This window comes from Pseudomonas syringae, from assembly GCF_021605415.1.
Lineage (GTDB): Bacteria > Pseudomonadota > Gammaproteobacteria > Pseudomonadales > Pseudomonadaceae > Aquipseudomonas > Aquipseudomonas syringae_S.
Genome location: NZ_WKEQ01000003.1, coordinates 1 through 228,458, shown reverse-complemented (window position 1 = coordinate 228,458; position 228,458 = coordinate 1). Strand labels below are relative to the sequence as shown.

At 59.9% G+C, this 228,458-nt stretch carries 166 protein-coding genes, 8 tRNA genes, 1 other RNA gene and 6 pseudogenes; 96 read left to right on the top strand and 85 right to left on the bottom strand.

Going from position 1 to position 228,458, the window contains the following annotated elements; translation table 11 throughout:
- From GIW69_RS03630 to tnpA, 7 genes and pseudogenes are all read right to left on the bottom strand, one after another.
- Positions 1-784: PIN domain-containing protein (locus tag GIW69_RS03630; RefSeq protein ID WP_236480758.1), on the bottom strand; the 784-nt coding region annotated here is incomplete at its 3' end.
- 21 nt (positions 785-805) lie between these two features.
- Complete coding sequence (locus tag GIW69_RS03625) at positions 806-1,972, bottom strand: Arm DNA-binding domain-containing protein (RefSeq protein WP_236480757.1); 1,167 nt, start codon at positions 1,970-1,972, stop codon at positions 806-808.
- A gap of 599 nt (positions 1,973-2,571) precedes the next feature.
- Positions 2,572-3,456, bottom strand: a pseudogene (locus GIW69_RS03620) (bifunctional DNA primase/helicase); the annotation flags it as partial.
- Positions 3,457-3,538: 82 nt separating this feature from the next.
- On the bottom strand, positions 3,539-4,021 hold the full coding sequence (locus GIW69_RS03615) for an OsmC family protein (RefSeq protein WP_236480756.1): 483 nt from the start codon (positions 4,019-4,021) through the stop codon (positions 3,539-3,541).
- A 36-nt stretch (positions 4,022-4,057) separates the two neighbouring features.
- Positions 4,058-5,602, bottom strand: a complete 1,545-nt coding sequence (gene tnpC / locus GIW69_RS03610; RefSeq protein WP_236480762.1) for an IS66 family transposase — start codon at positions 5,600-5,602, stop codon at positions 4,058-4,060.
- Positions 5,603-5,651: 49 nt separating this feature from the next.
- Positions 5,652-5,987, bottom strand: coding sequence for an IS66 family insertion sequence element accessory protein TnpB (gene tnpB / locus GIW69_RS03605; RefSeq protein WP_236480755.1), 336 nt, complete (start codon positions 5,985-5,987; stop codon positions 5,652-5,654).
- On the bottom strand, positions 5,984-6,307 hold the full coding sequence (tnpA, locus tag GIW69_RS03600) for an IS66-like element accessory protein TnpA (protein WP_236480754.1): 324 nt from the start codon (positions 6,305-6,307) through the stop codon (positions 5,984-5,986). Before tnpA ends, tnpB begins: the two co-directional genes overlap by 4 nt.
- Before the next feature lie 201 nt (positions 6,308-6,508).
- Between tnpA and GIW69_RS03595 the strand changes: the two are divergent.
- Both GIW69_RS03595 and GIW69_RS03590 read left to right on the top strand, forming a co-directional pair.
- Positions 6,509-6,703, top strand: a pseudogene (locus GIW69_RS03595) (terminase large subunit domain-containing protein); the annotation flags it as partial.
- A pseudogene (locus tag GIW69_RS03590) lies at positions 6,696-6,836 on the top strand (portal protein); the annotation flags it as partial. The pseudogenes GIW69_RS03595 and GIW69_RS03590, both read left to right, overlap by 8 nt.
- Before the next feature lie 53 nt (positions 6,837-6,889).
- Here the strand turns inward: GIW69_RS03590 and GIW69_RS03585 are convergent.
- Both GIW69_RS03585 and GIW69_RS03575 read right to left on the bottom strand, forming a co-directional pair.
- Positions 6,890-7,276 (bottom strand): hypothetical protein, encoded by a 387-nt coding sequence (locus GIW69_RS03585; RefSeq protein ID WP_236480753.1) that lies wholly within the window; start codon positions 7,274-7,276, stop codon positions 6,890-6,892.
- 536 nt (positions 7,277-7,812) lie between these two features.
- The gene (locus GIW69_RS03575) at positions 7,813-8,961 is read right to left on the bottom strand and encodes a hypothetical protein (protein ID WP_236480751.1); all 1,149 of its coding nucleotides are present in this window, start codon (positions 8,959-8,961) and stop codon (positions 7,813-7,815) included.
- 536 nt (positions 8,962-9,497) lie between these two features.
- On the opposite strand from GIW69_RS03575, the gene GIW69_RS03570 reads away from it, so the two are divergent.
- The 6 genes from GIW69_RS03570 to GIW69_RS03545 all read left to right on the top strand — a co-directional run bounded on the left by GIW69_RS03570 (position 9,498) and on the right by GIW69_RS03545 (position 12,304).
- Complete coding sequence (locus tag GIW69_RS03570) at positions 9,498-9,686, top strand: hypothetical protein (RefSeq protein ID WP_236480750.1); 189 nt, start codon at positions 9,498-9,500, stop codon at positions 9,684-9,686.
- Positions 9,687-10,007: 321 nt separating this feature from the next.
- Positions 10,008-10,379, top strand: a complete 372-nt coding sequence (locus GIW69_RS03565; RefSeq protein WP_236480749.1) for a glycine zipper domain-containing protein — start codon at positions 10,008-10,010, stop codon at positions 10,377-10,379.
- A gap of 135 nt (positions 10,380-10,514) precedes the next feature.
- Positions 10,515-10,937, top strand: coding sequence for a glycine zipper domain-containing protein (locus GIW69_RS03560; RefSeq protein ID WP_236480748.1), 423 nt, complete (start codon positions 10,515-10,517; stop codon positions 10,935-10,937).
- A gap of 92 nt (positions 10,938-11,029) precedes the next feature.
- A complete protein-coding gene (locus GIW69_RS03555) occupies positions 11,030-11,200 on the top strand; it encodes a hypothetical protein (RefSeq protein WP_236480747.1) in 171 nt (56 codons plus the stop codon).
- Between the two features lie 87 nt (positions 11,201-11,287).
- Positions 11,288-11,485, top strand: coding sequence for a hypothetical protein (locus GIW69_RS03550; protein WP_236480746.1), 198 nt, complete (start codon positions 11,288-11,290; stop codon positions 11,483-11,485).
- 123 nt (positions 11,486-11,608) lie between these two features.
- Positions 11,609-12,304 carry an HAD-IA family hydrolase gene (locus GIW69_RS03545; protein ID WP_236480745.1) on the top strand — a complete coding sequence of 232 codons (696 nt, stop codon included), beginning with the start codon at positions 11,609-11,611 and terminating at the stop codon, positions 12,302-12,304.
- An 84-nt stretch (positions 12,305-12,388) separates the two neighbouring features.
- Here GIW69_RS03545 and GIW69_RS03540 read toward each other — a convergent pair whose 3' ends face one another.
- Positions 12,389-13,135 carry a 3-oxoacyl-ACP reductase family protein gene (locus GIW69_RS03540; protein ID WP_236480744.1) on the bottom strand — a complete coding sequence of 249 codons (747 nt, stop codon included), beginning with the start codon at positions 13,133-13,135 and terminating at the stop codon, positions 12,389-12,391.
- A 127-nt stretch (positions 13,136-13,262) separates the two neighbouring features.
- On the opposite strand from GIW69_RS03540, the gene GIW69_RS03535 reads away from it, so the two are divergent.
- Positions 13,263-14,186, top strand: coding sequence for a LysR family transcriptional regulator (locus GIW69_RS03535; RefSeq protein WP_236480743.1), 924 nt, complete (start codon positions 13,263-13,265; stop codon positions 14,184-14,186).
- A 109-nt stretch (positions 14,187-14,295) separates the two neighbouring features.
- Here the strand turns inward: GIW69_RS03535 and GIW69_RS03530 are convergent, their stop codons facing one another.
- The 7 genes from GIW69_RS03530 to rloA form a co-directional block, all read right to left on the bottom strand.
- Positions 14,296-15,024 carry an aspartate/glutamate racemase family protein gene (locus GIW69_RS03530; protein ID WP_236480742.1) on the bottom strand — a complete coding sequence of 243 codons (729 nt, stop codon included), beginning with the start codon at positions 15,022-15,024 and terminating at the stop codon, positions 14,296-14,298.
- Between the two features lie 53 nt (positions 15,025-15,077).
- Positions 15,078-16,613 carry an NCS1 family nucleobase:cation symporter-1 gene (locus GIW69_RS03525; RefSeq protein WP_236480741.1) on the bottom strand — a complete coding sequence of 512 codons (1,536 nt, stop codon included), beginning with the start codon at positions 16,611-16,613 and terminating at the stop codon, positions 15,078-15,080.
- A 485-nt stretch (positions 16,614-17,098) separates the two neighbouring features.
- A complete protein-coding gene (locus GIW69_RS03520) occupies positions 17,099-17,839 on the bottom strand; it encodes a phosphoadenylyl-sulfate reductase (protein WP_236480740.1) in 741 nt (246 codons plus the stop codon).
- A gap of 175 nt (positions 17,840-18,014) precedes the next feature.
- On the bottom strand, positions 18,015-19,358 hold the full coding sequence (gene pabB / locus GIW69_RS03515; protein ID WP_236480739.1) for an aminodeoxychorismate synthase component I: 1,344 nt from the start codon (positions 19,356-19,358) through the stop codon (positions 18,015-18,017).
- A 180-nt stretch (positions 19,359-19,538) separates the two neighbouring features.
- Positions 19,539-20,525: an alpha-L-glutamate ligase-like protein gene (locus GIW69_RS03510; RefSeq protein ID WP_236480738.1), complete on the bottom strand. Its 987-nt coding sequence runs from the start codon at positions 20,523-20,525 to the stop codon at positions 19,539-19,541.
- Positions 20,525-22,060: an osmotic stress tolerance membrane protein RloB gene (rloB, locus tag GIW69_RS03505; RefSeq protein ID WP_236480737.1), complete on the bottom strand. Its 1,536-nt coding sequence runs from the start codon at positions 22,058-22,060 to the stop codon at positions 20,525-20,527. The genes GIW69_RS03510 and rloB overlap by 1 nt, the downstream gene beginning before the upstream one ends.
- Positions 22,061-22,065: 5 nt before the next feature.
- Complete coding sequence (gene rloA / locus GIW69_RS03500; RefSeq protein WP_236480736.1) at positions 22,066-22,602, bottom strand: retropepsin-like aspartic peptidase RloA; 537 nt, start codon at positions 22,600-22,602, stop codon at positions 22,066-22,068.
- 321 nt (positions 22,603-22,923) lie between these two features.
- Here rloA and GIW69_RS03495 point away from each other — a divergent pair, with 321 nt between their 5' ends.
- The 6 genes from GIW69_RS03495 to prpD all read left to right on the top strand — a co-directional run bounded on the left by GIW69_RS03495 (position 22,924) and on the right by prpD (position 31,525).
- The gene (locus GIW69_RS03495) at positions 22,924-23,646 is read left to right on the top strand and encodes a GntR family transcriptional regulator (protein ID WP_496570893.1); all 723 of its coding nucleotides are present in this window, start codon (positions 22,924-22,926) and stop codon (positions 23,644-23,646) included.
- The gene (prpB, locus tag GIW69_RS03490) at positions 23,643-24,533 is read left to right on the top strand and encodes a methylisocitrate lyase (RefSeq protein WP_236480735.1); all 891 of its coding nucleotides are present in this window, start codon (positions 23,643-23,645) and stop codon (positions 24,531-24,533) included. Before GIW69_RS03495 ends, prpB begins: the two co-directional genes overlap by 4 nt.
- A 155-nt stretch (positions 24,534-24,688) precedes the next feature.
- Positions 24,689-25,816 carry a bifunctional 2-methylcitrate synthase/citrate synthase gene (gene prpC / locus GIW69_RS03485; RefSeq protein ID WP_236480734.1) on the top strand — a complete coding sequence of 376 codons (1,128 nt, stop codon included), beginning with the start codon at positions 24,689-24,691 and terminating at the stop codon, positions 25,814-25,816.
- 202 nt (positions 25,817-26,018) lie between these two features.
- Positions 26,019-28,613 carry a Fe/S-dependent 2-methylisocitrate dehydratase AcnD gene (gene acnD, locus GIW69_RS03480; protein ID WP_236480733.1) on the top strand — a complete coding sequence of 865 codons (2,595 nt, stop codon included), beginning with the start codon at positions 26,019-26,021 and terminating at the stop codon, positions 28,611-28,613.
- Positions 28,614-28,665: 52 nt separating this feature from the next.
- The gene (gene prpF / locus GIW69_RS03475) at positions 28,666-29,856 is read left to right on the top strand and encodes a 2-methylaconitate cis-trans isomerase PrpF (protein ID WP_236480732.1); all 1,191 of its coding nucleotides are present in this window, start codon (positions 28,666-28,668) and stop codon (positions 29,854-29,856) included.
- A 184-nt stretch (positions 29,857-30,040) separates the two neighbouring features.
- Positions 30,041-31,525 (top strand): 2-methylcitrate dehydratase, encoded by a 1,485-nt coding sequence (gene prpD / locus GIW69_RS03470; RefSeq protein WP_236480731.1) that lies wholly within the window; start codon positions 30,041-30,043, stop codon positions 31,523-31,525.
- A gap of 62 nt (positions 31,526-31,587) precedes the next feature.
- On the opposite strand, the gene ppsR is transcribed toward prpD, so the two are convergent.
- Positions 31,588-32,406: a posphoenolpyruvate synthetase regulatory kinase/phosphorylase PpsR gene (gene ppsR / locus GIW69_RS03465; protein WP_236480730.1), complete on the bottom strand. Its 819-nt coding sequence runs from the start codon at positions 32,404-32,406 to the stop codon at positions 31,588-31,590.
- A 174-nt stretch (positions 32,407-32,580) separates the two neighbouring features.
- Between ppsR and ppsA the strand changes: the two genes are divergently transcribed.
- The 8 genes from ppsA to GIW69_RS03425 all read left to right on the top strand — a co-directional run bounded on the left by ppsA (position 32,581) and on the right by GIW69_RS03425 (position 40,723).
- Positions 32,581-34,956: a phosphoenolpyruvate synthase gene (ppsA, locus tag GIW69_RS03460; protein ID WP_236480729.1), complete on the top strand. Its 2,376-nt coding sequence runs from the start codon at positions 32,581-32,583 to the stop codon at positions 34,954-34,956.
- A gap of 96 nt (positions 34,957-35,052) precedes the next feature.
- On the top strand, positions 35,053-36,042 hold the full coding sequence (locus tag GIW69_RS03455; protein ID WP_236480728.1) for an alpha/beta fold hydrolase: 990 nt from the start codon (positions 35,053-35,055) through the stop codon (positions 36,040-36,042).
- Positions 36,043-36,251: 209 nt separating this feature from the next.
- Positions 36,252-36,743, top strand: a complete 492-nt coding sequence (gene rraA / locus GIW69_RS03450; RefSeq protein ID WP_236480727.1) for a ribonuclease E activity regulator RraA — start codon at positions 36,252-36,254, stop codon at positions 36,741-36,743.
- Positions 36,744-36,765: 22 nt separating this feature from the next.
- Positions 36,766-37,761 (top strand): divalent cation transporter CmaX, encoded by a 996-nt coding sequence (gene cmaX, locus GIW69_RS03445; RefSeq protein WP_236480726.1) that lies wholly within the window; start codon positions 36,766-36,768, stop codon positions 37,759-37,761.
- 63 nt (positions 37,762-37,824) lie between these two features.
- Positions 37,825-38,073: a CrfX protein gene (locus GIW69_RS03440; protein ID WP_236480725.1), complete on the top strand. Its 249-nt coding sequence runs from the start codon at positions 37,825-37,827 to the stop codon at positions 38,071-38,073.
- Positions 38,074-38,075: 2 nt separating this feature from the next.
- Complete coding sequence (locus tag GIW69_RS03435; RefSeq protein ID WP_007916401.1) at positions 38,076-38,900, top strand: mechanosensitive ion channel family protein; 825 nt, start codon at positions 38,076-38,078, stop codon at positions 38,898-38,900.
- 90 nt (positions 38,901-38,990) lie between these two features.
- Positions 38,991-39,581, top strand: a complete 591-nt coding sequence (gene sigX / locus GIW69_RS03430) for an RNA polymerase sigma factor SigX (RefSeq protein ID WP_236480724.1) — start codon at positions 38,991-38,993, stop codon at positions 39,579-39,581.
- Positions 39,582-39,688: 107 nt separating this feature from the next.
- Positions 39,689-40,723, top strand: a complete 1,035-nt coding sequence (locus GIW69_RS03425) for an OmpA family protein (RefSeq protein ID WP_236480723.1) — start codon at positions 39,689-39,691, stop codon at positions 40,721-40,723.
- An 80-nt stretch (positions 40,724-40,803) separates the two neighbouring features.
- On the opposite strand, the gene cobA is transcribed toward GIW69_RS03425, so the two are convergent.
- The 8 genes from cobA to GIW69_RS03385 form a co-directional block, all read right to left on the bottom strand.
- A complete protein-coding gene (gene cobA / locus GIW69_RS03420) occupies positions 40,804-41,586 on the bottom strand; it encodes a uroporphyrinogen-III C-methyltransferase (protein ID WP_236480722.1) in 783 nt (260 codons plus the stop codon).
- A gap of 13 nt (positions 41,587-41,599) precedes the next feature.
- Positions 41,600-44,314: a nitrate reductase gene (locus GIW69_RS03415; RefSeq protein ID WP_236480721.1), complete on the bottom strand. Its 2,715-nt coding sequence runs from the start codon at positions 44,312-44,314 to the stop codon at positions 41,600-41,602.
- Positions 44,314-44,631 (bottom strand): nitrite reductase small subunit NirD, encoded by a 318-nt coding sequence (gene nirD, locus GIW69_RS03410; RefSeq protein WP_236480720.1) that lies wholly within the window; start codon positions 44,629-44,631, stop codon positions 44,314-44,316. Before nirD ends, GIW69_RS03415 begins: the two co-directional genes overlap by 1 nt.
- Complete coding sequence (nirB, locus tag GIW69_RS03405) at positions 44,628-47,081, bottom strand: nitrite reductase large subunit NirB (RefSeq protein ID WP_236480719.1); 2,454 nt, start codon at positions 47,079-47,081, stop codon at positions 44,628-44,630. Before nirB ends, nirD begins: the two co-directional genes overlap by 4 nt.
- A 329-nt stretch (positions 47,082-47,410) precedes the next feature.
- A complete protein-coding gene (locus GIW69_RS03400; protein WP_236480718.1) occupies positions 47,411-49,081 on the bottom strand; it encodes a bifunctional protein-serine/threonine kinase/phosphatase in 1,671 nt (556 codons plus the stop codon).
- Complete coding sequence (locus GIW69_RS03395; protein ID WP_236480717.1) at positions 49,082-50,293, bottom strand: MFS transporter; 1,212 nt, start codon at positions 50,291-50,293, stop codon at positions 49,082-49,084.
- A 300-nt stretch (positions 50,294-50,593) separates the two neighbouring features.
- Entirely contained in the window at positions 50,594-51,169 is a 576-nt protein-coding gene (locus GIW69_RS03390) for an ANTAR domain-containing protein (protein ID WP_236480716.1), read from the bottom strand.
- A gap of 15 nt (positions 51,170-51,184) precedes the next feature.
- Complete coding sequence (locus GIW69_RS03385; protein WP_236480715.1) at positions 51,185-52,396, bottom strand: CmpA/NrtA family ABC transporter substrate-binding protein; 1,212 nt, start codon at positions 52,394-52,396, stop codon at positions 51,185-51,187.
- 235 nt (positions 52,397-52,631) lie between these two features.
- Between GIW69_RS03385 and GIW69_RS03380 the strand changes: the two genes are divergently transcribed.
- On the top strand, positions 52,632-53,651 hold the full coding sequence (locus GIW69_RS03380; RefSeq protein WP_236480714.1) for a quinone-dependent dihydroorotate dehydrogenase: 1,020 nt from the start codon (positions 52,632-52,634) through the stop codon (positions 53,649-53,651).
- A gap of 296 nt (positions 53,652-53,947) precedes the next feature.
- On the opposite strand, the gene rmf is transcribed toward GIW69_RS03380, so the two are convergent.
- Positions 53,948-54,163, bottom strand: a complete 216-nt coding sequence (gene rmf, locus GIW69_RS03375) for a ribosome modulation factor (protein ID WP_003223300.1) — start codon at positions 54,161-54,163, stop codon at positions 53,948-53,950.
- Between the two features lie 530 nt (positions 54,164-54,693).
- Here rmf and rlmKL point away from each other — a divergent pair.
- Both rlmKL and GIW69_RS03365 read left to right on the top strand, forming a co-directional pair.
- A complete protein-coding gene (gene rlmKL / locus GIW69_RS03370) occupies positions 54,694-56,964 on the top strand; it encodes a bifunctional 23S rRNA (guanine(2069)-N(7))-methyltransferase RlmK/23S rRNA (guanine(2445)-N(2))-methyltransferase RlmL (protein ID WP_236480713.1) in 2,271 nt (756 codons plus the stop codon).
- Between the two features lie 142 nt (positions 56,965-57,106).
- The gene (locus GIW69_RS03365) at positions 57,107-59,491 is read left to right on the top strand and encodes a diguanylate cyclase (protein ID WP_236480712.1); all 2,385 of its coding nucleotides are present in this window, start codon (positions 57,107-57,109) and stop codon (positions 59,489-59,491) included.
- Positions 59,492-59,614: 123 nt separating this feature from the next.
- On the opposite strand, the gene dacB is transcribed toward GIW69_RS03365, so the two are convergent.
- Positions 59,615-61,075 carry a D-alanyl-D-alanine carboxypeptidase/D-alanyl-D-alanine endopeptidase gene (gene dacB, locus GIW69_RS03360; protein ID WP_236480711.1) on the bottom strand — a complete coding sequence of 487 codons (1,461 nt, stop codon included), beginning with the start codon at positions 61,073-61,075 and terminating at the stop codon, positions 59,615-59,617.
- A 233-nt stretch (positions 61,076-61,308) separates the two neighbouring features.
- On the opposite strand from dacB, the gene GIW69_RS03355 reads away from it, so the two are divergent.
- Positions 61,309-61,653, top strand: a complete 345-nt coding sequence (locus GIW69_RS03355; protein ID WP_095189455.1) for a YggL family protein — start codon at positions 61,309-61,311, stop codon at positions 61,651-61,653.
- A 99-nt stretch (positions 61,654-61,752) separates the two neighbouring features.
- Here GIW69_RS03355 and GIW69_RS03350 read toward each other — a convergent pair whose 3' ends face one another.
- Complete coding sequence (locus tag GIW69_RS03350; RefSeq protein WP_236480710.1) at positions 61,753-62,943, bottom strand: benzoate/H(+) symporter BenE family transporter; 1,191 nt, start codon at positions 62,941-62,943, stop codon at positions 61,753-61,755.
- A 256-nt stretch (positions 62,944-63,199) separates the two neighbouring features.
- On the opposite strand from GIW69_RS03350, the gene GIW69_RS03345 reads away from it, so the two are divergent.
- Complete coding sequence (locus GIW69_RS03345; RefSeq protein ID WP_236480709.1) at positions 63,200-63,964, top strand: GntR family transcriptional regulator; 765 nt, start codon at positions 63,200-63,202, stop codon at positions 63,962-63,964.
- A 182-nt stretch (positions 63,965-64,146) separates the two neighbouring features.
- Here GIW69_RS03345 and guaD read toward each other — a convergent pair whose 3' ends face one another.
- The 4 genes from guaD to xdhA form a co-directional block, all read right to left on the bottom strand.
- Positions 64,147-65,451: a guanine deaminase gene (gene guaD / locus GIW69_RS03340; RefSeq protein WP_236480708.1), complete on the bottom strand. Its 1,305-nt coding sequence runs from the start codon at positions 65,449-65,451 to the stop codon at positions 64,147-64,149.
- 25 nt (positions 65,452-65,476) lie between these two features.
- Positions 65,477-66,334 (bottom strand): xanthine dehydrogenase accessory protein XdhC, encoded by an 858-nt coding sequence (gene xdhC / locus GIW69_RS03335; protein ID WP_236480707.1) that lies wholly within the window; start codon positions 66,332-66,334, stop codon positions 65,477-65,479.
- 140 nt (positions 66,335-66,474) lie between these two features.
- Positions 66,475-68,874 carry a xanthine dehydrogenase molybdopterin binding subunit gene (gene xdhB, locus GIW69_RS03330; protein WP_236480706.1) on the bottom strand — a complete coding sequence of 800 codons (2,400 nt, stop codon included), beginning with the start codon at positions 68,872-68,874 and terminating at the stop codon, positions 66,475-66,477.
- The gene (gene xdhA / locus GIW69_RS03325) at positions 68,867-70,321 is read right to left on the bottom strand and encodes a xanthine dehydrogenase small subunit (protein ID WP_236480705.1); all 1,455 of its coding nucleotides are present in this window, start codon (positions 70,319-70,321) and stop codon (positions 68,867-68,869) included. The genes xdhB and xdhA overlap by 8 nt, the downstream gene beginning before the upstream one ends.
- A gap of 266 nt (positions 70,322-70,587) precedes the next feature.
- Here xdhA and GIW69_RS03320 point away from each other — a divergent pair, with 266 nt between their 5' ends.
- The 6 genes from GIW69_RS03320 (at position 70,588) to ffs (ending at position 79,810) form a co-directional block, all read left to right on the top strand.
- Positions 70,588-71,247: a GntR family transcriptional regulator gene (locus GIW69_RS03320; RefSeq protein ID WP_236480704.1), complete on the top strand. Its 660-nt coding sequence runs from the start codon at positions 70,588-70,590 to the stop codon at positions 71,245-71,247.
- Between the two features lie 2 nt (positions 71,248-71,249).
- On the top strand, positions 71,250-74,738 hold the full coding sequence (gene smc / locus GIW69_RS03315) for a chromosome segregation protein SMC (protein WP_236480703.1): 3,489 nt from the start codon (positions 71,250-71,252) through the stop codon (positions 74,736-74,738).
- Between the two features lie 224 nt (positions 74,739-74,962).
- Entirely contained in the window at positions 74,963-75,829 is an 867-nt protein-coding gene (gene zipA / locus GIW69_RS03310) for a cell division protein ZipA (RefSeq protein WP_236480702.1), read from the top strand.
- Between the two features lie 126 nt (positions 75,830-75,955).
- Positions 75,956-78,316 carry an NAD-dependent DNA ligase LigA gene (gene ligA / locus GIW69_RS03305; protein WP_236480701.1) on the top strand — a complete coding sequence of 787 codons (2,361 nt, stop codon included), beginning with the start codon at positions 75,956-75,958 and terminating at the stop codon, positions 78,314-78,316.
- A gap of 86 nt (positions 78,317-78,402) precedes the next feature.
- Entirely contained in the window at positions 78,403-79,566 is a 1,164-nt protein-coding gene (locus tag GIW69_RS03300; protein WP_236480700.1) for a putative zinc-binding metallopeptidase, read from the top strand.
- Positions 79,567-79,713: 147 nt separating this feature from the next.
- An RNA gene (gene ffs / locus GIW69_RS03295) (signal recognition particle sRNA small type) lies at positions 79,714-79,810 on the top strand.
- A 116-nt stretch (positions 79,811-79,926) separates the two neighbouring features.
- On the opposite strand, the gene GIW69_RS03290 is transcribed toward ffs, so the two are convergent.
- Positions 79,927-80,676, bottom strand: a complete 750-nt coding sequence (locus tag GIW69_RS03290) for a transporter substrate-binding domain-containing protein (protein WP_236480699.1) — start codon at positions 80,674-80,676, stop codon at positions 79,927-79,929.
- A gap of 144 nt (positions 80,677-80,820) precedes the next feature.
- Between GIW69_RS03290 and dnaX the strand changes: the two genes are divergently transcribed.
- The 5 genes from dnaX to GIW69_RS03265 all read left to right on the top strand — a co-directional run bounded on the left by dnaX (position 80,821) and on the right by GIW69_RS03265 (position 86,609).
- The gene (gene dnaX, locus GIW69_RS03285; RefSeq protein ID WP_236480698.1) at positions 80,821-82,887 is read left to right on the top strand and encodes a DNA polymerase III subunit gamma/tau; all 2,067 of its coding nucleotides are present in this window, start codon (positions 80,821-80,823) and stop codon (positions 82,885-82,887) included.
- Between the two features lie 66 nt (positions 82,888-82,953).
- Positions 82,954-83,292: a YbaB/EbfC family nucleoid-associated protein gene (locus GIW69_RS03280; protein WP_236480697.1), complete on the top strand. Its 339-nt coding sequence runs from the start codon at positions 82,954-82,956 to the stop codon at positions 83,290-83,292.
- Between the two features lie 258 nt (positions 83,293-83,550).
- Positions 83,551-84,585, top strand: a complete 1,035-nt coding sequence (curA, locus tag GIW69_RS03275; RefSeq protein WP_236480696.1) for an NADPH-dependent curcumin/dihydrocurcumin reductase — start codon at positions 83,551-83,553, stop codon at positions 84,583-84,585.
- Between the two features lie 66 nt (positions 84,586-84,651).
- Positions 84,652-85,254, top strand: coding sequence for a recombination mediator RecR (gene recR, locus GIW69_RS03270; protein ID WP_236480695.1), 603 nt, complete (start codon positions 84,652-84,654; stop codon positions 85,252-85,254).
- A gap of 206 nt (positions 85,255-85,460) precedes the next feature.
- Positions 85,461-86,609 (top strand): acyl-CoA dehydrogenase family protein, encoded by a 1,149-nt coding sequence (locus GIW69_RS03265; protein WP_236480694.1) that lies wholly within the window; start codon positions 85,461-85,463, stop codon positions 86,607-86,609.
- Positions 86,610-86,741: 132 nt separating this feature from the next.
- Here the strand turns inward: GIW69_RS03265 and GIW69_RS03260 are convergent, their stop codons facing one another.
- Positions 86,742-87,290, bottom strand: a complete 549-nt coding sequence (locus tag GIW69_RS03260; protein ID WP_236480693.1) for an adenine phosphoribosyltransferase — start codon at positions 87,288-87,290, stop codon at positions 86,742-86,744.
- Between the two features lie 78 nt (positions 87,291-87,368).
- Positions 87,369-88,103, bottom strand: a complete 735-nt coding sequence (gene fnr / locus GIW69_RS03255) for a fumarate/nitrate reduction transcriptional regulator Fnr (RefSeq protein WP_236480692.1) — start codon at positions 88,101-88,103, stop codon at positions 87,369-87,371.
- A gap of 152 nt (positions 88,104-88,255) precedes the next feature.
- Here fnr and GIW69_RS03250 point away from each other — a divergent pair, with 152 nt between their 5' ends.
- Positions 88,256-88,735, top strand: a complete 480-nt coding sequence (locus tag GIW69_RS03250) for a hypothetical protein (protein WP_236480691.1) — start codon at positions 88,256-88,258, stop codon at positions 88,733-88,735.
- On the opposite strand, the gene hemN is transcribed toward GIW69_RS03250, so the two are convergent.
- The 6 genes from hemN to ccoG all read right to left on the bottom strand — a co-directional run bounded on the left by hemN (position 88,732) and on the right by ccoG (position 95,643).
- A complete protein-coding gene (gene hemN, locus GIW69_RS03245; RefSeq protein WP_236480690.1) occupies positions 88,732-90,114 on the bottom strand; it encodes an oxygen-independent coproporphyrinogen III oxidase in 1,383 nt (460 codons plus the stop codon). The two genes, GIW69_RS03250 and hemN, sit on opposite strands and share 4 nt — an antisense overlap.
- A gap of 135 nt (positions 90,115-90,249) precedes the next feature.
- The gene (locus GIW69_RS03240) at positions 90,250-90,933 is read right to left on the bottom strand and encodes a sulfite exporter TauE/SafE family protein (RefSeq protein WP_236480689.1); all 684 of its coding nucleotides are present in this window, start codon (positions 90,931-90,933) and stop codon (positions 90,250-90,252) included.
- Positions 90,926-91,138, bottom strand: a complete 213-nt coding sequence (gene ccoS, locus GIW69_RS03235) for a cbb3-type cytochrome oxidase assembly protein CcoS (protein WP_236480688.1) — start codon at positions 91,136-91,138, stop codon at positions 90,926-90,928. Before ccoS ends, GIW69_RS03240 begins: the two co-directional genes overlap by 8 nt.
- 22 nt (positions 91,139-91,160) lie before the next feature.
- Entirely contained in the window at positions 91,161-93,611 is a 2,451-nt protein-coding gene (locus GIW69_RS03230) for a heavy metal translocating P-type ATPase (protein ID WP_236480687.1), read from the bottom strand.
- Positions 93,612-93,676: 65 nt separating this feature from the next.
- The gene (locus GIW69_RS03225; RefSeq protein WP_236480686.1) at positions 93,677-94,216 is read right to left on the bottom strand and encodes a FixH family protein; all 540 of its coding nucleotides are present in this window, start codon (positions 94,214-94,216) and stop codon (positions 93,677-93,679) included.
- An 11-nt stretch (positions 94,217-94,227) separates the two neighbouring features.
- Positions 94,228-95,643, bottom strand: a complete 1,416-nt coding sequence (gene ccoG, locus GIW69_RS03220; protein ID WP_236480685.1) for a cytochrome c oxidase accessory protein CcoG — start codon at positions 95,641-95,643, stop codon at positions 94,228-94,230.
- Between the two features lie 278 nt (positions 95,644-95,921).
- On the opposite strand from ccoG, the gene GIW69_RS03215 reads away from it, so the two are divergent.
- Positions 95,922-96,290: a hypothetical protein gene (locus tag GIW69_RS03215; RefSeq protein ID WP_236480684.1), complete on the top strand. Its 369-nt coding sequence runs from the start codon at positions 95,922-95,924 to the stop codon at positions 96,288-96,290.
- Between the two features lie 136 nt (positions 96,291-96,426).
- Here GIW69_RS03215 and ccoP (GIW69_RS03210) read toward each other — a convergent pair whose 3' ends face one another.
- The 8 genes from ccoP (GIW69_RS03210) to ccoN (GIW69_RS03175) all read right to left on the bottom strand — a co-directional run bounded on the left by ccoP (GIW69_RS03210) (position 96,427) and on the right by ccoN (GIW69_RS03175) (position 103,325).
- Positions 96,427-97,410 carry a cytochrome-c oxidase, cbb3-type subunit III gene (gene ccoP / locus GIW69_RS03210; RefSeq protein ID WP_236480683.1) on the bottom strand — a complete coding sequence of 328 codons (984 nt, stop codon included), beginning with the start codon at positions 97,408-97,410 and terminating at the stop codon, positions 96,427-96,429.
- A complete protein-coding gene (locus tag GIW69_RS03205; RefSeq protein WP_003175465.1) occupies positions 97,407-97,592 on the bottom strand; it encodes a CcoQ/FixQ family Cbb3-type cytochrome c oxidase assembly chaperone in 186 nt (61 codons plus the stop codon). The genes ccoP (GIW69_RS03210) and GIW69_RS03205 overlap by 4 nt, the downstream gene beginning before the upstream one ends.
- Positions 97,593-97,597: 5 nt before the next feature.
- A complete protein-coding gene (gene ccoO / locus GIW69_RS03200; protein WP_236480682.1) occupies positions 97,598-98,206 on the bottom strand; it encodes a cytochrome-c oxidase, cbb3-type subunit II in 609 nt (202 codons plus the stop codon).
- On the bottom strand, positions 98,206-99,648 hold the full coding sequence (gene ccoN / locus GIW69_RS03195) for a cytochrome-c oxidase, cbb3-type subunit I (protein WP_236480681.1): 1,443 nt from the start codon (positions 99,646-99,648) through the stop codon (positions 98,206-98,208). Before ccoN (GIW69_RS03195) ends, ccoO (GIW69_RS03200) begins: the two co-directional genes overlap by 1 nt.
- A gap of 482 nt (positions 99,649-100,130) precedes the next feature.
- A complete protein-coding gene (ccoP, locus tag GIW69_RS03190) occupies positions 100,131-101,084 on the bottom strand; it encodes a cytochrome-c oxidase, cbb3-type subunit III (RefSeq protein WP_236480680.1) in 954 nt (317 codons plus the stop codon).
- Positions 101,081-101,278, bottom strand: coding sequence for a cbb3-type cytochrome c oxidase subunit 3 (locus GIW69_RS03185; protein WP_236480679.1), 198 nt, complete (start codon positions 101,276-101,278; stop codon positions 101,081-101,083). The genes ccoP (GIW69_RS03190) and GIW69_RS03185 overlap by 4 nt, the downstream gene beginning before the upstream one ends.
- 3 nt (positions 101,279-101,281) lie before the next feature.
- Entirely contained in the window at positions 101,282-101,890 is a 609-nt protein-coding gene (gene ccoO, locus GIW69_RS03180; protein WP_236480678.1) for a cytochrome-c oxidase, cbb3-type subunit II, read from the bottom strand.
- A 10-nt stretch (positions 101,891-101,900) separates the two neighbouring features.
- A complete protein-coding gene (gene ccoN, locus GIW69_RS03175) occupies positions 101,901-103,325 on the bottom strand; it encodes a cytochrome-c oxidase, cbb3-type subunit I (RefSeq protein ID WP_236480677.1) in 1,425 nt (474 codons plus the stop codon).
- A gap of 97 nt (positions 103,326-103,422) precedes the next feature.
- On the opposite strand from ccoN (GIW69_RS03175), the gene GIW69_RS03170 reads away from it, so the two are divergent.
- On the top strand, positions 103,423-104,100 hold the full coding sequence (locus GIW69_RS03170) for an alpha/beta family hydrolase (RefSeq protein WP_236480676.1): 678 nt from the start codon (positions 103,423-103,425) through the stop codon (positions 104,098-104,100).
- A gap of 194 nt (positions 104,101-104,294) precedes the next feature.
- On the opposite strand, the gene GIW69_RS03165 is transcribed toward GIW69_RS03170, so the two are convergent.
- From GIW69_RS03165 to inhA, 6 genes are all read right to left on the bottom strand, one after another.
- Positions 104,295-104,504, bottom strand: a complete 210-nt coding sequence (locus tag GIW69_RS03165) for a hypothetical protein (protein WP_236480675.1) — start codon at positions 104,502-104,504, stop codon at positions 104,295-104,297.
- Between the two features lie 6 nt (positions 104,505-104,510).
- Entirely contained in the window at positions 104,511-104,657 is a 147-nt protein-coding gene (locus GIW69_RS03160) for a hypothetical protein (protein WP_236480674.1), read from the bottom strand.
- 315 nt (positions 104,658-104,972) lie between these two features.
- Positions 104,973-106,538, bottom strand: a complete 1,566-nt coding sequence (locus GIW69_RS03155; RefSeq protein ID WP_236480673.1) for a methyl-accepting chemotaxis protein — start codon at positions 106,536-106,538, stop codon at positions 104,973-104,975.
- Positions 106,539-106,641: 103 nt separating this feature from the next.
- Positions 106,642-107,433 carry a CPBP family intramembrane glutamic endopeptidase gene (locus GIW69_RS03150; RefSeq protein WP_236480672.1) on the bottom strand — a complete coding sequence of 264 codons (792 nt, stop codon included), beginning with the start codon at positions 107,431-107,433 and terminating at the stop codon, positions 106,642-106,644.
- Between the two features lie 196 nt (positions 107,434-107,629).
- Positions 107,630-107,992, bottom strand: a complete 363-nt coding sequence (locus GIW69_RS03145; protein WP_236480671.1) for a DUF6124 family protein — start codon at positions 107,990-107,992, stop codon at positions 107,630-107,632.
- A gap of 412 nt (positions 107,993-108,404) precedes the next feature.
- Positions 108,405-109,091, bottom strand: a complete 687-nt coding sequence (gene inhA / locus GIW69_RS03140) for an isonitrile hydratase (protein WP_236480670.1) — start codon at positions 109,089-109,091, stop codon at positions 108,405-108,407.
- 88 nt (positions 109,092-109,179) lie between these two features.
- On the opposite strand from inhA, the gene GIW69_RS03135 reads away from it, so the two are divergent.
- Positions 109,180-110,160: a GlxA family transcriptional regulator gene (locus GIW69_RS03135; protein ID WP_236480669.1), complete on the top strand. Its 981-nt coding sequence runs from the start codon at positions 109,180-109,182 to the stop codon at positions 110,158-110,160.
- A gap of 153 nt (positions 110,161-110,313) precedes the next feature.
- On the opposite strand, the gene GIW69_RS03130 is transcribed toward GIW69_RS03135, so the two are convergent.
- The 3 genes from GIW69_RS03130 to GIW69_RS03120 all read right to left on the bottom strand — a co-directional run bounded on the left by GIW69_RS03130 (position 110,314) and on the right by GIW69_RS03120 (position 113,587).
- Positions 110,314-110,703 carry a hypothetical protein gene (locus GIW69_RS03130; protein WP_236480668.1) on the bottom strand — a complete coding sequence of 130 codons (390 nt, stop codon included), beginning with the start codon at positions 110,701-110,703 and terminating at the stop codon, positions 110,314-110,316.
- A 264-nt stretch (positions 110,704-110,967) separates the two neighbouring features.
- Entirely contained in the window at positions 110,968-112,794 is a 1,827-nt protein-coding gene (locus GIW69_RS03125) for a glycoside hydrolase family 15 protein (protein WP_236480667.1), read from the bottom strand.
- Positions 112,787-113,587 (bottom strand): glucose 1-dehydrogenase, encoded by an 801-nt coding sequence (locus GIW69_RS03120; RefSeq protein WP_236480666.1) that lies wholly within the window; start codon positions 113,585-113,587, stop codon positions 112,787-112,789. The genes GIW69_RS03125 and GIW69_RS03120 overlap by 8 nt, the downstream gene beginning before the upstream one ends.
- Positions 113,588-113,788: 201 nt before the next feature.
- On the opposite strand from GIW69_RS03120, the gene GIW69_RS03115 reads away from it, so the two are divergent.
- Positions 113,789-114,961 carry an MFS transporter gene (locus tag GIW69_RS03115; protein WP_236480665.1) on the top strand — a complete coding sequence of 391 codons (1,173 nt, stop codon included), beginning with the start codon at positions 113,789-113,791 and terminating at the stop codon, positions 114,959-114,961.
- Positions 114,962-115,144: 183 nt separating this feature from the next.
- Here the strand turns inward: GIW69_RS03115 and GIW69_RS03110 are convergent, their stop codons facing one another.
- Positions 115,145-116,278 carry a cupin-like domain-containing protein gene (locus tag GIW69_RS03110; protein ID WP_236480664.1) on the bottom strand — a complete coding sequence of 378 codons (1,134 nt, stop codon included), beginning with the start codon at positions 116,276-116,278 and terminating at the stop codon, positions 115,145-115,147.
- 129 nt (positions 116,279-116,407) lie between these two features.
- On the opposite strand from GIW69_RS03110, the gene GIW69_RS03105 reads away from it, so the two are divergent.
- The 4 genes from GIW69_RS03105 (at position 116,408) to GIW69_RS03090 (ending at position 145,641) form a co-directional block, all read left to right on the top strand.
- Positions 116,408-117,145, top strand: coding sequence for an alpha/beta fold hydrolase (locus tag GIW69_RS03105; RefSeq protein ID WP_236480760.1), 738 nt, complete (start codon positions 116,408-116,410; stop codon positions 117,143-117,145).
- Between the two features lie 145 nt (positions 117,146-117,290).
- Positions 117,291-129,617: a non-ribosomal peptide synthase/polyketide synthase gene (locus tag GIW69_RS03100; protein WP_236480663.1), complete on the top strand. Its 12,327-nt coding sequence runs from the start codon at positions 117,291-117,293 to the stop codon at positions 129,615-129,617.
- Positions 129,617-144,628, top strand: a complete 15,012-nt coding sequence (locus tag GIW69_RS03095) for a non-ribosomal peptide synthase/polyketide synthase (protein WP_236480662.1) — start codon at positions 129,617-129,619, stop codon at positions 144,626-144,628. The genes GIW69_RS03100 and GIW69_RS03095 overlap by 1 nt, the downstream gene beginning before the upstream one ends.
- 53 nt (positions 144,629-144,681) lie before the next feature.
- Positions 144,682-145,641 carry an alpha/beta hydrolase gene (locus tag GIW69_RS03090; RefSeq protein ID WP_236480661.1) on the top strand — a complete coding sequence of 320 codons (960 nt, stop codon included), beginning with the start codon at positions 144,682-144,684 and terminating at the stop codon, positions 145,639-145,641.
- 106 nt (positions 145,642-145,747) lie between these two features.
- Here the strand turns inward: GIW69_RS03090 and GIW69_RS03085 are convergent, their stop codons facing one another.
- The 5 genes from GIW69_RS03085 to pvdM all read right to left on the bottom strand — a co-directional run bounded on the left by GIW69_RS03085 (position 145,748) and on the right by pvdM (position 153,709).
- Positions 145,748-148,207, bottom strand: a complete 2,460-nt coding sequence (locus GIW69_RS03085) for a TonB-dependent siderophore receptor (RefSeq protein WP_236480660.1) — start codon at positions 148,205-148,207, stop codon at positions 145,748-145,750.
- Positions 148,208-148,323: 116 nt separating this feature from the next.
- Complete coding sequence (locus GIW69_RS03080; protein WP_236480659.1) at positions 148,324-149,973, bottom strand: cyclic peptide export ABC transporter; 1,650 nt, start codon at positions 149,971-149,973, stop codon at positions 148,324-148,326.
- Positions 149,974-150,115: 142 nt separating this feature from the next.
- Complete coding sequence (pvdO, locus tag GIW69_RS03075) at positions 150,116-151,024, bottom strand: dihydropyoverdine dehydrogenase (protein ID WP_236480658.1); 909 nt, start codon at positions 151,022-151,024, stop codon at positions 150,116-150,118.
- 37 nt (positions 151,025-151,061) lie between these two features.
- Positions 151,062-152,342 carry a pyoverdine-tailoring periplasmic protein PvdN gene (pvdN, locus tag GIW69_RS03070; RefSeq protein ID WP_236480657.1) on the bottom strand — a complete coding sequence of 427 codons (1,281 nt, stop codon included), beginning with the start codon at positions 152,340-152,342 and terminating at the stop codon, positions 151,062-151,064.
- Positions 152,339-153,709 (bottom strand): pyoverdine-tailoring dipeptidase-like protein PvdM, encoded by a 1,371-nt coding sequence (gene pvdM, locus GIW69_RS03065; protein ID WP_236480656.1) that lies wholly within the window; start codon positions 153,707-153,709, stop codon positions 152,339-152,341. The genes pvdN and pvdM overlap by 4 nt, the downstream gene beginning before the upstream one ends.
- Positions 153,710-153,893: 184 nt before the next feature.
- On the opposite strand from pvdM, the gene pvdP reads away from it, so the two are divergent.
- Positions 153,894-155,513 (top strand): pyoverdine maturation tyrosinase PvdP, encoded by a 1,620-nt coding sequence (gene pvdP, locus GIW69_RS03060; protein ID WP_236480655.1) that lies wholly within the window; start codon positions 153,894-153,896, stop codon positions 155,511-155,513.
- Between the two features lie 70 nt (positions 155,514-155,583).
- On the opposite strand, the gene GIW69_RS03055 is transcribed toward pvdP, so the two are convergent.
- The 3 genes from GIW69_RS03055 to GIW69_RS03045 are packed head-to-tail and all read right to left on the bottom strand — an operon-like array spanning position 155,584 to position 160,135.
- Positions 155,584-156,981: an efflux transporter outer membrane subunit gene (locus GIW69_RS03055; protein WP_236480654.1), complete on the bottom strand. Its 1,398-nt coding sequence runs from the start codon at positions 156,979-156,981 to the stop codon at positions 155,584-155,586.
- A 7-nt stretch (positions 156,982-156,988) separates the two neighbouring features.
- Positions 156,989-158,962, bottom strand: a complete 1,974-nt coding sequence (locus GIW69_RS03050) for a MacB family efflux pump subunit (protein WP_236480653.1) — start codon at positions 158,960-158,962, stop codon at positions 156,989-156,991.
- On the bottom strand, positions 158,963-160,135 hold the full coding sequence (locus GIW69_RS03045; RefSeq protein ID WP_236480652.1) for an efflux RND transporter periplasmic adaptor subunit: 1,173 nt from the start codon (positions 160,133-160,135) through the stop codon (positions 158,963-158,965). It lies immediately after the preceding gene.
- A 288-nt stretch (positions 160,136-160,423) separates the two neighbouring features.
- Between GIW69_RS03045 and GIW69_RS03040 the strand changes: the two genes are divergently transcribed.
- From GIW69_RS03040 to GIW69_RS03000, 9 genes are all read left to right on the top strand, one after another.
- On the top strand, positions 160,424-160,906 hold the full coding sequence (locus tag GIW69_RS03040; protein WP_496570892.1) for a sigma-70 family RNA polymerase sigma factor: 483 nt from the start codon (positions 160,424-160,426) through the stop codon (positions 160,904-160,906).
- Between the two features lie 135 nt (positions 160,907-161,041).
- Positions 161,042-162,379 (top strand): SidA/IucD/PvdA family monooxygenase, encoded by a 1,338-nt coding sequence (locus tag GIW69_RS03035; protein ID WP_236480650.1) that lies wholly within the window; start codon positions 161,042-161,044, stop codon positions 162,377-162,379.
- Between the two features lie 290 nt (positions 162,380-162,669).
- Entirely contained in the window at positions 162,670-163,089 is a 420-nt protein-coding gene (locus GIW69_RS03030; protein WP_236480649.1) for a hypothetical protein, read from the top strand.
- A 140-nt stretch (positions 163,090-163,229) separates the two neighbouring features.
- On the top strand, positions 163,230-163,856 hold the full coding sequence (locus GIW69_RS03025) for a response regulator transcription factor (RefSeq protein ID WP_236480648.1): 627 nt from the start codon (positions 163,230-163,232) through the stop codon (positions 163,854-163,856).
- Between the two features lie 10 nt (positions 163,857-163,866).
- Positions 163,867-167,085 (top strand): ATP-binding protein, encoded by a 3,219-nt coding sequence (locus tag GIW69_RS03020; protein ID WP_236480647.1) that lies wholly within the window; start codon positions 163,867-163,869, stop codon positions 167,083-167,085.
- 300 nt (positions 167,086-167,385) lie between these two features.
- Positions 167,386-168,249 (top strand): pirin family protein, encoded by an 864-nt coding sequence (locus tag GIW69_RS03015; protein WP_236480646.1) that lies wholly within the window; start codon positions 167,386-167,388, stop codon positions 168,247-168,249.
- A 302-nt stretch (positions 168,250-168,551) separates the two neighbouring features.
- Complete coding sequence (locus GIW69_RS03010) at positions 168,552-169,994, top strand: mechanosensitive ion channel domain-containing protein (protein ID WP_236480645.1); 1,443 nt, start codon at positions 168,552-168,554, stop codon at positions 169,992-169,994.
- A 74-nt stretch (positions 169,995-170,068) separates the two neighbouring features.
- Positions 170,069-170,863, top strand: a complete 795-nt coding sequence (xth, locus tag GIW69_RS03005) for an exodeoxyribonuclease III (protein WP_236480644.1) — start codon at positions 170,069-170,071, stop codon at positions 170,861-170,863.
- A 99-nt stretch (positions 170,864-170,962) separates the two neighbouring features.
- A complete protein-coding gene (locus GIW69_RS03000; protein ID WP_236480643.1) occupies positions 170,963-171,790 on the top strand; it encodes an arylamine N-acetyltransferase in 828 nt (275 codons plus the stop codon).
- 2 nt (positions 171,791-171,792) lie between these two features.
- Here GIW69_RS03000 and GIW69_RS02995 read toward each other — a convergent pair whose 3' ends face one another.
- Together GIW69_RS02995 and GIW69_RS02990 are read right to left on the bottom strand one after the other, a co-directional pair.
- Positions 171,793-172,128, bottom strand: coding sequence for a BrnA antitoxin family protein (locus tag GIW69_RS02995; protein ID WP_236480642.1), 336 nt, complete (start codon positions 172,126-172,128; stop codon positions 171,793-171,795).
- 3 nt (positions 172,129-172,131) lie between these two features.
- A complete protein-coding gene (locus GIW69_RS02990) occupies positions 172,132-172,413 on the bottom strand; it encodes a BrnT family toxin (RefSeq protein ID WP_236480641.1) in 282 nt (93 codons plus the stop codon).
- A 254-nt stretch (positions 172,414-172,667) separates the two neighbouring features.
- On the opposite strand from GIW69_RS02990, the gene GIW69_RS02985 reads away from it, so the two are divergent.
- Positions 172,668-174,194, top strand: a complete 1,527-nt coding sequence (locus GIW69_RS02985) for a nucleobase:cation symporter-2 family protein (RefSeq protein ID WP_236480640.1) — start codon at positions 172,668-172,670, stop codon at positions 174,192-174,194.
- Between the two features lie 439 nt (positions 174,195-174,633).
- Positions 174,634-175,014, top strand: coding sequence for a DUF6124 family protein (locus GIW69_RS02980; protein ID WP_236480639.1), 381 nt, complete (start codon positions 174,634-174,636; stop codon positions 175,012-175,014).
- A gap of 82 nt (positions 175,015-175,096) precedes the next feature.
- Here the strand turns inward: GIW69_RS02980 and GIW69_RS02975 are convergent, their stop codons facing one another.
- The 9 genes and pseudogenes from GIW69_RS02975 to GIW69_RS02935 all read right to left on the bottom strand — a co-directional run bounded on the left by GIW69_RS02975 (position 175,097) and on the right by GIW69_RS02935 (position 186,100).
- The gene (locus GIW69_RS02975; RefSeq protein ID WP_236480638.1) at positions 175,097-175,885 is read right to left on the bottom strand and encodes a hypothetical protein; all 789 of its coding nucleotides are present in this window, start codon (positions 175,883-175,885) and stop codon (positions 175,097-175,099) included.
- Positions 175,886-175,954: 69 nt separating this feature from the next.
- Positions 175,955-177,244: a hypothetical protein gene (locus GIW69_RS02970; RefSeq protein ID WP_236480637.1), complete on the bottom strand. Its 1,290-nt coding sequence runs from the start codon at positions 177,242-177,244 to the stop codon at positions 175,955-175,957.
- A gap of 543 nt (positions 177,245-177,787) precedes the next feature.
- Complete coding sequence (locus GIW69_RS02965) at positions 177,788-178,486, bottom strand: potassium channel family protein (protein WP_236480636.1); 699 nt, start codon at positions 178,484-178,486, stop codon at positions 177,788-177,790.
- A gap of 52 nt (positions 178,487-178,538) precedes the next feature.
- Complete coding sequence (locus tag GIW69_RS26335; RefSeq protein WP_496570891.1) at positions 178,539-180,221, bottom strand: HAD family hydrolase; 1,683 nt, start codon at positions 180,219-180,221, stop codon at positions 178,539-178,541.
- Between the two features lie 72 nt (positions 180,222-180,293).
- Positions 180,294-181,844 (bottom strand): arylsulfatase, encoded by a 1,551-nt coding sequence (locus GIW69_RS02955; protein ID WP_236480635.1) that lies wholly within the window; start codon positions 181,842-181,844, stop codon positions 180,294-180,296.
- A 521-nt stretch (positions 181,845-182,365) separates the two neighbouring features.
- Entirely contained in the window at positions 182,366-182,641 is a 276-nt protein-coding gene (locus GIW69_RS02950; RefSeq protein WP_236480634.1) for a hypothetical protein, read from the bottom strand.
- On the bottom strand, positions 182,638-183,618 hold the full coding sequence (locus GIW69_RS02945) for an integrase domain-containing protein (RefSeq protein ID WP_236480633.1): 981 nt from the start codon (positions 183,616-183,618) through the stop codon (positions 182,638-182,640). Before GIW69_RS02945 ends, GIW69_RS02950 begins: the two co-directional genes overlap by 4 nt.
- 911 nt (positions 183,619-184,529) lie before the next feature.
- Positions 184,530-185,851, bottom strand: a pseudogene (locus GIW69_RS02940) (tyrosine-type recombinase/integrase).
- A 173-nt stretch (positions 185,852-186,024) separates the two neighbouring features.
- A tRNA-Asn gene (locus GIW69_RS02935) sits at positions 186,025-186,100 on the bottom strand.
- A gap of 227 nt (positions 186,101-186,327) precedes the next feature.
- Between GIW69_RS02935 and GIW69_RS02930 the strand changes: the two genes are divergently transcribed.
- A complete protein-coding gene (locus GIW69_RS02930; protein WP_236480632.1) occupies positions 186,328-186,558 on the top strand; it encodes a hypothetical protein in 231 nt (76 codons plus the stop codon).
- Here GIW69_RS02930 and GIW69_RS02925 read toward each other — a convergent pair.
- Both GIW69_RS02925 and GIW69_RS02920 read right to left on the bottom strand, forming a co-directional pair.
- Entirely contained in the window at positions 186,555-186,758 is a 204-nt protein-coding gene (locus GIW69_RS02925; protein ID WP_236480631.1) for a hypothetical protein, read from the bottom strand. The genes GIW69_RS02930 and GIW69_RS02925 overlap by 4 nt on opposite strands.
- 145 nt (positions 186,759-186,903) lie before the next feature.
- Positions 186,904-188,100: an amino acid aminotransferase gene (locus GIW69_RS02920; protein WP_236480630.1), complete on the bottom strand. Its 1,197-nt coding sequence runs from the start codon at positions 188,098-188,100 to the stop codon at positions 186,904-186,906.
- A gap of 335 nt (positions 188,101-188,435) precedes the next feature.
- On the opposite strand from GIW69_RS02920, the gene uvrB reads away from it, so the two are divergent.
- Positions 188,436-190,454, top strand: coding sequence for an excinuclease ABC subunit UvrB (gene uvrB / locus GIW69_RS02915; protein WP_236480629.1), 2,019 nt, complete (start codon positions 188,436-188,438; stop codon positions 190,452-190,454).
- Positions 190,455-190,593: 139 nt separating this feature from the next.
- On the opposite strand, the pseudogene GIW69_RS02910 reads toward uvrB, so the two are convergent.
- A pseudogene (locus tag GIW69_RS02910) lies at positions 190,594-190,875 on the bottom strand (hypothetical protein); the annotation flags it as partial.
- On the opposite strand from GIW69_RS02910, the pseudogene GIW69_RS26330 reads away from it, so the two are divergent.
- The 11 genes and pseudogenes from GIW69_RS26330 to GIW69_RS02850 all read left to right on the top strand — a co-directional run.
- Positions 190,769-191,074, top strand: a pseudogene (locus GIW69_RS26330) (hypothetical protein); the annotation flags it as partial. The pseudogenes GIW69_RS02910 and GIW69_RS26330 sit on opposite strands and share 107 nt — an antisense overlap.
- A 258-nt stretch (positions 191,075-191,332) precedes the next feature.
- Positions 191,333-192,814, top strand: a complete 1,482-nt coding sequence (gltX, locus tag GIW69_RS02895; protein ID WP_236480628.1) for a glutamate--tRNA ligase — start codon at positions 191,333-191,335, stop codon at positions 192,812-192,814.
- Positions 192,815-193,049: 235 nt separating this feature from the next.
- Positions 193,050-193,125, top strand: a tRNA-Ala gene (locus GIW69_RS02890).
- Positions 193,126-193,204: 79 nt separating this feature from the next.
- A tRNA-Glu gene (locus tag GIW69_RS02885) sits at positions 193,205-193,280 on the top strand.
- Between the two features lie 53 nt (positions 193,281-193,333).
- A tRNA-Ala gene (locus tag GIW69_RS02880) sits at positions 193,334-193,409 on the top strand.
- Between the two features lie 81 nt (positions 193,410-193,490).
- Positions 193,491-193,566: transfer RNA gene (locus GIW69_RS02875), tRNA-Glu, on the top strand.
- Positions 193,567-193,747: 181 nt separating this feature from the next.
- A complete protein-coding gene (locus tag GIW69_RS02870; RefSeq protein WP_236480627.1) occupies positions 193,748-194,287 on the top strand; it encodes a TetR/AcrR family transcriptional regulator in 540 nt (179 codons plus the stop codon).
- 29 nt (positions 194,288-194,316) lie between these two features.
- On the top strand, positions 194,317-195,150 hold the full coding sequence (locus GIW69_RS02865) for an alpha/beta fold hydrolase (protein WP_236480626.1): 834 nt from the start codon (positions 194,317-194,319) through the stop codon (positions 195,148-195,150).
- A 47-nt stretch (positions 195,151-195,197) separates the two neighbouring features.
- Positions 195,198-195,647: an acyl-CoA thioesterase gene (locus tag GIW69_RS02860; protein ID WP_236480625.1), complete on the top strand. Its 450-nt coding sequence runs from the start codon at positions 195,198-195,200 to the stop codon at positions 195,645-195,647.
- 101 nt (positions 195,648-195,748) lie between these two features.
- Positions 195,749-196,708: a tRNA-dihydrouridine synthase gene (locus GIW69_RS02855; RefSeq protein WP_236480624.1), complete on the top strand. Its 960-nt coding sequence runs from the start codon at positions 195,749-195,751 to the stop codon at positions 196,706-196,708.
- Between the two features lie 119 nt (positions 196,709-196,827).
- Positions 196,828-197,271 carry an Hsp20 family protein gene (locus GIW69_RS02850; RefSeq protein ID WP_236480623.1) on the top strand — a complete coding sequence of 148 codons (444 nt, stop codon included), beginning with the start codon at positions 196,828-196,830 and terminating at the stop codon, positions 197,269-197,271.
- A gap of 53 nt (positions 197,272-197,324) precedes the next feature.
- Here GIW69_RS02850 and GIW69_RS02845 read toward each other — a convergent pair whose 3' ends face one another.
- Positions 197,325-200,603: an EAL domain-containing protein gene (locus GIW69_RS02845; protein ID WP_236480622.1), complete on the bottom strand. Its 3,279-nt coding sequence runs from the start codon at positions 200,601-200,603 to the stop codon at positions 197,325-197,327.
- Positions 200,604-200,671: 68 nt separating this feature from the next.
- Complete coding sequence (locus GIW69_RS02840) at positions 200,672-201,562, bottom strand: LysR family transcriptional regulator (protein ID WP_236480621.1); 891 nt, start codon at positions 201,560-201,562, stop codon at positions 200,672-200,674.
- A gap of 148 nt (positions 201,563-201,710) precedes the next feature.
- Here GIW69_RS02840 and leuC point away from each other — a divergent pair, with 148 nt between their 5' ends.
- The 23 genes from leuC (at position 201,711) to GIW69_RS02725 (ending at position 226,879) form a co-directional block, all read left to right on the top strand.
- Positions 201,711-203,129 (top strand): 3-isopropylmalate dehydratase large subunit, encoded by a 1,419-nt coding sequence (gene leuC, locus GIW69_RS02835; protein ID WP_236480620.1) that lies wholly within the window; start codon positions 201,711-201,713, stop codon positions 203,127-203,129.
- An 11-nt stretch (positions 203,130-203,140) separates the two neighbouring features.
- A complete protein-coding gene (gene leuD / locus GIW69_RS02830; protein ID WP_236480619.1) occupies positions 203,141-203,785 on the top strand; it encodes a 3-isopropylmalate dehydratase small subunit in 645 nt (214 codons plus the stop codon).
- A 146-nt stretch (positions 203,786-203,931) separates the two neighbouring features.
- Positions 203,932-204,699 (top strand): class I SAM-dependent methyltransferase, encoded by a 768-nt coding sequence (locus GIW69_RS02825; protein WP_236480618.1) that lies wholly within the window; start codon positions 203,932-203,934, stop codon positions 204,697-204,699.
- Positions 204,700-204,754: 55 nt separating this feature from the next.
- Positions 204,755-205,837, top strand: a complete 1,083-nt coding sequence (gene leuB / locus GIW69_RS02820) for a 3-isopropylmalate dehydrogenase (RefSeq protein WP_236480617.1) — start codon at positions 204,755-204,757, stop codon at positions 205,835-205,837.
- 66 nt (positions 205,838-205,903) lie between these two features.
- A complete protein-coding gene (gene asd / locus GIW69_RS02815) occupies positions 205,904-207,016 on the top strand; it encodes an aspartate-semialdehyde dehydrogenase (RefSeq protein WP_236480616.1) in 1,113 nt (370 codons plus the stop codon).
- A 270-nt stretch (positions 207,017-207,286) separates the two neighbouring features.
- Positions 207,287-208,297: an aspartate-semialdehyde dehydrogenase gene (locus GIW69_RS02810; protein WP_236480615.1), complete on the top strand. Its 1,011-nt coding sequence runs from the start codon at positions 207,287-207,289 to the stop codon at positions 208,295-208,297.
- Positions 208,298-208,505: 208 nt separating this feature from the next.
- Positions 208,506-211,166, top strand: coding sequence for a FimV/HubP family polar landmark protein (locus GIW69_RS02805; protein WP_236480614.1), 2,661 nt, complete (start codon positions 208,506-208,508; stop codon positions 211,164-211,166).
- Positions 211,167-211,450: 284 nt separating this feature from the next.
- Positions 211,451-212,275 carry a tRNA pseudouridine(38-40) synthase TruA gene (gene truA, locus GIW69_RS02800; RefSeq protein ID WP_236480759.1) on the top strand — a complete coding sequence of 275 codons (825 nt, stop codon included), beginning with the start codon at positions 211,451-211,453 and terminating at the stop codon, positions 212,273-212,275.
- A gap of 63 nt (positions 212,276-212,338) precedes the next feature.
- A complete protein-coding gene (locus GIW69_RS02795; protein ID WP_236480613.1) occupies positions 212,339-212,971 on the top strand; it encodes a phosphoribosylanthranilate isomerase in 633 nt (210 codons plus the stop codon).
- Positions 212,972-213,168: 197 nt separating this feature from the next.
- Positions 213,169-214,089, top strand: a complete 921-nt coding sequence (gene accD, locus GIW69_RS02790; RefSeq protein WP_236480612.1) for an acetyl-CoA carboxylase, carboxyltransferase subunit beta — start codon at positions 213,169-213,171, stop codon at positions 214,087-214,089.
- Positions 214,086-215,393 carry a bifunctional tetrahydrofolate synthase/dihydrofolate synthase gene (gene folC / locus GIW69_RS02785; protein WP_236480611.1) on the top strand — a complete coding sequence of 436 codons (1,308 nt, stop codon included), beginning with the start codon at positions 214,086-214,088 and terminating at the stop codon, positions 215,391-215,393. The genes accD and folC overlap by 4 nt, the downstream gene beginning before the upstream one ends.
- Positions 215,377-216,042, top strand: a complete 666-nt coding sequence (locus GIW69_RS02780) for an SPOR domain-containing protein (protein WP_236480610.1) — start codon at positions 215,377-215,379, stop codon at positions 216,040-216,042. Before folC ends, GIW69_RS02780 begins: the two co-directional genes overlap by 17 nt.
- Before the next feature lie 98 nt (positions 216,043-216,140).
- Positions 216,141-216,701 (top strand): CvpA family protein, encoded by a 561-nt coding sequence (locus GIW69_RS02775; RefSeq protein WP_236480609.1) that lies wholly within the window; start codon positions 216,141-216,143, stop codon positions 216,699-216,701.
- A gap of 41 nt (positions 216,702-216,742) precedes the next feature.
- Positions 216,743-218,248 carry an amidophosphoribosyltransferase gene (gene purF, locus GIW69_RS02770; protein WP_236480608.1) on the top strand — a complete coding sequence of 502 codons (1,506 nt, stop codon included), beginning with the start codon at positions 216,743-216,745 and terminating at the stop codon, positions 218,246-218,248.
- Positions 218,249-218,380: 132 nt separating this feature from the next.
- Positions 218,381-219,592, top strand: coding sequence for an O-succinylhomoserine sulfhydrylase (locus GIW69_RS02765; RefSeq protein WP_236480607.1), 1,212 nt, complete (start codon positions 218,381-218,383; stop codon positions 219,590-219,592).
- The gene (locus tag GIW69_RS02760; RefSeq protein WP_236480606.1) at positions 219,589-220,365 is read left to right on the top strand and encodes an SDR family oxidoreductase; all 777 of its coding nucleotides are present in this window, start codon (positions 219,589-219,591) and stop codon (positions 220,363-220,365) included. Before GIW69_RS02765 ends, GIW69_RS02760 begins: the two co-directional genes overlap by 4 nt.
- Positions 220,366-220,537: 172 nt before the next feature.
- Positions 220,538-220,613, top strand: a tRNA-Val gene (locus tag GIW69_RS02755).
- Positions 220,614-220,667: 54 nt separating this feature from the next.
- Positions 220,668-220,744 (top strand) — tRNA-Asp (locus GIW69_RS02750).
- Positions 220,745-220,838: 94 nt separating this feature from the next.
- Positions 220,839-220,915 (top strand) — tRNA-Asp (locus tag GIW69_RS02745).
- A 389-nt stretch (positions 220,916-221,304) separates the two neighbouring features.
- The gene (locus tag GIW69_RS02740) at positions 221,305-224,136 is read left to right on the top strand and encodes a xanthine dehydrogenase family protein molybdopterin-binding subunit (RefSeq protein WP_236480605.1); all 2,832 of its coding nucleotides are present in this window, start codon (positions 221,305-221,307) and stop codon (positions 224,134-224,136) included.
- The gene (locus tag GIW69_RS02735; protein ID WP_236480604.1) at positions 224,129-224,668 is read left to right on the top strand and encodes a (2Fe-2S)-binding protein; all 540 of its coding nucleotides are present in this window, start codon (positions 224,129-224,131) and stop codon (positions 224,666-224,668) included. The genes GIW69_RS02740 and GIW69_RS02735 overlap by 8 nt, the downstream gene beginning before the upstream one ends.
- A gap of 2 nt (positions 224,669-224,670) precedes the next feature.
- On the top strand, positions 224,671-225,906 hold the full coding sequence (locus tag GIW69_RS02730; RefSeq protein ID WP_236480603.1) for a cytochrome c: 1,236 nt from the start codon (positions 224,671-224,673) through the stop codon (positions 225,904-225,906).
- Between the two features lies 1 nt (position 225,907).
- Positions 225,908-226,879: an XdhC family protein gene (locus tag GIW69_RS02725; protein ID WP_236480602.1), complete on the top strand. Its 972-nt coding sequence runs from the start codon at positions 225,908-225,910 to the stop codon at positions 226,877-226,879.
- A gap of 51 nt (positions 226,880-226,930) precedes the next feature.
- Here GIW69_RS02725 and GIW69_RS02720 read toward each other — a convergent pair whose 3' ends face one another.
- A complete protein-coding gene (locus GIW69_RS02720; protein ID WP_236480601.1) occupies positions 226,931-228,214 on the bottom strand; it encodes an NAD(P)/FAD-dependent oxidoreductase in 1,284 nt (427 codons plus the stop codon).
- Positions 228,215-228,458 lie beyond the last annotated feature (244 nt).

Below are 228,458 nucleotides of genomic sequence, written 5' to 3'. Positions count from 1 at the left end.
CATCAAGGTCTATCGGCGGAGGCTCTGGAACCTCAGGCTGTTGCACGAGTTTTTTGTAATGCGCAATTACAGACTTAATGTTTGTATAGATGTGAAGAGATCCATCTTCTTTTTTCTTTGACCACTCCTCGGAAAGGTATCGCTTCGCTTTGACTGTTCTTTTGTCTAGGTTCGCAAGAGGAGAGGCATAGTCACCATCCTTAGATACGATGTGTAGATCTCCAGCCGGTACGTGCTTCAGTAGAACTTCCCAGTTATACCTGTCACCAACGCTTTCTCCTTTGCCTGGAGGGTTGCCTCGTTGCGAGCGTTCAATGGCAAGTTTGAAAATTGCATCGTCCTCGTCGTATTTTAGTGATTTGTTGAATATTTCCTTTATTTTTTTATCTACAGGTAAATCATTTTGCAAGGCGAGCCCCGTAGCGTTGGCTATCAAAGTCTTCTTTGCAGACTCTGCAATTTTTATAGCCTCCTGATAATTTCTTGCAGCTTCCGTTCCTCGCATGTGGTTTGGTACCGCGTTAGGGAACTTGCTATTCTGGAATTCGGTGACAGCGCCATGGAGTTTTGATTCCCTATTTCGCTCAAACTCATTTTCTACCTGTTTTGGAAGATGCAGAACTATCTTGTTCGGACCGACAATTTCAAGTAATTCATCTATGACTCCGTCGTCATCGTCGGGATAGGTGTAGAAATTCAAGAAGATATTTGTGTCTATGAACAAATGCATCACTGGCATAAGCAGTTCCTTCGCTTGGTGTATCAGGGCGATTGCTTGGATCATTTCACAGCGCCCCTTGTCTGACTATAGTCCTAGGGCGTTCTGCAGCATGCCAACGACGTCCGGGCCGTCCTCGTTGATCCACATACCGTAGTGCTGACGGATCATGTTCGCGCTGGTATGGCCCATCTGCTCCGCGATCCAGTCGACCGATGCCACGCCGGTGGTGAGCAACTGACTGGCGTAGGTGTGTCGGCACTGGCCAGGTCCGCGATAACGAACGCCGGCCGCTTTCAAGTGCGCTTTGAAGAACCTGTCCCTCACGACAAAGTCGCTGACGTGCGGCAGGCCGCTCTTGGTGTTCAGGAATACAAAGTGCAGCTTGTGCTTGCGGACGGTTTTATTGTCCCGCTCGACGACGTCGACAGTGTCCACGGTCTTGAGCTGGTTGATGGCGTCCAGTTTGCGCAGTGCATCCCACGCGGGCTCAAGCAGACGCACCTTGCGCGTAGAGCGCCGAGTCTTCGTCACGCGATAGGCCCCCCGCACCTTTGACCTGCGGAAAGTCACCGTTCCTTGTTTCAGATCGACGTCCTCCCACGCCAGCGCGATGGTCTCCGACACCCGTGGGCCTGCCCAAATCATGAACTGCACCATCAGCAGTTCCTGGGTGCGGTTGGTGGGTGTTTCGAGGATCTGCTTGATTTCTGCTCTAGTGAACGGGTCCGGCGCCTCTGGATCGGGCAGACGCACGAATAACCCCTCGGTTGGGTCGTGTGCGACCTTCTTCCGGGTGCGGTAGAGCCTGAACACTTGGCGCACATTGCTGATGATGTCGCGGATGGTCTTGTTCTTCAGGCGCTTCGACAGCGGCCCCTGAATCCACTCTTGCAGGTCCAGGTGGTCAATCTGGTCGATCTGAATGTCACCCCAACGCGGCCGCACGTGAACCTCAGCCTTGTTCTTGTACCCACGGAAAGAGGTCGCTGCCACGCTGTTGCTCTTGATCGTCAGCCACAGGTCCAGGTAATGCCCAAAGCTGTTCTCGGCGAGCTTGGTTGACTCGGGAAAATGCCGGCGGTAATCGAAGGTACCGGCCTGTATCTCGTATTCGATCACTGTCACCAGACGCTTTGCATGCTCCCGGTTTGCCGGTGTGTTGCCACCGGGCACCAGCTCCCGGCACAGCTCACCATTGAAACGGAAATAGACCCGCACCGAATTGCCACGGGCCTCTACGCCATCTGCCATTTACGCTCCCACGCGATGTATTAAAGATCCAACGTCTTGGAAGAAAAAAGGCCCGTCGCCGGGCCTGATGTATTGCGGTTTTAGTGTTGCCGATCACTGTTGGCGAAGTAACCAGAACAATCCGGCACTTTTTCTAGGCTTGGTTGCAGACTCTGTTTGGGCCTCCTCAGCCCTTCGTTGAGCATTGAGCGCCTGGCCCGCTCTGCTGCACTTTTGGTGGTTGCCGTGGGCGCGGGATTTGTTGCATTGGTCGCAGACGCCGGTCAGGTCGAGATTCCAAGGGAAGGACTTACCATTGTTCAAAAGCGTCTCCCGATCACATCCGAAACGATTGATGAATGAACGCCGGCTGAGTCTGATGTTCTGCGGGATGTGCTGTGTCGGTCTGAATCTCGCATACGAACTGGTGCTGCTGACGGTTCTGAGTCGTAAGGGCGTTGGTGAGACGCGGGATAGCTGCCATGCATTGGTCATAGGCGTTTGATCCCTGCCAGTATTGGGTGGGCAACATCTGGCAGTTTGTTCTGGTTGCATCGGTGCAGAGGTAAAGCAACAAGAGGGCGGTCATGGCCACTGTCCTCCAGCCAGCACGCGGCTGAGCGCGTTGGGTTGAGCGCGCCTTTTTCGTCCATGCCATTGAGGAATTCATACAGGTCCCAAAACTCGCGCACGGTCGGGTGGTCGGCGTTGATCGCCTGTTGCCGCTCGACTGCCATGCGGTTGATTTCTGCGTGTGCGAGGGCCTTACGGCGCTCGCCGAGTGGCACGACCCCAGCCAGTGCATCCACCAGGCTGCGGAGTTGGGCGTGGTTTTTGGCGATACGCACGGTGCGCACGCCGGGCAGGGCCAGCAGTTCTTGTTCGTAGCCGGAGGTGTTTACCTCCATCAGGCGCATGGTTTCGGTTTCGCGTTGCAGCGCCTTGACCAGGAAGCCGCTGATGCTGTCCATCGGCATGCGTTCCAACTGCTCGGCGTATTGCTTGGTCTCCGGCGTGTGGTGCTCGCGCGTCAGGTGGACGTGGCAGATGCGCTGCAGGATGGGTTCTGAAGCGTTCACGGGGTTGTTCTGCGCGATCAGCAGGGCGGCGCGGAACGGCGGTTCGTGAGTGTCGTTGCCGTTTTTTTTCACGCCGGTAGAGCGAACGCTGCGGCCGTTGTAGGCGGTTTTCAGTTCGTCCCAGTCGAAGTGTTTAACTGGCTGGCCTTCTTTTTGCTCACGCTCCGATTCGATCAGCACCACTGGCAAGTTGCTGACCTGCGAGAAGTTGCGCGCACGGCTTGCGGCGGTCGCTTTGGATGGGTCGAAGCCTTCGTAGTCAGTACGCCCGACCGACTTCCACAGCAGCTCCACCAAGGTGGTCTTGTCCGAGCCGGCTTCACCCACCAGTTCCAGGAACATCAGCGACTTGTGGATCTGGCGGATTTGCTCAGCGTGCAACGCTCCCAGCCACCAAGCCAGCACCACCAAGCCTTGTACGCCAAAGGTAAGCGTTCGGCAAAGTCATCTGGTTATCTTCACGAAACAAGAAATGATGCCCATCTCCGTGGGCACCATTTTTAGCGACCTATGTATTCAGGCTTATCGATATTTCGGGTGCATGCCTGACTGGGAAGTTAACCGAACGGGCAATGAAGCATTTTTCGTGTGCTATTTGGTGCAGAGCCCGAGCCTTTTCAATTTCTGACCCAGAAGCCAAGATTACCTTAGGCCTCAAAACAACCGAGGTAAATTGGCCCGCACCGTTGCTCTCTTCGACCATTACTCCTTGTGCATTGTCCTCATATGCCACCACCACAATCCCGGCCTCAGCACAAAGGCCGAGGTACCACAGCTTGTGGCACGCAGATAAGGATGCAACAAGTAACTCCTCAGGGTTCCAACGAGTTGAGTCCCCTCGGAAACTGGGGTCGGATGAGCCGTCAATTGGGGGCTTGCCGTAAGCCCGGATCACATGGGCCCGGCTATAGCCGCGATAAGCTGACGTCCCTGTGCCCTCATTACCAGTCCAAGCTACCTGGACTTCGTAGTCGTGTACCTTATGTGTCATTTGATCCTTCCTAGGAAAGGGTTTGAGGTAAACCCGTCAAAATCCCGTGTTATTGAACGTGCGCCATCTATGTGGCAGCAACTCGCCAATTTCGCTCGCCCGTTGCGTCGGTAGGCGTTCGAGCACATCCTTTAAATATGCATACGGATCATACCCGTTAAGGCGCGCCGACTGGATCAAACTCATGATCGCCGCCGACCGTTTTCCACTGCGTAGCGATCCTGCGAAGAGCCAGTTCTTACGTCCAAAAGCCCAAGGCCGGATTTGGTTCTCTGCCCAGTTGTTGTCTATGGGTACGTCCCCATCATCGAGGTAGCGCGATAGAGCTGCCCAGCGTTTCAAGCTGTAATCCAGTGCTCTGCTGATGGCAGAGCCTTCAGGCACGAGATCGCGCTGCGCGATCATCCAGGCATGCAACATATCCATCACCGGTACGGCTTTTTCTTGCCGTATTCGGCGCCGTAAATCCGGAACCAGGTCGCGGACTTCACTTTCGATTTCGTACAGCAACTGGATATAGCGCAGCGCCTGCTCGGCGAGCGTGCTCTTGTTGGTGGCATGTAGTTCGAAGAACTTGCGCCGCGCATGAGCCATGCAGCCGATCTCGGTCACGCCGAGTTCAAAACTGGCCTTGTAGCCACCAAAATCATCACAGACCAGCTTGCCCTTCCAGCCTTGTAGAAAGTTGCGAGCATGCTCACCAGCACGGCTGGGGCTGAAGTCGTAAACCACCGCCGCCGTTTCGCAGAACTGGCTGGTGGCGTAGGCCCAAACATAAGAACGGTGGGTTTTCTTCGAGCCTGGAGCGAGCATCTGTACCGGTGTTTCGTCGGCGTGGATGACCTGCTGCCCGAGCACTACGTCGCGCAGTGCATCGACCAGCGGCTGTAACTGCACGCCAGTTATGCCAACCCATTGAGCCAATGTTGAACGTGGAATTGCCAAGCCAGCTCGACCGAAAATCGACTCCTGGCGGTAAAGCGGAAGATGGTCGGCAAACTTGGCAATCAGGACGTGGGCAAGCAGCCCAGCGGTCGGGATGCCTTTATCTATGACCTGTGCCGGAACTGGTGCCTGGATCAGTGTTTCGCAGTCATCGCAGACCCATTTACCACGAACATGGCGCTCAACGGTAAACACGCCCGGCGTGTAGTCCAGCTTTTCGCTGATATCTTCACCGATGCGCTTGAGTGTGCAGCCGCATGGGCAGTGGGTGTTGTCCGGTTCGTGATGGATCAACGTGCATGGGAATTCTGCCGGCAATGCCGTGCGCTTGGGCTTCTGCTTTTTTTGCTCGGTCGCCGCAGGTGCTATTTGCAAGGCTTGAAGCTCGGCCTCTATCGCCGCGATATCGGTATCGATCAGGTCATCGAGCAGGCTGGCCTGCTCAGGATTCATCTGCTCGCTGCGCTTGGCAAACTTCAAACGCTTGAGTTGTGCGATCTCGTGGGTCAGCTTCTCGATCACCGTTTGATCGCGGTTGATCTTCTTGCCCATGGTCTCGACTTGCGACAGCAACTGCGCAGCGAATGCACGCAGTTGGTCGGGATTCATTTGATCGAGATTGGGCGAGGAAGTCATGCCTTGGATTTTACCAAAGCAGGCCCCTTGCGACAGCAAGCCAAGACGTTTAAAGCAGCGTGATTCCACCGCCAGCTCCAACACGTTGCCAAGGTAGGCCAAGCACCAAGGCCTGAAGTTGCTCGGTAACCAACTGCACTTCACTACCTTGCCGAACGCCTGGCCAATGAAATTTACCTTGGTTCAAGCGCCGTGCAGCCAGCCAGACGCCAATCCCATCGTGCACCAGCACTTTCATCCGAGTCGCGCGGCGATTGGCAAACAGATAGGCGCAGTGCGGCTTCGCCGCACCGAACACCGCGATCACCCTGGACAACGCCGTTTCAGTGCCGGCGCGCATATCCATGGGCTCAGTGGCGAGCCAGATGGCGTCGATGCGGATCATCGCACTAGGTCTCGAAGGAAAGCGGCGCAGGCAGCAGCACTATCGGTTGGCCAATTTACTTTGATGGTGCCGCGTGGGTGCAGAATCTCAACGCTGATATTCGATGAAGATAGGCGCGCTGTTGTTTGCATAGGCAATGGGATGAATGCAGGTGTCAGCGCCGTGCTTTTCTGCGCGTGCAACCGAACCCATTTGTGGACGAGGTTTGCGTTAAGGCTGTGGCTGAGCGCAATGCTGGCAATCGAAGCGCCGGGCTGGGCGCACTCTTGAATGACCTGGACCTTGAAGGATTTGGAATAGGAACGGCGTGTTGGCTGCATGAAATACCCGCTTAAAAGGCTAGAACTGGTGCCCACTTAATTTAAGTGCACACCATGTCTGGGCTTTGCAGGGTTGGGTAGATGACTTGGCCGGACGCATACCGCCAAAGCAGCGCCAGTAGATGTCGAACCAACCTTCGTTGTAGGCATTGAGGTCGGTATTGATATGCAACACCGGCGACTGGCTCTGCGACTTGATGCTCAGCTTACTACTTCGCCCGCGAGGCGTTCATCGATGCGCTGGAGACCGGGCGTAACCAGATTTTCCTGTCGGCCTCGAAGAACCAGGCCTATCTGTTCCGGGGCTACATTCAGGCGTTCTGCCGCGAGGTGATCGGTGTCGAACTGACTGGCGATCCCATCGTTCTGCCCAACGGCGCAGAGCTGTTTTGGGTCGATCAGGGAGGCGGCGCAGATTTATGCGGCCAATGAGCTGGAGCCGATACAGACGCGAATGACTCAGTTGAATGACTGGCTGGGCGAAGAGGTTATGAAGTTCAAGCCCTATGAAGTCGGCGGGGATGCGTAAAGCCCCCACGCAGCAAACAAAGCGTTGAACCGGTACGCCAATACCGACGTGCTCTAAATAATATCCAGCTTAACTGATACCCCGAAGCTGATCATCACCAGCAGCAGCCCAATCAAGCTCCATTGGAGCGTCACTAGCTTGCGTTTGAGGGCAATTGGGAAGTTGGTTAGGTCTTCGGAGCTTAGTTCGCCTCGTTTCAGGTAAAAGTTAGGGAATGTAACAATTCCCGAAATGCCCCCTACCAGCAAAAGCTTTCCCCAAGGTCCGCCATGTCGAAGCGGCGTACGAACCATGATGGCTGAGCAGTTCTTCAGGCGATCGAGCATTAAATCCATTTTCGTGTAGGCCAGATGCAAACAGATCCCTATCGAAAGGAAAATCCCTGCCAGGTCGACTATAGCGATGGTTAAAAGCACCTTTTCAGGAGTGTCCAAACTCATTTGCCCCCCTCGCAGATCTTTTCACCGACCCCGAGCCTTGGCGGCGCACTGGTAGGACTCTCAGGCCGACCTCCAAAAGATTAAGAACGAGCGCTACAGGCGAAGAGTTCGCACACTGGGGGGCGCTCATGCAAAGGCTACAAGAGTCGGCTAAATGTTGTACGCCTTGATGATTTTGGAAAGGGCGACGAATAGGACCATAGATGCTAATAGCCCCCATACGCTCCATTGCAAGAAAATCAACTTGCGCTTCAGGCCAGGTTGAAGACTGGCAAGATCTTCGGTATTCAATTCTCCCCGCTTTATGAACGATTTCGGAAACGTCACAATCCCAGAAATACCACCTACGAGCAGAAGCTTTCCCCAGGGCCCACCATGCCTGAGTGGCGCTCTGATTGTTACAGCGGAACAATTTTTGAATGGTTCTAGCATTTCATCCAATCGCGTGTAGGCCAAGTGTAGGCAGACGCCAATCCAGACGATACTGAGAAGAAGAACAGCTCCACATAGGAAGCCGACTGCGAGTCCCGCCGTGCTCATTTGGTGACCTCATAAATAGCTTCGCCCAATGTCTCGCCCCCGGCGCCTAGAAGTTTTCCACCTGCATATGAACCCGCCCCGACGACGATGACGCCGCATAGAAGAGTAGCGGCTCCGCCCGTTGGAATTCCAAGTCCGATACAAATTGTACTTACGGTTGCGCCTGTCAGTGCGGCCCCTGTGATTGCACCACCAGCCACGCCGCCGATAAAGTTACCTCCCTCTGTGAATTTGATTTTCTTGCAAGCCTCTGCATTGCCAGCGGTGCAGACATCTTGAACCTTCATGTAGCTAGCGCCGCCCCCAACGGCTGTACCAATCCAGCCGCCGTATTTAACAAACTTGGCTGCTTTGGCGACTCCTTCCGCGTGAGTGGCATAGCCGGGAATCTGCCCCGCAGCTCCTGCCACGCTCCAGTGGTGCACCAAGCTTTTGCTGGATATCCCAAGAGCAGTTTTTAAACTTGGATGGTCTGGGAAGCCAATACCTCTTCTGGTCAGCCCGTTGAGCTGTCTATCGAGTTTGGCAAACAGTCGTGCACGTTCAGTGAAGAACTCTTGGCTTCGCAAGTGGCCGTCACGCTGAAAGCTTTTCTGGTGCAGGGCCTCAATATCTTTCAGTGAGGTCTGCACATCTCCAAGGTTCTTGGCGAAGATGGATTCACCAACGCCGATTGATGTTGAGCCTTGCGAAAGCATGGATTCAATTTCGCTCCGGTGGCGAACCATGAAACTAGCTTCTTCATCACTCATGGGCTTGAGTGCAGCGTCCACTTTCTGAGCTGCTTCTGTTAGTAGAGCCTCTTCACGGGTGCACTGGAGGTTGTTCGGATCGCTTAATACGATGAGTTGACCTGGCTTGGCGTAACCCGTGACGTGTGGGTTGAGGCGCTTGAATTTCTCAAGCGTTGCACCATCCGGCTTATCGAATAACGCAGCTTCAAGCGCAGAGCGCGGCATGACTTCTTGAACGATATAGAAGCCGGGTTCAGCCGTCTCTTTCGCTGCACCAGCTTTCTCTGCCGGAGCTTCTGGGTATTCCGCCCAGTACTTGGCGTGGAGGTCGATAGGTTCTCCACCCCGGTACTTTTTATTTCTCGGCGGGTTGACTAGGGCAGGCTTTGGGACGTTTCCATACTCACTCATGCGGCTTCCTTTGGTTCGTCGATTCCTTGTCTTGCCATGGTAACCGGTGGATCGCGTTCAGTTGAATGGTGGCCGATGGCTACTTTTTTGCGCTTTGGTTAAGTCGAAGTTCATGAGAGCAATCGCCACAGAGGTAATGGGTGTACGAGCTGTAATGAATCGGTAATGCTAGGAGGCTGCGATAGCCCGCAGGATCACGTTGATTCCGATCAGCATTGGCGTGCTCTGATGAGCATCCGGCTTGTCACCATCTGTGCAAGAGCCTTCTGGTGCTTGAGGTGCATTATCTGGCTCACTTCCATAGCTCGCCAACCTCATCCGGGATTGCTGCATGTCGACCATTTTGATCAATACCGTCAAAAGCCCCGCCTATTTCCGATCTGCCCTAAAAGGTCGCCGATCCTGCCCGCTCGTCGCCCTCGCTCATCACCGAACCACAAGTCCATAAATGACCGACTAGTCTCAAGCACTTCGGGAGCGATACTTTTCAGGCAGACCGGTTGGCCTGTATCGATCCGTTTTTGAGGAGCAAGGCAATGACTGATCCGTACATTGAGGATGATGGGGCTGAATTTCCGATCAATAATTGCGTTCAATGCGGCCAGACGCATTATCAGGCAGGGTTTGGGGAAGATTCTCTGCATAACGGCAAGATCAAATCGGCCGCACCAAAAGGGCCGAAAGCAAAATTTTTGCCGAAAGTGACGGCACGATCCCGCAGGTAACCCATGACATACCCCGCCATCGAGCGGGGTATTTTTTTCAGGTACTTTGATAGTCACCGTCTGCTGGAAAAAACGCGAAACGTTGATTTTTCTTTCACAAAGTTTTCACACCTATCGAAGTACTGTGAAGCCATCCGTTAGAAAGCAAGTCTCCAGCCCGTTCCCCAGCGGGCTTTTTTTTGCCTGTCATAAAACCTTTCCGATAATCGCTGTCCAAACGGCGCCATGCGCGACATAGCGCCGGTTTTTGCCTGGACTTTGCCCAGCGACCGCATTCAGATGGCGCCCCTATGTCTTTCCTATCTGTTTGAGGTTTTCGTCATGCGTTTAACACTGCCTGCTCTGGTTTTCGGCCTTCTGGTTGCTCAAGGTGCGATGGCTGCCGGTGATGGCACTGCGGCACTCGGCGGCGGTCTGGGTGGTGCGCTGGGTAATGTGGTCGGCCAGAAAATGGGCGGCAGCACCGGTGCTGCGATTGGTGCCGGTGTGGCGGGTGCGGCGGGCAGTGCCGTTGCAGCTCGCAAGGGCAGCCGTACAAAAGCAGCAATTGGTGGCGGTGTCGGCGCGGCGGGTGGTTCGGTGATCGGCAACAGCCTGGGCGGCGCCACCGGCGCTACCATTGGCGCTGGTTTGGGCGGCGCGGCTGGCGGTGCGGTGGGCAGCAACCTGTCGAAAGGCCACAAGCGCCACTGATTTTTTATATCTGTCTGAATCAGCCCGGCCGACGCCGGGCTTTTTCATGGCTGAACGTTTTGCGCAGATTCGTCTCCAATTTGTTACAGAGGTTCATCTGGTCAACTGGCCCGTTTCGGGCACTGTGAGGCTTGTATGCGAATGAAATTTTCCGCGATGGTATTGGGCATGGTTCTGGCTCAGGGCGCGATGGCCGGCGGCAACGGTGACGCGGCTGTAGGCGGTGGCCTGGGAGGCGTTTTGGGCAATGTGGTGGGCGGGCAGTTGGGCGGCAGCACGGGCGCGGCAGTGGGAGCCGGTGTCGGTGGTGCGGCGGGCAGCGCGGTCGGGGCTGGCAAGGGCAATCGCACCGAAGCAGCGATTGGTGGCGGCTTGGGTTCAGCCGGCGGTTCAGTGATCGGTAACAGCCTTGGCGGTTCGACGGGCTCGGCGATCGGCGCAGGGCTCGGCGGCGCGGCGGGCGGTGCGGTCGGCAATAATCTGGGCGATGGCAATGGCAACTCCCATCCTGGCAATGGACACAAGCAAAAGCACAAGCACAAAAATCGTTACCGTTGACAGGCCGTCGAGTGGCGGTCAGTCATTCTGGAGGAACGATTGCCCGCCATGCGTCTCGAACCTCATACCAACCTGAATTGAAGAGGCAAGTCATGACTCCCGAAACCGAAGGAAAGGAAGAGAAAGGCCCCAGCGGTGTGCCCTTTATCAATGATCCGGGCAACGAAGATCCGGGATCGTTGATGGATGACGCCACCGTTCCACTCAACGACGCCGATGACGCGGCAGACACCGAATATGAGGGCGACGGCGAGGAAGTCTGACCGCTTGTCCAGTCATCCCGACGCCGTTCTGCTGTCCAACCCCCAATCTAAAGGGCCCGCATTGGCGGCCCATTGAAGGGACGTCCCATGACTTCAGATCCGAAATCCACAGACGCTGATGAAACCCCGGAATATCCGTTGCCTTCGCCGACTGACTCGTTGAGTCGTGACCAGCGTCCGCCCGATGACGAGTCCGATGTCGAAAAGGGGCTCGACGATGACATAGAAGCCGACCCGAGCGATCCTGACATTGCCGGTAACGATGCATCTGGTGAGCCGAGCTGATCGGTTTCGATTTGCCCGTTGCTCAACCTTCGTCTCGCTCGTTATGCTGCTGAACCCTTTAATCAGATCCGCACGGCGGCCGTCCCCAGGTCGCCCGGGATGTGTCAGATAACGGATCCGATGATGAATGCAGCGCTGAAAGCGTTCGGCCCGATCAAGGCCGTAATTTTCGATATGGATGGTTTGCTGCTGGACACCGAAGGCATTTATACCGAGGTCACGTCCCTTATTGCCGGGCGTTACGGTAAAACGTTCGACTGGAGCGTCAAGCAGAACATCATCGGTCGCGGCGCGGGCGACCTGGCGCGCTACGTGGTGCATGCGCTGGATCTGCCGATCACACCGGAAGAATTTCTTCGAATCCGTGAACCGCTTATGCGCGAGCGCTTCCCCACCGCGCAGGCGATGCCAGGCGCAGAGGAACTGGTTCGTCACCTCAAGGCACATGACATCCCGATTGCCGTAGGCACCAGTTCATCGCGCCAGTCGTTCGGCCAGAAAACCACGCTGCACAAGGACTGGTTCGCACTGTTCGATTTCATCGTCACCGCAGACGATCCAGAAGTCGGCGCCGCGAAACCGGCTCCGGACATCTTCCTGACGGCAGCACGGCGTTTGAAAGTGGCGCCGGAACACTGCCTGGTATTCGAAGACTCGCCGTTTGGCGTCACAGCGGCCAAAGCGGCGGGCATGACGGCGATTGCCATCCCCGATGCGGCCATGGCCGATGAAAAATACGCACACGCCGACGGGATCCTTCGTACGTTGAAAGGGTTTGTCCCCAGTGCTTGCGGATTGCCGGCGCTGGAATGGGCCTGATGAGCATCCGATAAGCCAGGCAAAAAACGCCGGCCACCTGAATAGGTGGCCGGCGTTTTACGTTCAGGGCAGACGCTCAGAGCATCAGGCGCCGAAACCACCGTCGATGGTCAGGCTGGCACCGGTGATGTAGCCGGCTTCAGGGCCTGAAAGGTAGGCGACGAAACTGGCGATCTCTTCGGCTTTGCCGTAACGACCCACCGCCATCAGGGGGATCAGGCTGTCGGCAAAGTCGCCGTTTGCCGGGTTCATGTCGGTGTCGACCGGGCCAGGTTGCACGTTGTTAATGGTGATGCCGCGCGGGCCGAGGTCACGGGCAAGGCCTTTGGTCAGGCCAACCAGCGCGGACTTGCTCATCGCGTAGACACCCCCGCCGCCAAAGGGCATGCGGTCGGCGTTGGTGCTGCCGATGTTGATGATGCGCGAACCTTCGCCCATGTGTTTGGCGGCTTCCTGACTGGCGATAAACACGCTGCGCACGTTGATGGCCAAGGTCTGATCGAAATCTTCAAGTTTGAAGTCTTCCAGCGGGGCGATGGCCAATACGCCAGCGTTGTTCACCAGAATGTCGATCCGGCCAAAGGCTTCGGCGGTGGCGCTGACGGCTTGGCGAATGGCGTTGGCGTCGGCGCTGTCAGCCTTGATTGCCAGGGCTTTGCCGCCGGCAGCGGTGATGTTGTTTTGCAGTTCTTCAGCCTTGGCGGCGGAGCTGACGTAGGTGAAGGCAACGGTCGCGCCTTCGGCGGCCAGGCGTTTGACGATGGCGGCACCGATACCGCGAGAGCCACCTTGAATCAGAGCAACTTTACCGCTGAGGTTTTGCGTGGTCATGTTCGAACTCCAGAAAATTCAAGGCGGGAGTGCCTTGCTGTTGGAGCCGAGTATCGGCCCCGGATAAGCAGCCGGGTAGACCGTGATTGCTATAGTCTGTGTAAACCAAAAGTTTACAGTGGCGATCATGGAAACCTTCAGCAGTATCGAATGCTTCGTGCGCAGCGCCGAAGTCGGCAGCTTTGCAGAGGCGGCCCGACGGTTGAGTCTGACGCCGGCGGCCGTGGGTAAAAGCGTGGCCAAACTGGAAGCGCGACTGGGCGTGCGGCTGTTCCAGCGTAGCACCCGTCGTCTGACCCTGACGGAAGCGGGGCAACTGTTTTTGAATGAAGTCAGCAGCAGCCTGACGACGATCCAGAATGCCGTGGCCAATCTGGCCAGCGCGGGCGGTCAGCCGGCCGGAACGCTGAAAGTCAGCATGGGCACCGTGTTCGGGCGTTTGTATGTGGTGCCGTTACTTGGCGAGTTTCTGCGGCAGTTTCCTGCGATCAATCCTGATTGGCATTTCGATAATCGCCAGGTCGACCTGATCGGTCAGGGTTTTGATGCGGCGATTGGCGGTGGATTCGAGTTGCCCCAGGGCGTTGTCGCGCGCAAGTTGACGCCGGCGCACCGGGTTTTAGTGGCCTCGACGCAATATCTGCAAGTGCATGCAGCCATCCTCGGCCCGGACGATCTTACGCACCACGACGGCATTCTGATCCGCTCGCCACAAACTGGCCGTGTACGTTCCTGGCAGTTGACCAGCCGAGCGCGTGAGCACAGTCCGTTAACCTTGCGGGCGCGAATGACCATGAGTGATTCGGAGGCTGCCTGTGCCGTTGCGACGCAGGGGGTGGGCATTGCGTTGGTGAGCATGCCTTTTGCCGTGCCGTATCTTGAGGCCGGCACGTTGCAGCGGGTATTGCCGGACTGGTATGTCGATGACGGCAACATCTCGATTTATTACGCCGAGCACAAACTGTTGCCGGGCAAGACCCGGGCGTTTGTTGATTTCATTATTGAGCAGTTTGCGGGGCAGGGATTGGTGGCGCGGTTCAGTGCGGTTTGAGCAAGGCATGACATCGAGGTGCGGCTTTCGCGAGCAAGCTCGGCTCCTGCAGGGGTTCAACACCCATCCTGTAGGCGCCGGGCTTGCCCGCGATGAACGATAACGCGGTCTACCGGCAAAACCGCTCAGCCCAACCCACAATGTTTTTCGGCCGAGGTGTCGCATACGTCCGCACCTTGGATGTCGACAATCCCAGCCGCACCAGCGATTCAGCAATCGTCACCGCCGCTGTCACGCCATCGATCACCGGCACGCCGGTACGCCGACGGATTTGCTCGTCGAGCCCGGCCATGCCGCCACAGCCCAGGCAAATCACTTCAGCCTTGTCCTGCGTGACTGCCAGTTCGGCCTGATGGGTGATGGCTTCCAGCGCCCGCTGCGGTTCGTGTTCCAGTTCCAGTACGGCGAGTCCACTGGCCCGTACTGACGCACATTTTTCCCACAGCCCGGAAAGCTTCAATCGATCCTCGATCAACGGCACCGTGCGGTCGAGGGTGGTAACCACCGAATAGGCGTGGCCGAGAAACATCGCCGTGCTGGCGGCCGCATCGGTGATGTCAACCACAGGTACGTTCAGCAACTCCTGCAAACCTTCACGACCATGTTCGCCGTAACCGGCCTGGATCACTGCGTCGAAGGGCTGATCGTAGGACATCACCCGATCCATCACCGCGATGGCGGCCAGGTAGCTTTCAAAGTTGCCCTCAATCGAATCTGCGCCGAAGTGCGGCGTGAGGCCGACGATTTCGGTGCCGGGGGATGCCACGGCCTGAGCGGAGCGGGCGATGGCCTGGGTGATGGACTCGGTGGTGTTGACATTGACCACGAGAATTAGCATGGGAAGTCCTTATTGCGCAGGGTTCTGCGGCCCGTGACGCGGGCCGCGAAGGTTCAATGGCTGACGTTGTCGACGGCAATGCATTCGCCACTGACGTCGGCATAGTGCGGTTGTCGCTTGGCGATGATCAGGTAGAGCATTCCGGCGATGCCGGCGCCGATCAGCCAGGAGAAGGGCGACACGTTATGGAAACCCGGCACCAACGCCAGGACGATGGCGATCAGGGCTGCGGGAATAAACGCCGCCACGGCTCGGACATTAATACCGCGGTTGTAGTAATAAGCGCCGTTGGGGTCTTCGCTGTACAACTGTGGCACGTTTATCCGCGCTTTGCGGATCAGCCAGTAGTCAACCATGATCACGCCGTACAGCGGGCCGAGCAGGGCGCCGAGGCCGGACAGGAAATACACGATCACCAGCGGACTGTTGTAGAGATTCCAGGGCAGAATCAGCACGGCGAGGGTCGCGCTGATCAGGCCGGCGCGGCGGAACGTCAGGTATTTCGGCGCGAGGTTACTGAGCACGAAGGCCGGTGCGACGAAATTGGCCATGATGTTCACCGCCACGGTGACGATCAGGAAGGCCAGGCAGCCGAGTACCAGAAAGAACGTGTTGGGAATCGAAGCGATGATCTCGGTCGGGCTTTCAATGATCCGCCCGTTGATCTGGAACTGCGCGCCACACAACAGCACGGTAATCGCGGCGAACACCAGAATATTCACCGGCAAGCCCCAGAAATTTCCCACCTTGATGGTTTTGCGGCACGGCGAAGAACGCGCGAAGTCGCAGAAGTTAAGAATCAGCGTCCCGTAAATCGCCAGCCACAACGCGCCGCCGGCAAAAATGTTACGCCACATCTCGCCACCGCTCAGCGGTTCGCGGATTGACCAGGCGATGGTCGCGTCGGCTTGGGTGTACATCCACGCGGCAAGCGCGGCGACAGTGAGCAAAATCACCGGCCCGGCAAACGCCTCGTAGCGCCGCACCATTTCCATACCGTAAGCAAGAATCGCCAGTTGCACCAACCAGATCGCCACGAAACACACCCAGCCCAGGCTCGACAGGCCAAGGATCGAGTTGTGATCGTAGTCGGCGAAGCCGGGATGAATGGCGGTGAGCAGAACCCGGAACACCACCGATGCCAGATACGTCTGAATGCCGAACCAGGCGATGGCGATGACAGCGCGAATCAGTGCAGGAATTTGCGCACCATGGATGCCGAAACTGATCCGGCTGATCACCGGAAACGGCACGCCGGTTTTCTGCCCCATGTAACCGGACAGGTTCATGAAGAAATACACCAGCGCCGCGCCGATCCCCAGCGACAGCAGAATTTGCCAGCCACCCAGGCCCAGGGCGTAGAGCCCGATGGCAAAGGAGTAGTTGGCGATGTTGTGCACGTCGTTGGTCCACAGGGCAAAGATGCTGTAACGCCCCCAACGCCGGCCTTCGGCCTTGGTTGGCGCCAGGTCGTTGTTGTGCAGTCGCGGGCTTAATTGCAAAGGCTCGGCTGTGTCAAAGGGGCGATCAAGGGGTGTGGAGGAGGGCAGATTCAGCGCGATGTTGTTATTGGAGAGACTTGTACGCATTCCGGCAGGCTCCTGATGTTCGAGGCCGCGATGACTGTGCATAAGCCGTCAGGCTCGACAAATCTTCGTCGCGACCAATGAAAGCATCACTGGTTAGGGGCATCTGCAGCCTGTACGGGATAGGGCGCTTCAGGCGTGCGGATCGAAAGTGTGTATGTTTTGCAAGGTTGTATACAAAACATGTATGCACTTAAGCGAGATGCATGCCAGTTCAGGATCTAGCCAAGGACGGTGAGATTTCGTTTGGTGATCAATTAAGGATAAGCGGCTGAATTGCTAGCAATTTAAATTGACTGATTGAACAGGTATTTATTCGCGCGGGCAGGTTTTTGTGGTGGTGGGAAAAGAGGGATTAAGACAGGGGTGTAACTTTTCGGGGCGCGTAAACAAAAAAGTGCACACACAAATGGCACCGATGGTGACAGTCATGTGTACACATTTATTTTCGACCAGGAGGTCATTGTGGGAGCGTCGTATCGCGGACGTTATGCCTTGGATTTACTGATGATATTGCCCGCATGCAGCCCGCATTCTTTCTGCGTTGCTTCCTCCCACCACCAGCGGCCTTCGCGCTCGTGCTGGTTGGGCAGAACCGGGCGGGTGCAGGGCTCACAACCGATACTGATGAAACCGCGTTCATGCAGGCTGTTGTAAGGCAGCTCAAGCATGCGGATGTAGCCCCAGATCTCTTCGCTGGTCATCTGCGCCAGCGGGTTGAATTTGTACAGCGTGCGCTCGGGGGTTGAAAACGCGGTATCGATTTCCAGCGCCGCCACGGCGCTGCGAGTGCCGGGGCTCTGGTCACGGCGCTGGCCGGTAGCCCAGGCCTTGACGCCGGAGAGCTTGCGGCGCAGCGGTTCGATCTTGCGAATCCCGCAGCATTCGCCATGGCCATCTTTGTAGAAACTGAACAGGCCCTTTTCCTTCACGAACGGATCAAGCTTGGCGTGATCCGGTGAGACGATGTCGATGTCAATCTTGTAGTGCTCACGCACCTGCTCGATGAATCGATAGGTTTCGGGGTGCAGGCGGCCGGTGTCGAGGCTGAACACCTTGACGTTCTTGTTCAGCTTCCAGGCCATGTCCACCAGCACCACATCCTCAGCGCCGCTGAAAGATATCCACAGCTCATCGCCGAACTCGGCAAACGCGAGTTTCAGGATGTCCTGGGCGGATTTATTGGCATAGGTCGTGGCGAGTTCCACGACATCGAACGTTGGGCTCATCAGGGCGGCTTCCTACAGGTCGGTGGCGCTGGGCGCTCTATATGGCGGCGATGGTAACAAAAAGCTGCGGCCCCGGGCGACGACATTCCCGGTAGGCGCTGCCGCGGGCTGCGATCTTTTGATGTTGTTCTTAAAATCAACAGATCGCAGCCTGCGGCAGCTCCAACACAGGGCGTCACAGATTCTGGAGGGTTTCGAGCAGGATTTTCACCTTGGTAATCGACTCCTGGTATTCGGCCTGCCAATCCGAATCAGCCACGATCCCGCCACCTCCCCAGCAACACACCTGCCCGTCCTTGACCAGCAGGCTGCGGATGGCGATTGAGCTGTCCATCTCGCCACGCACATCGAGGTACAGCAGAGAACCGCAATACAAGCCGCGCCGGGTCGGCTCCAGTTCGTCGATGATCTGCATCGAACGGATCTTCGGCGCACCAGTGATCGAACCGCCGGGAAAACTGCCGGCGATCAGATCCAGTGCATCGCGGTCATCTGCCAGTTCACCGGTCACGCTGCTGACCAAATGATGCACGTTCGGATAGCTTTCCAGGCTGAACAACTCCGGCACGCGCACCGAGCCGATTCGACAGGTGCGGCCCAAATCATTGCGCAACAGATCGACGATCATCAGGTTTTCTGCGCGATCCTTGGGGCTGGCCAGCAGTTCGGCGGCGTTGGCGGCGTCTTCGGTGGGCGTCAGGCCGCGAGGGCGGGTACCTTTGATCGGGCGGGTTTCCACTTGGCGTTGGCTGACTTTGACAAAGCGCTCTGGCGACAGGCTCAACACGGCGCCGCCATCCGGCAGGCTCTGGTACCCGGAAAACGGCGTCGGGCACGCGGCTCGCAGCGCGCAATACGCCAGCCATGGATCGCCTGCGCACGGTGCGCGGAAGCGTTGGGCGAAGTTGACCTGATAGCAATCGCCGGCCTGAATGTAATGCTGAATGCGTTCGAAAGCCTGACGATAATCATCCGCCGATAGATCGGCGCGCATCGGACTGCCCAATTGGAACGGTGGCAACGTGGCGGACGAAGGCTGGGCGAACAGATCAATCAAGCGCTGACGTTCGCTGTCGCTGATCGAAGGATGAAACACCAATTGGCTGGTGGCTGTGCGGTGATCACTGATCAGCGCCCAGTCATACAGACCAAAGCGTGCGTCGGGCAAGTGCAGATCATCTACGGCGCGGCTCGGCAGGTGCTCCAGATGACGGCCGAAGTCGTAGCTCAGGTAGCCGATCAATCCGCCGGCGAAGGGCAGCTCATAGCTGTCGGGAAGGTTGGCATCGCCCAGTCGGGCGAGGTTGTCCCGCAAGCGTTGCAAAAAATCGCTGCCGCTTTCGTCCGGCAAAACCGCGAATTGTTCCACCGGCCAGGCACTGAGCAAATCATAGCGGCCACGGTCGGCACTTGGTCGGCCACTGTCGAGCAGCACGGCACCGGGCGCGTTGCGGATTGCCGCGAAGTAATCGGCGGGGTTGGCGCGGTAGGGGAGCGGGTGTAAGGAACAGGTCAGCATGAGTGGGGCAAATCGGCCATTGAGGCGGGGTGGCGATTGTAGTCCTCTGCGGGAATTGCTCCTAGAGGGGATGTCGGGGATTGGCAGGTTGGGTGGGCTGGGTTGAATCCTGTGGTGGCTGTGAATAAGCCATCGCGAGTGGAGTGAGCCTGCTCGCGATGGCTTCGACTCGGTCTAGAGTCAGCCCTCAACCGCCGGAATATGCCCAAACAGATCCTGAGCAAACGCCACCCGCTCCTCAACCGACTCTGTCACACCGCGAGCCTTCAGCTCTTCCAGATGCGCCTCCACAGCATGCGTGCGCAGCGTCAGCCCACAATCGTTGGCAATCTGAATATTCAACCCCGGCCGCGCATTCAGCTCAAGAATCAGCGGGCCTTTCTCCTGATCCAGCACCATGTCCACGCCGATGTAACCCAGCCCGCACAGCTCATAACAACCGGCGGCGAGTTTCATGAAGCCGTCCCAGTAGGGCAGTTGCACGCCGTCCACCGCATTGGTGGTGTCCGGGTGTTTGGTAATGATGTTGTTCAGCCAGGTGCCGCGCAGGGTCAGGCCGGTGGCGAGGTCGACACCGACACCGATGGCGCCCTGGTGCAGGTTGGCTTTGCCGCCGGATTGGCGGGTCGGCAGGCGCAACATCGCCATCACCGGGTAACCCATCAGGACGATGATGCGAATGTCCGGCACACCTTCGTAGCTGATGCTTTTGAATATCTGATCCGGCGTCACGCGGTATTCGATCAGTGCCCGATCCCGGTGTCCGCCCAACGAATACAGACCGGTGAGGATGCTGGAGATGTGATGTTCAAGTTCTTCGTGGGCAACGATCTTGCCGGACACCGTGCGATAGCGACCTTCGAAGCGGTCGGCGATGACGATGATGCCGTCGCCGCCGGCACCCTGGGCCGGTTTGATCACGAAGTCGCTGCGCCCGCCGATGATCTCGTCGAGCTTTTCGATGCCTTTCTCGGTGGAAATCACGCCATACAGTTCCGGCACATGAATGCCAGCCTCGATGGCCCGTTCCTTGGTGATGATCTTGTCATCGACGATAGGGTACAGACTGCGCTTGTTGTACTTGAGCACGTAGTCCGCGTTACGCCGATTGATGCCCATGATGCCGCGGGCCTCAAGGGCCTTCCAGGTCTTCCAGAAGCCGAACATCAGGCGTCAGCCTTCTTCAGGAAAGCCTTGAAGCGCACCAGTTCGGTCAGGCGATAGCCGCGATAACGACCCATGGCCAGCATGAAACCCACCAGAATCAGGAGGATTGCCGGGAAGGTGAACACGAAGTAAACCAGTTCCGGCACGCTCATGATGATGTGCGCCAGGGACGCGGCGAACAGCGTGCCGATCGCCACTTTCATGGCATGGCTGGCGCCGCGCTCTTCCCAAGTGATCGACAGACGTTCGATGGTCATGGTCAGAATCACCATCGGGAACAGCGCCACCGATAGCCCTCGTTCCAGGCCAAGCTTATGGCTGAACAGGCTGATCGCCGCGATCAGCACCACCACGAACGTCAGCACCACCGACAATCGCGGCAGCATTTGCAGCTTCAGGTGCTCCAGATAAGAGCGTAACGACAGCCCAAGCGCCGTAATCACCGTGAACAGCAGAATACCGAAGCCCAGTTGTGTTTCGCGGAAGGCCAGGGCGATCAGCACGGGTGTAAAGGTGCCGAGCGTCTGTAGACCGATCAGGTTGCGCAGGATCAGGATCACCAGCACGCCAATCGGGATCATCACCATGATCATGAACGTCTGCTGGGTTTGCAGCGGCAAACCGTACAGCGAGTATTCAAGGAAGTTGGCGTCGGTGTTTTCATCGGTCAGCTTGGCCAGGCGAATCGCGTTCATCTCGCTGTTGTTCAAGCTGAACGTCACGTTGGCTTTCTTGCCGCCATCCACGGTGATCAGGTTTTCGTCGCCGGTCCACCACAGCAGGCGGTCGGTTGGCAGACCTTGTTCGCCGGATTCCGGGTTGAAATACAGCCAGTCGTTGCCGTTGAAGCTGCGCAGCCACAATTCAGGCGATTGCGGCTGGTCGGCGACCAAACGAATGGTGTGGACTTTTTCCACTGGCACGTGAGCGATGGACAGCAGCAGTTCGACGATCTTGGCTTTGTGCGCGGTGGAAGGGTCACCGGCCAGCAGCAATTTCACGTTGTCGTCGTTGACGTTGTTAACGCGTTTGATTGCCTCGCCGATGAAGGTTTCGACGTCTGCCGAGTGCTGGCGGATCGGCGCGAGCAAAGCTTCAGCGGCGATTTTTTCCGGGCCCTCAACGACCATGCTGTCGCGGAAGGTCGGGCCTTTGACCTTGGATTTTTCGGCGGTGTAGCGTTTGGTCAGCACCAGACGGTAATAAAGCGTCTGGTTGCCCTTGGCACGCCGAGCCGACCAGGTGACCTTGCGATTGCCATCGACGCGGTTCACCGCCACGCCGTAGTTATTGGAGATGAAGCTTTCATTGAGGCTGACGTAATCGCGGCTCAGGGGCGGCACGAACATCTGGATTTTCACCGGATCCTTGGCGCTGGGCACGAACTCGATCTTGGCGTCGATGTTCCACAAGTCGTCGGTAGCGTCTTCGGTTACCGGAATGCCCAGCACGAAAATCTGATAGGCCGTAACCGAAACACCCAGCAACACCAGGATGGTGATCAGGATTTTCAGGTGGAAAGTAAGAGAACGCATGAAAATTACTCGGCGGTGTGAGCGGCGATGGCGCAGGCGGGTTTGCCGGCAGCGTATTTAAGACTGGGATCAACCAGTGCGTTGAAACGTTTCAGCGCTTCGGAGCCAATCAAAAGCGGATATTGGAACGCACTTCGGTCGGTCAGGTTCACTTCGATGCTGCGCATGGCCGAACCCATGCAGATATCCAGTTCAATCACCGGGCGAGCGGTGTACTTTTTGCCTTCTTCCGGGTCGTAGTCACCGGCGCGGCGCTTGATCTTGCTGACCCGGGCCAGTGGCCGTTCGATCGGGTGCGAATGGGCGGTGTCGATGGCCAGGTAGAAACGCACCCAGGATTCGCCATTACGTTTGAAGCGTTTGATGTCTCGGGCACTGAGTGAGGCGGTTTTGGCGCCGGTGTCGAGTTTGGCCGCGACTTCCAGATTGATGCCGTCCAGCGATGCGTATTCGTTGAGGCCGTACACAGTCTTTTCCCCTGCGGCGGCGAGGCCGGGCAGGCAAAACAGACAGAAAAAGGTGGGGAAGGGCTTAAGTCTCATAAATCCTGGTGCGCAGCGTTCCGTTTTCGGTTCAGGGCCGTTGCATTACTGCGCAAGCGCTTCGTGTGCCAATCAGCTTTTTTATGAAAAGCCACGCAAATGACAAGCAAATGCGGGCGGCATTCTAGCACGGTGGTTTTATGGCGCCAGCGCCCGCGCCGGTCTATACCCCTTGTGTATGCCTGTGCGCCCACAGGGATTAAGTGACTGGAGGATTGCCCGTCGTTATTAGACGATTGTCGACAATACCCATTTAACCTTTGACGAATGCGCTTCAATTGGCTAGTTTTTGCCGCATCGGATTTAAAGGTGTCGACAATCATGCTGGATCAACTCGATCCCCCGGTCACAAGCGCAGACGATTCTGAGACGCTTTCGGAAAACGTCTTCCGGCGCATTCAGGCGGCCATCGTCAAAGGCGAGATTGCCCCGGGCAGCAAGATCTCCGAGCCGGAGCTGGCGCGCACCTACGGCATCAGCCGCGGGCCGCTACGCGAGGCCATTCACCGTCTGGAAGGCCAGCGTCTCCTTGTGCGAGTACCGCACGTCGGCGCACGGGTCGTGTCACTGAGCCACGCCGAATTGCTCGAACTCTACGAAATCCGCGAATCCCTTGAAGGCATGGCCTGCCGTCTGGCGGCCGAACGCATGAGCGTCGAAGAAATCGACGAACTGCGTCAGGTACTGGAAACTCATGAGCGCGACGCCGCGTTCCAGGCCGGCGTCGGTTACTACCAGCAGGAAGGCGATTTCGACTTTCATTACCGAATCATCCAGGGCAGTGGCAACCGCACCTTGAGCCAAATGCTCTGCGGCGAGTTGTATCAACTGGTGCGCATGTACCGGATTCAGTTTTCCACCACGCCGAACCGTCCGCGCCAGGCCTTCGCCGAGCACCACCGGATTCTCGATGCCATCGCCGACCGTGACGGCGAGCTGGCCGAACTCTTGATGCGCCGTCACATCGGCGCCTCGAAACGCAATATCGCCCGTCATTACCAGGACGGCGCCAACCCGACAGCCACTGAACGAGGTGAGTCATGAGTTTCAACAACAGCACTCCAGGCCAGCGTTTTCGCGATGCGGTCGCCAGCGAGCATCCGCTGCAAGTGGTGGGCGCGATCAACGCCAACCACGCCTTGCTGGCCAAACGCGCCGGTTTCAAGGCCATTTACCTGTCCGGCGGCGGGGTGGCTGCAGGCTCGCTCGGCGTGCCGGATCTGGGTATCACCGGCCTGGATGACGTGCTGACCGACGTGCGCCGCATCACCGACGTTTGCGATCTGCCGCTGCTGGTCGATGTGGATACCGGTTTCGGTTCCTCGGCGTTCAACGTAGCGCGCACGGTTAAATCGATGATCAAGTTCGGCGCGGCGGCGATTCATATTGAAGACCAGGTCGGCGCCAAGCGCTGCGGCCACCGTCCTAATAAAGAGATCGTGTCCCAGCAGGAAATGGTCGACCGCATCAAGGCTGCCGTCGATGCCCGCACCGACGACAGCTTCGTGATCATGGCGCGCACCGACGCCCTGGCGGTGGAAGGTCTGGAATCGGCACTGGATCGCGCCGCCGCGTGCATCGAGGCTGGCGCCGACATGATTTTCCCGGAAGCCATCACCGAGCTGGACATGTACAAACTGTTCGCCAACCGCGTGAAAGCGCCGATCCTGGCCAACATCACTGAATTTGGCGCCACGCCGCTGTACACCACCGAGCAATTGGCCGGTGCCGATGTATCGCTGGTGTTGTACCCGCTGTCGGCATTCCGCGCGATGAACAAAGCGGCGGAAAACGTCTACACCGCGATCCGCCGCGACGGCACACAACAGAATGTCATCGACACCATGCAGACGCGTATGGAGCTTTACGATCGCATCGACTACCACACCTTCGAGCAGAAGCTCGATGCGTTGTTTGCCGCGAAGAAATAAAGATCAAAAGATCGCAGCCTTCGGCAGCTCCTATAAAGGAATGCCGAACGCGATCAATGGAGGAGCTGCCGAGGGCTCGGGCCGCGTTCGGACGATCTTATCGGCATCACCCATCAATTGCAGATTCCCTAACAAATTCAAGATTGGAGAAAGCAATGGCCGAAGCAAAAGTACTCAGTGGCGCCGGGCTCCGTGGCCAAGTCGCCGGGCAAACCGCACTGTCCACCGTGGGCCAGGCCGGTGCCGGTCTGACATATCGTGGTTACGATGTTCGTGATCTGGCGGCAGACGCCGAGTTTGAAGAAGTTGCCTATCTGCTGCTCTACGGCGAACTGCCGAGCAAGGCGCAACTCGCCGACTATCAACGCAAACTGGGCAAGCTGCGCGACCTGCCGCCAGCGCTGAAAGAAGTGCTCGAACGCATCCCCGCCGACGCCCACCCGATGGACGTGATGCGCACCGGTTGCTCGTTCCTCGGCAACATTGAGCCGGAGAAAGACTTCTCCGAGCAGCGCGACAAGACCGACCGCTTGCTCGCCGCGTTCCCGGCCATCATGTGCTACTGGTATCGCTACAGCCACGACGGCAAGCGCATCGATTGCACCAGCGACGAGCCGACCATCGGCGGCCATTTCCTGCATTTGTTGCATGGCAAGAAGCCGAGCGAGCTGCACGTCAAAGTGATGAACGTGTCGCTGATCCTCTACGCCGAGCACGAATTCAACGCCTCGACCTTCACCGCCCGGGTGTGTGCATCGACCCTGTCGGATCTGTATTCCTGCGTCACTGCGGCCATCGGTTCCCTGCGCGGTCCGCTGCACGGCGGCGCCAACGAAGCAGCGATGGAAATGATTGAGCGCTTCTCGTCGCCGGAAGAGGCGGTCAAAGGCACCCTCGGCATGCTTGAGCGTAAGGACAAGATCATGGGCTTCGGCCACGCGATCTATAAAGACAGCGATCCGCGCAACGAGGTGATCAAGGGCTGGTCGAAAAAACTCGCCGACGAAGTGGGCGACAAGGTGTTGTTCCCGGTTTCCGAAGCCATCGACAAAACCATGTGGGAACAGAAAAAGCTGTTCCCCAACGCCGATTTCTACCATGCGTCGGCGTACCACTTCATGGGTATTCCGACCAAGCTGTTCACGCCGATCTTCGTCTGCTCACGTCTGACGGGCTGGGCCGCGCATGTCTTCGAACAACGTGCCAACAACCGCATCATCCGTCCAAGCGCCGAATACGTCGGCGTCGAACAGCGCAAGTTCGTGCCAATCGAACGTCGCTAAGTGGGGAAGCCAGAACGCCCATATTGAATGCACCGAAATCCTTGTGGGAGCTGGCTTGCCAGCGATAGCGGTGGGGTCAGTCGACATCTATGTTGGATCTGACTCAGTCATCGCTGGCAAGCCAGCTCCCACAGGGTGCCAGGTGAACTCAAGGTGGTATCTGGCTCACCTTTAGAAACTACCGTGACCTGAGTCCTGACCGATGAACACTCAATTCCGCAAATCGCTGCCCGGCAGCCCTCTGGATTACTTCGACGTCCGCGCGGCGGTCGAAGCGATTCAGCCCGGCAGTTACGACACTCTGCCGTACACCTCCCGCGTGCTGGCGGAAAACCTCGTGCGTCGCTGCGACCCGGCCACGCTCACCGCTTCACTGAAACAGTTGATCGAACGCAAACGCGATCTCGACTTTCCATGGTTCCCGGCCCGTGTGGTGTGCCACGACATTCTCGGCCAGACCGCGCTGGTGGATCTGGCCGGCCTGCGCGACGCCATTGCTCAGCAGGGCGGGGATCCGGCGCAGGTCAACCCGGTGGTGCCGACGCAATTGATCGTCGACCATTCGCTGGCGGTGGAAGCGGGCGGTTTCGATGCCCAGGCGTTCGAGAAGAACCGCGCCATCGAAGACCGTCGCAACGAAGACCGCTTCCACTTCATCAACTGGACGAAAAAAGCGTTCAAGAACGTCGACGTGATCCCGCCGGGCAACGGCATCATGCACCAGATCAACCTGGAGAAAATGTCTCCGGTGATCCAGGTGCGCGACGGCGTGGCGTTCCCCGACACCTGCGTCGGCACCGACAGCCATACTCCGCATGTCGACGCATTGGGCGTGATCGCCATCGGCGTCGGTGGCCTTGAGGCCGAGAGCGTAATGCTCGGCCGCGCCTCGTGGATGCGTCTGCCGGAAAGCGTCGGCGTCGAATTGACCGGCAAGCTGCAACCGGGCATCACCGCCACCGACATGGTGCTGGCGCTGACCGAATACCTGCGCCAACAGAAAGTCGTTGGCGCTTGGCTGGAATTTTTCGGCGAAGGCGCATCAGCGCTGACCCTCGGCGACCGTGCGACCATTTCCAACATGGCCCCGGAATACGGCGCCACCGCTGCGATGTTCTACATCGACCAGCAGACCATCGACTACCTCAAACTGACGGGCCGCGAAGACCAGCAAGTGCAGCTCGTCGAGCACTATGCCAAGACCACCGGCCTGTGGGCGGACAGTCTCAAAGGCGCGCAATACGAGCGCGGCCTGAGCTTCGATCTGTCCTCGGTGGTGCGTAACATGGCCGGCCCGAGCAACCCGCACGCCCGCGTCGCAACGTCGGATCTGGCCGCCAAAGGCATCTCCGGCGAATGGCAAGACGTGCCGGGGCAAATGCCCGACGGCGCGGTGATCATCGCCGCCATCACCAGTTGCACCAACACCAGCAACCCGCGCAACGTGATTGCCGCCGGCCTCATCGCGCGCAACGCCAACCGCCTCGGGCTGACCCGCAAGCCGTGGGTGAAATCCTCCCTGGCGCCGGGTTCGAAAACCGTCGCGCTGTACCTTGACGAAGCGGGGCTGACCTCGGAGCTGGAACAGCTCGGTTTCGGCGTCGTGGCGTTTGCCTGCACTACCTGCAACGGCATGTCTGGTGCGCTGGATCCGGTGATCCAGCAGGAAATCATCGACCGCGATCTGTACGCCACCGCCGTGCTGTCGGGCAACCGCAACTTCGATGGCCGGATTCACCCGTACGCCAAGCAAGCGTTTCTTGCGTCGCCGCCGCTTGTGGTCGCTTATGCGATTGCCGGCACCATCCGTTTCGACATCGAAAAAGACGTACTCGGCGTGGTCGATGGCAAGGAAATTCGCCTCAAGGACATTTGGCCGAGCGACGAAGAAATCGATGCCGTGGTCAAGTCGTCGGTCAAGCCTGAACAGTTCCGTCAGGTGTACATTCCGATGTTCGCGGTGCATGAGGACACCGGCCCGAAAGTCGCGCCGCTGTACGACTGGCGTGAGATGAGCACTTACATCCGCCGTCCGCCGTATTGGGAAGGCGCGCTGGCCGGGGCGCGGCCGCTCAAGGGCATGCGCCCGCTGGCGGTGCTGCCGGACAACATCACCACTGATCACCTGTCGCCCTCGAACGCGATCATGCTCGACAGCGCCGCCGGCGAATACCTGGCGAAAATGGGCCTGCCGGAAGAAGACTTCAACTCGTACGCGACCCATCGGGGCGACCACCTGACCGCGCAACGCGCCACGTTTGCCAACCCGAAACTGTTCAACGAAATGGTCGTGGAAAACGGCAAGGTCAAGCAGGGTTCGCTGGCCCGCGTCGAGCCGGAAGGCAAAGTGATGCGCATGTGGGAAGCCATCGAAACCTACATGGAACGCAAGCAGCCGCTGATCATCATCGCCGGCGCCGACTACGGTCAGGGTTCGTCACGCGACTGGGCGGCGAAAGGCGTGCGACTGGCGGGTGTGGAGGCGATTGCCGCCGAAGGTTTCGAGCGCATTCACCGCACCAACCTGGTGGGCATGGGTGTGTTGCCGCTGGAGTTCAAACCCGGCACCGACCGTCATACCCTGGCGATTGATGGCAGCGAAACCTACGACGTGATCGGTGACCGTAAACCGCGCGCAGACCTGACGCTGGTGATCCATCGCAAGAACGGCGAGCGCGTCGATGTGCCAGTGACTTGCCGTCTCGACACCGCCGAAGAAGTCTCGATCTACGAGGCCGGCGGCGTGTTGCAGCGCTTCGCCCAGGACTTCCTCGAAGAGTCGGCGGTTGCCGTCTAAATCAACTGATGTGGGCGTGGGATTCAAGTCCACGCCTTCGTGAAGGAGCACCATGGCTCACACACCGCAAATCAAAATCCCCGCCACGTACATGCGAGGCGGCACGAGCAAAGGCGTGTTTTTCAGCCTGAATGACTTGCCACAAGCGGCACAGATTCCCGGTCCGGCCCGCGATGCATTATTGCTGCGAGTAATCGGCAGCCCCGACCCGTACGACAAGCAGATCGACGGCATGGGCGGCGCGACGTCGAGCACCAGCAAAACCGTGATCCTGTCGAAAAGCATCAAGGCCGATCACGACGTCGATTACCTGTTCGGTCAGGTGTCCATCGATAAGCCCTTCGTCGATTGGAGCGGCAACTGCGGCAACCTGTCGGCGGCGGTCGGTTCGTTCGCCATCAGCAACGGGCTGGTTGACGCCAGCCGCATACCGCATAACGGCGTGGCGGTGGTGCGCGTGTGGCAGGCCAACATCGGCAAGACCATCATCGCCCATGTGCCGATCACTGACGGTGAAGTCCAGGAAACCGGCGACTTCGAACTCGACGGCGTGACGTTCCCGGCCGCCGAGGTGCAGGTGGAATTCATGGATCCGGCGGCAGAAGAAGAGGGCGGCGGTGGTTCGATGTTTCCCACCGGCAATCTGGTCGACGACCTCGAAGTGCCGGGTGTTGGCACGTTCAAGGCAACCATGATCAACGCTGGAATTCCGACCATTTTTATCAATGCCGAAGACATCGGCTACACCGGCACCGAACTGCAAGGCGCGATTAATGGCGACCCGAAAGCGTTGCTGATGTTTGAAACCATCCGCGCCCATGGAGCGCTGCGCATGGGGCTGATCGCCAATCTGGATGAAGCCGCCAAACGGCAGCACACGCCAAAGGTCGCGTTCGTCGCCAAACCGGCGGCTTACGTGGCGTCCAGCGGCAAGGCGATTGCTGCTGGCGACGTCGATCTATTGGTTCGCGCCTTGTCCATGGGCAAGCTGCACCACGCGATGATGGGCACGGCAGCGGTGGCGATTGGCACGGCAGCAGCGATTTCCGGCACGTTGGTGAATCTGGCGGCGGGTGGAATCGAGCGCAGCGCCGTGCGTTTCGGCCATCCGTCCGGCACCTTGCGCGTGGGCGCCGAGGCGAGTTTCGAGAACGGCGAATGGGTCGTGAAAAAAGCCATCATGAGCCGCAGTGCGCGGGTCCTCATGGAAGGTTACGTGCGAATCCCCGGCGACTGCTTCTGATACAACACACCCCCTGTAGGAGTGAGCCTGCTCGCGATTGCTATCTGACATTCAACATTGATGTCGACAGTTACACCGCTTTCGCGAGCAGGCTCACTCCTACAGTTGTACGTATTTCAACAATAAGAAAAGTTAGCCCTGAACCGAGGTCCCATCAACGAACCACTTCAAGAGTGAATCGAACATGAGCGCCAACGTCGACCTGAACAACCGTCCCGACTACGACCGTGTCCTGCAGGACATCGCCGATTACGTCCTTACCTTTAAAGTCGAATCCGCCGAAGCCCTCAATACCGCGCGCAACTGCCTGATGGACACCCTCGGCTGCGGATTGCTGGCGTTACGATTTCCCGAGTGCACCAAACATCTCGGCCCCATCGTCGAGGGCACCGTCGTGCCATTCGGTGCGCGGGTTCCCGGTACGAGTTATCGACTCGATCCGGTGAAAGCCGCGTGGGACATCGGCTGCATCATTCGCTGGCTCGACTATAACGACACCTGGCTCGCCGCCGAATGGGGCCATCCGTCGGACAACCTGGGTGGCATTCTTGCCGTGGCCGATCACCTCTCGCAAAAGCGCCAGGCCAATGGCGAAACGCCGTTGACGATCCGCGCGGTGCTGGAAGCAATGATCATGGCCCACGAAATCCAGGGCGTGATTGCGCTGGAGAATTCGTTCAACCGTGTAGGACTCGATCACGTCATTCTGGTGAAAGTCGCCTCGACCGCCGTCACCGCCAAACTCATGGGCGCCACTCGCGAGCAGTTGTTGTCGGCGCTGTCCCATGCGTTCGCCGACGGTCAGGCGCTGCGTACCTATCGTCACGCGCCGAACGCCGGATCGCGCAAATCCTGGGCGGCGGGGGATGCGACCAGTCGTGGCGTGCGTCTGGCCGACATCGCCCTGCGCGGCGAAATGGGCATTCCCGGCGTGTTGAGCGCCAAGCAGTGGGGTTTTTATGACGTGCTGTTCAGCCACACCAACGCCGACCTGGCGCTGAAACCCGAGGACAAGCGCGCCTTCAGCTTTTCGCGTCCGTTTGGCAGTTATGTGATGGAGCACGTGTTGTTCAAAATCAGCTTCCCCGCTGAATTCCATGCGCAGACGGCGTGTGAAGCGGCGGTGATGCTGCATCCGCAAGTGCGCAATCGCCTGCACGAAATCGACCGCATCGTCATCACTACCCACGAATCGGCGATTCGCATCATTTCCAAGGTCGGCCCGCTGGCCAACGCCGCCGACCGCGACCACTGTCTCCAGTACATGACCGCCGTACCGCTGGCGTTCGGCAATCTGGTGGCGGAACAGTACGAGGACGATTTCCACAGGGCGCATCCGATCATCGACGTGTTGCGCGAGAAAATGGTCATCGTCGAGGAGCCGCGCTTCACCCGTGAATATCTGGAGTCAGATAAACGTTCGATTGCCAACGCAGTGCAGGTGTTTTTCAAGGATGGCACCAGCACCGAAAACCTCGTGGTGGAATACCCGATCGGCCACCGTCGGCGCCGGGTTGAAGGTGTCCCACTGCTGGAAGAAAAATTCAGGGCGAATCTGCTGACACGATTCACCGGTCAGCGTAGCGAGGAAATATTCGGCTTGTGCAAGGATCAGGCGCAGCTGGAGGCCACACCCGTGCATCGGTTTGTCGATTTGTTTGTTATCTGAAAGAACGCGTTATCGTTCATCGCTGGCTTGCCAGCGATGGCACCAGATCAGGCAATACAGCTTTATTTGAAGCGCCGCTCCACGCCTTTCTCAACGAGGATTTTCGCGGAAATCTCTTCCACCGAAAAATGCGTGGAATTGATATTCGGAATGTTCTCGCGTCGGAACAGATTTTCCACTTCGCGCACTTCGAATTCGCACTGGGCGTAACTCGAATAGCGGCTGTTGGGCTTGCGTTCGTTGCGGATGGCGGTGAGGCGGTCGGGGTCGATGGTCAGGCCGAACAGCTTGTGCTGATGCGCGCGCAGGGCGGCTGGCAGTTGCAGGCGCTCCATGTCGTCTTCGGTCAGGGGATAGTTGGCCGCGCGGATGCCAAACTGCATGGCCATGTACAAACACGTCGGTGTTTTGCCGCATCGCGACACGCCCACTAGTATCAGATCGGCCTTGTCGTAATAGTGCGTGCGGGCGCCGTCATCGTTGTCGAGGGCGAAGTTCACTGCCTCGATGCGTTCCATGTAATTGGAGTTGTGCCCGATGGAGTGGGATTTGCCCACGGAATAGGAGGAATGCTCGGTCAGTTCCTGCTCGAGCGGCGCCAGGAAGGTCGAGAAAATGTCGATCATGAAACCATTCGACGTTGCGAGAATCTCACGGATGTTCTGATTGACGATGGTGTCGAAGATAATCGGCCGCATGCCGTCGGCTTCGGCGGCTTTGTTGATTTGTTGTACCATGGCCCGCGCTTTTTCAACGCTGTCGATGTACGGTCGCGTGAATTTGCTGAAGGTAATGTTTTCGAACTGCGCCAGGAGGCTTTGACCCAGGGTTTCGGCGGTAATGCCGGTGCCATCGGAGATAAAGAAAGCAGATCGTTTCATTTGCACCTTGGGCCTTAAGCTAATGAGTATTTCTGGATATGATAGGCGCGATTTGCCGGCCGCCAATGGCCCGCATTCTCACTTATTTTCCAGGTCCAGGCCATACAACCGGCCAATGCTCCCCCGAGCCGCCGGTTTCTGAGCTTTTCCAACACAGTTAGTGGAGAGATCACCTTGGTAGAGTACGTAGTTTCCCTCGATAAGCTCGGCAAACACGATGTTGAGCATGTGGGGGGCAAGAACGCATCCCTGGGCGAGATGATCAGCAACCTGGCAGGCGCCGGTGTTTCGGTCCCCGGCGGCTTCGCCACGACGGCTCAGGCTTATCGTGATTTCCTCGAACTGAGCGGCTTGAACCAGCAGATCCACGATGCGCTCGACGCCCTGGACGTCGATGACGTCAATGCCCTCGCCAAGACCGGCGCCCAGATCCGTCAATGGATCATGGACGCCGAATTCCCTGAAAAGCTCAATGCCGAGATCCGCACTGCGTTCGCCGCGCTGTCGGCGGGCAACCCTGACGTTGCCGTCGCCGTGCGTTCTTCCGCTACCGCCGAAGACTTGCCGGACGCTTCTTTCGCCGGCCAGCAGGAAACCTTCCTGAACATTCGTGGTGTGGAAAACGTTATCCGCGCCGCCAAAGAGGTGTTCGCTTCGCTGTTCAACGATCGTGCCATTTCCTACCGCGTGCATCAGGGCTTCGACCACAAACTGGTCGCCCTGTCGGCTGGCGTGCAGCGCATGGTGCGTTCGGAAACCGGCACCGCCGGTGTGATGTTCACCCTCGATACTGAATCCGGTTTCCGTGACGTCGTGTTCATCACCGGCGCCTACGGCCTGGGCGAAACCGTTGTACAAGGCGCGGTGAACCCGGACGAATTTTATGTCCACAAGGGCACGCTCGATGCCGGTCGTCCGGCGATCTTGCGCCGCAACCTTGGCAGTAAAGCGATCAAGATGATCTACGGCGACGAGGCCAAGGCCGGTCGTTCGGTGAAGACGGTCGATGTCGACAAGGCTGATCGTGCACGTTTCTGCCTCAGCGACGCTGAAGTCAGCGAACTGGCCAAGCAAGCGATGATCATCGAGAAGCACTACCAGTGCCCGATGGACATCGAGTGGGCCAAAGACGGTGACGACGGCAAGTTGTACATCGTGCAGGCTCGCCCGGAAACCGTGAAAAGCCGCACTCAGGCCAACGTCATGGAACGTTACCTGCTGAAAGAAACCGGCACCGTGCTGGTGGAAGGTCGTGCCATCGGCCAGCGCATCGGCGCCGGCAAGGTGCGGATCATCAAAGACGTGTCGGAAATGGACAAAGTCCAGCCCGGCGACGTACTGGTCTCCGACATGACCGACCCGGACTGGGAACCGGTCATGAAGCGCGCCAGCGCCATCGTCACCAATCGTGGTGGTCGTACCTGCCACGCCGCGATCATCGCGCGTGAGCTGGGCATTCCGGCCGTGGTCGGTTGCGGCAACGCCACTCAACTGCTGAAGGATGGCCAGGGCGTGACCGTGTCCTGCGCCGAAGGCGATACCGGTTACATCTTCGAAGGTGAACTGGGCTTCGACATCAAGAAAAACTCCGTGGACGCCATGCCAGAGCTGCCGTTCAAGATCATGATGAACGTTGGCAACCCGGATCGCGCCTTCGACTTCGCGCAGTTGCCGAACGCCGGTGTGGGCCTGGCCCGTCTGGAGTTCATCATCAATCGCATGATCGGCGTGCACCCCAAGGCGCTGCTGAACTACGACGGTCTGCCGCAAGAGATCAAGGAGAGCGTCGACAAGCGCATCGCCGGTTACGACGATCCGGTCGGCTTCTATGTCGATAAGCTGGTCGAAGGCATCAGCACCCTGGCTGCTGCGTTCGCACCGAAGAAGGTCATCGTGCGTCTGTCGGACTTCAAGTCCAACGAATACGCGAACCTGATCGGCGGCAAACTATACGAGCCGGAAGAAGAAAACCCGATGCTGGGCTTCCGTGGCGCTTCGCGTTACATCAGCGAATCGTTCCGTGACTGCTTCGAACTCGAATGCCGCGCACTCAAACGCGTGCGCAACGAGATGGGCCTGACCAACGTCGAAATCATGGTGCCATTCGTGCGCACCCTCGGCGAAGCCAGTCAGGTGGTCGATCTGCTCGCCGAAAACGGCTTGAAGCGTGGCGAAAACGGTCTGCGCGTGATCATGATGTGCGAGCTGCCGTCGAACGCGATCCTTGCCGAGGAATTCCTCGAATTTTTCGACGGTTTCTCAATCGGCTCCAACGACCTGACTCAGCTGACCCTGGGCCTGGATCGTGACTCGGGGATCATCGCGCACCTGTTCGATGAGCGTAATCCAGCGGTCAAGAAGCTGCTGGCCAACGCCATTGCCGCGTGCAACAAGGCCGGCAAGTACATCGGCATCTGCGGCCAGGGCCCTTCCGATCACCCGGATCTGGCCAAGTGGCTGATGGAGCAGGGCATCGAAAGTGTTTCGTTGAACCCGGACACCGTGCTGGAGACCTGGTTCTTCCTGGCTGAGGGTCAGGCCCCGGCTTGATCGGTGAGTGAGGAGGCTCGCTCCTACAGGGGAGCCTCTTTTAGATTGAAGTAGGGCGGGCTCTTCGGATGCCGCCCTTTTTTGTGCAAGAGCATTATGCAAAGCAGCAGTGACCTATTTCCTGTCGCCCTGATCAGCGCCGAGCGGCGCGGCGATCTGAGCGAAGATGTTTATCGATTGAAACCGGGCAACAGCCCGGATTGGTCCGTGGAGCTGGCCGTCACCCGTCTCGGCATGGCGGATGAAGCGCAGGCCCGTGGCGTGCCGGTCATTCTGTTGCACGGCAGCTTTTCCAACCGTCGCTTCTGGTATTCGCCGAAAGGCCTGGGGCTCGGCGCTCATTTGGCGCGTCTGGGCTTTGACGTGTGGATCCCCGAGATGCGCGGCCATGGCTTGTCCCAGCGCAACGAGAACTACCGCAACAACCGCGTCGCCGACTATGCCCGTTACGATTTGCCGGCGATTGGCGCGTTTGTCCGTGAGCAGAGTGGGCAGATTCCCCACTGGATCGGCCATTCGCTGGGCGGCATCACATTGGCGGCGGCGCTGGGCGGTGAATACCTCGGTGAGCCGGCGGTGGCGTCGGCGGCGTTTTTCGGCACCCAGGTCAGCCGCACGTACTGGCCGTTGAAAATTCCGCCGGTTGAATGGAGCGGACGTTTTATTCTCAAGCGATTCGCGCAATTGTCCGGCTCACGCCTCAAGCGCGGCCCGGAAGATGAGCCGATTGGTCTGGCGCTGGAGAGCATGCGCTGGTTCGGGCTGTTCGGGCGCTTTGGCGAGAAAGACAACGATTGGTGGGCAGGTCTGGCCAACGTGCAATTGCCAGTGCTAATGGTCAGTGCGGCAGGGGATCATCAGGATCCGGAGTGGGCCTGTCGCAAGCTGTTCGAGCACATTGGATCGGAGTACAAACAGTTCATCAATCTGGGCTGCGAACAGGGCTTCAACGAGAATTTCGGTCATGTCGAAATGTTGGTGAGCAAGGCTGCGCAGGTTGAAGTCTGGCCATTGGTGGCGCGCTGGCTTGGCGACCAACAGACGCCGTTATTGGGCGAGAAGTCTGATCTTGCGGCGGCGGGGTGAAGGGATCTGGCTCTGAAAAGGGCATTTCGTTCGTATCGGCTTGCGGCTAAGATATGACGCGCTGCGTGGTTCTGGTCACATTTGGTTGCTGGGACGGTATCGCGTTCAAGACGCTTGATGCCATGGGCTAAGGTAAACAGCGACCGCCGGAACTCGTTTCACTCGAATGCGACATTCTTGATCGTCTTCCTTTTAACAGGAGTTTTTCGATGAACCATTACCTCACGCCTGACCTGTGCGACGCCTATCCGGAGCTGGTGCAGGTGCTTGAACCGATGTTCAGCAATTTCGGTGGCCGTGATTCCTTCGGCGGCGAGATCGTGACCATCAAATGCTTCGAAGACAACTCGCTGGTCAAAGAGCAAGCCGAACTCAAGGGTAACGGCAAAGTCCTGGTGGTCGATGGCGGCGGATCCCTGCGTCGCGCGCTGCTGGGTGACATGATTGCCGAGAAAGCCGCGAAAAACGGTTGGGAAGGGCTGGTAATCTACGGCTGCATCCGTGACGTCGACGTCATTGCCCAGACCGACCTTGGCGTTCAGGCCCTGGCCAGCCATCCGATGAAAACCGACAAACGCGGCATTGGTGACCTCAACGTCGCGGTGACGTTTGCTGGCGTAACGTTTCATCCGGGCCACTTCATTTATGCGGACAACAACGGCGTGATCGTCTCGCCAAGCCCGCTGAAAATGCCTGAATAAGCCACCAATCAAAGGGATGCGGATGTTCGAGGAAGAAAACGCGCAATGGGGGCTGGTGCATGCCCTGGTGCTGGACGGAAGGGGCGGTGCGCGTTCGATAGCCCGGACTGAACTCGACGATTTGCAATTAAAGGCTCATGAAAGCCTGTGGCTGCATTGGGATCGCAGTCATCCGCAGACCCAGACGTGGCTGCGCAAATCCAGTGGGCTCAATGAGTTCACCTGCGATTTGCTTCTGGAGGAAAACACCCGTCCCCGTTTGTTACCGCTGCCGGAAGGCGAGTTGCTGCTGTTTTTGCGCGGGGTCAATCTCAATCCCGGTGCCGAGCCGGAAGACATGGTTTCGGTGCGGATCTTCGCCTCGGCTCAACGGGTCATCTCCCTGCGTTTGCGGCCGCTGCGCGCGACCGATGAACTGTTGGTGCAACTGGGCGAAGGCAAGGGGCCGAAAACCGCGTCGGAACTCATCCTCTACCTGGCGCAGAACCTCACCAATAAAGTGCAGGATCTGGTCACCTGCCTCTCGGAAGTGGTCGATGAAGAGGAAGAAAAACTGGATGCCGACGAACGGTATACTCCGGAGCACGGCGCCATTTTGCACATCCGTCGCAGGGCCGCCGGACTGAAGCGTTTTCTGGCTCCGCAGCGGGATATTTTCGGCCAACTGACCCGGTTCAAATTGCCATGGTTTGTCGACGACGATGCTGACTACTGGAACGAATTGAACAACAGCCTGACCCGCTATCTGGAAGAACTCGAATTGACCCGAGAGCGCGTGGGGCTTGTGCTGGAGGCTGAAGACCGGCGTTTGAGCGTGCGCATGAACCGCACCATGTACCGCTTCGGAATCATCACCGGAATCTTTCTTCCGATGAGTTTTCTGACCGGTCTGCTGGGCATCAACGTCGGCGGCATTCCCTTCTCGGCGAGCCCTTATGGCTTCCTCGTGGCGTGCCTGCTGATGGTTTCGGTGGCGCTCGGTCAATGGTGGTTGTTCCGCCGTTTGCGGTGGGTCTGAACATGCTTCATGTGACCCGGCCAAAACTGACCGCGTCTTTCACAGACATCACGAGAGGTGCGTATGCACGATCCGTTTGAACAGTCTTTGCGCGACATGCTCAACGCGTCGCCGTCCAGCCGCGACGACGATGCCTGCCTGGGTCGCGTGCTCAAAACCGCCAACCGTCAGGTCGGCGCCGGCGATTTGTTCAGCCTGCTGGGCCGCTGGTTGCCCGCGCTGATGATCGCCCTGAACAACGGATCGGCCCATGTCTCGCCGGTCTCCCGTCACCGTAAACCTACCGCTCGCACTGCTGATAAGGCTGATTGAATATGGAACTTGATCTCTGGACTCAGAGCCTCGTCACTGCAATGACTGCGTTGTGGACTAAAGTCGCCAATTTCATACCGAACCTGTTCGGCGCCCTTGTGGTGCTATTGCTGGGATTCGTTGTGGCCAAGTTGCTCGACACACTGCTGTCCAAGCTGCTGGCCAAATTGGGCCTTGATCGCCTGATGGGTGGCACCGGCCTGACCAAGCTGATGTCCCGTGCAGGGCTGCAGGTTCCGATTTCTACGTTGATCGGGAAGATCGTTTATTGGTTCGTTCTGCTAATATTTTTAGTTTCTGCGGCAGAATCCCTTGGACTTGAGCGAGTTTCAGCTACGCTTGACATGTTAGCGTTGTATTTGCCGAAAGTGTTTGGCGCCGCGCTGGTGTTGCTGGTAGGTGTTTTGCTCGCGCAATTGGCCAATGGGCTGGTGCGCGGGGCGGCAGAGGGCGTAGGCCTGGACTACGCTTCCGGACTGGGACGGATTGCACAGGGGCTGGTGATTATCATCAGTATCTCGGTGGCCATCAGTCAGCTGGAGGTCAAGACTGACCTGCTGAACCATGTGATTGTCATTGTTTTGATTACCGTTGGTCTGGCAGTTGCGCTGGCCATGGGTTTGGGAAGCCGGGAAATTGCCGGTCAGATTCTTGCGGGAATCTATGTGCGTGAGTTGTATCAGGTTGGGCAACAAGTGCGTGTTGGCGAGGTCGAAGGCCAGATCGAAGAGATCGGCACGGTTAAAACCACATTGCTGACCGATGAGGGTGAGCTAGTCTCTCTTTCCAATCGGATCCTGCTGGAACAGCATGTGAGTAGCCGCTAACCCGGCAAACCCTGCTAATGTATGCCGCCGCAAAATGCCGCTTCGAGCTGGCTGCGGTGGACATTGACCTGACTGTCGGCACGACTTGTTTTGAATAAAGCCCAAACGCTATCCACGCGCTACGACCCCCGCGAGCTCTCTGATGAGGAGTTGGTCGCGCGCTCGCATACCGAGCTTTTTCACGTGACGCGCGCCTACGAAGAACTGATGCGGCGTTACCAGCGAACATTATTTAACGTCTGTGCGAGATATCTTGGGAACGATCGCGATGCAGACGATGTCTGTCAGGAAGTCATGTTAAAGGTGCTGTATGGCCTGAAGAACTTCGAGGGCAAATCGAAGTTCAAGACGTGGCTATACAGCATCACTTACAACGAATGCATCACGCAGTATCGAAAGGAACGGCGAAAGCGTCGCTTGATGGACGCATTGAGTCTTGACCCCCTTGAGGAAGCGTCCGAAGAAAAGGCGCCAAAACCCGAGGAAACGGGCGGACTTGATCGCTGGCTGGTGTATGTGAACCCGATCGATCGGGAAATCCTGGTGCTTCGATTTGTCGCAGAGCTGGAGTTTCAGGAGATCGCAGACATCATGCACATGGGTTTGAGTGCGACAAAAATGCGTTACAAACGTGCTCTAGATAAATTACGTGAGAAATTTGCAGGTATTGCTGAAACTTAGTTCAGCGCAAATATCTCTTACGTGTAGGCAAGTTCTGATAGACTTGCCGCCGAGTTGTCCCCCGGTTTGCGGGACTGCTTCACAATCACCAGATGGGGATTTAACGGATGAAACTGAAAAACACCTTGGGCTTGGCCATTGGTTCTCTGATTGCCGCCACTTCGTTCGGCGCTCTGGCACAAGGCCAAGGCGCAGTTGAAATCGAAGGCTTCGCAAAGAAAGAACAATTCGACAGCGCTCGTAACTTCAAGAACAACGGCAACCTGTTCGGCGGTTCGATCGGTTACTTCCTGACCGACGACGTTGAACTGCGTCTGGGCTACGACGAAGTGCACAACGTACGTGCCGACGACGGCAAGAACGTGAAGGGCGCCAACACCGCTCTGGACGCTCTGTACCACTTCAACAACCCGGGCGACATGCTGCGTCCGTACGTTTCGGCCGGTTTCTCTGACCAGAGCATCGACCAGAACGGTTCGAACGGTCGTAACCGTTCCACCTTCGCCAACGTTGGCGGCGGTGCCAAGCTGTACTTCACCGACAACTTCTACGCTCGTGCCGGCGTTGAAGCTCAGTACAACATCGACCAGGGTGACACCGAGTGGGCTCCTAGCGTCGGTATCGGTGTGAACTTCGGTGGCGGCTCCAAGCCAGCCGCTGCTCCAGTTCCAGCACCTGCTGAAGTCTGCTCCGACAGCGACAACGACGGCGTGTGCGACAACGTTGACAAGTGCCCGGACACCCCAGCCAACGTAACTGTTGACGCTGATGGCTGCCCAGCAGTTGCTGAAGTTGTTCGTGTTGAGCTGGACGTTAAATTTGACTTCGACAAATCTGTTGTTAAAACCAACAGCTACGGCGACATCAAAAACCTGGCTGACTTCATGAAGCAGTACCCATCCACCACCACTACTGTTGAAGGTCACACTGACTCCGTCGGTCCTGACGCTTACAACCAGAAACTGTCCGAGCGTCGTGCAAACGCCGTTAAGCAAGTTCTGACCAACCAGTACGGTGTTGAATCGTCCCGCGTTCAGTCTGTTGGCTACGGCGAATCCCGCCCAGTTGCCGACAACGGCACTGACGCTGGCCGCGCTGTAAACCGTCGCGTAGAAGCGCAGGTTGAAGCTCAAGCTAAGTAATTAGCTGCCGCTCTGAGAAAAGCCCGGCTTAGGCCGGGCTTTTCTTTGTCTGCGATTTGACGTCTGTCGCGTTCGATCAATCAAACAACGTTCGCGATGCCCGTGTAGGCGCTGCCGCAGGCTCGGGCCATGTCCGGACGTTCCTTTTGATCTTCAACAATGCCCGCCACCACCCCGATCACCAGAATCGCCGGGCTCTTCAACTCAAACCCGAGCGCATCCGTCTCCATCCTCGTCAAATCACTGCGACACTCACGCTGATACGGCAACGAAGCGTTTTCGATCATCGCCACCGGCGTATCCGACGCCATGCCGCCGGCCAGCAACTGCTCGCGAATTTCCCCAAGCTTGGCCACGCCCATGTACACCACCAGCGTTGTTCCGCCTTGCGCCAACGCCTGCCAGTTCAATTGGCTGTCGTCCTGAGTATGGGCGGTGACCAGCGTCACACCGCGTGCCACGCCGCGCAGCGTCAGCGGAATATCGCATTGCGTGGCCCCGGCCAGCCCGGCAGTGATGCCATTGACCATTTCCACTTCGATTCCGCGCTCACGCAACCACTGCGCTTCTTCACCGCCGCGGCCGAAAATGCACGGATCACCGCCCTTGAGCCGTACCACGCATTTACCGTGACGGGCATAACGCAGCATCAGCCGATGAATAAAGGCCTGCGGCGTCGAGCGGCAACCGCCGCGTTTACCCACCGGAATAATGCGGGCGCCAGGGCAGTGTTCAAGCACCGCGTCGTTGACCAGATCATCGATCAGCACCACATCCGCTTCACGCAGGGCGCGAACCGCTTTGAGGGTCAGCAACTCTGGATCGCCCGGGCCTGCGCCCACCAGCCAGACTTTTGCGCTCATGGTGTTTTCCTCATCAGATGACAGCGACCGGCTGCGCAGTGGCAGCCAGCAAACGCTTGATTTCCGGGACACAGGAGCCGCACTGAGTGCCGCATCCCAATTGTTCTTTCAGGCCTTGCAAATCCAGGCCTTGGCGAATGCCGGCACAGACCGCGTTCTGGCTGACGTTCTTGCAGGTGCACAGGGTTTTGCTCGATGTCATCTCAACGCCAGCGTTACCCGGGGGCGCACTCATGGGCGCCAGGAACCAGCGGCGCAGCGCCTCGTCGGCGCGTCCTTCGAGCCACAGGCCTTGCAGCCAGTGTTGCGCGAGGGTTTCGCCGGCGAGGCGGATCGCAGTGATCCGCCCCTGTTCGATACGCACCCGTTTGCCGATGGCACGACGCGGATCGTCATAGGCCAGCACCGGCCCATCGATCAGCGCCAGGCATTGGTCGATTTGCAGGAGCAATTGCGGGGTCGGCGCCTCGGTACTGGCAGCGCGTATCAGCAACGCTGGACGCTCGCGACCGACAAGGCTAAGGCTGACGTAGGAAAACGCCTCGCAGAGGGGTCGTAACGCCTCGAAATGCCGTTGAACATCGCCCTCGATCAGTGCGAATAGCTGCCACGGCAATTTCACCGCCTCCAGACGCACGCCGCTGTGTTTGAGCTCCGGTTGTTTCGACAAAGGATCGAACGCGGCCAAGGTCAGACTGTTCACGCCGCCCTTGAGAAAGCGATCCCCCCAATGCATCGGCAGAAACGCCTGGCCGGGCCGCACACTGTCATCGCTGGCGACAGCAACAATTACCGCGCCGCGACGGCTTTTCAGGTTGACCAGATCTCCAGGCTGCAATTTGTGCCGGCGCAGCTCCTCCGGATGCAGGCTCAACGCCGCTTCACTGACGTGCCCGAATAACTGCGCGGCAGTGCCGGTGCGGCTCATGCCGTGCCATTGATCGCGCAGACGACCGGTGATCAGCGTCAGCGGAAAACGTGCGTCACGTTGTTCCTTGGCGGCGCGATACGGTTCGGTGATGAATTGTGCGCGGCCGTTGGCGGTGGGAAAAATCCCATCGCCATACAGGCGGGACGTGCCTTGCGTTGCGCCGGCCGGGAAGGGCCATTGCTGTGGCCCGAGCTGGTCGATAAGGGCGTGGCTGATGCCGCTCAAGTCCAGATCACGCCCGGCGGTCAGGTGCTTGTATTCGTCGAACAGCTGCGAAGGCCGATCGAAAGCGAAAAGACTTGGCGCGTGCGGGCGCAGACGTTTCTCCAGCCGCTGTGCGAAATCTACGGTAATCGCCCAGTCCGGGCGCGCTTCGCCGGGTGCGACGACGGCTTTACGGACGTGGGAAATTCGCCGTTCGGAATTGGTGACCGAGCCTTCCTTCTCACTCCAACTGGCGGCGGGCAGTAGCAAGTCGGCGAAAGCGGCGGTTTCGGTGGTGCGAAAGGCTTCCTGCAACACCACGAACGGACAGGCTTCCAGCGCCGCGCGCACGGCCGTCTGATCCGGCATCGATTGCGCCGGATTGGTACAGGCGATCCACAGCGCCTTGATCTTGCCGCTGTTGACCGCCTCGAACAGCTCGATGGCGCTGAGCCCGGTGGTTTCAGGCAGATGATCCACGCCCCAATAGGCGGCAACCTGCGCGCGGTGTTCCGCGTTGGCAACTTCACGATGACCGGGCAACAGATTCGAAAGACTGCCGGTTTCCCGCCCACCCATGGCATTTGGCTGACCGGTCAAAGAGAAAGGCCCTGCACCGGCGCGGCCTATCTGGCCGGTGGCGAGATGCAGATTGATCAACGCGCTGTTCTTGGCACTGCCGGCGGTGGACTGGTTCAGGCCCATGCACCACAACGAGAGAAAACTCGGCGAGGTGCCGACCCATTCCGCGCATTGCTGCAATTGCTCGATGCTGATCCCACACAGCTGCGACACCATGTGCGGGGTGTAGTCGCGCACCAGGCTTTTCAGCGCGGCGAGTCCTTCGGTGTGTGCGTCGATGAACGCGCGATCCACCCATTCTTCCCACAGCAACAGATGCAAGATCCCATGGAACAAGGCGACGTCGGTGCCGGGCAGAATGGCCAGGTGCATATCCGCCAAGTCGCAAGTATCAGTGCGCCGTGGATCAATGACGATGACTTTCATCGCTGGACGGCGGGACTTTGCCTCTTCCAGCCGACGAAACAGTACCGGATGGGCGTAGGCCATGTTACTGCCGACGATCATCACGCAATCGCTGAGCTCCAGATCCTCATAGTTGCAGGGCGGGGCATCGGCACCGAGGCTGCGCTTGTAACCGACCACGGCCGAGGACATGCACAGCCGCGAATTGCTGTCGATGTTGTTGGTGCCGACCAGTGCCCGCGCCACTTTGTTGAACGCGTAGTAATCCTCGGTCAGCAACTGCCCGGAGATATAGAACGCGACGCTGTCCGGGCCATGTTCGGCGATGGTATCGGCGAAGACATTGGCGGCATGCTCAAGTGCGGTGTCCCAATCGGTGCGGTCGCGCGCCAACCCCTTACCCAGACGCAGTTCCGGGTACAACGCCCGCGCCGCCAGATCGCCCGTCAGGTGCAGGGTCGAGCCTTTACTGCACAGTTTGCCGAAGTTGGCCGGGTGCGCCGGATCGCCACTGACGCCGAGAATGCGCTTGCCGTCGTGCTCGATCAAAACGCCGCAACCGACCCCGCAATAACAGCAGGTCGAGGCCGTCGTCTGGCGGTCCATCACACGGCATCCCGCAGGGCCAACTGCACCCGGCCGTTTTCGATCCGAGTGAGGTGGTGATGCGCACAACCGATGTCCGGCGCCAGGGCTTCGCCCGATTGCAGGTCGATTTGCCAGTTGTGCAGCGGGCAAGCCACGCGTTTGCCATAGATCAAACCTTGGGACAGCGGTCCGCCCTTGTGCGGGCAGCGGTCATCAAGGGCGAAAACTTCGTCGTCGCTGGTGCGAAAAATCGCGATGTCACCCTTCGGCCCGGCAATGATCCGGGAACCGAGGGCATTGATTTCTTCCAGCGCACAGATATCGAGCCAGTTCATGCCGGCACCTCCAATTGCTTGACGGGAATCACGTCGAATTCTTTCTTCAGTTGCGGCTCTGCCAGGCGTTGTTTCCACGGATCCTGTTCGAACGTCAGGGAGAATTGCAGGCGTTCGTTCAGCGTCTTGCGCCGTTCAGGGTCTTCCAGCACGGCTTTCTTGATGTGCTCCATGCCGACCCGTTGCATGTAGTGAACGGTGCGTTCGAGGTAGAAGGCTTCTTCGCGGTAAAGCTGCAGGAAGGCACCGTTGTATTCGCGCACTTCTTCGGCGGTTTTCAGCTTGACGAAAAACTCGGCGACTTCGGTTTTGATCCCGCCGTTACCGCCGATGTACATCTCCCAGCCGGAATCGACGCCGATGATTCCCACGTCCTTGATGCCCGCTTCCGAGCAGTTGCGCGGGCAACCGGAGACAGCCAGTTTCACCTTGTGCGGCGACCACATGTTGAACAGATCGTGTTCTAGCTCGATGCCCAGTTGCGTCGAATTCTGCGTGCCGAAGCGGCAGAACTCGCTGCCGACGCAGGTTTTCACGGTGCGGATCGACTTGCCGTAAGCGTGCCCGGACGGCATGTCGAGATCCTTCCAGACCCCCGGCAAATCCTGTTTTTTGATGCCCAGCAAGTCGATCCGCTGACCGCCGGTGACCTTGACCATTGGCACGTTGTATTTGTCGGCCACGTCGGCAATCCGGCGCAGTTCGGAAGGATTGGTCACACCGCCCCACATCCGCGGGACGACAGAATAGGTGCCGTCCTTCTGGATGTTGGCGTGGGCGCGTTCGTTGATCAGGCGCGATTGCGGATCGTCCACCGCCTCGCCGGGCCAGGTGGAAATCAGGTAATAGTTGAGCGCTGGACGGCAGGTCGCGCAGCCGTTTGGCGTACGCCAGTTCAGGTAGCTCATGGTGCCGGCGATGGTCAGCAGGTGCTCGTCGCGGATGGCTTGGCGGATTTGCCCGTGATTGAGGTCGCTGCAACCGCAGATGGCTTTTTCGCTTTTCGGTTTGACGTCTGCCGCACCGCCCACAGTGTTGATCAGAATCTGCTCGACCAGCCCTGCGCAGGAGCCGCAGGAGCTGGCGGCTTTGGTGTGCTTTTTCACCTCGTCGACGCTGAACAACCCGTGTTCCTGAATCGCCTTGACGATGGTGCCCTTGCACACGCCGTTGCAGCCGCAGACTTCGGCGTTGTCGGCCATGCTCATGGCTTTGTCCTGGCCCTGATGTCCTACGTCGCCGAGGGCGTTTTCGCCGAACATCAAGTGATCGCGGATCTCGCCGATGGCGTGATTCTCACGAATCTGCCGGAAATACCAACCGCCATCTGCCGTATCGCCGTACAGACAGGCGCCGACCAACACGTCATCCTTAATCACCAGTTTCTTGTAAACGCCGCCGATCGGGTCGGAGAGGGTGATGGTCTCGGTGCCTTCGCCGCCCATGAAATCGCCGGCGGAAAACAGGTCGATGCCGGTGACTTTCAGCTTGGTCGAGGTGACCGAGCCTTTATAGGTAGCAAAGCCCAGTTGAGCGAGGTGGTTGGCACACACCTTGGCCTGTTCGAACAGTGGCGCAACCAGGCCATAAGCGATGCCGCGATGGCTGGCGCATTCGCCGATGGCGTAGATGCGCGGATCGTAGGTTTGCATCGTGTCGTTGACCAGCACGCCACGGCTGCAAGGGATGCCGGATTTTTCCGCAAGTTCGGTATTGGGACGGATGCCGGCGGCCATCACCACCAGATCGGCAGGGATGATGTCGCCGTTCTTGAACTGCACCGAGCCGACCCGGCCATTGCCAGCGTCGTGCAAGGCCTGGGTCTGTTCGCACAAACGGAAGTGCAGGCCACGGGATTCGAGGGCCGTTTGCAGGAGTTGGCCGCTGGTCTTGTCCAGTTGCCGTTCCAGCAACCACTCGCCGAGGTGCACCACGGTCACATGCATGCCGCGCAGCATCAGACCGTTGGCGGCTTCGAGGCCGAGCAGGCCGCCGCCGATAACCACCGCGTGTTTGTGGGTCTTGGCGGTGTCGATCATCGCTTGGGTGTCGGCAATGTCGCGGTAGCCGATTACGCCCTGCAAGGTGTTGCCGGGGATCGGCAGGATGAACGGCGTCGAACCGGTGGCGATCAGCAGGCGATCGTATTCGGCCTCGGTGCCGTCCTCGGCGATCACCCGGCGCTTGATCCGGTCGATCTCGACGACTTTGCGGTTGAGCAACAACTTGATGTTGTTTTCCAGGTACCAGTCCAGATCGTTAAGGACGATTTCTTCAAAGGTCTGCTCGCCGGCCAGCACCGGCGATAGCAGGATGCGGTTGTAGTTGGTGTGCGGTTCGGCACCGAAGACCGTGATGTCGTACAGCTCGTTGCTCAGCTTGAGCAATTCTTCCAGGGTACGAACCCCGGCCATGCCATTGCCGATCATCACCAGTTTGAGTTTTTTCATCAGGTTCTCCGGGGAGCGTGCGGCTGGCCTCTTGTGGGCAGTCAGGCCTTGCTCGACAAATTTTGCGCAAACAAAAAAAGGCGTCCCGCTAGTTGCCTAGCGAGGACGCCTTTGTCCTGGTCCCGTTCTCTCGGGAAGCGCAGCCTTCGTCGTTGAAGGTTGGGCTTTATGTCTGTTGGAGGTAATGCAGTGGTTGTGCCAAGTTTTCGAAATGGGCGGTTTCGCTGCATTGGAGCAGCATCACAGGGCCTGCCCGCCTATTTCTTTGCACCGAATCGAAGCGCGATGCTCATTCTTGGCGCAATGCTTGTGAAGGGAATAATGCAATCTCACCCATGAAACACCACAAACAGCAGCACCAGGTTCGCAATCAACGAAACCAGCGCCAACGTCCGCCAGACCTTCAACGGCTCACGCTCCAGCAACGGACGCGGCCGCACGCTCAAGCTCCGTCGCTCACCCCGTTCCAGCACCAGCAACCACTCCTCAGCCGTTTCGAAACGTTGCTGCGGATCCGCCATCACCCCACGCTCCAGGCATTGCGCCAACCATTCCGGCACGTCCGGCCGATAGCGAGTCGCACTCGCTGGCGTTCCGAAGCGTGGCCGCTGAAAGGCTTCGATCTCGCCGTAGGGATAGTGCCCGGTGAGCAGGAAAAACAGCGTGACGCCCACGGCGTACAAGTCCTGTCGGGCACTCGGCGGATCCCCGTGAAAAGCTTCCGGAGCAATGTAACTCGGCGTTCCGGGCAACGTTGACGGCGCGTCCTCCGACAGACCTGGGCAGTAAGCCAGGCCAAAATCCAGCAGGCGCAATTCACCGTCATCACCCAGCAACAGATTTTCCGGTTTGATGTCGCGGTGGAAAATCTGCCGTCGATGCAACAGGCCCACGGCACGTAACAAGCGCTCGGCCACATCGAGCCACAGCGCCAGCGGTAACGAGCCGTCCTCCTGATGCCGTTGCGCGAGGGTCGCGCCCGAATATTCACGCATCACGTAGTACAAATGCTGACGCTGACTGAGCGCATGGACTTCAGGAAAGTGCCGTCCGGCGACGCGCTTGAGAAACCATTCTTCCGACAACAGCGCCTGCGCGGCCTGAGGATCTTCAGCCAGACGCACGGGCAAGGTTTTCAACAGCCACGGCTGACCCTGGCCATCGAGCACACGATACAGCAGCGATTGCTGGCTCTGCCTGACGATGCTGTGAACCTGCCAGCCTTCGAACATCCGGCCCGGCTTCAGCACCGGTGGCAGCGGCCATTGCTGCAACTGGATCAAGGCATCGCCGATGCTGGCTTCACCCACGGCGTCGACCCGTACCAGTAAGGCGCTGGCATTGTCCTGGCTGCCGGCCAGATGCGCAGCAGCGACCAACGTATGCGCAGCGCTGTGCAGATCCGGCTGATCGCGCAGGATGCCTGCAATCGCAGTGTCATTGAGCGTCGACCAAATGCCATCGCTGAGCAGCACGAAACATTCGTCGTCGTGCAGTTCACCGTCTAGAAAATCCAGCACCAGATGTTGATCCAGCCCCAGCGCACGCTTGAGCACATGCTGCATGCCCGGTTGTTCCCAGACGTGATCCTCAGTCATGCGCTGCAAGGTGTCGGCGTGCCAGCGATAGACGCGGCAATCGCCGACATGCGCCAGGGTAAAACGCCGACCGCGCATGACCAAAGCACTGACCGTGGTGAGCAACGGTTGTCCACCGCCATTGGCCTGTAACCAGCGGTTTTGTGCGAGCAACAGGCGATCCAGCGATTGCGCGACGCTCCAGGTTTGCGGCGTGGCGTAATAATCCAGCGCCAGGGCCTGTAAGGTCGAACGGGCCGCGAGGCCGCCGTCGGCGCATTGGCTGACGCCGTCGGCGATGGCGAACAGATAACCTTTGCTGGCCGCCAGCGCCGCATTCGGCGTAACCAGGCGCAAAGCATCCTGGTTTTCCGCGCGCGGGCCGGTGGCGCTGGCCTCGGCAAAGCTGAGTTTTAAGGACATTCAGACCCGCGCCGCCGTGACAGCCGCCGAACCCCAAGTGGTTCTCCAGCGACGCTTGACGCCGTGCAGACCAAACCACGCCAGCACGCCCAGGCTGGCGAACAACCACAGCGCCAGTTGATAGCTACCGGTGCTCTGCTTGATCGCACCCATGCCCGCTGCCAGCAAGAAACCGCCGATACCGCCAGCCATGCCGATCAGGCCGGTCATTACGCCGATTTCCAGGCGAAAGCGCTGCGGCACCAGTTGGAACACCGCGCCGTTACCGGCACCCAGACCGAGCATGGTGCAGACGAAAAGTGCCAGCGCCGCATAGGAACTCGGCAAGTTGAATCCGACCGCCGCAATGCAGATCGCCGCTACCGTGTACATCGCCAACAACGTGCGGATGCCGCCGAAACGATCCGCCAGTGCGCCGCCCAACGGACGCATCAGGCTGCCGCCAAACACGCACGCGGCGGTGTAGTAACCGGCAGTGACCGGGCTCAAACCGTATTGATCGTTGAAGTAGCCGGGCAGGGCGCTGGCCAGGCCGATGAAGCCGCCGAACGTCACGCTGTAGAAAAACATGAACCACCAGCTATCGCGATCGCCCAGCGCCTTGAAGTAATCCTTCATGGCCTTGGCTTTCGGCCGTTGCGGCGCGTTTTTCGCCAGCCAGGCAAAGAGTACCAGCGTCAGGATCAGCGGGATCAGGGCGAAACCAAACACGTTGCTCCAGCCAAACGAAGCGGCCAGCACCGGCGCGATCAGCGCGGCGAACACGGTACCGGAGTTGCCCGCACCGGCAATGCCCATGGCCTTGCCCTGATGCTGCGGCGGATACCACTGCGAAGCCAGCGGCAACGCCACGGCAAACGAAGCGCCGGCCATGCCGAGGAACAGGCCTAGAATCAACGCCTGTTCGTAGTTGTGAATACCGAGTTTCCAGGCGCCGAACAGCGCACAGATAACAATCACCTGGCCGATCAGCCCGGCAGTTTTTGGCGACAGGCGATCGGCGAGCATGCCCATTACGAAGCGCAGGATCGCGCCGGCCAGGATCGGGGTCGCCACGACGAGGCCGCGCTGCTGGGTTGTCAGGTGCAAATCCGCCGCGATCTGCACCGCGAGAGGGCCGAGCAGATACCAGACCATGAAGCTCAGGTCGAAATAAAGGAAGGCCGCGAACAGGGTCGGGGTATGGCCGGATTTCCAGAAGCTTGAATTCATCGCGCACCTCAGCTGTGAAGAGTCTCGAAAGGGGTCATGTGCCACAAATGGGAGACAGCAAGTGGGGCGCCGCCACGGCCGCACCACCGGCCCCGGGCTGTGGGGCCAAAACGCAAAAACGCCGCTACCCGAATCGCCGTTGGGGCGAAAAGAGTGAGCGACGTCTTTGTCGTAGGTGGGGCAACCGCCGTTGGTTACCTGTGAGGAATGCTTAGCGAGATTTGTGCCAACAACTTGATACCCAGGTGCGGCCATTCGCGAGCAGGCTCGCGAAGAGGTTCTGGCGGGCGCCGCATAACGTCAGCCAAGCAATTCACTCATGGCGATGATCTGCTCCGCCACCTGAATCAGCTTCTGTTGGCGGCTCATCGCTTGGCGCCTCATCAGCGTATAGGCCTCTTCTTCATTGCAATCCTTCATCTTCATCAGCAGCCCCTTGGCCAGCTCGATGCGCTTGCGCTCGGCCAATTGCTGGTCGCGAGCATGCAATTGCGCGCGCAAAGCCTGATCACTCTCGAAGCGCGCCATCGCCACGTCGAGAATCGGCTGTAAGCGTTGGGCGTGAATGCCTTCGACGATGTAAGCGCTCACCCCGGACTTGATTGCCTGGCGCATGACGCCGGGGTCATGTTCGTCGGTAAACATCACAATCGGTCGAGGCTGGTCGCGGCTGACCAGCACCACTTGCTCCATCACATCGCGGCCCGGTGACTCGGTATCGATCAAAATCACGTCCGGGCGCACCGTTTCGACGCGCGCCGGCAGGTCGATGGTCAGGCCCGACTCATCAATGACTTCGAAACCGGCTTCGATCAGGGCGGCTTTGAGGCGGCCGACTTTTTTCGCCGTGTCGTTGATCAGCAGAATTCGCAGCATGTTCGCGGTCTCCTGTCAGCGCTGGGCGAGAAGGGGCGAGCTGTCGCTCAGGGCGTTGAGTTTGAAGCTGCGGGCGTAACCCGCCGGATCGCTGCCATCCCAGACCTTGCCGTCGATCAACTGGCTGCTGCGTAGGTCGACGGCGTCGACCGCCACCCCCACGGCTGCCGCCGCGTCGCGATACAGCGTCAATTGCTGCACCTGGCGGGCGACGGCGAGGTAATCCGGATCTTCGCGCAACAGACCCCAGCGACGGAACTGGGTCATGAACCACATGCCGTCGGAGAGGTACGGCAGATTGACCTCGCCGTCACCGTGAAAGCGCAGCGCGTGAGGATCCTGCCAACGATTGCCGAGGCCGTCGGCGTACTCGCCAACAAAGCGCGGCTCGATGCATGACACCGGCGCATCGAGGTATTGCGGGGCGCTGAGCAACTGTGCGGTGCTGCGACGGTTTTCCGGGCTCTCTTCGATGAAGCGGCTGGCTTCGAGAATCGCCATGACCAGTGCGCGCGCGGTGTTCGGGTACTGCTCGACGAATGCGCGGGTGCAACCGAGGACTTTTTCCGGGTGATCGGGCCAGATGGTTTGCGTGGTCGCCAGGGTGAAGCCGAGATCCTGCTGCACCGCGCTGGCCGCCCACGGCTCACCGACGCAGAAACCATCAATGCGCCCGGCCTGCAAGTGCGCGACCATTTGCGGCGGCGGCACCACCACGCTGTCGACATCCTGTAATGGATGAATGCCCTGCGCCGCCAGCCAGTAATAAAGCCACATCGCATGGGTGCCGGTGGGAAAGGTCTGGGCGAACGTCAGTTTTGCGCGGCTTTGGTGCACGTGACGATCCAGCGCTTCAGGACTGGTCACGCCAAGGTTTTGCAAGCCGTGGGACAGATTGAGGCTTTGGCCGTTCTGGTTCAGGCCCATCAACACGGCCATGTCGGTGGAGGCGACGCCGCCGATGCCCAGATGCACGGCGTAGATCAGGCCGTACAGGCTGTGGGCAGCGTCGAGTTCGCCATTGACCAGATTGTCGCGCAGATTCGCCCAGGAGCTCTGGCGCTTGAGGTTCAGGGTCAGGCCGTAGGGTTGAGCGAAGCCTTGGGTGGCGGCGACTACGACCGAGGCGCAATCGCTCAGGGCCATGAAACCGAGATTGATCGCACGCTTTTCCGGCGCGTCGCTGCCATTGACCCAGGCCAGCGGCCCGGCGGAGGGTTCGTTCATTGCGTACACCTGCAAAAGCGTTCTTCAAAAAAAACGTCGCCCCGGATTTTGCCAATGCAAAACCGGAAGACGACGCCATTGTCCGTGCCCGCACGCCGCCGTTGGCCTGTGGGCTGATGACGAGAACGGTGCAAGGCATATGCCAGTCGCGCCGATTTGCCTCTGCGCCTCGCGCGGCGGGACGATGCCCGGCTATAATCGCCGCCTCTTTTCGCCGCCCGAGTCATCGCCGCCCATGTACACCCTGGCCCGTCAGCTGTTGTTCAAACTTTCCCCGGAAACCTCCCACGACCTGTCGCTGGATCTGATCGGCGCGGGCGGGCGTTTGGGCCTCAACGGCTTACTGTGCAAAGCGCCGGCGAACCTGCCGGTGACGGTCATGGGGCTGGAGTTTCCGAACCCGGTGGGGTTGGCGGCAGGCCTGGACAAGAATGGCGCGGCCATCGACGGTTTCGGACAACTGGGTTTCGGTTTTGTCGAAATCGGCACCGTCACCCCGCGCCCGCAGCCGGGCAATCCGAAGCCACGGATCTTCCGCCTGCCGGAAGCCGAAGCGATCATCAACCGCATGGGCTTCAACAATCTGGGTGTGGATAACTTGCTGGCGCGGGTCGCAGCGGCCAAATACAAGGGCGTGCTGGGCATCAACATCGGCAAGAACTTCGACACGCCGGTCGAGCGCGCGGTGGACGATTACCTGATCTGCCTGGAAAAGGTTTACGCCCATGCCAGCTATGTGACGGTCAACGTCAGCTCGCCAAACACTCCGGGCCTGCGTAGCCTGCAATTTGGTGATTCGCTCAAGCAGTTGCTGGCAGACCTGGCTGCACGCCGTGCCGAACTGGCCTTGCGTCATGGCAAGCATGTGCCGCTGGCGATCAAGATCGCGCCGGACATGACCGACGAAGAAACCGCTCAGGTCGCCCAGGCATTGATCGACACCGGCATGGACGCGGTGATCGCCACCAACACCACGCTGAGTCGCGTGGGCGTTGAAGGCATGGAGTATGGCGACGAGGCGGGTGGATTGTCCGGCGCGCCGGTTCGCGAGAAGAGCACCCACACGGTGAAGGTATTGGCGGCGGAGCTGGCGGGGCGCTTGCCGATCATCGCGGCGGGCGGAATTACCGAAGGCAAGCATGCGGCGGAGAAAATCACCGCCGGCGCGAGCCTGGTGCAGATTTATTCCGGCTTCATCTACAAGGGCCCGGCGCTGATCCGCGAATCGGTGGACGCCATCGCCGCCCTGCGCTGAGCCCGGTGGCCACGACGTCTGTGACTCCTGTAGGCGCTGCCGAAGGCTGCGATCTTTTGATCTTGGCCTTGAAACAACGTTGAAATATCGGGCGATCATTTGGCCGCTGGGAACGCTGAGCGTCCCGGGCTGCATTTCCCACGCGGAGGGTGGGAACGATCAGTGGTCAAGAGAAAATCGGGCAATAAAAAGGGCTCCTCGAAGGAGCCCTTGGGCCGCAGCCCGCCGTCCGGGAAGGACGTGCGTGGTTAAGGTGTTACAAATTCAGATTGTCGTGTCGGAATAAATGCCCTGTGTCAGCCGACGGCGTGAAGTTCGTTGAGTCTGTGGATTCCCGCAGTGCCGGTCATACCGTCCCAGTTGTCGCCGCGTCCTTCTCGCCAGCCGTTGATCCAGGCTTGACGTACCGACGGTAGAGTAAATGGGCAAAGCTCACGGGATTTGCCACCAACGCCATATTGATATCCGCGCAAAAATGCTCTTTCCAACGGATCACGCTTAAGTCTTCTCATAGGGTGTTTCCCTCACTTGTTGACTGATTTGACGCGTTGACCTCAACCGAGGTCTGGCAGAAAAACTCTGCCGTTGGGTGGCCCGCTGCCGGCGTGGCGAGCCAAGGTGTTGACGCCGTTGGGACGTCAACCTGTGTTGAGTTCTAACCAATGAGTCACAGCGAGGGAATGATCGTTTTGTCATAAGGACGTAACGAAAAGCGTGCTATGGCGATAAGTAACAGTGTGTTTATTGAACGGTTATTAGCCAAACCCCGGTATGATCGGCCCCGCGCTGAATGATGGGGCTAATCCTCTGGTGAGAATGACCCAGGGTTGCGCTGGGGCACTATTCGACGAAGGGTCGCTTTGAGTCATTTTGTTGCATCAACTTTTTTATCTGTCCTGGCATCTAAGCTCTTTTAACCCGAGCAGCCGGGATGGAATGGCACACCTTCGTGCCGCGCGGGCGTTCTTGCAGAAAAGCGCCTGATTGAAAACCGGATCGGCAATGCGTTGCCGGTTCACTAGCCAAAGGCTCTGGAAATACCATGTCCGATCGTTTCGAACTCTTCCTCACTTGCCCAAAAGGCCTTGAAGGCCTGCTTATCGAGGAAGCCGTCGGGCTTGGCCTTGAAGAAGCTCGCGAGCACACGTCCGCCGTGCGCGGCATGGCGACCATGGAAACCGCGTATCGCCTGTGCCTCTGGTCGCGTCTGGCTAACCGCGTGTTGCTGGTGCTCAAGCGTTTTGCCATGAAAGACGCCGAAGACCTGTACCACGGCGTGCTCGACATTGAGTGGCAAGACCACATGCTCAGCGACGGCACCCTGGCCGTCGAGTTCAGCGGCCACGGCTCGGGCATCGACAACACCCACTTCGGCGCGTTGAAAGTCAAAGACGCCATCGTCGACAAGCTGCGCACTCCGCAGGGCGACCGCCCAAGCATCGATAAACTCAACCCGGATCTGCGCATTCACCTGCGTCTGGATCGCGGCGAGGCGATTCTGTCCCTCGATCTGTCCGGCCACAGCCTGCACCAGCGTGGTTACCGCTTGCAGCAAGGCGCGGCGCCGCTGAAGGAAAACCTCGCGGCAGCGATCCTGATCCGTTCCGGCTGGCCGCGCATTGCCGCTGAAGGCGGCGCGCTGGCTGACCCGATGTGCGGCGTCGGTACGTTCCTGGTCGAGGCCGGCATGATTGCCGCCGACATGGCTCCGAACCTGCGTCGCGAGCAGTGGGGCTTTACCGCGTGGCTCGGTCACGTGCCGGCCCTGTGGAAAAAACTCCACGAAGAAGCCGTCGAGCGCGCCGCTGCCGGTCTGGCCAAGCCGCCGCTGTGGATTCGCGGCTATGAAGCCGATCCGCGTCTGATTCAGCCGGGCCGCAATAACGTCGAGCGCGCCGGCCTGAGTGAGTGGATCAAGATCTACCAGGGCGAAGTGGCGACCTTTGAGCCGCGTCCGGATCAAAACCAGAAAGGCCTGGTCATCTGCAACCCGCCGTACGGCGAGCGTCTGGGTGACGAAGCCAGCCTGCTTTATCTCTATCAGAACCTCGGCGAGCGCCTGCGCCAGGCCTGCCTGAACTGGGAAGCGGCGGTGTTCACCGGCGCACCGGATCTGGGCAAGCGCATGGGTATCCGCAGCCACAAACAGTATTCGTTCTGGAACGGCGCGCTGCCGTGCAAGCTGCTGTTGATCAAAGTGCTGCCGGATCAGTTCGTCACCGGCGAGCGTCGCACCCCTGAGCAACGGCAGGCCGAGCGCGAGCAAGCGGCCTACGACGAAGCACCGAACGAGCCGCAAGAGCGCCAGTTCAACAAGAACGGCAACCCGATCAAGCCTGTGCCAGCCCCGGCGCCGGTGGTCGAGCAGCCGCGCTTGAGCGAAGGCGGGCAGATGTTTGCCAACCGCTTGCAAAAAAATCTCAAGGCAATGGGCAAGTGGGTCAAGCGCGAAGGCATCGATTGCTACCGTGTCTACGATGCCGACATGCCGGAATACGCAATGGCCATCGACCTGTATCACGACTGGGTGCATGTCCAGGAATACGCCGCGCCGAAATCCATCGACCCGGAGAAAGCCTCGGCACGGATGTTCGACGCCCTGGCGGCCATCCCGCAGGCACTGAACATCGACAAGAATCGCGTGGTGGTCAAACGTCGCGAACGTCAGAGCGGCACCAAGCAGTACGAGCGTCAGGCGGCACAGGGCAAGTTTGTCGAGGTCAATGAAGGTGGCGTGAAGCTGCTGGTCAACCTTACCGACTACCTCGACACCGGCCTGTTCCTCGATCACCGGCCGATGCGCATGCGCATTCAGAAAGAGGCCGCCGGCAAGCGTTTCCTCAATCTGTTCTGCTACACCGCAACCGCCAGCGTGCATGCGGCCAAGGGCGGCGCGCGCAGCACCACCAGCGTCGATCTGTCGAAAACCTATCTGGACTGGGCGCGACGCAACCTGTCCCTGAACGGTTTCTCAGACAAAAACCGTCTGGAGCAGGGCGACGTGATGGCGTGGCTGGAAAACAGCCGTGATGAATACGACCTGATCTTCATCGATCCGCCGACGTTCTCCAACTCCAAGCGCATGGAAGGTATCTTCGACGTCCAGCGTGACCAGGTGCAATTGATCGACCTGGCCATGGCGCGTCTGGCGCCGGGCGGCGTGCTGTACTTCTCCAACAACTTCCGCAAGTTCCAATTGGAGGACAACCTGTCCGAGCGCTACGCGGTCGAGGAAATCAGCGCGCAGACGCTGGATCCGGACTTTGCCCGCAACAACAAGATTCACCGGGCCTGGAAAATCACGGCGCGTTGACGCTTTGTTGAGTTAGATTCACAGAGCCTTGTTTTTAAAGGCTCTGTGATCTGTTCAGCGCTAGCCAAATTGATGGCTAATAGCTATAACTCATTCACGGCCCAGGGGCTTTCCCGTAAATCCGTCGTATTGAGTTGCCTTTATGTCGTTGCATCCCGTGCGCCCGAAGATTTTCGGTTTTATCAGCGAGCAAGTGCCGGCCTGGCTGGTCGCACTGCTGGTATTGCTTATCGGCGGGATTCTCACCGGGCTGCTGGCTTGGGCGAACCTTAACCAGTTTCAAAGCCAGTTGCGGCAACGCTTCCAGTTGCTGACCAACGAGCGTTACAGCCGCATCGAAGAACGTTTCCAGGATCAGGAGCAACGTCTCGACGGCCTGCGTCGTTTCTTCGCCAATTCCGATTCGGTGTCCCGCGCCGAGTTTGATGGCTACACCCGCCCACTTCTATTGCGCACTCAGGCTTATTCGTTTGCGGTACGAATCAGCGATGCCGAGCGCGCGGCGTTTGAGCGCAGTGTGCGTGAGGAAGGCTTCACCACGTTTTCCGTACGAGAACTCAACGCTCAGGGTGAACTGCAACTGGCGGCGCGGCGCGACGAATACGTGCCGGTGGTTTACACCCAGACGCAAAGCCGCCTCGATACGCCGTTGGGCTACGACTTGCTGGCTCAGCCGATGCGTCGTTCGACTCTGGAGCGTGCCGGTCAGAAGGGTAGCCTGGCGGTCTCACAGCCGATGCACCTGGTTGGCGTCGAGCCTTCCTATGCGCGCGGCGTGTTGCTGGTCGGCCCGGTGAATCACCCGGGGCAGACGCGGCCGTTCGGCTACGTCATGGCCGTGATCAGCCTGAAACAGCTGCTCGCCGATGGGCTGCCAGATGCGCAACATGACTACCTCTCGGTGCGCATCCTCGATTTATCCATCGATGACCAGCATGAAGTGCTGTTCGAATCCGCCAATCAACCCGCCACGAGTGACCTGGCCGCAACGCGGCTGGTGCGCATGGCCGACCATGACTATCAAGTCGACATTCTGCCGAGCGACGCTTTTTTCGAAGCCAATCATTCGTCGGTAAACGGCGTGTTGATTCTCGGCGGATCACTCAGCGCCTTGCTCAGTGCGCTGCTGTACGTGCTGGCCAGCCAGCGTCAGCGCGCCTTGCGCCTGGTCGAGCAACGCACTCAGCAAGTGCACGATCGCGAGCAGGAGTTGCGCGGCGCTCATGGGCAATTGCGCGGCGTGCTCAACGCGGCGACGCAGGTGGCAATCATCGCCACCGATCTGCGCGGCGTGATCAGCACGTTCAACCCTGGCGCCGAACAGATGCTCGGCTACACCAGCGCTGAAGTGATCGGCCGCATCACTCTGGAAAACCTGCACCTGCCTCGGGAACTGACGGCGCGTGCCGCCGAACTGAGCGCCCGTTACGGCAAAACCATTCCGACCTGTCAGGCCATGCTGGTCGAGGGCGGCGAAGTCGGCGGGCACGAGGCGCGAGAATGGACGCTGCTACGCCGCGACGGCAGTCATCTGCCGGTCAACATGCTCGCCACGCCGGTGCTCGATGAGCAAGGGTTATGGGTTGGGCACCTGGCGATCTGCATCGACATCACCGAGCGCAAACGCGTGCACGAAGCGCTGGCGGCGCGAGACGTCTTGCTAAAGAAGCTCAGCGCCCACGTCCCGGGCGGCATCTATCAGTTCAAAATGGAATTCGACGGTCGCTTCAGCGTGATCTACGCCAGTGATGGCATTCGCGAGATCTACGAGTTGGAACCGGACGTGCTGCTGCTCAACGCTGAAGCGATCTTCACCCGCATTCACCCGCAGGACATTACGCGAGTGCGTAAATCCATCCGCGCTTCTGCGGAAAACGTCAGCCCGTGGCGCGAAGAGTATCGCGTGGAATTACCCGAGCGCGGCCTGCGCTGGGTGCGTGGCGAGGCGACGCCGGAAGAATTGCCGGGCGGCGGTGTGCTGTGGCACGGGTACATCTCCGACATCTCCGATTTGAAGCGCGTGGAAGAAGAGCTGCGGGCTCTGTCGGTGACCGACGCCCTGACCGGCATTCACAACCGTCGTTACTTTCAGGAGCGCCTGACCACGGAAATGGCCAGGGTCGAGCGCGGCGGCGGCGAGCTCTCGGTGATCATGCTCGACATTGACCACTTCAAACGCATCAACGACCAGTTCGGGCACGCCGTGGGCGACCGGGTGTTGCAAGCGGTGTGCGAGCGTATCGGCCATCGGTTGCGCCGCACCGACGTTTTCTGTCGGCTGGGCGGCGAAGAGTTCATGGTGCTCTGCCCGGACATCGATGGCGATCACGCCTATTCGCTGGCCACGGAGCTCTGGCAAGGGCTGCGCGATGCGCCGGTCGACAGGGTAGGCGTGGTGACGGCCAGTTTCGGCATCGCCAGTTGGCGAATGGGAGAGGGCGCCGACGCCTTGCTGCTGCGTGCGGATTCGGGCGTTTACCTGGCCAAGCAAAGCGGCCGTGACCGAATAGAACGCGTGATGAATTAACCCACTTCCGCACCAATCCCTGTAGGAGTCGGGCTTGCCCGCGAAGAGGTCGGCACCGTCAATACCTGCTTTGACTGATGCGCCGCCATCGCGAGCAGGCTCGCTCCTGCGGGAGGTGCTGGTTTACAAGACGGACGCGGTCTGCGGCAATCGCGGCTGGCGGTACAGATCCAGCAGCACTTGATCGAGCACCGAAGACGCGCCGAACGGTGCCTTGTCGTTGAGGATCGCGACCACGGCCCAGGTGTTGCCGTTGATGTCGCGGCTGAAACCGGCAATCGCCCGCACGGTGTTCAGGGTGCCGGTCTTGACGTGTGCCTCGCCACGCATGGCGGTGGTTTTCAGGCGTTTGCGCATGGTGCCGTCGGTGCCGGCAATCGGCAGCGAGCTGATGTATTCGGCAGCATACGGGCTGTGCCACGCGGCTTGCAGCATGCTCGCCATTTCGCGCGCGCTGACCCGTTCAGCACGGGACAAACCTGAACCGTTCTCCATCACCAGATGCGGCGCGGTGATGCCTTTTTTCGCCAGCCACTGACGCACCACGCGCTGACCGGCCCTGGCATCGTCACCGTCGGCCTCGTTGCGGAATCTCTGGCCGAGGCTCAGGAACAGCTGCTGGGCCATGGTGTTGTTACTGTATTTGTTAATGTCGCGGATGATCTCCGCCAAATCCGGCGAGAACGCCCGGGCCAGCACCTTGGCTTTGCTCGGCGTCGGCGCGAGACGATCCTTGCCCTGAATGCTGCCACCCAATTCTTTCCAGATCGCCCGCACGGCGCCGGCGGTGTAAGTGGCGTGGTCGAGCAGCGACAAATACGTCTGCGAACTGCAACCGTCGCCCAACTGGCCGCCAACGGTGACGGTCACGCTGCCGTCGGCCTGAGTCACCGGGTTGTAGCGCACGCCACCGGTGCATTGTTTCGAGTTGACCGCTTTGACCGTGTTCTGGATGTGAATGCTGGCGATCGGCGGCTCAACCGAAATCAGCACGCGGCCGCCGTCATTGCGCGCAACGAAGCGCAGCGCCTTGAGATTGACCAGCAGCGAATCGGGTTTGACCAGGAACGGCTTGTTCTGGTCGTTGCCGTCATCGTTGAATTCCGGCAACTGAGGCTGCACGAAAAAGTTGCGATCCAGCACCAGATCACCGGTCACCTGGGTCACGCCGTTGGCGCGCAGGTCGCGCATCAGCAGCCAGAGTTTTTCCATGTTCAGTTTCGGATCGCCGCCGCCCTTGAGGTAGAGGTTGCCGTTGAGAATGCCGCCGCTCAGGGTGCCATCGGTGTAGAACTCGGTTTTCCACTGATGGTTGGGGCCGAGCATTTCCAGGGCTGCGTAAGTGGTGACCAGTTTCATGGTCGACGCCGGGTTGACCGACACGTCGGCATTGAACACGGTCGGTGTGCCCGGGCCGTCGAGCGGCACCATCACCAACGACAAAGCGCTCGGCTGCAATTTGCTGGCCTTGAGGGCTTTTTCAACGTTGGGGGTGAGGGCGGTGTTGATGGTGGCGGCGGAAACAGGCAGGGCCAGGGGCAGAAGAAAACTGGCGAGAAACAGAGGACGCAACGATTTGATCATATGAAATAAAACCCTGCATTCGAGGGGGAAAAGACGAGGACATGGATGAAAAAGCCCTCAGTGGTCATGAAAGTGTCGGCATTATGCCCCAAGGTGTAACCCCTTGTGCCGTCCTCGGGGTGCCCAATCTTCGATTTTTTTACGGGCGGTCACTTGTGTGGCCCAGAGAGTCGGGCAATTGGCGGCTTAAACTGCTAAAGTGCCGGCCGTTATTACTTAAGAGGATTGTTCCAATGGCGACTAACCGTTCCCAGCGTCTGCGCAAAAAACTGTGCGTTGATGAATTTCAAGAGCTGGGTTTCGAACTGAACCTGGACTTCAAAGAAGACTTGTCCGAAGAAGCCATTGACGCTTTCCTCGAAGCATTCATCAAAGAAGCCATGGAAGCCAACGGTCTGGGCTATGTCGGCGGCGACGACTTCGGTCTGGTGTGCCTGCAGAAGCGTGGCTCGGTCAACGAAGAGCAGCGCGCTGCCGTTGAAGCCTGGCTGAAAAACCGTTCCGAGCTGACCAAGGCTGAAATCAGCCCGTTGCTGGACGTGTGGTATCCGGAAAAGCCGATCAACGCGGCTAAGTGATACTGAAAAAAACGGCGACCTTCGGGTCGCCGTTTTTTTTGCAAGATCAAAAGATCATATTTCCATGTACAAGCTGCCGAAGGCTGCGATCTTGGCTCTTCAGTCCTTGCGCCAGTTCAAAATCACCAGCGTCAACACCCCCGCCACAATCCCCCAGAACGCCGAACCGATGGAAAACAGCGTCAGCCCCGACGCCGTGACCATGAAGGTAATCAGCGCCGCCTCTCGTTCCTTCACCTCGGTCATAGCGATGCTCAAGCCATTGATGATCGAGCCGAACAGCGCCAGCGCAGCAATCGACAGCGCCAATTCTTTTGGCAGCGCGGCAAACAGCGCCGCCAGCGTCGCGCCGAACACCCCGGCAATTGCGTAGAAAATCCCGCACCAGACCGCAGCCGTGTAGCGCTTGTTGCGATCTTCATGGGCATGCGGCCCGGTGCAGATCGCCGCGCTGATGGCCGCGAGGTTGATGCCGTGCGAACCAAATGGCGCCAGCAGCAGCGAGGCGATGCCGGTGGTGGTGATCAACGGCGAGGCCGGCACGGTGTAGCCGTCGGCGCGCAGCACGGCGATGCCGGGCATGTTCTGTGAAGTCATGGCGACGACGAACAGCGGAATGCCGATGCTGATGGTCGCGGCCAGCGAGAAGTGCGGCGTCGTCCATACCGGCGTCGCGACTTCCAGATGAAAACCGTCGAAGTCCAGCAAACCCATGAAGCCCGACAGCGCGGTGCCGATCAGCAGCGCGGCGAGCACCGCGTAACGTGGCGACAGGCGTTTGACGAGCAGATAGGTGAAGAACATCCCCAGCACCAGCCCGGTGCGGTGCTGGGCGGCGACGAAAATCTCGCTGCCGATCTTGAACAGAATCCCGGCCAGCAGCGCTGCCGCCAGGGACGCCGGAATCTTTTTTACGAGTCGCTCGAAGCTGCCGGTCAGCCCGCAAATCGTTACCAACACCGCGCACGTGACATAGGCGCCGATGGCCTCGCCATAACTGACACCGCCAAGGCTGGTAATCAGCAGCGCCGCGCCGGGCGTCGACCAGGCGATGGTGATCGGCGTGCGATAGCGCAGCGACAGGCCAATTGAACAGATCGCCATGCCGATGGAGATCGCCCAGATCCACGAAGAAATCTGTCCACTGGTCAGGCCCGCCGCTTGACCGGCCTGAAACATCAGCACCAGCGAACTGGTGTAACCGGTCATCATCGCGATGAAACCGGCAACGATGGCCGAAGGCGAGGTGTCGGCCAGAGGCCGGAGCCGGGTCTGAGTGGCGTCGTTCATGACAGCATGTTCCTTCATCAGGTTTCCCCGTGCAGCAGCTCCTACAGAGAGCCAAGCGGCGGATTCTGCGGTTAAGCCTAAACTCAAACGTAACGGATCGTTGCAATACAGCCAAAGTCGTAAACAGCCATACAGTCGTGTTGCCACCATTCATTGTGTACAATCGCGCTGTTTTTTACGCGATACTTGCCAGCGACCTACTGTGCCGTATTACAGTCACGGTCTATTCGCCGCAGTTCTCCCGACTCGAGTGCCCATGAACGAACAGTTGCAACCCCTCAAGAAACAACCGCGAGCAGGCAAAGCCGGCCGCAGCGGAACCCAGGACGATATTGTCTACGCGCATATCTTCGAGGCCATCCTCGAACAGCGCCTGGCGCCCGGCACCAAATTGAGCGAAGAAGCGCTGGGGGAAATTTTCGGGGTCAGCCGCACCATCATTCGCCGTGCGCTCTCGCGCCTGGCCCATGAAGGGGTGGTGCTGTTGCGTCCGAACCGTGGCGCGGTCGTGGCCAGCCCGAGTGTTGAAGAGGCGCGTCAGGTGTTCATGGCTCGCCGACTGGTAGAACGCGCAATCACCGAGCTGGCGGTCGAACACGCCACCGCCGAGCAAATCGCCGAACTGCGTCAGATGGTCAACGACGAGCGCGACAGCTTCTCGCGCGGTGATCGTGGCGCCGGCATTCGTTTGTCGGGCGAATTTCACTTGAAACTGGCCGAAGCGGCAAAGAATGCCCCGCTGATCAGCTTCCAACGCAGTTTGGTGTCGCAAACGTCGTTGATCATCGCCCAGTATGAAAGTGGCAACCGTTCCCATTGTTCCTATGACGAACACACCCAGTTGATCGACGCCATCGAAGCGCGCAACGCTGAGCTGGCAGTGGATCTGATGATGCATCACATGGATCACATCGACAGCAAGCTGAGCCTCGACGACGACAGCGCGTCGGATGACCTGCATGCGGTGTTCTCGCATCTATTGCAGACCAAAAAGCCAGGGCGTTCGAGCGCCAAGCTCTGATCGGATACCGCGTCGCTGCCATCGCTGGCAAGTCAGGCTCCCACAGGATTTGCGGTGACCTGCAAATCTGCTGATCACCACAGACCCTGTGGGAGCTGGCTTGTCAGCGATGACAATCTGACAGACAACAAAAATCCCCCGGGGCTGAACGCCACCGGGGGATTTTTTTGTGCTTGAAAAACCTACCGCTGATGTACCAGCGCACCCGCCGCGTAAGTCTGCGCCACGGTGCGGTCGTCGCCCAACGTCATCAACACAAACAACGATTCCGCAATATGCTTCGACTGCTTCAGGCGATAGCTCAGCAACGGCGTGGCGTTGTAATCCAGCACCACGAAGTCCGCATCGCTGCCCACTTGCAGGTTGCCGATCTTGTCTTCCAGACGCAAGGCACGAGCGCCGCCGAGGGTGGCCAGATACAGCGATTTGAATGGGCTCAGGCGCGCGCCTTGCAGTTGCATCACTTTGTAGGCTTCGTTCAGCGTTTGCAGCAGCGAGAAACTGGTGCCGCCGCCAATATCAGTACCCAAACCGACGTTCAGTTTGTGCTTCTCGGCCATCGGCAGATTGAACAAACCACTGCCCAAAAAGAGGTTCGACGTCGGGCAAAACGAAATGGCCGAACCGGTTTCCGCCAGACGCGCACACTCTTCATCGCAAAGATGCACGCCGTGAGCGAACACCGAGCGCTCGCCGAGCAGTTTGTAGTGGTCGTAAACGTCCAGATAGCCTTTGCGCTCCGGGAACAGTTCCTTGACCCACTCGATTTCCTTGAGGTTCTCGCTGATGTGGGTCTGCATATACAGATCCGGGTATTCGCTGAGCAACTGGCCGGCGAGGGTGAGTTGTTCCGGGGTGCTGGTCGGCGCGAAACGCGGGGTGACCGCGTAGTGCAGGCGGCCCTTGCCGTGCCAGCGCTCGATCAGTGCCTTGCTTTCGACGTAGCTGGATTCGGCGGTGTCGGTCAGGTAATCCGGCGCGTTGCGATCCATCATCACCTTGCCGGCGATCATCCGCAGGTCGAGCTTTTCAGCCACTTCGAAGAACGAATTCACCGACTGTGGATGCACGCTGCCGAACACCAGCGCAGTGGTGGTGCCGTTGCGCAGCAGTTCCTTGACGAAAATATCGGCGACTTTGTCGGCGTGGTCTTTGTCGCCGAACTGGCTCTCGCACGGGAACGTGTAGGTGTTCAGCCAGTCGAGCAGTTGTTCGCCGTAGGCTCCGACCATGCCGGTTTGCGGTAAATGGATATGGGTATCGATGAAGCCCGGCGTGATCAGGGCGTCTTGATAGTGGGTGATCTCGATGTCAACCGGCAGGGTCGGCAGCAGGTCGCTGGCGTGGCCGACGGCGCTGATCTTGCCTTCGTCGACCACCAATAGACCGTCCTCGAAATACTCATAGGAGGCTTCGATGCCGACTTCGGCAGGGTCGGCGATGCTGTGCAGAATGGCGGCGCGGTAGGCTTTACGAGTCAGAGGCATGGTCATTCTCTAAATGATGAGCGTGTCAGTTCGACGCTTTGAGTTTGGCGGCCTGACTGCGGCGTGAAACGGGCAGCAGTTTGGCAATCGGTTCGGCGCTGGCGGTGTGCGCGCCGAAATTGGCGTTATAGGTGGCGATGATTTCGCCGGCGATGGAGATGGCGATTTCCACAGGCAACTTGCCTTTGACTTCGCCGATGCCCATCGGGCAGCGCATGCGTTGCACGACGCTAGGATCGAATCCACGGTCACGCAGACGATGTTCGAATTTCACCCGTTTGGTCTTCGAACCGATCAGGCCGAAGTAGGCGAAGTCGTTGCGTTTCAGAATGGCGGCAGTCAGCTCCAGATCGAGCTGATGGTTATGGGTCATGACGATGCAGTAACTGCCGGCTGGCAAATCGTCGATTTCGTCCACCGGTTCTTCGGAAACGATTTTGCGCACGCCGTGGGGGATCTGCTCGGGGAATTCGTCGTTCCGCGAATCGATCCAGCGCACCCGGCAGGGCAAACCGGCGAGCAGCGGCACCAGCGCGCGGCCGACGTGGCCGGCACCGAACACGGCAATCTGCGCCTGCACCTGGCCCATCGGTTCGAACAGCAACACTGTCGCGCCGCCGCAGCACTGGCCGAGGCTGGCGCCGAGGCTGAAGCGTTCCAGATGAGTGTCCTGTTTACCGCTGGCGAGCATGTCGCGGGCGATCTGCATCGCCTTGTATTCCAGGTGTCCGCCACCGATGGTGTCGAAGCTGCGCTGGGCGCTGATGACCATCTTCGAGCCGGCATTGCGCGGCGTCGACCCCAGTTCTTCGATGATCGTCACCAGAACGCAGGGTTCGCCCTGGTTCTGCAGGTCGGCGAGCGCATCGATCCAGTTGTACATGTTTCACCTCGACATCTTTGTTGTCTGTCGGACCGCTATCGCTGGCAAGCCAGCTGCCACAGGGTTTTGTGGTGCCCCGGGATTCGGATTCCACGCGAACCCTGTGGGAGCTGGCTTGCCAGCGATAGCCGCGCCACGGTCTAAAGCGGAGCCAACTCGGTTTCAGCCGCAACCGCTTTCACAGCCTTCAACTGCCGCATCTGCTCACACCCCCACAACACCCGCTCCGGGGTCGCCGGCGCATCGATCTGCGGCTGATGCTTGTAGTCACCGAGGCTCGCCACCGCATCCTTGATCGCGCACCAGGACGCGATACCGAGCATGAACGGCGGCTCGCCGACAGCCTTGGAATGGAACACGGTGTCTTCCGGATTTTTGCGGTTCTCCACCAGCTTCACCCTCAAGTCCAGCGGCATGTCCGCCACGGCCGGGATCTTGTAGCTGGCCGGGCCGTTGGTCATCAGCTTGCCTTTGTTGTTCCAGACCAGTTCTTCCATGGTCAGCCAACCCATGCCCTGAATAAAACCGCCCTCGACCTGACCGATGTCGATGGCCGGGTTCAGCGAGGCGCCGACGTCGTGGAGGATGTCGGTGCGCAGCATCTTGTACTCGCCGGTGAGGGTGTCGACGATCACTTCGCAGCACGCCGCACCAAAGGCGAAATAGTAGAACGGACGGCCACGGGCCTGGCTGCGGTCGTAATAAATTTTCGGCGTCTTGTAGAACCCGGTGCTCGACAGCGACACCTGATTGAAATACGCCTGCTGGATCAGCGCTTCAAAGGTCATGATGTGTTCACGAACGCGCACATGACCGTTGTGGAATTCGACGTCTTCTTCGCTGACCTTGTACTGGCGCGCAGCGAATTCGACGAGACGTTGCTTGATGGTTTGCGCTGCGTTCTGCGCCGCCTTGCCGTTCAGGTCGGCGCCGCTGGATGCCGCTGTCGGCGAGGTGTTCGGCACTTTGTCGGTGTTGGTCGCGGTGATCTGCACACGGTCCATTTCAACCTGGAACACTTCGGCCACGACCTGCGCGACTTTGGTGTTCAGACCCTGGCCCATTTCGGTGCCGCCGTGGTTCAAGTGAATGCTGCCGTCGGTGTAGATGTGGATCAGCGCACCGGCCTGGTTGAGGAAACTGGCGGTGAAGGAAATGCCGAATTTCACCGGGGTCAGTGCCAGGCCTTTTTTCAGGATCGGGCTATTGGCGTTGTAGCGGCGGATCGCTTCACGGCGCTCGGCGTACTGGCTGCTTTCTTCGAGTTCGGCAGTCATCTCTTCGAGCATGTTGTGCTCGACGGTCTGGTAGTAGTGGGTGACGTTGCGCTCGGTCTTGCCGTAATAATTGGCCTTGCGCACGGCAAGCGGATCGAGGTTGAGGTGACGGGCAATGGCGTCCATCACTTCCTCAATCGCCACCATCCCTTGCGGGCCGCCGAAACCACGGTACGCGGTGTTCGACGCGGTGTTGGTCTTGCAGCGGTGACCGTTGATGGTCGCGTCGCCCAAGTAATACGAGTTGTCCGAGTGGAACATCGCCCGGTCGACGATGGACGCCGACAGATCCGGCGAGCAGCCGCAGTTGCCGGCCAGATCCATGTTGATCCCGTGCAGGCGACCGGTGCTGTCGAAGCCGACGTCGTACTCGACGTAGAACGGGTGACGCTTGCCGGTCATCAGCATGTCTTCGACGCGCGGCAGGCGCATTTTGGTCGGCTGGCCGGTGAGGTGCGCGACCACCGCGCACAGGCACGCCGGGCTGGCGGCCTGGGTTTCCTTGCCACCAAAGCCACCGCCCATGCGGCGCATGTCGACGACGATTTTGTTCATCGAAACGTCGAGCACTTCGGCGACCAGTTTCTGCACTTCGGTCGGGTTCTGCGTCGAGCAGTAGACGATCATGCCGCCGTCTTCCGTCGGCATTACCGAGGAAATCTGGGTTTCGAGATAAAAGTGTTCCTGGCCGCCGATATGCAGCGTGCCTTGAATGCGATGCTCGGCGGTGGCCAGTGCGCCGGCCGAATCGCCGCGCTGGTGGGTGTGGCTGTCGAGGACGAAGTGACGCTTGCGCAAGGCTTCGACCACGTCGAGCACCGGCTCAAGGTCTTCGTATTCGATGATCGCCGCCATCGCCGCTTTGCGCGCTGTTTCCAGATCCTTCGCCGCGACGGCGAGTACCGGTTGACCGACGAACTGCACGTCATCGATCGCCAGCAACGGATCGCCCGGCATCAACGGGCCGATGTCCTTCAGGCCCGGCACGTCTTCGTGGGTGATGGCGATGCGCACGCCTTCGAAGGCGTAGCAGGGCTTGGTGTCGATGCTGATGATTCTGGCGTGGGCGCGATCCGACAGGCGTGCGTAAAGGTGCAACTGGTTCGGGAATTCGAGGCGGTCGTCGATGTACTGCGCTTCACCGGACACATGCTTGGCGGCGCTGTCGTGCTTGACGCTGCGGCCGACGCCGCTGGTCAGGTCGGCGGCGAACAGTTCAGCCAATTCAGCTTGAGTCTTCTCTACGGCGTGATGGTTAGACATAAGCGGTCACCCGAGTCTCGATGTGCGGTGTTTGCAGTTCGATGAAGTATTTGCGCAGTAGGTTCTGCGCGCCGAGCAGGCGATATTCCTTGCTGGCGCGAAAATCCGAGAGCGGCGTGAAATCTTCGGCCAGTGCAGCGCAAGCACGTTCGACCACGGCGCCGGTGAACGGCGCGCCGATCAGCACGGCTTCGCAATGGGCGGCGCGTTTCGGGATGGCAGCCATGCCGCCAAAGGCAAGGCGAGCGTCGGTGATCACGCCGTTTTCAATGCGCAGGTTGAACGCGGCGCAGACGGCGGAGATGTCGTCGTCCAGACGTTTCGACACTTTATAGGCGCGGAACAACTGCTCGGCGCTGGCGCGCGGCACGATGATCTTCTCGATGAATTCGCTTTCCTGGCGCGCGGTGACTTTGTAATCGATGAAGTAATCGTCGAGGTTCAAGGTGCGCCGGGTTTCACCTTTGCACAGCACGACTTGCGCGCCGAGGGCGATCAGCAGCGGTGGCGAGTCACCGATGGGCGAGGCATTACCGATGTTGCCGCCGAGGGTGCCCTGATTGCGGATTTGCAGGGACGCGAAGCGGTGCAGCAGTTCGCCGAAATCCGGGTACTCGTTGTTCAGCGCTTCATAGCAGTCGGAGAGGGCGGCAGCGGCGCCGATTTCGATGCGGTCGTCGAAAGTCTCGATGCGCTTCATTTCGGCGACGTTGCCGACGTAGATCATCACCGGCAAGGTGCGGTGGAACTGCGTGACTTCCAGCGCCAGATCCGTACCGCCGGCGAGCAGCCGCGCCTGGGGATAAGAATCGTAGAGGTCGGCCAGATCGGCCACGGTCAGCGGCACCAGGCAACGTTTGTCGCCGCTGTTCAGCTCGCCGATGTCGCTCGGGGCGATGGCTTTGAGGCGGGCGATGGTGTCGGCTTCGCGGGCATCGAACTGATCCGGCTGCTTGGCGCAGCAGGATTGCTCGGCCGCCGCCAGAATCGGTCGGTAGCCGGTGCAGCGGCAGAGGTTGCCCGCCAGTGCTTCATGCGCCTTGGCATGATCCGGTGCGTCGCTGTTCTTTTGCAGTGCGAACAGCGACATCACGAAGCCGGGGGTGCAGAAGCCGCACTGCGAACCGTGGCACTCGACCATGGCTTTCTGCACGCTGTGCAATTCGCCCTTGTGCTTGAGGTCTTCAACGCTGATCAATTGTTTGCCGTGCAGCGACGAAACAAAGGTCAGGCAGGAGTTGAGGCTGCGATAGCGAATGTGCTCGCGACCATCGTCATCCGTTTGCAACTCGCCGACCACCACGGTGCAGGCGCCGCAGTCACCGCTGGCGCAGCCTTCCTTGGTGCCGGATTTGCCCACGTGTTCACGCAGGTAATTCAGCACGGTCAGGTTCGGGTCCAGGGCGTGCTCGCTACGGAGTTCCTGGTTTAGTAAAAACTGGATCACGGATGACCTCGCAGACTCATTATTGTTGTTAACCGACGTGAACCGAATTTAGCAGCTCTGACTTTTCGGTCAATGATTTTCTGACTTAAAGGTCAAGAAAATAACATTTGTCGGTCAACGACCGTTGTATTCAGTATTGACCCTCATTGAGTCATGCGCTTTTTTGCGGGAATCGTGCCAAAAACCGCTGTGTGGGCACTCCGCCATGACCGCGCATTGCGCTACACTGCGCCGCTTGTACAAATCGATGAGTTTGAAGGACAACCATGACGTTCAAGGCGCCGGACAGCCTCGCCGAGCAAATCGCTCACCACCTCGCCGAACGCATCATTCGCGGCGAAATGAAGCCGGGAGAGCGCATCCAGGAACAAAAGGTCACGCTGGCGCTGAACGTCAGTCGCGGTTCCGTACGCGAAGCCTTGCTGATCCTTGAGCGTCGACACCTGATCGCGATCCTGCCGCGACGTGGCGCACACGTCACCGAACTCACCGCGCACAAGGTACAAAGCCTGTGCACGCTGATGAGCGAGCTGTACATCCTGCTCGGCAACTCGGTGGCCAACGGCTGGAAAGTCCAGTCCGACATGGCGCCGTTCGTGCAGATCCAGCAACGTCTGACTGCCAGTTACGAACGCCAGGACATCCGCACCTTCGTCGACGACAGCTTTAATGTGATGCGCGCTGCGTATCCGTTCGCGAACAACCCATACCTGCAAGAAACCGTCGAAAACCTGCAACCGGCCATGAGCCGCGCTTATTTCCTCGCCCTCGACCAGCGCAAGGCCGAGATGAGCGAATTCCTCGACCTGTTCGAGCGCTTGCTGGCCGCCGTGCTTGCCCGCGACTTGCCGCAGATCCGCATCGTGCTGACGGCTTACGCCCAGCGCAGTTGCGATCTGGTGGTGTCTGCCCTGACGGTTGCCTAAGCGTGCGGCTCAAGTGCATCAAACTGGCGGGATTCAAATCCTTTGTCGACCCGACCACGGTGAACTTCCCCAGTAATATGGCGGCGGTCGTCGGGCCGAACGGTTGCGGCAAGTCGAACATCATCGACGCCGTGCGCTGGGTGATGGGCGAAAGTTCGGCGAAAAACCTGCGTGGCGAATCGATGACCGACGTCATCTTCAACGGTTCGACCAGCCGCAAACCGGTAAGCCAGGCGAGCATCGAGCTGGTGTTCGACAACTCCGACGGCACCTTGCTCGGCGAATACGCGGCCTACGCGGAAATTTCCATTCGCCGTAAAGTCACCCGCGACAGCCAGACGACGTATTACCTCAACGGCACCAAATGCCGTCGTCGTGACATCACCGACATCTTCCTCGGCACCGGCCTTGGCCCGCGCAGTTACTCGATCATCGAGCAGGGGATGATCTCCAAACTGATCGAGTCCAAGCCCGAAGACTTGCGCAACTTTATTGAAGAAGCGGCGGGGATTTCCAAATACAAAGAGCGTCGGCGCGAGACCGAGAATCGTATTCGTCGTACCCACGAAAACCTTGCCCGCCTGACCGACCTGCGCGAAGAGCTCGAACGCCAGCTCGAACGCTTGCACCGCCAGGCCGAAGCGGCGAAGAAATACCAGGAATTCAAAGCCGAGGAGCGCCAGTTCAAGGCGCAACTGTCCGCGCTGCGCTGGCAGGATCTGAACGATCAGGTCGGCCAGCGCGAAGCCGTCATCGGCAATCAGGAAATCAGCTTCGAAGCGCTGGTGGCCGAGCAACGCAACGCCGACGCCGCCATCGAACGCCTGCGCGACGGGCACCACGACCTGTCGGAACGCTTCAATCTGGTGCAGGGGCGTTTTTATTCGGTCGGCGGCGACATTGCCCGGGTCGAGCAGAGCATTCAGCACGGCCAGCAGCGCTTGCGCCAGTTGCAGGATGACTTGAAAGAAGCCGAGCGTGCGCGTCTGGAAACCGAATCTCACCTCGGCCACGACCGCACGCTGTTGCTGACCCTTGGTGAAGAACTGGATCTGCTCACCCCCGAGCAGGAAATCACCAGCGCCGCCGCCGAAGAAGCCGCAGCCGCGCTGGAAGAATCCGAAACCATGATGCATGGCTGGCAGGAGCAGTGGGACACGTTCAACCTGACCGCCGCCGAGCCTCGTCGCCAATCCGAGGTGCAGCAATCGCGCATCCAGCAGCTGGAAACCAGCATGGAGCGTCTCGCCGACCGGCAGAAACGTCTTGGCGAAGAGCGCGCTTTGCTCTCGGCCGACCCGGAAGACGCGGCGATCATGGAACTCAGTGAACAACTCGCCGAGTCTGAAGCGACGCTCGAAGATTTGCAGGTCAGCGAAGAAGCCCAGGTCGAAAAGCTTGAGCAACTGCGTCTGGAGTTGCAGCAGGCATTGACCGCGCAACAGCAGGCACAAGGCGATTTGCAGCGGCTCAATGGTCGGTTGGCGTCATTGGAGGCGTTGCAACAAGCGGCACTCGATCCGGGCACCGGCACCGCCGAATGGCTGCGCGAGCAACATCTCGCCGAACGCCCGCGACTGGCCGAAGGCCTGAAGGTCGAGGCGGGTTGGGAGCTGGCGGTGGAAACCGTGCTCGGCGCCGACCTGCAAGCGGTACTGGTGGATGATTTTGAGGGCTTCGATCTGTCCGGTTTCGAGCAGGGCGATTTGCGTTTGCTCAGCCCGGCCAGCGACGGCGCACGGGTGCCCGGCAGCTTGCTCGACAAGGTCGAGGCGCAGATCGATCTGGCGCCGTGGCTCGGTCAGGTCAAACCGGTCGACAGCCTTGAGCAGGCGCTGGCCTTGCGCGGTCAATTGAGCGCCGGGCAAAGTCTGATCAGTCGCGATGGCTACTGGGTCGGTCGGCACTTTTTGCGGGTGCGCCGTGCCAGCGAAGCCGAAAGCGGTGTGCTGGCGCGCGGGCAGGAAATCCACAATCTGCAACTGGAGCGCGAAGAACGCGAAGCCACGGTCGAGACCATGGAAACCCGTTTGCAGACCCTGCGTGCGCAACAGCGTCAGCAGGAAAACGGTCGCGAACATCTGCGTCGATTGCTGCAAGACGAAGCCCGTCAGCAAGGCGAATTGAAAGCCCAGTTGTCCGCCGGCAAAGCCAAGGCTGAACAACTGACCTTGCGCCGTACCCGTCTCGACGAAGAACTTGTCGAACTCGGCGAACAGCGTGCACTGGAACACGAAAACATCGGCGAAGCGCGCCTGCAATTGCAGGAAGCGCTCGATGCGATGGCGCTGGATACCGAGCAGCGCGAATTGCTTCTGGCCCAGCGCGACAGTCTGCGCGAGCGGCTTGACCGGGTGCGTCAGGAAGCGCGCCAGCATAAGGATCACGCTCATCAGTTGGCGGTGCGCCTTGGCTCGTTGCGCGCCCAGCACGACTCGACGCGTCAGGCACTGGAACGTCTGGAAATGCAGGCCGAGCGCCTGACCGAGAAACGCGAACAACTGAGCCTGAACCTGGAAGAGGGCGAGGCGCCGCTGGAAGAGTTGCGTCTTAAACTCGAAGAGTTGCTCGATAAGCGCATGAGCGTCGACGAAGAGCTCAAGACCGCGCAAATCGCTTTGGAAGACGCCGACCGCGAACTGCGCGAAGCGGAAAAACGCCGCACCCAGGCCGAACAGCAATCGCAATTGATCCGTGGTCAACTCGAACAGCAGCGCATGGAATGGCAAGCCCTGACCGTGCGCCGCAAGGCGTTGCAGGATCAATTGCTTGAGGACGGCTACGACTTGCACGGCGTGCTCGGCACATTGACTGCAGAAGCGAGTGAACGCGAAGCCGAGGAAGAACTCGAACGTATCGCTGCGCGGATTCAACGCCTTGGCGCAATCAACCTCGCGGCCATCGATGAATACCAGCAACAATCGGAGCGTAAACGTTATCTGGATGCACAGAACGACGATCTGGTGGAGGCGCTGGAGACGCTCGAGAACGTGATCCGCAAAATCGACAAGGAAACGCGCAATCGCTTCAAAGACACCTTTGATCAGATCAACGGTGGTTTACAGGCACTATTTCCAAAAGTTTTCGGTGGAGGCCGGGCGTATTTGGAACTGACGGGCGAAGATCTACTCGATACAGGGGTAACGATCATGGCGCAGCCACCCGGGAAGAAGAACAGCACCATCCATTTGCTCTCCGGCGGCGAAAAAGCCCTGACCGCATTGGCCCTGGTTTTTGCGATCTTCAAATTGAATCCGGCGCCGTTCTGCATGCTCGACGAGGTTGACGCACCGCTGGATGACGCTAACGTTGGACGCTACGCACGCTTGGTCAAAGAGATGTCGCAGACTGTGCAGTTCATCTACATCACCCACAACAAGATCGCCATGGAAATGGCCGATCAGCTGATGGGGGTGACGATGCATGAACCGGGTTGTTCGCGTCTGGTGGCCGTGGATGTCGAGGAGGCGATGGCGATGGTGGACGCCTAGCGGCGCAGCAGCGAGCGATAAGCTACGAGCTGCAAGAAAACAGCTTGCCGCTTGTCGCTTCAAGCCTGTAGCTGCGAAGCCTCCATCGTGCTAGTTTAATGTCAATTTTTCGTATACGTGGGCAAAACGCCTGTCAGAACATAGAGTTGGCGCCACGTTTTAAAGCGGTTTACACAATGTAAACCCCTTATTTTTCAGCATTTTTTATAGAGGCACGGGATTACATGGAAATCGGTCTGCGCGAGTGGCTGATCGTCATCGGCATTATTGTCATTGCCGGTATTCTTTTCGATGGCTGGCGCCGTATGCGCGGCGGCAAGGGAAAACTGAAATTCCGTCTTGATCGAAGTCTGTCCAATCTGCCGGACGAGGACACCAGCGCCGAGCTGTTGGGCCCGGCCCGCGTGCTGGACAAGGACGATCACAAGGAACCGCAACTGGACGAGCATGACTTGCCGTCGGTCAGCATGTCTTCCCGCGAAGCGCGCGAGCCTCGTGAGTCCGGTTCCAAGCGCGGCAAGCGCAGCAACGCAGGTCCCGCGCAAGGTGACTTGAATCTCGACCTGGATCAGGACAACGGCCCAAGCTTCAACAGCCGTGATGATTTCGCTGCAGATACCAAGGTTTCGCCTGCGGCCAGCGAAAAAGAGCAGGCTCAGGCCGAAGAAGTGTTGGTGATCAGCGTGATCTGCCGCGATGCCGCTGGTTTCAAAGGTCCTGCGTTATTGCAGAACATTCTGGAAAGCGGTCTGCGTTTTGGCGAGATGGACATTTTCCACCGTCACGAAAGCATGGCCGGTAACGGCGAGGTGCTGTTCTCCATGGCCAACGCTGTGAAGCCGGGTATTTTTGATCTGGACGACATTGATCACTTCAGCACGCCGGCGGTGAGCTTCTTCCTCGGCCTGCCAGGTCCGCGGCATCCGAAGCAGGCTTTTGACGTGATGGTGGCGGCGGCACGCAAGCTGTCCCAGGAACTGAACGGTGAATTGAAAGATGACCAGCGCAGCGTCCTGACCGCGCAGACCATTGAGCACTACCGTCAGCGCATCGTTGAATTCGAACGCCGCGCCCTGACCCAGAAGCGCTGAACCCGTAGGAGCCGAGCTTGCTCGCGATGCGATCTCAAAAATGCTATCGCGAGAAAGCTCGGCTCCTACAATGATTTAGAGATAGAGCAGCCTAGGCTGCTCTTTTTGCTTTATGAGAGAACACCCATGACCGCCGCCAAAACCCGCATTCATGAATTGCGCGCTGAGCTGGATCAGCACAATTACCGTTATCACGTCCTTGACGAGCCGAGCATCCCGGACGCCGAGTACGACCGGTTGTTCCACGAACTCAAGGCACTGGAAGCGGCCAATCCTGAGCTGATCACCAGCGACTCGCCGACCCAGCGTGTCGGCAGCGTAGCGCTGACGGCGTTCACCCAGGTGCGTCACGAAATTCCGATGCTGAGCCTCGGCAACGCCTTCGAAGAAAACGACATGCGCGAGTTCGACCGTCGGGTGAGCGAAGGTCTGGATCGACCGGTCGGCGACCTGTTCAGTGACGGCGAGGCGGTGGAATACAGTTGCGAGCCGAAGCTCGATGGCCTGGCGGTCAGCCTGCTTTATCTGGACGGCATACTCGTGCGCGGCGCCACGCGTGGCGACGGCACCACCGGCGAAGACATCAGCGTCAATGTGCGGACAGTACGCAACATTCCGCTCAAGTTGCACGGCGAAGGCTGGCCGGCCACCCTGGAAGTGCGCGGCGAAGTGTTCATGTCCAAGGCCGGTTTCGAGCGCCTGAATGCCTCACAACTGGAACTCGGTGGCAAAACCTTCGCCAACCCGCGCAACGCCGCTGCCGGCAGCTTGCGTCAGCTCGACTCCAAAATCACCGCCAACCGTCCGCTGGAATTCTGCTGCTACGGCATCGGCCAGGTGTCCCACGACATCGCCGATACCCATATCGGCAATCTCAAGCAGCTCCAGGCTTGGGGCATGCCGATCAGCCACGAATTGAAACTCGCCAAAGGCATCGGCGAGTGCCTGGATTACTATCGCGACATCGGCGAACGCCGCAATTCGCTGCCCTACGAAATTGACGGCGTGGTGTTCAAGGTCAACAGCATTGCCGACCAGCGCGAACTGGGCTTCCGCGCCCGCGAGCCGCGCTGGGCGATCGCACACAAATTCCCCGCCATGGAAGAGCTCACCGAGTTGCTCGACGTGGAATTCCAGGTCGGTCGAACCGGCGCCGTTACGCCAGTGGCGCGGCTAAAACCGGTGAAAGTCGCCGGCGTCACCGTGGCCAACGCCACGCTGCACAACATGGACGAAGTGGCGCGTCTGGGCCTGATGATCGGCGACACTGTGATCATCCGTCGCGCTGGCGATGTGATCCCGCAAGTGGTGCAAGTGGTCACCGAGCGCCGTCCTGAAGATGCGCGGCCCGTGCAGATTCCGGAAAGCTGTCCGGTCTGCGGCTCGCATGTCGAGCGCACGCAACTGGTCAAGCGCAGCAAGGGGCGCGAGACCATCAGCGAAGGCGCGGTGTATCGCTGCGTCGGGCGTCTGGCGTGTGGTGCGCAGTTGAAGCAGGCAATCATTCACTTCGTTTCCCGTCGTGCGATGGACATCGAAGGCCTGGGCGACAAAAGCGTCGAGCAACTGGTCGATGAAGGCCTGGTGAGTTCTCCGGCGGATCTGTACGCGCTGAAGTTCGATGACATTGTCGATCTGGAAGGTTTTGCTGAGGTGTCGAGCAACAAGCTGCTGGCGGCGATTGCCGACAGCAAAAAGCCGAGTCTGGCGCGCTTTATCTATGCCCTCGGCATTCCTGACGTCGGCGAGGAGACGGCCAAGGTGTTGGCGCGCTCGCTCGGTTCGCTGGAGCGCGTTCAGCAGGCGCTGCCGCAAGTGTTGACCTACCTGCCGGACGTCGGGCTGGAAGTGGCGCATGAGATTCACAGCTTCTTTGAGGATGCGCATAACCAGCAGGTGATCACCGAGCTGCTCGGCCATGGGCTGGAGATTCAGGATCAGGGCGATCTGGGCGCCGAGTTTGCTGCCAGCACCACGTTGGGCGGGTTCCTCGACAAGCTGCACATTCCTTCGGTCGGTCCGGGCGGGGCGCAGAAGCTGGCAGACAAGTTCGGTTCGCTGGAAGGCGTCATGAATGCCGACTGGCTGGACATGCGCCAGGCATTGCCGGAGAAACAGGCCACATCGGTTCGCGAGTTTTTTGCCGTACCGGAGCATCGCCAGCTCGCCGAAAATGCCGAAAGGCAACTGCGTGACTTCGGCATGCACTGGCAGAGCGAGAAAAAAGTCGTCGAAGGTCTGCCGCTGTCCGGCGAAACCTGGGTGCTGACCGGCAAGGTCGAACTGATGAGCCGGGACGTCGCCAAAGATCATCTGGAAAGCCTGGGCGCCAAAGTGGCCGGGTCGGTGTCGGCCAAGACCCATTGCGTGGTCGCCGGGCCCGGCGCCGGTTCGAAGCTGACCAAGGCCAATGAGCTGGGCGTGAAGGTCATGGACGAAGAGGCGTTTATCGAATTCCTCAAGGGGCACGGCGTTTCTGTTCAATAAGACTTTTGATTTATCCCAAGCGAAGCGCGGGAACGATGTTGTGGTCAGGATGATCTAGTCTTGGCCAGTCCCAAAGAGAGGTCGCCATGTACCGCTTCTTCGAGCAACTCAGTTCTCGCATCGTCGCGCCGTTCATGGGCGAATCCTCGCGCAACAGCAAAGTCTGGCCGTGCCGCTGCGGTCAGTCGTTGTTCTTCCGCAACAGCCAGTGCCTGGCCTGCAGCGCGGCGCTCGGCTATCAACCCGAACAAAGTCGCCTGACCTCCCTGCAACCGGGCGCGGAAGAGGGCACGTGGACGCTCGATGCCGATCCCGACGCCGGGCTCTTTCGCCGCTGCGCCAACCTGGATTCCCCCGCCGCCTGTAACTGGCTGTTGCCGGCCAACGCTCACGACAGCCTATGCATGGCGTGCAGCCTGAATCGCACCATCCCCGACCTGTCCGATCCGCATAACCCCGAACGCTGGCGCAAAGTGGAAGTCGCCAAGCGTCGTCTGGTGGCGCAACTGGTCAGCCTCGGCTTGTCGGTGATTCCGAAAACCGTCGACGAAGACACCGGGCTGGCCTTCGACTTCATCGGCGTCGATCTGGAAGGCAATGCACCCATGACCGGCCACGCCAACGGCCTGATCACCCTCGACATCAAAGAAGCCGATGACGCCCACCGGGAAAGCGTGCGCGCGCAGATGCATGAGCCCTATCGCACGCTGCTCGGGCATTTTCGCCACGAGGTCGGCCACTATTACTGGGATCGGCTGATCGCCAATGGGCCGTGGCTCGGCGCATTCCGCAATCTATTCGGCGACGAACGCGCGAGTTATGCCGAGGCGCTGGATCGGCATTACCAACAAGGTGCCCCGGCAGACTGGCAGCAACATTTCGTCAGTGCCTACGCGACCATGCACCCATGGGAAGACTGGGCGGAAACCTGGGCGCATTACCTGCACATGATGGACGCGGTGGACACCGCACTGGGCTTTGGCATGAGTGCCCGTGAAATGGATTTCGACTATCAGCCGTTTCCGTCGAGCACCCTCTACGACCCGGAGCATCCCGGTGGGGCGGCTTTCTTGTCATTCGTCAATGCATGGATCGAACTGGCCGGCATGCTCAACGAACTGTCCCGCAGCATGGGCCAACCGGATTTCTACCCGTTCATCCTGCCACCAGCCGCCATCGCCAAACTGCACTTCATCCATCTGGTGATCCAGCAAGCCGGCGGCAAGGCGGACGAGGTGCTGACCCTTTAGGCGATGCCGCAAGCTGCGATCTTTTTCAGCGCACCGCATGTCCTTGAAGCCGTTCATATTTTTAATCTGAAGCGAACGGTTGTAACTTCGTCTCAGACAGGTACAATGGCGCGGCTCGCCGACAGGCAAGCGTCGTTATGGTGACTCCATCGGTCCCCCCGCAACGATTACCTGTGAACCTGGTCAGAGCCGGAAGGCAGCAGCCACAGCGGGAACATTGTGTGCCGGGGTGTGGCTGGTGGGGTCGCCACCTTAACGAACCGAACCGCATGGGTATCGCCCAGTTGCGGTTTTTTTGTGCCTGGGATTTGGCGAATGACATGAAACTGGCTGTAAACGACGTCCCTTGTAGGCGCCGGGCTATGGGGTGTTTTCCGTATGGCCGGTGTAAAGCCGGATGATTTCATCAATCTCCCCCGACATTTTCATCCGCAACAGCGTGCGCAAAATCCGCTGCACCGGTACTTTCGGGTCATTTCTCACGTAGCAGCCGACGTTCTGTTCCTGCAAAACGGCCACGCCTTGCAACTGCTGCTCAGGTAACAGTCGTTGATTGAACCAGTCCAGCGTCCATTGATTGCTGACGGCAAAGCGATATCGCCCGGCCAGGAGTTTTGCCAGCACTTGTTCCTGATTGCGCGCGTCTTCACGCCGCAGTCGGTCGGCATCGAACAGCGGTTGCAGGGTCGGGTAGCTGTAACCGAGCACGGTGCCGATGGATTGTTGGGGCAGCCTGGCGGGGTCGACGTTTTTTTGCGGATTTTGGCGGCTGACGAGTAGGTCGCGCTGAAAAAACACCGGAATGCTCCAGATGTAGTCGCCGGACTGGTTCGGCAACCATGACTGCGCGGCATAGCAGCGCACGTCGACTTCGCCGTGTTCCATGGCGGGTTGCACACGGGCGCGGGGCAGGGGGTGAAATTGCGCCGGTGCGCCGACCTGGGTCGCGAGGCTGAGCATCATGTCGTGGAGGATGCCCTGGGTCGGTCGGCCGCGCTCGTATTGCACCAACGGCATGGCCCAACTGTCGGTCATGGCAAAGCGCAGCGGTGGCTCGGATGCCAATGCGCTGAGGCTGATCGCCAATGATGTCCCCAAGGCCAAACGCATAAATGCTCCGGTAATCCCTGATCCCGAGCCAATAAAAGCCCCCGCTCATGCAGCTTAGCCAGATTAGGCGAGGACATCGGATGCAATTTTGCCGTTGCTCCGCTAGCATTAGCCGCTTCTGCTTTCCAGTGGCGACGGTTTTCGATGAGTTATCAGGTTCTTGCACGTAAATGGCGTCCGCGCTCGTTCCGCGAAATGGTCGGCCAGACCCATGTGCTCAAGGCTCTGATCAATGCCTTGGACAGCCAGCGGCTGCACCATGCCTACCTGTTCACCGGTACGCGCGGGGTCGGTAAAACGACCATTGCACGGATCATTGCCAAATGCCTGAACTGTGAGACAGGTATCACTTCAAGCCCGTGCGGCGAGTGTTCGGTGTGCCGCGAGATTGACGAGGGACGCTTTGTCGACCTGATCGAAATCGACGCCGCCAGTCGCACCAAGGTCGAAGACACCCGCGAACTGCTTGATAACGTGCAATACGCCCCGAGCCGTGGGCGCTTCAAGGTCTACCTGATCGACGAAGTGCACATGCTGTCCAGCCATTCTTTCAATGCGCTGTTGAAAACTCTCGAAGAACCGCCGCCCTACGTCAAATTCATTCTGGCGACCACTGACCCGCAGAAACTTCCGGCAACGATTTTGTCGCGCTGCCTGCAGTTCTCGCTGAAGAACATGACCCCGGAGCGGGTGGTCGAGCATTTGACCCACGTTCTCGGCGTCGAGAACGTGCCGTTCGAAGACGACGCACTGTGGTTGCTCGGCCGCGCTGCCGACGGTTCGATGCGTGATGCCATGAGCCTGACCGATCAGGCCATCGCCTTCGGTGAAGGCAAGGTCATGGCCGCCGACGTGCGGGCGATGCTTGGCACCCTCGATCACGGTCAGGTGTTTGACGTGCTGCACGCGCTGATCGAAGGCGACGCCAAGGCATTGCTTGAAGCAGTGCGTCATCTGGCCGAACAAGGCCCGGACTGGAACGGCGTACTCTCGGAAATCCTCAACGTGCTGCACCGTGTCGCTATCGCTCAGGCCTTGCCGGACGGTGTCGACAATGGCCATGGCGACCGTGATCGGGTGCTGGCGCTGGCCCAAGCGTTGCCGGCGGAGGATGTGCAGTTCTATTACCAGATGGGCCTGATCGGGCGCCGCGATTTGCCGCTGGCACCGGATCCCCGGGGTGGTTTTGAAATGGTGCTGCTGCGCATGCTTGCGTTCCGGCCCGCCGACACGGCGGATGCCCCGAGGCAACCGCTAAAGCCAGTGGGGATCAGCCAGGCCACAGTTGATTCCGCAAATTCAGTGGCTGCCACGCCGAAGCCTGCGCCGGTAGAGCCGGTCGACGTTGCTCCTGCGCCTGCCCTGACTGCTCCAGAACCTGCGCCGGTTGTAAAGGTTGAGCCGGAACCGGTTCCCGAGCCCGAGCCCGCGCCGGTCGCCGTTGAGGTTACTGTCGATCTGCCGTGGAACGACCCGGTGGAACCGGCGCCGCCGCAGCAGCCCGCCGTCGAGCCGGTGCTCGAAATCACTGGCGAGCAACCCGAATTGCCACCGATGCCGCTGCCGACCCCGGACAGCGTCGTGCCGGACGCACCGGAGTGGGCCGCCGCGCCGATTCCCGAGCCGTCGGTCGCCGAAGTCGATGCCGCCACCCCGGGCATGGACATGGATGACGAGCCGCCGCTGGACGAGGATTACATCGAGCCGGACATGGATTCGGCCTACAGTTACCTCGACGAGTTAGCCAGCGAGCACACCGCTGAACCCGCGCCGGAACCAGAACCTGAACCCGCCGCGATGCCGGCCACCGGTCTGGCCCTGCAATGGCTTGAGCTGTTCCCGAAACTGCCGATCTCCGGCATGACCGGCAGCATCGCCGCCAACTGCACGCTGATCGCGGTCGATGGCGACCAATGGCTGCTGCATCTGGATCCGGCCCACAGCGCACTGTTCAACGCCACGCAGCAGCGTCGTCTCAACGATGCGCTGAACCAGTTTCACGGTCGCACGCTCAGTCTGACCATCGAGCTGATTAAGCCCGAGCAGGAAACCCCGGCCCAGGCCGCGTCCCGTCGACGCGCCAACCGTCAGCGTGAAGCGGAAGAGTCAATCCACGGTGATCCGTTCATCCAGCAGATGGTTCAGCAGTTCGGCGCGGTGGTGCGACACGATACTATTGAACCCGTCGACGCTCTGGTCGCTCAGGGCTAATAATTGAGGCATCCGGCGTTCATCGCCGGGCGCTGTTTTGATCCAAGTACTTTTGAGGTGATTCCCATGATGAAAGGTGGCATGGCCGGCCTGATGAAGCAGGCACAGCAGATGCAGGAAAAAATGGCCAAGATGCAGGAAGAACTGGCCAACGCCGAAGTCACCGGCAAAGCGGGTGGCGATATGGTCTCCGTGGTGATGACCGGTCGTCACGATCTCAAACGCGTCAGCATCGATCCAACCCTGTTGCCGGGCCTGGACGAAGATGACCGTGAAGTCATCGAAGACCTGGTTGCCGCCGCCGTCAACGACGCTGTGCGCAAGATCGAAGCCGCCAGCCAGGAAAAAATGGGTGGCATGACCGCCGGCATGAACCTGCCGGCCGGTATGAAATTGCCGTTCTGATTCGCCTTTGCGCGTCGGATGAGCTACACAAAATGCCAGGCATCGCGCCTGGCATTTTTGTTTGAGGCAGAGAATTGTGATGGCTGTAATGCCGCCATCGCTGGCAAGCCATTTCCCACAAGGATTTAGGTGAAACATGTGGGAGCTGGCTTGCCAGCGATGAGGTCGACACGGTCTGCCTGAACAAACATCGAACGCAACACCGCCACCAAGGTCTGCTCCCTATACTGCAGAATTCATTTCCAAGGAGACGCCGTCATGTCCGATCCCCTGACCCTCAACCAACGTTTCGTGCTGGCATCCCGCCCGACAGGCGCGCCGACGCCGGAAAACTTCCGTCTGGAACGCGAAGCGCTGCCGGATCTGCAGGACGGTGAAGTGTTGTTGAAAACCTTGTACCTGTCGCTTGATCCCTACATGCGCGGGCGCATGAGCGACGCGCCGTCCTACGCCGATCCGGTACAAATCGGCGAAGTGATGACCGGTGGCGCTGTCAGCCGGGTCGAGCGTTCGCTGCATCCCAAATTCCACAAGGGCGATCTGGTGGTTGGCGCCACAGGCTGGCAGAGCCACAGCATCAGCGACGGGCGCAACATCATTCCGATCCCGGCGGGGCTGCCGAGCCCTTCCATGGCCCTCGGTGTATTGGGCATGCCGGGCATGACCGCGTACATGGGGCTGACCGACATCGGCCAGCCGAAGGAGGGGGAAACCCTGGTGGTCGCCGCTGCGTCGGGTGCGGTGGGTTCGGTGGTCGGTCAGGTGGCGAAAATCAAAGGCCTGCGTGTAGTGGGCGTGGCTGGCGGCGAGGAAAAGTGCAAATACGTGGTGCATGAGTTGGGCTTTGACGCCTGCATCGATCACAAGGCGCCCGACTTCGCCGAACAACTGGCCAAGGCGTGCCCCAACGGCATCGACATCTATTACGAAAACGTCGGTGGTGCGGTGTTTGATGCGGTGTTGCCGCTGCTCAACCCCAAGGCGCGGATCCCGCTGTGTGGCCTCATCGCCGGTTACAACGCTCACGAAGCGCCGAAAGGCCCGGATCGATTGCCTGCGCTGCAACGCACACTGTTGACCAAACGCGTGCGCATTCAGGGCTTCATCGTCTTTGATGATTACGGCGACCGTCAGCCGGAATTCATCAGCGCCATGGTGCCGTGGGTGCGCGATGGCAAAGTGAAATTCCGCGAGGACGTGGTCGAGGGCCTTGAAGCAGCGCCTGAGGCATTTATCGGTCTGCTGGAAGGGCGCAATTTCGGCAAACTGGTGGTGCGGGTCGCGCAGGACTGAGTATTTGACGCTGACCGGAGGCGCGGGTATAAACCGCGTCTCGTTGTTTTGTCGGATTTTTTCCCCATGAGCTTCAGCCCTTTGATTCGCCAACTGATCGACGCCTTGCGAATTCTGCCGGGCGTGGGTCAAAAAACTGCCCAGCGCATGGCGTTGCAGTTACTTGAACGTGACCGCAGCGGCGGCACGCGGCTGGCTCAGGCGTTGGGTCAGGCCATGGAAGGGGTCGGTCACTGCCGCCAGTGCCGCACGCTGACCGAAGACGATCTGTGCCCGCAATGCGCTGACACTCGCCGTGACGACACGCTGCTGTGCGTGGTCGAGGGGCCGATGGACGTTTATGCGGTCGAGCAGACCGGTTTCCGAGGCCGTTACTTTGTGCTCAAGGGCCATTTGTCGCCGCTCGACGGCCTCGGCCCGGAGGCCATTGGCATTCCGCAGTTAATGGCACGGATCGAAGAAGCGGGCACATTCGCTGAGGTTATCCTCGCCACAAATCCCACAGTTGAAGGCGAAGCTACCGCGCATTACATCGCCCAGCTCCTGCAACACAAAGGCTTGATCGCCTCGCGCATCGCCCATGGCGTGCCGTTGGGTGGCGAGCTGGAGTTGGTCGACGGCGGTACGCTGGCGCATTCGTTTGCCGGGCGTAAACCGATAGCCTTGTAAATTAGCGGGTGTCTGATCTGACGCCATCGCTGGCAAGCAGCTCCCACAGGATTTAGGTTGTTCACAAAAGTGTGATCAACAATGAACCCTGTGGGAGCTGGCTTGCCAGCGATGGAGGCGCCTCGGTCTATTTGCCTTAAACAATCCAGTTGAAAACCAAGCAAGCGCTCGGTTAACGTCGGCCAACCCCTCCGAGGAGTTTGCCGATGCCCGCCTTCCAGGAATACTTCGATCCCAGCCACCAATTGGTTCGCGACAGCGTCAGACGTTTCGTTGAGCGCGAGATCCTGCCGGACATTGACCAGTGGGAAGAATCCGAAAGCTTTCCCCGTGAGCTGTACCTGAAGGCCGGCAGCGCGGGCATTCTCGGTATCGGCTATCCCGAAGTGTTGGGCGGCAGCCACGAAGGCGATCTGTTCGCCAAAGTCGCCGCCAGCGAAGAATTGATGCGTTGCGGCTCCGGCGGTCTGGTGGCGGGGCTAGGCTCGCTTGATATCGGTTTGCCGCCGATCGTCAAATGGGCCCGGCCCGACGTGCGCGACCGTGTCGTACCGCAAGTGCTCAGCGGCGAAAAGATCAGCGCCCTGGCCGTCACCGAGCCCGGCGGCGGCTCCGATGTTGCCAATCTGCAAACCCGTGCCGTGCGTGATGGTGAGGTCTATCGAGTCAGCGGCAGCAAAACCTTTATCACCAGTGGCGTGCGCGCCGATTTTTATACCGTGGCGGTGCGCACCGGCGAGCCGGGCTTCGGCGGCATCAGTCTGCTGTTGATTGAAAAGGGTACGCCCGGATTCACCGTCGGCGGGCAGTTGAAGAAAATGGGTTGGTGGGCGTCGGACACGGCTGAATTGTTCTTCGACGACTGCCGTGTGCCGGTAGGCAATCTGATCGGCGCCGAGAACATGGGGTTCGCCTGCATCATGGGCAACTTTCAGAGTGAACGCCTGGCACTGGCGTTGATGGCCAACATGACCGCGCAACTGGCGCTGGAAGAAAGCCTGAAGTGGGCGCGCGAGCGGCAGGCGTTCGGCAAACCCATCGGCAAGTTTCAGGTCATCAAGCATCGCCTCGCCGAGATGGCCACGGCGCTGGAAGTGTCACGGGAGTTCACCTATCGCCAGGCCGCGAAAATGGCGGCGGGGCAGAGCGTGATCAGGGAAATTTCCATGGCCAAGAATTTTGCCACCGACACCTCGGATCGCATCACCACTGAAGCGGTGCAGATTCTGGGTGGGTTGGGTTACATGCGCGAAAGCCTGGTGGAGCGGTTGTTCCGGGATAACCGCATTTTGTCGATCGGCGGCGGCACGCGGGAAGTGATGAATGAAATCATCAGCAAGCAGATGGGGCTTTGATCGGCAGAGCAGGTGCTGACGCCATCGCTGGCTTGCCAGCTCCCACAGTGGTTTGGGTTGGTCACAAATATTGTGATCACAATCAAACCTGTGGGAGCTGGCTTGCCAGCGATGAGGCCCGTGCAGACGCCCTTATTTTTCGGCGAGAGAAAACTGGGTCAGGCAGAACGTAGGAATTCCCATATCCTGCAAGCGCTGCGAACCACCCAGCTCCGGCAAATCAATGATCGCCGCCGCCTCATGCACGCGGGCGCCCATGCGGCGGATCAGATTCGCGGCAGCGATCAACGTGCCGCCGGTGGCGATCAAGTCATCGAACATCACCACCGAATCGCCTTCGCACAGGCTGTCGGCATGCACTTCGAGGAACGCTTCACCGTATTCGGTGGCGTAAGCCTCGGCCCAGACGTCGGCCGGCAGTTTGCCTTGCTTGCGGAACAACACCAGCGGCTTGTTCAACTGATAGGCCAGCACCGAACCGATCAAAAAGCCCCGGGCGTCCATCGCGCCGATGTGAGTAAAGTCGGCCTCGACGTAGCGGTGGGCAAAGCTGTCCATCACCAGGCGCAGCGCGGTCGGCGACTGGAACAGCGGGGTGATGTCGCGAAAGATCACGCCCGGTTTCGGGAAGTCGATCACAGGGCGGATCAGGGATTTGATGTCGAAGGCGTCGAAAGCCATAGTCGGAGAATCCTGGCAGGGCTACAAACGGCGCAGTATACCCGTGGCTGAAACGATTCGCTCAACCGCGGATCCGGATCAGCCTTCGAGCGAGCCGCCGGCCAGCGCGCACAGCTGGATTGGATCGAGGATATGGATTTCCTTGCCCTCGGCGGCAATCAATTCGTTCTGCTGGAACCGGGTGAACACCCGGGACACGGTTTCCACCGCCAGGCCCAGATAGTTGCCGATTTCGTTGCGCGACATGCTCAGGCGGAACTGGTTGGCCGAGAAGCCTCGAGCACGGAAACGTGCGGACAGGTTGACCAGAAAAGTGGCGATGCGCTCGTCGGCGGTTTTCTTCGAGAGCAGCAGCATCATTTGCTGATCGTCGCGGATCTCGCGGCTCATGACACGCATCAGCTGACGGCGCAGCTGAGGCAGTTGCACGGCCAGTTCATCAAGGCGTTCGAAGGGGATTTCGCAGACCGAGGTGGTTTCCATCGCCTGGGCCGAGACCGGATGTTTCTCGGTGTCCATGCCTGACAGGCCGACCAGTTCGCTCGGCAGGTGAAACCCGGTGAGCTGGTCTTCGCCGGCATCGCTCAGGCTGAACGTTTTCAATGCGCCGGAGCGTACTGCATAGACGGAATCGAAGGTGTCGCCCTGGCGGAACAGGAACTCGCCTTTCTTCAGCGGGCGGCCGCGTTTTACGATTTCGTCCAGCGCATCCATGTCTTCCAGATTCAGAGAAAGTGGCAGGCAAAGAGGGGCCAGGCTGCAATCCTTGCAATGGGCCTGGTTGTGAGCGCGCAGTTTGACTGGCTCGGACATTTCTTGAATCCTTGTGAGAAAACACACATAAGCCGTAAGGGTAACTCAGGGGCAGACATTCAGGCCAGCCTGTGGCGAGATTCTTCCAGCGCTTAAAGCCCCGTCACCGGCGGCCGATACGGTTGTAACAGAGTGCATACAAGGAGTAGAAAATGTCCGTCATCGGCACATTGCCCCCCGGAAACAGCGGCGTTGCGTCACTGTCAGACAATATCGGCGGGGTCTCCCAACGTGCAGACACGGATTCACTGACTTCGCCGTCTGCGACTTTGGTCGAAAGTGTCAAAGTGTCGCTGTCCACTGCCGGGCTCGATAAATCCAGCCATTCCGGCGGCGACAATCGTGATATCGAAGAAAGCGGCTTGCCGGAAAACATCCAGCAACTCTTGAAGATGATTCGCCAGTTGCAACAGCAGATCGCCGAGAAGAACGCACGCATTCAAGCGGTGATGGCTGACAAGCGTCTCTCCATCGAAGAAAAAATCGCCAAACTCGCCGCGCTGCGGGGGGCCATCGCTGGTCTTAACAGCGGCTTGATCACGGCGAACCTGGCGTTATCCAAAGTCATGAACCCGTCGAATCTGACGCCCGAGCAAACAATGAAAACCGCCGCGCTTTTGATGAAGAACTAAATCACCCGGGAGAAGCGCTGGCGGTTCTGCTGTTCCAGATACGCGTCGAACACCATGCACACCGAGCGCACGAGCAGGCGTCCGGCCGGTAACACCTCGATCCGTTCGCGATCGAGCTCGATCAGGCCATCATTGGCCATTTCCTGCAATTGCGGCCACAGCGCGCCGAAATAGCCCTGAAAATCGACGTTGAAAGTTTTTTCGATCTCGTTGAAGTCCAGGCTGAAGTTACAGATCAGCTGTTGAATCACCGCACGACGCAAGCGGTCGTCGGCGTTGCACAGCAAGCCCCGGCTGGTGGCCAGTTGCGCGGCAGCGAGGGTGTTCTGGTACTCGTTGAGGTCACTGCTGTTCTGGCAATACAGATCGCCGATCTGGCTGATTGCCGACACGCCCAGGCCGATGAGATCGCAATGGCCGTGGGTCGTGTAACCCTGAAAATTGCGTTGCAGGGTGGACTCTTCCTGGGCGATCGCCAGCTCATCGTCGGGCAGGGCGAAGTGATCCATGCCGATGTAGCGGTAGCCGGCGGCGGTCAGTTGTTCGATGGTGCGCTGGAGCATTTCAAGCTTTTGCGCCGGGCTGGGCAAGTCGTCGCCGTTGATGCGCCGCTGGGGCATGAAGCGCTCCGGCAGGTGCGCGTAGTTGAACACCGAGAGACGATCCGGTTGCAGGCTGATGACTTCCTCGACGGTATGGGCGAAGTTGTCCGGTGTTTGTTTGGGCAAACCGTAAATCAGGTCGATGTTGATCGAGCGAAATTGCAGGGTGCGCGCGGCATCGATCACGGCGCGGGTTTCTTCCAGGCTTTGCAGGCGATTGACCGCTCGCTGCACGGTCGGGTCAAGGTCTTGCAAGCCAATGCTCACGCGATTGAAGCCCAGTTCGCGGAGCAATCCCATGGTTGACCAGTCGGCTTCGCGCGGGTCGATTTCGATGCCGTAATCACCCGAGTCGTCGTCCAGCAAATTGAAATGCTTGCGCAGGTGCGCCATCAACTGACGCAGCTCGTCGTGGCTGAGGAAGGTCGGGGTGCCGCCGCCGAAGTGCAGTTGCTCGACCTTTTGCGCCGGGTCGAGGCGGCAGGCGATCAGCTGGATTTCATGCTCCAGTCGTTGCAGATAAGGCTGAGCGCGCCCGCGATCCTTGGTGATGACTTTGTTGCAGGCGCAGTAGTAGCAAATGTTCGCGCAGAACGGCACATGCACGTACAGCGACAACGGACGCAGGGCTTTGCGGCTGTCGCGCAACGCATGAAACAGGTCGAAGCTGCCGACCTGACTGTTGAATTGCACAGCGGTCGGATACGAGGTGTAGCGCGGCCCCGCCAGGTCATAACGGCGGATCAAATCGGTGTCCCAACGAATAGAATCGAGCATGCGGGCGTTTCCCCGGATAGGCAGGCAGTGTTGGCGAGTCTAGGGGCGGGGTCTTTGGCGCGTGTTGATTTGCATCAACGGGGGGAATTTATGGTGTCGGCGCGAGCCTCTTCGCGAGCAGGCCGCACCGCCGATCTAATGCCCCATCAACCAATGCTGATGCGGGCCGGGCAGTGTCCAGACACCAAACAGGATCACCAGCAGTCCGCCGGCCATGCGCACGCTGCGCTTGCGCAACAGCGCCGTGACCCGTTCAGCGGCGAGACCGGTTGCCAGCAGCACCGGCCAGGTGCCCAGGCCAAACGCGAGCATCAGCAGCGCGCTGTCGAGCGCATTGCCCTGGCTGGCCGACCACAACAACGTGCTGTAAACCAATCCGCAGGGCAGCCAGCCCCACAACGCGCCGAGCAACAAAGCACGGGGCAGGCTCGACACCGGCAACAGACGATTGGCGACAGGCTGGATGTAGCGCCACAGACCGCGTCCCAGGCTTTCGATGCGCGTCAGTCCGCTCCACCAACCGGCCAGATACAAGCCCATGGCGATCAGCAGCAACCCGGCCAGAATCCGCATGAACATCGCCGCCGGACTGTTGGCGACCGCCCAGCCGGCCAGGCCGATCAACAGGCCGGCGGTGGCGTAACTGAGGATCCGCCCGAGGTTGTACGCCAGCAACAGGCGAAAGCGCCGGCTGCGTTGCTCCTTGGGGATCGCCAACGTCAGCGCGCCCATCAAGCCGCCGCACATGCCCAGGCAGTGGCCGCCGCCGAGCAGGCCGAGGATCAACGCCGAGACCAGCAGGGGCGCCAGTTCAAGCATGGGGCGGCACCTTATCGTCGGGTTGATCCTGCTTGGCTTCATCGACGGCAGCGGTGTGGTTCGGATCTTGATCGTCAAACAGGATGCTGTGGGCCGGGCCATCGAGGTCGTCGTACTGGCCGCTGTCCACCGCCCAGAAGAAGATGTACACGGCGATGGCCACGATCAGCAGGGCGGCGGGAATCATCACGTAGAGCGCTGGCATCTGTACTCCAGGCCCGGTCGGCTCAGGCCGGCAGCGGGCGGGTTTCGGTCGTGGCGTGGACGGTCGGCGCGGCCGGTGTGCGGGTCAGGCGCAAGGCATTGAGCACCACGGTCAACGAACTGATGGACATGCCGACCGCCGCCCATACCGGGGTGATCCAGCCGAGGGCGGCGAAGGGCAACATGAGGCCATTGTACAGACCGGCCCACAACAGGTTTTCAATGATCACCCGGCGTGTGCGCCGCGCCAGCGAAAAGGCCTGCACCAGCGCGTCGAGACGATTGGACAGCAGCACCGCATCGGCACTGGTTTTCGCCAGATCCGTGGCCGAGCCCATGGCCACGCTGATGTCGGCGGCGGCCAGCACCGGCACATCATTGACGCCGTCACCGAGCATCAACACCTTGCGGCCTTCCTTGTGCAGTTGTTGCAGGACGTGCAGCTTGTCGTCCGGGCGCAGACCGCCACGGGCCTCGTCGATCCCCAGTTCGGCGGCGACACTGGCGACCATCGGCGAACTGTCGCCGGACAGCAGCAACGTCTTCCAGCCACGCGCCTTGCACGCCGCAAGCAGAGCCGGCGCATCGGCGCGCAAACGATCATCGAGAACGAACCAGGCCAGCGGCCCTTGTTGATCGCCGAGCAACAGCCATTGTCCCGGTTCGGCCGGCATTGCGGGCACGGTGGACTGGCTCAAAGCGCAGACAAACCCTGACTCGCCGATGCGCAAGCGTTGGTCGCCGACAACGCCTTCAAGGCCCAGTCCCGGCGTGCTGGCGACGTCTTCGGCCGCCAGCGGTGCGCGGCCAAACGCGCGGGCAATCGGGTGCTCGGAACGGTTTTCCAGGGCGGCGGCGAGGCTCAGGCATTGGTCGCTATCCATCATGCCGAGCGGACGGATCGAACGCAGCACCAGTCGTCCTTCGGTGAGCGTACCCGTCTTGTCGAAAATCACCGTGTCGATCTGGTTCAATCCTTCGAGCACATGACCACGGGTCAGTAGCAACCCGAGTTTATGCAGCGTGCCAGTGGCGGCGGTGAGGGCAGTGGGCGTGGCGAGCGACAGTGCGCACGGGCAGGTGGCGACGAGCATCGCCAGCACGATCCAGAACGCGCGGGACGAATCCAGCTCCCACCACAACAGGCCGATGGCCGCCGCCGCGATCAGCGACAGCAACAAAAACCATTGCGCGGCGCGGTCTGCAATTTCCGCCAGCCGGGGTTTTTCCGCCTGGGCGCGGTCGAGCAGGCGAACGATGGCCGACAGTCGCGTTTCCTGACCCAGCGCCTGCACTTGCACCGTCAATGCGCCTTCGACGTTGAGCGTGCCGGCAGTCACTGCATCGCCCGGCCTGCGGGGTTGCGGCAGGTATTCGCCAGTGAGAAGCGATTCATCGACGCTCGACTGGCCGTCGATTATCTTGCCGTCCGCCGGCAGAATCGCCCCCGGCGGCACCAGCACCGTGTCGCCCAGGCGCAGTTCGGTGAGCAGAATGCGTTCGCTTTGCCCGGCGTCATCGAGGCGCAGGCAAGAGGCCGGTAACAGGTTGACCAACTGAGCCGTCGCGGCCGCGGTGCGCTCCCGGGCGCGACGTTCGAGATAACGCCCGGCGAGCAGGAACAGGGCGAACATGCCAACGGCGTCGAAATACAGTTCGCCGACGCCGGTGATCGATGTCCAGATTCCGGCGACATAGGCGCTGCCGATGGCCAGCGACACCGAGACGTCCATGGTCAGGTGGCGAGTGCGCAGATCGCGCATCGCGCCTTTGAAGAACGGCGCGCAGCTGTAAAACACGATTGGCGTGGTCAGGAACAGCGCGACCCAGCGCAGAATCGTGTGCAGCTCGGGGCTCAGGTCGATATTGAATTCAGGCCAGGTCGCCATCGTTGCCATCATCGCCTGGAACCACAGCAGCCCCGCGACGCCGAGCTGGCGCAGAGCCAGACGGTTTTCGCTGGCCAGTTGTTCGCTGGCGCGGTCGGCCTGATAGGGGTGGGCGGCGTAACCGATGTGGCGCAATTCGGCGAGCATCTGGCTCAGCGGCAACTGTGCATCGGCCCAGCGTACGTGCAGGCGATGGTTGGACAGATTCAGGCGTGCTTCGGAAACGGCAGGCAGGGCGCGCAGGTGTTTCTCGATCAGCCAGCCGCACGCGGCACAACTGATGCCTTCCATCAACAACGTCGTTTCGGCCAGCTCGCCTTCGTGGCGGACGAACGGTTTCTGCACATCGGCGCGGTCATACAGCGCCAGTTCGTCGACCAGTTGCACCGGCAATGCCTCGGGGTTGGCCGAAGCTTCGCTGCGGTGTTGGTAGTAACTGTCCAGCCCGCCGGCGACGATGGCTTCGGCCACGGCCTGACAACCGGGGCAGCAGAATTCGCGGGACTCCCCGAGCACAACGGCGGTAAAGCGGCTGCCGGGCGGAACGGGCAGGGCGCAGTGGTAACAGGGGAGTGGGATGGTCATGTGGCTTTCACGGGGCGATGTCCAATGATCGTCCCACGCGGCGCATGGGAACGATCAGATGGTTCTTATTTCTTAAGGTCTTCGGCGCCTTGCAGCGGTTCGTCGCCGAGCAGCAAATCCTTGTCGTGGCTGACCAGTTCCTCTTCAAACATCCGCCAGACCTGATCATTCTGGCTGCCCAGCAGCTCGACAAACCGGCGGCCTTCGACCTTGTCCGCCAGTTGACCGATGTAGCGCCCCTGTTCGGTTTCGCTGCGGCTCAGGACAATCTTGCGATCCTTCTCGGGCTGCGTCGGCGAGATCAGGTTCAGCTCCAGGGTTTTTGGCTGGCTGTCGCCACTCAAGCGCAAATCGACTTCGCCAGTCATGTCGTCCAGATGAACGTTGGCGCGCATCTTCAGGTTCTGCGCCAGCAGTTCGCGATCCAGCGAGCGGTTGATGCCTTTACCGGCCTCGTAGTAATTGTCGTTGACCAGGTTGTCCGGGTTGTTCACCGCAATGGTCACCATCGACAAAGTCAGCGTCACCGAGCAGGCCAGAATCGCGATGATGATCCATGGCCAAAGGTGCTTGTACCAGGGGCTTGCGGCGTTTGCTGCGGGCATGTTCAGTTCTCTCAACGAATTTGTGGGCCGATGAATCGGCTCTTGGCTTCTACGTGGACGCTGTCGTCATCGGCATCCTTGAGGGTGAATTTCACCTCGTTGGTGCTCGACGGCAATTGCTCCGGTGCGCTGGACAACTCGACCGGCTGGGTGAAGATGTCCCCGGCACCGACCTTGAACTCGCGTTTGCCTTGCAGGCGCAGATCCGGCAGACCGCTGGCGTCCAGTATGTACGTGTGGTCGCGCTGATCCTTGTTCATGATCTTCAGGCTGTAGACGTTTTCGATCCGGCCTTCGGCGTTTTCCCGGTACAGCACACGGTCCTTGCTGACATCGAAACCCACCAGCGGGCGCATGATGAAAGCGGTCACCAGCAGGCTGATCATTGCCAGCAGCACCACGGCATAGCCGATCAGTCGCGGACGCAGTTTATGGGTTTTCTGCCCGGAGAGGTTATGTTCGGTGGTGTAGCTGATGAGCCCGCGCGGGTAATCCATTTTGTCCATGATGCTGTCGCAGGCGTCGATGCACGCGGCGCAGCCGATGCACTCGATCTGCAAGCCGTCGCGGATGTCGATGCCGGTCGGGCAGACCTGAACGCACATGGTGCAATCGATGCAATCGCCCAGGCCCAGAGCCTTGTAGTCGATGCCTTTCTTGCGCGGGCCACGGCTTTCACCGCGACGCGGGTCGTAGGAAACGATCAGCGTGTCCTTGTCGAACATCACGCTTTGAAAGCGCGCATACGGACACATGTAGATGCACACTTGCTCGCGCAACCAGCCGGCATTGCCGTACGTGGCGAGGGTGAAGAAACCGACCCAGAAGTACGACCAGCCATCGGCCTGGCCGGTGAAGAAATCGAAAACCAGTTCGCGGATCGGTGAGAAGTAGCCGACGAAGGTCATGCCGGTGACAAAACCGATCAGCAGCCACAACGAATGCTTGGCGAGTTTACGCAGGAACTTGTTGGCCCCCATCGGCGCCTTGTCGAGCTTGATGCGCTGGTTGCGGTCGCCTTCGGTGACCTTTTCGCACCACATGAAAATCCACGTCCACACGCTTTGCGGGCAGGTATAGCCGCACCAGACCCGGCCGGCATACACGGTGATGAAGAACAGCCCGAACGCCGCGATGATCAACAGGCCGGACAGCAGAATGAAATCCTGCGGCCAGAACGTGGCGCCAAAAATAAAGAATTTTCGCTCAGGCAAGTTCCACCACACTGCTTGGTGGCCGCCCCAGTCGAGCCACACCGTGCCGAAATACAAAAGAAACAGCAAAGCCCCGCCCATCATCCGCAGATTACGGAACAGGCCAGTAAAGGCGCGGGTGTAGATTTTTTCTCGAGAGGCGTAAAGATCGACGCTGTTGTTCGCGTTTTTACTCGGTGGCGTGACGTCGTGTACCGGAATCTGGTTGCTCATCAGTGCATCCCACGGCAGTGGAAAAATGCCTCGGTCGATACATGCCGACCGGGGTCAAAAAGGGTTGTTGCAGTGACGCGATGATACGCCTGTCGCTCTGGCTCAAGGGTGCGACCTTTGGTCGCGTTGGGGAAAAATCATGAATGGTGTAGCGAATCCAGCAAAGCCTGACGCAGGTCAATTGACTTGTTGAGTATGGACGGATTTTTACCGGACGTTGTTTTCGAACAGAAGTGACGGCTCAACAAACCTTGAGACACAGCAGATTGGTCGCAGGGATGCGGTATCTGTATGGTCGACAAGATCACGGTTTTGCAGTCGATCAGGCGCGTAGCAGTGATAGCGAATATTTCCAGGACAGCACTTTCTCAAGGATGAACATTATGCAGGACGCTGTGAAAAGCATTGAAAACGTCACGCATGAAATCGATGCGTTAAAAAGCATTGTCGACGCCGCAGTGCCGAAAGCGCCGCTGGTTGCCGCGGCCCTTCACGTAGCGCTTGAAGCATTGGCAACTCAGGGTGCCTTGCCAACGCCCACAGGCCCAATGAACACGAAGCAATCATTGGCCGGCAACAAGCCGCCCTCCAGGCCAAGGCCGCGCGATCCGCTGGATGGTTTGGGAGGCGGCAAGATTCTTGATTGATCCTTGTGCGGGACAACCAGTGGCGTGACCGGACACTGGTCAGCACGGTGCCAGTGAAGTCAATCTGGGCTGGCAAACAATAAAAAAGCCCCGTCGGTTCGCTGACGGGGCTTTTTTCGTTACAACGAGCCTTTACTTATTGCGCCTCGGGCTCGGGTGCTTTTTCACCGTGAGACAGGCTGTAAACGTAGGCGGCCAACAAGTGAACCTTGTCGTTGCCTTGCAGCTGTTCCTGGGCAGGCATCTGGCCCTGGCGGCCGTAACGGATAGTCTGTTGCAGTTGGGCGAAGCTTGAACCGTAGATGAACGCGGCCGGGTGAGTCAGGTCAGGCGCGCCCATTGCCGGGGTGCCTTTGCCCGCCGGGCCGTGGCACGCCACGCAGTTGGCGGCGAACAATTTCTGGCCGTTGACTGGATCAGCCTTGGCGTCTTCCGGCAGCTTGCGGCCGTCGAGGTTGCTGACGACGAAAGCGGCGACGTCGGCAACGCCTTGTTCGCCGATCACTTCGGCCCACGCCGGCATAACCGCATGGCGACCGCCCATGATGGTGGTCTTGATGGTTTCCGGCTCACCGCCCCAGCGCCAGTCGGCGTCGGTCAGATTGGGGAAGCCATAGGCGCCCTTGGCGTCGGAGCCGTGGCAGACCGAGCAGTTGGAAGCGAACAGTCGTCCGCCCATCTTCAGGGCTTGCGGATCCTTGGCCACTTCTTCGATCGGCATGGCGGCGAACTTGGCGAAGATCGGGCCGAACTTGGCGTCCGAGCGGGCCATTTCTTTTTCCCATTCGTGAACGCCGGTCCAACCGGTCTTGCCATTGGCGAACGCGGTCTGCTTGTCGTTATCCAGGTAGTTGTAACCCGGCAACAGGCCTTTCCAGTTGCCCAGTCCCGGGTACAGAACCAGATAGCCGAGGGCGAAGATGATGGTGCCCACGAACAGCATGAACCACCATTTCGGCAGCGGGTTGTCGTACTCCTCGATCCCGTCGAAGGAGTGGCCGACCGTTTCATCTGTCTGCTCGCTGCGCTGGCCTTTACGGGTCGACAGCAGCAGCCAGGTCAGGGCGAAAATGGTGCCCAGACTGAGGACTGTGACGTACAGACTCCAGAATGTAGTCATTCTTTGTTACTCCTAGAAGCTTGCTCGACGTGCTTGATGGCTTCGGGATCATCCGCAAAAGGCAGCAAGGTCGCGTCTTCAAACTCCGACTTGCGCTTGGGGCTGAACACCCACAACGCCAGACCGATGAAGGCCACCATCACGACAACGGTGCCCAGGCCTCGAATCATCCCGATATCCATTCAGATCACCGTTTGCTTTTGATGATGGTGCCCAGGCCTTGCAGATAGGCCACCAGCGCGTCCATTTCGGTCTTGCCCTTCACGGCATCCTTCGCACCGGCGATATCTTCGTCGGTGTAAGGCACGCCGAGCGTACGCAGGACTTCCATTTTCTTGGCAGTGTCATTGCCGTCGAGCTTGTGTTCCACGAGGAACGGGTACGCCGGCATTTTCGATTCCGGCACCACGTTGCGCGGGTTGTACAAATGCGCGCGATGCCAGTCATCGGAGTAACGACCGCCGACACGGGCCAGATCCGGGCCGGTACGCTTGGAACCCCACAGGAACGGGTGGTCCCAGACGCTTTCACCGGCGACCGAGTAGTGGCCGTAGCGTTCGGTTTCAGCACGGAACGGACGGATCATCTGCGAGTGGCAGCCGACACAGCCGTTGGCGATGTAGATGTCGCGACCTTCCAGTTCCAGGGCCGGGCGTGGCTTCATGCCTTCGACCGGCTTGTTGGTAACGTCCTGGAAAAACAGCGGAACGATTTGAGTCAGGCCACCCACGCTGACGGCGATGACCATGAAGAAGGCCAGCAGGCCAATGTTCTTCTCGACGGCTTCATGCTTCATCAGTGAGCTCCAACTACAGCAATCGTGGCGGCGGCTTCAGCTTCGGCCGGGTTCGAGGCGCGCACGGTGCGCCAGACGTTGTAAGCCATCAGCAACATGCCGCTGGCAAAGAACGCCCCGCCCAGGGCGCGAACAATGAAGCCGGGATGGCTGGCTTGCAGCGCTTCGACGAACGAGTAGGTGAGGGTGCCGTCATCGTTGATTGCACGCCACATCAGGCCTTGGGTAATGCCGTTGACCCACATCGACGCGATGTAAAGCACGGTGCCGATGGTAGCGAGCCAGAAGTGAGCGTTGATCAGGCCGGTGCTGTGCATCTGCGCGCGGCCGAACAGTCGTGGAATCATGTGATAGATCGCGCCGATGGAAATCATCGCCACCCAGCCGAGCGCGCCGGCGTGTACGTGGCCGATGGTCCAGTCGGTGTAGTGCGAGAGCGAGTTGACGGTCTTGATCGCCATCATCGGACCTTCAAAGGTCGACATGCCGTAGAACGCCAGCGACACCACAAGGAAGCGCAGGATCGGGTCGGTGCGCAGCTTATGCCAGGCGCCCGACAGGGTCATCATGCCGTTGATCATGCCGCCCCAGCTTGGCGCGAGCAGGATGATCGACATCGCCATGCCCAGCGATTGTGCCCAGTCCGGCAGCGCGGTGTAGTGAAGGTGGTGCGGGCCGGCCCAGATGTACAGGGTGATCAGCGCCCAGAAGTGAACAATCGACAGGCGATAGGAGTAGATCGGACGTTCGGCCTGTTTCGGCACGAAGTAATACATCATCCCCAGGAAGCCGGTGGTCAGGAAGAAACCCACGGCGTTGTGGCCGTACCACCACTGGATCATCGCGTCGGTTGCGCCCGAGTAAGCCGAATACGACTTGAACAGACTGACCGGCAGCGACATGTGGTTGACGATGTGCAACATCGCGGTCACGACGATGAACGCGCCGTAGAACCAGTTGCCGACGTAGATGTGCTTGGTCTTGCGCTTGACGATGGTGCCGAAGAACACCAGACCGTAGGTGACCCAGACAATGGCCAGCAAAATGGCCAGCGGCCATTCCAGTTCAGCGTATTCCTTGGTGGTGGTGTAACCCAGCGGCAAGGTGACGATGGCGCCGATGATCACCGCTTGCCAGCCCCAGAAGTGGAAGGCCGCAAGGCTGTCGGAAATCAGCCGCGTCTGGCAGGTTCGCTGCACGACGTAATAGGAAGTGGCAAACAGTGCACATCCACCGAAGGCAAAAATGACCAGGTTTGTGTGCAGCGGGCGCAGGCGACCAAAGCTCGTCCATTCCAGACCGAAGTTCAGCTCCGGCCAGACCAGTTGCGAGGCGATGAATACACCGAGCCCCATGCCAAGGATCCCCCAGACCACCGTCATGATGGCGAACTGGCGGACTACCTTATAGTTATAAGCAGTCGGACTGATTGCTGTGCTCATTCTAAGGTTCCACGGTTTGGATATTTTATTAGGAGTAAAACTGGTCGCGAGTATGTAGAAAGCAGGGGGTCAATGCAACGCGGCATGACCTGCGTCAATGCTTTCGGGCGCTGATTCTGCGGCCTTTCCATGCACTGCGTAAGGACAAAAATGCCCCCTGACAAAATGTCGCGGCAGGCAAAAAAGTCGAGGGGATCCGGTCGCTTGTAACGGGGTGTGTTCAAACCGCCGGAGCGAGTGACGTAAGCCAGTTGGCACGACAGCCGGTATCTACCGGCCTTTGCGGCCATTCACCCAGCCAATTGGTTGAACACAGCGTTTTAAGGTGGATCCGGAACCGGCGTTGACCTGTCCGCTTCGCTGAAGCGTAGACCCGAATCGGACGATCCGAAAGGTGGGGCGTTTTGAGGGTGCGACAATGCGTCGCAAGGGGGCGAGACACTGCCGCATCGCAAAAAATGCGGCAGTGTTTGAAATAATCATCAGTCGGCTTTGTTTTCAGTCTGTAAGTTTTCTGTATTCAATCGGCTTGACAGGCTGTACACATATGCAGTCAAAAGTTGCACTTTGTCATTGCCGAGCAGGTCGGCCTGTGCAGGCATATGCCCCTGACGGCCATAACGGATGGTTTGCTCCAGTTGCGTCAGACCTGTGCCGTAAATGAAACCGGCCGGGTGTGTCAGATTGGGTGCGCCCATGGCTTCAGTGCCTTGACCGTTTGCGCCGTGACAGGCTGCGCAGGTGGTATTGAACGCTTGTTGCCCGGCTTGCAGATCAGCCTTGTTCTCCGCTGGCAGCGGCAACCCGGCCAAATCGTGGCGCACATACGCCGCAACGTTTTTCACGCCCGCATCACCCAACACTTCACCCCACGCCGGCATCGCCGCCACGCGGCCACCCATGATGGTGGTCTTGATGGTTTCGGCGTTGCCGCCCCAGCGCCAGTCCTTGTCGGTCAGATTCGGGAAGCCGTATGCGCCCTTGGCATCCGAGCCATGGCAGACCGAGCAGTTGGAAGCGAACAGACGACCGCCCATTTTCAGCGCTTGCGGATCCTGCGCCACTTCCTCCAGCGGCATCGCGGCGAATTTGGCGAAGACCGGGCCGAATCTGGCATCGGCCTTGTTCATTTCCTTTTCCCACTCATGCACGCCGGTCCAGCCGTCCTCATAGCCCGGCAAGATGCCTTTCCAGTTGCCCAGGCCCGGATAGAGAATCAGATAGCCGACGGCGAACACCAGCGTGCCGGCGAACAGCATGAACCACCACTGCGGCAATGGATTGTCGTACTCCTCAATGCCGTCGAAACTGTGGCCCATGGTCTGGTCGGTGCTGCCCTTGGTTTCGCCCCGACGGGTGCCGATCAGCAACCAGGTCAGGCCGATCAGGCTGCCAAGGGTCAGTACGCAGATCCACGTACTCCAGAAAGTGGTCATGGCCGGGTACTCCTTGTTTCATTTTTTTGGATGGCGTCGGGTTGCGGTTCGTCAGCGAACGGCAGCAAACGTGCTTCGGCAAATTCCGGATTGCGCTTGCTGTTGAACACCCAAAGGGTCAGGCCGACGAAGGCCACGAACACCACGACCGTGCCGAGGCCGCGAATCAGACCGCTGCTCATTTCAATGACCATGGCTTACCTCTTGCTCTTGATCGCAGTGCCGAGCACTTGCAGATAGGCGACCAGTGCGTCCATTTCGGTCTTGCCCTTGAGGCTGGCCACCGCGCCGGTGATGTCGTCGTCGGTGTACGGCACGCCGAGGGTGCGCATGGTTTTCAGCTTGGTTTCGGTGTGGCTGCTGTCGACCTGTTGCGTGACCAGCCATGGGTAGGCAGGCATTTTCGACTCCGGCACGACGTTGCGCGGGTTGTACAGGTGAGCGCGGTGCCAGTCATCCGAGTAACGCGCGCCGACCCGCGCCAGATCCGGTCCGGTGCGCTTGGAGCCCCACAGGAAAGGGTGATCCCAGACGCTTTCACCAGCGACCGAGTAGTGGCCGTAGCGTTCGGTTTCGGCGCGGAACGGCCGGATCATCTGCGAATGGCAACCGACGCAGCCTTCGCGGATGTAGATATCGCGGCCTTCAAGTTGCAGTGCGGTGTAAGGCTTCATGCCTTCGACCGGTTTGTTGGTCACGTCCTGGAAGAACAGCGGGACAATCTGGGTCAGACCGCCGATGCTCACGGCGAGCACCATCAACAGCATCAGCAAGCCGACGTTTTTTTCAATCGTTTCGTGTTTCATGGCGGACTCCTCAGGCCATCTGCGCGGCAGCGGCGACGTCGGCAGGCCGCGAGGCCCGAACGGTGCGCCAGGTGTTGTAAGCCATCAGGAACATGCCGCTGAGGAAGATCGCCCCGCCGATCAGCCGCACGACGAAGCCTGGGTGGCTGGCCACCAGGGTTTCGACGAAGGAATACGTCAGCGTGCCGTCCTCGTTCACGGCGCGCCACATCAGGCCTTGAGCGATGCCGTTGACCCACATCGAGGCGATGTAAAGCACGGTGCCAATGGTGGCAAGCCAGAAATGCGCGTTGATCAGGCCGATGCTGTGCATCTGCGTGCGTCCGAAGATTTTCGGGATCATGTGGTACAGCGCGCCGATGGAAATCATCGCCACCCAGCCGAGGGCACCGGCGTGAACGTGGCCGATAGTCCAGTCGGTGTAGTGGGAGAGGGCGTTGACGGTCTTGATCGCCATCATCGGACCTTCAAAGGTCGACATGCCGTAGAACGCCAGCGACACCACGAGGAAGCGCAGGATCGGGTCGCTGCGCAGCTTATGCCAGGCGCCCGACAGCGTCATCATGCCGTTGATCATGCCGCCCCAACTCGGTGCCAGCAGGATCAGCGACATCACCATGCCCAGCGACTGTGCCCAGTCCGGCAGCGCGGTGTAGTGCAAGTGGTGCGGGCCGGCCCAGATGTACAGGGTGATCAGCGCCCAGAAGTGCACGATGGACAGGCGATAGGAGTACACCGGACGCTCGGCCTGTTTCGGCACGAAGTAATACATCATCCCGAGGAAACCGGCGGTGAGGAAAAAGCCCACGGCGTTGTGGCCGTACCACCACTGCACCATCGCGTCGGTTGCACCGGCATACACCGAGTAGGACTTGGTGAAACTCACCGGCAATTCAAGGTTGTTGACGATGTGCAAAATCGCCACGGTGATGATGAACGCGCCGAAAAACCAGTTACCCACATAAATGTGTTTGGTCTTGCGTTGCATGATCGTGCCGAAAAACACCACGGCGTAGGCGACCCAGACAATGGTGATCAGAATGTCGATCGGCCATTCCAGTTCGGCGTATTCCTTGGAACTGGTGTAACCCAGCGGCAGGCTGATGGCCGCCAGCAGGATGACAAGCTGCCAGCCCCAGAAGCAGAACGCGGCGATTTTCGGGGCAAACAATTGCGTCTGGCAGGTGCGTTGCACCGAATAAAACGAACTGGCGAACAGTGCGCAGCCGCCGAACGCGAAGATCACCGCGTTGGTGTGCAGCGGGCGCAGACGGCCAAAACTGGTCCAGGGCAAATCGAAGTTAAGCTGCGGCCAGACCAATTGAGCCGCGAGAAAAACCCCGAGCCCCATGCCGACGATGCCCCACACCACCGTCATAATGGCGAATTGGCGGACCACCTTGTAGTTGTAGGCGGTACTGATAGAAGTGTTCATGGTTCCCCATCCACGGTTCAGCGCAAGTGCGCACGCCTGCAAAAAAGGCAGCGCGCCCTGCGTCTGGAGTTATAGGCAGACTAAAAGCGAGGCAAGCATGGACAAACAGCACAAGGCCGGTATTGACGGGGATCAATGGGCGCAGTGCGTGCGGGATCACGGATGGTTATGGAACGCGTCGCCCGGCAAGGCATCGGTCACCCTGATCCTCGCCCATGGTGCCGGCGCGCCGATGGACAGTGACTGGATGACGGACATGGCGGGGCGCCTCGCTGCACAGGGCATCAACGTGCTGCGCTTCGAATTTCCCTATATGGCCCAACGTCGGCTCGATGGCGGTAAGCGGCCGCCTAACCCGGCCCCGAAACTGCTCGAATGCTGGCGCCAGGTGTATGCGCAAGTGCGACGCCATGTCGCTGGGCCGCTGGCGATTGGCGGCAAGTCCATGGGCGGGCGCATGGCCAGTTTGCTGGCGGATGAGTTGGGCGCGGATGCGCTGGTGTGCCTGGGCTATCCGTTTTACGCGGTGGGCAAACCGGAGAAACCTCGGGTCGAGCATTTGGCCGGGCTGAAAACGCGAGCGTTGATTGTGCAGGGTGAGCGGGATGCGCTGGGCAATCGCGAGGCGGTTGAGCGGTATGCGTTGTCACCGAGCATCGAGGTGTTTTGGCTAGTGGCGGGGGATCACGATTTGAAGCCGCTCAAGGCTTCAGGGTTTACCCATGAGCAGCATTTGGCTGCCGCGGCCGGGCGAGTGGCGGCGTTTCTTCAATAGAGCATGCGCTGGCAGTGCCGGCCCCATCGCGAGCTTGCTCGCGAATGCGATGTGCCGGGCGACATCGATTTCAACATTGCAAAAAAACGGAAGATCAAAAGATCGCAGCCTGCGGCAGCTCCTGCAGGGGATTGGTGTATGCGCTGCCGAAGGCTGCGATCTTTTGCTTTTTGCTTTCCTACTGGGTGTCCAAGTCAATACTGACGATGGATTTTTGCCCAACGTGCTTGAGTCGCCTGATTGCTTGCCAAATGAATGTGGTGCATATCCCTGAGGTCGAGTCGTTCGTCTCGTCCGAAAACGGCAGGTAAGTCGCCGCAGATTTTGTAGTTATAAAAGTGAGCGGCAAAATTCCGCCAGTTGTCGATTTGTTCAAACAGCGCAGAGATTTTTACCGCTGGCATCCAGACCTACTTTTTAATAGGTAGCTTGCCAGTGATCACAAATTTATCGAATGCTTTCTGCCCATCCCGAGCGGCTTGCCGAACATCAAGAAAGGTCAGTTCATCAGCAATGACCTTCTTCTCAGGCTTGTCGATTTTTCTGGTGGTGGCCATCGGAGCCTCCGAAGGATATGTATTCATGCTGACCAGCTTATGTGAATAAGTTTTGACCAGCAAACGATAGAGCCCTGCCTTAAACCGCACAAGCAGGTGCGTTCTGGGAAGGATGTAGGCAAAGGCGCAAGGTTCTGTAGCCCGCAAGAGTGTCGTCAAAAACGTCCGGACGTATATGGCATTTCTGGACGGTAAACAAAAACCCGGAAGCTTTCGCTGTCCGGGTTTTTTGCAGCAAGATCAAAAGATCGCAGCCTGCGGCAACGTCTACAGGTGATGGGTGTAGGCGCTGCCGAAGGCTGCGATCTTTTGCTTTTAGCGGTTAAACCGCGCCACCAACGAATACTGCGTGTTGGCGGTTTTGGTCAGTTCTTCACTCAGCAGCGCCGAGCTGTGCGCCTGTTCCGAGGTCTGATCCGCCAGTTCCGAGATGTTGCTGATGTTGCGGCTGATTTCTTCCGCGACAGCGCTTTGCTCTTCGGTCGCGGCGGCGATCTGGGTGGTCATGTCGGTGATGTTGGCCACCGCTTCGCTGATGCCGACCAGTGCCTGATCCGCTTCCAGTACCCGCGCCACGCCTTCTTCAGCCTGACGGTGTCCGGCCTCCATGGTCTGCACGGCGATGCTGGCAGTCTGTTGCAGCTTGGCGATCAGGGCGTGGATCTGCCCGGTCGACTCGCTGGTGCGTTGCGCCAGTTGACGGACTTCATCGGCGACCACAGCGAAACCACGGCCCATTTCGCCGGCCCGGGCCGCTTCGATGGCCGCGTTGAGTGCCAGCAGGTTGGTCTGGTCGGCGATGCCTTTGATCACATCGACCACGCCGCCGATTTCGTCGCTGTCTTTGGCCAGTTGCGTCACGGTCTGACCGGTTTCACCGACCACCACCGACAGGCGCTGGATGGCGTCGCGGGTTTCCCCGGCGATGTCGCGACCGCGACCGGTCAGGCGATTGGCTTCCTGGGTGGCGTCGGCGGTGCGCTGGACGTGGCTGGCCACTTCCTGCGTGGTCGCGGCCATCTGGTTGACGGCGGTGGCAACCTGTTCGGTTTCCACGCGCTGGCGTTCCAGCCCGGTGGAGCTGTTGTGCGCCAAAGCGTCGGACTGTTTCGCCTGATCGGTCAGGTGCTCGGCGGTGTCCTGCAGACGCGTCAGGCAGGTTTTCAGGCGTGCTTCCTGGCTGAGAATCGACATTTCCAGACGCGCCTGCGCGCCACGGCTGTCGGTGTACATCCGCGCAATCAGCGGGTCGGATGTCGTCTGTTCGGCCAGACGCAGCAGGCGCTTGAGGCCACGCTGTTGCCATTGCAGACCTAACAGGCCCAGCGGCACCGACAGCGCGGCGGCGAGCGCGAAGCCCCATTGCGAATTCAACGTGGCGCCAATCATGAAGCTCAACTGGCTGACCAGAATGAACGGCAGCCAGTCCTGCAAGATCGGCAGCCATTTGTCCGTGCCCGGAATCGGCGATTTGCCCTGGTTGATGCGTTGATAAAGCGCTTCGGCACGCTGGATCTGTTCGGCGGTGGGTTTGATCCGCACCGACTCGTAACCGACCACCTGATTGCCATCGAACACCGGCGTGACATAGGCGTTGACCCAGTAATGGTCACCGTTGGCGCAGCGATTCTTGACAATGCCCATCCATGGCAAGCCTTGTTTCAGCGTGCTCCACATATGCGAAAACACCGCCGACGGAACGTCGGGGTGACGCACCAGGTTGTGCGGCGCACGGATCAGCTCCTCGCGCGAAAACCCGCTGATCTCGACAAACGCGTCGTTGCAGTAGGAGATCACGCCTTTGGCGTCGGTCGTGGAAATCAACCGTTGTTGCGCCGGGAATGTCCGTTCGCGTTGTGTAATGGGCTGGTTGTTACGCATGGTGTTTGGATCCGCAAGGCTGTAACAGGTTGTCGGCGAGGTCAGTTATTTATTGAAGTTTTTTTTCAGTTTCATGTACGCCGTTGCAAACCGACGATTTGCCTCATCCGGCGAGCATGGGGTAGCTGAACAGCCCGAAATGTAAGAGGTTCAGCCCGAAGTGCGTGGCGATGGCAGCGCCGAGTCCGCCAAACCGATAGGCCAGACCATAGCCGACGCCCGCCAGACCCGCCAGCAACACCCACGTCCATCCCGCGCCGGCATGCGCCACACCGAACAGCAGCGAGGCGAGCAACAGCGCAAGGTTTTCACCGTAAGGCAGGTTTTTGAAGCGACGGCTGAAACCACCCTGTAGGTAGCCGCGAAACAGCGCCTCTTCGACCAGCGTCACCAGCAGCAGATTGTTCAGCACCCAGATCCACGACTGATCCGGCCACTTCGGTGCCCAGGCAATCACGCCCAACAGGATTGCGCCGCCCAGCACCAGAACCGCCGTGAGGGCCAACGCCATCACGGCTGCATAAACCGAAAGCCTTAGTGAACGGCGACCAACGACCCACGGGCAAACCAGCAACAGCCAGAAGCCGATCAAGGGTTTGTCGAGATTCAAATACATCGCGAACGGCACGGCGTTGTCGGTGAAGCGCTGCGGGTCAATCGCCCGGCCGTTGGAAAACCCCGGCAGCCAATGCGTGGCCAGGGCCAACGCCAAAACGATGAACAATCCATGCCCGAGAAACCGCGCAACCGGCACTATCTGCTGGCGCACTGCGAAAGCGGCGAACACCAGCAACCCCACGGAAATCAGCGCCAGCCAACCGAGTTGTCCGTACGACAGCGCCAGTGCGTAACCGACGCTCAGCATTGCGAGATAGAGCCATGGCAAAGTCGTCATGGGAAAAGCCTTATGTGCCAACGAAGCAGCTTTATACCCGTAAGAGCCGCCGCAGGCTGCGATCTTTTGATTTTGATTTTCGTGCAGGAGCCGGGGTTTGTCCGCGAAAGGGCCAGTACATTCAACATTGATTTCGTCTGAACCGACGCCTTCGCGGACAAATCGAATCGTCGCACTGCCGGCTCCTACCTGTTGGCTACAGCGTTGGTTCGACGTTATCCAGCGCTTGATTCACCGCCAGTTCGCCGAGCATCACGACCTGGGCGATGCCGAGCGCGGTTTTGCGATGGGGGCCTTCAAGCAGGTCGGCGAAATTTCCCAGCATGACGGCGGCCGACGACAGGTTTTCGCAGGCATTGGCGAGCAGGGATTCGGTGTCGGTTTTTGGATCGACGCGGTACATCGTGCTGACCTGGTAGTGAGTGGCGATAACCTCGGCGGGGGGACTGAGGTAATGATCGAGCGCACGTTCGGCGGCGTCGTTGAGTTTTCGCGAATCAAGGGATTCGTAGGGGGAGGCCGGATCGGTGATTGGTGGGTTGGGTGTTGGTTTAAACATAGATGAAGCTCCATATGTATTAAAAGGAGCCATCACTCTCGCTACCAAACGAAGGGTGGCGGCCATACGAAGGTTGGTAGACCGGCCCACATGGAAATACCGGCGCGCCCGAGGGCGCCCTACGCATGGCCACCATTAGATACAAATGCTGGAGAGCATCTGAATCGGTGACACGATGCGTCATGTGGAAAAAGCGGGCTACCAAACCCGATCACTGTTTTTCAGTGACCGGCCAACGATAAAACCCGTGCCCAAGACGCACAAGCCGGCGGATTCTGGCGTAGTCGTAGGTAACGGCGCAAGACGTTGTAGCCCATGTGGCGTAACAGCAAGCGTCCTTTAAACACCGGTGCCGCATCGCGTTTAAATGATTGCGCCCATCCCGTGTAAGAGCTGCCGCAGGGGGTGAGTGTCAGCTCAGGTTGAGGCGTGCCGCCGCCCGTTGAGTGAATTCGGTGCGGGTTTTCAAGGAGCCTGCCGCCCGATTCCGGGCATCCGTCAAGACACTGGCCGGCGCAGTTTCCGGGCTGCCGGCATCAAACGGCGGCGCGGGGGCGTATTCCAGTTGCAGCTGCACCAATTGCGCGGTGTCTTTGCCGACCAGTTCCTCAGCCAGTACCAGGGCGAAATCAATCCCGGCCGTGATCCCGCCGCCGGTAAACAGATTGCCGTCACGCACCACCCGATCCTTCACTGCAATCGCGCCGAGCGTCGGCAGCAGTTCGTGGTAAGCCCAGTGGGTGGTCGCGCGTTTGCCTTGCAGCAAACCGGCAGCGCCCAACACCAGCGAACCCGTACACACCGACGTCACATAACGCGCGCCTGCGGCCTGTTGACGGATGAATGCCAGGGTCGGCTCATCTTCCATCAACGGGCCGACCCCTGAACCGCCGGGAATGCAGAGCACATCCAGCGCCGGGCAATCGTCAAACGTAACGGTCGGCGTCAGCATCAAACCGGTGCTCGCGGTGATGGGCGCCAAGTCTTTCCAGACCAGATGAACCTGCACATCCGGCAGCGACGCCAGCACGTCATAAGGCCCGGTCAAATCCAGTTGCTGAACCTGCGGGAACAACAGAAAACCGATCTGCAACGCCATGGTGCTTCTCCAGTGAAAGGGGTGGACGGCTCCACTGTAGGCGCGTAGGTTCTGGCGCATGCGCCAATCACCCCACGGATTACGCCAAATGCCTAAAGCCATCCACGTTCTCGCGTTCGCCAACCTGCAATTGCTCGACGTCACCGGACCCTTGCAAGTGTTCGCCTCGGCCAATGACATCGCCCGCCAACAAGGTGTGCCCGCGCCATACGCGCCGACGGTGATTGCCTGCGGCGGCGGGGCGGTGATGTCGTCGGCGGGGTTGGCGGTGTTGGCCGACCCGTTGCCGCAAGATCCAGGCGACACCCTGATCATCTCCGGTGGCTGGGGCGTTTACGCGGCGGCAGAGGATCCGTCGCTGGTGAACTGGGTGCGCGAATACGCGGCAAGCTGCCGCCGCGTGGCATCGGTGTGTACCGGGGCATTTCTGCTCGCAGCCAGCGGCTGGCTCGACGGTCGCCGCGTCGTGACCCACTGGACGCGCTGCGAGCAACTCGCCCGCGAACATCCGAGCCTGCACGTCGAACCCAACCCGATCTTCATCAACGACGGCCCGGTGTGGACGTCCGCCGGCGTCACCGCCGGTATCGACCTTGCACTGGCCATGGTCGAAGACGACCTCGGCCGCGACATGGCCCTGGACGTCGCCCGGCAACTGGTGGTGTTCCTTAAGCGGCCGGGCGGCCAGTCGCAATTCAGTGTCACCCTGTCACTGCAAAAACAGGGCAACCGCTTCGACGACCTCCACGCCTGGATCAGCGAAAACCTTAACCGCGACCTCGGCATCCCGACCCTCGCCGAACAGGCCGGCATGAGCGAACGCAGCTTCGTGCGCCACTACCGCGCCGACACCGGCCAGACCCCGGCCCGCGCCATCGAACTGATCCGCGTTGAAACCGCCCGCCGTCTGCTCAGCGACACTGGCCTGCCGGTCAAACGGGTCGCGGCCAATTGCGGCTTCGGCAGCGAAGAGACCTTACGCCGCAGTTTTCTGAGGGCCATCGGTGTGACGCCGCAGGCGTACCGGGAGCGGTTTTCGGTAGGGGCTGCGGATAAGCTTCCAGCCTGAAACAGCCTCCAGTCATCGTGAAAAAAATCTGAACGAGCACTGGAAATCTGTTTGTCCGACAGCTGGTTTTTCGACGGTGCACGCCTGAATTCCCCTACGCAGACGGCCGAATCAATGCCCGTTGGTATTGCCAGGAACGGTGCCGACGCTAAGTCAGGTCTCGGTTTGCTCCACCTGATTGAAATACTTCGTCCGATCCGGCGTGAACGTCACGACCATTTTCGTCCGTGAACACGTCATTACCTGTTCTTCATCCAGATCGATGTCCAGATCTTCCCCGCGCAAGCCCTGCCATTGGGCGAGGTATTTGAGGGAGCCGTATTTCTCGAGTTTTTTCAGGCTGCGGCTGACGCCTCCTTTCCAGCCGAGCACCGGCAGTTCACTGGCGAGGCAGCGTTGGGCGAGTTCGGGGAAGCGGCTGGCGCGCTGGCGGCCGATTTCCCAGCATTTGATCAGGCCTTTGTCGTCGGCTTCCCACAATTGGGCGCGGGTCAGGCCGGTGCGCAAGGGCGAGTCGATGGGGCGGTGGACGTGTCGGGTCATTCCGGTTCCTTGAATTCGGGTTGTGGACAGCTCCGCTGTGCCCGTTGCGCTGGATGGTAGGGGAGGGATGTAACTGCTGGCAACAAGGTATTTCCGGGTGTAAGTGCAAGTTGCAGGATAGGGTTTACTCGGGGTTTGTTGCAGAGGTGTAGGCTCCGCGCCTTGATTATTGGGGGGAGCAGATTGACGCTGCTCCCGAATGCCGTGGGCAAAATCCTGCAAACAGTCTGTGAAGCGTAAATATCTGACAGCCTCTGGCGAATATCACGGCTGCCAGACGGGTTTGTCGCCGCTCAGCTGCCGATCCAGAAAGGTCGCCGCGCTGATCAACGCCAGATGCGACAGCGCTTGTGGCGTGTTGCCCAGATGCCGCGCATGGCTGTCGAATTCTTCGGCGTACAAGCCCAGCGGGTTGGCGTAGCGCAGCAGCTGTTCGAATTCCAGATGGGCCTTTTCCAGGCGTCCGGCCCGGGCCAGGCATTCGACGTACCAGAACGAACACGCTACAAAGGCGCCTTCGGTGCCCGGCAAACCGTCGATGTCGGCATCGCTGTTGCGATAGCGATAGACCATGCCGTCGCGCACCAGATTTTTTTCGATGGCTTCCAGCGTCGATAGCCAGCGCGGATCTTTGGCGGCAACAAACCGCACCAGCGGCATCAGCAGCATCGAGCCGTCGAGGGCAGTGCCGCCCTTGTACTGCACAAAATGCCCGAGCTCTTCGTTCCAGAAGTTTTCCCAGATATCAGCGTAGATTGCTTGGCGCGTTTTATCCCAACGCTCGAACGGTGCCGGCAACGAGCGCTTGGACGCCAAACGAATGGCCCGATCCAGTGCTACCCAGCACATCAGTCGCGAATGTAGAAAATGATGCTTTTCGCCGCGCATTTCCCAGATGCCGACGTCTTCGGTGTGCCAGGTCTCACAAACCTGATCGACCACTTCCTGCGCGTGTTTCCAGCCTTGGTGGGAAATCGCATCGCCATACTTGTTGACCAGATAAACCGCGTCCATCAATTCGCCAAAGATGTCGAGCTGGATCTGGTCGTAGGCCTGATTGCCAATGCGCACAGGTTTGGCGCCGCCGTGGCCAGACAAGTGGGTGAGTTCAGTCTCAGGTAGTTCATTGCGGCCGTCGACGGCATAGAGGATGTCGATTTTCATCGGTTTGGCGTGGCAGTCGCTGACTCGGCCGCGCACCCAACGCATGTAGGCGTTGGCCTCTTCGACGAACCCCAGGCGCATGAATGCGTACACGGTGAATGAGGCGTCGCGGATCCAAGTGTAGCGATAGTCCCAGTTGCGCTCGCCACCGACGGCTTCCGGCAAGCCGAACGTGGCGGCCGCGATAATGGCGCCATGCTTGCGCGAGGTCAGCAGCTTCAGCGCCAGGGCCGAGCGATTGACCGTTTCGCGCCAGCGACCGCGGTAGTTGGACTGATGAATCCAGTCGCGCCAGAACTTCAACGTGCGCTCCACGCACAGTTGCGCCGCGCCCTCGACGAAACGTGGATCGTCTTCAGCTCCCAGCAGGAACTCGGCGCCTTCGCCCTGTTTCAACGTAAACGCGGCGACGGCTGCATCATTGTCGATACGCAGTTCCTGATCGGACGTCAGTCGCAACGACGGCTGCCCGGCCGCGCTAAAGATCACGGTGCTGTCATCCAGCCGCGCGCGCGTGTCGGCGCGGGCGTAGTCGTGCTTCACGGCGCAGCACATATGAAACGTAGCCTCGCCGTGGACGACTCGCACCCGGCGCATCAACAGCGGCAGATCGTCGTCATGTTCGCTGATCGGCAACAGGTCAGTGACTTCCACCACTGCGCTGTCGCTCAGCCAACGGGTCAACAGGACGTTGGTGTCGGGCAGGTAAATCTGTTCACGGCGGGCATCCTTCAACTGCGGCGATAACTGGAAAATTCCGGCATCGGGGGTGTCGAGCAGTGAACAGAAAATCGTCGGGCTGTCGAATTCCGGCCAGCAGAAAAAATCCACGCTGCCTTTGTCGTTAATCAGCGCCGCGCTGCGCATGTCGCCGATGATGCCGTGGGCATCGATGGCACTTTGTCGTTCGGGTTGATGCTCAGCCATTGCCGCGAAACTCCGGATAGAGGCTCATGCCCCCGTCGATGAAAAGGGTGGTGCCGACGATGTAGTCCGCCGCGTCGGAGGCGAGGAATACCACCGCATTGGCGACATCGTCGACGTCGCCAATGCGGGCGTAGGGGATCAGTTCGAGGAGTTTTTCCTCGGCCGAGCCTTGGGTCTGTTCTTCGTTGATGCCGGTGCGAATTGCCCCTGGCGCAATGCTGTTGATGCGGATGCGCTGGTGGCTGACTTCTTGGGCGAGGGTTTGCATCAACTGGTCGACGCCGCCCTTGGACGCGGCGTAATTGACGTGGCCGGCCCACGGAATGCGCTGGTGTACCGAGCTCGTGTGAATGATTTTTCCAGCAGATCGGGACACGCCTTCGCGAATGCCCTGGCGGTTGAAGATACGCAGGGCGGCACGGGCACAGAGGAACTGGCCGGTGAGGTTGACGTTGATCACGGTGTTCCAGTCTTCAAGCGTCATATCCACAGCCGCGGCGTCCTTTTGCAGGCCGGAGTTGGCCACCAGAATGTCGAGGCTGCCGAAAGTGTCGACGGTCTTGGCGAACAGCCGTTCGACGTCGTCTTCTTTCGACACATCGGCGCCGACGGCAATGGCCTGGCCACCGTCGGCGATGATTTGCCGGGCGAGGGCTTCGGCCGGTTCGGCATTGCTGTGGTAGTTAATGACCACGGCGGCACCGGCGGCGGCGAGGGCTTTGGCAGTGCCGAAACCGATGCCGGAGCTGGCGCCGGTGACCAGTGCCACTTGGCGGGCGAGGGAAATATGCATGCGGATCGCGCCTGGGTTGAGGGCTTACCTAGCTGACTGATGGCGGCCGACGAGAGTTCACGGGCAAATATGAAAAGATCGACATCCCGGCAATGATCGTTCCCATGCAGAACGTGGGAACGAGTCTCCGTGAGCGGGTTCCGGATTTGTCGAGGCTCCAGCGTTTATGGCACCGTGCACTCCCTTGTTGAGGCTGCACCGATGGCAAACCCTTATCGCGAACTGTTCAACGCGCCCGGCGCCCGGGCTTTTGTCGCCGCCGGGATGGTCGCGCGCATGCCGATTTCCATGACCGGCATCGGCGTGATCACCATGCTCGCGCAACTCAAGGGCGGCTACAGCCTGGCGGGTGGCGTGGCGGCGACATTCGCGTTGGCCACGGCGTTTTGCGCACCGCAGGTGTCGCGGCTGGTGGATCGCTTCGGCCAGGGGCGGATCTTGCCGGTGTCGGCATTGATCGGTGGCGGGGCACTGTTGATGTTGTTGCTGTGCACGCGTTTGCAGGCGCCGCACTGGACGCTGTTCGTGTTCGCCGCGCTGGCCGGTTGCATGCCGAGCATGTCGGCGATGGTGCGGGCGCGCTGGACCGAAATCTATCGGGGCCAGCCGCAATTGCAGACGGCGTATGCGCTGGAGTCAGTGCTCGATGAAGTCTGCTTCATCGTTGGCCCGCCGCTGTCCGTGGGGTTGTGCGTGGTGGCGTTTCCCGAGGCCGGGCCGCTGGCGGCGTTACTGATGCTGGCAATCGGCGTCACTGCGTTTGTCGCGCAGCGCAGCACCGAGCCGCCAATCCATGCACATGTGGCCGAACATCAGGGCTCGATCATTCGCTCGCCGGACATGCTTCTGTTGATGCTGTTGATGACGGCCATGGGCGTCATTGTCGGCGTGATCGATGTGGTCAGCGTGGCGTTCGCCCAGCAGCAGGGCCAACCGGCCGCGGCGAGCATTGTGTTATCGGTTTATGCGATTGGTTCGTGCCTGGCCGGTATCGCGTTTGGCGCGATGCGTTCGAAACTGCCGTTGCCGCGACTGTTCCTGTATGGCGGCGTGGCGACGGCGGTGACAACGCTGCCGCTGTTGCTGGCGAGTAATATTGTCGGCTTGTCGGCAGCAGTGTTTATCGCCGGGCTGTTCTTCTCGCCGACCTTGATTGTCGCCATGGCACTGGTCGAACGCATCGTGCCGCCAGCCAAACTCACCGAAGGCCTGACCTGGCTGATAACCGGTTTGAGCATCGGCGTGGCCATCGGCGCGGCGGGTTCAGGGGCGTTGGTGGATGCGTTCGGCGCGCGTAGCGGATTCTGGCTGGCGCTCGTTGCCGGAGCCGTGGTGCTCGGCACGGCGGTACAGAGCTTTCGCCATCTCAAATAAACACATCCTGATGGGGACGAGCGTGTTCGTCCCGGCACCATTGATGGTGAACGTCCCGGCCTCTTCGCTGGCAAGCCAGCTCCCACAGGTTTTGAGTACAGCCTGGATCCCTGTGGAAGCCGGGCTTGCTCGCGAAGGCGTTCGCTGAGGCGATATCAATGTGAGGTGTCGGCGGTCTCGGTTTTACCAGCCCCTTGCTGAATTGACCCAGAAATTGACCGACAGGGAGGTGGACACCGATTCCACCTGGTGAAACCAGCCTTCAGGTAAAAACAGCAGATCGCCGGCCTCCAGTGTCACGCGCAGGAAGGTCACGTCGCGGGCGCTGGGGAAGCGGTCGTAGTCCGGCGCATCCGGATTGAAGTCGCAGCCGTCCAGCCCACCTTTGGGCGCCGTCGACCAGGTGCCCAGTGCTTGGCGGTGATGTGGCGCGGCGAGGGTGAATTTTTTCTGGCCCCAGACCTGGGCGAACAGGTTGTCGGTGTCGTCGCGGTGCAGTGGGGTGAGGGTGCCTTTGGGTCCGATCCAGATCCGTGGAGGAATGAATAATGAGGCGTCGAAATAGGGCGGGTATTTGATCTGTTCGATCAACTGCGCCGGCAGGATGTTGTTACCCATGTAGGCCGGTGGCTCGCCGTCCGCGCGTTTTGGCGCCGGGTTATCCAGCGAGGCAATGAAATCGGCCATCGACGTGGAGCGGAAATCACGCTCCGTGGAGAAGGTTTTCTTCACGTAGTCGCCGTGGCGGGTGATGCCTTGCAGTTCGGCGAAATGCACCAGCGATTCTTCCCGGCTGAGCTTGAACAGCGGCCAGTCCTGCAACGCATTGCCGATCACCACGGGAATGCCGTGAGGCAGATAGCGCGCCTTGAATTCACTGACCGACAACTCATCGCGCGGCCGGCGCTCTACCGTGAACTGGGTCGGCAAGCCGGCCGTGAGTTTTTCGCTGAAGCGCGGCGGGGTCGGATAGCGCTTGTTCATGTCGACCTTTTCCACCGCAGCGCCGCCGTGTCGGGCGTGGTCGATGATCTGCGGCAACAACGTCGCCAGGCCCATGTTGCCGCCGATCTTCAAGCGACCGCTGGCGAACAATTCCTCGACATTGGCCATGCCGCCCATGATCCCGAGAAAATCCCGCTCGGCGACTTCAATGGTCACGTCGGGGGCCGCATGCCGGCCGGGCTCGGTGTGGCTGCTGCCCTTGATCTCCGACCAGTAGGCCTGATGCGGGCCGAACACGAATTGGAACACGCCTTCGATACCGACGGCGCCGGCATTGGCGAACAGTTTACCCAGGATGGTCTGCAGATCCACGGTGACGCCTCGTTGTTGGTTTTGGCCTGAACAGGTAACGAGCGCTTACGAACGGAATTTAAGACGCGACGACTAATTTGCCGGCCCGGCGAACCGTTTCTTTTGACAGACGAATTTTCCGAGGGACGCGTGGTGACCAAGCTGACTCTATTGTGCCTGCCCTATTCCGGTGCCAGCGCCATGGTCTACAGCCGCTGGCGGCCGAAATTGCCCCAGTGGCTGCAACTGCAACCCGTGGAATTGCCCGGGCGCGGCGCGCGCTACGGCGAACCGCTGCACACCGACATGCGCACGCTGGCCATGCAATTGGCCAAGGAACTGCGCCCGACATTGAAGGCGCCGTATGCCTTGTTCGGCCACAGCCTGGGCGCACTGCTCGCCTGCGAAATCGCTCACGCCCTGCGCGCGCTCGGTTGCCCTGAGCCGGTGGCGCTGTTTGCCTCGGGCACCGCAGCGCCGACCCTGCGTGCCGATTACGATCGGGGTTTTGCCGACCCGAAAACCGATGCCGAGTTGATCGACCAACTGCGCACGCTCAACGGCACCAGCGAAGAAGTGCTCGCCAACGAAGAACTGATGAGCCTGACCTTGCCGATCCTGCGCGCCGATTTTCAGCTGTGCGGCACGTTCCAGCCGTTGCAGCGGCCACTGCTTGACTGCCCGGTGCATGTGCTCGGCGGCAAGGCCGACCGGGCCACCACCGAACAACTGATCGGCTGGAGCCAGGAGACTCGCGGCAGCTTTTCCGTGGACATGTTGGCGGGCGGACACTTCTTCATTCATGAGCACGAAGCCAAAGTGCTGCGCGTGATCAAGGATCAACTGGTCGTGCACCATCGGCGCCATGCGCTGACCGCGATGGCCTGACTTCAAACGCCGAACACCTGCACAAAACAACCGTTTCATCTCCCGCCTGATAGTCGTTCTCATCGCTAATTTTTCCGGTCTGGATTCGTTTTATAGGGACGACGTGCCTTTGTGCTTCCTGCCTACTGAATCCGGATGCTAAGAAATGAATGCTGAAGACTCCTTGAAACTTGCTCGCCGGTTTATCGGGTTGCCCCTGGAAAAGCGCCAGATGTTCCTCGCGGCGTTGCACAAGGAGGGCGTGGACTTCGCCCGTTTTCCGATTCCTCAAGGCGTCGAGGCGCATGACCGCCAGGCGTTGTCCTACGCGCAGCAGCGCATGTGGTTTCTCTGGCAACTGGATTCGCAGAGCGGCGCCTACAACTTGCCGGGCGCGGTGCGCCTGACCGGGCGTTTGGATCTGGATGCGCTGGAGGCGGCGTTCGCCAGTCTGGTGGCACGTCATGAAACCCTGCGCACGGTGTTCCAGCGTCAGGCCGACGACAGCTTGCTACAAGTGCCGACCGAGGCGCCGCTGATCATCGATCACGTGGATTTCACCGCGTTGCCGGCCACCGAGCGCGAACACGCCGTGGTCGCAGCGGCCGAGCAGCAATCACTGCTGCCGTTCGATCTGGGCATCGGCCCGTTGTTGCGGGTCAAGTTGCTCAAGCTCGATGAACAGCAACACGTGCTGCTGCTGACGTTGCATCACATCGTCTCGGACGGCTGGTCGATGAACGTGTTGATCGACGAATTCATCCGTTGCTACGACGCCCATGAGGCAGGACGGTCGCCGCAACTGGCGGCGTTGCCGATCCAGTACAGCGACTACGCGCTGTGGCAGCGCCGCTGGCTTGAAGCCGGCGAGCAGGCGCGACAACTGGAATACTGGCAGGCGCAATTGGGCGATGAGCACCCGGTGCTGGAGCTGCCGACCGATCTGCCGCGCCCGGCCATGCCGAGCTATCGCGGCACCCGCCATGAGTTCGCCATTGACGGTGCGCTGGCCGAGCAATTGCGCAGCGCGGCGCAACAACATGGCGTCACGCTGTTCATGTTGCTGCTTGGCGCGTTCAACGTCTTGCTGCATCGCTACACCGGGCAGCAGGACATCCGCGTCGGGGTGCCCATCGCCAACCGTAACCGCGACGAGATCGAAGGCCTGATCGGCTTCTTCGTCAATACTCAGGTGCTGCGCACACAACTGCACGGTCAGACCCGTGTCGCCGACCTGCTGCGTGCGGTCAAGGAAACCTCGCTCGGTGCCCAGGCCCATCAGGATCTGCCGTTCGAGCGGCTGGTCGAAGCGCTGAAACTGGAACGCAGCCTCAGCCACACGCCGCTGTTCCAGGTGATGTACAACCATCAGCCGCAAGTCGCCGACATCACCACGGTCAGCACCGCTTCCGGCCTGGCGCTGGGGATGATCGAGTGGCAAAGCCGCACCACGCAATTCGACCTGACCCTCGACACTTACGAAAAGGCCGGCAAGCTGCACGCCGCGCTGACCTACGCCAACGACCTGTTTTCAGCCGCGACCGTCGAGCGCATGGCCCGTCACTGGCTGCGCCTGCTGAGCGCGATGATCGCCGACCCCGATCAGCGAATCGGTGAGCTGGCGATGCTGGAGGCCGACGAGCAACACACGCTCGTACACACATGGAACGACACCCGCGAGGTATACCCGACCGGGCAGTGCATGCATCAACTGATCGAAGCGCAGGTGTCGCGCACGCCGGAGGCTCCGGCGCTGACCTTTGCTGAGCAAACCCTGAGCTACGCGCAGCTCGATGCACGGGCCAACCGTCTCGCGCATTTGTTGCGCGAGCAGGGCGTAGGGCCGGACAGTCTGGTCGGCATCTGCGTCGAGCGCTCGCTGGAAATGGTTGTGGGCCTGTTGGCGATTCACAAGGCCGGCGGCGCTTATGTGCCGCTGGATCCGGAGTATCCGCAGGATCGTCTGGCCTACATGGTCGAAGACAGCGGTATTCAAATGCTGCTGACTCAAACGTCGTTACTGGCAGCGCTGCCGGCGGCGGGCGTCAACATCATTACCCTCGATCAGGCCGACGGCTGGCTGGATCGCTACAGTGACCATCGTCCCGATGTGGCGATCGATCCACTGAACCTTGCCTATGTGATTTACACCTCCGGTTCCACCGGCAAACCCAAAGGGGCGGGCAACAGTCACGCAGCGCTGGTCAACCGTTTGTGCTGGATGCAACAGGCCTATGGCCTGGACGACAGCGACGCGGTATTGCAGAAAACCCCGTTCAGTTTCGACGTGTCGGTGTGGGAGTTTTTCTGGCCGCTGATGACCGGTGCGCGCCTGGTGGTGGCAGCGCCGGGCGCCCATCGCGATCCGCTGCAACTGATCGACACCATCAACCACCACGGCATCAGCACGCTGCACTTCGTGCCGTCAATGTTGCAAGCCTTCATTCATGAGCCAGGCGTTGAGGCATGCACTGGGCTCAAACGCATTGTTTGCAGCGGTGAAGCGCTGCCGCTGGATGCGCAACAGCAAGTCTTTGCAAAGCTGCCGGACGCCGGCCTGTTCAACTTGTACGGCCCGACCGAAGCGGCCATCGACGTCACCCACTGGACTTGCGTCGACGAAGGCGCGGACAGCGTGCCGATCGGTGAGCCGATCGCTAACCTGCGCACCCATGTTCTGGATGCGCAGTTGTTGCTGGTGCCACATGGCGTGGCAGGTGAGTTGTACCTGGGTGGCGCCGGTCTGGCGCGCAGTTATCACCGCCGCCCGGCACTGACCGCCGAGCGTTTTGTGCCGTGCCCGTTCCATGACGGCGCACGCCTGTATCGCACCGGTGACCTTGTTCGCCAGCGTGCTGACGGGGTGATCGAATACCTCGGCCGTCTCGATCATCAGGTGAAGCTGCGCGGTCTGCGCATCGAACTCGGTGAAATCGAAGCCCGCCTGATGCAGCACCCGCTGGTGCGCGAGGCGGTGGTGCTGGTGCAGGACGGCAAGCATCTGGTGGCCTATCTGGTGCTGGAAAAAGCCAGTCCCGCCGAGCAATGGCAGCAGGACGTCAAAGCCTGGCTGCTTGGTAGCCTGCCGGAATACATGGTGCCGACTCACTTGATGACCCTGGCCCAATTGCCGGTCACCGCCAACGGCAAACTGGATCGCAAAGCCTTGCCACAACCCGAGGCCGCGCCACAGCAGACCTTTGTCGCGCCGCAGGATGCCGTGCAAGTCGCCCTCGCCGAGATCTGGCAGGACGTGCTCGGGCTGGAACGCGTCGGCCTCGAAGACAACTTTTTCGAGCTGGGCGGTGACTCGATCATTTCCATTCAAGTGGTCAGCCGGGCGCGACAGGCCGGGATTCGTATCAGCCCACGGGACTTGTTCCAGTACCAGACCGTGCGCAGTCTGGCGTCGATTGCCACACTCGACGCCACCCGCGCGGTGGATCAAGGGCCGGTGACGGGCGCAGCGCTGCTCGGGCCGATCCAGCAAGATTTCTTCACACGGCCGATGGCCTCCCGCGAGCACTGGAACCAGTCGCTGCTGCTGACTCCTCGCGAGCCGTTGAATGCGCAATGGCTGGATGCAGCGCTGACCCGGGTGATCAACCATCACGACGCCTTGCGCCTGCGCTTTGTCGACAGCCCTGAAGGCTGGCAGCAAATCCACGGGCCATGGGTGCAAACCGCTGAGCTGTGGCAGCGCAACGCCGAGTCCGCCGAACAATTGACCGCGCTGTGCGACGCGGCACAGCGCAGTCTCGACCTGCAAAACGGGCCGCTGTTGCGCGCCATGCTGGTCAATCTGGCCGACGGCAGCCAGCGTCTGGCGCTGATCGTTCATCACCTGGTGGTGGACGGGGTTTCCTGGCGCGTACTGCTCGAAGATTTGCAGCAAGCCTACGAACAACTGACGGCGGGCGGCGGCGTGCAGCTGCCGGCCAAGACCACTGCGTTCCAGCGCTGGACCGAGCGTTTGAGTGAAGACGCCGCACGCTTCGACGGCCAGTTGGCGTACTGGCAGGCGCAGCATCGCAATGCGCGGGATCTGCCATGCGATCGCCCTGACGGCAGCCTGGAAAACATCCACGGGCAAAAAATCGAATGGCGTCTGGACGCCGAACGCACCCGACAACTGTTGCAACAGGCGCCGGCGGCGTATCGCACTCAGGTCAGTGATTTGCTGCTCACCGCATTGACGCGCACGATCAGCCACTGGAGCGGGCAACCGGGCGCGCTGATCGAGCTGGAAGGTCATGGCCGCGAAGACCTGTTCGATGACATCGACCTGACCCGCACCGTTGGCTGGTTCACCAGCCTGTTCGCGGTCAACCTGACCCGCACCGCCGACCTCGACGGTTCGATCAAATCGATCAAGGAGCAACTGCGCGCTGTGCCGGACAAAGGCCTGGGTTATGGCGTGTTGCGCCATCTGGCTGCGCCGTCGGTGCGCGCCGCGCTGGCAGATCTGCCGCCAGCGCGCATTACGTTCAACTATCTCGGGCAGTTCGACCGCCAATTCGACGAGGCGGCGCTGTTCGTGCCGTCCACCGAAGGCAGCGGCGTGGCGCAGGATCCGTCGGCGCCGCTGGCCAACTGGCTGACGGTCGAAGGCCAAGTGTACGGTGGCGAACTGTCAATGAGCTGGGCTTTCAGTCGCGAGATGTTCGACAGCGCGACCGTGCAGCGTCTGGTCGACCGATACGCCGTCGAACTGGGTGCATTGATCGAACATTGCTGCACATTGGAGGTGCCGCAAACCACGCCGTCGGACTTCCCGTTGGCGCAGATCACTCAGACGCAGCTTGACGATCTGCCAGTGCCGGCCGGCCAGCTCGATGACCTGTACCCGTTGTCGCCGATGCAGCAGGGTTTGTTGTTCCATACGTTGTACGAGCAAGCGGCGGGCGAATACGTCAACCAGTTGCGCGTCGACGTGCAGGGGCTTGATGTCGAGCGTTTCCGCGCGGCGTGGCAGGCCACGGTGGATGCCCAGGACATTCTGCGCAGCGGCTTCGTGTGGCAGGGCGAGCTGGCGCAACCGGCGCAGATCGTTCACAAGCAGGTGCAACTGCCATTCACCGCGCTCGACTGGCGTGAGCAGAACGACTCTGCGCAAGCACTCGCCGCGCTGGCCGACGCCGAGCGTCGACAGGGCTTCGACTTGAGCCGTGCACCGTTGCTGCGTCTGGTGCTGGTGCAAACCGCCGCCGATCAGTGGCATCTGATTTACACCCATCACCACATCCTTATGGACGGCTGGAGCAACTCGCAGTTGCTCGGCGAAGTCATGCAGCGTTACAGCGGTCGTACGCCAGCGAGTGCCGGTGGCCGTTATCGCGATTACATCGCCTGGTTGCAGCGTCAGGACGGCCAGATGAGTCAGGATTTCTGGAACACTCAACTGGCCTCCCTGCAAGAGCCGACCCGACTGGCCCGCGTTGCTTCCTCTGACGACGACCAGAGCGGTCATGGCGACCATTACCAGACCCTCGACGTGCCGCGCACGCAGGCTTTGGAAGCTTTCGCCCGCCAGCAAAAAGTCACGGTCAACACTTTGGTGCAAGCGGCGTGGCTGTTGTTGCTGCAACGCTACACCGGTCATGAAACCGTGGCGTTCGGTGCGACAGTGGCCGGGCGTCCGGCGGCTCTGCCGGGGATCGAGCAGCAGGTCGGTCTGTTCATCAACACCTTGCCGGTGATCGGCACGCCGCGCCCGGATCAGACCGTCGGTGACTGGCTGCAAGCGGTGCAGGCGCAGAACCTCGGTCTGCGCGACTTCGAGCACACGCCGCTGGCGGACATTCAGCGTTGGGCGGGGCAGGGCGGTGAGGCGCTGTTCGACAACATTCTGGTGTTCGAGAACTACCCGATTGCCCAGGCCTTGCAGCAAGGCAGCGGGCAGGGCGTGGTGTTTGGCGAGGTGATCAATCAGGAACAGACTCACTACGGTTTGAGCGTGGCCGTGACCCTCGGCCAGCATTTGGCGTTGCACTACAGCTTCGCGCGCAGCCAGTTTGCACCGACGATTATCGAAGGGATCAATGCCCACCTGTTGCAACTGCTCGAGCAGTTCACGGTGTCCGCCACGCGCAAACTCGGCGAAATCGCACTGGCCAGCGCCGACGAGCATGCCCGGCAAGTGGCTGCCAACCGGCCGCAACCGTACCCGACCGACGTCGCCGTGCATCAGCGTTTTGCCGCGCTGGCCGCCGAACGTCCACCGCGCACGGCGGTAATTTTCAACGGCCAACACTTCAGTTATGGCGAGATCGACCGGCGCGCCAATCAACTGGCCCACGCCTTGATCGCCCGTGGCGTCGGCGCGGAAACTCGGGTGGGCGTGGCATTGCCGCGCAGCGAAGGGGTGATCGTCGCATTGCTCGCAGTGCTCAAGGCCGGTGGTGCGTATGTGCCGCTGGACACCGCTTATCCCCGTGAACGGCTGGCGTACCTGATCGAAGATTCGGGGCTGGCGCTGTTGCTCAGCGATTCGTCGGTCTCGGCGCAATTGCCGGTGGCGGAGTCGGTGCCATTGCTGGAACTCGATCGCCTTGATCTGCGGGGCATGCCGATCACAGCGCCGCACGTGCAGCTCGATCCGCAGAACCTCGCCTACGTGATTTACACATCCGGTTCCACTGGCAACCCGAAAGGCGTCAGCGTCGCCCACGGCCCGTTGGCGATGCACTGTCAGGCCATCGGTCAGCGCTATGAAATGCGCGACAGCGACTGCGAATTCCACTTCATGTCGTTCGCCTTCGATGGCGCCCATGAACGCTGGCTGACCAGCCTGACCCACGGTGCGTCGCTGCTGATCCGCGACGACAGCCTGTGGACACCGGAGCAGACCTACAACGCGATGATCGAACACGGCGTGACTGTGGTCGCGTTCCCGCCGGTGTACCTGCAACAACTGGCCGAACACGCCGAGCGCGTCGGCCATCCGCCGAAGGTGCGGATCTATTGCTTTGGCGGCGATGCGGTGGCGAACGCCAGTTTCGAGCGGGTCAAACGCGCACTGAATCCCGACTTCATCATCAACGGCTACGGCCCGACCGAAACCGTGGTCACGCCCCTGATCTGGAAGGCCGGACGCGAGGTGTCATGCGGCGCCGCGTATGCGCCAATCGGCAGCCGCATCGGCGACCGCAGCGCTTACGTGCTCGATGCTGATATGAACCTGTTGCCGCAAGGCATGGCCGGTGAGTTGTACCTGGGCGGCAACGGTCTGGCGCGCGGTTATCTCAACCGTCCGGGGCTGACCGCCGAGCGTTTTGTAGCGGATCCGTTCAGTGCCGGCGGCTTGCTGTATCGCACCGGCGACCTGGTGCGCCTGCGCACCGACGGCATGTTCGACTACCTGGACCGCATTGACAATCAGGTGAAGATTCGCGGTTTCCGCATTGAGCTCGGCGAAGTCGAAGCCAGCCTGCAAGCCCTTGATGGCGTGCGTGAAGCCGTGGTCGTGGCCCAGGAAAGCAGCGCCGGCAGCGGCAAGCGTTTGGTGGCGTATGTGGTGGGAGACTCAGCACGCGCTGATTTTGCTGAGGATCTGCGTGCGCAACTCAAGGCAACACTGCCGGCGCACATGGTGCCGGCCTACGTGCTGCGTCTGGAACGCATGCCCCTGACGCCGAACGGCAAGCTTGATCGCAAGAACCTGCCCAAACCTGATGTCAGCCAACTGCAACACACCTACACCGCGCCACACACAGCGCTGGAGCAGCAACTGGCAACGATCTGGCAGGACGTGCTCAAGCTCGAACAGGTCGGTGTCAGCGACAACTTCTTCGAGTTGGGCGGCGATTCGATCATCTCGATTCAGGTGGTCAGCCGTGCGCGGCAGGCCGGTTTGCGCTTCACCCCGAAAGACTTGTTCGAGCACCAGACCATCCAGGCATTGGCCTTGGTGGTGCAGACCGGCGAGCCGCTGCAACTGATCGATCAGCAAGCGGTGACCGGCGTCACGGCGCTGTTGCCGATCCATCAGCAATTCTTTGCCCAGGCGATTCCGGATCGGCACCACTGGAACCAGTCGGTGATGCTCAAACCGACCCAGACGCTGGACGTTCATGCGCTGGAGCAGGCGTTGCGGGCGCTGGTCGTGCATCACGACAGCTTGCGTCTTGAGTTTGTCGAACAGGCCCAAGGCTGGACGGCGCAGTACGCCGAAATCGACGCCCACACAGGCGACGGCATTGTCTGGCACGCCGAGGTGGCCGATGGCGCCGCCCTCGAAGCGTTGGCTGAAGAGGCCCAGCGCAGTCTGAAATTGAACCGCGGCTCACTGCTGCGTGCGGTGCTGGCGAACCTGGCGGATGGCAGTCAGCGCTTGTTGCTGATCGTTCATCACCTGGTCGTCGATGGCGTGTCGTGGCGGATTCTGTTCGAGGATCTGCAAAGCGCTTATCGGCAAATTGTGGCTGGCGCGGCGGTGCAACTGCCGGCGAAAACCAGTTCAGTGAAGGCTTGGACGCAGGCACTTGAAGGGTACGCGGCGAGTGCACAATTGCAGTCTGAACCGGGCTTCTGGCAGCAGCAGTTGCAAGGCGCATCAGGGTTGTTGCCGTGTGATCGTCCCGACGGCGGACAGCAACACAGCATGGCGCTGTCGATTCGCAGCCAGTTGGACAAAAGCCTGACCCGACGCCTGTTGCAACAAGCCCCGGCGGCGTATCGCACGCAGGTCAACGACCTGCTGCTGACCGCGCTGGCGCGGGCGATGGTGCGCTGGAGCGGTGATGACAGCGTGCTGGTGCAGCTCGAAGGGCATGGTCGCGAAGACCTGTTCGGGCACATCGACCTGACCCGCACTGTCGGCTGGTTCACCAGCGTGTTCCCGGCGCGTCTGACCCCGGCGGCGGAGCTGGGCGCTTCGCTGAAGCAGATCAAGGAACAACTGCGGGCGATTCCGAACAAAGGTATCGGCTTCGGTGCCCTCGCACATCTGGGCGATACGGCGGCGCGTCAGGCGCTGCAAGACTTGCCGACGCCGCAACTGACGTTCAACTATCTCGGCCAGTTCGACGGCAGTTTCGATGCCGCCGACGATGCGCTGTTTGTGCCGAGCGGCGAGCCCGGCGGCGCCGAGCTCAACCTGCAGGGGCCATTGGGCAGCCCATTGGCCCTCAACGGCAAGGTGTTCGGTGGCGAACTGGATCTGAGCTGGACGTTCAGCGGCGAGATGTTCGACGCGGCGACCATCCAGGGTCTGGCCGATGATTTCCTGCAAGAGCTGACTGCGCTGATCGAGCATTGCGGCGACAGCGCCAACCGAGGCGTGACGCCATCGGACTTCCCGCTGGCGCAACTGTCCCAGGCGCAACTCGACGCGCTGGTGCCGGCACCGCACACCATTGATGACATCTATCCACTGTCGCCGATGCAACAGGGCATGCTGTTCCACACGCTGCTCGAACACGGCAATGGCGATTACATCAACCAGATGCGTCTGGACGTCGATGGCGTCGATCCGCAGCGGTTCCGCGCGGCGTGGCAAGCGGCGGTGGATGCCCATGACATTCTGCGCACCGGGTTCTTTTGGCAGGGTGATCTGCCGCAACCGGTGCAAGTGGTGCAACGTCAGGTCGAGGTGCCGTTCAGCGTGCTCGACTGGAGTGGCCGCATTGATCTGGAGGCCGCGTTGCAAGCGGTGGCCGACGAGGAGCGGGCGCAGGGTCTGGATTTGACCTGTGCGCCGCTGCTGCGTCTGGTGCTGGTGCGCACCGCAACCGATCGCCATCACTTGATCTACACCAACCACCACATCCTCATGGACGGCTGGAGCAGCGCGCAGTTGCTTGGCGAAGTCTTGCAGCACTATCGCGGCGACGCGGTGGCGCGTCCGGCGGGTCGATATCGCGACTACATCGGCTGGCTGCAACGTCAGGATGCCGCGGGCGCCGAACGCTACTGGCTGGCGACACTGGGCGACCTGCAAGAACCGACGCGTCTGGCCCATGCCATCGCGCGAGCGGATTCGGCGCAGCTCGGTTACGGCGATCATTATCAAGTGCTCGATGCTGAGCTGACGCTGCGTCTGGGCGAGTTTGCCCGCGCCTCGAAAGTCACCGTCAACACGTTGGTGCAAGCGGCCTGGCTGTTGCTGTTGCAGCGTTATACCGGCAAGGACTGCGTGGCGTTCGGCGCAACGGTCGCCGGGCGTCCGGCCGACTTGCCGGGTGCCGAGGCGCAGATCGGTTTGTTCATCAACACACTGCCGGTGATCGCCACGCCGCGTGCCCAGCAGAGTCTGGCGAGCTGGCTGCAAGAGGTGCAGGCGCACAATCTGGCCTCGCGCGAGTTCGAGCACACGCCGCTGGCGGACATTCAGCGCTGGGCCGGGCAGGGCGGTGACGCGCTGTTCGACAGCCTGATGGTGTTCGAGAACTACCCGATTGCCGAGGCGCTTGAGCAAGGTGCGCCAGAAGGGCTGCGCTTTGGCGCGGTGGTCAATCAGGAACAAACCAACTATCCGCTGACGCTGCTGGTACACATGGGCCGCGAGTTGTCGGTGCATTTCAGCTATCAGCGCGACAGCTTTGCAGCCGACAGCGTGGCGCAACTGGGCCGGCATTTGCAGCAGTTGTTGCGGCAGATGAGCGAGGCGGGCGAGCGCTCTTTGAGTGAGCTGAGCCTGATCGACGCGCAGGCACTGCCGGTCGCCGAGCGTTTCGTCACCGAGCAGTGCATTCATCAGGCAATTGCGCGACAAGTCGCCGAGGCGCCGGATGCCCTGGCGGTAACCTTCGGCACGACCCGACTGACCTACGCCGAACTCGATGCCCGCGCCAACCGCGTGGCGCACAAGTTGGTCGCCCTGGGCGTCGGCCCGGAAGTGCGCGTGGGTGTTGCGATGCCGCGCTCCGAGCAACTGTTGATCGCTTTGCTGGCGGTGTTCAAGGCCGGTGGCGCTTATGTGCCGCTGGATCCGGATTACCCGGCCGACCGCGTGGCGTACATGCTGGCGGACAGTCGTGCGCCCGTGTTGCTGACCGAGCAAGCGGTGGCCGCGACCTTGACCCTGACGGCGCCGACCCACGTGGTGTTGATGGATCACGCGCAGGCCTGGCTCGGCGACTACCCGGCCACCGCGCCGCAAACGCCGGTCAACCCGGACAACCTCGCCTATGTGATCTACACCTCCGGTTCCACCGGTTTGCCGAAAGGCGTGGCCATCGCTCATCGCAATGTCATGGCGCTGATCGACTGGTCGGCGCGGGTGTACTGCCGCGACGACATTCAGGGCGTATTGGCCTCGACCTCGGTGTGCTTCGATCTGTCGGTGTGGGAGCTGTTCGTCACGCTGGCCAACGGCGGTTCGCTGATCATCGCGCGCAATGCGCTGGAGTTGCCGCAACTGCCGGCGCGCAATCAGGTACGCCTGATCAACACCGTACCGTCGGCCATTGCCGCGCTGCAACGGGCCGGGCAGATTCCGCCGAGCGTGCGCATCATCAATCTGGCCGGTGAGCCGCTCAAGCAGGGGCTGGTGGAAGCGTTGTATCAACAGCCGAGCGTCGAACAGGTGTTCGACCTGTACGGCCCGTCGGAAGACACCACTTATTCGACCTGGACGCGTCGCTGCGCCGGCGGTCAGCCGCGCATCGGCCGGGTCCTCGACCACAGCGCCAGTCACTTGCTCGACGCCGATCTGCAACCGGTGCCGCTGGGCGTCTCGGCGGAGTTGTACTTGGCGGGTGCCGGCATCACGCGCGGTTATCTGGGCCGTGCGGCGCTGACGGCGGAGAAGTTTGTGCCCAATCCGTTTGCCGCCAGCGGCGAGCGTCTGTACCGCACTGGCGACCTGATCCGTCAGCGCGACGACGCTGAGCTGGAGTACATGGGCCGCATCGACCATCAAGTGAAAATCCGTGGTTACCGAATCGAGCTCGGTGAGATCGAAGCGTGCCTGCTGGCACAACCGACCGTCACCGAAGCGGCCGTGCTGGCCATCGATGACGAAGCAGGCGCGCAACTGGTGGCGTATGTGGTCGCGCCGTTACTGGTCGGGAAAGACGGCGAAGCGCAGCGGCAACTGCGCGAAGGACTAAAGACTGCCCTCAAGTCTTCGTTACCTGACTACATGATTCCCGCGCATCTGCTGTTTCTTGAGCAATTGCCATTGACCCCCAACGGCAAACTCGACCGCAAGGCCTTGCCAGCGGTGGATGCCAGCCAGATGCAGGCCGCGTATGTCGCGCCGCAGAGTGAGCTTGAGCAGCAGGTCGCGGCGATCTGGCAGCCAGTGCTCGGCGTGGAGCGCATCGGCCTGAACGATCACTTCTTCGAACTGGGCGGGCACTCGCTGCTGGCGGTCAACGTGGTGTCGCGCATTGCCCTGGAACTGGGCCTGACGCTGACCCCGCAACTGTTATTCCAGCACCCCGTCCTGCGCGACTTTGTCGCTCGACTCGATACCGGAGGCGGGGCAATCAACGAACAGAAACTGAGCAAGCTGGAAGCCCTGCTTGACGATATGGAGGAAGTCTGATGGACAAGAGTGTTGCTTTGAGGATTGCCAAGCGCTTTATCACTCTGCCGCTGGACAAACGCAAGCTGTACCTGGAAAAGATGCTCGAAGAGGGCGTCTCGCCGGCTCATCTGCCGATTCCGCAAACGCGCAGCGGCTTCGAGGCAATCCCGCTGTCTTACGCCCAGGAGCGGCAGCTGTTCCTGTGGGAAATGGATCCGCACAGCAGCGCTTATCACATCCCCAGCGCCTTGCGCCTCAAGGGCCGGTTGGACATCGCGGCGCTGGAGCGCAGCTTCAATGCCGTGGTCGCTCGCCACGACAGTTTGCGCACCACGTTCGTCGCGCAGGGCGAGCAAATGTGCCAAGTGATCCATCCGCAGATGCCGTTGAACATCGGCTTCGAAACACTGGCGGCAGACCTGGATGACGCCGGTGCGCAAGCGGCGATCAAGGCCTTCGTCGAAAGCGAAACCGCGCGCCCGTTCGATCTGCAACAGGGCCCGTTGTTGCGAGTGTCGTTGCTCAAAATCGGCGAAGACGATCATGTGCTGGCGCTGATCCAACACCACATCATCTCCGATGGCTGGTCGATCAACGTGCTGGTCGGCGAGCTGATCCAGCATTACGCCGCTGACACTGGCGGTCAGCCCTTGAATCTGCCAGCGCTGGAGGTGCAATACGCCGACTACGCGATCTGGCAGCGTCACTGGCTGGAGGCCGGCGAGCGTGAGCGGCAACTGGCCTACTGGGTCAAGACTCTGGGCGGCGAGCAACCGGTGCTCGAGTTGCCGATCGATTATCCGCGCCCGGCGGTGCAAAGCCTGCGCGGTGCCCGACTGCAACTCGATTTTCCGGCGGCGCTCGGCGAGGCGCTCAAGCAGCTTGCGCAACAACAAGGCGCGAGCCTGTTCATGGTGTTACTGGCGTCGTTCCAGGCCTTGCTGCATCGCTACAGCGGCCAGCCGCAGATTCGCGTCGGCGTGCCGACGGCCAACCGCAATCGTGTGGAAACCGAAGGCTTGATCGGCTTCTTCGTCAACACCCAGGTGCTGAGCGCTGAGGTGCACGGGCAACTGCCGTTCACCGATTTGCTGGCGCAGGTCAAGCACTCGGCGATGGCCGCCCAGGCACATCAGGATTTGCCGTTCGAACAATTGATCGAAGCCCTGCAACCGGAGCGCAGCCTGAGCCACAGTCCGGTGTTCCAGGTGATGTACAACCATCAGGCGCTGAACGATCAGGCTCAGCGTCAACGCCAGGTGCAGTTGCCGCAACTGAGCGTCGAAGATGTCGCGTGGGAAGGGCGTACCGCGCAGTTCGACCTGACCCTCGGCACCTATGAATCGGGCACAGGCGTTGCCGCCGAACTGACCTACGCCACCGACTTGTTCAGAGCGCAAACCGTCGAGCGTCTGGCCCGTCACTGGCTGAACCTGCTGCAAGGCATCGTCAGCGCGCCGACCCGGCGCATCGGTGAACTGCCGTTGCTTGAATCCAGTGAACAGCGGTTGATGCTGCAAGACTGGTCGCGCGCGGGGGATCACGGCGCTGCGGCGCCGGGTGTGCATCAGCGCATTGCAGCGCAAGCGCTGCACACGCCCGATGCGACCGCGCTGATCATTGACGACGACGTGCTGACCTACGGCGAACTGGATGCCCGGGCCAATCAACTGGCGCATGCACTGATCGCGTCCGGCGTCGGCCCGGATCGGCTGGTCGGCATTGCCGTCGAACGCAGCGCGCAGATGATCATCGGCCTGCTGGCGATCCTCAAGGCCGGCGGCGCTTACGTACCGCTGGATCCGGCGTACCCGCAGGATCGACTGGCGTACATGATCGAGGACAGCGGCATCGAATGGCTGCTGACTCAGCGCCATTTGCAAGCACAACTGCCGATCCCGGCGGGGCTCAAGACCGTGTTGCTGGACCAGCCTGACGGATCGCTCGCGGCCTACCCGCAGCGTGCGCCGGACGTCGCCGTCGATGGCGAGCATCTGGCCTATACGATTTATACCTCCGGCTCCACCGGCAAGCCGAAAGGCGTAATGGTGCGCCACGCGGCCCTGAGCAACTTTGTCGCGAGCATGGTCGAGCAGCCGGGTATGGCCGCCCACGACCGCATGCTGTCGTTGACCACGTTCTCCTTCGATATTTTCGGCCTGGAAATTTATGCCCCGCTGCTGGCCGGCGCCTGTGTGGTGCTGACCGGCAAAGACGTGCATCAGGATCCGCAAGCGGTGCTCGAACTGATCGAGCGCCACGCCGTGAGCATTCTGCAAGCCACGCCGTCGACCTGGCGCATGCTGCTCGACAATGAATTCGCCTCGATCCTGACCGGGCGCACGTTCCTCTGCGGCGGCGAAGCGCTCTCGCATGAACTGGCGCGGCGCATGCTCGCGCTGTCGCCGAACGTCTGGAACCTCTATGGCCCGACCGAGACCACGATCTGGTCGGCGCAACATGCGCTCAGCATCGAAAACAGCCAGCCATTCCTCGGCACGCCCATCGACAACACAGCGTTGTACATTCTGGGCAGCGACCTTGAGCTCAATCCGCCCGGCGCACCGGGGGAATTGCTCATCGGTGGTGAAGGCCTCGCTCGTGGCTATTTTCAGCGTCCGGCATTGACCGCCGAACGCTTTGTACCCGATCCGTTTTCCAGTACCGGCAACCGCCTGTACCGCACCGGCGACCTGACCCGTTATCGCGCCGAGGGTGTGATCGAGTACATCGGGCGGATCGACCATCAGGTGAAAATCCGCGGTTTCCGTATCGAACTCGGCGAAATCGAAGCACGTTTGCTCGCACTCGACAGCGTTCGCGAAACGGTGGTCGTCGCGCAGGACGGCCCCACCGGCGCGCAACTGGTCGGCTACGTCGTAGCCGCCAGCGGCGAGGTGCCGGATGCCGAGGGCGAAGCCGCACTGCGCGCCGAACTCAAGGCCCGCCTCAAGGCTGAACTGCCGGAATACATGGTGCCGGCGCACCTGTTGTTCCTTGCGCAACTGCCGCTGACACCGAACGGCAAAGTCGATCGCAAAGCCTTGCCGGCCCCCGACGCCAGCCTGTTGCAGTCAGCTTATGTTGCCCCGCAGACCGCCACGCAGCACACCGTCGCCGGGATCTGGCAGCGGGTGCTCAAACTTGAGCAAGTCGGCCTGGGCGACAATTTCTTCGAACTGGGCGGCCACTCGTTGCTGGTGACGCAGGTCGTCTCGCGAGTGCGTCAGGCGCTGAACGTGCAAGTGCCGCTGCGCACGCTGTTCGAGCACAGCACTCTGGAAGATTTCGTCGCGGCCCTTGGTGTCGAACAGGCGCAGCGGGAACCGTCGATTGTGTCGTTGCCGCGTTCGCAACCGCTGGCGCTGTCCTACGCCCAGGAACGTCAGTGGTTCCTCTGGCAACTTGATCCCCTCAGCACCGCTTACCACGTGCCGGCGGCCTTGCGCTTGCGCGGTGAGCTGCACCTGTCGGCGTTGCAGCAAAGCTTCGACGCCTTGATCGCTCGGCACGAAACCCTGCGCACATGCTTCATTGAGGAAAACGGGCAGACCCTGCAAGTGATTCAGGCCACGGCAGCGCTGGATATTCAGGTGCAAACAGTCGCGGAAAATCTGGATGAGAGCGCGCTGCAAGCGCTGGTCGCCGAAGAAACCCTGCACTTGTTCGACCTCCAGCAAGGCCCGTTGCTGCGGATCAAACTGCTGCGTCTGGCCGCCGATGACCATGCGCTGATTATCACCTTGCACCACATCGTCTCCGATGGCTGGTCGATGAGCGTGATGGTCAATGAGTTGATCGCGCTGTACGCCGCATTCAGTCAGGGGCAGACCGTGCAACTGCCGGCGTTGCCGGTGCAGTACGCCGACTACGCCGTCTGGCAGCGCCAGTGGATGGACGCCGGTGAGCGCGAGCGTCAGTTGAGTTACTGGACGGCGCAACTGGGTGACGGCGATCAACCGTTGCTGGAATTGCCGACGGATCGTCCGCGTCCGGCCGAACAAAGCTATCGCGGTGCGCGCCGGGAAATCCCGGTCACTGCTGAACTGGCCGCCGGCCTCAAACAGGTCGCGCAACGCGAAAACGTCACGTTGTTCGCACTGTTGCTGGCGTCCTTCCAGACCCTGTTGCATCGCTACAGCGGGCAGACCGACATCCGCGTCGGCGTGCCGGTGGCCAACCGTCATCGGGTCGAGACCGAAGGCCTGATCGGTTTCTTCGTCAACACCCAAGTGCTCAAAGCCGAATTCGATAGCCAGCAGACCTTCCGCAGCCTGTTGCAGCAAGTGAAAAACACCGTGCTCGGCGCCCAGGCCCATCAAGATCTGCCGTTCGAGCAATTGGTCGACGCGCTGCAACCGGAGCGCAGCCTGAGCCACAGCCCACTGTTTCAAGTGCTGCACAACCACCAGAGCCAGGCCCGTCGTGCCGAAGGTGCGACGCGCCTGCCGCAGATCGACATCGAAGGATTGCACTGGGCTGCCAATACGGCGCAATTCGACTTGACCCTCGACACCTTTGAATCGACGGATAACGTCTGGGCCGAACTGACTTACGCCACTGACCTGTTCGACGCCGAGACCATCGCGCGTCTGACCGAACACTGGACGAACCTGCTGCACGGCATCGTCGCCGACTGCGGGCAACGCATTGCCGAGTTGCCTGTGCAAAGTGCCGCCGAACGCCAGGCCACCTTGTTGCAATGGAATCCGGCGGTTGCCGATTTCATGGGCGACCGGTGCCTGCATGAATTGATCGAAGCTCAAGCCGCTGCCGCGCCACAGGCGATTGCCGTGACCTTCGGCGAACAGACCCTGAGTTACGGCGAGCTGAATGCCCGCGCCAACCAGTTGGCCCACAAGCTGATCGACAGCGCCGTAGCGCCGGACGTGCGCGTCGGGCTCGCGGTAGAGCGCAGCCTGGACATGCTCGTCGGCCTGCTGGCGATCCTTAAGGCGGGCGGTGCTTACGTGCCACTTGACCCGACGTATCCCGAAGACCGTCTGGCCTACATGATCGGCGACAGCGGCATTGGCCTGTTATTGACCCAGAGCCATTTGCTCGGGCGGTTGCCGGTGCCGGACTCGGTGCGCAGCCTGATGCTCGAGCAGGAGCGCGACGGCCTCGAAGGCTACAGCGAGAGCAATCCGCAGGTGAGCATGAGCCCGGACAACCTGGCCTATGTGATCTACACCTCGGGTTCGACCGGCCAGCCGAAGGGCACGTTACTTGCCCATCGCAACGTATTGCGACTGTTCGAAGCCACCGCCGCGTGGTTCGACTTTGGCGCGCAGGATGTCTGGAGTCTGTTCCATTCCTACGCCTTCGACTTCTCGGTCTGGGAGATTTTCGGCGCGCTGCTGTACGGCGGCAAACTGGTGGTGGTGTCTTACGAGGTGAGCCGTTCGCCGGAAGATTTTCATGCGTTGCTCTGCCGCGAAGGCATCACCGTGCTCAACCAGACGCCGTCGGCGTTCAAGCAATTGATGCAAGTGGCGTGCGCTGCGCAGCATGCGGCGGATCAAGGATCGCTGCGCTACGTGGTGTTCGGCGGCGAGGCGCTGGAGGTCAAGAGCCTGCGACCCTGGTTCGAACGTTTTGGCGATCAGGCGCCGCAACTGATCAACATGTACGGCATCACCGAAACCACCGTGCACGTCACCTACCGACCGTTGTCGATGGCCGATCTGCACCGCGACGCCAGCAGCCCGATTGGCGAGCCGATCGCGGATCTGTCGTGGTACTTGCTCGACGGTGATCTGAACCCGGTCGCGAAAGGTTGCATCGGTGAGTTGTACGTTGGCCGGGCGGGGCTGGCTCGCGGTTATCTGAACCGTGCCGACCTGACAACCCTGCGCTTCATTCCCGATCCGTTCGGCGCCGACGGCGGTCGTCTGTACCGCACCGGCGATCTGGCGCGCTATCGCGCCGACGGCGTGATCGAATACATCGGCCGCATCGACCACCAAGTGAAGATTCGCGGCTTCCGTATCGAACTGGGTGAGATCGAAGCACAACTGCTCGACCAAGCGACGATTCGCCAGGCCGTCGTGCTGGCGCAACCGGGCCTCAGCGGTCAGCAACTGGTGGCGTATCTGGTGCCAAGCGATGCCCAATTGCTTGACGCAGATGCGCAAAGACAGGGCCAGTGGCGCGACGAGGTTCGGGCCCGACTCAAAGCCAGCCTGCCGGATCACATGGTGCCGGCGCACCTGCTGTTGCTGGATCAATTGCCGTTGACCGCCAACGGCAAACTCAATCGCAACGCCTTGCCGTCCCCGGACGCCAGTCAGGCGCAACTGGCTTATCAAGCGCCGCAAAGTGAACTGGAACAACGCCTGGCCGAGATCTGGCAAGACGTGTTGAAGCTGCCGCAAGTGGGCCTCAACGACAACTTCTTCGAGCTGGGCGGCGACTCGATCATTTCGATTCAAGTGGTCAGCCGAGCGCGCCAGGCCGGCATTCAGCTCAATCCAAAAGATCTGTTCCAGCACCAGACCATTGCGCGTCTGGCCCTCGTGGCGCAGATCGGCGAGCGCGAGTCGTCTGTCGATCAAGAGGCGGTGACGGGCGCGGCGTTGTTGCTGCCGATTCAACAGCAGTTCTTCGACGATGAAATCCCCGAGCGTCATCACTGGAACCAGTCGGTTTTGTTCAAACCCCGCGAAGCGCTGGACGCCGAGAAGGTCGAACACGTGCTGCGTGCGCTGGTGGTTCATCACGATGCCTTGCGCCTGAGTTTCACCCGACACGAGGGTGAGTGGCGGGCTGGCCACCGTGCCGCTGAGGACGTTTCTGAGGCGTTATTGTGGCGTGAAAACGTCGCTGATGCCGCAGCGCTCGAGGCGTTGGGCAACCGCGCCCAGCGCAGCCTCGACCTGCAAAGCGGCCCGTTGCTGCGTGCAGTGCTGGCCCATCTGGCCGACGGCAGCCAGCGCCTGTTGCTGGTGATCCATCACCTGGCGGTGGACGGTGTGTCGTGGCGGATTTTGCTTGAGGATTTGCAAAACGCTTATCAGCAATTGCTCGACCATCAGCCATTGCAGCTGCCGTCGAAAACCAGTGCCTTCAAGGACTGGAGCGAGCATTTGCAGCGCTACGCCAACGGCCCGGCGTTGCAGGCAGAAGTGGCGTATTGGCAAGCCTGTCTGAGCGGCGTTGACACGGATCTGCCGTGCATGCGCGAGGACGCCGGCCAACACAATCGTCTGGCGCACACGGTGCAGACGCGCCTGGGCACAGAGCTGACCCGACAATTGCTTCAAGAAGCGCCAGCGGCTTATCGCACTCAGGTCAACGATCTGTTGCTGACCGCACTGGCGCGGGTGATCGGACGCTGGAGCGGCCAGGCATCGACCCTGATCCAGCTCGAAGGCCATGGCCGCGAAGCGCTGTTCGACGACGTCGACCTGACCCGCACCGTCGGCTGGTTCACCAGTCTGTTCCCGGTGCGCCTGACCCCGGCTGCGTTGCCCGGCGATTCGATCAAGCAGATCAAGGAGCAACTGCGCGCCATCCCGAATAAAGGCATCGGCTTCGGTGCCTTGCGGTATCTGGGCTCTGCCGATGCGCAACAAAGCCTGCGGTCGCTGCCGACACCGCGCATCACCTTCAACTACCTCGGCCAGTTCGATGGCAGCTTTGCCGGCGACGACGGCGCGCTGTTCGCGCCGGCACCGGAAAACGCCGGTCTCGATCAGAGCCCGGATGCACCGCTGGGCAACTGGCTGACCCTCAATGGTCAGGTGTATGGCGGCGAATTGCGCGTCGGCTGGACATTCAGTTCGGAACGTTTTGACAGCGCCGTCATTGAGCGTCTGGCCGAGGAATACGCCGAGGAGCTGGCGGCGTTGATCGCTCATTGCCTGACGCCGGGCGTTGAAGGCCTGACGCCTTCGGACTTCCCGCTGGCCGGTCTGGCGCAGGCGCAACTCGATTCCCTGCCGCTGCCGGCGCAACAGATCGCTGATATTTATCCGCTGTCGGCGATGCAGCAAGGCATGTTGTTCCACAGCCTCTACGAGCAAGCCACTGGCGATTACATCAATCAGGTGCGGCTCGACGTCGAAGGCCTCGACCCGCAGCGCTTCCAGCAGGCCTGGCAAGCGGCGGTGGATAACCACGACATTTTGCGCACGAGTTTCGTTTGGCAAGGGAACGTCGAGCGCCCGGTGCAAGTGGTACACAAGCAACTGGACATGCCGTTCAGTGTGCTCGACTGGCGCGGACACAACGACACCCAAGCCGCGCTGGACGCCCTCGCATCCCGCGAGCAAGCACAAGGTTTCGACCTGGCCCGAGGCCCGCTGCTGCGCATGGTTGTGGTGCGTCTGGATGACCAGCGTTGCCACCTGATTTACACCAACCATCACATCCTGATGGACGGCTGGAGCAACTCGCAGTTGCTCGGCGAAGTGTTGCAGCGCTACAGCGGCGCGGTGGTGCAGGCGCTGGCCGGACGTTATCGCGATTACATCGAATGGTTGCAACGTCAGGACGCCCAGGCCAGCGAGCAATACTGGCTCACGCAACTGGCCGATCTGCCGGCGCCGACTCGTCTGGCCCAGGCCGTTCAAGGGCAGCGTGGCGATGAATCCCGCGAAGGTCATGGCGAGCATTACTGTTCCCTGAGCGCCGGGCAGACCCGCCAGTTGGGCGAGTTCGCCCGCCAGCAAAAAGTCACCCTCAACACTGTGATCCAGGCCGCTTGGCTGCTGTTGTTGCAGCGCCTGACCGGCCAGCAGACCGTGGCGTTCGGCGCCACCGTCGCCGGTCGACCGACTGAACTCAAGGGCGTCGAGCAGCAGATCGGCCTCTTCATCAACACGCTGCCGGTGATTGCCACCCCGCGTTCGGAGCACAGCGTCGGTCAATGGCTGCAAAGCGTGCAGGCGCAAAACGTGACGCTTCGCGAGCATGAACACACGCCGTTGTTCGACATTCAGCGCTGGGCCGGGCAAACCGGTGAAGCGCTGTTCGACAACATTCTGGTGTTCGAGAACTACCCGGTGTCCCAGGCGCTGGAAGAGGGCGCACCGCAGGATCTGCGCTTCGGCGAAATCGGCAACCACGAACAGACCAATTACCCGTTGACCTTGCTGGTGCATCTGGGCAGCGAACTGTCGATGCACTTCAGTTACCAGTGCGACAGTTTCACCGCCAACAGCGTGGCGCAACTCGGTGTGCAGGTGCAGCGGTTGTTGAGCCAGATGGTCGAATCGGGCGAGCGTGCGTTGGGCGAGTTGAGCCTGATCGAGGCGCCGCTTTCACCGGCCGGCGAGCGTTTCGTCACTGACCAGTGCATCCATCAAGCGATTGCCCGACAAGTGGCCGAGACGCCCGAGGCGTTGGCGGTGACGTTTGCCGATACGCAACTGACCTACGCCGAACTCGATGCGCAGGCCAACCGCGTGGCGCACCGACTGATCGCGCTGGGCGTCGGTGCGGAAGTGCGCGTGGGCGTGGCGATGCAGCGTTCCGAGCAGTTGCTGATTGCGCTGCTCGCGGTGTTCAAGGCAGGTGGTGCCTATGTGCCGCTGGATCCGGATTACCCGGCGGATCGCGTGGCATACATGCTCAAGGACAGCCGTGCGCAAGTGCTGCTGACCGAACAGGCGGTCGCTGCGTCCTTGACGCTGGAGCCGGACACCCAAGTGGTGTTGATGGACGAGGCGGCGAAGTGGCTGGGCGACTATCCGGCCACAGCGCCGCAGACATCGGTCACGCCGGACAACCTCGCGTATGTGATTTACACCTCGGGCTCGACCGGCCTGCCGAAAGGCGTGGCCATCGCTCACCGCAATGTCATGGCCTTGATCGACTGGTCGGCGCGGGTTTACAGCCGTGACGATATTTGCGGTGTGCTCGCATCGACGTCGGTGTGCTTCGACCTGTCGGTGTGGGAGCTGTTTGTCACACTGGCCAATGGCGGCTCGTTGATCATCGCGCGCAATGCGCTGGAACTGCCGCTCCTGCCGGCGCGCGATCAAGTGCGTCTGATCAACACCGTACCGTCGGCGATTGCCGGGTTGCAGCGTGCCGGGCAGATTCCGCCAAGCGTGCGCATCATCAATCTGGCCGGTGAACCGCTCAAGCAACCCTTGGTGGACGCGCTGTATCAGCAGGCGACAGTCGAGCATGTCTACGACCTGTACGGCCCATCGGAAGACACCACCTATTCGACCTGGACGCGCCGCACTGCGGGTGGCCAGGCGCGTATCGGCCGGGCGCTCGATTTCACCGCGAGTCATCTGCTCGATGCCGATCTGCATGCGGCGCCGCAGGGCGTTTGTGCCGAGTTGTACCTGTCCGGGGCGGGTATCACTCGCGGTTATCTGGCACGTCCGGGGCTGACGGCGGAGAAGTTTGTGCCGGATCCGTTGGCCACCCACGGCGAGCGCATGTACCGCACCGGTGACTTGATCCGTCAGCGCGACGGCGCTGAGCTGGAGTACATGGGCCGCATCGACCATCAGGTGAAAATCCGTGGTTTGCGGATCGAGCTCGGTGAGATCGAAGCGCGTCTGCTCAAACATGCCGCTGTGCGCGAAGCCGTGGTCGTGGCCGCCGAAGTGCTGGGGACTCAGCAACTGGTCGCCTATCTGGTGCCGACGCAGGCGTCGACACTTACGGACACTGCCGGGCTGCACGACGAATTGTCGACCTGGCTCGCCATGACGTTGCCCGATTACATGGTGCCCACGCACCGCGTGTGGCTGGCGCAGATGCCGCTGAGCCCGAACGGCAAACTGGATCGCAAGCGCTTGCCGGTGGTGGAACTGACCGCTTCGCAGCAGCACGTCGAACCGGTCAATGAGACCGAGCAAGCGCTGGTGGCGATCTGGAAGGACGTGCTGGGCCTGGAGCGCATCAGCACCACAGACAGTTTCTTTGCGCTGGGCGGTGACTCGATTGTGTCGATTCAAGTGGTCAGCCGTGCCCGCCAGCAAGGGCTCGAACTGAGTCCGAAAGACCTGTTCCAGCAACCGACCATCCAGCTATTGGCCTTGCGTGTGCAGGCCGGTGGCAGTTCGTCGGCTCCGGTGACGGCGCTGGCAGACATGCCGCTGCACGGTTTGAACGAGGCGCAAGTGGCCGCGTTGCCGCTGCCTGAGGGGCAGCTCGACGGTCTGTACCGCTTGTCGCCGATGCAGCAGGGCATGTTGTTCCTTGGCCTGAATTCGCCGCAAGCCGATCTCTACATCAACCAGTTGAGCGTGCCGGTGCAGGGGCTTGAGCCGATGCGCCTGAAAGACGCCTGGGAAACGGTCAGCCGCCGCCATGACATCCTGCGTACCGGTTTTCTCTGGCAGGATCTGGCTGAGCCGTTGCAGTTCGTGCTCGCCGATCCGCCATTGCCGATCAGCGTGCTCGACTGGCGTGACCGCGATTGTTCGGCGCAAGCCTTGCAAGCGCTGGCCGACAGCGAAAGGGCCAAGGGTTTCGATCTCGATTGCCCGCCGCTGCAACGCCTGACGCTGGTGCGGGTGAGTGATGACAGCCATCAATTGATCTGGACGTATCACCACATCCTGATCGACGGCTGGAGCAGTTCGCAGCTGATCGGTGAAGTGCTCAATCAGTATTCCGGCAAGGTGTTGGCGGAGGCGGTGCCGTATCGCCGCTACATCAACTGGCTGCAACAGCAGGATGCCAATGCCAGCGAAGGTTTCTGGCGTCAGCATTTGGCGTCGCTCGATGAGCCGACTTATCTGGCCGACGCCATCGCGCGCACAGGTGACGGTCGCGGTCACGAAGCGCTGTACAGCCGTTTGGGCGAACAGCGCACTGAACAGCTCAAAGCATTTGCCCAGTCACAACAAATCACCCTCAACACCTTGGTGCAAGGCGCGTGGCTGATGCTGCTCAGCCGTTACAGCGGTCAGCGTTGCGTGGCGTTCGGGGCGACCGTCGCCGGGCGTCCGGGGAGCCTGCCGGCGTCGGAATCGATCCTCGGCCTGTTCATCAATACCTTGCCGGTGATCAAGGACGTGCCGGCCGAACAACCGGTCGGCCAGTGGTTGCGCGAGTTGCAGGACTTCAACCTGGAAATGCGCGAGCGGGAATACACCCCGCTCACCGACGTACAGCGTTGGGGCGGGCGTGCCGGGCAATCGTTATTCGACAGCATTATCGTCTTCGAAAACCACCCGATTGATCAGACGCTGCGCGAGTGGCGCGACGACTCGCTGACATTCGGCGAGATCAACAATGCCGGGCTGACCAACTTCCCGATGGACTTGATGGTCACGCTGGAAGAAGGGCTGGTGATCGAATACATGTTCCTGCGCGAGCACTTCGACCGGGCCACTGTGGAAGGCATCCGCAGCAACATGGAAGGTCTGCTTGTTGCCCTGGCGCAGGACGCGGCACAACCGCTGGGGCGGATCGGTTTGCCGACCGGGCAAGTGGCGAAAACGGCGCTGATCGCCGAGTCGTCAAACACGCCGCCGGTGCACCAACGTATTGCCCATTGGGCTGCGCAGCACGCGGACGCTATCGCTGTGATTTTCAATGGCGAAGCGTTCAGCTACGGCCTGATCGACGCCCGGGCCAATCGTCTGGCACATGCGTTGATCGCCGAAGGCGTCGGCCCGGAAGTGCGGGTCGGCGTGGCATTGCCGCGCAGCGAAAACATGATTGTCGCGCTGCTCGCCGTGCTGAAGGCTGGCGGTGCCTACGTGCCGCTGGATGCCACGTATCCGCGTGAACGCTTGAGCTACCTGATGCGCGATTCCGGCATCGCCTTGCTGCTCAGTGATTCGAGCCTGGAACAGGTGATGCCGGCGCAGAACAATCTGCATGTGCTGGCGCTCGATCAACTGGATTTGAGCGCGCTGCCGACGACGGCGCCGCCGGTGTCGGTGCAGTCGGGCAACCTGGCGTATGTGATTTACACCTCGGGTTCCACCGGTTTGCCCAAAGGTGTCGGCGTGGCACACGGGCCGCTGGCGATGCACTGCCAGGCCATCGGTGAGCGCTATGAAATGAGCGCGGCCGATTGTGAGTTGCACTTCATGTCGTTCGCCTTTGACGGTGCTCATGAACGCTGGCTGACCACGCTGACCCACGGTACGCGGTTGTTGCTTCGCGACGACAGTTTGTGGACGGCCGAGCAGACGTATCTGGCGATGCACGAGCACGGCGTCACCGTGGCGGCGTTTCCGCCGGTGTACTTGCAGCAATTGGCCGAGCACGCCGAGCAACACGGCAACCCGCCAGCAGTGCGGATCTACTGTTTTGGTGGCGACGCAGTGCCGGTGGCGAGTTTCGAACTGGCCAAGCGTGCGCTCAAGCCGCAGTACATCATCAACGGCTACGGCCCGACCGAAACCGTGGTTACGCCACTGATCTGGAAGGCCGGTGCCGCCGATCAATGCGGTGCTGCCTATGCGCCAATCGGCCGCGTGGTGGGCGAGCGCAGCGGTTACGTGCTCGATCACGACCTCAATCCGTTGCCCGTCGGCATGGCCGGTGAACTGTACCTCGGCGGTGCTCTGGCCCGGGGTTATCTGGGACGCGCGAGCGGCACCGCCGAGCGATTTGTTGCCAACCCGTTCAGCAGCGACGGCAGCCGCCTGTATCGCACCGGCGACCTGGTTCGCCAGCGCGAGGACGGCACGGTCGACTACCTCGGGCGCATCGACCATCAGGTGAAGATCCGGGGCTTCCGCATCGAGCTGGGTGAAATCGAAGCGCGCCTCAAGCAGCAGACCGGTGTACGCGATGCGGCCGTGGTCGCCCGCGAAGGCGCCAGCGGCAAGCAATTGATCGGCTATGTGCTGGCAAACGCCGACGCTGCCCAAGAAGGTTTGTGCGAGCGACTGCGCGCGCAACTGAAGGCCAGCCTGCCGGATTACATGGTGCCTGCGCACCTGATGTTGCTTGAGCGCATGCCGCTGACACCCAACGGCAAACTCGACCGCAAGGCATTGCCGGACCCCGAGGCACAACCGCGCGAGGTTTACGCGGCTCCCGTGACCGAACTGGAACAGGCCTTGGCGAAGATCTGGCGCGAGGTGCTCAAAGTCGAGCGCGTCGGCATCACCGATAACTTTTTCGAGTTGGGCGGTGACTCGATTCTCAGCCTGCAAGTGGTGGCGCGCAGCCGTGCGCTCAAGGCGCAGGGTTTGAGCCTGAAATTGCGCGACCTGATGCAGAAACCGAGCATCGGCGAACTGGTCGCCAGTGTTCAGGGCGGCGTGCAAAAAACCTCCGGGTTGCTGGCGATGAACGCCGAAGTCAAAGGCGTTGCGCCGCTGTTCTGCATTCACGCAGGGTTCGGCACGGTGTTCGATTACGAGCCGCTGGCCCGTCGCTTGAGCGGTCAACGCCAAGTCCTGGCGATCCAGTCGCGGATGCTGCTGGATCCGGCGTTCAACGCTACGTCGTTGCAAAGCATGGCGAGCGATTACGTTGCGCAAATCCGCGAGAAGCAACCGCACGGGCCTTATCGCCTGTTGGGCTGGTCGCTGGGCGGGACGTTGGCGATGCTGATGGCGGCGCAACTGGAACGCGCCGGTGAACAGGTCAAGTTCGTCGGACTGGTGGACAGCTTCGTACCGTCGGCGGATGTCGACGCTGGAGCGGTGGATGACTGGCAAACGGATCTGCGTGATTTCCTGAAGGTGACGCTGCCGGACGCTGCACAAGGTTTACGCATCGACGGCGACGAGACACCGCAGAATCTGCGCGCACTGTTCGCTGCCGCAATGCAAGCCGAGCGGGGCGCTTCGACCTACGTGGCACTGGGCGCCGATGAATTGGCTCATGTGTTCAGCGTGGCGCGGCGGCTCAAGCAGTTGTCGCTCAAGCTTGATCGTTGTGCTCCGCTGACGGTTGCGCCGGTGTGCTGGTGGACGCTGGGTCGTGAGGCGGAAGCGGCGCAGCTGGCTGCGCAACTCGAACTGCCGGGCATGGGCGGTGAGTGGCTCGATTGCGGGCATTTCCAGATCCCCCGGGATGAAACCTTCCTGTCCGAGGCTGAAGAAATGCTCGGCGAGATCGTTGAACCTGTAGCCCTGTCCTGAATGTAACGTGCGCCCGGGCATCGTGAGGTGCCCAGGTGGCCTGGAGAATTTGAATGTCGTTGAACCCTGATATCGCCGCATTCCTGGAATTGGTCGGCAATGGCCGGGCCAGTGGTAAACGCGTGGCCATGCACGAGCTGAGCCCGGAGCAGGCACGCGAACAATTCGATCAGTCGTCGCTGTTGATGGACGCCGGCGGCGAAGACATCGCACGGGTCGATGACCTGCAACTGCCGGTGCGCGACGGCTCGCGCCTGAACGCGCGGATCTACAGCAATCACCCTTTGGTACCCGGCGCCGGACGCCCGGCGTTGTTGTATTTCCATGGCGGCGGTTATGTGGTCGGCAGTCTCGATTCCCATGATTCATTGTGTCGTGCGCTGGCGGTCATGGCCGATTGCGTGGTGCTGTCGGTGGCGTATCGGTTGGCGCCGGCGTTTCGCTTTCCGACCGCCGCCGATGACGCCCGGGATGCCTGGGATTGGCTGGTGGCCAGCGCCGCAGATCTGGGCATCGACGCTTCTCGATTGGCGATTGCCGGTGACAGTGTCGGCGGCAGCCTGGCGACGGTGCTCGCCGCAGAACTGGCCGACGCGCCTGTGCGGCCACGCTTGCAGGTGCTGATTTATCCGGTGACCGATGCCAGTCGCGCCACGCCGTCCATTGAGCGTTTCGGGGAGGGGTATCTGCTGGAGAAGGAATCGTTGAACTGGTTCTACGCGCACTATCAGCGCGAGGCGAGTGATCGTCTCGATCCACGGTTTTCGCCATTGCTGGCGTCAATCAATCAAGGCATGGCGCCGGCGCTGCTGGTGCTGGCGCAATGCGATCCGCTGCACGATGAAGGCGTGGCGTATGCGCGGCATCTGCGCGAGGCGGGCGTTGAAGTGGAGTTGAAGGTGTATGAAGGCATGACCCACGATTTCATGCGCATGGGCGCGATCATCGACGAGGCCGAAGAAGCGCAGCAGCTTATCGCCGAGCGTCTGTTGCGGGTGTTTGCGGCCGAGTAAGACCGCCCTTGCAGGAGCTGCCGCAGGCTGCGATCTTTTGATCTTGTTGCAAACCACAGACACAAAAACGCCGGAAATGCCGGCGTCTTGTTTTGCGCTGAGCGTGTTACCAGTTGTAGGTCACGTCGGCCGTCATGGTGCGGCCTTCGCCGTAGTAGCAGTCGAGGGTGCTGTTGCACGCGGCGACGTACTTCTCGTCGGTAAGGTTTTGCAGGTTGGCTTGCAGCTTCACGCCTTTGACGTGCAGCGGCGATTTTTCCAGGTCGTAGGAGACCATGGCGTCATACACGGTGTACGACGGGATCTGGAAAGAGTCCGACTCATAATCCGAGCCGTAGCTGCTGCGCACATAACGTGCGCCCAGGCCCATGCCGAAACCGGCCAGCGCGGTAGAAATGTCGAAGTCGTAGTTGACCCACGCCGACGCCGTCAGCGGTGGACGCATGGCCAAGGTGCGACCTTCACGACCGTCGTTATCCTTTTCCCACTTGGTCTGGTTACGCGACACCGACGCCAGCACTCGCAGGTTCTGGGTGACGTTGACTTTGCCTTCCAGTTCTACACCGCGAGAACGCACGGTGCCGCTCTGGGTGCTGAAACCCGGGTTGTTGAGGTCGGAGGTGAGCATGTTGTCCTGGTCGATCTGGTAAGCGGACAACTGAATGAAGCCGTCGATGGAGGTCGGCTCGTACTTGATGCCGACTTCGTACTGCTTGCCGGTGGTCGGTTCGAACGCGCTGCCGCTCATGTCAGTACCGGTTTGCGGCAGGAACGATTCGGCGTAGCTGATGTACGGCGTCACGCCGTTGTCGAACTCATAACCCAGGCCGGCACGACCGGTGAACTTCTCGTCCTTCTGGTTCGAGTGGCCGTTGGTCAGCGGTTGCTTGTTGTCGGTCTCGGCGAAGTCGTAGCGACCGCCAAGGGTCAGGAACCATTGGTTCCAGCGCAGTTGATCCTGAGCGTACAGGCCGGTCTGCTTGATGGTGTTGTCCCACTTGTACGGCTGGCGGAAGTTGATTTCGCCGCCATACACCGGGTTGTACAGGTCGATGCTCGAGGCGGTGCGATCGTACAGGCCGAGGAAGTCGGAACTGAAGTGGTAGTAATCCACGCCCAGCAGGACGGTGTGATCGATATCGGCGGTCTTGAACTTGGCCTGGGCGATGTTATCGATGCCGTAGACCTTGTTGTGCTGCGACCAGTCGACGGCATAGCGGCTCTGATAGCTGCCGTCGTCGAGGCCGGTGGCCGGGTTGGTCGAGAACGAATAGCCGTGCAACGGCGCCACATACTGGTCGTTGACGTCGGCGTAACGGGCGTTCTGCTTGAGCGTCCAGATGTCGTTGAGCTCGTGGGCGATTTCGTAGCCGACGACGAATTGTTCGCGGTGGTATTTGTTCACGTCCGGCTCGCCGATGAACAGGCTGCGACTGATGCGCCCGGCTTCGCTGCGATACACCGTGCCGTTGGCCGGCAGGCCCTGGGCTTCCGGTACGTCATGATCTTTCTGGTACTGACCGAACACGGTGATGCTGGTGCGATCGTTCGGCAGCCAGGTCAGGCTCGGCGCGAGCAACATGCGGTTCTGACTGGCGTAATCGATCGCCGAATCGCTGTCATTGACCACACCGGTCAGGCGATACAGAAACTCGCCTTGATCGTCGATCGGGCCGCCGAAGTCGAAGGCACCGTATTTGCGGTCGTAGCTGCCGCCGCCGATCTTCACTTCGTGTAGCGGGGTGGCGGTCGGGCGCTTGCTGACCATGTTGACGATACCGCCGGGCTGGTTCTGACCGTAAAGCACCGACGCCGGGCCTTTGAGCACTTCGATGCGCTCCAGGGTGTACGGGTCGATCTGCAGCGAACCGCCGGTGCTGCCGCCGCCGTAAGGCATGTGCAGGCCGTCGAGGTACAGCGGCGTCGGCGAGAAACCGCGCGATGTCGGCTCGTCGAAAATCTTCACCCGATCCGAAAAGCCACCGCCGGTCATGCCAGGCGTGTAGAGCAACGCTTCAGTAACCGACTTCGAACCGCGCATCTGGATTTCGTCTTGCGTGACGACGTTGATCGTCTGCGGGATTTCGTTCAGCGGTGTATCGGTCTTCGAACCGGTCGCGCTGCGCTTGGCGACGATGCCGTCAACCGGGCCCCAGGCCGATTCGGCAGCGGCGGAAATATTGGTCGGGGCCAGATCGAGGCTTTCGCCGTTGCCGCGTGAACGCAGTGCAACGTTGTTGCCCTGAACGCTGTAGGCGATGTCGGTGCCTTGCAGCAGTTGAGCGATGGCGGCCGTGGGTTCCAGCGTGCCGCTGACCGCAGTGCTGCGCAGACCGCTGACTTCGTCCGGGCTGTACAGCACTTGCAGATTGGTCTGGCGACCGAATTCCTGCAGTGCGCTCCCCAGCGACTGTGCAGGAATATTGATCGCTACGGCTGCAGCTTGTGCCTGGCCGACCATGGGCAGGGCAAAGGCCAGCGCACAAAGGGCTGGGAGGGTCGGGCGGAAGGAGTGGCGGATCAGCAGAGCCTTGGCGAGCGGGTGGAGTCCGTGTGGTGCGGGCATTGTTCTTCTACTCTTCAAGTGTTGACTGAGAACGATTTCTATTAACTGTAAGTAAGACGTTGAGCCTTTTGAAAACCGGAAAGGCTCAACGCATTTTTTTTACGAAATTTTCACAATCAGGCAGGTTGCAGCTCGGTGATGACGTTTCCGGACTCCATACGCACCAGTTGATCGGCGACATCGAAGTAACGATCGTCGTGGGAAATGACGATGATGGTTTTGCCCAGACGCTTCAGATCCGGCAGCAGTTCGGTGTAGAAAATCCGCCGGAATGTCGGATCCTGGTCAGCCGCCCATTCGTCGAACACCAGCACCGGGCGTTCTTCCAGCCACGCATTGACCAGTGCCAGACGCTTGCGCTGCCCGGTGGACAAATCGGTGGTGGTGAACGCGCCGTCGCGCACGCTGACCTTGTGCGCGATCTCCAGGCGTTGCAGGTATTGGTTGGCGTCTTCAGGGATATGGGTGTCGCCTTGCACCACATCGTCGAACAGGTAGTAGTCGGCGAAAATCGTGGTGAACAACTGGCGATAATCATCACGGGTGACGGCAGTGACGGCCCGGTCGTTCAGACGAATCTCACCCTGTTGCGGTGCATAAAGGCCGAGCAACAGCTTGATCAGCGTGGTTTTGCCACAGCCGTTTTCACCGACGATGAAAATGATGTCGCCTTGCTCGATCTTCAGATTCACCGGCCCCAGACGGAACGGCTTGCTGCCTTCCACGGCGGGGAAACTGTAAGAAACATCGGTGAGTTCCAGGGTGTGAACCGGCGTGGCTTTTTCCGTCTTATGGTTGAGCAGCAAGTGCGGCTCCGGTGACGAAAACTGTTCGGACAGGTCGGCGATGCGGCGGAACGCAACTTGCGCGCGGCTGACAATCGGCAGCGTGGCAATCAAATGTTCCAGCGGGCCCTTCATGTACAACAGCACCAGCACAAAGCCGCTCATCACGGCCTTGTCGGCGTTCGGCCACAGCGATTGCATGGCCAACGCCAAGCCGATCACCACGAAGAACAGCATCGAACCAAGGGTTTTGGCGACGACGAAAATGTTCACCGAACGCACCTGGGTGGCGCAAATCCGGTTGGCGGTGCCTTCGATGCCGGACACGAACATGCGCTGGCGGCGCGGGCGGTGGATACGCAGTTCCTTGGCACCCTCGGCAACGGCGTGGTAGTGCTTTTGCAATTCGTCTTCGTAGTCGCGGGCCTTCATGAAACCTTGCATGCCGCGTCCACGGGCGATGTATTGAATGACGGTGCCGATGGCGATCGCCACGACCATCATCAGAAACATTGGCAACGACAGCATCGCCAGATAGCCCATGCACGCCAGGGTCACGGTCAGGGAAATGGCCAGCGGGGCGAAGGCGAAGGCGAAATCGCTGATGGTGTCGACATCATGGGTCAGCACCGGAATCAGTCGATGGCTGCGGTAGCGTTCGATTTGCTCGATGGGCGCCGACAGCACTTTTTCACCCAGCTCTTTACGCAGTCTGGCAATGATGTGCTGGCCGACCCAGTTGGTGCCGATGTCGGAAAAAATCGAGCTCACCAGCGCCAGCAGACACAGCCCGGCGAAGATCCCCACCACGGTGTTGGTCAGGCCTGCCTCGGCGTGCAGGACGTTGTTGATCGTCGCCAGCAATGCCGTAACGCTGAGGCCACCGATCATGCCGAGCAGAATCGAGCCGATGACGATCAGGCGAAAGGGTTTGAGCAGGGCGAACAATTCATTGATCACCCCGCGTGTTGGTTTGCTCATGGAGGTTCCCTGCTTGAAGAGTGGCCGGGCCCGGCATCGGTCGCGGGTGTGGCCTGGGTGACATAGAGGGCGGTGGCGCGATGCATCGGATCGCGCCCACCTGTAAAACGACTGAAGGGAAGGTTAATTTAGCCGCGCGCGTTTACAGATCCCGGGCGACGCGCAAGCCTATCCAGTCACCGCGCGTGTCGGTGTAGGTGGCGTTGCGATTGCCGGAGCGCGAGAACACCGGTGCTTCGCCCCAGTCGTTGCCACGAATGCGGCGGATGTCGCACTTGCCGGTCTGCCAGGCGCTGCCATCGCTCGGGGCGCCGACGTAGTTTTCGTTGTAGCAGTCGGCAGTCCACTCGTAGATGTTGCCGTGCATGTCGTACACGCCAAACGCGTTGGCCGGGAAGCTGCCGGCCGGTGCGGTGAAGTTGTAGCCATCAGCGGCGCCATAGGTATTGGCGTGTCGGGCGATGCTGTATTCCTTGCCCTCGTCGAACGGGAAAGGAAACGGGCCGGTCGTGCCGCCACGGGCCGCGTACTCACGCAGTGATTCGCTGACCAGCCGATACTGTTTGCCTGTCTTCTTCGACAGCCACGCGACGTAGGCTTCCACCTCGGGATAGTCCATGCACACCGCCGGGTGTCTGTCGGTGTATTGCTTGCGCGGATCGCTGCCCTGGTAGTCGGGAATCCCGGCCTTGCAGGCGCGGCCCGGGCGTTCATCCCCGTCCGGCATCTTGTAGCCGGTGTCGCTGAGGTAGGCGTCCCACTGGCCTTTGAGAATCGGGAAGCGGCTGATTGCCAGTGGCTTGGCGAAAGTGACCGGGTGCAGCGGCCCTTCGTCCGGCTCACGGCCGACTTCATCTTCAGGCGTGCCCATGGTGAACGTGCCGGTGGGCAGCACGACCATTTCCGGGCAATCCTTGCAGTCCTTAAACACCTTGCCCGGCACGGGCGGCGTGGCGGCCGGTGCCGACGTCGAGAACAAGCCGGCAGCGAGGGTGGCGAGCGCCAGTGTCGGTAACGCCCTCAAGGAAAAACGGTGCAGTTCGCGGTTCATCTTCGGTCTCGATCAAAGGTAAAGGAATCGCTCGGGCTCACAGGCTCTGGTCGAGCACCGCCAGCAAGCGGTCGATTTGCGCTTCGCTGTTGAGCAGCCCCGGCGCCGTGCGGATCACCGGGCCCACGTCGCGGTTGACGGCATCGGCCACCACGCGGTTGGCCATCAAGTGGGCGGCGATTTTGTCGCTGTCCTGGCCCTTGACCCGAAAGAATGTGAAGCCTGCGGAAAACTCGGGGCTCAACGGCGTCACCAGTTCGATTGGCGGGCGTTGTTGCAGGCGTGTTTTCAAATAGCGGTTGAGTTCATGAATCCGCGCCTGCACCTCGGCCTTGCCCAGTTGCAGGTGCAATTTGAAGGCTTCACCCAGCGCCCAGCGGTGTTCGAAAGCGTGATAGCCGCCCGGCGTCATGGTCTTGGAAAAATGCTCGGCCTCGGAAAACGTCGGGATGATCGGCGTAACGTACTTCACTTCGCGGGTGCGGCTGCACACGATGCCGGTACCGCGTGGGCCGAACATCCATTTGTGCGTGCCGGCGATGAAGAAATCGCAGTTCATCGCCGGGAAACTCAGGTCTTCCACACCAAAACCGTGTACGCCGTCGACCACATAAATGATGCGATCGGCATCGTTGCGCCCACGGTTGTGTTTGTCGACAAGCGCGCCGATGGCGGCGAGCGGCAGTTTCACACCGCTGCCCGAATGCACCCAGCACATGCCGAGCACCCGGGTCTCGGGGCGGATGGCGTCATCAATGCGGGCGAGCAAGTCGTCCTGGCTGATCTTTTGCGGGTCATCGAACAGGCGAATCTTGCGCACGCGGGTGCCTTCGCGTTGGGTGCGCAGGTCGAGAATCGTGTGCGTCGCATAGTGTTCGTGCGCGGTGGTGAGGATTTCCTGATCGGCGCGCACATGCACGCCGCCGTAGATCATCGTCAAACCTTCGGTGGTGCTGCCGGTCAGGGCGATCTGGCGGGCATCCGCCTGCAAATACTTGCCGGCCCAGACGCGCACGGCTTCTTCGCGTTTTTCGGTGACGCCCAGATCCCAGTCCATCGCCATGCCGGGGTTTTTATCCAGCTCGGCGCGATGCATTTCGATGGCCTCACGCACCGGTTTCGGGTGGGTGGTGACGAGGAAATTGGAGAAGTGCAGGTAGCTCGGATCCTGATCGAACAGCTGTTGCAACTGCGCCCATTTGTTGCGCGGCAGCGGGGCGATGGACGATGCGCTGGCCACGTTTTGCAGGCTCGCACCGAGCGGCAATGCGGCAGCAACGATGCCGGCCTGTTTCAGGAAATCACGACGATTGCTCATGGCTTGGCGGTGTCCCGAGCGGTGGCCAGCGCCGGTTTCGCCGATTTCTCGACCTGATCCCAGACCCGCAGGAAGTTGCCGCCCCAGAGTTTGGCGATGTCCGCTTCGGAGTAGCCGCGTGACAACAGTTCGGCGGTCACGTTGCGAATCTGCCCGACGTTTTCCCAGCCTTTGACGCCGCCGCCCTCGTTGAAATCGGAACTGATGCCGACATGGTCGATGCCGATTTTTCTGACGGTGTAGTCGATGGCATCGCCCAGATCCTTGAGGCTGGCCTTCGGCTCCTCTTCGAGGATTGCGTAGAGACGGCTGGCGTACTGGCCGAACTTCTGTTCCGACCACGCGGAAATGATCGGGTCGCCGGGCATTAGCGCCATCGCCAGATTGGGCAGCGGCGGCAGGCCGAATTCAGCGCGCAGTTCGTTGAGCTTGTTTTGCGTGCTTTGGGTTAACGGACGCAGGTATTGCGAGAACGCGACGATCTGCACCACGCCGCCGCTGTGCTTGATCAGTTGCATTTCCTTGTCACTGAGGTTGCGTGGAATATCCACCATCGCCCGTGGCGCGGAATGCGAGGCCACCATCGGCGTGCGACTCAGCTGCGCGACTTGTTCGAGCGCCTTGGTCGACATCTGCGACACGTCGATGATCACGCCGAGATCGTTCAGGCGTTTGACCGCTTGTTTGCCGATGTCCGAGAGGCCGTCGAGGGCGTCCGGCGAATCGTTGAGGAACGGCAATGGGCGAGACGAGTCGGCCCAGTCGTTGTTGCCGATGTAGCTGAAGCCGAACATGCGCATGCCGCGTGCGGCCCACAGGTCCAGCCGGTTCAGGTCGTGGCCCAGCGGATAGGCATTGAGCATGCTGATGAAAATCGCGAATTTGCCCTCGCCGTGCAGGCGGCGGAAGTCGTCGGCGGTGTAGGCAATCGCAACCTGGTTGGGGTAATCGCGCACCATGCCGGAAATGATTTTGTAGCGGATTTCCTGCTGATTGCGCGCCTCCTCGACGAACCCGGCGGTGGGCTTGTGCGGGGCGTTGGCGCCGTTCCAGATTTCTGGCCAGCCGAAGATCGTCAGCGCCGCGCCGGACAAGCGTCCACGATTGGCCTTGACCAGATCGAACTGGCCATCGCCGTCCTTGTCGGCCTCATTGCCGGCGGTGCCGAAGTTCTGCATCAGGCTGACGTGGCTGTCGAAAGAGAGCATGTGTTCGTGCAGCTCGTCTGCCTGTTTCACGACTTTGGGCGCGTAGCCGAGGTCGTCTTTGAACCAAATGTCCCAGGCTGCAAAACCGGCGCCGGCGCTGATTGCCAGGGCCAGTGGCAGGCCGATGTAAAGAGCCTTTTTCGAACGTGGTTTTGTCATTGCCATCTCAGTCAGGTTCGCCGTCGAGGTGCAGGCGCATAGGCCGTTGCTATCTGGAAAGAACGACCGACGGGGCGGCAAATTTAGTGGGGCCGGAGAATGGCCGGATAGGCCGTTAAATTTGTCCGGGCAACAAACGTTCTAGCTTGGATAAAGCCTGCTTCACGGCTGACAAGGTAGGGCAATGAAGATTTCTCGACGATGGTTCATGGCGGGCCTGGCACTGACCGGCGCAGCAGTGCCGGCAGCTTGGTTCGGGCATCGTGAATGGACGCAGCCGGATCCGACGATCACCCCGGGGGAGGCTTCCTTCGACGTCGCCAGCGTGGCCGGGCAACGTTTGGCGAACAGTTTGCGCGGGGTCTGGCGGATTCGTTTCGAGGGGCATGACGCGGGTCTGCAAGGGCTGCCGGTCGAGGGGCTGGAAGTGCTTCTGGACATTGGTCAAAAGGGGCGGGCGGTGTGCGGTTTTATCGACACGCCAGAACGGTTGCGCTCTGTTGAACCGCCGCGTTACCGCGTTCTCGGAGATCTGGCCGCTGCCGACGCGGCAAAACTGAGTTGGCGACTGTTGGGTAACGACGGCAGCGTCGATTACCAGTTGAACATGAGTCTGGACGAGGTCTGGGCCGGATTCGGCAATGCCGGCAGCGGTACGCTGAGTGGCTCGGTTGAGCGTCTGGATCGCCCATTGGCCTTGCCGGCGCAGGACAACCGTTTCATCGCGGTGAAGTGTCTGTTTCCCGAAGCGAGGGAGCGGGCCGGATTGAACGCGACATTACTCGCCTGGCTGGTGTCGCCCGAGCATCGCCTGTTCCATCAGCTCTGGCATGCCACGCGGGACAAATGGCACCGGCTGTCCAAGGAAAAACACGATGCGCTGCGCGGTCTCGGCTGGCAGCCCGGGCCGCGTAACAAGGAACGTGACGCGCGCGGTCCGCGCAAGGACCGCAACGGTTCCGGGGTCGATTTCTTTTTTATGCACCGGCACATGCTCGGCACCGCGCGTTCCATGCAGGATCTGCCGGCGTGGCGGTTTTTCCCGTTGCCGCAACCGGAACTGCTGCGAGATCGTCAGGGTTTTGTCCGTTATTTCGATAACCACGACGGCACCTCATTGCCGCCGACCTGGATAGCCGAGGGCGATGACGAGTTCAGTCAATGGGTCAGCGATATCAAGACTGCCGAGACGTATCAGAGCAACTTCGAGGTGTGGGAATCGCAGTACCGCGATCCGCAGTATTTGTCGAAGCTGACCCTGGGCCAGTTCGGTTCCGAAGTGGAGCTGGGGCTGCACGATTGGTTGCACATGCGTTGGGCGTCGGTGCCGCGCGATCCTTCCAACGGCCAGCCGGTGCCGTTTGCGCGGGATCCGGCGGATTTTGCCGCGCGTTGGTTCAATCCTGAAAACGACTTTCTTGGCGACCCGTTTTCCTCCCACGTGAACCCGGTGTTCTGGCATTTTCATGCGTGGATCGATGAGCGCATTGAAGACTGGTTTCGCGCCCACGAACGCTTTCATCCGGGGCAGGTCAGCCGACTGGAGGTCAACGGCGTGCAGTGGTTCGCGCCGGGGCGCTGGGTCGAGATCGACGATCCGTGGCTCGGCCCGAGCACGCATGGCTGCAACACGACACCGGGATTACTCCCTGGCAAGTCAGTAGAAATGGATCCGGAAACCATGAAACTGGCGTTGCGCATCACCTTTGTCGAAGACGAGGAAAAACTCGAAGGCTGGTTCCGCCGCGTACCGCAACGGCCATGGTATGCACGCAATCTGAAGCCGAAAACCCGCCAGGCGTGAAGTTTGCGGTGTGCCTGAATATGCACAAACCCGTGGGAGCGGAGCTTGCTCGCGAAAGCGGTGGCGCGTGTCAGGGGGCTTGCCAGCCTCCGCCCAATGCCTTGTACAAAGCAATGCTGGCTTGCAAGCGCGCGAGGCTTAGTTGCACGTTTTGATCCTGCGCTGAATACAGCGTGCGCTGGGTTTCCAGCACGGTCAGCAGGTCTTCGGCACCAGCCTCGTAGCGGCTTTGGGCAATGTTGAACGCGGTCTGGGCCTGGTTCAGTTCTTCCGTTTGCCACTGGCGCTGTTCATCGAGGCCGCGAATGCTGCTGAGGGCTTTTTCGACGTCGGCGAAGCCGTTGATGATTGCGCCGCGATAGGTTTCCAGCAGTTCTTCCTGGCGGGCGGTGGCCTTGTCTCGTTCGGCGGCCAGGCGCCCGTTGTTGAAGATCGGCGCGATCAATCCGCCGGTCAGGTTATAGAAAGGGCTACGCAGCAGATCATCCATCTGGTTGGAGCCGCTTCCCAGCGTCGCGCTCAGGGTCACGGCCGGCAGCATGGCGGCGCGCGCCACGGTGATGTCTGCCTCGGCGGCTTGGAGTTGCGCTTCGGCTTTGGCGATGTCGGGGCGGCGACTGAGCAGTTCGCTCGGCAACCCGGCATTGATGACGGGCCACTGCAGTTGATCGAATGTTTCGTTGCTGGCGGAGAGTGTCTGCACCGGCCGGCCGAGCAGGGCGGCCAGTGTGATGTCTGCCTCCTGAGCCTGTTGCCGCACCAACGGCAATTGCCTTTGTTGCGCAGCCACCAGACTTTTCTGTTGCGCCAGTTCCAGCGCCGTTGCCGAGCCTGAATCGAAGCGGGTCTGCACCAGTTTCAGGACGCTCTGCGCGTTGGCCAGATTCAGCTCGGCAATGCGTTTTTGCTCGCGCAAGGACAGTGTTTTTGCATAGGCATCGGCAACGCTTCCCAGCAGGGTCAGTTCGACGGTCGCCCGGTCAAATTCACTGGCCTGCAGGGTAAATTGCGCGCTGTCCCTTGCCGCTCGATTGCCGCCCCAGAAATCCAGTTCGTAACTCGCGCTAAGGTTGGCGTCGAAATAGTCCACCGCGTCGTCGTCGCTGTCGGTGTCCAGTTGGCTGTAGCCGCTTCCGCGCAGCAATTTCTGTCGATTGGCATTCGCCGCGCCTTTGATTTCAGGCAACAAATCAGCACCGGCGATCACCGTGCCTGCCTGCGCCTGGCGCACCCGCGCTGCGGCAGCGGCGAGGTCGAAACTGCCGACTTGCGCCTCTTCGATCAAGCGGTTGAGTTGCGGGCTGCCGAATTGCGTCCACCACTGCGGATTATTGCGCCCTATGCTGCTGGCGCTCTGGGGCGATTGCCAGGATTCGGGCGGTTGCACGCCGCTGTCAGGGCGCTGAACAGGGCTGCCGCAAGCACTGATCATCAGGCACACGGTCAACAGGCTGAGACGCGGTTTCATAGATCGATCATTCACTGGTAAGGGCCGTGACCGGGTCGAGCCGGGCGGCTTTGCGGGCCGGCATGAAGCCGAAGACGACACCGGTCACGAGGGCGCAACCAAAAGCACCGAGCACTGCCATCAGCGAAAACGCCACGGCGACTTCACTGAGAATCAGCACGCCACCGACGACCAGCGCCAGGGCAATGCCGGCGATCCCGCCGACCACCGAAAGCATCACCGCTTCGGTGAGGAACTGACGCAGTATGTCGCGCTGGCGGGCGCCGGTGGCCATGCGGATGCCGATCTCGCGGGTGCGTTCACGTACGGTCATCAACATGATGTTCATCACCCCGATGCCACCGACCAGCAGCGAAATCGCGGCAATCGAACCGAGCATCAGCGACAGGGTATTTTGCGTGCGCGCTTCGGCCTGGATCATCGCCGCGTTGTTGGTCAGCTCGAAGTCCTTTTTGCCGTTGTGCAGACGCAACATCAATTGTTCGATGGCGGTTTCGGCGTCCTTGACCTTGCGTGCATCGGCGGCCGCAATGGCGACGTATTCCGGATCACGGGTGCCGAACAAACGGACACTGGCGGCCGAATACGGAATCGCGATGCGGTTGTCACTGTCCGAGTCGCCGGAGCTGGCGCCTTTTTCCGCCAGCACCCCGACGACCTGAAACGGCACGTTCTCGATCAGGATGTATTGGCCGATGGGATTGGGTATGTCTTTGAGCAGTTGGGTGCGAACCTTGTGGCCGATCACGGCGACAGCGGCGGCGTTCTGTTCATCGGCCTCGGTGAAGTAACTGCCTAGAACCACCGGCCAGTTGAAGATCGCCGGGAAGTTCGTGTCGTTGCCGCCGACATAACTCATGTGGTCGGCATTGCCGAAACGCACGCCGGCTTCAGCGCCATTGACCGGCATGATCCGTTGCACTTGCGGCAGGCTCGCCAACGCACGTACATCGTCGAGGGTGACGACTCCCGGCGGCGTGCGCGGATTGGGTGCCCAGCCACTCAGGTAAATGATGTTCGAGCCGAACGCGCCCATTTGCGCCATGACCTGGCGCTTGCTGCCTTCGCCGACCGCGAGCATCACCACCACCGATGCAACGCCGATGATGATCCCGAGCAGCGTCAGCGCGGTACGGAAACGGTTGATCCACATCACTCGCCACGCGGCGTGCAATGCGTCTACCAGTTCGCCTTTCCAGGCCCCGGTAGCCTCGGCACCTTCGCTCAGGCGTTTGCGCAGATCGACGGCTTGCAGGGCGCCGGGGTTGGCGCTGGCCTGGGCGTCGGGATTGTCCCGGGCGCTGTCGCTGATGATCTCGCCGTCGCTGATTTCGATGATGCGTTTGGCCCGGGCCGCCACTTCGCGATCGTGCGTGATAAGGATCACCACGTGGCCCTGGCTTGCCAGCTCGTCGAGCAGCGCCATGACTTCTTTGCCGCTGTGGCTGTCGAGGGCGCCGGTGGGTTCGTCGGCGAGGATGATGTGACCGCCATTCATCAATGCCCGAGCGATAGACACCCGTTGCTGTTGACCACCGGACAATTGATGCGGACGGTTGCCGGTGCGTGATGCCAGGCCGAGACGATCGAGCAGGGCGGCCGCGCGGGCGTGGCGTTCGGCGGCGGGGGTGCCGGCATAGATCGCCGGCATCTCGACGTTTTCCTGGGCCGAGCCGGAAGGGATCAGGTGATAACCCTGGAACACAAACCCGAACGCTTCGCGGCGCAGCCAGGCCAGTTCGTCGCTGTCCAGTTGCGCGACGTTTTCACCGGCGAAACGGTAATGGCCAGCGGTCGGCCGGTCGAGGCAACCGAGGATGTTCATCAGGGTCGATTTGCCGGAGCCGGACGCGCCGACAATCGCCACGAATTCGCCAGCGTGAATCGACAGATCGATGCCACGCAGCACGTGAACTTCAGGTGCGTCACCGCCGCCGTAGGATTTGCGGATGTCGTGCAGCTCGATCAGAGGCGTCTGCATTCAGCCCCCGCTGCCGTCGACCGGGCCGATCAACAAGTGATCACCTTCGACCAGGCCTTCGACGATTTGCACTTTCAAACGATCGCTGATGCCGGTCTTCACCTGGCGCGACTGGATGTCGCCATTGGCGGCCATGACTTGAGCGGTTTGCAGGTTGGCTGTGGCGCTGCCTTGCAGGGCGGCGACCGGCGCCGTGAGAACGTTGTTGGCCTGATTGGCGACAAAGAAAACTTGCGTGGTCATTTCGGCCATTAAGGCGTTGTCGGCGTTGTCGACGTCGAGCAGCACCGTGTACAACACCACCCGGGCGCTACCGCTTTTGCTTGAGCTGGAAGGGCTGCCGCCACCCTGGCTGGTTTGATCCAGCGGCTTGGGCGGCACCGGCAGAATCTGCCGCACGGTGCTGCTCCAGCGACGGTTGCCGCCGCTGAGCGTGGTGAAGTAGGCGGTCATGCCCGGTTTGACGTGGCCGATATCGGCCTCCGACACCTCGGCCCACACGGTCATCGGCGAGAGTTTGGCGATGCGCAGGATCAGCGGCGTTTGCTGCTGGGCATTGAGGGTCTGGCCTTCCCGGGCATCCAGCGCGACCACCGTGCCGGCCATCGGCGCGTAAATGCGCGTGTAGCCCAATTCGGCCTGATCGCTGCGCAGGCTGGCTTCAGCCTGGCGGATCTGCGCCTGGAACATGTCGATGCGCGCCTGGGTGGCCTTCAATTCGGCGCGGGCGGTCTGCACGTCTTCTTCACGGGTGGCGCCGCCGGCCGCGAGGTTTTGCTGGCGTTGATATTTCTGTTTCGCCAGATCGTTCTGAGCGCGCTGCTCCTGCAATTGCGCCTTGAGGTTTTCAATCGAGAACTGCCCGGCATCGAGTTTGGCTTTTTGCGTGGAGGGATCGATTTCAACGAGCAACTGGCCTTCCTTGACGACGTCGCCGACTTCCACATGGATCTTCTGGATCTGTCCCGATGCCTGGGCGCCGACGTCCACATAACGGCGTGGCTGCAAGGTGCCGAGTGCAGTGACGCTGCTTTCGATATCGCCACGGGTCACCTGGACGGTAACGAACGGGTCTCGACCGGGCGGCATCACTTGCCAGGCGGCATAAGCGGCAACGGGAATCACGCAAAGGGCGGCAAGCAGCGTGCGTCGGGCAGGGCGGGGACGTTTCATGCAGGGGTCCGGCCAGTGAATTCGGCCCGTTAAACATTGCCGCTGGGCGCGACAGACACGGGGAGCTGTCCTGTAAACGACGAAGGCGGAAGGGAATTTAAGTACCGAAACAGAAAGTTACAGCTACAGCGCAGCACTATTTAGCGGGCAATGTTAAACAGCACTTTAAATCTATATGAGAATTACTATAAATTACGCCCCTCAGATTGCCACTATCTTGATACTGCCTTCGCAGGGCAATGATCTGTGCGCTCAAGGACAGAAACCGCCTCCGTGCGGCCGGGAGTCATGTTGGAAAACTACTATCGCGAGTTGGTGTGTTTCCTGAACGCCAAACTCGGCAACCGTGAGGTTGCCGAAGATGTGGTGCATGACGCCTATCTGCGAGTGCTGGAGCGCTCCAGCGACACGCCCATCGAACAACCCCGCGCGTTCCTTTATCGCACTGCGCTTAATCTGGTGGTCGACGGCCATCGACGCAACGCCTTGCGCCAGGTCGAATCACTGGAAGTGCTCGACAGCGAAGAGCGCTACTTCACCCCTTCGCCCCATGCCACGTTCGATCACGGCCAGCGCGTGGAAATGCTCCAGCGTGCCTTGGGCGAATTATCGCCGCCGTGCCGCGAAAGTTTTTTGCTGCGCAAGATCGAAGGCCTGTCCCACCCGGAAATCGCCGAGCACCTTGGTATTTCCAAGGCGCTGGTGGAAAAACACATCGTCAACGCCATGAAACATTGCCGTAACCGGATCCAGCAATGGGATGCCCATTGAGCCTGCCCGGTTAAATTTTATTTCACTGTCCTCGTTCCTACTCAACAGACGACCTGCTGTCCTGCTCGACGGGCGGCCAGGTCATTGAGGCTTTCCTTCCCCGCCGTTGAGGGGTTCATCCAGAGGACACTGGAAATGACACAGGCAATTGCATCGCCCATCGTTCACGACCTGATCGGCATCGGTTTCGGCCCTTCGAACCTGGCGCTGGCCATCGCCCTGCAAGAGCGCGGCCCGACTCATGGCGAGCTGGATGTACTGTTTCTCGACAAGCAGGCTGATTACAGCTGGCACGGCAACACGCTCTCGACCCAGAGCGAGTTGCAGATTTCCTTCCTCAAGGATCTGGTGACCCTGCGCAACCCGACCAGTGCGTACTCGTTCGTCAATTACCTCAAGCACCACGGTCGCCTGGTGGACTTCATCAACCTCGGCACCTTTTATCCGTGCCGCATGGAGTACAACGACTACCTGCGCTGGGTCGCCGGGCAGTTCACTGAACAAAGCCGCTATGGCGAGGAAGTGCTGACCATCGAACCGGTGCTGCATAGTCAGCAAGTCGAAGCGCTACGGGTAATCTCCCGCGATGCCCAGGGTCATCAACATGTGCGTACTACCCGGTCGGTAGTGGTCAGCGCCGGCGGCACACCGCGTATTCCCGAGGCGTTCAGAGCGCTGAAGGGCGATGCCCGGGTGTTCCATCACTCGCAGTACTTGTCGGCCATGTCCGGGCAGCCTTGTGTGAACAATCAGCCGATGAGCATTGCGATCATTGGTGGCGGCCAGAGCGCGGCGGAAGCCTTCATCGACCTGAACGATTCGTTCCCGTCGGTGCAGGTCGACATGATCCTGCGCGGCTCGGCACTCAAGCCTGCGGACGACAGTCCGTTCGTCAACGAGGTGTTTTCGCCGGAGTTCACCGACCTGGTGTTCCAGCAAAACAATGCCGAGCGTGAGCGACTGGTCAACGAATACCACAACACCAATTACTCGGTGGTCGACATCGATTTGATCGAACGCATCTACGGCATCTTCTATCGCCAGAAAGTCTCGGGCATCGCCCGCCATGCGTTCCGCACCTTGACCACCGTCGAAAAAGCCACGGCCACCGGGCACGGTATCGAACTGGCGGTGCGCAATAACGCTACGGGTGAAGTCACCGTGCGTAACTATGACGCCGTGGTGCTCGCGACGGGTTACGAGCGGCAGATGCACCGCAAACTGCTGGCGCCGCTGGAAGAGTACCTGGGCGACTTCGAGGTTGATCGCAACTACAAACTGATCACCGACGAGCGCTGCAAGGCCGGCCTGTACATGCAGGGCTTTTGCCAGGCCAGCCACGGTCTGAGCGACACACTGCTGTCGATCCTGCCGATCCGCGCGGACGAGATTGCCGGCTCGCTGTACGAACATGGCAAAAACCGTGGGCACAGCCGTTCGGTGATGGATCTGTTGTTGGCGACTGCCAGCTAAAACCCCGGCGCTTGAAAGGGTGCCTTCGCGAGCAGGCTCGCTCCCACCTTGGTATGCATTCCTTTGTGGGAGCGAGCCTGCTCGCGAATAGGGCCACGGCTGCACCCCGAAAATCCAGTCATGAACCCTTCCGGTAGCCCCCGAGATTGCCCGCCACTTTCTGGCGAATGGCACCGACGTGGCGTCAGGCAGCATTGGCGACGTGTTTTTAGGAAATGTCCTACAGAGCGTTTCGTTGAGCTTGCGTAGGCTTTCCACACCTGAAACCCCCACCGACCGGGAGGCACATCATGACCAACAAAGCCCTGCGCATCTTGATCGCAGATCGGGAACACTTTCACCGGATGAAAATCGAGCGATTGTTCAATCGCCTCGACTACTACCGGGTTGCGCCCGTGCAGAACCTGTCCGAGCTGTTGACGCTGGTGGATTACGGCTGCCAATCCTTCGACGTGGTAATCATCAACGCTGCGCTGGCACAGGGCGCGCTCGACTTGGCGAAGTATTTTCTGGATTGTCCTCATGTCCACCATACGCTGATCTACAACGACAGAATGGCCACCTCAGTGGGCTCGGCAGCAGGCATTCGCAGCATTGCCGCACAGCTTCCTGACGCATCTGAAATCGCACGGTTGATGGCCTGTGTTGACCAGCCGCCGCAGCTGACTACGGCTGATTCGTATCACTGGCTGCGGCAATGCCAGGGATGAATCACACTTTGTCGAACGGCGCAACTGTCAAGTCTGACAGGTAGATTTGTCGCCATTCCCGTGCAAGAGTCGATGCGCGGCTGTCGTGCCACTGGCCTGGCCCGAAGCCGCGTCGTCATCTTTGGGGACTGGGAGTGGTCATGAAGTCAGCGCTGATTGCCGACGATCATCCGGTGGTGCGGGCTACCGTCAGGATGATTCTGGAAAAGGAAAAATACACACGCATCCAGGAAGCCGCCAGCGGCAACGAAGTCATATCGATGCTGCGCGAGCACACGCCCCGACTGGTGATTCTCGACTTGCATTTGCCTGGGCTGGACGGGCTCGAGGTGTTGGCACGAATCAAGGCCAATGAACTGACGTGCCGGGTTCTGGTGTTTACCTCCTACGAACCGGCGTTTTATCAAGAGCGCTGCCTGCGGGCTGGCGCCATGGGTTATGTCACCAAAACCAACGAGCTGGAGCAATTGCGTAACGCAGTCCGGGCGCTGGATAGCGGGTATTCGTATTTCACCAGCCCGGCCATGAGCACCGGCGCGATGGGCACGCTGCAGCTCAGTGAAAAACAGATGATTGATCGGCTGTCCGACCGTGAACTCTGCATCTTTATTCATTTGGCCGAAGGTATGGCCAACAAGGATATTGCCGAATTGATGATCTTGAGCATCAAAACCGTCAGCACTTACAAACATCGGCTGATGACCAAGCTCGGCGTGGGATCGACCGTGCATTTGCGCGACTTTGCCACGCGCAATCACTTGATCTGAGCCGCCAGCCATGGCGCTACGCCGGTTCGCTCTAGCGCTGCTGATGTGGCTCGTCGCACAAGCGCAGGCCGACGACAGGCCGCAAGCGCTGAATTTGCTGCCGAGGGCCGGGCCGGAGAATGTCCAGATCCGGCTGGATGGCCGCGATCGGCAGTGGTTGCAGCGTCGTTCGGTATTGCGGCTCGGTGTGTCGGGGCCGGACTATCCGCCGTTCGAAGTCACACGCAACCATCAGGATCTGGAAGGGCTGACCGCCGATTACGCCGACCAGGTGGCGGGGCTGTTGGGCTTGCGGATCGAGGCGCTACGCTACCGGACCCGAGAAGCCGCGATTGCGGCCCTCAAGCGGGGAGACCTGGATCTGCTGGGCACCTCGAACAGTTTCGAGGCCGCCGATCCACACATCATCCTGTCCCTCGCTTACGCGGAAGACCAGCCGATGCTGGCGACCCGCCCGGACGAGACGCTACCGGCGGATCTGGCCGGCAAACGGATCGCCATGGTCGAAGACTATCTGCCGTTGGACGTCGTGCAGGCCTTTTACCCCGAGGCCAGCTTGCAGCGTTATGCTTCAGCGATGGATGCATTGGGGGCAGTGGCTTTCGGTACAGACAACGTCTATCTGGGCGATTTCATCAGCGCCAATTACCTGATCAACACCAACTACCGCAACGACGTGCAACTGGTCGGCGCGTCCGGCCTCGATGCCAGCCCGTTTGCTTTCGCCCTGGCGCGTAATAACGAGCGTTTGAAGCGTCTCGTCGACACGGCGCTGGCGGCAATTGCGCTGGATCAACGCCAAATTATTGAACAACGCTGGAGCGCCGGGCGTGCCGACATGGCGGCTCAGGCCAGGGTGCGCTTGAGCGCCGGCGAGGAACGCTGGCTGGCCGATCATCCGGTGATTCGCATCGGTGCCATCGACGACTTTGCGCCGTTGACGTTTTTTGATGCCGATGGCCGCTTCAGTGGATTGACCGCGCAGCTGCTCGGCCTGATTGCCCAGCGCAGCAGTCTGAAATTCGAAGTCGTGCGCGGGCAATCGCTGGATCGGCAGATTGAGCAGCTCAAGGCCGGCGAGCTGGATGTGTTGCCGGTGGTGACGCCGAGCAGCGAGCGTGAAGCCGAACTGCGCTTTACCCGGGCGTATCTGAACAACCCGTTTGTGCTGGTCAGCGGTTCGCCCGCGCAAAGTCCGCGCACGCTTGACGATCTGGCCGGCAAGCGCCTGGCGGTTTATCGCGGACACCCGCTGCGTGGGTACATTGCGCAACGAGTGCCGGATGCGCGGATGATCGAGGTGCGCAGCCCGGCCGAGGGGATGGCCCTGATCGTCAATGGCCAGGCGGACGCGACGTTGAGTTCGCTGCTGGTGGCGCGTTACCTGATCACCCGCCATTACCGCGAACGATTGCGAATTGTCAGCACCGTCGGCGATCAACCCGCCCGCATCGCAATGGCCACCCTGCCGTCAGCGCCGCAACTGCACTCGATCCTGAGCAAGGCACTGTTGAATATTGCACCTCAGGAAATGGACGATCTGGTGGAGCGCTGGAGCCATGATGTGGTGGTCGATGACAGTTACTGGCTGCGTCATCGCCGGGAAATTCTGCAGGGGTTCGCGGCGGCGGGCGGACTGCTGCTGGTGGCGCTGGGCTGGATCGGCTATCAGCGACGGCAGATTCGTCAGCGCCAGCAATGGTTGCTGCAACTGCAAGAGGCCGTCGATGCCGCCGACGACGCCAATCGTGCCAAGACCACGTTTCTGGCAACCATGAGCCATGAGATCCGCACGCCGATGAATGCTTTGATCGGCATGCTGGAACTGGCACTCAAACGTGCGGAACAGGGCGTCACCGACCGCGTGGCGATTGAGCTGGCTGGCGACGCCGCGCAGCAATTGCTGGCGCTGATCGGCGATATTCTTGACATTGCGCGCATCGAATCCGGGCATTTATCGCTGGCACCACAGCGGGCCAATTTGCAGGCGACGGTGACGTCGGTGGGGCGGGTGTTTGAAGGCCTCGCACGGCAGAAAGGTCTGCTGTGGCGCATTGATTGCGATTCGGGCAGCGACGTTGATGTACTCATCGATGCCACGCGCTTCAAGCAGGTACTCTCCAATCTGCTGAGCAATGCGATCAAGTTCACCGAGCGCGGCGAAGTCAGCCTGATGTTGCAGATTACGAGGATGCGGGAAGGGCATCTGGCGGTCAGCCTGATCGTTGAAGACAGCGGCGTCGGCATCAGCCGCGAGGATCGTCAGCGTCTGTTCAGCCCATTCGTTCAAGTCGGCAATGACCCTCACTCGGCGCAAAAGGGCTCCGGGCTCGGATTGGTGATCAGCCGAGCGCTGTGCGAAATGATGGGCGGGCAATTGCACCTCGACAGCGAGCCGGGGCAGGGCACGCGGATTGAAATACGGCTTGAAGTGCAAACCCTGACGGCACTGCCATTGAGCCGCGAACAAAGTGACGCGGAGCCGTCCCGGTCGCGACCGCTGGATATCCTGGTGGTGGACGACCATCCGGTCAATCGCCTGCTGCTGTGCTGGCAGTTGAAAGAATTGGGGCACCGCACCGTCGACAGCGAGGACGGCGAGCACGGTCTGGCCCGGTGGCAAAACCAGTCGTTCGACGTCGTGATCACCGATTGCAACATGCCCCGGCGCAACGGCTATGAACTGGCGCGGGCGATCCGTGACGACGAGGCGCGGACGGGACGGGCGCGGTGCCGGATTCTGGGGTTCACTGCCAATGCCTTGGCGGACGAAAAGGAGCGTTGCCTGGCGGCGGGCATGGACGGTTGTCTGTTCAAACCGATTCGCTTGGGGGATTTGCGCAACGCTTTACGTGCAGTGGTGGTCGATGATGAACCGGTCCCGCTGCCTGTTGCCTCGTTAAACGTCGAACTCGATCTCAGTCATCTCGACGAACTGGTCGGCGATAATCATGCGTCGCTCGAGCACTTGCTCAATGAGGTGTTGGCGAGTCTGAAGACGGATCTGCAACGCTTGAATGATCTGGCGGAGGGCGAAAACCGGCCGGCATTGCGCGCGTTGGCCCATCACATCCACGGCGGCGCGCGAATGGTCGGCGCAACCGCGTTGGTCACCGCATGTCGTCAGTTGGAGCGTGCGTGTACGGATGCGAACACCGACGCGGTGGTTGCCGCCATCAATGCGCTGCGCGAAGCGATGCAACGCCTCGAGCAGCATTTGCAGGCTTGAGCGATTCAATCCCAGGCAGGCGCACTGCCTTGCGGCAGTTTTGCAGTGAGAATTGCGTGGAGTCGCCGCGTCTGGAACGGTGGGAAAAACCGCTGTCGCGACAAAGCATTTTTGAGCACAGGTGCCGAATAAACCGTTTGCACCGCTCCCTCATGGGAATGCACTTCTTTGTGGGAGCGAGCCTGTTCGCGAAGGGCGCAACACGGTCGTCCTTTTGATAGAACGATGAGGCCGGTTTCTGCCATCTAGTCTGAAATAGTACTCAGGCATAACATCAGTGCCTCTTCCACTGGAGGCATTATGAAAAACATCATCGGCATCTACACCAGCCCGCGCGGCCATTGGGTGGGCGATGGCTTTCCGGTTCGTACCCTGTTTTCCTACGACAACCTGGGCAAGCACATCAGCCCGTTCCTGCTGCTCGATCACGCCGGCCCCGCCGAATTCACCCCGACCACCGAACGTCGTGGTGTCGGGCAGCATCCGCATCGGGGTTTTGAAACCGTGACCATCGTCTATGAGGGCGAAGTGGAACACCGGGATTCCACCGGCAGCGGCGGCAAAATCGGCCCCGGCGACGTGCAATGGATGACCGCTGCGTCCGGCATTCTTCACGAGGAATTCCATTCCGAAGCCTTTGCCAAATCCGGCGGTGCACTGGAAATGGTGCAACTGTGGGTCAACCTGCCGGCGCGGGACAAAATGGCCGCGCCCGGTTATCAAACCATCCTGAACGTCGACATACCGAGCATTGCGCTGAAGGACGATGCCGGCAGCCTGCGATTGATCGCCGGTGAATTCGAAGGCCACAAAGGCCCGGCGCGTACGTTCACGCCGGTCGATGTCTGGGATCTGCGCCTGAATGCCGACAAGTTGCTGACGCTGGACTTGCACGACGGCCGCAACAGCGCGTTGGTCGTGTTACGCGGTACGGTGCAGATCAATGGCCAGGAACTGGCTAGGCAAGGGCAATTGGTATTGTTCGAGCGCGAGGGCAAGCAGTTGACCCTGGAAGCGAACGACGATGCGATGGTGTTGGTGCTGAGCGGCGAACCGATTGATGAACCGATCGTCGGCCATGGCCCCTTCGTGATGAACAGCGAAGCGGAAATCCACCAGGCCTTCGCCGATTTCCAGTCCGGGCGTTTTGGCCGGATGAGTTGATCCTGAACGCGTTATCCACGCGAAACCCTGTGGGAGCTGACTCTGGACACTTGATCCACGCAAAACCCCTGTGGGAGCTGGCTTGCCAGCGATGGGGCCGGCACATCCTGCTGCGATATCGCCTGACCCGACGCCTTCGCTGGCAAGCGAGCTCCCACAATGAATCTTCGGTGAACACAAAATCCGTGAACGCCGGTAAAACACGGTAGGCGCAGCCGGCAGCACCTACACAAAAAGCGCGCATCCTGCTGAACCAATTCCTCCTACACTGTGCCCCAATTGGCCCTTGTTGGAGTGGTTGGATGTTGTCAGTGCTCACCGATCATCCGTTGTTGTGCGCGACATTCCTGATCCTTATCGATCTAGGACTCTGGCGGCTCATCAGTTCCCATGGCAGCGAATGGAAATTGCTGGTGCGGGTGCTGATCTTCACATTGTTCAGTGTGCTGCTGTTCAACGAGGGATTGAATCCCATGGAGCCCGCGCCGTGGGCCGATAACGTGCCGCTGCATCTGGCGGCGACGGGGTTGCAGATCGGTTGGTGGCTATTCGGGGCACGTACGCTGACGGTGTTGATCGGCGCGCTGATGATGCAACGGGTCGGGCACACCGGGCGGCTATTACAGGATTTGCTCGGTGCGGTGATTTTCCTCATCGCGATCATTGCCGCATTGGCCTATGTGCTGGATCTGCCGGTCAAAGGTGTGCTCGCCACGTCGGGCGCCTTGGCGATCATTGTCGGTCTGGCGTTGCAAAGTACCCTCAGCGACGTGTTTTCCGGGATCGTGCTCAACACCACCAAGCCCTATCAACTGGATGACTGGATTTCCATCGACGGCACTGAAGGCCGGGTCACCGACATCGACTGGCGCGCCACGCGCCTGCAAACCAGTCAGGGCAGCATGGCGGTCATTCCCAACTCGCTGGCGGCCAAAGCCAAAATCATCAATTTCAGTCGGCCGAGCGATATGTTCGGATTGTCCGTCACTCTGCAAGTCAGCCCTCATTCGCGCCCGCACACCGTGATCGAAGCGCTGGAGCGGGCCATGCAGGGCTGTCGCTCGCTGCTCGACATACCGGCACCGAGCGTTTCGCTGAAAAGCGCGAGCAGCACCGGGATGGAATATGAAATCAGCGGTTTTGTCGCCTCAATGAGTGAGAGGCGCGCGGTGCGCAATCAACTGTTCGATCTGGCCTATCGGCACTTGCAGGCCGGCGGGGTGAATCTGTTGTCGAGTGTCGAGCCGAGCCTGCCGGCCAGCCTGTCACGGCCACGGGCGCTGCTGGACAGTTCGCCGATTTTCTCCACCCTGCGTCAGGAAGAGAAAGACACTTTCAGCCAGAACATGACGCTGCAAACCTTTCGCGCCGGCGAGACGATTCTGGCGGCGCAAGAGGTCAGCGACCATTTGTTTATCATCGAATCCGGCGTGGTCACCGTGACCCTGACCCGCCGTGGTGTGCCGTTCGAGTCGGGGCGGATGGGCCCGGGCGAGGTCATCGGCGAGGCGGGTATCCTTTCCGACTCTTCACTGCCTGCCACCTTCGCAGCGAAAACCTGGTGCGCGCTGTATCGCATCGAGAAAACGTACCTGAAGCCATGCCTGGACGCGCGCCACGACATCAACGAAGCGATGAAAGCCCTGCTTGATTACCGTTTGCACAAAGCACAGTCGCTGACCGAGGACATGCCCGTTGTTGAACCGAAAAAAGGCTTTTTGCAGTGGTTGCGCAATCGGGTCTGAGCGCAGATCCGACGCAACCACCGGGTTGGCCGAGTGTCACAATTTTCACACCTCTCTGGCTGGAGCCCCGGACGATGAAAAACCTGCGGATCGCCACGTTCAACGTCAACGGTATGCGCGCCCGTTTGCCCAACCTGCTCGAATGGCTTAAACGCGAGCAACCGGACATCGCTTGCCTGCAAGAGCTCAAATCGGTGGATACAGCATTTCCGGCGGCGGAACTGGAGGCCGCCGGATACGGAGCGATCTGGCACGGACAACCTTCCTGGAATGGCGTGGCGATACTGGCGCGCGACGCGCAACCGCTGGAGATCCGGCGCGGTCTGCCCGGCGACCCGGATGATACCCACAGCCGTTATCTGGAAGCAGCGGTGCATGGCGTGCTGGTCGGTTGCCTGTATCTGCCCAACGGCAATCCACAGCCGGGGCCGAAATTCGACTACAAACTGGCGTGGTTCGAGCGTTTGATCAAACACGCCAAGGAACTGCAGGCCAGCGATCATCCGGTGGTGTTGGCCGGTGACTACAACGTCGTGCCAACCGACCTGGACATTTACAACCCGCGCTCATGGCTCAAGGATGCGTTGCTTCAGCCCGAAAGCCGCGAGTGCTACCAGCGCCTGCTTGATCAGGGCTGGATAGACTCCTTGCGGCATTTGTATCCGGAAGATCGGCTGTACACGTTTTGGGACTACTTTCGTCAGCACTGGCAGAAGAATTCCGGGTTGCGTATTGATCATTTGTTGCTCAATCCGTCGCTAAGTCCCTATCTGCATGAAGCCGGCGTCGATGCTTGGGTGCGCAACGAAGAACACGCCAGCGACCATGCGCCGACCTGGATCCGTATCGGCTCGCGCAAGCGGAAATAGGCGCGATTGGCGAAATCAATTGTCGCGCTCCGGTTTCGTTCCCGTATACCTGTTGGCTATCGGCGGAGCAATCCGCAGTATCCTCACAAGGACTGAGCCATGAACGAACCCCGTCTGACCGATCCGGCGTTGTATTTGCAGCGCCTGGGCTTCGAAACGCCACCGCCACCCACTCTCGAAACCTTGCGTCAGTTACAGCGGCGTCATACCGGCGAGTTTCCTTTCGAGAATGTGTCGACGATCATCGGCGAACCGGTATTGATCGATCTGCCCTCGATCGAGCATAAAGTCCTTCACGGGAGACGCGGCGGCTACTGCTACGAACTGAATTATTTGTACCTGACCTTGCTGCTGGAACTGGGCTTCGACGCCCGGGGCATTACCGGCCGCGTGGTCATGGCTCAGCCCGAAGGTGCCTGGACAGCCCGCACCCATCGCCTGAGCCTGGTGCATATCGACGGTGTTCGCTACGTCACGGATGTCGGCTTCGGCGGGATGGTGCCGACGGCGCCATTGCTGCTCGATACCGACGCTGAACAACCCACGCCCCATGAATCCTATTGCATCGAACAACAAGCGGACGGCTACATGCTGCGCGCTTATGTCACCGGCGAATGGCGACCGATGTACCTGTTCGACCTGCAGCGTCAGGAACACATCGATTACACGATTGGCAACTGGTACGTCTCGACCCATCCTGAATCGTCGTTCGCCAGTCGCCTGATGGCCGCTCGCACCGGCGATGGCTGGCGACGCACGTTGAGCAATGGCAGCTTCGCCATCCACCGCCTCGGCGCCGACAGCGTACGGCGCGAAATCACGGATGTTGACGCTTTGATTGCGTTACTGGAACAGGAGTTCGGCGTGCGTGTGCCAGATCGTCCTCATGTGCGTCAGTCGCTGAAAAGGGTACTCGTTCCGGGCTGATCTCAGGGCTTCACGTCAGGTTCCAGCACCCGGCGGATTTCACCCACCGCCGCCGACAGCTTCTTCTCCAGACTTTTGAGGTCGGCGGTGGTAATGCCTTTTTTGAAGTGCCCGGAAAAGGCTGTCGCTTCATCCATCTCGGCCTTGCTGCCGGATTCAAGCAGCGCATGGCGCAATGTGTTGTTGATCACCGTCTGATAGCCGTACCCCTCGTTTTCCGCCACTGTCCTTGCGGCATCGATCACCGCGTCATCGAGCATGATGGTGATGCGAGTCTTGCCTTTGGCATTGGCTACGGCACCCCGTTTTGCGTCGCTGAAGTCGTATTCGTCTTTCATGATTCAAGCCTCTCCATATTGATGGCGCTCGCTGGGCGTGGCGACGCGCGCAGAAATGATCCGAACAATATTGGGTTCGCGATAACTGAAAGCGACGGCCAGCAATCGTCCCTTGGCATCAAGACCGAGGGTGATCCAGCGTGGTTCGTCATGGTCGTTGTCTTCCATCGTCAGTGCCCGCTCGTCGTGGAAAACCGCTTCTGTGTCCGCGAGGCTGACGCCTTTGTGCTTGAGTTTGTTGGCCGCATTTTTCGATTTGTCGTATTGGATGGCGAATGACTTCATTATGCATACTTTATATGTATAAAAAAGGAGGCGACCGCACCGTTGGTCGCCATGAACACTTCAGCCTAGTGGTGGGTGGCGGATTGGCGCGGAGGGATTTATTGCAGGATTTGTTAGCGATGGAAGCAGCGGGCTAGAAGGTTGGATGGCTACCTAACCATTATGTGACTGATAAGTTGTATACAACTCTATAGACATTTGTCCTGACTCTTGCATACAGTGTGCGCATAACAAAAACCAGGGAACCCCCCACCATGAATACGCCCCATGTTTCACACCAACGGCCCGAGGACGAAAATCTCGGGGTCGGCGCGAATATGGCTTACGGCCTGCAACATGTTCTGACCATGTATGGCGGTATCGTCGCGGTGCCACTGATCATCGGTCAGGCTGCCGGGCTGTCGCCGGCGGATATCGGTTTGTTGATTGCTGCTTCATTGTTTGCAGGGGGGTTGGCAACACTGCTGCAAACCCTCGGTGTGCCGTTTTTCGGCTGTCAGTTGCCGCTGGTGCAGGGCGTTTCGTTCTCGGGTGTGGCGACGATGGTGGCCATCGTCAGCAGTGGCGGGGAGGGCGGTTTCCAGTCAGTGCTCGGCGCGGTGATCGCAGCTTCGCTGATAGGCCTGTTGATCACCCCGGTGTTCTCACGAATCACCAAGTTCTTCCCGCCATTGGTGACCGGCATCGTGATCACCACCATCGGCCTGACGCTGATGCCGGTGGCCGCACGCTGGGCCATGGGCGGCAACAGCCACGCCGATAATTTCGGCAGCATGGAAAACATCGGTCTGGCGGCGCTGACCCTGGTGCTGGTGTTGTTGCTGAGCAAAATCGGCAGCTCGACCATCTCGCGATTGTCGATCCTGTTGGCCATGGTGATCGGCACAGTGGTGGCGGTGTTCCTCGGCATGGCGGACTTCTCCAACGTGACCCAAGGCCCGATGTTCGGCTTCCCGACACCGTTCCATTTCGGCATGCCGACCTTCCACTTCGCCGCGATTCTGTCGATGTGCATCGTGGTCATGGTGACGCTGGTGGAAACCTCGGCGGACATCCTGGCGGTCGGTGAGATTATCGACACCAAGGTCGACTCAAAACGTCTGGGCAATGGTCTGCGCGCCGACATGCTGTCGAGCATGATCGCGCCGATCTTCGGCTCGTTCACCCAAAGCGCCTTCGCCCAGAACGTGGGCCTGGTGGCGGTGACCGGCATCAAAAGCCGTTACGTGGTGGCAACCGGGGGGGTGTTCCTGGTGATTCTTGGCCTGCTGCCGTTCATGGGCCGGGTGATTGCGGCAGTGCCGACGTCGGTACTCGGCGGCGCCGGTATCGTGCTGTTCGGCACTGTGGCGGCGAGCGGCATTCGCACGCTGTCCAAGGTCGATTACCGCAACAACGTCAACCTGATTATCGTCGCGACCTCCATCGGTTTCGGCATGATCCCGATTGCCGCGCCGAACTTCTACGATCATTTCCCGAGCTGGTTCGCGACCATTTTCCATTCGGGCATCAGCTCGTCGGCGATCATGGCGATTGTGCTGAACCTGGCATTCAACCACTTCACCGTAGGCAACTCGGATCAGCAGTCGGTATTTGCGGCGGGCGCCGAGCGCGTGTTGCGTTACCAGGATCTGGCGGCGCTGCGTGAAGGCGATTACTTCAGCGACGGCAAATTGCATGACTGCGACGGCAATGAAGTGCCGGTAATCGAGGTGGATTCGGATCACGATCATGGTCACGGTTCACCGAAGGTGCAGGTCAAGAGCAGTGAGCATGTCTGACGGGTTTATCCGGTAAGAACAAAGGCCGATCTGTTGTGAGACAGATCGGCCTTCTTGTTTTGAAGATCAAAAACAGCCGGCTTCGGCAGTAACACGGCACGTATTTCAATTCCGTATGTTTAAGGCTGTTTGGAATGTAAGGCAACTTCCCACACTGTTTTCAGGTTGTCCGTCGGACGTCCGCTCTTTAGCCTGTGTCGGTCGCTGCCAATTCAGCGACCGGGATTGGAACCCTGTGGTTCAACAGACGCAAAAACACCTTTCATGACGTATGCTTGCGCACCTTTGTGGTGTGCACTCCGTTATGGCAGCTGTGCGCGGGAGACTTCGAGTCTGTCGGGTTTTGCTCTGTTGCCCGGGTTCCAACCTGCGTACAGCTGCCACCTTTCGATTGGAACCGAATGGGCCAGCTTCAACCATAAAGCAGGGTAACAACACTATGAAAAAGCCAACGCCAAACCCTCCCGAAACATCCGCTGTACCGGACACCGATCCAACGTCTCCCTACGCCTCCATCGACACCAAAAAACTCCACAACGCGGCGGAACGCGCACTGGATTTTTATCTGGTGCCCACCGCCGGGATCATGGCCACGCCCTACATTCCCCGCGAAATGTTCTTCGTCAATCCCAAAGCCGACACCGAGTCCCTATTGGCCAACGCCTGTGAATCCCTGGCCTCGGCCACGGTGATGCTCGGGGACTTTGCTGCGCAACTGGAAGGTACCCATCGCAAGACACTGCTGGGCATTGCGCAGGTGGTGATGCTGGGTGAATTGGCGGTGAATAGAGCGTTGGATAACGTCGGGCCTGCGGGCTGATTGAGCGACGGAGTTAAAGCAAAAACACGGCGGTAAGGGTCGCGTTTTTTTATTCTTTATCTGGTAAGACTTTTCGCTTGAGTCATGCAAATACCCCGAATAGTTTTCCGCTTAGATAGACGACGCAAAAACCTAGAAAGGAATAGGCAAGCATTCGCGTGGGAATGATGACCAGGCGCCGCAGGCATTTGGGTAAACGAGCGAGCTCATCCATTGCATGGGGATCGCTTCTCGATACGAAATCGTCTTCCAGTAAAAGCATGGTAGAAATGTGGGATAACCGAAAGTAACGACCAACAACGCTGTTACCCATAACTCGGCGATTACGAGCGACGAAGTACGACTCTTTTAGAAGAGACTCAATTTCAGCGAGTCTGAAAAAACTGATCCATACCTTCATGAGCACATTTATGAACGCCAAACTAAGACAGGCAATTAGCGTGGAAAGAAAAATTAGTTCCAGGTCACTTGCCGGCTTGGAGAGGGTCGAAAATAATCGTTTTGCACTGAAACATAGGATAAGTAAGCCGGTTCCTGTCAAGGCAAGTCGAAAAAGCAACCCTGGAATTTTCACCCATTTTTTCAGGTGCTCTGGAAAAATTTCGGCCTCCATAACGGCATAGGGATCCAGCATTTGGCTATGTGTAAAACGTCCGGTCAATGCGGCTATTTGCCTGACTCTTTTCATTCTTCCCAAGGGTCCATTTCCCAAAAATTTCCGATTGAAACTTACAAGATCAGATGCAATGAAATGTGCCTCCATCTCATCAAGTCGAAAGTAAGCAGCGAACAAGGCAGTTGCTTCGCTGAGGACAAAAAGTAGAAGAACGGCAGCCCATAAATAAAGGTAAATGAGATCAATCGTGATCACGGGCGATCCTTGTTTCCAGATCCATAAACAAAAGTGGAGACTCGCGTAGACCAGACAGTCTCAACGTCATCACTTACCCACTTCGTACAGTTTTTCACCGATGACTTCCCCTGTTTGGCTGCCAACGTCTCCCATTTGTGCTGCCAGCAGACCACTCACAACCAACATGCAAACGACGCCTCCTGTTCCGGCGGTTCCCACACCTATGGCGACACATGTCATCGGAGCAACGGCGGGTGCTAATTTTCCCGCTATCATCCCTCCGATCACGTTTCCAGACAGTTTTGATCCATCCATGAATTTTGACTGTCGGCATTCATCTTCGCGTCCTGTGCGACATGTTTCGTAGATTTTCGACGCCGCAGAACTTGCGCCCAAGCCAATCGCTATAAATCCGCCTGCCTTCATGTATTTAGAGGCTCGTGCAACTCCATCGATATTCGTTGCATAGCCGGGCAACTGACTCGGTGCACCCGCCTTGTTCCAGTTATGGACGGTTCTTCTCGTGGACAAGCCCAATGCCCTTTTGAGTTTGGGATGATCCGCAATTCCCGTGGCTTTGCGAACCAAAGGGCTTAAGCTCGCATCCAGTGTCGACATTATCCTTTTGCGTTTCGCATAGAAGTCCGGCGAGTTCAGGTTTCCATACTGGCGGTATTGCTCCGCGTGCAGTCGCTCCAGTTCTTTAAGGGTGTTTTCAAGCGCTTCCAAATGCTGACCAACCATGAATGACGCGACCCCCAGCGCCCCAGAAGACACACCCAAAAAAGGCTCAATCACTTCATGGTGCTCAACCATGAACGAAGCCTCTTCGTCCGTCAGATCTTTCAGCGCCTCGTCCACTTTCACCGCTGCCGCCATCATCTGCGCTTCTTCACGGCGGCACATGTAGTTGCGCGAATCGCTAAATAAAACCATTTGTCCCGGTCTGACCTGCTCACCCAAATGGCGGTTTAACGAGCGAAATTCGCGGCGCAACACATCGCTGGGCGTAACTTCGTACAGAGAACGTTCCAGCGCTTCGAGGCTCATGGATTTCTGAACGATGTGAAAACCTGACTCTGTCGGTTGAGGCAAAGTAAAGGCGTGCTCTTCCACCAGGTGCTTTGCGGGTGGCGGTTCAGGTTTGGGCTTGAAGCCGTTCCACGAGGCGCCGGCGTTATCTGTCGGGGCACTTGGCTTCACAATCACCCATTTGCCAGAGGTGATGGCATCCATGAGTTTTCGTTGATGGGCGCTCTGCATGTAATTGGTGCGGTTGGCACCGATGGCAAACAGCAGGTCATCAAAACCTGAAAGCGCTTGGGGATGTATCAAGGCTTGCTTGAGTTCTTCAACGGCCCGGAAGGTGTCGATCACATGACCGCGATGGCGGTGGCGTTCGCTCCGTGGGATGAGTTGTTCATGGATGTTTCCCGTTCGGCAGAACGGGGACTTTGGCGGGTTATCTCAAGCTTGAATGCCGGGTAATTCCGGTTTGCTTGTAGGGGAAGTCCGAACGGAAGACCAGAAGATCGCAGCCTTCGGCAGCAGTTGGAATGTAAGAGCTGCCGAAGGCTGCGATCTTTTGATTTTATTGTTGGCCACAAAAAAGCCCCTGAACCTTTCGATTCAGGGGCTTTGCAATTTGGCTCCACAACCTGGACTCGAATGTAGAAATAAGTACCTGTTTTACAATGAAATAATGCTGATTTCTAAAATTTCTATCCCTACGATTATCCTAATAAATCCCAGATTTTATGCGAACTCTTTGGATCCCCATGAGCACGGCAGTTGCGTCAGTCCCGCCTACCGATCAATCCAGTAGTTCGTTTCCTCGTGATCACTGTGTCCGTTTCGGACGGACTTTAGTGGGGTGGTTTCAATCACTCATGTTCGGACGCGGCTCAGGCAAATCGAGCGTCATTTGATCTGATTCGAGGGATAAAGACCGGCTAGCCGCGCTATCACAACGCCAACGTAAAAAACGCCTGAGAACTCTTCGACCATCACAAGTGAACGGGCGTGGTTGGTCAATGGGATGACATCACCGTAACCGGTGGTCGTGAGCGTCGTGAAGCTGAAATAGATCAGTTTGAAGAACGTGCCGGGTTGTATGAAGTCGAGGCGGCCAGGGCCGAATGAGCCCGCGCTGGATATCTCGACCAGGGCATAGACGAAGGACCAAACGAAGGCCAGCATGATGTAACCCGCAAGCGCGCCATGCAGCTTGTCGGCGGTTATTGGCCCGCGCTTGAGAACATAGCGAAGCACTCCGCTGAACGAGACTGCAAGAGACGCCGTATAAGCTATCCCGGCAAGGTTAAGAATCTCGATACGCTCAGTCCACAACGCCGCCCATAGAAGGCCAACCCCAAGCAACGCCAGGCCCAGTTTGAGGATGACCCCCCACCGAGTTTGCCTGGCGGCGAAAGCGCCCACGAGCAGCACGATTGAAAACACAATGCCGAGCAACGTGCGCGCAAATATGCCTTCCTCAAGAAAGGGAAACAGCAGGATCAATCCCAATAAGAGCAGCAATAGATAAGTGCAAGGCCCTTGCCCAATTACCAGCTGAGCTAAATCCGCGTCAGATTCGGCTTTATCCTGCGGATTTGTCATACCGGTTTCTCTGAGAAGTAATGACCCGTGGATTCCTGGAGGGTGGCTAGAGCTACCTTTCAGCGGTCTGAGGTTTCAGATCCCATGCCTTGAGTTTTTTTGCAGCGGTTCCGAAAGGCCCCAACTGGTACACGGCCGCACCGGCTGGTGAGAAGACAAATGACTGGAATGACTCGGCATTCATTTTGTCGAGATAGTCACGGGGAGCAACTCCCGTGCTCACATGGGGATTGAAATTCTCGCCAGACATTTTCGGGACAAATGTCGATACGTACTGGATGAGCGCCGCGTCACTGCCGGGATCGTCGTGCGCAGCGGTGAACGCTTCAATCGGGCCGGTTTCTACGGTGAACGGCTCCACGGCGGCAATAATGTCCTTCTGCAACTTGATGATTTCCGGTGTTGGCTTCGCGCAAATGCCGGCGACCCCGAGCGCTCCAGCGGGCGCGTAGTAGTATTTGAACGCCTCCAGTTTCATGGCACTCACATCGGCGCTCAGGAGAACCTTCTCCGCAGCGGCATAGACCTTGTCGAGATCCTCCGTGCGGACGAAACGCTGAATCAGCGTGATATGTGGCCGGTGTTCGGCATCTAGGGCGAAACCTTTCGGGAACACAGCAAGCAGGCGGGCGTTGTTGGCATCGGAGTACTTGAGCATCGTGCTGTCTGGCTCCAGGAGAATGTCGATGGCGGTGACCCTGGACTGCGCGGCCGGGAAAACGGTTTTCCAATCGTTCTTCATGCTGACCACAGTCCAACCGCTCGTCTTCGCCTGCTCATCCAGTGCGGGAGGGAAAGCACCCAGTTTGACATCCGGCAATCCACGAGCCGGACCATAGGCGAATTCGCGTTGTGCATCGTCGTGCAGAACCAGCAGTTCGAATCGCAAACCGCTGCCACCTTGTGTGTACTCCAACATTTCTTCGTCACCGCGAGAGTTACCAAAAGCGGCGATCGGGCGTCGGCCAATGTGCAGATTGATGCCGACTGGCTTGTCGCTCTTGTCATCCATGAAATTGAGTTCCGGTAGGCGCACGAGCATGGGCTTACCATCGCGCAGCTCAAATTTCGTTTTGACGCTGCTGCCAATGACCTGATCGGGCGGGATACCGTAAACCCGCTCGGCCCACGGCCGCATGAACTCGATGCCGCCACCAGAGACGATGAAGGTCCTAAAGCCGTTTCCTCGCAAGTAGTCGAGCAGTTCGAGCATCGGCTGATAGGTCATTTCGGTAAAGAGCTTGCCAGTCTGCGGATTCTTCGCCGTCGCGATCCAGTCCTTGACGATCTGCTCGAACTCCATCGTGGTCATCCCCGTGTGGGTGGCCATGACTATCTCGAGCAGCGCATGTTCGCCACCCGCCAGCGCTGCTTTCACGTCACCCTTGAGCAGCGATGCGAACGGTTCCTGAGTCTTCCATTCGGGATGTTGATTGCTAAGCGCCTTTACTCGATCCAGCGCAAAGTACAGCTGAACGGGCAGTGGCTGTTCGCTCCAGAGCGTACCGTCATTATCGAACGTGGCAATACGTTCCGGCACTGGTACAAAGTCTGGCGAGGCAGGTTGGGTGACCTTCTCGACAAAAGTGACGATGGACTGCTTGGCTTTGCCATCGCTCCAGGACGGGAGCGGATCAGCTGACTGCGCGCCGATCGCGGGAAGGCTCAGGACACAAGCCAACAGGGCAGCCAGAACCATTTTTACTCGTATGGTTTTCATCAGCGCAGCGCTCAAAAAAGTGGCCGCACCTCAGTGAAACGGGTGCGGCTGTGTTAGCGGGCTCGGCTTTTCAACAGGCGGACATCACTATTGTTCGGCCTTTGTCATTTCTTCGATCTGTTTCTGCATCTTCGTCAGGTTGAACGAGCCCGGCGTTTGGCTCGGTGGGTAGTCCTTCATGGTCATTAGAAATTTGCCAACCATTTCGGTGATCGGCACGATCGCGTAAAGGTGATCGATCCACCAATCGTTGTAGGTGTTGGAGTTGTGCTGGGCTTTCTCAAACGGATCGCGGCGCAAGTTAAAAATCAGTGGTGCACGCAGCTCGACGAAAGGTTCGCGCCAGAGATTCATGGTTTCTTCGCGATTTTCCATAAAGACGACCTTCCAGTCCTGGAAGCGAGCGGCGACGATTTCGCCAATGTCGTTCACATAGATGAATTCCTTGCGCGCAGACTCTTTCGTCTTGCCAGTGAAGTAATCGAGCTGGTTGTAACCATCGATGTAGTTCTTGTAGTGACGGCCATTAAGGTCGGTGCCTTTGAGCAGTTGCTCTTTGATATCCGGCGCACCGGCAACGGCTGCAAAGGTCGGAAGCCAGTCTTCGTGCGCAACGATGCCGTTAAGCGTGGTGCCCGCTGGGAAATGGCCAGGCCAGCGCACAAACATCGGCACACGGTAAGCACCTTCCCAATTGGTGTTCTTCTCACTGCGGAAAGGTGTGGTACCTGCATCGGGCCAGCTGTTGTAGTGCGGACCGTTGTCCGTCGAGTACTGAACGATGGTGTTGTCGGCGAGGCCGAGGTCGTCGATGACCTTGAGCAGTTCGCCAACTTGCATGTCGTGTTCGACCATGCCGTCACTGTATTCATCTTGTCCGGAAATCCCACGATGTTCGGCCTTCACATGGGTGCGAAAGTGCATGCGTGTGCCGTTCCACCAGACGAAAAACGGCTTGCCGGCTTTGGCTTGAAGCGTAATGAACTCCTTGGCGGCGGCAACGGTTTCGTCATCGATGGTTTCCATGCGTTTCTTGGTGAGCGGGCCGGTATCCTCGATAGTCTGGCCACCCTTGCCGTCAGCGAAGCTATGGATCACACCGCGCGGACCGTATTTCTTCAGGAACGCAGGGTCTTTCGGATAGTCGAGGTTCTCTGGTTCTTCTTGAGCGTTCAAATGGTAGAGGTTGCCGAAGAACTCATCGAAGCCATGCATTGTAGGTAAATGCTCGTCCAGGTCACCCTGATGGTTCTTGCCGAATTGGCCAGTGGCGTAGCCCTGGCTCTTGAGGACCGTGGCCATGGTGATGTCGGTCTTCTGCCAGCCTTCCTTCGCGCCGGGTAGGCCAACCTTGGTCATTCCGTTGCGGATGGGGACGGAGCCACCGATGAAGGCCGCACGTCCGGCGGTGCAGCTTTGCTGGGCGTAATAATCAGTGAAACCCAAACCTTCCCTAGCGATGCGGTCGATGTTTGGCGTCTGGTAGCCCATCATCCCGCGATTGTTATAGCTGATGTTCTCGATGCCAATGTCATCCCCCCAGATAACGAGAATGTTGGGCTGACTGGACTGTGCAAAAGCTGTGATCGATGACAAGAAAATACTGGAGGCGGCAAGCAGCATTACGGTTCGTTTCATGGCTATTTCTCCTAAAGAGCAATTGCACCGAGCACGCTAATTTTTCGTAAGTTGTTGTAGTGCCGAATGCGCGAAACATCATTGAATCGATGTTGTTTTTCAAACTCGCTTGAGTTTTCACGCTGCCGCTACAGACGGAACTGATTTAAATCAGCTAACCGACTTATATGTGATTGCAGAAGGGGCTGTTGCAGGTCATCGGCAGCCGGTGGCCTTGAAGTCGAGAGTGAGCTTTTTTGAGATGTGCTCGAACGCTGCACCAATGCGATAAAGAGGTTTCGTGCTTTGCGCTGTATGGGCGCTCTAAATTACCGCTATTGGCTGATTCTGTTGAAAAAGTCAGCCATGGTTTCCGCAGCTGAAAAGTACGCGTTCGAGATTGAAATCTTTACTTTTGGCAGAGGCTTCCGGCCTCGGATTTCACGTAACAGCGTGCAAAAAAGGCGTTTTCACCAGCCAATGATCAGGCAGTTTGGGCAGGCCGACTTTTTCAACAGAATCGGCTGTTTTCTGACCTTCGCTTAGCGGTTGAACTGCCAGGATTTTCCTAGGCGATAAGTGAGTAATTGCATGGTCAGCAAATAGTAATAGCGCGTCGAGTCAGTGCGCTGGTTTAGGTGGTGATTTAAAAACCACGCAAGGTGTTTTCTCTGCCAAGTCCATGGATTGTCGCGTTGCCAGCGCTCAGCGATTGCTGTTTGGATAGCCTCCGCCTGACGAAGGTGGCGTTCGCGTGTGGCATGTGCCCCGGTCAGCACCCCGGCAAGGAAAAGCTCCATATCGAATGGTTTGCTCATGCTCGGCCACCAATGTAAGCCGATACCACGTCGATACGGCCGTGCCCCAGTTCATAGCTGATTTGGTCTCGGGCCTCCCGATCGAGATGTCGGTCGAGTTGATAGCAATGGCCACCGTTGATGGGGGCGAGATGCTGGGTGATTTGCTCATAACGTTCGCATGCGTAGGCCGCCCGCAATTCGTGGAAGCCTTTGAGGTGGTGCGTATGGATAATGACCCGTGCGGGACGGACGATTCCCCGTTGGAAATCAAGGTAGCTTTCGTGCGGTGCAAGCAGGTTGCGGCTTCCGTCGGGCGAGACCTGTTCGGCGTACCTCAGTGCGTCGCGAATGTGTTCATCCACCGTAATCCAACGAGGTGCCGACGCACCTGAGCGACCACCTTTGGTGCCATCCTGGATGTTGATCTTGCCGTATTGTTCGGCCTCACGTTTTAGGCGTGGAAGGTCGGCCAGAATGGCCTCGCGCAAGCGCATACCGGTGGCTCGCGCCAACTGAGTGATGGCCGCGGCGCGCGGCATTTGGTGTTCGCAGAGCACTTCGACGATCCGCTTCACGTGTTCGCGGTCTTGGCCTTGCGGCACCGATCGACGATCACTGGTGCGATGCATTCCCAACGCCTTGCTCGGGCTCGGCACTTTCACATACTGATCACCGCGAAGCGCGGCCATGGTTCGGTTCACGCTGGACAACCGATTTTGCGCGGTGGCGATGCAGATAGCACCTTGTTCAACCTGCTGACGTAGATGTCCTGCGTAATCCAGTAAGGTCTGCCGATCAATCTGCCGCGAATCGTTAAAGCCTGGCCCATCATCCGACCTACACCAGCGCACGAAAGCCTGCCAGCGATCACTGTGCGCCTTGACCGTGCCGTAGTGTCCGCCGCCGAACATGTCTTTCAATGCCTGTGGCCCGGCATAACTCAGTTGCCGACCCCATCCAAAATTTCGCCTGTCCCGTCTACCGACCAATCCCATGATCACACTCCTCTCAAAGCCAAAACCCTTAAAACTTTCCCCACGTCATCCCGCCATGGATGTTGAGTGCTATCAGGGATCAAGGCCCCTGCGACCTGTGAAGGTTGTCCACTCACGCGGGACTGGCGGCTCCTTACGGCCAAGAGCTTGGGCATCTCATGATCTGGCCTCCTGAACACTTCCGAGGAAGTGGGCGGGTGGAGGCTGCGCTGGCTGACGAGGTCAGTGCCGCGAGATCCTGAGTCGGGTGAAGGCAGTGATGCGATGACCGGGTCATGCCTGACTGTCAGTCAGGTGCAGTCCATTCCGTGGGCTGCGGCACCATCATCTGCATCGCTGTTGCTGGTGACTTAGGTGTTTGTCACGCCGATTGTCACGAGGGGGAATGCCGCAAAGCCTTGTACGAGTTGGGCTGCAGCAGCGGTAGGCGCGTCCGTCTCTTCCAGGAAGTAAGAGACGGACGCAGGTTGGCGCAGTGGAATGGCCAAGCGGATAGGTTGCTGCAGGGCAGCCGGGTAGGGTGGGTTTTGCCGCAGTAGGCAAAGCTGAGAAGTAGGCATCCATCACATCGCTGTGACTGTGCGAGCCGCCGGACGCTAATCGCACTTGGGGGGTGAACCGCCACGGTGTGGCGTAGCCTCAAAGGTTCTGGCTACCTGGGTTGCTGTCAATGACAGCGCTTGCACGGTCTTTTCTACGCCCACGGATCGGTAGGGTCAAGGCTCGATTTTCCGAGAATTCCGCGGCTGAAAATGACATTAGTCGTCTATGTAAGTCCGTGGTTTCCAAAAGACGATTGCGGGGGCTTTAATATTTTTTAAGTGAGGCCCATCCAAACAGGGCGGCTTTGCAGCCCTGTTTGGATGGGCCCGCGTGGACAAGCGGATTAATGAGATATGAAGACCGATCGCTTACTCGGTTGCGCCATGTTTTGCTTTTAGTCGCGTGACGTTCGCACCTGCTTGAGTGGCGAATTCGCGTGGGCTGACATGCTCCTGCTGATTAGCCTCAAGGTAGCGACTCCACCAGTTCATGAGCAGCCTGCGCTCCTCGATGAACTCGGCCTTGTGGATGTAGGCCGCTCGGACATTGTTGCGTTCCTTGTGGCTCATCTGCCGCTCGATGGCTGTATCCGTCCACAAACCCGACTCGATCAGTGCGCTGCAGGCCATCGAGCGGAACCCGTGCCCGCAGATCTCGGTTTTGGTGTCGTACCCCATCTTCCGAAGCGCGCTGTTCACGGTGTTTTCGGACATCGGTTTCCAAGAATTGGTATCGCCTGCGAAGACCAAGTCAAATCTGCCTGTGATTCCGTGGATCCGCTCTAGCAGGGCGATCGCTTGTGGCGATAAGGGTACAAGATGGATATCGCCTGCCATCTTCGTGCCTCTTGTGGAAAAGGGTACGCCTTCCAACGCTGGGCGCGTGTCGGGTATTTCCCAGACGCCACGCTTGAGGTCGAACTCGTTCCAGCGGGCGAAGCGCAGCTCGCTGGAGCGTACAAACACATGTAGTGACAGCATGACCGTCAGTCGGGTAAGTGCGCGGCCTTTATAGGTGTCGATCCGCTTCTGTATTTCAGGCAAGCGCGATAAGGGTAAAGCGGGGCGGTGGACTACCCGAGGAGCTTTGATCGAGCCTTCGAGGTCATAAGCAGGGTTCACGGTGATAAGCCGGAGGCGCTTTGCCTCGCGCATGATGCTCTGCAGGTAGTTTTGTACCCTTAAAGCAACGTCTATCGTTCCGCGCTTCTTGATCGCTTCCAAGGGCCGCATAAGGTCGTGGGTGTCGAGGTCGACAATGGCGCGGGCGCCGATCAGTGGGAATAGGTGGGTTTTGAGGCGACTCATCACTGTCTTGGAATAGTCTGGTGCCCACTTGGCTGACATTTCCGTGTGCCAGCCCAGCGCAACGCTTTCAAAGGTTCGGCCTTTGATCACGGCTTGCGCCTTGGCTTGGGTCTTGGCTCCTATGGGATCAATGCCATCCGCCAGCATTCGCTTGAGCTCCAAGCGCTTGCGGCGCGCATCGGCGAGCCCTATAACGGGGTAATTGCCGAATGCAGTAAGTCCTTCCCGGCCATCAGGTTTGACGTAACGGAGACGCCAGCCTTTGCGGCCATTGGGTTGGACTAGAAGTAGAGGCCGTCGCCGTCGAAAAGCTTGTAGGCGCGGTCTGTGGGCTTGGCCGAACGGCAAGCGGAATCGGAGAGTGGAGCAGTAGTGCGCGACATAAGGGTACTCCCTTTTATCGAACTGACCTTCTACCCCAAACTCTACCCTTAAAACGGTTGGTATCCACCAGAATTCACCAGAATCCGACGGAGCGTCAAAACGAAAAAACCCGCCATAAGGCGGGTTTTTCGGGGGGTTCAGAGATTTTAGAAGCCTTCTCTGGAACCTTGTTTGGCTCCACAACCTGGACTCGAACCAGGGACCCAGTGATTAACAGTCACTTGCTCTACCAACTGAGCTATTGCGGAATTGGTGCGTATGTTACTGATTCAAAAAGAGAAGTCAAGCCTCTGTTATCGGTCTGGATAATTCCGCAGGACGGACGGTGGATTATCCGTGATTGGCAGTTAACAGAATCGCGGCGCGGGTCTACCATGGCCGCCCGGAAGTGGTCACACGCGCTCCCGGCCATTCGCCGAAAAGGAACGCCCATGAACCATCCACTGCTTACCGTTCGCCACATCGAGGTGTTCTCATGAGCATCGCCCAGATCAGCCTGCCGAAAGGCGTCGGCCCTTACGCCGAAAAACTCTTCGACGCGATCACTCAGGCCAGCACTGCTGACGAATTGAATCGTGCGGGCGGCAAAGCCGAAGGTTTTGTCCTGGGTCTGGAGAGTACCAAGGCGATTAAGAGCCAGGTCGCCGAATCGCTGTACGTCGCCTATGACGACGCCGCCAGTCAGCGCGCGAGCGAACTGGGTTAACCGCCGAACGTGACGGTGCCCAGCATCAGTTTGGCCCACAGCATCGTTGTGCCCAGTTGCACCAGCCACAGCGCCAGTCCGCCGAGAAAGACGCCGGCCGCCACTTGCATCACCAGGCTGTTGCCACGCTTGGCCGTGGTGCGAGGGATGAAGTCATCCAGGTCGTCGTCACGGTCGGCGCGCAGGTCATCGTTTTTCATTGGGTGTTCTCATAAAAAATCTTTAGAGTGTCCACAAAACCTGTGGGAGCGGGTTGTTTGTGCAGTCTAGAGGGTGTGGGGACTGTTCCGGGACAAATAAAAACGGGAAGCCCCAGGGCTTCCCGTTTTTCATCGAACGACGAAATCAGATGACCTGAACGATCGCATCCGTCACGGCTTTGATGTTGCTCTGGTTCAGTGCGGCCACGCAGATGCGGCCGGTGTCCAGTGCATAGATGCCGAACTCGTTGCGCAGGCGGTGAACCTGTTCAACGGTCAGGCCGGAGTAGGAGAACATGCCGCGCTGACGGCCGACGAAGCTAAAGTCGCGTTGCGGAGCTTTTTGGGCCAGCAGATCGACCATTTGCTCGCGCATGCCACGGATGCGCAGGCGCATTTCTGCCAGTTCCGTTTCCCACTGCGCGCGCAGCTCAGGACTGTTCAGCACGGCCGCGACAATGCTGGCACCGTGGGTCGGCGGGTTGGAATAGTTAGTGCGGATCACGCGTTTGACTTGCGACAGCACGCGCGCGCTTTCTTCTTTCGATTCGCTGACGATCGACAGGGCGCCGACGCGCTCGCCGTACAGCGAGAACGATTTCGAGAACGAGCTCGACACGAAGAAGGTCAGGCCGGATTCGGCGAACAGGCGCACGGCAGCGGCGTCTTCGTCGATGCCGTCACCGAAACCCTGGTAAGCCATGTCGAGGAACGGCACGTGACCTTTTGCGCGAACCACGTCCAGCACGCTGTTCCAGTCTGCCGGGCTCAGGTCGACGCCGGTCGGGTTATGGCAGCAGGCGTGCAGCACAACGATCGAGCCGTTCGGCAGGGCGTTGAGGTCTTCGAGCAGGCCGGCGCGGTTCACATCGTGAGTCACGGCGTCGTAGTAGCGATAGTTCTGCACCGGGAAACCGGCGGTTTCAAACAATGCGCGGTGGTTCTCCCAGCTCGGGTCGCTGATCGCCACGACGGCATCAGGCAGCAATTGCTTGAGGAAGTCGGCACCGATCTTCAAGGCGCCAGTGCCGCCGACGGCCTGAGTGGTGATGACGCGACCGGCAGCCAGCAGCGGCGAGTTATTGCCGAACAACAGCTTTTGCACAGCCTGATCGTAAGCGGCAATGCCATCGATCGGCAGGTAGCCGCGCGAAGCATGCTGGGCAACGCGAATCGTCTCGGCTTCAACGACGGCGCGCAGCAGTGGAATTCGCCCCTCTTCGTTGCAGTACACGCCCACGCCAAGATTGACCTTGGTGGTTCGAACATCGGCGTTGAATGCTTCGTTGAGGCCCAGGATTGGATCGCGGGGTGCCATTTCGACAGCGGAGAACAGGCTCATTATTGCGGCGGCTCTGAATGGGAATTGGAGGGACGTGTCGCGCTCCAGCCGAATGCACTAGAGCGGTGCACAAACGGGGAGCTAGTATAGAGGCCATCGCTGAACAATGGCGACAGGCGTTTCGGCTTTTAAGGTAAGTTTTTCCGATTTTTTCTTGACCGTTAGTCGCGTGGACTTGTCGGATACTGTACCGGATGTAGGACGTTTGCCTTGAAAGCCAAGGCAATCGCCACCACATTGAGCACAATCTTCGTTTTTCCTTCGGCGACTTCGGTTCGGTTACGGCTTTTCAGTAATTCCCGTATGTGCTCGACGCCGCGATGCCAGAGGTGTTTATGTCCGATCAGTTCCAGCTCGTCACCCGTTTCGACCCCGCTGGCGATCAGCCGGAAGCCATTCGGCTAATGGTCGAAGGCATTGAAGCCGGGCTCGCGCACCAGACGCTGCTCGGTGTGACCGGTTCGGGCAAGACTTTCAGCATCGCCAACGTCATCGCTCAGGTGCAGCGCCCGACGCTGGTGCTGGCGCCGAACAAGACATTGGCGGCGCAGTTGTACGGCGAATTCAAATCCTTTTTCCCGAACAACGCGGTCGAATACTTCGTTTCCTATTACGACTATTACCAGCCAGAAGCTTATGTGCCGTCGTCCGACACCTTCATCGAGAAGGACGCGTCGATCAACGACCACATTGAGCAGATGCGTCTCTCGGCGACCAAAGCGCTGCTTGAACGCAAGGACGCGATCATCGTCACGACGGTCTCGTGCATCTACGGTCTGGGCAGTCCGGAAACCTATCTGAAGATGGTTTTGCACGTCGATCGCGGCGACAAGCTCGATCAACGTGCGCTGGTACGGCGCCTGGCCGACCTTCAATACACCCGCAATGACATGGATTTCGCTCGTGCCACTTTCCGTGTGCGCGGCGACGTTATCGACGTCTACCCGGCGGAATCCGATCTGGAAGCCATCCGCATCGAGCTGTTTGACGACGAAGTGGAAAGCCTTTCCGCGTTCGATCCGCTGACCGGTGAAGTCATCCGCAAACTGCCGCGTTTCACCTTTTATCCGAAGAGTCACTACGTGACGCCCCGGGAAACCCTGCTCGGCGCCATCGAAAACATCAAGGTCGAGCTGGCAGAGCGCCTCGAATACCTGCGCAGCAACAACAAACTCGTCGAGGCCCAGCGTCTGGAGCAGCGCACCCGATTCGATCTGGAAATGATCCTTGAGCTGGGTTATTGCAACGGCATCGAAAACTACTCGCGCTATCTGTCGGGACGTCCCGCAGGCGCGGCGCCACCGACGCTTTATGACTATCTGCCGGCCGACGCTTTGTTGGTGATCGACGAATCCCACGTCAGCGTTCCGCAAGTCGGCGCGATGTATAAGGGTGACCGCTCGCGTAAAGAGACTCTCGTGGAATACGGTTTCCGCCTGCCGTCGGCGCTGGACAACCGGCCAATGCGTTTCGACGAATGGGAAGGGGTGAGCCCGCAGACCATTTTTGTGTCGGCAACCCCGGGCAACTACGAGGCTGAGCACGCCGGGCGAGTCGTTGAGCAGGTGGTGCGGCCAACCGGTCTGGTCGACCCGCAGATCGAAGTGCGTCCGGCGCTAACGCAGGTCGACGACTTGCTGTCGGAAATCACCAAGCGTGTGGCGCTCGAAGAACGAGTGTTGGTCACGACGCTGACCAAACGCATGGCCGAAGACCTCACCGACTACCTCGCCGACCACGGTGTGCGCGTGCGCTATTTGCACTCGGACATCGACACTGTCGAGCGGGTCGAAATCATTCGCGACCTGCGTCTCGGCACGTTCGATGTGCTGGTGGGCATCAACCTGCTGCGTGAAGGCCTGGACATGCCGGAAGTGTCGCTGGTGGCGATTCTCGATGCGGACAAGGAAGGCTTCCTGCGTTCCGAGCGTTCGCTGATTCAGACCATCGGCCGCGCTGCGCGGAACCTCAATGGCCGGGCGATCCTGTATGCCGATCGAATGACCGGCTCCATGGAGCGCGCCATCGGCGAAACCGAACGTCGGCGCGACAAGCAGATCGCGTTCAACCTCGCCAACGGCATCACCCCAAAAGGCGTAGTAAAGGACGTCACCGACATCATGGAAGGCGCGACCGTGCCCGGTTCGCGCAGCAAGAAACGCAAAGGCATGGCCAAGGCTGCCGAGGAAAACGCCAAGTACGAAGCCGAATTGCGTTCGCCAAGCGAGATCACCAAGCGTATTCGTGCGCTGGAAGAGAAGATGTATCAACTGGCTCGCGATCTGGAGTTCGAAGCAGCGGCGCAAATGCGCGACGAAATATCCAAATTGCGCGAACGCCTCCTGGCTGTTTGATCGTCATCGTTTGATAGAAACCCATCGCTGGCAAGGCAGCTCCCACAAGGATTGAAGGCGTACGCAGATTTTGTAAACGCCAATGAAACCTGTGGGAGCTGGCTTGCCAGCGATGAGGTCAGTCCAGCCGCCGCCACAATCAGTGAGCTTCCCCAGCCTTAAGCCCCTGCGGCAATTTTTGGGTCAGCAAAATCGCCAACATGCTGATCCCCAGCGCAATCCCGACAAAGTGAAACGCATCGTTATAGGCCATGATCGACGCCGAGCCCGCGTCCTGAGGCAGGATATACGCCGTGGCGATCAGCGAAATAGTCACCATGATCAGCGGCTGGGTCGACAGCCTGTTCGCTGCATCGGGCGCGCAATTCAGCCTGTTGCCGCCGGACAACGCCACCGGCAATTTCACCAAAGTCGTACAAAGGATTCCGGTCAAACTGACCTTTAAGGCTGGCAATCCACTGCACGGCAAAATACGCCCAGGCATGTCCGTCACCGCCACCGTAAATATCAAAGACGCCCCGACTGCCGCCTCGCAGTGGGTCGTGCCAACGCCGCCCTCGCGACCCGTGAAGCGGAACGTCAGCAAGCACAAAGCAAACTCACGCAACAGGCCAGCCTGATCGCAGCGAGCGATGCACAGGTTGCGACTACCCAAGCCACGCTGGGCCGATTGTAAGGAAAGTTATCAGCCGGCGAATCTGGCATACAGCCGATAAACGTAAATGCCCAGCGCTGTTATTTGCCCATTCACCACGGCCTGCGTGCGTTACAGGCGCAAACTTGGCTTAAATGCCCTATACGCTGGAGCGGGGCGGGCTGGGCCTGTTACCATTCGCCGCTTGCTAGTTCTTTGCTTTTCATCTTTTTCGAGACATGCCATGACCACCGTCCGCACTCGCATCGCGCCATCGCCTACCGGGGATCCCCACGTCGGCACCGCTTACATCGCATTGTTCAACTACTGCTTTGCCAAGCAGCATGGCGGTGAGTTCATCCTGCGGATCGAAGACACCGATCAATTGCGTTCGACCCGCGAGTCCGAACAGCAGATCTTCGATGCCCTGCGCTGGCTCGGCATCGACTGGAGCGAAGGCCCGGATGTTGGCGGCCCGCACGGCCCGTATCGCCAGAGCGAGCGCGGCGACATTTATCAGAAGTATTGCCAGCAACTGGTCGACATGGGTCATGCGTTCCCGTGCTTCTGCACCGCTGAAGAGCTGGATCAGATGCGCGCCGAGCAAATGGCTCGCGGCGAAACCCCGCGTTACGACGGCCGCGCACTCCTGCTGTCGAAAGAAGAAATCGCATCTCGCCTGGCGGCTGGCGAACCCCACGTGATCCGCATGAAAGTGCCGAGCGAAGGTGTTTGCGTGGTACCGGACATGTTGCGTGGCGACGTCGAGATCCCATGGGATCGCATGGACATGCAAGTGCTGATGAAGACCGACGGCTTGCCGACGTACTTCCTCGCCAACGTGGTCGACGACCACCTGATGGGCATCACCCACGTACTGCGGGGTGAAGAATGGCTGCCGTCGGCGCCGAAACTGATCCTGCTGTACGAATACTTCGGCTGGGAACAACCGGAGTTGTGCTACATGCCGCTGCTGCGTAACCCGGACAAGAGCAAGCTGTCCAAGCGCAAGAACCCGACCTCCGTGACCTTCTACGAGCGCATGGGCTTCATGCCTGAAGCGATGCTCAACTACCTGGGCCGCATGGGTTGGTCGATGCCGGACGAGCGCGAGAAATTCTCGTTGCAGGAAATGGTCGACAACTTCGACCTCAAGCGCGTCTCCCTCGGCGGGCCGATTTTCGACATCGAGAAACTGTCGTGGCTCAACGGCCAGTGGCTTCGTGATCTGCCGGTGGAAGAGTTCGCCAGCCGCTTGCAGACCTGGGCGTTGAATCCCGAATACATGATGAAGATCGCGCCGCACGTTCAGGGCCGCGTCGAGACCTTCAGTCAGGTTGCACCGCTGGCCGGCTTCTTCTTTGCCGGTGGCGTGAGCCCGGATGCCAAGCTGTTCGAATCGAAAAAGCTGTCGGGCGATCAGGTTCGTCAGTTGATGCAGTTGATTCTGTGGAAGCTGGAAAGCCTGCGTCAGTGGGAGAAGGACAGCATTACCGCGACGATTCAGGCCGTGGTTGAATCCCTTGAGCTGAAACTACGCGATGCCATGCCGCTGATGTTTGCTGCGATCACCGGGCAGGCGAGTTCGGTTTCGGTGCTGGATGCGATGGAAATCCTCGGGCCGGATCTGACCCGTTTCCGTCTGCGCCAGGCGATTGACCTGCTGGGCGGCGTGTCGAAGAAAGAAAACAAAGAGTGGGAAAAGCTCCTGGCCGCAATCGCCTGATGCGCCTGTAGGAGCTGCCGCAGGCTGCGATCCTTTTGATCTTGTTTCTAAAAGCCAACATCAAAAGATCGCAGCCTGCGGCCGCTCCTGCCGGGTTGCGTCATTGCAAACGCCGGGTTTTCCGGGGGAGGGCGGTAAGTGATTGTAATGCCGACAAAAAATTTTAAATTTTTTGAAAAATAAGTTTGACAGCTTTCGGTTACGCCCTTAAGATTCGCCCCGTCCTCAGCGATGAGGGGCTATAGCTCAGCTGGGAGAGCGCCTGCATGGCATGCAGGAGGTCAGCGGTTCGATCCCGCTTAGCTCCACCAATTTACACTTCAAGGTCTGGCCACACCGGCCTTGAAGCGATCAGCACTCAGCGCTGATCTGGTGTATAGAAGGGTTTGCGTCCCCTTCGTCTAGTGGCCTAGGACACCGCCCTTTCACGGCGGTAACAGGGGTTCGAGTCCCCTAGGGGACGCCAGTTTTACAGAAGTGATGTTGCAAGATGTCACTCCGCCGCGAGGCGAAAAATCCGGGGCTATAGCTCAGCTGGGAGAGCGCCTGCATGGCATGCAGGAGGTCAGCGGTTCGATCCCGCTTAGCTCCACCAATTTGTACACTTCAAGGTCTGGCCACACCGGCCTTGAAGCGATCAGCACTCAGCACTGATCCGTTGTATAGAAGGTTTTGCGTCCCCTTCGTCTAGTGGCCTAGGACACCGCCCTTTCACGGCGGTAACAGGGGTTCGAGTCCCCTAGGGGACGCCACGATTACCCGCTCTGCGGGATTTTATAAGGGTCATTCAATTATTGAATGGCCCTTTTGTTTGTCTGGCGTTTGGCCAAATCCCTTTTTCCTTTAACTGTGCTTCAGACCAGCGGTCATACTCTTGACTTGCAGATTATTATTATGCGAATAATATTCTAGTCGTAATATTCGGAGGCAGCGATGAACGATAAAAAAGCTCAAACCCGTGAACGGATTCTCAAGGCGGCCAGCGCAGCGCTGATCCAGCGTGGCCCGGCTGATCCGAGCGTGGGCGAAGTGATGGGTGCAGCCGGCCTGACCGTCGGCGGCTTCTATGCCCATTTCGAAAGCAAGGACGCAATGATGCTGGAGGCCTTCAAGCAATTGCTCGGCCGCCGTCGCGACCTGATTGCTGACATGGACACTGAACTGACCGGCGAAGAGCGTCGCGCGCTGGTCGCTGCGTTCTACCTGTCGCGAAAGCACCGCGATTCCAGCGACGCAGCCTGTCCGATTCCGGCCTCTATTGGTGAGTTGGGCCGTTTGCCGGAATCGTTCCGCATCGCGCTGAACGAACATCTGGAATTAATGGTGGCGCAGTTGGCCGCCAGCCCCGAAGACACTGATAAAGCCTTGGCCGATGTCGCCCTGATGGTGGGCGGTCTGGCGCTGGCGCGGGCATTGGGCCCAGGTGATTTATCCGATCGATTGCTGCGCGCCGCCAAGTCGGCGGTGCGTTGACCTGAAGGCAGCAGCCTGAGGAATGAGCGATGAGCACGTTGAAATGGGTTCGTGGCGTTAATGGCACCTTGGGCTGGCTTGCACCGAAGCGGGTGGCGGCCCAAATGCGACTGGCATTCATGACGCCACGTGAATTGCCTCCGCGCGATTGGGAGCTGCCGCTGCTAGCGAAAGCCGAACGGATTACCTTGCGCTTCGGCTTGTCCGCGTTGCGTTGGGGGCAAGGCCCGGCGGTCTTGCTGATGCACGGTTGGGAAGGGCGGCCGACCCAGTTTGCCGCGTTGATCACCGCACTGGTCGAGGCCGGATACACCGTTGTCGCACTGGACGGTCCGGCCCATGGGCGTTCACCTGGCCGCGAAGCCAATGTCGTGCTGTTCGCCCGCGCCATGCTGGAAGCGGCTGCCGAATTGCCCCCGCTGCAAGCGGTCATTGGCCATTCCATGGGCGGCGCCAGCGCCATGCTCGCCGTGCAACTGGGGCTGCGCACCGAAACCCTCGTTAGCATCGCCGCTCCCGCTCGCATTCTCGGTGTCCTGCGTGGTTTTGCCCGTTTTATGGGGCTGCCGCCCAGAGCCCGTTCAGCGTTCATCCGCGAGGTCGAGAAAGACGTCGGCATGCGCGCCGCCACGCTGGATGTTGCGCACTATCAATTGGACATGCCCGGCCTCATCGTTCATGCCGAGGATGACAAGCTTGTTTCGGTCAAGGAATCCCAATTGATCCACGAATCCTGGTTCGACAGCCGCCTGCTGCGCCTCGAAAGTGGCGGCCATCAACGCGTGCTTGCCGACCCTCGGGTAATTGATGGCGTGTTATCACTGCTCGCCGGGCGCAGCCTGCAGACGCGGCAATCGGCTTAGGCATCCGTTACACTGCCGCGGTCGAATAATCTGACCGGGAGTGAGGCATGGGCTGGGATCGGGCAACGCCGTTTACGATTGATCTGCAAGTGAGCGCCGACGACATTGACGGTTTGGGGCACGCCAACAACGCCGTTTATGTGACCTGGCTCGAACGCTGCGCCTGGCGCCACTCGCAACGGCTGGGGCTGGATCTGGTCGAATACCGGCGTCTGGATCGGGCGATGGCCGTGGTGCGGCACGAAATCGATTACCTCGCCGCGGCCTATGAAGGCGACGAATTACAACTGGCGACCTGGATCGTCGATTGGGATCAGCGCCTGAAAATGACACGGCACTTCCAACTGATCCGCCCAAGCGACAAGGCCACGTTGCTACGCGCCCAGACCACCTTCGTCTGCATCGAACTGTCCACCGGCAAACCCAAGCGCATGCCCACCGAATTCATCGAAGGCTACGGCCCCGCCCTTCAAATCCCGGACACCACCCCCTCGTAGGAGCTGCCGCAGGCTGCTCCTACACCGGGAATGGGTGAAGTCTGCAGAGGTTTACTTAATCCAGTAAACTGCCGCACGTTTTTCTTGAGTAGTGTTATTCCATGCAAATTGCTCTGGCGCCCATGGAGGGGTTGGTCGACGACATCCTGCGCGATGTGCTGACCCGTGTTGGCGGTATCGACTGGTGCGTCACCGAATTCATCCGGGTCAACGACCAGTTGCTGACGCCGGCGTACTTTCACAAGTTCGGCCCGGAACTGCTCAACGGCGCGCGCACCGCATCCGGCGTGCCGCTGCGCGTGCAGTTGCTCGGTTCTGATCCTGTTTGTCTGGCAGAAAACGCCGCGCTGGCCTGCGAGCTCGGCTCCGAGGTCATCGACCTGAACTTCGGTTGCCCGGCCAAGACCGTCAATAAATCCCGTGGCGGCGCGGTGCTGCTCAAGGAGCCGGAGCTGCTCAATCAAATCGTCGAGCACGTCCGCCGGGCCGTTCCGGCGCATATCCCGGTGACCGCCAAAATGCGCCTGGGCTTCGACAGCCCGGACGGTTCACTGGTCTGCGCCACGGCACTGGCCGAAGGTGGCGCCGAACACATCGTGGTGCATGCCCGAACCAAGGTCGATGGCTACAAACCGCCGGCGCATTGGGAATGGATCCCGCGCGTGCAGGACGTGGTCAAGGTGCCGGTGTTCGCCAATGGTGACATCTGGAGTGTCGACGACTGGCGCCGTTGCCGCGAAATCAGCGGCGTGGAAGACATCATGCTCGGCCGCGGCCTGGTGTCCCGCCCCGATCTCGCCCGGCAAATCGCGGCTGCGCGGGCCGGTGAAGAAGTCGTCGAGATGACTTGGGCCGAGCTGATGCCGCTGATTCAGGACTTCTGGCTGCAAGCCAAGGCGCAAATGACCGCGCGCCAATCGCCGGGCCGACTGAAGCAATGGCTGGCGATGCTGACGCGTAATTATCCGGAGGCGGTGGCGTTGTTCACGGAGCTGCGGCGTGAAACCGACCCCGACCAAGTCTCGCGTTTGCTGGGTGTGCCGTTCGTCGAGGCGGCCTGAAAAAATCTTAAAACGAACTCTTGAAATGCAATCAGCGGTCCCTATCTAGGGGGTACGCGATGCCGAATTCGGGTCGCGGAGTCATAAACCTTGCTGATTGTTTTCAGGAGATTTGCATCATGAGTACCGCATTTTCCCTCGCGCCACTGTTCCGTTCCTCGGTAGGCTTCGACCGTTTCAACGACCTGTTCGAAACCGCCCTGCGCAATGAGCCAGGCAGCACTTATCCGCCTTACAACGTCGAAAAGCACGGTGACGACCAATACCGAATCGTCGTGGCCGCAGCCGGTTTCCAGGAAGAAGACCTGGAACTGCAAGTCGAGAAAGGCGTGCTGACCATCAGTGGCGGCAAGCGTGACGCACACGAAGGCGTGACCTTCCTACACCAGGGCATTGCCCAGCGCGCGTTCAAACTGTCGTTCCGTCTGGCCGATCACATCGAGATCAAGGCCGCGGATCTGAGCAATGGGCTGCTGAGCATCGATCTGTTGCGGGTGATTCCGGAAGAGGCCAAGGCCAAGCGCATTCCGATCAACGGGGCGCAGAAGCCGGTTCTTCAGTAAGTCAGAGCCAGAAAAGGGGGCGCCATGAAATGGCGCCCTTTTTTGTGTCCGTGTCATTCAAGTCGTCGTTTCAGCGATTCCAGCGGCAACGGCCGACTGTGCAAATACCCTTGGTACAAATGGCAGCCCAATCCCTGCAAGAACGCCAGTTGCTCAACAGTTTCCACCCCTTCGGCAATCACCTCCAGCTCGAGGCTACGGGCCATGGCGACAATGGCGCGAATGATTTCCGCGTTGTTGGGGTCGGTGGTCGCATCACGAATGAACGACTGGTCGATTTTCAGCGTATCGACCGGCAAGCGCTTAAGGTACGTCAGCGATGAATATCCAGTGCCGAAATCGTCCATGGCGAAGCTCACGCCGAGTTTTTTCAGGCGACGCATTTTACTGATGGTGTCTTCCAGGTTCTGGATGACGATGCCTTCGGTGATTTCGAGTTTCAGCAGCGAGCAGGGCAGGCCATGGCTAGTCATGCTGCGTTCGATGCGTTCGACAAAGTCGTTCTGGCGGAACTGTCTCGGGCTGATGTTCACGCACAGGCTGAAGGCCAGCGGATCGATCAGGTCGGCGGCGATCAATTGCCTGAACGCATCGCACGCTTCGTCGAGGATCCAGGTGCCGACTTCAAGGATCAGGCCGCTGTCCTCCAGCACCTTGATGAACTCGGTTGGCGATTGCGCGCCCAACTCCGGGTGGTTCCAGCGCACCAGGGCTTCGGCGCCGATAATGCGGTCGCCGCGGGCGTCGACTTGCGGCTGGTAATGCACCGTGAACTCACCGCGAGACAGCGCCAGGCGCAAATCGGTTTCCATGCGCAGTCGCTCGCTCGCCGCTTTCTGCATGGTTTTGTGGTACATCTGCGTGGTGTTGCGCCCGGAATCCTTGGCCCGATACAGCGCAATGTCGGCGCGTTTGAGCAGATCGGTCGGCGTCGAGCCGTGATCCGGAATCAGTGCTACGCCAATGCTCGGCGTGACTTGCAGGCGCTGGCCGTCGAGGAACATCGGCTCCGACAACAGTTCGCGAATGGTGTCCGCCAGTTGCCGTACCTGCGCGCTGACGTCGTTGCGCGAGCCTTCCAGCCCACTCAGCAACACCACGAATTCATCGCCACCCAGCCTCGCGACCGTGTCTTCCATGCGCACGCTGGCTTCCAGCCGTGCAGTAATGATTTTCAGCACCGTGTCGCCCACTGGGTGGCCTAGCGAATCGTTGATGTGTTTGAAGTGGTCGAGATCGAGAAAGAGCAGGGCGCCACGCAGGTTGTGGCGCTTGAGCAGGGCGATCTGCTGACTCAAACGATCCATCAACAATGCGCGGTTGGGCAGGTTGGTCAGCGGGTCGTGATAGGCCAGATGACGGATTTGCGCCTCGGCGTTTTTCAACAGGCTGACGTCCCGGGCGGTCAGCAACAGGCATGCGCTTTCGTTCAAGGTGATCGGCTCGACCGACACCTCGACCGTCAGCAACTCCCCGAGTTTGTTGCGTCCGAGCATTTCCTGATGGTGCACGCGGCCCTTGATCTGCAATTCGGCGAGCAGCGCCGAGCGTTGCTTCTCCTCGGCCCAAATGCCGACTTGATAGACGGTTTTGCCCAGCACTTCGTCGGCGCGATAGCCGGTCAGGCGACAGAACCCATCGTTGACCTCCAGATAGCGCCCGGTGTCGCGCTCGGTGATGGTGATGGCGTCGGGGCTGGAGTGAAACGCCTTGGCAAACTTTTCTTCACTGGCCTTGAGCGCCGCTTCCGAGCGCTGTTGCTGGGTGATGTCGCGCAGGGTGGTGACGATGCACGGCAAGTCGCCGACGCTGATCTGACGGCTGGAGATCACGCAGGTCAGGGATTGGCCGTCCTTGTGCTGAACGATGATCGCAACGTTGCTCAGGCTCTGCTCGCGGATCACTTGTTCGATACGTTGCAGGCTTTTGGCCGAAGCGTCCCACAGGCCGATTTCTTCGGCGGTGTGCCCGATCACGTCGGCGGCGCTCCAGCCGAAGGTCTGGCTGAAACTTGAATTGATTTCGATGAACTCACCGGTGTCCTGGCGGGTAACGCAAATCGGGTCGGGGCTGACCTGGAACAGCGTGGCGAATTTTTCTTCGGACGCCACCAGGCGCTGTTCACGTTCGACCTGATCGGTGATGTCCAGCAGCGTACCCGCCATGCGCAGCGGGGCGCCGTTGTCATCGCGATAGAGGCGCGCGCGGCTTTCCAGATAACGCGAGCTGCCGTCCGCCAGTTGCACGCGGTAGGTCAGTTGATAATTGCCGGCAGGGCCTTCGCGCAGGCTGCGGTAGGCGTCGCGCATGGTGTCGCGTTCTTCGCCGGGCACGCCTTCAAAGAATTCTTCGAACGATTCATGAAAAGGTATCGGCTCAAGCCCGTGCAATTGCGCGGCCCGCGCCGAGCCATAAAGCATGCCGCTGGGGATGTGCCAGTCCCAGGTGCCGAGCTGCGCGGAGTCCAGCGCCAGGTCGAGGCGTTCCTGGCTGTCCTTGAGGGCGTGTTCGGCGATCTTGCGTTCAGTAGTGTCGAGAAAAGTGCTGAGCAGGTACGGCTGCCCTTCGAGTTCGACCTTTTGCGCGCTGAGAATGCCGTCGTGGATCTGGCCGTTGCTGGCGCGGAACTGCACCTCCATGCTGATCAGATCGCCCTTGGCCTTGGTTTTTTTGACCAGCTCCGCCCGTTGTTCGGGATGCACCCACAAGCCCAGTTCCAGCGTCGTGCGGCCGATGGCGTTCTGCACCGGCCAGCCGAACAGGCTTTCAAAATACTGGTTGGCCTCGGTGATCAGCCCGTCTTCCTGACGAGTCAGTAGCACCATGTTCGGGCACAGATGAAACAGGGTGGCGAAACGTTTCTCTGAACTGCTCAAGGCTTGTTCGCGTTGGCGTTGGTGGGTGATCTCGCGGATCACCCCGATCATTCGCGGTCGCCCAAGTTTGTCCGGCAGCAGACTGCCGTTGATCTCGAGCCAATGCAGGCTGCCGTCGGGCCAGCGAATGCGGTGGTGCATCGCTTGCTCCAGTGGCGCGCCGGCGATGACCGCATGAAAAGCGCGAACGGTTTTCGCCCGGTCTTCCGGCGGCAGCAAGTCAAGGTATTCGAGGTCTTCCGGCAGCGGTTGCCGTGGATCGAAGCCGAACAGCGCTTGAGTACCCCGTGACCAACTGATCTGCCCTCGCTCGATGTCCCAATACCAGGCGCCGAGCCGGGCACCGTTCAATGCCGCCAGCAATTGCGGCGCACTTTCCCAACTTTGCTCTGAGCGTCTTGGGTCAATGGCCTGAATGCGCGGCATCGGCGGAATTCGGTCAACGGGTTTCGGCATTGTTCAGGGCCTTGAGCTGGTTTTGGCGTTTGGCACGGGAAAAAACGACGCTAAAGAAGTCGCACACGTCAGCCATGAGTCCCTGGCAGATCAATCTGTGCGTCCAGCAAGGCCATGAAGGCCCGCGCTGCGTTCGATAGCGTCCTTTCGGTGTGCACGATATAGCCTAGCTGGCGACTGAGCTGTATGCCCGGCAAAGCGATGCTCGCCACTTGGTCATCAAGCATGGTGCGTGGCAAAACGCTCCAGGCGAGGCCGATGGACACCATCATCTTGATGGTTTCCAGGTAGTTGGTGCTCATGGCGATGTTCGGTGTCAGGCCTTGGGCTTCGAACAAGCGCTGGACGATATGGTGAGTAAACGTGTTGCCACCGGGGAAAACCGCCGGATGACCGGCGATGTCGGCGAGGCTGATGGCGCCGTTGTTGATCAACGAATGCTCTGGAGCGACCACGAAATCCAGCGGGTCGTCCCAGACGGGTGTGGCTTTGACCAGCGTGTGCGGCTCCGGCGCCAAAGTGATGACCGCCAGTTCTGCCCGGCCATGGAGAATTTCTTCGTAGGCCACTTCCGAATCGAGGAACTGAATATCCAGCGCAACTTGTGGGTAGCGACGGGTGAACTCCCTTAATAAAGGTGGCAGGCGGTGCAGGCCGATGTGGTGACTGGTGGCCAGCGTCAGCCGGCCGCTGACTTCGCCGGTCAGATTGGTGAGAGCGCGGCGGGTGTCATCCAGCACATTGAGTATTTGATAAGCCCGGGGCAACAGGGCCCGGCCGGCCTCGGTCAATCCGACTTCGCGGCCCAGCCGATCGAACAATCGCACCTTCAATTGCTGCTCCAGGCCGGCGATGCGTTTGCTGATTGCCGGTTGCGTCAGGTGCAGGCGTTCACCGGCGCCGGAGAAGCTTCCGGTCTCGGCAATCGCAATAAAAGCATTAAGGTTGGCCAGATCCATGGTCGTATTCCAGTTGGTTATCCAAAGCATAAAAAATATGAATTTGAGTTATTTAATGTAACCCCATAGGATCGGCCTCACAAGCCAAAGGGTTATTGAAGCAGTCAAGGCCCGGGGCATAGAAACAAGCTGATGAGGAAACCGTCTGATGGCCGGCAAAACGCTCTACGACAAGCTCTGGGATTCGCATTTGGTCAAGCAGCGCGACGATGGTTCGGCGCTGATCTACATCGACCGTCACATCATCCACGAAGTGACCTCGCCGCAAGCCTTCGAAGGCCTGCGTCTGGCCGGGCGCAAGCCTTGGCGCATTGATGCCAACATCGCGACCCCGGATCACAACGTACCGACCACCCCGGAGCGCAAGGGCGGCATCGAAGCCATTGCCGACCAGGTCTCGCGTTTGCAGGTTCAGACCCTCGACGACAACTGCGATGAATACGGCATCGTCGAATTCAAGATGAACGACGTGCGCCAGGGCATCGTTCACGTGATCAGCCCGGAGCAGGGCGCGACCTTGCCGGGCATGACCGTGGTCTGCGGCGACTCGCACACCTCGACTCACGGCGCATTCGGCGCTCTGGCTCACGGCATTGGCACTTCCGAGGTCGAGCATGTGCTCGCCACGCAGTGTCTGGTCGCCAAGAAAATGAAGAACATGCTGGTGCGCGTCGAAGGCCAATTGCCGTTCGGCGTGACCGCCAAGGACATCGTCCTCGCCGTGATCGGCAAGATCGGCACCGCCGGCGGTAACGGCCACGCCATCGAGTTCGCCGGCAGCGCGATTCGCGATCTGTCAGTCGAAGGCCGCATGACCATTTGCAACATGTCCATCGAAGCCGGCGCCCGTGTGGGACTGGTGGCAGCCGATCAGAAGACGGTCGATTACGTCAGAGGTCGTCCGTTTGCACCCAAAGGCGCCGAATGGGATCTGGCCGTCGAATCGTGGAAGGATCTGGTGTCCGACGACGACGCCACATTCGACACCGTGGTCGAACTCGACGCCGCGCAGATCAAGCCGCAAGTCAGTTGGGGCACGTCTCCGGAAATGGTCTTGGCGGTTGATCAAAACGTGCCGGATCCGGCCAAGGAAATGGATCTTGTCAAGCGCGACTCCATCGTCCGCGCGCTGAAATACATGGGGCTGACTGCCAATCAGGCGATTACCGACATCCAGCTCGACCGCGTGTTCATCGGCTCCTGCACCAACTCGCGCATCGAAGACTTGCGCGCGGCGGCCGTGATCGCCAAGGGCCGCAAAGTCGCGTCGACCATCAAGCAGGCCATCGTGGTGCCGGGTTCAGGTCTGGTGAAGGCCCAGGCGGAATCCGAAGGGCTGGACAAGATTTTCCTCGAAGCCGGTTTCGAATGGCGTGAACCGGGTTGCTCGATGTGCCTGGCGATGAACCCGGATCGCCTGGAGTCCGGCGAGCATTGCGCCTCGACGTCCAACCGTAACTTCGAGGGCCGTCAGGGCGCCGGTGGCCGTACGCACCTCGTCAGCCCGGCGATGGCCGCAGCGGCAGCGGTGAACGGTCGTTTCATCGACGTCCGTGAATTGATTTAAAGGAGCGCAGCATGAAAGCTTTTACCCAGCACACTGGTCTTGTCGCACCTTTGGATCGTGCCAACGTCGACACCGACCAGATCATTCCGAAGCAATTCTTGAAGTCGATCAAGCGCACGGGTTTCGGCCCGAACCTGTTCGACGAGTGGCGTTACCTTGACGTAGGCCAGCCGTACCAGGACAACTCCAAGCGTCCGCTGAACAAGGATTTCGTCCTCAACGCCGAGCGTTATCAAGGCGCCAGCGTGTTGCTGGCTCGGGAGAACTTCGGTTGCGGCTCCAGCCGTGAGCACGCGCCGTGGGCGCTGGAAGAGTACGGTTTCCGCAGCATCATCGCGCCGAGCTACGCCGACATCTTCTTCAACAACAGCTTTAAGAATGGCTTGCTGCCGATCATCCTGAGCGACGCTGAGGTAGACGAACTGTTCAAGCAGGTCGAAGCCGAGCCGGGCTATCAGTTGCAGGTTGATCTGCAAGCGCAGACCGTCACCCGTCCGGATGGCAAGGTGTACAACTTCGAGATCGACGCGTTCCGCAAGCATTGCCTGCTCAATGGTCTGGACGATATCGGCCTGACCTTGCAGGACGGCGACGCCATCGCGACGTTTGAAGCCAGACATCGCGTCAGCCAGCCCTGGTTGTTCCGCGACGCGTAAGCGGAATCTGGAATTGATGCAGTCAGTGGCGGCCCTATCGCTGGCAAGCCAGCTCCCACAGGTTCTGTGAACAACGCAGATCACTGTGGGAGCTGGCTTGCCAGCGATGAGGTCGTAACAGACACCCGACATCCAAGGATAAGATGATGACCAGCACCGCCCAACACACACACGTCGTCCAGAAACAATTCGGTGAGCAGGCCTCGGCCTACCTGACCAGCGCCGTCCACGCGCAGGGCGCGGAATTCGCGCTGCTACAAAGCGAACTGGCCGGGCAGGGCGATGCGCGGGTGCTGGACGTGGGCTGTGGCGCTGGTCATGTGAGTTTTCATGTGGCGCCGCTGGTGAAAGAAGTGGTCGCCTACGACCTGTCGCAGCCAATGCTCGACGTGGTCGCTGCCGCCGCTATTGATCGCGGCCATGGCAACGTGTCCACGGTCAACGGTGCCGCCGAGCGTCTGCCGTTTGCCGACGGTGAATTCGACTTCGTGTTCAGCCGATACTCGGCGCATCACTGGAGCGACATTGGCCTGGCCCTGCGCGAAGTGCGCCGCGTGCTGAAGCCGGGCGGGGTGGCGGCGTTTATCGACGTCATGTCGCCGGGAAGTCCGCTGCTGGATACTTACCTGCAATCGGTCGAAGTGCTGCGCGACACCAGCCATGTGCGCAACTATTCCGCCGGCGAGTGGTTGCGTCAGGTCAGTGAAGCGGGTTTGCATGCGCGCAGCACCACGCGTCAGCGTCTGCGCCTGGAATACACCAGTTGGGTCGAGCGCATGCGCACACCTGAGATAATGCGCGCCGCAATCCGTCAGTTGCAGCAGTCGATGGGCAACGAAGTGCGCGACTATTTCGAGATTGAAGCCGATGGCACGTTCAGCACGGATGTCATCGTATTGATGGCTGAGCGATAACAAATTTTCCCCGGCGTGCCGTCAACGGCGCGCCGACTGAAGACACGAGGAACGCATGAGCAAGCAGATTCTGATTCTCCCAGGTGACGGTATTGGCCCGGAAATCATGGCCGAAGCAGTCAAGGTGCTGGAGCTGGCCAACGACAAGTACAGCCTGGGCTTCGAATTGAGCCACGACGTGATCGGTGGCGCGGCCATCGACAAGCATGGCGTGCCACTGGCCGATGAAACCCTGGAGCGTGCCCGCGCTGCCGACGCCGTGCTGCTGGGCGCCGTGGGCGGCCCGAAATGGGACACCATCGAACGCGACATCCGTCCTGAGCGGGGCCTGTTGAAAATCCGCGCGCAACTGGGCCTGTTCGGCAACTTGCGTCCGGCGATCCTCTACCCGCAACTGGCCGAGGCTTCGAGCCTGAAGCCGGACATCGTGGCTGGCCTCGACATCCTGATCGTCCGTGAACTGACCGGCGGCATCTATTTCGGCGCGCCACGCGGCACCCGCACCCTCGACAATGGCGAGCGTCAGGCCTACGACACCTTGCCGTACAGCGAAAGTGAGATCCGTCGCATCGCTCGCGTCGGTTTCGATATGGCCATGGTGCGCGGCAAGAAGCTGTGCTCGGTGGACAAGGCCAACGTGCTGGCCTCCAGCCAGTTGTGGCGTGAGATCGTCGAAGAAGTGGCCAAGGATTACCCGCAAGTCGAACTGAGCCACATGTACGTCGACAATGCGGCGATGCAACTGGTGCGCGCACCGAAGCAGTTCGACGTGATCGTCACCGACAACCTGTTCGGCGACATCCTGTCCGACCAGGCGTCGATGCTCACCGGTTCCATCGGCATGCTGCCATCGGCTTCGCTGGATACCAACAACAAGGGTATGTACGAGCCTTGCCACGGTTCCGCACCGGACATCGCAGGCCTTGGCATCGCCAACCCGCTGGCGACCATTTTGTCGGTGTCGATGATGCTGCGTTACAGCTTTAACCAGCAGGCCGCCGCCGATGCCATCGAAAAAGCCGTCAGCCTCGTTCTGGATCAGGGTTTACGCACGGGCGACATCCTGTCGGCCGGTTGCACTAAAGTCGGTACGCAGCAAATGGGCGACGCAGTAGTCGCCGCGCTGCGGAATCTGTAATCTCTCGGGCCCGCTGCGAAATTCAATACAAAGCAGCGGCCCACTTTTCAAGAAGGTGTAGTTGCGATGAAACGTGTAGGTCTGATCGGTTGGCGCGGTATGGTCGGTTCCGTGCTCATGCAGCGGATGCTGGAAGAGCAGGATTTCGATCTTATCGAGCCGGTGTTTTTCACCACTTCCAATGTCGGTGGCCAAGGCCCGTCCGTGGGCAAGGACATTGCTCCGCTCAAGGACGCTTACAGCATTGAAGAGCTGAAGACGCTCGACGTGATTCTGACCTGCCAGGGCGGCGACTACACCAGCGAAGTGTTCCCCAAGCTGCGCGAAGCCGGCTGGCAGGGTTACTGGATCGACGCGGCATCGAGCCTGCGCATGAACGATGACGCGGTCATCATTCTCGATCCGGTGAACCGCAAGGTAATCGACCAGCAGCTGGATGCGGGCACCAAGAACTACATCGGCGGCAACTGCACCGTCAGCTTGATGCTGATGGGTCTGGGCGGTCTGTTTGAGGCCGGTCTGGTCGAGTGGATGAGCGCCATGACCTATCAGGCGGCCTCCGGTGCCGGCGCGCAGAACATGCGTGAACTGATCAAGCAGATGGGCGCGACTCACGCCGCTGTCGCCGATCAACTGGCCGATCCTGCCAGTGCGATCCTCGACATCGACCGTCGTGTGGCCGACGCCATGCGCAGCGAAGCGTACCCGACCGAAAACTTCGGCGTACCGCTGGCCGGCAGCCTGATCCCATGGATTGACAAGGAATTGCCGAACGGCCAGAGCCGCGAAGAGTGGAAGGCTCAGGCCGAGACGAACAAAATCCTCGGCCGCTTCAAGAGCCCGATTCCGGTAGACGGCATCTGCGTGCGCATCGGCGCCATGCGGTGCCACAGCCAGGCGTTGACCATCAAGCTGAACAAGGACGTGCCGATTGCCGACATCGAAGGGTTGATCAGCCAGCACAACCCTTGGGTCAAACTGGTCCCGAACAACCGCGACATCAGCATGCAGGAACTGAGCCCGACGAAAGTCACCGGCACCCTGAACGTGCCGGTGGGCCGTCTGCGCAAGCTGAACATGGGCTCGCAGTTCCTCGGCGCGTTCACCGTCGGCGACCAACTGCTGTGGGGCGCGGCCGAACCGCTGCGTCGCATGCTGCGGATCCTGCTTGAGCGTTGATCGGTTGAAGCCATGAAAGAGCCCGCGCCTTGCAAGAGGTGCGGGTTTTTTTATGCGGTTTGCCTGAGTGAATATGTTGTCTGGTCGGGCGTTATCGCTGGCAAGCCAGCTCCCACAGGTTTCGAGGGTGTATAGAGAATGTGTGTTCGACGCCGATCCCTGTGGGAGCTGGCTTGCTAGCGATGAGGCCGGTACAGGCGCCGCAGAAATTGCCTGCGTGGCACTCACCCGGTAAAGTGCCGCTCCCCCCGTTTCGCCAGAGGTAGCACCATGAGCCAGACCATTGATATTGCCGTGATCGGCGCCACCGGTACTGTCGGCGAAACCCTTGTGCAGATTCTCGAAGAGCGCGACTTTCCGATCGGCACCTTGCACCTTTTGGCCAGCAGCGAATCTGCCGGCAGCTCGGTGTTGTATCGCAATAAGAACGTGCGCGTGCGCGAAGTCGACGAGTTTGATTTCAGCAAGGTCAGACTGGTGTTTTTCGCCGCCGGCCCGGCCATCACCCTGAGCTTCGCCTCCCGTGCTCATGCCGCCGGTTGCTCGTTGATCGATTTGTCCGGTGCCTTGCCGGCGGATCAGGCGCCGCAAATCGTGCCGGAGGCCAACGCTGACCTGATCGCCAGTCTTAAAGCGCCATTTCAGGTCAGCAGCCCGAGCCCGTCGGCCACCGCGCTGGCCGTGGTCATCGCGCCATTGCTTGATCTGTTGGAACTGCAATCGGTGCATGTCACCGCCAATCTCGCCGTCTCCGCGCAGGGGCGCGAAGCCGTCAGCGAGCTGGCGCGCCAGACCACCGAGCTGCTGAACATGCGTCCGCTGGAGTCGAAATTTTTTGATCGGCAAATGGCGTTCAACATGCTGGCGCAGGTCGGCACCCCCGACGCGCAGGGCCATACGCTGCTGGAAAAACGTCTGGTGCGTGAGTTGCGTCAGGTCATAGCACAGCCTTTGTTAAAGATTTCCGCAACTTGCATTCAAGCCCCGGTGTTTTTTGGCGATAGCTTTAGCGTGACCTTGCAGTCAGCGAGCGCGGTCGACCTGGAAAAGGTCAACGCCGCCCTTGAAGCTGCACCCGGTATCGAGCTGGTGGAAGCGGGCGATTACCCGACTGTGGTCGGCGATGCGGTAGGGCAGGACGTGGTCTATGTAGGCCGTGTGCGCAACGGCGTCGACGAACCGTCGGAACTAAATCTGTGGCTGGCGTCAGATAACGTACGCAAAGGCGCGGCGCTGAACGCCGTGCAAGTGGCCGAGTTGTTGATAAAAGACCTGCTGTAAAAGATACTTGGCAACAATTTATCGACTGATTCTAGGCGAGCGCTATGCTTGGCCGATGGGCGTGAAGACGTGTGACCCGCCGGGGCGTTGGGGGGCATCAAAGAAATGATCGCGCGCGACGGCTCCCCGTCGTTGCGCGCAATGCCTTACGGCAGCGGTATTCATCACTTCTCGCTGGCCGAGGAATGTACAAACAAAGGATGAGGCTATGGTTCAAGTTCGCAAACTGGTGTTAGCAATAGCGGCCGCATCGGCGCTGTCCTCCGGTATGGCGCATGCCCTCGGGCTCGGGGAGCTGACCCTGAAGTCGACCCTGAACCAGCCGCTGATGGCGGAAATCGAGCTGCTCGATGTCAAGGATCTCACCGCCGCCGAAGTGGTGCCGAGCCTGGCCTCGCCGGAAGATTTCGCCAAGGCCGGCGTTGATCGCCAGGCGTTCCTCGACGACCTTTCTTTCAAACCGGTAATCAACGCCAACGGCAAAAGCGTGCTGCTCGTGACGTCGAGCAAACCGTTGTCCGAGCCCATGGTGAAGTTTCTTGTGCAGGTGATGTGGCCGAACGGTCGCTTGCTGCGCGATTACAGCATGCTGATCGATCCTTCGAAGTTCTCGCCGCAAACCGCCGACGCCGCTGCACAGCCCGCGCCGGGGCAAGAAGTCGCCGCGCCCGTCACCGGTGCCACTCACTCGCGCCAATACACCACGACGCCGCGCGATACCCTCTGGGAAATCGCCGCGAAGGCGCGCAATGGCGGTTCGGTTCAGCAAACCATGCTGGCCATCCAGGCCCTGAACCCGGACGCGTTTATCAACGGCAACATCAATCTTTTGAAAACCGGCCAGGTGTTGCGTCTTCCGGACGCTGTACAAAGCACCGCACTGCCGCAGCCTGCCGCCATCACTGAAGTGGCGGCGCAGAACGAAGCCTGGCGTCAGGGTCGTCGTTACGTGGCCAAACCGGGCAGCGGTCAGCAGCAACTCGATGCCACCAATCGTGGCCGCAACAACGCGGCGTCCACGCAAGAAGCCAAGGACAATCTGAGTCTGGTCTCCGCCGAAAGCGCGGGCAGTGGCAAAGGCCCGGCGGGCGATGCCAAGGCCTTGAGCAACAAATTGGCGGTGACTCAGGAAAGCCTCGACACGACCCGTCGTGACAACGAGGAGCTGAAAAGCCGCATGTCCGATCTGCAAAGTCAGCTGGACAAGCTGCAACGCCTGATCGAACTGAAAAACAATCAATTGGCGAAAATGCAGGCCGAAGGCGGCAATCCTGCGGCGGCTGGTTCGGCAGAAACACCGGCGGTTGCACCGGTGCCTGCGATCACCGCCGAACTGGCAGCCACGCCGCCCGCCACACCAGCCGAAGCCGCTCCTGCTGTGCCCGCGCCTGAAGCCGCGACCCCGGCACCGGTCGAGCCAGTGGTCGAGCCGAAGCCAGCCGCCAATGACGATAGATCTTTCAACGAACTGCTGACCAATCCAGTCCTTTTGGGTCTTGTGGGTGGCGGTGCGGTGGTTTTGCTGCTGCTGTTGCTGTTGCTGGCCCGTCGCCGCAAAGCTCAGCAGGAAGCCGAGAAACACCTGCGCATGGCCCGCGCATTGTCCGAAGAACAATCCTTCTCCGCCGAGGAAGATCTGCCGGAAAGCAGTTTCTCAGGCCTGGAAGTCCCGGCGGCGAGCGTTACGCTGTCCACGCCGACTCCTGCGCCAGCGTCGACCCCGGCCCCCGTTGCTTCGGCGCCTGTGGTTGAACCGGTTGTCCTGGCAAAGCCAATGGCCGCGCCGCTGGTTGCGCCGTCGGGCGAGTTTTCCGATGACGTCTTGGCCAAGGCTCAGTCGCACATCTCCGCCGGTCGCTTGAATCAGGCTGCCGCGTTGCTGGAGGAGGGCATCAGCCTCGAACCGCAGCGCAGCGATCTGCGTCTGAAATTGATGGAAGTCTACGGCCAGCAGGGCGACCGCGATGCGTTCGTCGCGCAGGAGCGTCAACTGGTTGCCAACGGCGACAATTTTGCCAAGGTCGAAGAGCTGAAAAGCCGCTTCCCGGCGATGGCGCTCGTGGCTGCGGGTGGTTTGGCCGCCGCCGCAGTTGCCGCCGAACTGGATGCCCAGTACGTCAAGGACTTGCTGCTGGATGAGCCCGAAGCCCCTGCCGCTGCCGATGATGATCTGGACAGCGCATTCGATTTGAGTCTGGACGATCTGGACAATGTGACGCCTGTTGAGCCGGTCGCCGCTGCCGAGCCGGAGGCCCCGGTCGAACTCGACGAATTCCCGTCGGATGATGACCTGAGCTTCGGCGCCGAGCTGCAAAAGCAGACTGAAATCCAGGAAAACCTCGACGACTTGTCGGACTTCGACCTGGATATGGATCTGGGCGCACCGGCATCGCCAGCGACGTTGGCGGAAGACGACTTCCTGCTGGATCTGGACGATGGCGTGAAGGATCTGCCGCCCGTTGACGCACCAGTCGAACAACCGACCATCGCCGACCAGCCGCAGGATGACCTGGAGTTGCCGGATGATTTCGATCTGTCCCTGGCTGACGAGATGGACGCGACCCCGGCTGAACCGGATGCATTTGCTGCCGAACTGGACAGTGTCAACGCCGAACTGGATCGCCTCTCGCAAACCATGGGAGAGCCAAGCTTCACCGCAGAAGACGCCGCGCTGGGCGGCGATCTGAACGACGAAGACTTCGACTTTCTCGCTGGCACCGACGAAGCCGCCACCAAGCTCGACCTGGCCCAGGCCTACATCGACATGGGTGACGCCGACGGCGCCCGGGACATCCTCAACGAGGTGGTCAGCGAAGGCGACGACAATCAGAAGAACGAAGCGCGGGAGATGCTTTCGCGTCTGGCTTGATTCGGTAATCGGCAAAAACAAAGCGGCAGCCATTGAGGCTGCCGTTTTTTGTTTGGGCGGGTTTCAATGGTGCCTGATCCGGCCTCATCGCTGGCAAGCCAGCTCCCACAGTGTCCGTGTCATACATGGCCGCAAAAACCTGTGGGAGCTGGCTTGCCAGCGATGGCGCCGGGCCTGCCACTACAGATCCCACTGGCGCCCACGTCTCACCGCCTTATAATGCCCGCCTTTGCAAATCAGCAGGCTGTCCCACCTTGGCAAACATAGATAACCCGGCCGCCGAACTGGCACCGGACGGCTTTTACCGCATCGCATTGGGCGTGGAATATAAAGGCTCGCGCTACAGCGGCTGGCAACGTCAGTCCACTGGCGTGGCCACGGTGCAGGAATTCCTTGAGAAGGCCCTGTCGAAAGTCGCCGATTCGCCGGTGTCGCTGCAATGTGCCGGGCGCACCGACGCCGGCGTGCATGCGTGCGGACAAGTCGTGCATTTCGATACCCAGGTCAACCGCTCGCTGAAAGCCTGGGTCATGGGGGCCAACATCAATTTGCCCCACGACATTAGCGTCAGTTGGGCGAAGGTCATGCCCGCGCACTTTCACGCGCGGTTCAAGGCCATCGCCCGACGTTATCGCTACGTGATCTACAACGATCAGATCCGCCCGGCGCACCTCAACGAAGAAATCACCTGGAATCACCGCCCGCTGGACGTCGAGCGCATGGCCGAGGCGGCGCAGCATTTGGTCGGCACCCACGATTTCAGCGCGTTCCGGGCCGGGCAGTGCCAGGCCAAGTCGCCGATCAAAAAGATGCACCACGTGCGAGTGACGAGGCACGGCAAGATGATCGTTATCGATATCCGCGCCAACGCGTTTTTGCACCACATGGTGCGCAACATCGCCGGCGTGCTGATGACCATTGGTGCCGGCGAGCGCGAGCCTGTCTGGATGAAAGAGGTGCTGGAAAGCCGTGAGCGGCGCTCGGGCGGGGTGACGGCCCATCCGTTCGGCTTGTATCTGGTGCAGGTCGAGTATCACGACGAATTCCCGCTGCCCGAACGATTCATCGGGCCGCATTTCCTGACAGGTTTCTCGGAACTCGACGGCTGACGCCTTCGAATGCTTTTGTTACCATCCGGGACTTCTCGGATTTTCCCTCGGGGTTTTATCGACATGTCAGCCGTTCGCTGCAAGATTTGCGGGATTACCCGCATAGAAGATGCGTTGGCAGCGGTTGAGGCCGGGGCCGACGCCATCGGGCTGGTGTTTTATGGCAAGAGTCCTCGTAACGTCACAGTGCAGCAGGCGCGGGCGATTATTCAGGCGCTGCCGCCATTCGTCACCACGGTGGGCCTATTCGTTAATGCCAGCCGCTGCGAGCTCGGGGAAATCCTCGATGCCGTGCCGCTGGATCTGTTGCAATTTCACGGCGACGAAACCGCCGAACAGTGCGAAGGCTGGCACCGCCCATACATCAAGGCCTTGCGGGTAAAGGCCGGAGATGACATTGCGGCGGCGTGCGATGCCTATCCTGGTGCCAGCGGCGTGCTGCTCGACACCTACGTTGAAGGCGTTCCCGGCGGAACCGGCGAGGCATTCGACTGGTCATTGATTCCGCCCGTGTTGAGCAAGCCATTGATATTGGCGGGTGGTCTCAACCCGCAGAACGTCGCGGACGCAGTAGCTCGGGTGAAACCGTATGCGGTCGACGTCAGCGGCGGGGTAGAAGCGGGCAAAGGCATCAAGGATCACGCGAAGATCAAGGCGTTCATCAACGCCGTGCGCGGCAATACATCGTCGATGTGACGGCTGGCAGACTGCCGCCGTCCATGAATGCACCTGTATAAACAGGCGAGGCTGAGGATCGAGGGGTTTCACGCAGGTCAGTTGCGCACTGACCGTGGCCATCCACCGATCATCGCCACACCCATGAATTTAGCTGAAGGGCATACGCGGGGCCGCGAACCAGAGCGTTCGGGCCGCCGGTACTGGAGAAAGAAAGCATGAGCAACTGGTTAGTAGACAAACTGATCCCTTCGATCATGCGATCGGAAGTCAAGAAGAGCTCGGTGCCTGAAGGTCTGTGGCACAAGTGCCCGTCCTGCGAGGCTGTGCTGTATCGTCCGGAGCTTGAAAAGACCCTGGACGTTTGCCCCAAGTGCAACCACCACATGCGCATAGGCGCCCGCGCCCGTATCGACATTTTCCTGGATGCCGAAGGCCGCAACGAACTGGGGGCGGATCTGGAGCCCGTTGACCGTCTGAAATTCCGCGACGGCAAGAAGTACAAGGATCGCCTGACCGCTGCACAAAAACAGACCGGCGAAAAAGACGCGCTGGTTTCCGTGAGCGGTACGTTGCTCGGCATGCCGGTGGTGGTTTCGGCGTTCGAGTTCGCGTTTATGGGCGGCTCGATGGGTGCCATCGTCGGCGAGCGTTTCGTGCGCGCCGCCAACTACGCGCTGGAAAACCGTTGCCCGATGATCTGCTTCGCCGCCTCCGGTGGTGCGCGCATGCAGGAAGCCCTGATCTCGCTGATGCAAATGGCCAAAACCTCGGCCGTGCTGGCGCGTCTGCGTGAAGAAGGCATTCCGTTCATCTCCGTACTGACCGACCCTGTCTACGGCGGCGTTTCCGCCAGCCTGGCGATGCTTGGCGATGTGATCGTCGGCGAGCCAAAAGCGTTGATCGGCTTCGCAGGTCCTCGCGTGATCGAGCAAACCGTGCGTGAAAAATTGCCGGAAGGCTTCCAGCGCAGCGAGTTCCTGCTGGAGCACGGCGCCATCGACATGATCATCCACCGTCAGGAGCTGCGCCCACGTCTGGGTAATCTGCTGGCGCAATTGACCGGTCAGCCGACGCCTGTGTTCGTCGCCGCACCTGTCGAGCCGATCATTGTTCCACCGGTGCCTGCCAACGTATGACCGAGCGCACCCTTGGCGAATGGCTCGCCTACCTTGAGCAGTTGCATCCGTCGGCCATCGACATGGGCCTGGAGCGTTCGCAACAGGTAGCGTCCCGCATGGGACTGGGCCAGCCGGCGCCTCGGGTGATCACGGTCACCGGCACCAACGGCAAGGGTTCAACCTGCGCATTCGTGGCTTCGTTGCTGCGCGCGCAGGGCCTGAGCGTTGGCGTCTACAATTCTCCGCATCTGCTGCGTTATAACGAGCGGGTGCAGGTCAATGGCGTCGAAGCCACTGACGCGCAGCTGTGCAAAGCCTTCGCGGCAGTCGAGGCCGGGCGTGGCGACACTTCCCTGACTTATTTCGAAATGGGCACCCTGGCGGCGTTCTGGCTGTTTCAGCAGGCCGGGCTCGATGCCGTCGTGCTCGAAGTCGGTTTGGGCGGGCGTCTGGACACGGTCAACGTGGTGGATGCCGATATCGCGTTGGTCACCAGCATTGGCGTCGATCACGCCGATTATCTGGGTGACACCCGCGAATCCGTTGCCTACGAGAAGGCCGGAATTTTCCGCCAGGGCAAGCCTGCCTTGTGTGGCGATCTGAATCCTCCGCAGCCGCTGCTTGATAAAGTGCGCGAACTGGCGACGCCTTTTTTCTTGCGTGGACGTGATTTCGATCTCGCGATGACCGATCACGCGTGGCAATGGCGCGGCACGGATGCGCAGGGCCAGGTCGTGGAGTTGCGCGATCTGCCGCTGCTCGATCTGCCGATGGAAAACGCGGCGTTGGCGTTGCAGGCCTATCTGTTATTGGGTTTGCCTTGGGATGCTCAACAAATTGTTGCTGCGTTGCAGGCTACTCGCGTGGTCGGGCGCCTCGACCGGCGTTCGTTCGAATGGCAGGGCAAGCCAATCAATCTGTTGCTGGATGTTGGACACAACCCTCATGCGGCGGAGTACCTGGCGCGGCGTTTGGCGGCGCGCCCGCCGGTCGGCAAGCGTCTGGCGGTGTTCGGGTTGCTGGCCGACAAGGATCTGGATGGTGTTGTCGATGAATTGAGTGCTAGTGTCCAGCATTGGGCCGTGGCGCCGCTCGATTCTCCGCGTTCACGACCGGTGGCTGAGCTTCACGCAGCCTTGCAGGCGCGCGGTGCGCTGGTCACGGCTTATGACAGTGTCGCGGCGGCCCTGGAAGGGCAGTGTGCACAAGCCGCCAGCGACGACGAGATTCTGTTGTTCGGATCATTTTATTGTGTTGCCGAGGCCCTTGAATGGCTGGCCCGGCGCTCCACGGAGGAAGCGGCAAATGGCTTTGCTGGATAAAGCGTACAAGCAGCGCATGGTCGGCGCCCTGGTGCTGGTGGCGCTGGCGGTGATTTTTCTGCCGATGCTGTTCACTCGTCAGGATGAGCAGCGTCAGGTGACGGTCGAGGCGCCAACCGCTCCGCAGGCACCCGTCGTGCCCGAGGTTCAGATCGAGCCAGTGGCCGTGCCTGAGCCGCAAGCCTTGCCGCAAGAACCGGTGCCAAGCGATGAGGACGTCGCCGAGCAAACCCCACCGTCGACGCCGATTGCGCCGGCGGCACCTGTTCCGGCGGCACCTGCTGCCAAACCTGTGGCTCCGACACCGGCACCCGCTGTGCCAGCCAAGCCGCTCGCGGCCCCGGCGCAGCCGATTGCCGCCGCACCTGCCAAGCCTGACACGACGCAGAGTCGCGTCGATGCCAACGGTCTGTCAGTGAGCTGGTCGGTGCAAGTGGCCAGCCTGTCGAACCGCGCCAGTGCCGAAAGCTTGCAGAAAAACCTGCGCAGTCAGGGCTACAACGCCTATATCCGTTCCGCTGATGGCAAAAATCGGGTCTTTGTCGGGCCGCTGATCGAGCGCGCCGAAGCCGATCGTCTGCGTGATCTCTTGAGCCGTCAGCAGAACCTCAAGGGTTTTGTCGTGCGATTCCAGCCCGAGCGCGGGTAAAAACTATCACCTCGATATAAAAGCACTGAAAATCGCAGCTTACCGACAGCCATGCGCTCTGCTAAAATGCGCCGCCTTATCCGTCTGTAGGCTGCACTGTGCCATTTACCTGGGTTGACTGGGCGATCGTTGCAATCGTCGCCATCTCCGCTTTGATCAGTTTGAGCCGCGGCTTCGTCAAGGAAGCATTATCGCTGGTGACCTGGATCATCGCAGGAGCGGTAGCCTGGATGTTCGGTGGCTCACTGTCCGAGTACCTCACCGGATACATCGAAACCCCATCGGCTCGCGTGATCGCGGGCTGTGCCATCATGTTTGTCGCCACACTGATTGTGGGCGCAATGATCAATTATCTTATCGGCGAGTTGGTTCGCGTCACCGGGTTGTCCGGGACCGATCGATTCCTCGGCATGGCCTTCGGCGCAGCGCGTGGCGTGCTGCTGGTGGTCGTGGCGGTCGGGCTGTTGAGCCTGGGGCCGGTACAGCAGGACGGGTGGTGGAAAGAATCCCAACTCGTACCCAAGTTTTTATTGGTCGCAGACTGGTCCAAGAACCTGATTCTGGGGTGGAGCAGTCAGTGGCTTGCCAGCGGTATCAGCGTACCCGCTGAGATACCGTTCAAGGAGCAACTCTTGCCGTCGGCCAAAACGCCTCAGTGAGTGTTGTTCAGTTCAGATCCATTAAGTAGGGGTTGCGTCGCATGTGTGGCATCGTCGGTATCGTCGGTAAGTCGAACGTCAATCAGGCGCTGTATGACGCGCTAACCGTGCTCCAGCACCGCGGCCAGGACGCTGCAGGTATCGTGACCAGCCATGATGGCCGGTTGTTCTTGCGCAAGGACAATGGCTTGGTGCGTGACGTGTTTCATCAGCGTCACATGCAGCGCCTGGTCGGCCACATGGGTATCGGTCATGTCCGTTACCCGACTGCGGGCAGCTCGACTTCGGCCGAAGCCCAGCCGTTCTACGTCAACTCGCCTTACGGCATCACCTTGGCGCACAACGGCAACCTGACCAACGTTGAACAGTTGGCCAAGGAAATTTACGAATCCGATCTGCGCCACGTCAACACCAATTCCGACTCGGAAGTGCTGCTGAACGTGTTCGCTCACGAGCTGGCCCAGCGCGGCAAGCTGCAGCCGACCGAAGAAGACGTGTTTGCCGCTGTGACCGACGTGCATAACCGTTGCGTTGGTGGCTATGCAGTTGTGGCGATGATCACCGGTTACGGCATCGTCGGTTTCCGTGACCCGCACGGCATTCGCCCTATCGTGTTCGGCCAGCGTCACACCGACGAAGGCGTTGAATACATGATCGCCTCTGAAAGCGTGTCACTGGACGTGCTCGGCTTCACCCTGATTCGCGACCTGGCACCGGGCGAAGCGGTCTACATCACTGAAGACGGCAAGCTGCACACCCGTCAGTGCGCAAAAGCCCCGTCGCTGACCCCGTGCATCTTCGAACACGTCTATCTGGCGCGTCCTGACTCGATCATCGACGGCGTTTCGGTCTACAAGGCTCGCTTGCGCATGGGCGAGAAGCTCGCAGAGAAGATCCTGCGCGAGCGTCCTGAACACGACATCGACGTGGTCATCCCGATTCCGGACACCAGCCGCACTGCTGCGCTGGAGCTGGCGAACCACCTGGGCGTGAAATTCCGCGAAGGCTTCGTCAAGAATCGCTACATCGGCCGTACTTTCATCATGCCCGGCCAGGCTGCGCGCAAGAAATCGGTACGCCAGAAGCTCAACGCCATCGAACTGGAATTCCGCGGCAAGAACGTGATGCTGGTCGACGACTCCATCGTTCGCGGCACCACCTGCAAACAGATCATTCAGATGGCCCGTGAAGCCGGCGCGAAAAACGTCTACTTCTGCTCGGCAGCCCCGGCCGTTCGCTTCCCGAACGTCTACGGCATCGACATGCCGAGTGCGCACGAGCTGATCGCGCACAACCGTTCGACCCAGGACGTGGCTGACCTGATCGGCGCCGACTGGCTGATCTATCAGGATCTGCCTGACCTGATCGAAGCGGTTGGTGGCGGCAAGATCAAGATCGAGCAGTTCGACTGCGCGGTGTTCGACGGCAAGTACGTCACCGGCGACGTCGACGCGGCTTATCTGGACAAGATCGAACAGGCGCGCAACGATGCCTCCAAGGTCAAGACCCAGGCAGTCAGTGCGATCATCGATCTGTACAACAACTGAGTAAAAACCGGCCTGTAGGAGCGAGGCTTGTCCGCGAAGCTTTTGGGATTCCCGAAAACGCCTTCGCGGGCGAGCCTTGATCCTACAGGCCGGTTTGTATCCACTACCGAATAGCGCAAAAGGAGTGACAGCATGAGTCAGGAATGGGATGCCGGTCGGCTGGACAGCGACCTCGAAGGCGTAGCGTTCGATACCCTGGCCGTACGTGCCGGTCAGCACCGTACTCCGGAAGGCGAGCACGGTGATCCGATGTTCTTCACTTCCAGCTACGTGTTTCGTACCGCCGCCGACGCCGCCGCGCGTTTTGCTGGCGAAGTGCCTGGCAACGTTTATTCGCGTTACACCAACCCGACCGTGCGTGCGTTCGAAGAGCGCATTGCCGCGCTGGAAAGCGCCGAGCAGGCCGTCGCCACCGCCACCGGCATGGCCGCGATCATGGCTGTTGTCATGAGTCTGTGTAGCGCCGGCGATCACGTTTTGGTGTCGCGCAGCGTATTCGGTTCGACCATCAGCCTGTTCGAGAAGTACTTCAAGCGCTTCGGTGTCGAAGTCGATTACGTGCCGCTGGCGGATCTGTCGGGGTGGGATGCGGCAATCAAAGCCAACACCAAATTGCTATTCGTCGAATCGCCTTCGAACCCGTTGGCAGAACTGGTAGATATTACTGCGCTGTCGGACATCGCTCATGCCAAGGGCGCGATGCTGGTGGTCGACAACTGCTTCTGCACGCCTGCGCTGCAGCAGCCGCTGAAAATGGGCGCGGACATCGTGGTGCATTCGGCCACCAAGTTTATCGACGGCCAGGGTCGTTGCATGGGCGGTGTGGTTGCCGGCCGCAGTGAGCAGATGAAAGAAGTGGTCGGTTTCCTGCGCACCGCCGGTCCGACTTTGAGCCCGTTCAACGCCTGGATCTTCCTGAAAGGTCTGGAAACCCTGAACCTGCGGATGAAAGCGCACTGCGCCAATGCCCAGCAACTGGCCGAATGGCTGGAGCAGCAGGACGGTATCGAGAAGGTTCATTACGCCGGCCTCAAGAGCCACCCGCAGCACGAGCTTGCTCAGCGTCAGCAGAAAGGCTTCGGTGCGGTCGTGAGTTTTGAGGTCAAGGGCGGCAAAGAAGGGGCGTGGAGATTCATCGATGCCACGCGTTTGATTTCGATCACGGCCAACCTCGGTGACAGCAAAACCACCATCACACACCCGAGCACCACTTCGCATGGTCGTCTGGCGCCGCAGGAGCGGGAAGCGGCGGGCATTCGTGACAGCCTGATCCGCATCGCGGTCGGTCTGGAAGACGTCGCTGATCTGCAAGCCGATCTGGCGCGCGGACTGGCGGCTTTGTGATCGAGTTGTCCGCGCCGTCTGCCGGCACCCATGGCCGCGTTGCGCTGGTTACGGGGGCCGCGCGCGGCATTGGGCTCGGCATTGCAGCCTGGCTGATCAGCGAAGGCTGGCAGGTGGTGTTGACCGATCTGGATCGAGTGCGTGGGTCGAAAGTGGCGAAAGTGCTCGGCGACAACGCCTGGTTTATTGCCATGGATGTCGCTGACGAAGGACAAGTGGCCATGGGCGTGGCCGAAGTGTTGGGGCAATTCGGTCGTCTGGATGCCCTGGTGTGCAACGCGGCCGTGGCCGATCCGCACAACATCACCCTCGAAAGCCTCGATCTGGCGCATTGGAACCGTGTGCTGGCGGTAAATCTCGGTGGGCCGATGCTCTTGGCCAAGCATTGCGCGCCGTATCTGCGGGCGCACAACGGTTCGATCGTTAATCTTGCATCGACCCGTGCGGCGCAATCGGAGCCGGACTCTGAAGCTTACGCGGCGAGCAAGGGCGGCTTGCTGGCCCTGACCCACGCGCTCGCGATTAGTCTCGGGCCGGAGATTCGCGTCAACGCAGTCAGCCCTGGCTGGATCGATGCGCGGGATCCGTCCGTGCGGCGAGCTGAACCGCTGACCGATGCTGATCACGCCCAGCACCCAGCGGGCAGAGTAGGGACGGTCGAAGACGTGGCAGCGATGGTGGCGTGGCTGCTGTCGCGCAATGCTGGTTTTGTCACTGGGCAGGAATTCGTGGTCGATGGCGGCATGACCAAAAAAATGATCTACGAACAGTGAGCAGCAGCTTCAAGCTTAAAGCTGCAAGTTAAAGCATGACGGCATCAAGGGCACTTGCTTTTACTTTCCGCTTGAAGCTTGCAGCTAAAAACTGTTTTTGAAAAAAACTTCAACCCTGCTATTGACTTAGGTTCGCTACCTGCGTAAATTTCGCGGCCTCGGAGATGCAAACGGGTGATTAGCTCAGCTGGGAGAGCGTCTGCCTTACAAGCAGAATGTCGGCGGTTCGATCCCGTCATCACCCACCACTCCCCGAGAAACTTGCGAAAGCAAGAGGTAGGCTGAAATGCCTCCACCGACGCGCAGCGGTAGTTCAGTCGGTTAGAATACCGGCCTGTCACGCCGGGGGTCGCGGGTTCGAGTCCCGTCCGCTGCGCCATATTCAACGAGTCAGACACTGTCTGGTTCGTGATTGAAAAGCACCGAAGCTTTCAATCGACACGAGTTACTTGAGCGAAAGCTCAAAGCGATACGCAGCGGTAGTTCAGTCGGTTAGAATACCGGCCTGTCACGCCGGGGGTCGCGGGTTCGAGTCCCGTCCGCTGCGCCATATCTGTTTCAAGGATCACTGAACGCCTTGAAACACCGAAGCAAGCCACTGGCTTGATCGGATCCGATAGCAAATAGCCTGGTCGAAAGACCGGGCTTTTTTGTGTCTGAAATTCCTCTTCCCCCCTTATTTATCCTCCGCCGCCCTGTAGGGGCAGCCTGCGGCAGCTCCTACACAAGGCGGCGTATTACCTCGATTTCTGACTCTTTGATCAAATTTTTGTATCCAGTTGTTTTCCGAGAGCGCATAAACCTTTAAAGTTAACCTTTCGGTCAGCTTTGCACTGTCAACACGGCCCTTTGCTTCGTCCGTAAGGGCTTCTGCAAGACTCGAGATTTCCAGTAAAAACAACCAGAAGGGCGGATTTATAACCGTCCAGAGGATGATCCATGTCCAACCGTGAAATATCCCGGCGCTCGTTCCTCCAGGGCGGCGTGGTAGCGGGTGTGAGCGTTACGCTTACGCCGCTCAGCACTCAGGCGCTGGCTGCCTTGATGGAAAACAGCGTTACCGTGCCGTCCGAGCAATGGCTCGGCAGCAACGGCAAGGCGCGCCAGCGTAACGATGCCTTGTCCAAAGTCTGCGGCAGTAAAGTATTTGCCCGTGACATCCGCTCAAAGGACATGCCGGGTTGGCCCCAGCAGCAGGGCCACGCCATGCTGCTGAAAACCATCAAGGCCGACCGCATCTACGACGGTTATGACCTGTCGTGGCTCGGCGCCGACTTGCAGCCTGACCGCATCGTTACCGCCGCCGATCTGGACAAGGACGGCATCGTCTTTCCGGAAGAGCACGCGCCTGACCCGTTGCTGCCGGCAGGCAAAGTGCCGATGTTCATCGGTCATCCGGTGGCGATTCTGATCTGGAACGATTTCGAGCGTTTCCGTCAGGCCAAGAACAAACTCAAATTCAATGACAAAGCGATTCGTTACGGTGCCAAAGTGCCGTTCTACGAAGGCGACCCCTATGGCAGTTTCCGCTACGTGCGTGTCGGCGGTGCGACGTCGGCGGACGAAGACGAATTCGCCAGCCTTAAGGATTCGATCCTGTTCCCGATGCTGAAAAACCGTCGTCCGGTGTGGAATTCCCAGCCAAACCTGCACGGCAGCCTGACCGAGCGCGGCCTGTTCTACGCCGACCGCATGAAGAAACAGATCGATACGCCGCCGGACAACTGGCTGGTCTTCGACGAAAGCTACAAGACGCCGTCCATCGAACCGGCCGCCATGGAACCGGACAACGGTAACGGTTGGTACGACCCGGCAACCAAAACCCTGCATTTCGTGGTTGCTACCCAGTGCCCACTGGAGACCGCCACCGAGACCGCGAAAATGATCTCGCCATCGCGGTTCGGTCTCGCCAACCTGAACATGCACCCGGGTTACACCGTCGGATACGGATCTAAAGACCACAACATCTTCGTTTACTACGCAGCCCTCGCGGCGTTGTACGGCGCGGGTGTGCCGGTGCGTCTGGCGAACGATCGCTACGAGCAGTTCCAGAGCGGCATCAAGCGTCACCCGTTCGACATTCGCTATCAGTTGGCGGTAGACAAGACTGATCTCAGCTTCAAGATTTTCCGCGCCGAAATGAGCGTCGACGGTGGTGGCCGCATCAACTACAGCCCTTCAGTGGCAGCGGTTGGCGCCACGGCAGCGCAGTCGATCTACTACATGCAGCAGAATGACCTGCAAGTGACGGCCTACCATTCCCGCGCCGTTGAAGCGGGTTCGATGCGCGGCTACGGCACGCTGCAAAGCATGGCCTCCACTGAAATGATGGTCGATGAAATCGCCGATCGTCTGAACGTTGATGCCATCGACCTGCGCCGCAAGAACGCGCTGCGTTCGGGCATGAAAAACACTCAGGGTGCGATCCCGGCCGGTGCATTGCGTCTGCACGAGATACTCGACAAGGCCGCTGTCCACGAAGTCTGGAAAAACCGCGACGCGATCAAGAAGCAGCGCGAAGCGGCAGACCCGGATAACTGGTACGGCGTCGGTTTCGCCATTTGTCAGAAAGACTTCGGCACCGGTTCCGAAGCGCCGATGGCTAGCATCGAGTTCACCGCCGAAGGGCGCATCACTCTGCGCCACATCGGCATTGAAATCGGCACTGGCATGTCCACATCGCAAGCGCTGGTGGTGGCTGATTTCCTCGGCAGCCCGGCGCATGACGTGAAGACCGGCGAGACCGAATGGAAGGAAATGCAGCTGATCACCGGCGGTAACCCTTACATCATGAGCCAGGTTGAGCAGGACAATCTGCTGCGCAACCCGCGGTGGGTTGGCAAACTGGCCTCGGCCTCGTCGGCGACCAATTCCGCTTATTACTTCAGTCACGCCACCCGCGAAGCAGCGCGCGTGCTGTTCAACCACGGTTTGTGGCCGGCGGCGCTGGAGATCTGGCGTCAGGGGCCATTCGGCGGTCAGGCCAACCCTTACGTGGTACGTCGCGAGGATGCGCATTGGGTCGACGGCAAACTCACCGCCAACGGCATGCAGCCGCTGACGTTCGAAGAGCTGGCCAAGCGCGCCCATGAGCGCGGTTTGGTGACGGCTGCCACTGTGCACGGTTTCAACCGCTGGAGCTGGGCCGAAGCCGAATACAGCATCGACGGTGTGCGCGAGCGCCTGCCGCTCGATGGCCTGGCGGTGAAGTACGGCGACGGCGCGCCGAACGCGAAGAAAGCGCAGATGACCAGCGACGGTTTCCACTTGCTCGATCGCCAGAACATCACTTATCCGCCGACTCAGTTGAACAACGCGGCCGTGACCTACTACAGCCCGGTGGCAACGCTGGTGGAGTTGAAGGTCAACAAAGGTTCGGCGCAAGTCGAAGTGCTCAATCACCATTCGTGGGTCGAGTGCGGACGTGTGTTGGTGGAAGAACTGGTCAAGGGCCAGCTCGAGGGCGGCATCGCCATGGGCATCGGCCACGCGTTGATGGAAGAAATGCCGCTGTACGAAGGCGGGCCGGGGGAGGGCGACTGGAACTTCAACCGTTATCGCCTGCCGATGGCGCGCCACGTTGCCGTCTGGAAACAGACTGCGGAAATCCTCCCGGCGCTGTCGCCAAGCGATCCGTCCAAAGGCATCGCCGAAGTGGTGATGATCCCGGTGGTTGGCGCCATCGGTAACGCCGTGGCGCATGCCATCGGTAAACGTGTTCGCGATCTGCCAATCACTGCTGCGCGCATCAAGGAGGCCCTCAATGCCTAACCGTCCGCTTCAACTGACCCTCAACGGTCAATCCGTCGGCCCGGTGGACATCCCTGATGACCTGCCGATGATCGATTACCTGCACGAATACAAAAATCTCACCGGTTCACGCCTGGGCTGCGGCCAAGGCATTTGCCATGCGTGCGTGGTGATCGTTGATAACCCGGACGGCACCAGCGAAGAAGTACGTACCTGCATCACCGGCGCGCATTACTTCGAAGGTAAGAAAGTCCGTACGATCGAGGGCCACGCGACCCGTGACGAGCAGGGTCAGGTGACCGAGCTGAATCCGATCCAGCAACGCTTCGTCGATGAATTCGCCTTCCAGTGCAGCTACTGCGCACCGGGCTTCGTCAACGCCGCGACGGTGCTGGTGGAAAAACTGCAGCGCCAGCCGATCGTCAAAAGCAAGCTGGAGCAAGTCATCGAGGACAGCCTCGGTCATCACGTCTGCCGTTGCACCGGGTACGTGCGTTATTACAACGCCACCCGCAACGTGCTGACCGATCTCGGCCTGGTCAAGGAGGGTTAAGCATGAAGCTGCTATTTACCCGCCTCGCGCTGGCGGCCGGTCTGGCTGCACCAGTGTTTCTGGCGCAGGCTGACGATCAGGTCAAGCAGGGCGAATACCTCGCTCGCGCCGCTGACTGCATGGCTTGTCATACCGCACCGGGTGGCGCGCCGTATGCCGGCGGGCTGCCGATCGTGTCGCCGTTCGGCACGATCTACGGCACCAATATCACGCCAAGCAAAGAACACGGCATCGGCTTGTACAGCGACGACGAATTCTTCGCTGCGCTGACCGAAGGCAAGCGTCGCGACGGCGCCAATCTGTATCCGGCGATGCCGTACACCTCGTATCACTTGATGCCGCGTGCCGATTCGGATGCGATTCATGCGTACCTGAAAACCATCGAGCCCATCGAGCGTCCTGCGCCGGTCACCAGTCTGAGCTTTCCGTTCAACGTGCGTCTGGGCCTGACGGGCTGGAACATGCTGTACGGCAAAGACGTGAAGCTGGAGCCCGCCGAAGGCAAAAGCGAGGCCTGGAAGCGCGGCCAGTATATGGTCGATGTCCTCGGTCACTGCGGTGAATGTCACACCCCGCGCGGCTTGCCGGGTGCGATGCAGCAAGACAAACGCATGACCGGCGGCATCCTCAACGGCTATCTGGCCCCAAGCTTGCTCGCCACTGACCTGGCGGCACGCGGCTGGAATCATCAGGATCTGAGCACGTTCCTCAAGCACGGCATGAGCGCTCAGGGGACCATGTTCAACGAGATGTTCCCGGTGTTCCATAACAGCACTCAGGGCTTGAACGATGCAGATCTGGCGGCGATGGCTACGTTCCTGCTGGGCGACAAACCTTTAGCGGCTAAAGAACTGACCGAGGTGTCGCTAGACAAGCTCAGCCCGAGCGCCCAGCGCGGTCGTCAGGAATACGTCAACGTCTGCGCCGGTTGCCACGCGGTCGATGGCGAAGGCAAGCCGCACATCGCCGTGGCCATGCGTGGGAATACGACGTTGCGTCTGGAGGACTCACGCAACCTGTTGCGAGTGATTGAGGATGGCATCGGCGAGCAGAAATTCTCCGGCTTCGAACACATGCAGCCGATGCCCGGGTTTGCCGGCAAGCTCAGTCCTGAACAACTGACCGATCTGTTGAACTACCTGCGTCAGGGGTGGGGTGGTCAGGCGAGTGAGTTAGCGGTTGGCGACGTGCAGAAGCTGCAAGCTGATGCGCCGTCCATTGAGCATAAGGCGCACTGACATGCAGCATCTCGATCTACAAGTGGTTCGACGGGCGCTGGAGTGGTCGATGGCGAGGCAGCGCATTTGGCTCTGCACCGTGCTGGCGACTTATGGTTCGGCACCCCGCGCGCCAGGTTCGCTGTTGGCGGTCAATGACAGTGGGCAGTGGATCGGGTCGTTGTCTGGCGGCTGCGTCGAGGAAGATTTTCTCGAGCGCGTCGCCGAAGGTGCGTTTCTCGATGCGGTCGCAGTGGTGCGCTACGGCGAGGGCGACGACCCACGATCGCGGGTCAGTTTGCCCTGTGGCGGCATTCTCGATGTGTTGGTTGAGAAATTTGACGCCGACTGTGAAGTGCTCGCGCATCTGCGTGAATTGGAGTCGGCACTGTCAGGGCAGCGTCGATTGATTCGCGAGGTTGATCTTTACAGTGGTGCGCGCAGTCTGTTTGCTGATCGCGAGCAAGGTTCGCGCATTGAGCGTGAGATCGACCGGGTGCGGATTCGCGTCGGTGCCGCGCAACGCTTGTTGCTGGCGGGTTACTCCAGCGTTGCCCAAGCCTGTGCTGAGTTTGCCGTGGGCCTGGGATTCGAAGTGATTCTGTGCGATCCGCGCGATGAAGTGCTCGAAGGTGTCGTGCTCAACGGTGTGGAGGTTCGTCGGCAATTGCCTTCGGTGTTCATCGCCGACGGCGGCTGCCATCGTGACACAGCGGTGGTGGCCCTGACTCACGATCCGCGTATCGATGATCTGGCGATGATGGAAGCGGTGCGCACCGAGGCGTTTTACATCGGGGTGATGGGTTCGATGCAGACCACCGAGAAACGCTTCGAGCGCTTGCGTCGCATCGGTGGTCTGGGCGAGGTTGAACTGGCACGGATTCACGCGCCAATCGGCCTCAACCTGGGCAGCAAGACGCCAGCGGAAATCGCATTGGCGGTGTTGGCGGATATCCTGCGGATTCGCAGCGGGATTCCACGGGATCGTCTCTGAGATTGCGCAAGAACAAAAAAAATGGCCGCTCTTCAGCGGCCATTTTTTTGATCAGAAACCGAGTTTGTCACGCAGTCCGTAATACCACGCGCCCAGTGCTGCAAAGGGCGTGCGCATCAACTGCCCGCCCGGGAACGGGTAGTGCGGCAGATCGGCAAACGCATCGAAACGCTCGGCCTGGCCACGCAGCGCCTCGGCCAGCACCTTGCCGGCCAGATGCGTATAGGTCACGCCATGGCCGCTGCAACCTTGCGAATAATAGATGTTGTCGCCCAGCCGCCCGACTTGCGGTAAGCGCGACAGCGTCAGCAGGAAGTTTCCGGTCCAGGCGTAATCAATCTTGACGTTCTTGAGTTGCGGGAACGCTTTGAGCATTTTCGGGCGGATGATTGCTTCGATATTTGCCGGATCCCGCGCGCCGTACACGACGCCACCGCCGAAGATCAGGCGCTTGTCAGCCGTCAGTCGATAATAGTCGAGCAAGTAATTGCAGTCTTCGACGCAATAATCCTGAGGCAGCAGCGCTTTTGCCAACTCATCGCCCAACGGCTCTGTCGCAATGACTTGGGTGCCGCACGGCATGGATTTGGCGGCGAGTTCCGGCACCAGGTTGCCGAGGTAAGCGTTACCCGCGACGATGATGAACTTGGCCCTGACCTTGCCTTGCGGCGTATGCACGACCGGACTGGCGCCGCGCTCGATACGCACCGCCGGGGATTGTTCGTAAATGATGCCGCCGAGAGATTCCACGGCCGCCGCTTCACCGAGGGCCAGGTTGAGCGGGTGGATGTGGCCGCCACTCATGTCGAGCATGCCGCCGATGTACTGTTCGCAGGCGACCACCTCACGGATGCGACGCTGATCCAGCAGTTCCAGTTGTGTGTGGCCGAAGCGTTCCCACAAGCGCTTCTGCGACTCCAGATGACCCATCTGCTTAGCGGTGAGCGCGGCGAATACACCGCCATCCTTGAGATCGCACTGGATGTTGAACTTGGCTACGCGCTCGCGGATTATCCGGCCACCTTCAAACGCCATCTGACCGAGCAACTGCGCCTGCCTGGGGCCGACACTGCGCTCGATCACATCGATGTCGCGACTGTAACTGTTGACGATCTGCCCGCCATTGCGACCTGACGCACCGAAGCCGACCTTCGCCGCTTCCAGCACGGTCACGCGAAAACCGCTTTCGAGCAGAAACAGGGCAGAGGACAAACCCGTATAACCTGCGCCGATCACACAGACGTCTGTCTCAACATCATCCTGCAATGTCGGACGTGGCGGTACGGCATTGGCCGACGCGGCGTAATAAGACTCGGGATAAGGGGTGTTGGCCATTCTGCCGCCTCTGTTTAATATATTTTACGAGAGCGCCGATCCTACCCGAGTTGAAAATCCTTCGCCAGCCGCCGGAAATTGCCGGATGCCGAAGCAAAATTAAATATTTTGCATATTCATAGGGTTAGGTGAAAAAAAGGTGTTGACACCCCTCCGGAATTCCGTAGAATGCCGCCTCACAGCAGGCACGTAGCTCAGTTGGTTAGAGCACCACCTTGACATGGTGGGGGTCGTTGGTTCGAGT

Bases quoted from the DNA above. Each gene is read 5' to 3' on its own strand.
- GIW69_RS03625 (WP_236480757.1), bottom strand. From the start codon at position 1,972: ATGGCAGATGGCGTAGAGGCCCGTGGCAATTCGGTGCGGGTCTATTTC.
- GIW69_RS03615 (WP_236480756.1), bottom strand. From the start codon at position 4,021: ATGACACATAAGGTACACGACTACGAAGTCCAGGTAGCTTGGACTGGT.
- tnpC (WP_236480762.1), bottom strand. From the start codon at position 5,602: ATGACTTCCTCGCCCAATCTCGATCAAATGAATCCCGACCAACTGCGT.
- tnpB (WP_236480755.1), bottom strand. From the start codon at position 5,987: ATGATCCGCATCGACGCCATCTGGCTCGCCACTGAGCCCATGGATATG.
- tnpA (WP_236480754.1), bottom strand. From the start codon at position 6,307: ATGCAGCCAACACGCCGTTCCTATTCCAAATCCTTCAAGGTCCAGGTC.
- GIW69_RS03585 (WP_236480753.1), bottom strand. From the start codon at position 7,276: ATGAGTTTGGACACTCCTGAAAAGGTGCTTTTAACCATCGCTATAGTC.
- GIW69_RS03575 (WP_236480751.1), bottom strand. From the start codon at position 8,961: ATGAGTGAGTATGGAAACGTCCCAAAGCCTGCCCTAGTCAACCCGCCG.
- GIW69_RS03570 (WP_236480750.1), top strand. From the start codon at position 9,498: ATGACTGATCCGTACATTGAGGATGATGGGGCTGAATTTCCGATCAAT.
- GIW69_RS03565 (WP_236480749.1), top strand. From the start codon at position 10,008: ATGCGTTTAACACTGCCTGCTCTGGTTTTCGGCCTTCTGGTTGCTCAA.
- GIW69_RS03560 (WP_236480748.1), top strand. From the start codon at position 10,515: ATGCGAATGAAATTTTCCGCGATGGTATTGGGCATGGTTCTGGCTCAG.
- GIW69_RS03555 (WP_236480747.1), top strand. From the start codon at position 11,030: ATGACTCCCGAAACCGAAGGAAAGGAAGAGAAAGGCCCCAGCGGTGTG.
- GIW69_RS03550 (WP_236480746.1), top strand. From the start codon at position 11,288: ATGACTTCAGATCCGAAATCCACAGACGCTGATGAAACCCCGGAATAT.
- GIW69_RS03545 (WP_236480745.1), top strand. From the start codon at position 11,609: ATGAATGCAGCGCTGAAAGCGTTCGGCCCGATCAAGGCCGTAATTTTC.
- GIW69_RS03540 (WP_236480744.1), bottom strand. From the start codon at position 13,135: ATGACCACGCAAAACCTCAGCGGTAAAGTTGCTCTGATTCAAGGTGGC.
- GIW69_RS03535 (WP_236480743.1), top strand. From the start codon at position 13,263: ATGGAAACCTTCAGCAGTATCGAATGCTTCGTGCGCAGCGCCGAAGTC.
- GIW69_RS03530 (WP_236480742.1), bottom strand. From the start codon at position 15,024: ATGCTAATTCTCGTGGTCAATGTCAACACCACCGAGTCCATCACCCAG.
- GIW69_RS03525 (WP_236480741.1), bottom strand. From the start codon at position 16,613: ATGCGTACAAGTCTCTCCAATAACAACATCGCGCTGAATCTGCCCTCC.
- GIW69_RS03520 (WP_236480740.1), bottom strand. From the start codon at position 17,839: ATGAGCCCAACGTTCGATGTCGTGGAACTCGCCACGACCTATGCCAAT.
- pabB (WP_236480739.1), bottom strand. From the start codon at position 19,358: ATGCTGACCTGTTCCTTACACCCGCTCCCCTACCGCGCCAACCCCGCC.
- GIW69_RS03510 (WP_236480738.1), bottom strand. From the start codon at position 20,525: ATGTTCGGCTTCTGGAAGACCTGGAAGGCCCTTGAGGCCCGCGGCATC.
- rloB (WP_236480737.1), bottom strand. From the start codon at position 22,060: ATGCGTTCTCTTACTTTCCACCTGAAAATCCTGATCACCATCCTGGTG.
- rloA (WP_236480736.1), bottom strand. From the start codon at position 22,602: ATGAGACTTAAGCCCTTCCCCACCTTTTTCTGTCTGTTTTGCCTGCCC.
- GIW69_RS03495 (WP_496570893.1), top strand. From the start codon at position 22,924: ATGCTGGATCAACTCGATCCCCCGGTCACAAGCGCAGACGATTCTGAG.
- prpB (WP_236480735.1), top strand. From the start codon at position 23,643: ATGAGTTTCAACAACAGCACTCCAGGCCAGCGTTTTCGCGATGCGGTC.
- prpC (WP_236480734.1), top strand. From the start codon at position 24,689: ATGGCCGAAGCAAAAGTACTCAGTGGCGCCGGGCTCCGTGGCCAAGTC.
- acnD (WP_236480733.1), top strand. From the start codon at position 26,019: ATGAACACTCAATTCCGCAAATCGCTGCCCGGCAGCCCTCTGGATTAC.
- prpF (WP_236480732.1), top strand. From the start codon at position 28,666: ATGGCTCACACACCGCAAATCAAAATCCCCGCCACGTACATGCGAGGC.
- prpD (WP_236480731.1), top strand. From the start codon at position 30,041: ATGAGCGCCAACGTCGACCTGAACAACCGTCCCGACTACGACCGTGTC.
- ppsR (WP_236480730.1), bottom strand. From the start codon at position 32,406: ATGAAACGATCTGCTTTCTTTATCTCCGATGGCACCGGCATTACCGCC.
- GIW69_RS03455 (WP_236480728.1), top strand. From the start codon at position 35,053: ATGCAAAGCAGCAGTGACCTATTTCCTGTCGCCCTGATCAGCGCCGAG.
- rraA (WP_236480727.1), top strand. From the start codon at position 36,252: ATGAACCATTACCTCACGCCTGACCTGTGCGACGCCTATCCGGAGCTG.
- cmaX (WP_236480726.1), top strand. From the start codon at position 36,766: ATGTTCGAGGAAGAAAACGCGCAATGGGGGCTGGTGCATGCCCTGGTG.
- GIW69_RS03440 (WP_236480725.1), top strand. From the start codon at position 37,825: ATGCACGATCCGTTTGAACAGTCTTTGCGCGACATGCTCAACGCGTCG.
- GIW69_RS03435 (WP_007916401.1), top strand. From the start codon at position 38,076: ATGGAACTTGATCTCTGGACTCAGAGCCTCGTCACTGCAATGACTGCG.
- GIW69_RS03425 (WP_236480723.1), top strand. From the start codon at position 39,689: ATGAAACTGAAAAACACCTTGGGCTTGGCCATTGGTTCTCTGATTGCC.
- cobA (WP_236480722.1), bottom strand. From the start codon at position 41,586: ATGAGCGCAAAAGTCTGGCTGGTGGGCGCAGGCCCGGGCGATCCAGAG.
- GIW69_RS03415 (WP_236480721.1), bottom strand. From the start codon at position 44,314: ATGGACCGCCAGACGACGGCCTCGACCTGCTGTTATTGCGGGGTCGGT.
- nirD (WP_236480720.1), bottom strand. From the start codon at position 44,631: ATGAACTGGCTCGATATCTGTGCGCTGGAAGAAATCAATGCCCTCGGT.
- nirB (WP_236480719.1), bottom strand. From the start codon at position 47,081: ATGAAAAAACTCAAACTGGTGATGATCGGCAATGGCATGGCCGGGGTT.
- GIW69_RS03400 (WP_236480718.1), bottom strand. From the start codon at position 49,081: ATGTCCTTAAAACTCAGCTTTGCCGAGGCCAGCGCCACCGGCCCGCGC.
- GIW69_RS03395 (WP_236480717.1), bottom strand. From the start codon at position 50,293: ATGAATTCAAGCTTCTGGAAATCCGGCCATACCCCGACCCTGTTCGCG.
- GIW69_RS03390 (WP_236480716.1), bottom strand. From the start codon at position 51,169: ATGCTGCGAATTCTGCTGATCAACGACACGGCGAAAAAAGTCGGCCGC.
- GIW69_RS03385 (WP_236480715.1), bottom strand. From the start codon at position 52,396: ATGAACGAACCCTCCGCCGGGCCGCTGGCCTGGGTCAATGGCAGCGAC.
- GIW69_RS03380 (WP_236480714.1), top strand. From the start codon at position 52,632: ATGTACACCCTGGCCCGTCAGCTGTTGTTCAAACTTTCCCCGGAAACC.
- rmf (WP_003223300.1), bottom strand. From the start codon at position 54,163: ATGAGAAGACTTAAGCGTGATCCGTTGGAAAGAGCATTTTTGCGCGGA.
- rlmKL (WP_236480713.1), top strand. From the start codon at position 54,694: ATGTCCGATCGTTTCGAACTCTTCCTCACTTGCCCAAAAGGCCTTGAA.
- GIW69_RS03365 (WP_236480712.1), top strand. From the start codon at position 57,107: ATGTCGTTGCATCCCGTGCGCCCGAAGATTTTCGGTTTTATCAGCGAG.
- dacB (WP_236480711.1), bottom strand. From the start codon at position 61,075: ATGATCAAATCGTTGCGTCCTCTGTTTCTCGCCAGTTTTCTTCTGCCC.
- GIW69_RS03355 (WP_095189455.1), top strand. From the start codon at position 61,309: ATGGCGACTAACCGTTCCCAGCGTCTGCGCAAAAAACTGTGCGTTGAT.
- GIW69_RS03350 (WP_236480710.1), bottom strand. From the start codon at position 62,943: ATGAACGACGCCACTCAGACCCGGCTCCGGCCTCTGGCCGACACCTCG.
- GIW69_RS03345 (WP_236480709.1), top strand. From the start codon at position 63,200: ATGAACGAACAGTTGCAACCCCTCAAGAAACAACCGCGAGCAGGCAAA.
- guaD (WP_236480708.1), bottom strand. From the start codon at position 65,451: ATGCCTCTGACTCGTAAAGCCTACCGCGCCGCCATTCTGCACAGCATC.
- xdhC (WP_236480707.1), bottom strand. From the start codon at position 66,334: ATGTACAACTGGATCGATGCGCTCGCCGACCTGCAGAACCAGGGCGAA.
- xdhB (WP_236480706.1), bottom strand. From the start codon at position 68,874: ATGTCTAACCATCACGCCGTAGAGAAGACTCAAGCTGAATTGGCTGAA.
- GIW69_RS03320 (WP_236480704.1), top strand. From the start codon at position 70,588: ATGACGTTCAAGGCGCCGGACAGCCTCGCCGAGCAAATCGCTCACCAC.
- zipA (WP_236480702.1), top strand. From the start codon at position 74,963: ATGGAAATCGGTCTGCGCGAGTGGCTGATCGTCATCGGCATTATTGTC.
- ligA (WP_236480701.1), top strand. From the start codon at position 75,956: ATGACCGCCGCCAAAACCCGCATTCATGAATTGCGCGCTGAGCTGGAT.
- GIW69_RS03300 (WP_236480700.1), top strand. From the start codon at position 78,403: ATGTACCGCTTCTTCGAGCAACTCAGTTCTCGCATCGTCGCGCCGTTC.
- GIW69_RS03290 (WP_236480699.1), bottom strand. From the start codon at position 80,676: ATGCGTTTGGCCTTGGGGACATCATTGGCGATCAGCCTCAGCGCATTG.
- dnaX (WP_236480698.1), top strand. From the start codon at position 80,821: ATGAGTTATCAGGTTCTTGCACGTAAATGGCGTCCGCGCTCGTTCCGC.
- GIW69_RS03280 (WP_236480697.1), top strand. From the start codon at position 82,954: ATGATGAAAGGTGGCATGGCCGGCCTGATGAAGCAGGCACAGCAGATG.
- curA (WP_236480696.1), top strand. From the start codon at position 83,551: ATGTCCGATCCCCTGACCCTCAACCAACGTTTCGTGCTGGCATCCCGC.
- recR (WP_236480695.1), top strand. From the start codon at position 84,652: ATGAGCTTCAGCCCTTTGATTCGCCAACTGATCGACGCCTTGCGAATT.
- GIW69_RS03265 (WP_236480694.1), top strand. From the start codon at position 85,461: ATGCCCGCCTTCCAGGAATACTTCGATCCCAGCCACCAATTGGTTCGC.
- GIW69_RS03260 (WP_236480693.1), bottom strand. From the start codon at position 87,290: ATGGCTTTCGACGCCTTCGACATCAAATCCCTGATCCGCCCTGTGATC.
- fnr (WP_236480692.1), bottom strand. From the start codon at position 88,103: ATGTCCGAGCCAGTCAAACTGCGCGCTCACAACCAGGCCCATTGCAAG.
- GIW69_RS03250 (WP_236480691.1), top strand. From the start codon at position 88,256: ATGTCCGTCATCGGCACATTGCCCCCCGGAAACAGCGGCGTTGCGTCA.
- hemN (WP_236480690.1), bottom strand. From the start codon at position 90,114: ATGCTCGATTCTATTCGTTGGGACACCGATTTGATCCGCCGTTATGAC.
- GIW69_RS03240 (WP_236480689.1), bottom strand. From the start codon at position 90,933: ATGCTTGAACTGGCGCCCCTGCTGGTCTCGGCGTTGATCCTCGGCCTG.
- ccoS (WP_236480688.1), bottom strand. From the start codon at position 91,138: ATGCCAGCGCTCTACGTGATGATTCCCGCCGCCCTGCTGATCGTGGCC.
- GIW69_RS03230 (WP_236480687.1), bottom strand. From the start codon at position 93,611: ATGACCATCCCACTCCCCTGTTACCACTGCGCCCTGCCCGTTCCGCCC.
- GIW69_RS03225 (WP_236480686.1), bottom strand. From the start codon at position 94,216: ATGCCCGCAGCAAACGCCGCAAGCCCCTGGTACAAGCACCTTTGGCCA.
- ccoG (WP_236480685.1), bottom strand. From the start codon at position 95,643: ATGAGCAACCAGATTCCGGTACACGACGTCACGCCACCGAGTAAAAAC.
- GIW69_RS03215 (WP_236480684.1), top strand. From the start codon at position 95,922: ATGCGGTATCTGTATGGTCGACAAGATCACGGTTTTGCAGTCGATCAG.
- ccoP (WP_236480683.1), bottom strand. From the start codon at position 97,410: ATGACTACATTCTGGAGTCTGTACGTCACAGTCCTCAGTCTGGGCACC.
- GIW69_RS03205 (WP_003175465.1), bottom strand. From the start codon at position 97,592: ATGGATATCGGGATGATTCGAGGCCTGGGCACCGTTGTCGTGATGGTG.
- ccoO (WP_236480682.1), bottom strand. From the start codon at position 98,206: ATGAAGCATGAAGCCGTCGAGAAGAACATTGGCCTGCTGGCCTTCTTC.
- ccoN (WP_236480681.1), bottom strand. From the start codon at position 99,648: ATGAGCACAGCAATCAGTCCGACTGCTTATAACTATAAGGTAGTCCGC.
- ccoP (WP_236480680.1), bottom strand. From the start codon at position 101,084: ATGACCACTTTCTGGAGTACGTGGATCTGCGTACTGACCCTTGGCAGC.
- GIW69_RS03185 (WP_236480679.1), bottom strand. From the start codon at position 101,278: ATGGTCATTGAAATGAGCAGCGGTCTGATTCGCGGCCTCGGCACGGTC.
- ccoO (WP_236480678.1), bottom strand. From the start codon at position 101,890: ATGAAACACGAAACGATTGAAAAAAACGTCGGCTTGCTGATGCTGTTG.
- ccoN (WP_236480677.1), bottom strand. From the start codon at position 103,325: ATGAACACTTCTATCAGTACCGCCTACAACTACAAGGTGGTCCGCCAA.
- GIW69_RS03170 (WP_236480676.1), top strand. From the start codon at position 103,423: ATGGACAAACAGCACAAGGCCGGTATTGACGGGGATCAATGGGCGCAG.
- GIW69_RS03165 (WP_236480675.1), bottom strand. From the start codon at position 104,504: ATGCCAGCGGTAAAAATCTCTGCGCTGTTTGAACAAATCGACAACTGG.
- GIW69_RS03160 (WP_236480674.1), bottom strand. From the start codon at position 104,657: ATGGCCACCACCAGAAAAATCGACAAGCCTGAGAAGAAGGTCATTGCT.
- GIW69_RS03155 (WP_236480673.1), bottom strand. From the start codon at position 106,538: ATGCGTAACAACCAGCCCATTACACAACGCGAACGGACATTCCCGGCG.
- GIW69_RS03150 (WP_236480672.1), bottom strand. From the start codon at position 107,433: ATGACGACTTTGCCATGGCTCTATCTCGCAATGCTGAGCGTCGGTTAC.
- GIW69_RS03145 (WP_236480671.1), bottom strand. From the start codon at position 107,992: ATGTTTAAACCAACACCCAACCCACCAATCACCGATCCGGCCTCCCCC.
- inhA (WP_236480670.1), bottom strand. From the start codon at position 109,091: ATGGCGTTGCAGATCGGTTTTCTGTTGTTCCCGCAGGTTCAGCAACTG.
- GIW69_RS03135 (WP_236480669.1), top strand. From the start codon at position 109,180: ATGCCTAAAGCCATCCACGTTCTCGCGTTCGCCAACCTGCAATTGCTC.
- GIW69_RS03130 (WP_236480668.1), bottom strand. From the start codon at position 110,703: ATGACCCGACACGTCCACCGCCCCATCGACTCGCCCTTGCGCACCGGC.
- GIW69_RS03125 (WP_236480667.1), bottom strand. From the start codon at position 112,794: ATGGCTGAGCATCAACCCGAACGACAAAGTGCCATCGATGCCCACGGC.
- GIW69_RS03120 (WP_236480666.1), bottom strand. From the start codon at position 113,587: ATGCATATTTCCCTCGCCCGCCAAGTGGCACTGGTCACCGGCGCCAGC.
- GIW69_RS03115 (WP_236480665.1), top strand. From the start codon at position 113,789: ATGGCAAACCCTTATCGCGAACTGTTCAACGCGCCCGGCGCCCGGGCT.
- GIW69_RS03100 (WP_236480663.1), top strand. From the start codon at position 117,291: ATGAATGCTGAAGACTCCTTGAAACTTGCTCGCCGGTTTATCGGGTTG.
- GIW69_RS03095 (WP_236480662.1), top strand. From the start codon at position 129,617: ATGGACAAGAGTGTTGCTTTGAGGATTGCCAAGCGCTTTATCACTCTG.
- GIW69_RS03090 (WP_236480661.1), top strand. From the start codon at position 144,682: ATGTCGTTGAACCCTGATATCGCCGCATTCCTGGAATTGGTCGGCAAT.
- GIW69_RS03085 (WP_236480660.1), bottom strand. From the start codon at position 148,207: ATGCCCGCACCACACGGACTCCACCCGCTCGCCAAGGCTCTGCTGATC.
- GIW69_RS03080 (WP_236480659.1), bottom strand. From the start codon at position 149,973: ATGAGCAAACCAACACGCGGGGTGATCAATGAATTGTTCGCCCTGCTC.
- pvdO (WP_236480658.1), bottom strand. From the start codon at position 151,024: ATGAACCGCGAACTGCACCGTTTTTCCTTGAGGGCGTTACCGACACTG.
- pvdN (WP_236480657.1), bottom strand. From the start codon at position 152,342: ATGAGCAATCGTCGTGATTTCCTGAAACAGGCCGGCATCGTTGCTGCC.
- pvdM (WP_236480656.1), bottom strand. From the start codon at position 153,709: ATGACAAAACCACGTTCGAAAAAGGCTCTTTACATCGGCCTGCCACTG.
- pvdP (WP_236480655.1), top strand. From the start codon at position 153,894: ATGAAGATTTCTCGACGATGGTTCATGGCGGGCCTGGCACTGACCGGC.
- GIW69_RS03055 (WP_236480654.1), bottom strand. From the start codon at position 156,981: ATGAAACCGCGTCTCAGCCTGTTGACCGTGTGCCTGATGATCAGTGCT.
- GIW69_RS03050 (WP_236480653.1), bottom strand. From the start codon at position 158,962: ATGCAGACGCCTCTGATCGAGCTGCACGACATCCGCAAATCCTACGGC.
- GIW69_RS03045 (WP_236480652.1), bottom strand. From the start codon at position 160,135: ATGAAACGTCCCCGCCCTGCCCGACGCACGCTGCTTGCCGCCCTTTGC.
- GIW69_RS03040 (WP_496570892.1), top strand. From the start codon at position 160,424: ATGTTGGAAAACTACTATCGCGAGTTGGTGTGTTTCCTGAACGCCAAA.
- GIW69_RS03035 (WP_236480650.1), top strand. From the start codon at position 161,042: ATGACACAGGCAATTGCATCGCCCATCGTTCACGACCTGATCGGCATC.
- GIW69_RS03030 (WP_236480649.1), top strand. From the start codon at position 162,670: ATGACCAACAAAGCCCTGCGCATCTTGATCGCAGATCGGGAACACTTT.
- GIW69_RS03025 (WP_236480648.1), top strand. From the start codon at position 163,230: ATGAAGTCAGCGCTGATTGCCGACGATCATCCGGTGGTGCGGGCTACC.
- GIW69_RS03020 (WP_236480647.1), top strand. From the start codon at position 163,867: ATGGCGCTACGCCGGTTCGCTCTAGCGCTGCTGATGTGGCTCGTCGCA.
- GIW69_RS03015 (WP_236480646.1), top strand. From the start codon at position 167,386: ATGAAAAACATCATCGGCATCTACACCAGCCCGCGCGGCCATTGGGTG.
- GIW69_RS03010 (WP_236480645.1), top strand. From the start codon at position 168,552: ATGTTGTCAGTGCTCACCGATCATCCGTTGTTGTGCGCGACATTCCTG.
- xth (WP_236480644.1), top strand. From the start codon at position 170,069: ATGAAAAACCTGCGGATCGCCACGTTCAACGTCAACGGTATGCGCGCC.
- GIW69_RS03000 (WP_236480643.1), top strand. From the start codon at position 170,963: ATGAACGAACCCCGTCTGACCGATCCGGCGTTGTATTTGCAGCGCCTG.
- GIW69_RS02995 (WP_236480642.1), bottom strand. From the start codon at position 172,128: ATGAAAGACGAATACGACTTCAGCGACGCAAAACGGGGTGCCGTAGCC.
- GIW69_RS02990 (WP_236480641.1), bottom strand. From the start codon at position 172,413: ATGAAGTCATTCGCCATCCAATACGACAAATCGAAAAATGCGGCCAAC.
- GIW69_RS02985 (WP_236480640.1), top strand. From the start codon at position 172,668: ATGAATACGCCCCATGTTTCACACCAACGGCCCGAGGACGAAAATCTC.
- GIW69_RS02980 (WP_236480639.1), top strand. From the start codon at position 174,634: ATGAAAAAGCCAACGCCAAACCCTCCCGAAACATCCGCTGTACCGGAC.
- GIW69_RS02965 (WP_236480636.1), bottom strand. From the start codon at position 178,486: ATGACAAATCCGCAGGATAAAGCCGAATCTGACGCGGATTTAGCTCAG.
- GIW69_RS02955 (WP_236480635.1), bottom strand. From the start codon at position 181,844: ATGAAACGAACCGTAATGCTGCTTGCCGCCTCCAGTATTTTCTTGTCA.
- GIW69_RS02950 (WP_236480634.1), bottom strand. From the start codon at position 182,641: ATGAGCAAACCATTCGATATGGAGCTTTTCCTTGCCGGGGTGCTGACC.
- GIW69_RS02945 (WP_236480633.1), bottom strand. From the start codon at position 183,618: ATGGGATTGGTCGGTAGACGGGACAGGCGAAATTTTGGATGGGGTCGG.
- GIW69_RS02930 (WP_236480632.1), top strand. From the start codon at position 186,328: ATGAGCATCGCCCAGATCAGCCTGCCGAAAGGCGTCGGCCCTTACGCC.
- GIW69_RS02925 (WP_236480631.1), bottom strand. From the start codon at position 186,758: ATGAAAAACGATGACCTGCGCGCCGACCGTGACGACGACCTGGATGAC.
- GIW69_RS02920 (WP_236480630.1), bottom strand. From the start codon at position 188,100: ATGAGCCTGTTCTCCGCTGTCGAAATGGCACCCCGCGATCCAATCCTG.
- uvrB (WP_236480629.1), top strand. From the start codon at position 188,436: ATGTCCGATCAGTTCCAGCTCGTCACCCGTTTCGACCCCGCTGGCGAT.
- gltX (WP_236480628.1), top strand. From the start codon at position 191,333: ATGACCACCGTCCGCACTCGCATCGCGCCATCGCCTACCGGGGATCCC.
- GIW69_RS02870 (WP_236480627.1), top strand. From the start codon at position 193,748: ATGAACGATAAAAAAGCTCAAACCCGTGAACGGATTCTCAAGGCGGCC.
- GIW69_RS02865 (WP_236480626.1), top strand. From the start codon at position 194,317: ATGAGCACGTTGAAATGGGTTCGTGGCGTTAATGGCACCTTGGGCTGG.
- GIW69_RS02860 (WP_236480625.1), top strand. From the start codon at position 195,198: ATGGGCTGGGATCGGGCAACGCCGTTTACGATTGATCTGCAAGTGAGC.
- GIW69_RS02855 (WP_236480624.1), top strand. From the start codon at position 195,749: ATGCAAATTGCTCTGGCGCCCATGGAGGGGTTGGTCGACGACATCCTG.
- GIW69_RS02850 (WP_236480623.1), top strand. From the start codon at position 196,828: ATGAGTACCGCATTTTCCCTCGCGCCACTGTTCCGTTCCTCGGTAGGC.
- GIW69_RS02845 (WP_236480622.1), bottom strand. From the start codon at position 200,603: ATGCCGAAACCCGTTGACCGAATTCCGCCGATGCCGCGCATTCAGGCC.
- GIW69_RS02840 (WP_236480621.1), bottom strand. From the start codon at position 201,562: ATGGATCTGGCCAACCTTAATGCTTTTATTGCGATTGCCGAGACCGGA.
- leuC (WP_236480620.1), top strand. From the start codon at position 201,711: ATGGCCGGCAAAACGCTCTACGACAAGCTCTGGGATTCGCATTTGGTC.
- leuD (WP_236480619.1), top strand. From the start codon at position 203,141: ATGAAAGCTTTTACCCAGCACACTGGTCTTGTCGCACCTTTGGATCGT.
- GIW69_RS02825 (WP_236480618.1), top strand. From the start codon at position 203,932: ATGACCAGCACCGCCCAACACACACACGTCGTCCAGAAACAATTCGGT.
- leuB (WP_236480617.1), top strand. From the start codon at position 204,755: ATGAGCAAGCAGATTCTGATTCTCCCAGGTGACGGTATTGGCCCGGAA.
- asd (WP_236480616.1), top strand. From the start codon at position 205,904: ATGAAACGTGTAGGTCTGATCGGTTGGCGCGGTATGGTCGGTTCCGTG.
- GIW69_RS02810 (WP_236480615.1), top strand. From the start codon at position 207,287: ATGAGCCAGACCATTGATATTGCCGTGATCGGCGCCACCGGTACTGTC.
- GIW69_RS02805 (WP_236480614.1), top strand. From the start codon at position 208,506: ATGGTTCAAGTTCGCAAACTGGTGTTAGCAATAGCGGCCGCATCGGCG.
- GIW69_RS02795 (WP_236480613.1), top strand. From the start codon at position 212,339: ATGTCAGCCGTTCGCTGCAAGATTTGCGGGATTACCCGCATAGAAGAT.
- accD (WP_236480612.1), top strand. From the start codon at position 213,169: ATGAGCAACTGGTTAGTAGACAAACTGATCCCTTCGATCATGCGATCG.
- folC (WP_236480611.1), top strand. From the start codon at position 214,086: ATGACCGAGCGCACCCTTGGCGAATGGCTCGCCTACCTTGAGCAGTTG.
- GIW69_RS02780 (WP_236480610.1), top strand. From the start codon at position 215,377: ATGGCTTTGCTGGATAAAGCGTACAAGCAGCGCATGGTCGGCGCCCTG.
- purF (WP_236480608.1), top strand. From the start codon at position 216,743: ATGTGTGGCATCGTCGGTATCGTCGGTAAGTCGAACGTCAATCAGGCG.
- GIW69_RS02765 (WP_236480607.1), top strand. From the start codon at position 218,381: ATGAGTCAGGAATGGGATGCCGGTCGGCTGGACAGCGACCTCGAAGGC.
- GIW69_RS02740 (WP_236480605.1), top strand. From the start codon at position 221,305: ATGTCCAACCGTGAAATATCCCGGCGCTCGTTCCTCCAGGGCGGCGTG.
- GIW69_RS02735 (WP_236480604.1), top strand. From the start codon at position 224,129: ATGCCTAACCGTCCGCTTCAACTGACCCTCAACGGTCAATCCGTCGGC.
- GIW69_RS02730 (WP_236480603.1), top strand. From the start codon at position 224,671: ATGAAGCTGCTATTTACCCGCCTCGCGCTGGCGGCCGGTCTGGCTGCA.
- GIW69_RS02725 (WP_236480602.1), top strand. From the start codon at position 225,908: ATGCAGCATCTCGATCTACAAGTGGTTCGACGGGCGCTGGAGTGGTCG.
- GIW69_RS02720 (WP_236480601.1), bottom strand. From the start codon at position 228,214: ATGGCCAACACCCCTTATCCCGAGTCTTATTACGCCGCGTCGGCCAAT.